Annotated in this window: 202 protein-coding genes and 6 tRNA genes (1 of these 208 only partly in view); 60 read left to right on the top strand and 148 right to left on the bottom strand. The window is 54.1% G+C overall.

Features of this window, described 5'->3' with window-relative positions:
• Positions 1-519: 519 nt before the first annotated feature.
• Entirely contained in the window at positions 520-3,060 is a 2,541-nt protein-coding gene (locus ABO_RS05025; protein WP_041705291.1) for a hybrid sensor histidine kinase/response regulator, read from the bottom strand.
• Between the two features lie 323 nt (positions 3,061-3,383).
• Here ABO_RS05025 and ABO_RS05020 point away from each other — a divergent pair, with 323 nt between their 5' ends.
• The 4 genes from ABO_RS05020 to ABO_RS05005 all read left to right on the top strand — a co-directional run bounded on the left by ABO_RS05020 (position 3,384) and on the right by ABO_RS05005 (position 6,028).
• Positions 3,384-4,049, top strand: coding sequence for a hypothetical protein (locus tag ABO_RS05020; RefSeq protein ID WP_011588255.1), 666 nt, complete (start codon positions 3,384-3,386; stop codon positions 4,047-4,049).
• A 114-nt stretch (positions 4,050-4,163) separates the two neighbouring features.
• Entirely contained in the window at positions 4,164-5,321 is a 1,158-nt protein-coding gene (mnmC, locus tag ABO_RS05015) for an FAD-dependent 5-carboxymethylaminomethyl-2-thiouridine(34) oxidoreductase MnmC (protein ID WP_011588254.1), read from the top strand.
• On the top strand, positions 5,318-5,716 hold the full coding sequence (locus ABO_RS05010; protein WP_035458533.1) for an MAPEG family protein: 399 nt from the start codon (positions 5,318-5,320) through the stop codon (positions 5,714-5,716). Before mnmC ends, ABO_RS05010 begins: the two co-directional genes overlap by 4 nt.
• A gap of 72 nt (positions 5,717-5,788) precedes the next feature.
• On the top strand, positions 5,789-6,028 hold the full coding sequence (locus tag ABO_RS05005) for a YheU family protein (protein ID WP_011588252.1): 240 nt from the start codon (positions 5,789-5,791) through the stop codon (positions 6,026-6,028).
• Between the two features lie 25 nt (positions 6,029-6,053).
• Here the strand turns inward: ABO_RS05005 and ABO_RS05000 are convergent, their stop codons facing one another.
• Positions 6,054-7,010 carry a ketopantoate reductase family protein gene (locus tag ABO_RS05000; RefSeq protein ID WP_011588251.1) on the bottom strand — a complete coding sequence of 319 codons (957 nt, stop codon included), beginning with the start codon at positions 7,008-7,010 and terminating at the stop codon, positions 6,054-6,056.
• 226 nt (positions 7,011-7,236) lie between these two features.
• Positions 7,237-7,884, bottom strand: coding sequence for a TetR family transcriptional regulator (locus ABO_RS04995; protein WP_011588250.1), 648 nt, complete (start codon positions 7,882-7,884; stop codon positions 7,237-7,239).
• Positions 7,885-8,020: 136 nt separating this feature from the next.
• On the opposite strand from ABO_RS04995, the gene ABO_RS04990 reads away from it, so the two are divergent.
• The 5 genes from ABO_RS04990 (at position 8,021) to ABO_RS04970 (ending at position 17,016) form a co-directional block, all read left to right on the top strand.
• Positions 8,021-9,283: an efflux RND transporter periplasmic adaptor subunit gene (locus ABO_RS04990; protein WP_231860980.1), complete on the top strand. Its 1,263-nt coding sequence runs from the start codon at positions 8,021-8,023 to the stop codon at positions 9,281-9,283.
• 27 nt (positions 9,284-9,310) lie between these two features.
• The gene (locus tag ABO_RS04985) at positions 9,311-12,436 is read left to right on the top strand and encodes an efflux RND transporter permease subunit (protein ID WP_011588248.1); all 3,126 of its coding nucleotides are present in this window, start codon (positions 9,311-9,313) and stop codon (positions 12,434-12,436) included.
• Positions 12,437-12,456: 20 nt separating this feature from the next.
• On the top strand, positions 12,457-13,881 hold the full coding sequence (locus ABO_RS04980; protein ID WP_011588247.1) for an efflux transporter outer membrane subunit: 1,425 nt from the start codon (positions 12,457-12,459) through the stop codon (positions 13,879-13,881).
• Positions 13,882-14,433: 552 nt separating this feature from the next.
• A complete protein-coding gene (locus ABO_RS04975) occupies positions 14,434-15,858 on the top strand; it encodes an aldehyde dehydrogenase family protein (protein ID WP_011588246.1) in 1,425 nt (474 codons plus the stop codon).
• A 216-nt stretch (positions 15,859-16,074) separates the two neighbouring features.
• Positions 16,075-17,016 (top strand): metal-dependent hydrolase, encoded by a 942-nt coding sequence (locus ABO_RS04970; RefSeq protein WP_011588245.1) that lies wholly within the window; start codon positions 16,075-16,077, stop codon positions 17,014-17,016.
• Positions 17,017-17,248: 232 nt separating this feature from the next.
• On the opposite strand, the gene ABO_RS04965 is transcribed toward ABO_RS04970, so the two are convergent.
• The 5 genes from ABO_RS04965 to ABO_RS04945 all read right to left on the bottom strand — a co-directional run bounded on the left by ABO_RS04965 (position 17,249) and on the right by ABO_RS04945 (position 22,245).
• Positions 17,249-18,019: an SDR family NAD(P)-dependent oxidoreductase gene (locus ABO_RS04965; RefSeq protein WP_011588244.1), complete on the bottom strand. Its 771-nt coding sequence runs from the start codon at positions 18,017-18,019 to the stop codon at positions 17,249-17,251.
• Positions 18,020-18,262: 243 nt separating this feature from the next.
• Positions 18,263-19,027 (bottom strand): SDR family oxidoreductase, encoded by a 765-nt coding sequence (locus ABO_RS04960; RefSeq protein ID WP_011588243.1) that lies wholly within the window; start codon positions 19,025-19,027, stop codon positions 18,263-18,265.
• 116 nt (positions 19,028-19,143) lie between these two features.
• Positions 19,144-20,181, bottom strand: coding sequence for a phosphotransferase family protein (locus tag ABO_RS04955; RefSeq protein ID WP_011588242.1), 1,038 nt, complete (start codon positions 20,179-20,181; stop codon positions 19,144-19,146).
• Positions 20,182-20,265: 84 nt separating this feature from the next.
• Positions 20,266-21,474 (bottom strand): acyl-CoA dehydrogenase family protein, encoded by a 1,209-nt coding sequence (locus ABO_RS04950; RefSeq protein ID WP_011588241.1) that lies wholly within the window; start codon positions 21,472-21,474, stop codon positions 20,266-20,268.
• 93 nt (positions 21,475-21,567) lie between these two features.
• Positions 21,568-22,245 (bottom strand): histidine phosphatase family protein, encoded by a 678-nt coding sequence (locus ABO_RS04945; RefSeq protein WP_011588240.1) that lies wholly within the window; start codon positions 22,243-22,245, stop codon positions 21,568-21,570.
• A 705-nt stretch (positions 22,246-22,950) separates the two neighbouring features.
• On the opposite strand from ABO_RS04945, the gene ABO_RS04940 reads away from it, so the two are divergent.
• The 3 genes from ABO_RS04940 to ABO_RS04930 all read left to right on the top strand — a co-directional run bounded on the left by ABO_RS04940 (position 22,951) and on the right by ABO_RS04930 (position 26,157).
• Positions 22,951-23,424, top strand: coding sequence for a MaoC family dehydratase (locus tag ABO_RS04940; protein ID WP_011588239.1), 474 nt, complete (start codon positions 22,951-22,953; stop codon positions 23,422-23,424).
• A gap of 164 nt (positions 23,425-23,588) precedes the next feature.
• Positions 23,589-24,509: an SDR family oxidoreductase gene (locus ABO_RS04935; protein WP_011588238.1), complete on the top strand. Its 921-nt coding sequence runs from the start codon at positions 23,589-23,591 to the stop codon at positions 24,507-24,509.
• A 583-nt stretch (positions 24,510-25,092) separates the two neighbouring features.
• A complete protein-coding gene (locus ABO_RS04930; RefSeq protein ID WP_011588237.1) occupies positions 25,093-26,157 on the top strand; it encodes a 3-deoxy-7-phosphoheptulonate synthase in 1,065 nt (354 codons plus the stop codon).
• Between the two features lie 240 nt (positions 26,158-26,397).
• Here the strand turns inward: ABO_RS04930 and ABO_RS04925 are convergent, their stop codons facing one another.
• The 6 genes from ABO_RS04925 to smc all read right to left on the bottom strand — a co-directional run bounded on the left by ABO_RS04925 (position 26,398) and on the right by smc (position 35,657).
• Positions 26,398-27,303: a PhzF family phenazine biosynthesis protein gene (locus ABO_RS04925; protein WP_231483333.1), complete on the bottom strand. Its 906-nt coding sequence runs from the start codon at positions 27,301-27,303 to the stop codon at positions 26,398-26,400.
• Positions 27,304-27,462: 159 nt separating this feature from the next.
• Positions 27,463-27,891: a hypothetical protein gene (locus tag ABO_RS04920; protein ID WP_011588235.1), complete on the bottom strand. Its 429-nt coding sequence runs from the start codon at positions 27,889-27,891 to the stop codon at positions 27,463-27,465.
• Positions 27,892-28,022: 131 nt separating this feature from the next.
• On the bottom strand, positions 28,023-28,604 hold the full coding sequence (locus ABO_RS04915; protein WP_011588234.1) for a transglycosylase SLT domain-containing protein: 582 nt from the start codon (positions 28,602-28,604) through the stop codon (positions 28,023-28,025).
• Positions 28,601-30,934, bottom strand: coding sequence for an NAD-dependent DNA ligase LigA (gene ligA, locus ABO_RS04910; protein ID WP_011588233.1), 2,334 nt, complete (start codon positions 30,932-30,934; stop codon positions 28,601-28,603). Before ligA ends, ABO_RS04915 begins: the two co-directional genes overlap by 4 nt.
• A 246-nt stretch (positions 30,935-31,180) precedes the next feature.
• Positions 31,181-32,101 carry a cell division protein ZipA gene (gene zipA / locus ABO_RS04905; RefSeq protein WP_011588232.1) on the bottom strand — a complete coding sequence of 307 codons (921 nt, stop codon included), beginning with the start codon at positions 32,099-32,101 and terminating at the stop codon, positions 31,181-31,183.
• Positions 32,102-32,156: 55 nt separating this feature from the next.
• Positions 32,157-35,657, bottom strand: a complete 3,501-nt coding sequence (gene smc / locus ABO_RS04900) for a chromosome segregation protein SMC (protein ID WP_011588231.1) — start codon at positions 35,655-35,657, stop codon at positions 32,157-32,159.
• Between the two features lie 435 nt (positions 35,658-36,092).
• On the opposite strand from smc, the gene cysZ reads away from it, so the two are divergent.
• Positions 36,093-36,959, top strand: coding sequence for a sulfate transporter CysZ (gene cysZ, locus ABO_RS04895; protein WP_011588230.1), 867 nt, complete (start codon positions 36,093-36,095; stop codon positions 36,957-36,959).
• A 132-nt stretch (positions 36,960-37,091) separates the two neighbouring features.
• Here cysZ and uvrB read toward each other — a convergent pair whose 3' ends face one another.
• Positions 37,092-39,107 carry an excinuclease ABC subunit UvrB gene (uvrB, locus tag ABO_RS04890; protein ID WP_011588229.1) on the bottom strand — a complete coding sequence of 672 codons (2,016 nt, stop codon included), beginning with the start codon at positions 39,105-39,107 and terminating at the stop codon, positions 37,092-37,094.
• Between the two features lie 383 nt (positions 39,108-39,490).
• Here uvrB and ABO_RS04880 point away from each other — a divergent pair, with 383 nt between their 5' ends.
• From ABO_RS04880 to ABO_RS04860, 5 genes are all read left to right on the top strand, one after another.
• The gene (locus tag ABO_RS04880; RefSeq protein ID WP_011588228.1) at positions 39,491-40,681 is read left to right on the top strand and encodes a pyridoxal phosphate-dependent aminotransferase; all 1,191 of its coding nucleotides are present in this window, start codon (positions 39,491-39,493) and stop codon (positions 40,679-40,681) included.
• A gap of 68 nt (positions 40,682-40,749) precedes the next feature.
• Positions 40,750-40,825 (top strand) — tRNA-Asn (locus tag ABO_RS04875).
• A gap of 229 nt (positions 40,826-41,054) precedes the next feature.
• Positions 41,055-42,341, top strand: a complete 1,287-nt coding sequence (locus ABO_RS04870) for an exopolysaccharide biosynthesis polyprenyl glycosylphosphotransferase (RefSeq protein ID WP_035458549.1) — start codon at positions 41,055-41,057, stop codon at positions 42,339-42,341.
• On the top strand, positions 42,341-43,219 hold the full coding sequence (locus ABO_RS04865; protein ID WP_011588226.1) for a glycosyltransferase family 2 protein: 879 nt from the start codon (positions 42,341-42,343) through the stop codon (positions 43,217-43,219). Before ABO_RS04870 ends, ABO_RS04865 begins: the two co-directional genes overlap by 1 nt.
• A gap of 13 nt (positions 43,220-43,232) precedes the next feature.
• On the top strand, positions 43,233-44,045 hold the full coding sequence (locus ABO_RS04860; protein ID WP_231860978.1) for a glycosyltransferase family 2 protein: 813 nt from the start codon (positions 43,233-43,235) through the stop codon (positions 44,043-44,045).
• A 17-nt stretch (positions 44,046-44,062) separates the two neighbouring features.
• On the opposite strand, the gene ABO_RS04855 is transcribed toward ABO_RS04860, so the two are convergent.
• The 38 genes from ABO_RS04855 to ABO_RS04665 form a co-directional block, all read right to left on the bottom strand.
• Positions 44,063-44,908 (bottom strand): sulfotransferase family protein, encoded by an 846-nt coding sequence (locus tag ABO_RS04855; RefSeq protein ID WP_011588224.1) that lies wholly within the window; start codon positions 44,906-44,908, stop codon positions 44,063-44,065.
• A gap of 37 nt (positions 44,909-44,945) precedes the next feature.
• A complete protein-coding gene (locus ABO_RS04850) occupies positions 44,946-46,226 on the bottom strand; it encodes an oligosaccharide flippase family protein (protein WP_011588223.1) in 1,281 nt (426 codons plus the stop codon).
• 76 nt (positions 46,227-46,302) lie between these two features.
• Positions 46,303-47,322, bottom strand: a complete 1,020-nt coding sequence (gene galE, locus ABO_RS04845; RefSeq protein WP_035458552.1) for a UDP-glucose 4-epimerase GalE — start codon at positions 47,320-47,322, stop codon at positions 46,303-46,305.
• 78 nt (positions 47,323-47,400) lie between these two features.
• Positions 47,401-48,783: a phosphomannomutase/phosphoglucomutase gene (locus tag ABO_RS04840; RefSeq protein ID WP_011588221.1), complete on the bottom strand. Its 1,383-nt coding sequence runs from the start codon at positions 48,781-48,783 to the stop codon at positions 47,401-47,403.
• 80 nt (positions 48,784-48,863) lie between these two features.
• Positions 48,864-50,510: a glucose-6-phosphate isomerase gene (gene pgi, locus ABO_RS04835; RefSeq protein ID WP_011588220.1), complete on the bottom strand. Its 1,647-nt coding sequence runs from the start codon at positions 50,508-50,510 to the stop codon at positions 48,864-48,866.
• A 2-nt stretch (positions 50,511-50,512) separates the two neighbouring features.
• Positions 50,513-51,802 carry a UDP-glucose dehydrogenase family protein gene (locus ABO_RS04830; RefSeq protein ID WP_011588219.1) on the bottom strand — a complete coding sequence of 430 codons (1,290 nt, stop codon included), beginning with the start codon at positions 51,800-51,802 and terminating at the stop codon, positions 50,513-50,515.
• An 80-nt stretch (positions 51,803-51,882) separates the two neighbouring features.
• On the bottom strand, positions 51,883-52,764 hold the full coding sequence (gene galU, locus ABO_RS04825; RefSeq protein ID WP_011588218.1) for a UTP--glucose-1-phosphate uridylyltransferase GalU: 882 nt from the start codon (positions 52,762-52,764) through the stop codon (positions 51,883-51,885).
• Positions 52,757-53,125, bottom strand: a complete 369-nt coding sequence (locus ABO_RS04820) for a VanZ family protein (protein ID WP_011588217.1) — start codon at positions 53,123-53,125, stop codon at positions 52,757-52,759. The genes galU and ABO_RS04820 overlap by 8 nt, the downstream gene beginning before the upstream one ends.
• A 12-nt stretch (positions 53,126-53,137) precedes the next feature.
• Positions 53,138-54,304, bottom strand: coding sequence for a nucleotide sugar dehydrogenase (locus tag ABO_RS04815; RefSeq protein WP_011588216.1), 1,167 nt, complete (start codon positions 54,302-54,304; stop codon positions 53,138-53,140).
• A gap of 310 nt (positions 54,305-54,614) precedes the next feature.
• The gene (locus ABO_RS04810) at positions 54,615-56,051 is read right to left on the bottom strand and encodes an MBL fold metallo-hydrolase (RefSeq protein WP_011588215.1); all 1,437 of its coding nucleotides are present in this window, start codon (positions 56,049-56,051) and stop codon (positions 54,615-54,617) included.
• A 113-nt stretch (positions 56,052-56,164) separates the two neighbouring features.
• Positions 56,165-56,782: an adenylyl-sulfate kinase gene (gene cysC / locus ABO_RS04805; RefSeq protein ID WP_011588214.1), complete on the bottom strand. Its 618-nt coding sequence runs from the start codon at positions 56,780-56,782 to the stop codon at positions 56,165-56,167.
• Positions 56,783-57,175: 393 nt separating this feature from the next.
• On the bottom strand, positions 57,176-58,948 hold the full coding sequence (locus ABO_RS04800; protein ID WP_011588213.1) for an SLC13 family permease: 1,773 nt from the start codon (positions 58,946-58,948) through the stop codon (positions 57,176-57,178).
• 252 nt (positions 58,949-59,200) lie between these two features.
• Complete coding sequence (locus tag ABO_RS04795) at positions 59,201-61,156, bottom strand: nucleoside-diphosphate sugar epimerase/dehydratase (RefSeq protein WP_231868109.1); 1,956 nt, start codon at positions 61,154-61,156, stop codon at positions 59,201-59,203.
• Between the two features lie 639 nt (positions 61,157-61,795).
• A complete protein-coding gene (locus tag ABO_RS04785; RefSeq protein WP_011588211.1) occupies positions 61,796-62,977 on the bottom strand; it encodes a DegT/DnrJ/EryC1/StrS family aminotransferase in 1,182 nt (393 codons plus the stop codon).
• Between the two features lie 8 nt (positions 62,978-62,985).
• Positions 62,986-63,612, bottom strand: coding sequence for an acetyltransferase (locus ABO_RS04780; protein ID WP_011588210.1), 627 nt, complete (start codon positions 63,610-63,612; stop codon positions 62,986-62,988).
• A complete protein-coding gene (locus ABO_RS04775; protein WP_041704916.1) occupies positions 63,609-64,202 on the bottom strand; it encodes a sugar transferase in 594 nt (197 codons plus the stop codon). Before ABO_RS04775 ends, ABO_RS04780 begins: the two co-directional genes overlap by 4 nt.
• Positions 64,202-65,329, bottom strand: coding sequence for a glycosyltransferase family 4 protein (locus tag ABO_RS04770; RefSeq protein ID WP_011588208.1), 1,128 nt, complete (start codon positions 65,327-65,329; stop codon positions 64,202-64,204). The genes ABO_RS04775 and ABO_RS04770 overlap by 1 nt, the downstream gene beginning before the upstream one ends.
• Positions 65,326-66,300 carry a hypothetical protein gene (locus ABO_RS04765; protein WP_148201429.1) on the bottom strand — a complete coding sequence of 325 codons (975 nt, stop codon included), beginning with the start codon at positions 66,298-66,300 and terminating at the stop codon, positions 65,326-65,328. Before ABO_RS04765 ends, ABO_RS04770 begins: the two co-directional genes overlap by 4 nt.
• 203 nt (positions 66,301-66,503) lie before the next feature.
• Positions 66,504-67,583 (bottom strand): glycosyltransferase family 4 protein, encoded by a 1,080-nt coding sequence (locus ABO_RS04760; protein ID WP_011588206.1) that lies wholly within the window; start codon positions 67,581-67,583, stop codon positions 66,504-66,506.
• The gene (locus ABO_RS04755; protein ID WP_011588205.1) at positions 67,580-68,794 is read right to left on the bottom strand and encodes a glycosyltransferase family 4 protein; all 1,215 of its coding nucleotides are present in this window, start codon (positions 68,792-68,794) and stop codon (positions 67,580-67,582) included. Before ABO_RS04755 ends, ABO_RS04760 begins: the two co-directional genes overlap by 4 nt.
• Positions 68,791-69,921: a glycosyltransferase gene (locus ABO_RS04750; protein WP_041704915.1), complete on the bottom strand. Its 1,131-nt coding sequence runs from the start codon at positions 69,919-69,921 to the stop codon at positions 68,791-68,793. Before ABO_RS04750 ends, ABO_RS04755 begins: the two co-directional genes overlap by 4 nt.
• A complete protein-coding gene (locus ABO_RS04745; RefSeq protein ID WP_011588203.1) occupies positions 69,914-71,017 on the bottom strand; it encodes a glycosyltransferase in 1,104 nt (367 codons plus the stop codon). The genes ABO_RS04750 and ABO_RS04745 overlap by 8 nt, the downstream gene beginning before the upstream one ends.
• A 1-nt stretch (position 71,018) precedes the next feature.
• Positions 71,019-71,984 (bottom strand): glycosyltransferase, encoded by a 966-nt coding sequence (locus tag ABO_RS04740; RefSeq protein WP_011588202.1) that lies wholly within the window; start codon positions 71,982-71,984, stop codon positions 71,019-71,021.
• 87 nt (positions 71,985-72,071) lie between these two features.
• Positions 72,072-74,027 (bottom strand): acyltransferase family protein, encoded by a 1,956-nt coding sequence (locus ABO_RS04735; protein WP_011588201.1) that lies wholly within the window; start codon positions 74,025-74,027, stop codon positions 72,072-72,074.
• Positions 74,028-74,098: 71 nt separating this feature from the next.
• Complete coding sequence (locus tag ABO_RS04730) at positions 74,099-74,941, bottom strand: sulfotransferase family 2 domain-containing protein (RefSeq protein WP_011588200.1); 843 nt, start codon at positions 74,939-74,941, stop codon at positions 74,099-74,101.
• 4 nt (positions 74,942-74,945) lie between these two features.
• Positions 74,946-76,274 carry a flippase gene (locus ABO_RS04725; RefSeq protein ID WP_011588199.1) on the bottom strand — a complete coding sequence of 443 codons (1,329 nt, stop codon included), beginning with the start codon at positions 76,272-76,274 and terminating at the stop codon, positions 74,946-74,948.
• Positions 76,271-76,822 carry a dTDP-4-dehydrorhamnose 3,5-epimerase gene (gene rfbC / locus ABO_RS04720; protein WP_011588198.1) on the bottom strand — a complete coding sequence of 184 codons (552 nt, stop codon included), beginning with the start codon at positions 76,820-76,822 and terminating at the stop codon, positions 76,271-76,273. The genes ABO_RS04725 and rfbC overlap by 4 nt, the downstream gene beginning before the upstream one ends.
• A 2-nt stretch (positions 76,823-76,824) precedes the next feature.
• Positions 76,825-77,709, bottom strand: a complete 885-nt coding sequence (rfbA, locus tag ABO_RS04715; RefSeq protein WP_011588197.1) for a glucose-1-phosphate thymidylyltransferase RfbA — start codon at positions 77,707-77,709, stop codon at positions 76,825-76,827.
• A gap of 2 nt (positions 77,710-77,711) precedes the next feature.
• Positions 77,712-78,737 (bottom strand): acyltransferase family protein, encoded by a 1,026-nt coding sequence (locus tag ABO_RS04710; RefSeq protein ID WP_041704913.1) that lies wholly within the window; start codon positions 78,735-78,737, stop codon positions 77,712-77,714.
• Positions 78,730-79,644, bottom strand: coding sequence for a dTDP-4-dehydrorhamnose reductase (gene rfbD, locus ABO_RS04705; protein ID WP_011588195.1), 915 nt, complete (start codon positions 79,642-79,644; stop codon positions 78,730-78,732). Before rfbD ends, ABO_RS04710 begins: the two co-directional genes overlap by 8 nt.
• A 5-nt stretch (positions 79,645-79,649) precedes the next feature.
• Complete coding sequence (rfbB, locus tag ABO_RS04700; protein ID WP_011588194.1) at positions 79,650-80,732, bottom strand: dTDP-glucose 4,6-dehydratase; 1,083 nt, start codon at positions 80,730-80,732, stop codon at positions 79,650-79,652.
• Complete coding sequence (locus tag ABO_RS04695) at positions 80,729-81,769, bottom strand: NAD-dependent epimerase/dehydratase family protein (RefSeq protein ID WP_011588193.1); 1,041 nt, start codon at positions 81,767-81,769, stop codon at positions 80,729-80,731. Before ABO_RS04695 ends, rfbB begins: the two co-directional genes overlap by 4 nt.
• A 253-nt stretch (positions 81,770-82,022) precedes the next feature.
• Positions 82,023-83,297 carry a Vi polysaccharide biosynthesis UDP-N-acetylglucosamine C-6 dehydrogenase TviB gene (tviB, locus tag ABO_RS04690; RefSeq protein ID WP_011588192.1) on the bottom strand — a complete coding sequence of 425 codons (1,275 nt, stop codon included), beginning with the start codon at positions 83,295-83,297 and terminating at the stop codon, positions 82,023-82,025.
• A gap of 103 nt (positions 83,298-83,400) precedes the next feature.
• Positions 83,401-85,611 carry a polysaccharide biosynthesis tyrosine autokinase gene (locus ABO_RS04685; RefSeq protein ID WP_011588191.1) on the bottom strand — a complete coding sequence of 737 codons (2,211 nt, stop codon included), beginning with the start codon at positions 85,609-85,611 and terminating at the stop codon, positions 83,401-83,403.
• A 63-nt stretch (positions 85,612-85,674) separates the two neighbouring features.
• Positions 85,675-86,103, bottom strand: a complete 429-nt coding sequence (locus ABO_RS04680; protein ID WP_041704912.1) for a protein-tyrosine-phosphatase — start codon at positions 86,101-86,103, stop codon at positions 85,675-85,677.
• 2 nt (positions 86,104-86,105) lie between these two features.
• Entirely contained in the window at positions 86,106-87,236 is a 1,131-nt protein-coding gene (locus ABO_RS04675; protein WP_011588189.1) for a polysaccharide export protein, read from the bottom strand.
• A 20-nt stretch (positions 87,237-87,256) separates the two neighbouring features.
• Positions 87,257-88,786 (bottom strand): capsule assembly Wzi family protein, encoded by a 1,530-nt coding sequence (locus ABO_RS04670; RefSeq protein ID WP_011588188.1) that lies wholly within the window; start codon positions 88,784-88,786, stop codon positions 87,257-87,259.
• A 344-nt stretch (positions 88,787-89,130) separates the two neighbouring features.
• Positions 89,131-89,766 (bottom strand): SDR family oxidoreductase, encoded by a 636-nt coding sequence (locus tag ABO_RS04665; protein WP_011588187.1) that lies wholly within the window; start codon positions 89,764-89,766, stop codon positions 89,131-89,133.
• A 258-nt stretch (positions 89,767-90,024) separates the two neighbouring features.
• On the opposite strand from ABO_RS04665, the gene ABO_RS04660 reads away from it, so the two are divergent.
• Positions 90,025-90,543, top strand: a complete 519-nt coding sequence (locus ABO_RS04660; RefSeq protein ID WP_011588186.1) for a lipocalin family protein — start codon at positions 90,025-90,027, stop codon at positions 90,541-90,543.
• Positions 90,544-90,607: 64 nt separating this feature from the next.
• On the opposite strand, the gene ABO_RS04655 is transcribed toward ABO_RS04660, so the two are convergent.
• The 14 genes from ABO_RS04655 to ABO_RS04590 form a co-directional block, all read right to left on the bottom strand.
• Positions 90,608-92,827 carry a molybdopterin-dependent oxidoreductase gene (locus tag ABO_RS04655; protein ID WP_011588185.1) on the bottom strand — a complete coding sequence of 740 codons (2,220 nt, stop codon included), beginning with the start codon at positions 92,825-92,827 and terminating at the stop codon, positions 90,608-90,610.
• Between the two features lie 141 nt (positions 92,828-92,968).
• Entirely contained in the window at positions 92,969-95,305 is a 2,337-nt protein-coding gene (gene pbpC, locus ABO_RS04650; RefSeq protein ID WP_041704910.1) for a penicillin-binding protein 1C, read from the bottom strand.
• 114 nt (positions 95,306-95,419) lie between these two features.
• The gene (locus ABO_RS04645) at positions 95,420-95,848 is read right to left on the bottom strand and encodes an REP-associated tyrosine transposase (RefSeq protein ID WP_041704909.1); all 429 of its coding nucleotides are present in this window, start codon (positions 95,846-95,848) and stop codon (positions 95,420-95,422) included.
• 96 nt (positions 95,849-95,944) lie between these two features.
• Entirely contained in the window at positions 95,945-101,527 is a 5,583-nt protein-coding gene (locus ABO_RS04640; protein WP_011588182.1) for an alpha-2-macroglobulin family protein, read from the bottom strand.
• A gap of 178 nt (positions 101,528-101,705) precedes the next feature.
• A complete protein-coding gene (pelG, locus tag ABO_RS04635; protein ID WP_011588180.1) occupies positions 101,706-103,076 on the bottom strand; it encodes an exopolysaccharide Pel transporter PelG in 1,371 nt (456 codons plus the stop codon).
• Complete coding sequence (gene pelF, locus ABO_RS04630; RefSeq protein WP_011588179.1) at positions 103,076-104,632, bottom strand: GT4 family glycosyltransferase PelF; 1,557 nt, start codon at positions 104,630-104,632, stop codon at positions 103,076-103,078. Before pelF ends, pelG begins: the two co-directional genes overlap by 1 nt.
• Positions 104,610-105,620: a hypothetical protein gene (locus ABO_RS04625; protein WP_011588178.1), complete on the bottom strand. Its 1,011-nt coding sequence runs from the start codon at positions 105,618-105,620 to the stop codon at positions 104,610-104,612. Before ABO_RS04625 ends, pelF begins: the two co-directional genes overlap by 23 nt.
• The gene (locus tag ABO_RS04620; RefSeq protein WP_011588177.1) at positions 105,613-106,947 is read right to left on the bottom strand and encodes a PelD GGDEF domain-containing protein; all 1,335 of its coding nucleotides are present in this window, start codon (positions 106,945-106,947) and stop codon (positions 105,613-105,615) included. The genes ABO_RS04625 and ABO_RS04620 overlap by 8 nt, the downstream gene beginning before the upstream one ends.
• Positions 106,947-107,471: a hypothetical protein gene (locus ABO_RS04615; protein ID WP_011588176.1), complete on the bottom strand. Its 525-nt coding sequence runs from the start codon at positions 107,469-107,471 to the stop codon at positions 106,947-106,949. The genes ABO_RS04620 and ABO_RS04615 overlap by 1 nt, the downstream gene beginning before the upstream one ends.
• Before the next feature lie 11 nt (positions 107,472-107,482).
• Positions 107,483-110,263 (bottom strand): tetratricopeptide repeat protein, encoded by a 2,781-nt coding sequence (locus ABO_RS04610; protein WP_011588175.1) that lies wholly within the window; start codon positions 110,261-110,263, stop codon positions 107,483-107,485.
• A complete protein-coding gene (locus ABO_RS04605) occupies positions 110,260-111,138 on the bottom strand; it encodes a hypothetical protein (protein ID WP_011588174.1) in 879 nt (292 codons plus the stop codon). Before ABO_RS04605 ends, ABO_RS04610 begins: the two co-directional genes overlap by 4 nt.
• Positions 111,101-113,884 carry a bifunctional glycoside hydrolase 114/ polysaccharide deacetylase family protein gene (locus ABO_RS04600; protein ID WP_232501283.1) on the bottom strand — a complete coding sequence of 928 codons (2,784 nt, stop codon included), beginning with the start codon at positions 113,882-113,884 and terminating at the stop codon, positions 111,101-111,103. Before ABO_RS04600 ends, ABO_RS04605 begins: the two co-directional genes overlap by 38 nt.
• A gap of 130 nt (positions 113,885-114,014) precedes the next feature.
• Positions 114,015-114,575 (bottom strand): HNH endonuclease, encoded by a 561-nt coding sequence (locus tag ABO_RS04595; protein WP_041704908.1) that lies wholly within the window; start codon positions 114,573-114,575, stop codon positions 114,015-114,017.
• A 347-nt stretch (positions 114,576-114,922) separates the two neighbouring features.
• Positions 114,923-115,510: a DUF3047 domain-containing protein gene (locus ABO_RS04590; RefSeq protein ID WP_231483339.1), complete on the bottom strand. Its 588-nt coding sequence runs from the start codon at positions 115,508-115,510 to the stop codon at positions 114,923-114,925.
• 106 nt (positions 115,511-115,616) lie between these two features.
• On the opposite strand from ABO_RS04590, the gene ABO_RS04585 reads away from it, so the two are divergent.
• Positions 115,617-117,212: a GMC family oxidoreductase gene (locus ABO_RS04585; protein WP_011588170.1), complete on the top strand. Its 1,596-nt coding sequence runs from the start codon at positions 115,617-115,619 to the stop codon at positions 117,210-117,212.
• Between the two features lie 68 nt (positions 117,213-117,280).
• Here the strand turns inward: ABO_RS04585 and ABO_RS04580 are convergent, their stop codons facing one another.
• Complete coding sequence (locus ABO_RS04580; RefSeq protein ID WP_011588169.1) at positions 117,281-118,825, bottom strand: adenylate/guanylate cyclase domain-containing protein; 1,545 nt, start codon at positions 118,823-118,825, stop codon at positions 117,281-117,283.
• Between the two features lie 170 nt (positions 118,826-118,995).
• Here ABO_RS04580 and ABO_RS04575 point away from each other — a divergent pair, with 170 nt between their 5' ends.
• From ABO_RS04575 to ABO_RS04555, 5 genes are all read left to right on the top strand, one after another.
• Positions 118,996-119,553, top strand: coding sequence for a nitroreductase family protein (locus ABO_RS04575; protein WP_011588168.1), 558 nt, complete (start codon positions 118,996-118,998; stop codon positions 119,551-119,553).
• Positions 119,550-120,008 carry a YiiD C-terminal domain-containing protein gene (locus ABO_RS04570; RefSeq protein WP_011588167.1) on the top strand — a complete coding sequence of 153 codons (459 nt, stop codon included), beginning with the start codon at positions 119,550-119,552 and terminating at the stop codon, positions 120,006-120,008. The genes ABO_RS04575 and ABO_RS04570 overlap by 4 nt, the downstream gene beginning before the upstream one ends.
• Complete coding sequence (locus tag ABO_RS04565; RefSeq protein ID WP_035458621.1) at positions 119,998-120,444, top strand: MAPEG family protein; 447 nt, start codon at positions 119,998-120,000, stop codon at positions 120,442-120,444. The genes ABO_RS04570 and ABO_RS04565 overlap by 11 nt, the downstream gene beginning before the upstream one ends.
• Positions 120,445-120,535: 91 nt before the next feature.
• A tRNA-Ser gene (locus ABO_RS04560) sits at positions 120,536-120,623 on the top strand.
• 216 nt (positions 120,624-120,839) lie between these two features.
• The gene (locus tag ABO_RS04555; RefSeq protein WP_011588165.1) at positions 120,840-122,318 is read left to right on the top strand and encodes an AbgT family transporter; all 1,479 of its coding nucleotides are present in this window, start codon (positions 120,840-120,842) and stop codon (positions 122,316-122,318) included.
• A gap of 152 nt (positions 122,319-122,470) precedes the next feature.
• Here ABO_RS04555 and queF read toward each other — a convergent pair whose 3' ends face one another.
• The 6 genes from queF to ABO_RS04525 all read right to left on the bottom strand — a co-directional run bounded on the left by queF (position 122,471) and on the right by ABO_RS04525 (position 126,162).
• Positions 122,471-123,295 carry an NADPH-dependent 7-cyano-7-deazaguanine reductase QueF gene (gene queF, locus ABO_RS04550; protein ID WP_011588164.1) on the bottom strand — a complete coding sequence of 275 codons (825 nt, stop codon included), beginning with the start codon at positions 123,293-123,295 and terminating at the stop codon, positions 122,471-122,473.
• A gap of 71 nt (positions 123,296-123,366) precedes the next feature.
• Positions 123,367-124,140 carry an ABC transporter permease gene (locus tag ABO_RS04545; RefSeq protein ID WP_011588163.1) on the bottom strand — a complete coding sequence of 258 codons (774 nt, stop codon included), beginning with the start codon at positions 124,138-124,140 and terminating at the stop codon, positions 123,367-123,369.
• On the bottom strand, positions 124,137-125,081 hold the full coding sequence (locus tag ABO_RS04540; RefSeq protein WP_011588162.1) for an ABC transporter ATP-binding protein: 945 nt from the start codon (positions 125,079-125,081) through the stop codon (positions 124,137-124,139). The genes ABO_RS04545 and ABO_RS04540 overlap by 4 nt, the downstream gene beginning before the upstream one ends.
• Before the next feature lie 38 nt (positions 125,082-125,119).
• Positions 125,120-125,791 (bottom strand): histidine phosphatase family protein, encoded by a 672-nt coding sequence (locus ABO_RS04535; RefSeq protein WP_011588161.1) that lies wholly within the window; start codon positions 125,789-125,791, stop codon positions 125,120-125,122.
• A gap of 185 nt (positions 125,792-125,976) precedes the next feature.
• Positions 125,977-126,052, bottom strand: a tRNA-Gly gene (locus ABO_RS04530).
• Between the two features lie 34 nt (positions 126,053-126,086).
• Positions 126,087-126,162: transfer RNA gene (locus ABO_RS04525), tRNA-Glu, on the bottom strand.
• 381 nt (positions 126,163-126,543) lie between these two features.
• Between ABO_RS04525 and ABO_RS04520 the strand changes: the two genes are divergently transcribed.
• Complete coding sequence (locus ABO_RS04520) at positions 126,544-127,197, top strand: glutathione S-transferase family protein (RefSeq protein WP_011588160.1); 654 nt, start codon at positions 126,544-126,546, stop codon at positions 127,195-127,197.
• 225 nt (positions 127,198-127,422) lie between these two features.
• On the opposite strand, the gene ABO_RS04515 is transcribed toward ABO_RS04520, so the two are convergent.
• The 6 genes from ABO_RS04515 to ccmA all read right to left on the bottom strand — a co-directional run bounded on the left by ABO_RS04515 (position 127,423) and on the right by ccmA (position 131,881).
• The gene (locus tag ABO_RS04515) at positions 127,423-128,910 is read right to left on the bottom strand and encodes a RimK family alpha-L-glutamate ligase (RefSeq protein ID WP_011588159.1); all 1,488 of its coding nucleotides are present in this window, start codon (positions 128,908-128,910) and stop codon (positions 127,423-127,425) included.
• A 120-nt stretch (positions 128,911-129,030) separates the two neighbouring features.
• Positions 129,031-129,513 carry a cytochrome c maturation protein CcmE gene (gene ccmE, locus ABO_RS04510; protein WP_011588158.1) on the bottom strand — a complete coding sequence of 161 codons (483 nt, stop codon included), beginning with the start codon at positions 129,511-129,513 and terminating at the stop codon, positions 129,031-129,033.
• Positions 129,497-129,751, bottom strand: coding sequence for a heme exporter protein CcmD (ccmD, locus tag ABO_RS04505; protein WP_011588157.1), 255 nt, complete (start codon positions 129,749-129,751; stop codon positions 129,497-129,499). Before ccmD ends, ccmE begins: the two co-directional genes overlap by 17 nt.
• 1 nt (position 129,752) lies before the next feature.
• Positions 129,753-130,511, bottom strand: a complete 759-nt coding sequence (gene ccmC / locus ABO_RS04500) for a heme ABC transporter permease CcmC (protein WP_011588156.1) — start codon at positions 130,509-130,511, stop codon at positions 129,753-129,755.
• A gap of 51 nt (positions 130,512-130,562) precedes the next feature.
• Positions 130,563-131,231, bottom strand: a complete 669-nt coding sequence (gene ccmB, locus ABO_RS04495) for a heme exporter protein CcmB (RefSeq protein ID WP_011588155.1) — start codon at positions 131,229-131,231, stop codon at positions 130,563-130,565.
• Positions 131,228-131,881, bottom strand: coding sequence for a cytochrome c biogenesis heme-transporting ATPase CcmA (gene ccmA / locus ABO_RS04490; protein ID WP_011588154.1), 654 nt, complete (start codon positions 131,879-131,881; stop codon positions 131,228-131,230). Before ccmA ends, ccmB begins: the two co-directional genes overlap by 4 nt.
• 107 nt (positions 131,882-131,988) lie before the next feature.
• On the opposite strand from ccmA, the gene ABO_RS04485 reads away from it, so the two are divergent.
• The 7 genes from ABO_RS04485 to ABO_RS04455 all read left to right on the top strand — a co-directional run bounded on the left by ABO_RS04485 (position 131,989) and on the right by ABO_RS04455 (position 136,040).
• The gene (locus ABO_RS04485; RefSeq protein ID WP_011588153.1) at positions 131,989-132,561 is read left to right on the top strand and encodes a lipocalin family protein; all 573 of its coding nucleotides are present in this window, start codon (positions 131,989-131,991) and stop codon (positions 132,559-132,561) included.
• Positions 132,558-132,968, top strand: coding sequence for a DUF4279 domain-containing protein (locus ABO_RS04480; protein WP_011588152.1), 411 nt, complete (start codon positions 132,558-132,560; stop codon positions 132,966-132,968). Before ABO_RS04485 ends, ABO_RS04480 begins: the two co-directional genes overlap by 4 nt.
• Complete coding sequence (locus ABO_RS04475) at positions 132,952-133,419, top strand: CYTH domain-containing protein (RefSeq protein WP_011588151.1); 468 nt, start codon at positions 132,952-132,954, stop codon at positions 133,417-133,419. The genes ABO_RS04480 and ABO_RS04475 overlap by 17 nt, the downstream gene beginning before the upstream one ends.
• A 37-nt stretch (positions 133,420-133,456) precedes the next feature.
• A complete protein-coding gene (locus ABO_RS04470) occupies positions 133,457-134,080 on the top strand; it encodes a hypothetical protein (protein ID WP_011588150.1) in 624 nt (207 codons plus the stop codon).
• A gap of 2 nt (positions 134,081-134,082) precedes the next feature.
• Positions 134,083-134,676 carry a carboxypeptidase-like regulatory domain-containing protein gene (locus ABO_RS04465; protein ID WP_011588149.1) on the top strand — a complete coding sequence of 198 codons (594 nt, stop codon included), beginning with the start codon at positions 134,083-134,085 and terminating at the stop codon, positions 134,674-134,676.
• Positions 134,677-135,150: 474 nt separating this feature from the next.
• Entirely contained in the window at positions 135,151-135,615 is a 465-nt protein-coding gene (locus ABO_RS04460; protein ID WP_011588148.1) for a DUF1456 family protein, read from the top strand.
• 71 nt (positions 135,616-135,686) lie between these two features.
• Positions 135,687-136,040, top strand: a complete 354-nt coding sequence (locus ABO_RS04455; protein WP_011588147.1) for a DUF6176 family protein — start codon at positions 135,687-135,689, stop codon at positions 136,038-136,040.
• Positions 136,041-136,104: 64 nt separating this feature from the next.
• Here ABO_RS04455 and ABO_RS04450 read toward each other — a convergent pair whose 3' ends face one another.
• Positions 136,105-137,028: a LysR family transcriptional regulator gene (locus ABO_RS04450; RefSeq protein ID WP_011588146.1), complete on the bottom strand. Its 924-nt coding sequence runs from the start codon at positions 137,026-137,028 to the stop codon at positions 136,105-136,107.
• Between the two features lie 228 nt (positions 137,029-137,256).
• Here ABO_RS04450 and metE point away from each other — a divergent pair, with 228 nt between their 5' ends.
• Positions 137,257-139,548: a 5-methyltetrahydropteroyltriglutamate--homocysteine S-methyltransferase gene (metE, locus tag ABO_RS04445; RefSeq protein ID WP_011588145.1), complete on the top strand. Its 2,292-nt coding sequence runs from the start codon at positions 137,257-137,259 to the stop codon at positions 139,546-139,548.
• A gap of 147 nt (positions 139,549-139,695) precedes the next feature.
• Here the strand turns inward: metE and ABO_RS04440 are convergent, their stop codons facing one another.
• From ABO_RS04440 to ABO_RS04395, 10 genes are all read right to left on the bottom strand, one after another.
• Positions 139,696-140,856, bottom strand: a complete 1,161-nt coding sequence (locus tag ABO_RS04440; RefSeq protein WP_046961743.1) for a CmpA/NrtA family ABC transporter substrate-binding protein — start codon at positions 140,854-140,856, stop codon at positions 139,696-139,698.
• 197 nt (positions 140,857-141,053) lie between these two features.
• Positions 141,054-141,704, bottom strand: a complete 651-nt coding sequence (locus ABO_RS04435) for an ANTAR domain-containing response regulator (protein ID WP_011588143.1) — start codon at positions 141,702-141,704, stop codon at positions 141,054-141,056.
• A gap of 118 nt (positions 141,705-141,822) precedes the next feature.
• Positions 141,823-142,230, bottom strand: coding sequence for a globin family protein (locus ABO_RS04430; protein WP_011588142.1), 408 nt, complete (start codon positions 142,228-142,230; stop codon positions 141,823-141,825).
• Positions 142,231-142,336: 106 nt separating this feature from the next.
• Positions 142,337-142,933 (bottom strand): Tll0287-like domain-containing protein, encoded by a 597-nt coding sequence (locus ABO_RS04425; protein ID WP_011588141.1) that lies wholly within the window; start codon positions 142,931-142,933, stop codon positions 142,337-142,339.
• 42 nt (positions 142,934-142,975) lie between these two features.
• On the bottom strand, positions 142,976-144,313 hold the full coding sequence (locus tag ABO_RS04420) for a cytochrome c3 family protein (protein ID WP_011588140.1): 1,338 nt from the start codon (positions 144,311-144,313) through the stop codon (positions 142,976-142,978).
• 15 nt (positions 144,314-144,328) lie between these two features.
• A complete protein-coding gene (locus ABO_RS14105; protein WP_011588139.1) occupies positions 144,329-146,308 on the bottom strand; it encodes an FAD-dependent oxidoreductase in 1,980 nt (659 codons plus the stop codon).
• Positions 146,309-146,351: 43 nt separating this feature from the next.
• Positions 146,352-147,536: an alginate export family protein gene (locus ABO_RS04410; RefSeq protein WP_011588138.1), complete on the bottom strand. Its 1,185-nt coding sequence runs from the start codon at positions 147,534-147,536 to the stop codon at positions 146,352-146,354.
• Positions 147,537-147,656: 120 nt separating this feature from the next.
• A complete protein-coding gene (locus tag ABO_RS04405) occupies positions 147,657-148,496 on the bottom strand; it encodes an ABC transporter ATP-binding protein (RefSeq protein ID WP_011588137.1) in 840 nt (279 codons plus the stop codon).
• 16 nt (positions 148,497-148,512) lie between these two features.
• Positions 148,513-149,514: an ABC transporter permease gene (locus ABO_RS04400; protein ID WP_011588136.1), complete on the bottom strand. Its 1,002-nt coding sequence runs from the start codon at positions 149,512-149,514 to the stop codon at positions 148,513-148,515.
• Positions 149,515-149,543: 29 nt separating this feature from the next.
• A complete protein-coding gene (locus tag ABO_RS04395) occupies positions 149,544-150,905 on the bottom strand; it encodes a CmpA/NrtA family ABC transporter substrate-binding protein (protein ID WP_011588135.1) in 1,362 nt (453 codons plus the stop codon).
• A 519-nt stretch (positions 150,906-151,424) separates the two neighbouring features.
• Between ABO_RS04395 and ABO_RS04385 the strand changes: the two genes are divergently transcribed.
• Positions 151,425-152,579, top strand: a complete 1,155-nt coding sequence (locus ABO_RS04385; RefSeq protein WP_011588134.1) for a YbfB/YjiJ family MFS transporter — start codon at positions 151,425-151,427, stop codon at positions 152,577-152,579.
• Positions 152,580-152,947: 368 nt separating this feature from the next.
• On the opposite strand, the gene ABO_RS04380 is transcribed toward ABO_RS04385, so the two are convergent.
• The 11 genes from ABO_RS04380 to ABO_RS04335 form a co-directional block, all read right to left on the bottom strand.
• Positions 152,948-153,763: a DUF2971 domain-containing protein gene (locus ABO_RS04380; RefSeq protein ID WP_011588133.1), complete on the bottom strand. Its 816-nt coding sequence runs from the start codon at positions 153,761-153,763 to the stop codon at positions 152,948-152,950.
• Between the two features lie 90 nt (positions 153,764-153,853).
• Complete coding sequence (locus tag ABO_RS04375; protein WP_011588132.1) at positions 153,854-154,387, bottom strand: DUF2939 domain-containing protein; 534 nt, start codon at positions 154,385-154,387, stop codon at positions 153,854-153,856.
• 100 nt (positions 154,388-154,487) lie between these two features.
• Entirely contained in the window at positions 154,488-155,030 is a 543-nt protein-coding gene (locus ABO_RS04370) for a hypothetical protein (protein ID WP_148201427.1), read from the bottom strand.
• Between the two features lie 477 nt (positions 155,031-155,507).
• Positions 155,508-156,506, bottom strand: a complete 999-nt coding sequence (locus ABO_RS04365; protein ID WP_148201425.1) for a DUF5924 family protein — start codon at positions 156,504-156,506, stop codon at positions 155,508-155,510.
• A 114-nt stretch (positions 156,507-156,620) separates the two neighbouring features.
• Positions 156,621-157,919 carry a sodium ion-translocating decarboxylase subunit beta gene (locus tag ABO_RS04360; protein WP_011588129.1) on the bottom strand — a complete coding sequence of 433 codons (1,299 nt, stop codon included), beginning with the start codon at positions 157,917-157,919 and terminating at the stop codon, positions 156,621-156,623.
• On the bottom strand, positions 157,912-159,711 hold the full coding sequence (gene oadA / locus ABO_RS04355; RefSeq protein WP_011588128.1) for a sodium-extruding oxaloacetate decarboxylase subunit alpha: 1,800 nt from the start codon (positions 159,709-159,711) through the stop codon (positions 157,912-157,914). The genes ABO_RS04360 and oadA overlap by 8 nt, the downstream gene beginning before the upstream one ends.
• 15 nt (positions 159,712-159,726) lie before the next feature.
• Positions 159,727-159,972 (bottom strand): OadG family protein, encoded by a 246-nt coding sequence (locus tag ABO_RS04350; protein ID WP_011588127.1) that lies wholly within the window; start codon positions 159,970-159,972, stop codon positions 159,727-159,729.
• A 416-nt stretch (positions 159,973-160,388) separates the two neighbouring features.
• A tRNA-Arg gene (locus tag ABO_RS04345) sits at positions 160,389-160,465 on the bottom strand.
• Positions 160,466-160,555: 90 nt separating this feature from the next.
• Positions 160,556-161,035: a bacterioferritin gene (bfr, locus tag ABO_RS04340; protein WP_011588126.1), complete on the bottom strand. Its 480-nt coding sequence runs from the start codon at positions 161,033-161,035 to the stop codon at positions 160,556-160,558.
• Positions 161,036-161,158: 123 nt separating this feature from the next.
• Positions 161,159-161,395 (bottom strand): bacterioferritin-associated ferredoxin, encoded by a 237-nt coding sequence (locus ABO_RS14215; RefSeq protein WP_081424053.1) that lies wholly within the window; start codon positions 161,393-161,395, stop codon positions 161,159-161,161.
• Between the two features lie 280 nt (positions 161,396-161,675).
• Complete coding sequence (locus ABO_RS04335; RefSeq protein WP_011588125.1) at positions 161,676-162,401, bottom strand: hypothetical protein; 726 nt, start codon at positions 162,399-162,401, stop codon at positions 161,676-161,678.
• Positions 162,402-163,352: 951 nt separating this feature from the next.
• Between ABO_RS04335 and ABO_RS14450 the strand changes: the two genes are divergently transcribed.
• The gene (locus tag ABO_RS14450; protein ID WP_158299161.1) at positions 163,353-163,529 is read left to right on the top strand and encodes a hypothetical protein; all 177 of its coding nucleotides are present in this window, start codon (positions 163,353-163,355) and stop codon (positions 163,527-163,529) included.
• Between the two features lie 398 nt (positions 163,530-163,927).
• Here the strand turns inward: ABO_RS14450 and adk are convergent, their stop codons facing one another.
• From adk to ABO_RS04310, 5 genes are all read right to left on the bottom strand, one after another.
• Positions 163,928-164,584 (bottom strand): adenylate kinase, encoded by a 657-nt coding sequence (gene adk, locus ABO_RS04330; protein WP_011588124.1) that lies wholly within the window; start codon positions 164,582-164,584, stop codon positions 163,928-163,930.
• Between the two features lie 284 nt (positions 164,585-164,868).
• The gene (locus ABO_RS04325; protein WP_011588123.1) at positions 164,869-165,894 is read right to left on the bottom strand and encodes a tetratricopeptide repeat protein; all 1,026 of its coding nucleotides are present in this window, start codon (positions 165,892-165,894) and stop codon (positions 164,869-164,871) included.
• A complete protein-coding gene (locus tag ABO_RS04320; RefSeq protein ID WP_011588122.1) occupies positions 165,891-166,328 on the bottom strand; it encodes a cytochrome c-type biogenesis protein in 438 nt (145 codons plus the stop codon). Before ABO_RS04320 ends, ABO_RS04325 begins: the two co-directional genes overlap by 4 nt.
• Positions 166,328-166,876: a DsbE family thiol:disulfide interchange protein gene (locus tag ABO_RS04315; RefSeq protein ID WP_011588121.1), complete on the bottom strand. Its 549-nt coding sequence runs from the start codon at positions 166,874-166,876 to the stop codon at positions 166,328-166,330. The genes ABO_RS04320 and ABO_RS04315 overlap by 1 nt, the downstream gene beginning before the upstream one ends.
• On the bottom strand, positions 166,866-168,836 hold the full coding sequence (locus ABO_RS04310) for a heme lyase CcmF/NrfE family subunit (protein ID WP_011588120.1): 1,971 nt from the start codon (positions 168,834-168,836) through the stop codon (positions 166,866-166,868). The genes ABO_RS04315 and ABO_RS04310 overlap by 11 nt, the downstream gene beginning before the upstream one ends.
• 387 nt (positions 168,837-169,223) lie before the next feature.
• Between ABO_RS04310 and fabA the strand changes: the two genes are divergently transcribed.
• Both fabA and fabB read left to right on the top strand, forming a co-directional pair.
• Entirely contained in the window at positions 169,224-169,751 is a 528-nt protein-coding gene (gene fabA, locus ABO_RS04305; RefSeq protein WP_011588119.1) for a 3-hydroxyacyl-[acyl-carrier-protein] dehydratase FabA, read from the top strand.
• A gap of 9 nt (positions 169,752-169,760) precedes the next feature.
• On the top strand, positions 169,761-170,975 hold the full coding sequence (gene fabB / locus ABO_RS04300; protein ID WP_011588118.1) for a beta-ketoacyl-ACP synthase I: 1,215 nt from the start codon (positions 169,761-169,763) through the stop codon (positions 170,973-170,975).
• Between the two features lie 505 nt (positions 170,976-171,480).
• Here fabB and ABO_RS04295 read toward each other — a convergent pair.
• On the bottom strand, positions 171,481-173,268 hold the full coding sequence (locus tag ABO_RS04295; RefSeq protein WP_011588117.1) for an acyl-CoA dehydrogenase: 1,788 nt from the start codon (positions 173,266-173,268) through the stop codon (positions 171,481-171,483).
• Positions 173,269-173,360: 92 nt separating this feature from the next.
• Here ABO_RS04295 and ABO_RS04290 point away from each other — a divergent pair, with 92 nt between their 5' ends.
• The 3 genes from ABO_RS04290 (at position 173,361) to ABO_RS04280 (ending at position 176,153) form a co-directional block, all read left to right on the top strand.
• Positions 173,361-174,353, top strand: a complete 993-nt coding sequence (locus ABO_RS04290; RefSeq protein WP_011588116.1) for a GlxA family transcriptional regulator — start codon at positions 173,361-173,363, stop codon at positions 174,351-174,353.
• A 171-nt stretch (positions 174,354-174,524) separates the two neighbouring features.
• Positions 174,525-175,214, top strand: coding sequence for a response regulator transcription factor (locus tag ABO_RS04285; RefSeq protein WP_197017562.1), 690 nt, complete (start codon positions 174,525-174,527; stop codon positions 175,212-175,214).
• 66 nt (positions 175,215-175,280) lie between these two features.
• A complete protein-coding gene (locus tag ABO_RS04280; protein ID WP_232501282.1) occupies positions 175,281-176,153 on the top strand; it encodes a GAF domain-containing protein in 873 nt (290 codons plus the stop codon).
• 30 nt (positions 176,154-176,183) lie between these two features.
• On the opposite strand, the gene ABO_RS04275 is transcribed toward ABO_RS04280, so the two are convergent.
• From ABO_RS04275 to ABO_RS04260, 4 genes are read right to left on the bottom strand one after another with little or no spacing between them, the layout of a single operon-like run.
• Positions 176,184-177,443: a sensor histidine kinase gene (locus ABO_RS04275; RefSeq protein WP_011588113.1), complete on the bottom strand. Its 1,260-nt coding sequence runs from the start codon at positions 177,441-177,443 to the stop codon at positions 176,184-176,186.
• A 49-nt stretch (positions 177,444-177,492) separates the two neighbouring features.
• A complete protein-coding gene (locus tag ABO_RS04270) occupies positions 177,493-178,509 on the bottom strand; it encodes an SAM-dependent methyltransferase (protein ID WP_011588112.1) in 1,017 nt (338 codons plus the stop codon).
• Entirely contained in the window at positions 178,506-179,279 is a 774-nt protein-coding gene (locus ABO_RS04265; protein ID WP_011588111.1) for a DUF1295 domain-containing protein, read from the bottom strand. Before ABO_RS04265 ends, ABO_RS04270 begins: the two co-directional genes overlap by 4 nt.
• Entirely contained in the window at positions 179,272-179,808 is a 537-nt protein-coding gene (locus ABO_RS04260) for a DUF2878 domain-containing protein (protein ID WP_011588110.1), read from the bottom strand. The genes ABO_RS04265 and ABO_RS04260 overlap by 8 nt, the downstream gene beginning before the upstream one ends.
• 138 nt (positions 179,809-179,946) lie before the next feature.
• On the opposite strand from ABO_RS04260, the gene ABO_RS04255 reads away from it, so the two are divergent.
• The 4 genes from ABO_RS04255 to ABO_RS04240 all read left to right on the top strand — a co-directional run bounded on the left by ABO_RS04255 (position 179,947) and on the right by ABO_RS04240 (position 183,299).
• Entirely contained in the window at positions 179,947-180,516 is a 570-nt protein-coding gene (locus ABO_RS04255) for a nuclear transport factor 2 family protein (RefSeq protein WP_035460783.1), read from the top strand.
• Positions 180,498-181,022, top strand: coding sequence for a chalcone isomerase family protein (locus ABO_RS04250; protein WP_011588108.1), 525 nt, complete (start codon positions 180,498-180,500; stop codon positions 181,020-181,022). Before ABO_RS04255 ends, ABO_RS04250 begins: the two co-directional genes overlap by 19 nt.
• Positions 181,023-181,110: 88 nt before the next feature.
• On the top strand, positions 181,111-181,968 hold the full coding sequence (locus tag ABO_RS04245; protein WP_011588107.1) for a GGDEF domain-containing protein: 858 nt from the start codon (positions 181,111-181,113) through the stop codon (positions 181,966-181,968).
• Positions 181,969-182,144: 176 nt separating this feature from the next.
• A complete protein-coding gene (locus ABO_RS04240; RefSeq protein ID WP_011588106.1) occupies positions 182,145-183,299 on the top strand; it encodes an OmpA family protein in 1,155 nt (384 codons plus the stop codon).
• Between the two features lie 140 nt (positions 183,300-183,439).
• Here ABO_RS04240 and tadA read toward each other — a convergent pair whose 3' ends face one another.
• Positions 183,440-183,898, bottom strand: a complete 459-nt coding sequence (tadA, locus tag ABO_RS04235) for a tRNA adenosine(34) deaminase TadA (RefSeq protein WP_011588105.1) — start codon at positions 183,896-183,898, stop codon at positions 183,440-183,442.
• 161 nt (positions 183,899-184,059) lie between these two features.
• Between tadA and purT the strand changes: the two genes are divergently transcribed.
• Positions 184,060-185,253: a formate-dependent phosphoribosylglycinamide formyltransferase gene (gene purT, locus ABO_RS04230; RefSeq protein WP_011588104.1), complete on the top strand. Its 1,194-nt coding sequence runs from the start codon at positions 184,060-184,062 to the stop codon at positions 185,251-185,253.
• A 25-nt stretch (positions 185,254-185,278) separates the two neighbouring features.
• The gene (locus ABO_RS04225; RefSeq protein WP_011588103.1) at positions 185,279-185,674 is read left to right on the top strand and encodes an NINE protein; all 396 of its coding nucleotides are present in this window, start codon (positions 185,279-185,281) and stop codon (positions 185,672-185,674) included.
• A 113-nt stretch (positions 185,675-185,787) separates the two neighbouring features.
• Here ABO_RS04225 and ABO_RS04220 read toward each other — a convergent pair whose 3' ends face one another.
• A complete protein-coding gene (locus tag ABO_RS04220) occupies positions 185,788-186,210 on the bottom strand; it encodes a DoxX family protein (protein WP_011588102.1) in 423 nt (140 codons plus the stop codon).
• Between the two features lie 118 nt (positions 186,211-186,328).
• Between ABO_RS04220 and ABO_RS04215 the strand changes: the two genes are divergently transcribed.
• Positions 186,329-187,360, top strand: coding sequence for a synaptic vesicle VAT-1 family membrane protein (locus tag ABO_RS04215; RefSeq protein ID WP_035460787.1), 1,032 nt, complete (start codon positions 186,329-186,331; stop codon positions 187,358-187,360).
• A gap of 26 nt (positions 187,361-187,386) precedes the next feature.
• Here ABO_RS04215 and ABO_RS04210 read toward each other — a convergent pair whose 3' ends face one another.
• The 3 genes from ABO_RS04210 to ABO_RS04200 form a co-directional block, all read right to left on the bottom strand.
• Entirely contained in the window at positions 187,387-187,701 is a 315-nt protein-coding gene (locus ABO_RS04210; protein WP_011588100.1) for a thioredoxin family protein, read from the bottom strand.
• Positions 187,702-188,088: 387 nt separating this feature from the next.
• Positions 188,089-189,471 carry a DegQ family serine endoprotease gene (locus tag ABO_RS04205; RefSeq protein ID WP_035460788.1) on the bottom strand — a complete coding sequence of 461 codons (1,383 nt, stop codon included), beginning with the start codon at positions 189,469-189,471 and terminating at the stop codon, positions 188,089-188,091.
• A gap of 169 nt (positions 189,472-189,640) precedes the next feature.
• Positions 189,641-190,312, bottom strand: a complete 672-nt coding sequence (locus tag ABO_RS04200; protein WP_035460790.1) for a class I SAM-dependent methyltransferase — start codon at positions 190,310-190,312, stop codon at positions 189,641-189,643.
• A 173-nt stretch (positions 190,313-190,485) separates the two neighbouring features.
• Between ABO_RS04200 and ABO_RS14490 the strand changes: the two genes are divergently transcribed.
• The gene (locus tag ABO_RS14490) at positions 190,486-190,740 is read left to right on the top strand and encodes a hypothetical protein (protein ID WP_162010033.1); all 255 of its coding nucleotides are present in this window, start codon (positions 190,486-190,488) and stop codon (positions 190,738-190,740) included.
• Here ABO_RS14490 and trmH read toward each other — a convergent pair.
• The gene (gene trmH, locus ABO_RS04195) at positions 190,725-191,417 is read right to left on the bottom strand and encodes a tRNA (guanosine(18)-2'-O)-methyltransferase TrmH (RefSeq protein ID WP_011588097.1); all 693 of its coding nucleotides are present in this window, start codon (positions 191,415-191,417) and stop codon (positions 190,725-190,727) included. The two genes, ABO_RS14490 and trmH, sit on opposite strands and share 16 nt — an antisense overlap.
• Before the next feature lie 202 nt (positions 191,418-191,619).
• On the opposite strand from trmH, the gene ABO_RS04190 reads away from it, so the two are divergent.
• Positions 191,620-192,828 (top strand): CaiB/BaiF CoA transferase family protein, encoded by a 1,209-nt coding sequence (locus ABO_RS04190; protein ID WP_011588096.1) that lies wholly within the window; start codon positions 191,620-191,622, stop codon positions 192,826-192,828.
• 281 nt (positions 192,829-193,109) lie between these two features.
• Here ABO_RS04190 and ABO_RS04185 read toward each other — a convergent pair whose 3' ends face one another.
• On the bottom strand, positions 193,110-193,583 hold the full coding sequence (locus ABO_RS04185; protein WP_011588095.1) for a group III truncated hemoglobin: 474 nt from the start codon (positions 193,581-193,583) through the stop codon (positions 193,110-193,112).
• A gap of 49 nt (positions 193,584-193,632) precedes the next feature.
• Positions 193,633-193,950 (bottom strand): DUF962 domain-containing protein, encoded by a 318-nt coding sequence (locus ABO_RS04180; RefSeq protein ID WP_011588094.1) that lies wholly within the window; start codon positions 193,948-193,950, stop codon positions 193,633-193,635.
• A 286-nt stretch (positions 193,951-194,236) separates the two neighbouring features.
• Between ABO_RS04180 and ABO_RS04175 the strand changes: the two genes are divergently transcribed.
• Positions 194,237-195,469, top strand: a complete 1,233-nt coding sequence (locus tag ABO_RS04175; RefSeq protein ID WP_035460791.1) for an EstA family serine hydrolase — start codon at positions 194,237-194,239, stop codon at positions 195,467-195,469.
• A 241-nt stretch (positions 195,470-195,710) separates the two neighbouring features.
• Here the strand turns inward: ABO_RS04175 and ABO_RS04170 are convergent, their stop codons facing one another.
• From ABO_RS04170 to xerD, 6 genes are all read right to left on the bottom strand, one after another.
• On the bottom strand, positions 195,711-197,279 hold the full coding sequence (locus ABO_RS04170; protein WP_011588092.1) for a BCCT family transporter: 1,569 nt from the start codon (positions 197,277-197,279) through the stop codon (positions 195,711-195,713).
• Positions 197,280-197,896: 617 nt separating this feature from the next.
• Positions 197,897-198,979 (bottom strand): threonine synthase, encoded by a 1,083-nt coding sequence (gene thrC / locus ABO_RS04165; protein ID WP_011588091.1) that lies wholly within the window; start codon positions 198,977-198,979, stop codon positions 197,897-197,899.
• 134 nt (positions 198,980-199,113) lie between these two features.
• Positions 199,114-200,415 carry a homoserine dehydrogenase gene (locus tag ABO_RS04160; RefSeq protein WP_011588090.1) on the bottom strand — a complete coding sequence of 434 codons (1,302 nt, stop codon included), beginning with the start codon at positions 200,413-200,415 and terminating at the stop codon, positions 199,114-199,116.
• Between the two features lie 42 nt (positions 200,416-200,457).
• Positions 200,458-201,648 (bottom strand): alanine transaminase, encoded by a 1,191-nt coding sequence (gene alaC, locus ABO_RS04155; RefSeq protein WP_035460794.1) that lies wholly within the window; start codon positions 201,646-201,648, stop codon positions 200,458-200,460.
• 121 nt (positions 201,649-201,769) lie between these two features.
• Complete coding sequence (locus ABO_RS04150) at positions 201,770-202,513, bottom strand: DsbC family protein (RefSeq protein ID WP_011588088.1); 744 nt, start codon at positions 202,511-202,513, stop codon at positions 201,770-201,772.
• A 45-nt stretch (positions 202,514-202,558) separates the two neighbouring features.
• Complete coding sequence (xerD, locus tag ABO_RS04145) at positions 202,559-203,497, bottom strand: site-specific tyrosine recombinase XerD (RefSeq protein ID WP_011588087.1); 939 nt, start codon at positions 203,495-203,497, stop codon at positions 202,559-202,561.
• Between the two features lie 185 nt (positions 203,498-203,682).
• On the opposite strand from xerD, the gene ABO_RS04140 reads away from it, so the two are divergent.
• Positions 203,683-203,937, top strand: coding sequence for a GlsB/YeaQ/YmgE family stress response membrane protein (locus ABO_RS04140; RefSeq protein WP_011588086.1), 255 nt, complete (start codon positions 203,683-203,685; stop codon positions 203,935-203,937).
• A gap of 345 nt (positions 203,938-204,282) precedes the next feature.
• Here ABO_RS04140 and rplS read toward each other — a convergent pair whose 3' ends face one another.
• The 5 genes from rplS to ffh all read right to left on the bottom strand — a co-directional run bounded on the left by rplS (position 204,283) and on the right by ffh (position 208,086).
• On the bottom strand, positions 204,283-204,639 hold the full coding sequence (rplS, locus tag ABO_RS04135) for a 50S ribosomal protein L19 (RefSeq protein WP_011588085.1): 357 nt from the start codon (positions 204,637-204,639) through the stop codon (positions 204,283-204,285).
• A 10-nt stretch (positions 204,640-204,649) separates the two neighbouring features.
• Positions 204,650-205,447 carry a tRNA (guanosine(37)-N1)-methyltransferase TrmD gene (gene trmD, locus ABO_RS04130; RefSeq protein WP_011588084.1) on the bottom strand — a complete coding sequence of 266 codons (798 nt, stop codon included), beginning with the start codon at positions 205,445-205,447 and terminating at the stop codon, positions 204,650-204,652.
• Complete coding sequence (gene rimM, locus ABO_RS04125) at positions 205,448-206,038, bottom strand: ribosome maturation factor RimM (RefSeq protein ID WP_011588083.1); 591 nt, start codon at positions 206,036-206,038, stop codon at positions 205,448-205,450.
• Positions 206,038-206,286 (bottom strand): 30S ribosomal protein S16, encoded by a 249-nt coding sequence (rpsP, locus tag ABO_RS04120; RefSeq protein ID WP_011588082.1) that lies wholly within the window; start codon positions 206,284-206,286, stop codon positions 206,038-206,040. Before rpsP ends, rimM begins: the two co-directional genes overlap by 1 nt.
• A gap of 378 nt (positions 206,287-206,664) precedes the next feature.
• Positions 206,665-208,086, bottom strand: a complete 1,422-nt coding sequence (ffh, locus tag ABO_RS04115) for a signal recognition particle protein (RefSeq protein WP_011588081.1) — start codon at positions 208,084-208,086, stop codon at positions 206,665-206,667.
• 229 nt (positions 208,087-208,315) lie between these two features.
• On the opposite strand from ffh, the gene ABO_RS04110 reads away from it, so the two are divergent.
• Both ABO_RS04110 and ABO_RS04105 read left to right on the top strand, forming a co-directional pair.
• On the top strand, positions 208,316-209,116 hold the full coding sequence (locus ABO_RS04110) for a cytochrome C assembly family protein (protein ID WP_011588080.1): 801 nt from the start codon (positions 208,316-208,318) through the stop codon (positions 209,114-209,116).
• Between the two features lie 175 nt (positions 209,117-209,291).
• Entirely contained in the window at positions 209,292-210,554 is a 1,263-nt protein-coding gene (locus ABO_RS04105; RefSeq protein ID WP_011588079.1) for an HlyC/CorC family transporter, read from the top strand.
• 79 nt (positions 210,555-210,633) lie between these two features.
• Here the strand turns inward: ABO_RS04105 and rssA are convergent, their stop codons facing one another.
• From rssA to ABO_RS04085, 4 genes are read right to left on the bottom strand one after another with little or no spacing between them, the layout of a single operon-like run.
• Positions 210,634-211,563: a patatin-like phospholipase RssA gene (rssA, locus tag ABO_RS04100; protein WP_011588078.1), complete on the bottom strand. Its 930-nt coding sequence runs from the start codon at positions 211,561-211,563 to the stop codon at positions 210,634-210,636.
• Positions 211,560-211,769: a DUF1289 domain-containing protein gene (locus ABO_RS04095; RefSeq protein WP_011588077.1), complete on the bottom strand. Its 210-nt coding sequence runs from the start codon at positions 211,767-211,769 to the stop codon at positions 211,560-211,562. Before ABO_RS04095 ends, rssA begins: the two co-directional genes overlap by 4 nt.
• Positions 211,762-212,298, bottom strand: coding sequence for a gamma carbonic anhydrase family protein (locus tag ABO_RS04090; protein WP_011588076.1), 537 nt, complete (start codon positions 212,296-212,298; stop codon positions 211,762-211,764). Before ABO_RS04090 ends, ABO_RS04095 begins: the two co-directional genes overlap by 8 nt.
• Positions 212,299-212,332: 34 nt before the next feature.
• Entirely contained in the window at positions 212,333-212,905 is a 573-nt protein-coding gene (locus tag ABO_RS04085; RefSeq protein WP_035460800.1) for a CoA pyrophosphatase, read from the bottom strand.
• 354 nt (positions 212,906-213,259) lie between these two features.
• Between ABO_RS04085 and ABO_RS04080 the strand changes: the two genes are divergently transcribed.
• A complete protein-coding gene (locus ABO_RS04080) occupies positions 213,260-213,538 on the top strand; it encodes a hypothetical protein (RefSeq protein ID WP_035460802.1) in 279 nt (92 codons plus the stop codon).
• Between the two features lie 71 nt (positions 213,539-213,609).
• Here ABO_RS04080 and ABO_RS04075 read toward each other — a convergent pair whose 3' ends face one another.
• Complete coding sequence (locus ABO_RS04075; protein WP_231483483.1) at positions 213,610-214,272, bottom strand: helix-turn-helix transcriptional regulator; 663 nt, start codon at positions 214,270-214,272, stop codon at positions 213,610-213,612.
• Positions 214,273-214,610: 338 nt separating this feature from the next.
• Here ABO_RS04075 and ABO_RS04070 point away from each other — a divergent pair, with 338 nt between their 5' ends.
• The gene (locus tag ABO_RS04070; RefSeq protein ID WP_011588072.1) at positions 214,611-215,168 is read left to right on the top strand and encodes an NUDIX hydrolase; all 558 of its coding nucleotides are present in this window, start codon (positions 214,611-214,613) and stop codon (positions 215,166-215,168) included.
• 17 nt (positions 215,169-215,185) lie between these two features.
• Here the strand turns inward: ABO_RS04070 and ABO_RS04065 are convergent, their stop codons facing one another.
• The 3 genes from ABO_RS04065 to purL form a co-directional block, all read right to left on the bottom strand.
• Entirely contained in the window at positions 215,186-215,521 is a 336-nt protein-coding gene (locus ABO_RS04065) for an NIF3 1 (RefSeq protein ID WP_011588071.1), read from the bottom strand.
• Between the two features lie 100 nt (positions 215,522-215,621).
• Positions 215,622-216,314, bottom strand: coding sequence for a PaaI family thioesterase (locus ABO_RS04060; RefSeq protein ID WP_011588070.1), 693 nt, complete (start codon positions 216,312-216,314; stop codon positions 215,622-215,624).
• A gap of 398 nt (positions 216,315-216,712) precedes the next feature.
• Entirely contained in the window at positions 216,713-220,618 is a 3,906-nt protein-coding gene (gene purL / locus ABO_RS04055) for a phosphoribosylformylglycinamidine synthase (protein WP_011588069.1), read from the bottom strand.
• A 421-nt stretch (positions 220,619-221,039) separates the two neighbouring features.
• Between purL and mltF the strand changes: the two genes are divergently transcribed.
• Positions 221,040-222,443 (top strand): membrane-bound lytic murein transglycosylase MltF, encoded by a 1,404-nt coding sequence (gene mltF / locus ABO_RS04050; RefSeq protein ID WP_011588068.1) that lies wholly within the window; start codon positions 221,040-221,042, stop codon positions 222,441-222,443.
• Between the two features lie 138 nt (positions 222,444-222,581).
• Here mltF and ABO_RS04045 read toward each other — a convergent pair whose 3' ends face one another.
• The 3 genes from ABO_RS04045 to ABO_RS04035 all read right to left on the bottom strand — a co-directional run bounded on the left by ABO_RS04045 (position 222,582) and on the right by ABO_RS04035 (position 224,032).
• Positions 222,582-223,046, bottom strand: a complete 465-nt coding sequence (locus ABO_RS04045) for a DUF6942 family protein (protein ID WP_035460807.1) — start codon at positions 223,044-223,046, stop codon at positions 222,582-222,584.
• A 113-nt stretch (positions 223,047-223,159) separates the two neighbouring features.
• A tRNA-Val gene (locus ABO_RS04040) sits at positions 223,160-223,236 on the bottom strand.
• 100 nt (positions 223,237-223,336) lie between these two features.
• Positions 223,337-224,032: a GntR family transcriptional regulator gene (locus tag ABO_RS04035; RefSeq protein ID WP_011588066.1), complete on the bottom strand. Its 696-nt coding sequence runs from the start codon at positions 224,030-224,032 to the stop codon at positions 223,337-223,339.
• Positions 224,033-224,226: 194 nt separating this feature from the next.
• Here ABO_RS04035 and ABO_RS04030 point away from each other — a divergent pair, with 194 nt between their 5' ends.
• The gene (locus ABO_RS04030) at positions 224,227-224,772 is read left to right on the top strand and encodes a hypothetical protein (protein WP_011588065.1); all 546 of its coding nucleotides are present in this window, start codon (positions 224,227-224,229) and stop codon (positions 224,770-224,772) included.
• 723 nt (positions 224,773-225,495) lie between these two features.
• On the opposite strand, the gene ABO_RS04025 is transcribed toward ABO_RS04030, so the two are convergent.
• From ABO_RS04025 to dapA, 5 genes are all read right to left on the bottom strand, one after another.
• Complete coding sequence (locus tag ABO_RS04025; protein ID WP_011588064.1) at positions 225,496-225,729, bottom strand: DUF6726 family protein; 234 nt, start codon at positions 225,727-225,729, stop codon at positions 225,496-225,498.
• Positions 225,730-225,814: 85 nt separating this feature from the next.
• The gene (purC, locus tag ABO_RS04020) at positions 225,815-226,531 is read right to left on the bottom strand and encodes a phosphoribosylaminoimidazolesuccinocarboxamide synthase (protein WP_011588063.1); all 717 of its coding nucleotides are present in this window, start codon (positions 226,529-226,531) and stop codon (positions 225,815-225,817) included.
• A 26-nt stretch (positions 226,532-226,557) separates the two neighbouring features.
• Complete coding sequence (locus ABO_RS04015) at positions 226,558-227,331, bottom strand: MBL fold metallo-hydrolase (protein ID WP_011588062.1); 774 nt, start codon at positions 227,329-227,331, stop codon at positions 226,558-226,560.
• A complete protein-coding gene (gene bamC, locus ABO_RS04010) occupies positions 227,331-227,948 on the bottom strand; it encodes an outer membrane protein assembly factor BamC (RefSeq protein WP_011588061.1) in 618 nt (205 codons plus the stop codon). The genes ABO_RS04015 and bamC overlap by 1 nt, the downstream gene beginning before the upstream one ends.
• Positions 227,945-228,829 (bottom strand): 4-hydroxy-tetrahydrodipicolinate synthase, encoded by an 885-nt coding sequence (gene dapA / locus ABO_RS04005; RefSeq protein ID WP_011588060.1) that lies wholly within the window; start codon positions 228,827-228,829, stop codon positions 227,945-227,947. The genes bamC and dapA overlap by 4 nt, the downstream gene beginning before the upstream one ends.
• Before the next feature lie 313 nt (positions 228,830-229,142).
• Between dapA and ABO_RS04000 the strand changes: the two genes are divergently transcribed.
• Positions 229,143-229,670, top strand: coding sequence for a glycine cleavage system protein R (locus ABO_RS04000; RefSeq protein WP_035460809.1), 528 nt, complete (start codon positions 229,143-229,145; stop codon positions 229,668-229,670).
• 53 nt (positions 229,671-229,723) lie between these two features.
• Complete coding sequence (bcp, locus tag ABO_RS03995; protein WP_011588058.1) at positions 229,724-230,200, top strand: thioredoxin-dependent thiol peroxidase; 477 nt, start codon at positions 229,724-229,726, stop codon at positions 230,198-230,200.
• A gap of 46 nt (positions 230,201-230,246) precedes the next feature.
• On the opposite strand, the gene ABO_RS03990 is transcribed toward bcp, so the two are convergent.
• Positions 230,247-230,686 carry the end of an AI-2E family transporter gene (locus tag ABO_RS03990; RefSeq protein ID WP_035460811.1) on the bottom strand. 652 nt of this gene lie beyond the right edge of the window, so only the last 440 of its 1,092 coding nucleotides appear in the window; the start codon falls outside the window, past its right edge; its stop codon occupies positions 230,247-230,249.

Below are 230,686 nucleotides of genomic sequence, written 5' to 3'. Positions count from 1 at the left end.
CGCAACAATCTAGATACAAGCCTTTAGGCCCGAGCAGAAGAATTAAAGAGCATACTCGCCAGTTTAAAACGCAGTTAACACAATGAATTTAATGATGAAAAAAAACCTATAGGGTGGCAATATTCACACAAAACCAATAAACAAGAACTGGATTAAAAATCATTAAAAGAATGGGCTTAAGCATGATGCTTGCCTGCTAATTGGAAACCACCGGAACCATCTTGCGAGTGTTGAATATGCTCATATTCCGCCATCACGAATCATTTTCTTTTCTTACCACCAGCGCCATCGGTCTCACCCTTTGTGGGCTCGGGCTAACCTTTAATAGCATTGAGTGGCAGCTGATCAGCATGGCCAGCTTTTTTGGTGGAATCATGTTGGCCGCCTATGGCTGCGTGCTCCACGCGATACAGAACCATCAAGCATGGCGCGTCGAAAGCGCACTATTGGTAATATTTATGGTGGTCTTACTTGCAGAGCCCTTGCTACCCACGGCAGTACAGGACACGTTAATATACCTTATGCCGTAACCCCCAAGTACTTGAACAAAGCTTGCTTCATGGCCGCCAGAGAAAGAGGCTTAATCAATTGTCCATCCATACCTGACCGAGACATTCGCCCAGAGTGTTCGCTAATCGCATGGGCGCTCAGTGCTAGTATCTGGCAAGGGTTCCAGCCGCGCTCTGCCTCCAGATCACGAATGTGTCTAGCACAGGCAAAGCCATCCATCACCGGCATATCCAAATCCATCAGCACCAAATCCAGATTACCGCTCTGCGCACCAAAAGCATCAAGCCCTTGTTGACCATCTTCAGCGACAATAATGTGCACAACCCCAAGCCGTTGCAGGTACCCTTTTGCCACCATCTGGTTTACCGGGTTATCTTCAACGATAAGGACACGCAAATTGGAGACAGATTCCACCGCCGCTGGTTCAGTGATAATTGGAATCACACCCGGCACATGGCTTCCCAATAATTGCTGAAGATCAGAGACTGTGATCACCGATCGGCGCAGCACCAGGACATCGCCTGACAGCCACTGCGGAGGGGAGCAGCGCATACCGATCAACAGTAGAATTTTGATGTCGGCCGAGTTCAAGCGTGTCATCTGTAATGCTTCCCCGAACAACGCCTGATCAGGCAAACCATTGATCAGCAAGATACCACTGTCCGCCTCTGCGTTAGGCTCAGCGAGCTGCCCAACAGTCTTTATCACCTTCACGGTCTGAAAACGCGGATCATCAATCAACCAATCAGCCAGGCTCCCCTGCACATCCCAGAGCCAGCTGGCAGGCGGCAGTTCAGCCATCATCGGGACCGTTTCTTGATCGCTGGCCATCTGGATACTGAAGCTGAACCGCGAACCCTGCCCTGGTGCGCTGTGCACATGGATCTCTCCCCCCATCAGCTCGACTAACTCACGGCTGATAGACAACCCCAATCCCGTACCCCCATAACGCTGTGCTGTATTGGCTGATGCCTGTGTGAAACGTTGGAACAATTGGGCCTGTTCCACCTGACTGAGCCCAATGCCCGTGTCAGCCACCGAGAAAGTATATAGCGGCGCCTCGCCGTACTGCCGACGGCATACTAAAGACAATACGACCCGCCCATTACGGGTGAATTTCACCGCATTGCCAACCAAATTGATCAAGATCTGGCGCAAACGAATAGCGTCACCCACTACGTCCGATGGCGTCTGCGGATCCACATCCAGAATCACTAGCGTGCCGTTGTCACTGGCCGGCAGATTGAACATTTGCACACACTCAGCCAGCAACACCGGTAGGTCAAAGTGCTCTTCCACCAACTCCAGCTTGCCTGCTTCAATCTTGGCGAAATCCAGCACATCGTTAATCAACGCGGTTAAGGTACGGCCAGCGCTGTCTATTAAGCTGATGTACTCCTGCTGGCGAGGTGATGGGTCGGTCTCACGTAACAACTCGGCCAACCCAATAACGCCATTCAACGGCGTTCTAATTTCATGGCTCATACGGGCGAGAAACAAACTCTTAGCTTGGCTTTCAGCACGGGCATTGATTGCTCTAGAATTAGACCAATACACCCATAGAGCCAAGCTCAACACCACCATATAAAGCAATACGATGCCCAGCATCATCCAAACTGTGGCCCGCGCTTTCTCATTGCGAGCATTACCCAATAGCTGGTCAGCCAAGGAAATCAACATGGCGGATAAGCCATCCACTGATTTCATGACACTGCGGCTACGATCATAGGCATCCGTCCAAGACACCTCGATCTGTGTGGCCAAAATCAGTTCCTGTTCAGACCACGTCAAAAACGACAATAAACTTCCCCGCACTAACCCCCATTGTTGCTGCAGCTCGATGGCTCCGGTACGTGCCGCCAGTGCCTTGATCTCACTGTCGATGATAGTCACCTGATGTTGCAGCCGCTGCCAGGCATTTTCCAGCCGGCGGACATCATTGTCGCCCAGGTAGCCGCCCCGTAGGCTCACATATAATGACAACGATCTAATCAAGCCGATATCTTCCTGCACCTGCATGAATGAACCCAAGGGAAGCGACAGCACTTCGTTGGGTTCCAAGCCCTCACCTATCGATAAGTCCGACACAAACAACACCGTGGACAAAACCGTGCTTAGCCGCTGGGTAATTTGGTTCACGTTATCAAAAGGGCCAACCACATCTTCCATAGGAATGCCGGTTTTCACCGTCAAGTCGCTCCAAGCCTCACTGAGTAAGCGGGCCTGATCACGTAGCCCAGCAGTATCGCGTTGCCGTACGCCGTGGAGAAAGGCCTGCAACCGACTGCCCGCGCGGGAACGGCTAAGCTCGAAGCGCGAGACGATCCCCGGTTCCTGGGTATAAATAGCTGCCGAGGCCAGATCTCGCATATCATTAAGAGGCGGCACGGCCTCCAGCCCCAGGTCAAACAAGCCCACATCTGCACGCATGGTATCGTAGGTATCCAGCAGCCCTAGGCGATGCTGAAGCAAAAGCGCCGAAGCGATAGCAAATGGCAACGTGATCAACGCAAACAGCAGTAACATGGCCGCACTGGTTCGCAGACCCACAACCGGCAGCCTCGGAACTGATTGCGCCCCATCTTGTGACGCAGTATGTGATGGCTTTTCCATCGGCCTGCCCTGAAAAAGGTTATGCTCGTAGTTTGCCACGTGGGAGGGCCTGAAAAACCCCCTGCATGGCCTATAAGGGTATAAATGCTTAGGACACCTGTGAATAACGCCTTGCACACTAAGGCTTTCAGGCTGGTCCCCCCCCAGTTGGACCAGGTAGAGAGGAGCGCACTTCTGAAGGCCTGCGGGTTGCCTGTCGAGGCCGTACAACAACGGGATATCCCGATAACAAGATAATAACCTTCCCTATGCTGCGATCTATGAATGTAAAATTTTGCTATCTGTTGCCCGCCTTTATCTGGGCCATTTCGCTGGCCGGCTGTGCCAGTAAAACGGCCCTGGAAACCTCAAGCGCACCATTGCACGTACAAAAGTTAGACAAATCCGCCCTGAAAGCCACAGGCTCGGAAAACCAAGCCCGCGCTCTACCCGCGCACAAAGCGCAGCTAGCGTTCTATCAGGCCCCCAAAACCCTGGCAGGCCTCCAACTTGACGGCGAAATCAGCTCCGAATACGCACGCACCCTGCGTTACCGAGGGCCCAATAGCAAAGAACAACTTACCCTTACCCTCTCAGGCTTACCCACAGGGTGGGATAGCATGCCTGCGCATCGTGCCGTAGCAGGCTACTACAGCGAGCTTCGCCAGCGCCGAGTGAACAAAGCGTTAAGCAACAGTGCCTATGCTCTTAGCATAATCAGCGAACAACTGGTCGACCTAGAAGGAAACCCGAGCGCGCAATCACAAATGCGCTGGATAGAACCCAATCGACCGATTCAGAACCAAGCGTTACTGGTCACACTGATCAATAACCACTTCGTTCGCATCAGCAATGCCAGCTACCAGCAAAAAACACGCTGGTTACTGCAACAGGCCAAGCGTGCCCTCGCAGAGTTCAAGGCAGCACAGGCCGTGACGGCACCCTGAACGCAACATGTTATTATTTCGCCTCACTGGGAGGTTCGCTAACCATACCGGCTTCATTAACGCTCCCGTGTTGGCAACCCTGATCCTCGCCCACACAAATGGGCCCTCTTTTTTATGACAGCAATTGATTTCGCCCTGCCTAACTGGGGTGGCCACGCCATTGTCATCGGCGCTGGGCTGGCTGGCGCCACCACCGCCCGAGCCCTAGCCGAACGGGGCTGGCGAGTAACCGTGATCGACCCTCAGGGCATTGCCAATGGCGCGTCCGGAAACTTAGCAGGCGTGGTATACAGCACCCCTAGTCCTCACCTAACCCCACAGAACCGTTTCTACCAAACGAGCTACCGCCATGCATTAACTTGGCTATGCCGCCACGGCTTTCCTGCCAGTCACCGCGACGGCCAACTCAACGGCGTGATTCAGCATTTCGTCAACGACAAACAACGGAAAAAGCTCACCGCTGCCATGGACAGTGGCGCCTGGCCAAAGGATTTGCTGCGACCGGCCAACGCCGCCAATGCCGTAGAACTGGTGGGCGGCGGCTATCTGCGCCCAGATCGCTGGTGCCAACATCTTCTCGACCACCCCGCCATCGTGTTGCGCCATGAAGCAGTAACGTCACTCCATGAAGGGGCACCCGCTAGCGTATGGCTAACTCACAGTGGGCCGCTTGAAGCCAATGCTGTGATCGTTTGTGCTGCCGGTGCCAGCCAGCAGTTAGGCGGTTTGGCCTGGCTTCCCCTCAAGCAGATACGAGGCCAGGTCAGCTATTGTCAGGCCACCGATACATCCCGCCAGTGGCAACAGGCACAATGCCACGGAGGCTATCTAACACCCGCGTTGGACGACCTACACTGTGTCGGTGCGACGTTTAATTTGCACGATAGCCACCCTGCGCCCACGGATGCCGACGATGCCGAAAACCTTGCACAGCTAAAATATTATCTTCCAGATGCTTGGCAGGCTTTGGGGGGCAATGCCATTGCGATCAAACACCGCCGCGTGGCCTTTCGTTGCCAGAGTGTGGACTTTTTGCCCTTGTGTGGCCCCTTGCCTGTAGCCACCGACAACCCCCACCGTACAGCCACAGGCTTGTATCTCAACCTTGCCCACGGCAGCCGAGGGATTACCGGTACACCGCTGTGTGCTGACCTGTTAGCCGATCTCATAAGCGGGCAATCGTTACCCATAGACGCACAATTGGTTGACGCCCTGGACCCTGCACGGTTTATTGTTCGCAAACGCAAAAAACAACCGGAGTGGAAACCATGAATTTAGTGAGCGTGCCTGTCACCGCCCTGTATGCCGCCCTGTGCGGTTTTCTTATTATCGCCCTAGCCGCCAACGTAGTCCGTTACCGTTTGGGTAAAAAGGTATCCTTAGGGGATGGTGGCCACGAAGATGTGAACCGCGCCATTCGCGCCCACGGTAACACCATAGAATATATCCCACTGGCACTGATATTGATGGCCTTGCTGGAAATCAATGGTGCCGGCAATACCTCCTTACACCTCTACGGCATTGTGCTGCTGGCCGGGCGTATATCCTACGCCTACGGCATGCTGGTTCCGCACAGCAGCATCAACCAGGCCCGCCAGATTGGAGTGCTGTCATCCTGGATCGTCATCGTCGCCACTAGCATTCAGTTGCTGGTGAGCAGCCTCTGAAATCGCAAGCTTACAAACGTAGAAAGCGCCTTTCGCGCTTTCTCATTTAAACCGCTTAACCCGACACTATTTATGCCAATCATTGTTCCTTGGAAAGATCTGCCCCCCGACACACTGCACAACCTGATTGAAGAGTTCGTGACACGGGAGGGTACCGACTACGGCGATACCGAGATCGCCACTGCTACCAAGGTGGAGCAGGTCCGTGAGCAGTTGAAGAAAGAACAGGTATTTGTGCTATTTGATGACATTACCGAAAGCGTTTCCATATTAAGCAAGGAACAGCTCACCGACATTGAGAACGGACAGTAATCACAGGTTGCTGCTAATTCTTAAGTTATTCGCTGTGAGCGCTGTCTACCCCCTGCCGTATACGCAATGTCACCAATACCGTGCGCAAATGCGGAACCGGCACATCAAGACGGTCAGCGATAGCGACTATATTGCCAACAATGGCCTCCAGCTCGATAGGCCTATCATTCAAGTAATCCAGCGCCATAGAGTTTTTATATGCGCCCATGGCGCGAGTCCCCGATATATTCTTCTCGATGATGTCGGGGGGCATGGGGTAACCATCAGCCTCAGCCACCGCTATCACCTCTTTCATCATAAGGCGGATCAACGCTTCGCCACCTGGAGCATCAAGCATGGTCAACGTATCAGCACCGTTGGCCAGCACGCTCAACGGATTGAACGATGTGTTCCAGACACATTTGCGCCAACGCTCGCCAACCACCGCATCAGTACCGTTGACATCGATACCGCCCTCGCGGAACAAATTGGCCAACTGTTCGCAGTGCTGATCAAAACCCTTTGGAAAATTCCCCATCACCAGCTGTCCATAGGCCTGGTGATTAACGGTACCCGGCCCGGTGCGGCTCACAGCAATGAATGCCAAACAACTTAGCAATGGATTGTCGGGGAAGGCATCGGCCAGCTCACGTTCAATATCCAGGCCGTTCTCAATCAGCACCAGTGCGGTGTGATTTCCTAACCAAGAGCGAACGAGTTCTGCCCGGTCCACACCCGGCAACACCTTGACGCACAACAACACATAATCTGGCGTTTGCAGCGGGGTTTCACCAGGCTGATAGACATGATCTGGAGTCCACGAAAGGTCACCCAGCGGGCTAGTAAAGCGGAAACCAGAGGCTTTCACTGTCTCATAATCTGAACGCAACACAACACTAACCGCACACCCTGCCCGTTTCAGGATCGCGCCATAAAAACTACCAATGGCACCAGCGCCTATCACCACAATGTGGGGCTTAGCCTCCGCGCTTTTGAGGATCATTGCCTCTATTCTCCTAACAGGCTGCGTTCTTGTTGGGGCCCAAACAACGCCGGCAAACCGAGCATGACAAACAAACCCATCGCCGATGAATACAAAGTGCTGACTCGCTGATGAACCTCACCTGACGCCCGCGGCAACAACAGCACGCCACCGAGTATGTTTCATACGCCCAGGTTATCGAAAGTTCAAACGAGGTTTGTTCATGAAAAATAAGCGCGAGCCGTTCTCACACAGAACCTTCACCAACCACAAGGCTGGGGGAACGCTGCAGGCTGAACAGGAAAGTATCCACATAATCCGGCGCGGCATCCGCCAGATCAAAAACTGACGGATCCAACAACCAATACATGATCACGCCATTGAGCAGGCTATGCAGCAATGTCACCGCACGCCCAATGTTTAACCCTGCAGGAAGCTGCCCTTTGGCAATAGCATTCCTGAAAGTCGTTTCCAGTCCGTCAGACGCATCCCTGCACGCATCGCGCTGGCGCAATAGCAGATCCCGATTCTCATCACTGAACTCGCACTTCTGAAAAATGATCTCGAAAACCCGGCGCTGGGACGGATCCTGAGCCACTTGCTGTAACAAATACACCATAAACTCACGCAGGCGTCCCATTGGATCCGCCTCATCATCCGCCTCTGCCCGCTGGGCTAAGGCCTCAAATGGCAAGCGCCGACGGTCCGCCATGGCCACAAAGACATCATGCTTATTTTTGAAGTGCCAATAAATCGCTCCGCGCGTCACTCCCGCCTCACAGGCAATATCATGTAATGAGGCAGACAACACGCCCTTGCGATGAAAAACTTGTTCCGCCGCATCCAAGATATGGGTACGGGTTTCCATCGCTTCTGCCTTGGTGCGCCGAACCATTGGAGACTCCCAAATGGAATTGACAGTATTTTGTTCAAGTTAGCCAAAAGATCTATACATACATTACTGAATGTATATACTGAACCTGATTCATTTTTCATGCAAGCACCACAAGCCGTCTTTAATGGACAAGCTGATGGCGTGCTATAGCGTGTTTCCAAGCACTGAGGTGATTATGCGCAGCGGTTTCATTCTCCCCCTGATAGCAGGCGTACTCGCACTGCAGCTAAGTGGCTGCGGCGATGCCGGCCAATCCGGCCAACAACAACAGCAACAAGCACCCGAAGTCGGCTTTGTCACCGTCAAGGCGGCCACCGTCACCTTGAACCGGGAACTGCCCGGGCGAACCACTGCACACCAGGTTGCCGAAGTGCGGCCCCAAGTCAGTGGTGTGATAGAAAAGCGCCTCTTTGAAGAAGGCCAAGAAGTAAGCGCGGGGCAACCGCTGTACAAAATAGACTCACGCACCTATCAAGCAGCGGTGGCTAGCGCCCGAGCGGAGCTGGCCCGTGCCACTGCCACCCTGAATTCCAACGACTTGCGAGCCAAACGCTTCAAGAAACTGTTGGATTACAAAGCGGTGAGCCAGCAAGAATACGACGAAGCTCAGGCCCAGCTGGATGAGAACAAGGCCGCCGTAGCCGCTGCACGTGCCAATCTGCAAAGTGCCCAGATCAATCTGGATTACGCCACGATTAAAGCGCCAATCAGCGGGCGCATTGGCCGCTCCAGCGTCACCGCCGGTGCTTTGGTCACCGCCAATCAGGCAAACGCCCTGGCCACCATTCGCCAACTCGACCCGATCTACGTAGACCTGACCCAGTCAAGCAACGAGCTGCGTCAGCTGCGCCAAGCCATGCAGGCCGGTGAGCTGCAACAGGTCAGCGACGACGAAGCACGCATTACCCTAATACTCGAAGATGGCTCCCACTATAAGGAAGCCGGTGCCCTGCAATTTTCCGAATTCGCCGTGGATGAAAGCACCGGCTCAGTCACCTTGCGTGCCCTATTTCCCAACCCGGACGGCGAACTGCTGCCCGGCATGTTCGTTCGCGGCCGCCTACCGGAAGGTCAACGCAAGGATGCCATTCTGGTTCCCCAAAAAGGCATTACCCGCGACCCGACCGGCCAAGCCTACGCCATGCTGATCGACGACAATAATCAGGTAAAAAAAGTGAAAGTCCGCACTGAGCGCGCAGTCGGCAACCAGTGGCTTATTGCCGACGGACTGAAAGACGGTGATCGCCTGATTGTGGACGGCCTGCAACGGATTCAGCCCGGCGCTCCGGTTTCCCCAGTGGACACAGAAAAAGCCAACGTCGAGCCCGCACCCGCACAGCAAGAACAACCCCAGTCCCCCGCCAGCGACGCTGGCGAGGCACAAAGCGCAGCGCAATAATACGCAACGACGAGAAACGGGATTCCCATGGCCAGATTTTTTATTGACCGTCCAATTTTTGCCTGGGTGATTGCCATCATCATGATGATGGCCGGTGCCTTGGCCATTTACACCCTGCCCATTGAGCAGTACCCCACCGTTGCGCCTCCGCAAGTCTCCATTGCCGGTAACTACCCCGGCGCTTCGGCGAAAACCGTGGAAGATTCGGTCACCCAGGTGATCGAGCAACAAATGAACGGGATCGACAACCTGCTGTACATGAGCTCCAGCAGTGACTCTTTCGGTAATGCCGCAGTGAACCTGACGTTCGCCCCCGGCACCGACCCGGACATTGCGCAAGTACAAGTACAGAACAAGCTACAGCTGGCGACCCCCCTGCTGCCCCAGGAAGTGCAGCAACAAGGAATGCAGGTCACCAAATCCTCAGACTCTTTCCTGATGGTGGCGGGCTTTACCTCCGAAGATGGCAGCCTATCCCGTGCTGACCTAGCCGATTACGTGGCCTCCAATGTGCAGGACCCGGTCAGCCGGGTGCCCGGCGTGGGTCAGATCCAGCTGTTCGGCTCTCCCTATGCCATGCGCGTCTGGCTGGACCCGAACAAACTGAATAAATTTGATTTAACCCCCCAAGATGTTACCCAGACAATCGAGGTTCAAAATAATCAGGTAGCCAGCGGTCAATTGGGCGGCGCACCGGCCGTAGAAGGCCAGCAATTGAACGCCACCATCATCGCCCAGACCCGCCTGGAAGACGTGGATCAATTCGAGAATATCCTGCTGAAAGTAAACCCGGACGGCTCTCGAGTGTTCCTTAAAGACGTGGCCCGAGTCGAACTGGCAGCGCAGAACTACGACGTGCAGGGCCGTTATAACGGCCAGCCCGCCGCCGGCCTGGCCATCAGCCTAGCCACCGGCGCCAACGCCCTGGACACCGCAGAAGCACTGCGTGCCCGCCTAGCCGAACTGCAGCCCTACTTCCCTGATAAGATGGAAATGGTGTTTCCCTACGACACCACGCCCTTCGTCAGTATCTCCATCGAAGAAGTGGTACATACCCTGTTCGAAGCCATCATCTTGGTCTTCCTGGTCATGTATCTGTTCTTACAAAACTTCCGCGCCACCCTCATCCCCACACTAGCGGTGCCCGTGGTTCTGCTAGGCACCTTTGCGGTGCTGGCCGCCTTCGGCTTTTCCATCAATACCCTAACCATGTTTGGCATGGTGCTGGCCATCGGCCTACTGGTAGATGACGCCATCGTGGTGGTGGAAAACGTGGAACGGGTGATGCACGAGGAGGGCCTCCCGCCCAAAGAGGCTACCCGTAAATCCATGGGGCAGATTACGGGCGCGCTGGTGGGCATCGCCTTGGTACTGTCAGCCGTATTCGTTCCCATGGCCTTTTTCCCGGGCTCCACCGGAGCCATTTACCGCCAGTTCTCCATCACCATTGTGTCCGCCATGGTGCTGTCCGTGCTGGTGGCCTTGATCCTCACTCCGGCCCTGTGTGCCACCATGCTCAAGGCCAAGGACAGCGAGCACCAAACCGATCATGGCTTCTTCGGCTGGTTTAACCGCACCTTCGACAAGAGCAGCCGTCGTTATCAGGGCAGCGTGGAAAAAATCCTCGGCCGCCGGGGCCGCTACCTGTTTATCTATGTGGTGATCGTCGGTGTGCTCGGCTTCAGCTTCATGCGCCTTCCATCCAGCTTCCTGCCGGAAGAAGATCAGGGGATTTTGTTCACCCTAGTGACCCTGCCAGCGGGCTCAACCCAAGAGCAGACAGTCAAAGTGCTGGAAAAAATGGAGGACTATTATCTAAATGAAGAGGCCTCCGCTGTGGATGGCCTGTTCACGGTGGCCGGCTTCAGTTTCACCGGCCGCGGCCAGAACGCCGGCATGGCGTTCGTGAACCTGAAGGACTGGTCAGAACGGGATCTGTCCGTGGACGGCGCCGACAATGTGGTTGCCCGCGCCATGGGCTATTTCTCCACCATTCGCGAAGCGATGATGTTTGCACTGAATCCGCCATCGATTCCTGAACTGGGCAACGCCAGCGGGTTCGACTTCCAGCTGCTTGACCAGTCTGGTCAAGGGCACGAAGCGCTGATTCAGGCTCGTAACCAGATGCTCGGCATGGCCGCCCAAGATCCTCGACTGGCCGGGGTACGCCCCAATGGTTTGGAAGACAGCCCGCAGTACCAAATCGATATTGACCAGCAGAAAGCCAAAGCGCTAGGGCTGTCCATCAGCGACATTAACAGCACTCTGCAAATCGCCTGGGGCTCCAGCTACGTCAATAACTTTGTCGACCGGGGCCGGGTAAAACGAGTGTATGTGCAGGCCGATGCCCCCTACCGCATGCTACCGGAAAACGTCAACGACTGGTTTGTGCGTAATAACCAAGGGAAAATGGTGCCGTTCTCCACCTTTGCCACGGGCCACTGGACGTATGGTTCTCCCAAGCTAGAACGCTATAACGGTGTGTCGTCGGTGAACATCCAAGGCAACGCGGCACCCGGCTACAGTACAGGCGACGCCATGGATGCCATGGAAGAACTATCCGCTAAGCTGCCCGCCGGGTTCGGCTTCGAATGGACCGGAATGTCCTACCAGGAACGTCAGTCTGGTGACCAGGCCCCTGCGCTGTATGTCATCTCACTATTAGTAGTATTCCTCTGTCTGGCGGCCCTGTATGAAAGCTGGTCGATTCCATTCGCGGTAATGCTGGTGGTCCCTCTGGGCATTCTCGGTGCGGTACTGGCCGCTACCTTCCGTGACCTGAACAACGACGTCTTCTTCCAGGTGGGGCTGTTAACCACCATCGGCCTCTCGGCGAAAAACGCCATTCTGATTGCGGAATTCGCGCTGGAGCTGGAGCAAAAAGGCGAGCACTTGCTCAAGGCCACCCTAGAAGCCGTGCGCATGCGGCTGCGCCCGATCCTGATGACCTCACTGGCCTTCATGCTCGGGGTAACCCCACTGATGATCAGTACTGGTGCTGGTGCCGGTGCTCGTAACGCCATCGGTACCGGGGTATTCGGCGGAATGCTCACCGCCACCGTCCTCGCCATCTTCTTCATTCCGCTGTTCTACGTGGCGGTGCGCAAACTATCCGGCGTGCCCCTCGACGGCAAGAAGAAAGGCAAAGAATAAGTCCACGCGGAGTAATACTGATGACCCGTAACCCACTGACGCTCGCCCTTCTGGGCGGGCTGATGCTGGGTGGCTGCACCCTCGCCCCCAGCTATCAACAACCACTCTCTCCCGTCCCTGCGCAACTGGGCGAAGCCAACGGCAATAGTGCCAGCGAGCTAACCCTGCCCAGCTGGTCCAGCCTTTATCAGAGCGCGGAATTGCAACAGCTGATTCAAAGCGCATTGGATAACAACCGAGATCTGCGCATCGCCGTACTCGATGTGGCCGCCCTGCGCGCCCAGTACCAAATCCAGCGTGCAGACCTGTACCCAAACCTATCCGTGGACGCCAGCGGTTCCCGTCAGCGTCTGCCCTCAGACCTGTCCGGCACCGGCCATTCCACATTATCGGATCAATACGGTGTGCAAGTTGGCGTTACCGCCTGGGAACTGGATCTGTTTGGCCGGGTACGCAGCCTGAAAGATGCGTCGCTGGAAAAATATCTGGCCAGCGAAGAAGCCCAGCGCAGCACCCAACTGGCGCTGGTTGCCCAAGTGGCACAAAGCTACTTAACCCTGGTTAGTGATCGCCAAAACTTGGCAATCAGTCGCGAAACCGTGGTCGCACAGGAGGACTCTCTGGCATTGATTGAACGCCGATACGAGAGCGGTTTGGGATCCGAGCTGGATGTGCGCCAAGCACAAATTGCCTTGCAGGAAGCCCGCGCCAATCTGGCCAGCTTTGAACGCCAGGTGGATCAAGACTATAACGCCTTAGCCGTACTGGTCGGCGGGCCACTGCCCACCCTGAAATCGGTGAACTTGGACAACGATGCCTTGGCCCTCGTCGCACCAGTTCCGCAAGGCCTACCCTCAGCACTACTCACCCAGCGACCGGACGTACAACAAGCCGAGCATCAGCTGCGGGCCGCCAATGCCAATATTGGTGCCGCCCGAGCCGCCTTCTTCCCAAGCATTCAACTCACCGGCGCCTATGGCACCATGAGTAGCGAACTGTCCGGCCTGTTCGACAGCGGCTCCAAAGCTTGGTCATTCATCCCCAGTATTTCCCTACCCATTTTCTCCGGGGGCCGTAACAGGGCCAATCTGGATCTAGCCGAAGTTCGTCAAGATCAAGCCGTGGCCAGCTACGAGAAAGCCATACAAACCGCCTTTCAGGAAGTCGCTAATGCGCTGCAAGCCCGCGACACTCTGGCTCGCCAACAGCAGGCTCAACAGGCACTAGTCACCGCCACTGAGCAGTCCCTGACGTTGTCACAGCAACGCTACGAACAAGGCGCAGATGATTACCTTGCGGTGTTGGACGCCCAACGCACTCTGCTCTCGGCCCGCCAACAGCTAGTGACGCTAAAACTGCAGCAGTTGACCAACGAAACCGAGCTTTACCGCGCCTTGGGTGGTGGCTGGGATGCGCAACAGCCCACCCATGTGGCCAGCCGCTAACGCAGCTCAGAAGCAACCGTTGTGCCAGAAGATGACACCGCCATGTGACTAATCTGGCCAACAACGCAAGCTGATGGCGGCACCGTAGGCCGTCGCTGCTGCGGCAATTGCGCTGAATGATTAGCCGTTTTGACAACGCGCCCCTCGGGGCGCAAACCTAGGAGCAATAACGCGCAAAAAAACTATTCCTACGTCAACGTAAATGTCTTCGCCGAGGGTCAGCCGCGTGCTCAGCACACCGCATGAAGCCACCTCTACAGAGAGCAGCCCACATACAATCAGGCATCGGCATCGCCCCGGGAAAGTCTCTCAGCACGCAGAGCTTCACTCCTAGTCTCATGTTCATTTTCTGTTTCGCTGACGCTAGCACACCAACCGCATGCCCATTTTCCAGCTGCGGCCTCGCATCATCTTATCCACTTGCCGCACCACCTCTTTCAGGCGGGGCCCAAATTCCGCAGGGAAGAACCAACACCGTTTTTTAAAATTACATGCCACTATTGTAGTGTTGACCCTCCATACTCAATGGAAGACCAACAAAAGGACCTCTCCATGGACACGTTGCAGCAGTTCTACATTAACGGCCGTTGGGTCTCTCCCACAGAGGAAGCCACTACCCACGCCGTTATCAACCCTGCGAATGAAGAACAGATTGCCACCCTGCCATTGGCCCAAGCCGCGGATATTGATGCAGCCATCGCCGCCGCTCACCAAGCTTTCCCCTCTTGGTCCGCCCTGCCGCTGGAAAAGCGGCTGGGGTACATGGAAAAAATACTGGAAGCTTACCAGGCTCATCTACCCCAAATGGCGGAAGCGATTAGCCAGGAAATGGGCGCACCGATCACTTTGGCGAGCAAGGTACAGGCCCCTATGGGGCTTGCCCATCTGAAGACCGCCCTAGCCATAGCGCGGGAGTTCCCTTTCGAAGAAGCCGTCGGCCAGTCGCTAATTCGCCGTGAAGCCGCAGGAGTGTGCGCCTTGATTACACCGTGGAACTGGCCCATGAACCAGATCATGTGCAAGGTCGCTCCGGCCATGGCCGCAGGCTGCACCATGGTGCTCAAGCCCAGTGAATTTGCCCCGCTGTCAGCCAACCTGCTCACACAGATTATTGATGAAGCGGATCTCCCCGCCGGGGTTTTCAATATGGTCTATGGCGACGGTGCCGCCGTGGGGCCATTGCTATCCAGTGACCCTCGCATTGATGTGGTATCCCTTACCGGCTCCACCCGAGCGGGGGAATCCGTGAGCCGGGAAGCGGCCAGCACCATTAAACGCGTGTCTCTGGAGCTGGGCGGTAAGTCCGCCAATATCTTGCTGCCAGGCTGTGACCTAGAACAGGCCGTCACCCACGGGGTGCGGGCAATGATGGCCAACACAGGGCAGAGCTGTAATGCGCCATCACGGATGCTGGTACCGGAGGATCAACTAGCGCAAGCCGAACAGATTGCCGCTCAAGTCTGCGACGCCATAGTGGTTGGCGATCCCTCCGATGACGCGACCGTAATGGGTCCAATCGCCAACCGCCGTCAGTACCAACGGGTACAAACCATGATCGAGAAAGGCCAACAAGAAGGCGCCAAATTAGTAGCCGGCGGCACCGGTAAGCCCGAGGGTATCGACAAAGGCTACTTCGCCCGCCCCACCGTGTTCAGTGAAGTAAACAACCAGATGACCATTGCCCGAGAGGAAATCTTTGGTCCCGTGCTGGTGATGATTCCCTACGACACTCTCGAGAACGCCGTCGACATCGCCAACGATTCCGACTACGGCCTTTCCGGTTATGTGTTCGGGGACGATTCCCAAGCCCGACAGATCGCCGCTCGCCTGCGCACTGGCAATGTCCATATCAATGGAGCGGGCCCGGATATACAAGCCGCCTTCGGTGGCTACAAACAATCCGGGATTGGCCGGGAATGGGGCCGCTTCGGCTTTGAAGAGTTTCTGGAAACCAAATCCCTGTTCCTACCCAGCTAACGCCTTCGTCCTCAATGGACAATCAAAAACCTTGTTTTGTGCACTCGCAGAGGGGGTCCAATTGCACGCTCAGCGTGGCTGATTGGCCCTCTAGCCCCGACCCGGGCGCGAAAATGCCATTTACCTCACCTACTCTAACCCTGAACATTCATTACATTGAGTAATGTAACAGTATGAATTCAGCGGCGACTCTGCCGCCAGGGACAGGAGTACACCATGACAACAACAGCATCCACCACCATTGAGTCAGGCCAAGCGAAGGCCCAGAAAGTGCCGTTGGGCGCCACCGTGGATATTCCACCCCGTCGGCTCGACTTTGAATTTGATGACAAAACATCCGTTCGGTACTTCTACGATAACGACCCCTTTCTGAGCGCGTTCTGGTTGAGCATGTCCACCCTGTTCCCAAAAGGCGAAGCTTTCTTCGTAGATTCCGTGCGTCATTACCGTAAAGAAATTACCGACAGCACACTGAAAGCACAGGTGGCCGGATTTATTGGCCAAGAAGCCATGCACAGTAAAGAGCATGAAGCCTGGAACAATATGGGCATGAAATTCGGCTACCCCACGGACAAGCTGGACAAATCCCTGGGCAAACTGATCGGCCTGATGCAAAAACGTACCCCAAAAATTTTCCAGCTAGCCACCACGGTGTGCCTGGAACATTACACTGCCATCATCGCTGAACAGCTGCTACGTGAAGACGAGCATCAGAAAAAACTCATTGATGAAACCACGTTAAAACTGTGGTTATGGCATGCGCTGGAAGAAAACGAACACAAAACCGTGGCCTACGATGTCTATGAGAAAGTCAGCGGCAGCTACGCCATTCGTACTGGTGCTATGATCCCAACCACCGTCCTTTTCTTCACCGTAATGGCCGCCTTCCAGGCACGCATGTTGGCCTCAGACGGTCGCCTGTTTGATCTGAAAAGTAACTGGAAAGGCCTCACCTTTTTGTTCGGTCGCAAAGGGTTGTTCACCAAATTAACGCCCCAGTACCTAGATTTCTTTAAACGAGATTTCCACCCTTCCCAGCACGACACCGATGCGTTGCTGGAGGAATGGCGAGAAAAACTGTTTGGACCGAACGGCCTGCTCACCGAGCAACATGCCCAGGCAACCCAGCGCAAAGGTAAAGGTAAAAAAACGCACTAAAGAGCCGTTGAAAAGCGCCCTGTATGCTTACATAGCCTTCAGGGTACTCCGGCTGGCGCGCCGTCGTTTTTTGCACTTTAATCGACGGCAACCAACATGCCTTCAAAAGTGCCTGCACTATGCCCCAAATGGGGCATAGCTTGCTAACCAGCCTAAAAGAAGGCGCATACACGCCGAAAGCCCCCCCCGTTAACCTTCAAACAAGCCCACAAGCCGAACCCAAAACGGCAAATCAAAACGCGGATACACCACCATCCACAGCAAGGGCCTGGCCACTCATATAGCTGTTGGCCGGCGACAGCAGCATGAGCATGGCTGCAACAATCTCAGAGGGCTGTCCCAGTCGCTTCATTGGGCAACCGGAGGCAAGCATGGCATGCACCTGTTCCCTGTTTTTTGCTAGCTCACCTTCATCCAGCATCGGTGTATGAGTATAAAACGGGCAGATCGCATTCACGCGAATGTTGCGCTTGGCATATTCCACTGCTGCTGTGCGTGTGAGCCCAATCACCGCATGCTTGGCCGCCGAGTAGGCCCCTATTTTAGGCGCACCACCTAACCCCGCCATGGAACTCACGTTGACGATACTGCCGCCGCCCACCTTCATGGCATCGATTTGGTGCTTCATGCCGAACATCACGCCTTTAACGTTCACGTTCATCTGCTGATCCAGCACTTCTTCGCTCAATTGCGTAAACGGAATAAAACCGTGGGCAATACCCGCATTGTTCACAGCCAAGTCCAGGTGACCGAACTGAGACAGCGCCGCATCCACCATGGCTTTACAATCCGCCTCACTGGACACGTCACAGCGCAGTGCGGCAACTTTAACGCCCTGCTCAGCCAGTGTGTCTGCCAACGGGTTAAGGGCATCCATATTGATATCGCCCAATACCAGCGCGGCACCGCGCTTACCCAGTTCTTGTGCCAGTAATTTGCCAAAACCGCTGGCCGCACCGGTGATCAACGCCGTCTTGCCGGTAAAATCGAGAATTGGATCCATTACTTCCTCCTGCACCGAAAGCGGTAAAACAACACTCTTGACCCGCCTTGGGCATCCATCTGCTTACAAAAAGCCGCTGTAGGCCTTCCCTTATCTGGGCACAAACGAAGGCAGCAAAACGGAAAACAGGCAGATACACTAAAAATCTACCTAGCCTCACCGCACCGAGAGCACCGGAGCACCCTACCCGCGTTTTGCCCCCTAAAAGCGAAGACCTATAACGGTTTGATAGCAACGTGAGTGTTAAATCGTAAAGCCGCCATCAACCACAACACACTCACCTGTCACGAAGCTGGCAGCATCAGAGACTAGATAAAGGACCGTGCCGGCCATTTCTTTGGGTTCCGCGTGACGACGCATGGGGATTTGGCTCAGGGCCTGTTTATAGATATCTTCGTTGGCAAACAGGGCACCGGCGAACTTGGTTTTAGTCAGCCCCGGCAGCAACGCATTCACTCGCACGTTGAATTGCGCACACTCTTTGGCAAACGCCTTGGTCATGCTGATCACGGCAGCTTTAGAAATGGAATACACCCCCTGGCCTTCGCCCGGAGTCAGACCATTCACCGAAGCAGTATTGACGATAGCGCCACCGCCGTTTTCGCGCATCAACTTGCCCCCTTCCACGGACATGTAAAAGTAACCACGTAAGTTCACATCCACGGTCTTATCGAAGGCGTCCACCGGGGTATCAAGAATATTCCCGAAAAATGGATTAGCCGCGGCATTGTTTACCAAAATATCGAGTTTTCCGTGCACCTTACGGATATGGGAAAACACCGCTTCAATTTGCGCCAGCTCGCCCACATGACAAGCAAAAGCTTCTGCGCTGCCACCGTCTGCCTTAATGGCATCGGCAACGACCTGACAGCCATCAATCTTACGGCTGGACACAATCACATGGGCGCCCTGCTCTGCCAACAGGCGGGCAATTTCTTCGCCAATACCCCGGCTCGCGCCGGTCACCAGAGCAACCTTGCCCTCAAGATTAAAAAGATCGGTACCCATTATTTCTCTCCCGAAAAAAGGCCATAAGCCGCAAGCCCCATAGCCTGCGGCTATTCGAAAGCACAATAGCCACATTGCCGCCCGGCTTTCCTTTTCGCTTGCAGCTTGCCGTGGCTTTATGCCCCTTCATTAATAATTTGCATGGCCATGGAGGCCAGTGGCTCGACCAGAGCACCTACTTGAGAGGCCTGCTTGCTGGAGGCATTACCGTCTTGAGCCCTTTTCGCGACTCCCTGGCAAATGGCCGCAAGGCGGAAAAAACTGAATGCCAGATAAAATTCCCAATTGTCGATATGGGCAATACCACGGCGCTCGCAATACATGGCCACGTATTCTTTTTCAGTAGGAATACCCAACGCAGTACGGTCTTTGCCTTGCAGACCGGCCATCTTGGCGCCTCGTTGAGGCATTCGCATACCCATACACTGATACGCCAGATCCGCCAGTGGATGGCCCAAGGTGGATAACTCCCAATCCAGCACCGCCATGACTTGCGGCTTTTGCGGGTGCCACATCAAGTTGTCCAAGCGGTAATCACCGTGCACCAGTGACACTTGGCCGTCATCCTCTGGTTGATGGGTCTGTAACCAGGCGATCAGCGAATCCATGGCCGCAATTTCCTGCAATTTGGACGCGTCGTACTGCTGGGTCCAGCGGTCGAGTTGACGTTCAAAATAACTGCCCGGCTTACCGTAATCAGTCAGGCCGACGGCCTCCAGGTCCACACTGTGAATGGCCGCCAGCACCCGGTTCATTTGCGAGTACATCTCGCGGCGTGCCGCATTTGCGGCATCGCCCTCTCCCGCCTCGGGAAGCGCCGCATCCCAGAGAATGCGTCCTTCGCAAAACTCCATCACATAGAACATGGAGCCGATAACATCACGGTCTTCGCACAGGTGCAGCACATTGGGCACCGGTACATCGGTGTCTTTCAACGCGGCCATAACACGGAATTCGCGATCCACCGCATGGGCGGATTTGAGCAGTTTGCCCGGCGGCTGACGGCGCAGCACATAGGAGCCAGAGGCGGCCGTAATCTTGAAGGTAGGGTTGGACTGCCCCCCCTCGAATTTCTCCGCTTCAATGGGACCCTTGAAGCCCTCGATATGCTGCTCAAAATACTCAGCCAGTTTCTGTGTATCTATCTGGGACATGGAGCCCTCCTACTGTTCTTCTTTTTTCTGCTGCGCAAAAAGCAACACCCAGAACGCGATTGACGCTGCGGGCCACACCTGAAATCAGGCGAATTGTTTAGCCATGTTCCGGCCCAACTGCATCATGTGCACCTGATCCGGGCCATCGGCCAGACGCAGCGTGCGCGCGTAGCTAAAGAAGTGAACCAACGGCGTATCCTGGCTCAAGCCCACGGCACCGTGGATCTGAATCGCCCGGTCGATAACATTTAACGCCATATTAGGCGCAACCACCTTGATCATAGCGATCAAATCCTTCGCGTCTTTGTTACCTGAGCGATCCATGGCGTCTGCGGCTTTCAGCGTCAGCAACCGTGCCTGCTCAATCTCGCAGTAAGATTTGGCGATATCTTCGCGCACCGAGCCCTGCTTGCTCATGGGCGCACCGAACACTTCACGCTGGTTTACCCGCTTGCACATCATCTCAAACGCCTCCTGAGCCGCGCCGATCATACGCATGCAGTGGTGAATCCGGCCCGGACCCAGGCGCCCCTGAGCGATTTCGAAACCCCGCCCTTCACCGAGAATTATATTGGCCTTGGGCACACGCACATTGTCGAAAATAACGTCGGCATGGCCTTCGGGTGCATCGTTGTAACCAAATACCTGCATCGGGCGAACAATGTTGACCCCGGGGGTATTGGTAGGCACCAAAATCTGGGATTGCTGCTGGTGGCGGTTGGGGTTATCCGGGCTGCTCTTGCCCATGACAATCATAATTTCGCAGGTTTTTCGCATGGCGCCGCTGATATAAAACTTACGGCCGTTGATGATGTAATCGTCGCCATCTTCCGTTATACGCGTTTCGATATTAGTCGCGTCAGAGGACGCCACTTGCGGCTCGGTCATGGCGAAGGCACTACGAATACGGCCTTCCAACAACGGCAACAACCACTGTTCTTTCTGAGCATCGTTGCCGTATTTTGCCAGCACCTCCATATTGCCAGTATCCGGAGCAGCACAGTTAAACGCTTCGGATGCAATACGACAGCGCCCCATTTCTTCTGCCAGCGGCGCATACTCCAGGTTACTTAAGCCTGCGCTGTACTCTGCGTACTCTGTAGGCAAAAACAGGTTCCATAACCCTTTAGCTCGGGCCTTTTCTTTCAGTTCATCCATGATCGGCGGCGTTTCCCACGGGCTCTTTGCCAGCTGCTCGTAATACACGTTTTCCGCCGGGCGGATTTCGTTGTTAATAAAATCACGCACCTGAGTGATCAATGTCTGCATTTTTTCTGTGTACTGAAAATCCATGACGCTCTCCCTATTACCCGTTTGCTCCTGCAGTCTCGTGGCTGCGTTAAATGCGATGCAGCGCGTACAAGGTTGGAGCACAAAGCACGAAAATTAGTAGTAAGTGATCGCGTCGAAACGGTCAGGGCGATCTAGATGCGGCACGTTATTAAAACTAGCCATACGCACCACCTTTTGATTAAAAAAACCGTGGCTCACACTACTGTTACGAATCTGCAGATTCAGCTCCACTACGGCCTCGTCCGACGCGCCAAGAATATGTTTGATGAACATGGCCATGGCACCACCAGAGCTGACAATCAGCAACCGGTCCTTATCGTTGTACTGCTGCTGGATGTGATCGCGGGCGGCAGCAACCCGGTCAGAGAAGCCCTGCCAGCTTTCCGGCAGATCGCCGGTCAGCGTATCCATTCGCCAGTGTTTCATGGCCGTTTTCAAGGCCTTGTAAAAGGCCGCCACCGGAGCACCTTCGCTAGGCACCTGGTCCGGGTGCTGAGCCAGGTAGGCATTCACCAGTGACTGGAAATCGAATTCGTTAAGGCCGGACTGAATGTCTTCGGGTAAGGCCACACCCAGGCCTTCACAAATACCGGCTCCCGTTTCCCGATGCCGTACCAGATCACCGCACACAAGGGCATCAAAGCCCATATCCCGTTCGGCAAAATACTCACCCAGCCAGCGAGCTTGCTGGTGACCCAGTTCGGAAAGGCGATCGTAATTATCGGTACCGAACGATGCTTGCCCGTGGCGGACAAGGTAAAACTGGGCCATGCGTGTATCCTCGGCTCAAAATAATATTCAACCAGATTAGATTAGCGCCATTAGTTAGTGAAATTGATATTCTTCATCCCTGTGAATAAACACCATTCATTATGGCGCCTCCCTTCAAGACACAGAGGCTGCAATTTTGAAGTTCTATGTCCTGTTATCGAAAGTGCCACAATATTTTGGGGCCAGCCTCGAAGAGCAGAACGGCGGGGTAACCAAGCCCAGAGGAGATGAGCTTGTTTAGGAGAGGCAGCGCGCCAGCTGCCGGTTAAAGCGCCTTCGCACTCAATGGTTGCTTCATCACGCTTTGTCGTGCCACCAGCAACGCTCTTTCCTTAACGCTTACCCTCTCCCAGCACCACTATGAATAGGGTTTCGCACTGATTACCAGGGGCCGACAAGCCGGTTAACGGGTCACGCTGCTCAGCGGTAGTGTGTTATGCAAGCCCATCAGAATCGCTCTCACCGGCCACCCTAGGCTATTGTTTATTAAAAATTTCTTCCTAAAAAACCGCTTGCTTCTAATGTTTAAAATAGCGTCAGAGATACACCATTGGCCACACAGCAAGCCATGACATATTTTTCGCCCTTAATGGCGCCTTTCATCCTTTACGACTGATTAGGTCACCCACATACTCCTTCTTCTAAAAGACATTTTGGAGAGTGGATCTCGGCTGCTACTTACCGGGCCACCAACGGGAAAGCACTATGAGCAAACAGCAAACCACCCTTGAAGAGCTGCAGGCGAACATTGGCAAAAGCGTTGGCACATCCCAGTGGCGTACCGTCGACCAGCAACGCATCGATGGCTTCGCTGAACTCACCGAAGACCCGCAATGGATCCATACCGACCCGGAGCGCGCCGCCAAGGAAAGCCCCTTTGGTGCCACCATTGCCCATGGCTTTCTGTCTCTGTCAATGCTATCGGCCATGGCTATGGACGTACTGCCTACCATCAAGGGGCAAGTCATGGGCATCAACTATGGCTTCGACAAGGTCCGCTTCATGAACCCGGTCCGCGAAGGAAGTAAGATTCGAGGATCCTTCACTCTGCTGGAAGTGAAGCAGCGCTCCGACCAAGAATGGCAGCTGCGCCACGGTGTCAAAGTTGAAATTGAAGGTCAGGAAAAGCCTGCCTTGATGGCGCAGTGGTTAAGCCTGGCGGTAGTAGTACCGAGTTAAACGTTCAACGTTTAAATCGCAAGAGAACGCGCTATTAAGCTGAAACATTCCGCACATTAGTGCCTGTTTCACGGCGTGACAGCCCGTCACTCGACAATGCCGTTACTTGCGTTTCAACTTTGAATTTTGCACTTTTCAACTCAAAAAATTTAGAGAGATAACCCATGACAATCCGTTTTGATAATCAGGTGGCCATCGTCACCGGCGCGGGCAATGGCCTGGGCAAATCCCACGCGTTGGAACTGGCTAAACTCGGCGCCAAAGTGGTAGTGAATGATTTCGGGGGCGCTCGCGATGGTAGCGGTGGTTCCAGTGAAGCCGCCGAGCAAGTGGTTGCAGAAATCAAGGCTGCCGGTGGTGACGCTATTGCCAACGGTGCAGACGTTTCCGACATGGCTCAGGTCGAAGCCATGGTAAAACAGGTGATGGATACCTGGGGTCGCATTGATGTGCTCATCAACAACGCGGGCATCCTTCGCGACAAGAGCTTCGTCAAGATGACCCAGGACGACTGGGATAAAGTCGTGGCGGTTCACCTCACCGGCTCAGAAATCTGCAGCAAGGCCGTTTGGCCGATCATGCGCGAACAGGGCTATGGCCGCATCGTCATGACCTCCTCTGCCTCCGGCCTGTATGGTAACTTCGGGCAGGCCAACTACAGCTCCGCCAAGCTGGCAGTGGTCGGGCTGATGAACACCCTGTCTTTGGAAGGTGAAAAGTACAACATCAAGATAAACTGCATTGCTCCTACCGCCGCCACTCGCATGACTGAAGACCTGATGCCGCCTAAAGTGCTGGCCATGCTGGAGCCAAAGGAAATCACCCCGGCGGTGCTGTTCCTGGCAAGCAACGAAGCCCCTACCCATCGCATCCTGCTGGCTGGCGCTGGTTGCTACGCCATGGTACGTATAATGGAAAGCGAAGGCGTTTACCTGAATGACGAAGAGCGCAATGCGGATGGTATTGCCGCCCACTTTGAACAAATCGGCAATATGGATAACGCGAGCGAAATAATGACCGGTGGCGACCACGTAACCAAAATTCTAACCATGGTCGCCAAAGCCAAGGGCATCAAGCTGGGCTGAATCAAACGCCACTCAGTATTACCGAGTGGGAGGCGAGGACAACCGCCTCCCACTCAACCCTGGCGGGACTACAGCGCAGCAATTACTGTGGGCCCGCAAACCATGCCATATAAAAAATAGTCAGCGGCTATCGTGCAACATGGGCCTAGCCTCTTGCACCTCTCTCAAGCTACCGCTACTCTTTAGCCTTAAATGAAGCACATTCAAGAGACATAACTATGCACGCAGCACAGTTCAACACACGCACCCTGACTGGCCTGATGGCCGGTATGGCGGTGTCTGCTGCGTCATATTACGGGTATTGGTTTAGCCGCTCGCGCGCCTGATTGATACTCAGGCGCGCCCGCTAGCTAAGGGACGCCTGCCGAACACATCCAACCCCGGCCGGTAACCCGCCCGGGGTTTTTTATTGGCTGATATACAGCCGCAAACAACAGACAGCACCAAGAGGCCAGTAGCATGTATCGCTATCAACCGAACGATCTGACAACCCGATTTAGCCGCTGGCCTAACCTGCACAGCACAGAACAGCGATCGACGAATCACGCGCGACGATAACGCGCCGCCGCAATAAGGGAACACCATGCAACAGGTAAGCACACAACATATCGAAAACGCCGCCAGCCTAATCCAAGAGCGCCAGGCGACCCCACGCCGCAGCCAGCCGCTGCCCTCCCCTGCGGTACTGCGTGAGCGCTTGCCGGTGAATACCGCACTCGCCGCACACATTGAGCAGCACCGTCAGACGATTCGCAATATTCTCAATGGCAAAGATTCACGTCTGCTGGTAATCACCGGGCCATGCTCACTTCACGACCCTAAGTCCGCCTTGGAATACGGGCACCGTCTAGCAGAACTCGCGGCTCAGCTGGACGACAAAGTCTTCATTGTGATGCGAGCCTACGTGGAAAAGCCCCGCACCACTGTGGGCTGGAAAGGCATGCTCTACGACCCACATCTAGATGGCAGCAATGATATCGCCACTGGCCTGAATGTGTCCCGCCACCTGTTGCTGGACTTAGCCCGGTTAGGCCTGCCGCTTGCCACCGAGCTGCTGCACCCCATGGCTGCAGATTACCTAGGCGACCTGCTTAGTTGGGCCGCCATCGGGGCACGCACCACAGAATCCCAGATCCACCGGGAAATGGTCAGCGGCCTGGCTCTGCCTGTGGGTTTCAAGAATGGCACTGACGGCAGCATTGACGTGGCCTGTGATGCCATGGGCGCGGCGATCCATCCTCACACCCACTTAGGCATGGATGAACACGGCCACAGCGCGCTGCTACAAACCGCCGGCAATCTGGATACCCATTTGGTGTTGCGTGGCGGCCACGACGGGCCCAACTACGATGCCAACAACGTGCAGCGCGCTACTGCCGCCCTCAAGAACAAAGGTTGTAACCCACGCCTGATCGTGGACTGCAGCCATGCCAACAGCGGTAAAGACCCGTTACGCCAGCCTGCTGTGCTACAAAATTTGCTGCAACAACGAGCTCAAGGACAAACCGCCATCGCCGGAATCATGCTGGAAAGCCATCTCCACGACGGTAAACAAGGCCAAGGGAAACCGCTTCAGCATGGCCTGTCCATCACTGATGGCTGCCTAGGCTGGGACAAGACCCGCGCCGCACTCTGCGCGATTGAATAACACCAAACACCGGGCCTCCTGCCATTGCAGGAGAGGCCTGGCAGTCACTGGCCATGCAACACGCTAGCGACCATGCTAATTTGAAAATACATTTTCACCTATACACCAAGGAAGCCCCATGCTCAGTAATTTGACCCTCGACCAACTGATCACAGCCTTCGTGCTGTTTCTTACTGTCATCGCCACCGTGGCGTTCATCGTCTACCTGAAAAATCGTTCAGGTAACGAATAAGCTCAGGGTCACGAATACAGCAGTGACCCCGTCCCCATCTTGATCACGTTACCGCCAATGCGGCAGCGCACCTCTTTGCCCGGGCGCTTATCGAATTCTGCATGGAGAATGCTTTTACGGGTTTCATGGCTACCTCGATCCACAGACAGGGTATGGGTACCGGGCGCCGTCTCGCCCTGTTCTGCCAGGTAGGCAATAAACTCCGGCATCACCGCACCAATCGGCGGAAACGCATCACGGGGCAGCGAGGGGTTTAGCAACCGACCATGAAATTCCGTAAACCCGGTAATGGTTCCCGGAGCGAATAGAAAAAGCTCCGAGGTATAAACACCACCGAACAGATCCGACCAGCGATCCGGGTTAAGGCTCGCCGCCAGTACGTGTTCCGGTTTAGTAAAGGGCACGATCAGCGTGGGCTTGTCCACACTCACCACCATCGGCTTGTACTTACTGAACGAAATATGTTTTTCGTCAATGTTCAGCGCCGCCGCCAAACGAGGAACTTCTGGAGTGTAGCGGTCGATTGTCGGATTCAGCACTCGCGCAAACTGAATCGCCCCCGGCGAGCTATCGCCCTTATCAATAAAACTCTCAATCAACTGCTCATTTTGTTTCAGCAGAAACGATGCAAATTCCCCTTCATCTTTTGTCAGCCCCATTTCATAAGCGACATAAGACGCTGCCAGAATGGTGTGGGCACCGAATAGTTGTTTACCCTTACTATTAAACACCGTCACCGGCGAAGCATCATTTCCCGGCTCGATAAACACGGTTTCAGTTTGCTGAAACTCACCGGCAATAGCCGTTTTACTGGCATCACTACTGTTGGCCGAATCCAACATCACCACTGGCACCTGAGTGCCCTGAAATGGTGCGCCAGCAAATACATCAAGCAATGAATAATTGAGAGCCATCATCCTCACCTTTTTATGATTTTCTCACTTGACTATGCAGCAAGGAAAAAAGAATGCAATCAGCAAGAGAGGAAATAATGGCAAATGGAAAAAGATTATTTGCACAGGCGGAAGGCTCTAATCAGGCACTCAAGCAGGCCTTAACGTTGAAGCAAAGATTCAGGAAATAGCCCCTTCACGGGCCCACTCGCAACGCACCCGTAAAGGCGCGTCAGAGGGTGCGTGGTACGCGTCGGCACTATCCCACACGAAGGTATGAAACCCGGACAATTCAGTTTCCAAGTGCACCACCGCATTCACCCAGTACATATTCTTGAGCAGAGATTCAAATTTAGCGATCCAGTGCTCCCACTCGTACTCCACCGCACGGTAAGACATACCGAAATGAATCACCTGAGTCTGGAAGGTGCCGCCCATCAAGTCGTCTCCGGGTACGCAAAACATTTCCCGACACAGAAACGGCCATTCGTCTGCCTGCGGTAATTGCCGAATGGCCTTGCGGTTTTGAAAACAACTCGTCTTACGCTCCTGCAAATTACCAAACGGTAAATGCTTAATGCAGCCGTAAACGATGGATTCATTATCCAAAAAACACCCCAGGGAAAATCAGCTACAAACTCTAGCTTACCGCGACAAGTAACAATCAAGCACCATTCAAATCAAACCCCGTCATAAGGCAGGGAGTTTTCCTACCATTCCAAACCCATCACTTGTCGCTATTACCTTCCACAGCCCTGCATTTGTTGCTCATATCGGTTCGCCATGGAGGCGGTGCGCTGGGCGGCGCCTTTCATCCATTTGTTGTTTTTCCAGGTGCCGCGGGCATAGCCGCCGTGGCCGGCGTAGTAGTTCAGATAAAGGTTGTAGGTATCGTTACGGGCCACGCCATTTTTCTTGTAACTCTGGTAGTGATACCAGCCGACAAATCGCACCGCATCCTTGAAATCATTGCGCTTTACGCCACGGCGACCGGTGGCGTCTTTGTACCAATTCCAAGTGCCGTCCAGCGCCTGAGGATAGCCATAGGCCGACGACGGGCGTTTCCAGGGGATAAAACCCAGTAGCTTGGTGCGCGGCGGTTTCGCTCTAGCATTAAACCCCGACTCTTTGTAGATCGTTGCCATCAGCACGGGCACCGGCACCCCGTACTCTTTTTCCGTGTTCTTGGCGTATTTGTACCAGTTATTGAACCAGCCCCCCCGCTGATCAAACACCGCACAGACATTATCTGTATGCGTCGGTGTGGCAGCACAGCCACTCAGAAATAGTACTACCAAAAGCAGGGTTAGCCAGACTTTCATAACGCTCCCGGATCAATACCGTGCTGGTTCAATAGGGACAGTAGCGCAGCTTCATCGCATACCTCAATGCCCAACGATTCCGCTTTCGCCAGTTTGGAGCCCGCAGATGCACCTGCCACCACCATGCGAGTATTTTTAGACACCGACCCAGCCACTTTGGCGCCCAGCTGCTGTAGGGCCTGTTTAGCCTGATTCCGGGTAAACTGCTCAAGCGTCCCGGTCAGTACCCAGGTCTGCCCTTCTAAAGGCTGACTTTCCATTTCCTGGGGGGCACGGGCAGCCATATCAGCAACCTTTTTTTCCGCATCCTGCAGCCGGCCTCGCCAGTCATTTTCCGCCAACGCCTTGGCCAGCTGTGTCATAACCCCGGAGCGTACGCCCTTGGGTTCGGCGCCCGCCCCTTCAGCCGCCGCCGCACTCAATTCAGTGACCGTGCGGAAATGGCTACCCAAGATGTCCAGTGACTTGTCACCAATCCCTTCAAGATTCATGCCCAATCGCTTGGCGGACTTTAACAATTGCGCCAACGTCAGACTTTTCACAAAGGCAGCAGACGGTACTCCGCTGGCCTGTGGGCTCACCCCCTGCGCCAACAAACCGTCGATCACCGCCTCGTTATCACTTTCGGCAAAGAAAGCACCGATGGCCTTGGCCACTTCCAGACCCACATCCGGCACCGCCAGCAACAACAACAACGGAGCATGGCGAATGCTATCCAGATCGCCAAAACAGTCAGCCAGATTCTTGGCGGTTTCTTCACCAATCTGTAGGATCCCCAGCGCGAACAGGAAGCGGCCTAACCCCACGGTTTTAGAGGCTTCCAGCGCCGCAATAAGATTATCCGCCGATTTCTCCCCCATGCGCTCCAGGCCCGCCACCTGCTCGGCTTTCAAGCGGTACAGATCGGCCACAGTGGTAATCAGCTCCTGATCCACCAGCGCATCCACTAGCTTGTCACCCAGCCCATCAATATCCATGGCCCGGCGGGAGGCAAAATGCTTGATGGCTTCACGCCGTTGATCGCCACAGATCAAGCCGCCGGTACAGCGCGCCACCACTTGATCATGGCCACGCAGAATTTCACTACCACACACCGGGCACGACGACGGCAAAGCAATGCCTTGCGCATTTGCCGGACGTCGCTCTGGCAGTGCCCGCACCACCTTGGGAATCACATCGCCGGCCCGGTACACCACCACGGTATCGCCAATGCGAATATCCAAGCGCTGAATTTCATCAATATTGTGTAGCGTGGCATTGCTAACGATCACCCCGCCCACGTGCACCGGTTCCAACCGCGCCACCGGCGTCAGCGCCCCGGTACGGCCTACCTGCCAATCCACACCGTTCAGCACGGTGAGCTCTTCCTGGGCGGGAAATTTGTGGGCGATGGCCCAGCGCGGCGCCCGGCTAACAAAGCCCAGGTCATCCTGCCAGTCGAAGCGGTTTACCTTGTACACCACACCATCAATGTCGTAATCCAGATGCTCGCGTTTTTCCAAGATGCCCTGATAAAAACGCAGCAAGGCCTCTACCCCGTGACAAACGCGAATCTCCGGGTTTACGCGTAAACCCCAGTCGCGTAATGCATCAAGCATGGCCGAATGGGTAGGCGGATGCTCCCAGCCTTCCAGCTGGGCCATGGAGTAGGCATAAAATTCCAGCGGGCGGCTGGCAGTGATGCGAGAATCCAATTGCCGCAAACTGCCTGCCGCGGCATTACGAGGGTTAGCAAAAAGCTTTAGCCCAGCCTCTTGCTGGCGAGCATTAAGCTCCTCAAAGCCAGCGTGGGGCATGACCACTTCACCGCGCACTTCCAACCGCTTAGGCACATCATTGCCACGCAGTTTAAGAGGCACCGAGCGAATAGTTCTGGCATTCACGGTAATATTCTCACCGGTTTGCCCATCGCCGCGGGTGGCCGCCCGCACCAACTCACCGTTCTCATAAAGCAACGACACCGCCAACCCGTCGAGCTTGGGCTCGGCCACGTAATCAATGATTTCGCTCACATCCAAGCGTTCACGAATACGCTTATCAAAGGCCCATAGCTCCTCATCATCGAAGGCATTGTCCAGGCTCAACATCGGCACTTCATGCTGCACCTGCTCAAACGCATCCAACGGCACATCACCCACCCGCTGGGTGGGCGAATCTGCGGTAACTAGATCAGGGTATTGCGCTTCCAGGTCTTTCAGTGCGCGAAATACCCGATCGTACTCCGCATCCGGCACCGCCGGGTCATCTTGAACATAGTAACGGTAGGACCAGTCGTTAAGCTGATCACGGAGGGATTGTGCTTGCAGGGAAGGATCGTTGTTATTCGTCACAGTGGTCGCAGCAGTGAGAGTTTAGTGATTGAAAAGGCGGGGTGCGTTGAACGCGTAAAGCTTAACGTTGAAACACGGGCTGTCGCCTCGTTATTGGAAAGGCCACGCCAGCGATTTTCAGTAAGGGCGCAGCAAGAACCCAAAAATACAAGTACCATTGAGATCCGACAATCTACGCTGCACGCCCCCTAAAGCGCCAAGATAGGGCTTGGCTTTTGCTTTTCAACGTTAAACGTTCAACTGCTTTTACACGCTCGGCACCCGTTGGCGCCGTTCGAATTCTTGCACGCGCTGACGTAGGTGTTCCATGGTCTGCGGGGTCAATACGCTGTGCTGTTCATCTTTGAGTTCACCATCCAGTTCCGAAGCCAGCCGTTGGCAAATAGACAGCATCTTGTCCAATGCGCTCCTGGCATCAGTAGGCCCCGGCAGTTTCAGGAAGAATGTCACCCCGGCAAACGTCTTGCTCTCCATGGTATCCAAATCAAAAGTGCCGGGCTCAACCGCATTGGCCATGGAAAATTGCAAATCATCGGCACCGTTCACACTTACATGGCGATGGAAAATATTCATGCGACCATAACGCAACCCCGCTTCCAACAGCATGCGCAGTAAAGCGCCACCGTCAAAAGGCGCACCACGGTGGGCAATCAGGTGTACCACGATCACTTCCAGCACGGGCTGAGGCTCGCGGGGCGTTTTCGGTGCGGCCTTAGGCTCTATCCGTGGCTCTTGGCGAGGCGCCTCACGAGGTTCGGGAGTCGATTCTGGCTGTCGCTCTACTGCCGACGGGTTAGGGGCCGGGGCAACCTCTGGCTGGGGCTCGGGCGCCCCCCCCGGTTGAGGCGCCGATCCTTGCTCGGCTTCGAACAGGCTTTGCTGTTCAGCCGTACGGGTATCTGCGGCCGCTTCATCCGGCTCCATTACCATGGGTGGGCGTTCCTTTTGATCCTCTTCCATAGCACGACGGATCACGCGAGCAGAGCCGATTAGCTCTGGGTTATGGCCGCGGTCTTCCTCTTCTTCCGGTTGGTCACGGTAACGGGGGTCAATGCGCATACGCAGGCGCCCATGCCGCTCTCTGATCATCCGCCGCATACCGTCGACGAGAATCAGCAGGATCAAAATAACCAGAATGCCAATCAATGTTTCTAAGTTCAGGCCCATCGCCTCTTCTTCCTTGCTTGTGCTGAAGCACCGCTATTACAACGGCACCGACTCCTCACATTGCCGCCATTTCGGCCGCTTCTTCCACATCCACTGATACCAGACGGGAAACCCCTGGCTCATGCATAGTGACACCCATCAGAGTAGCAGCCATCTCCATCGCAATCTTGTTATGTGTGATGTAGATAAATTGCACTTTTGCAGACATTTCCGACACTAGGTTACAGAAACGTCCCACATTCGCGTCATCCAGCGGCGCGTCAACCTCATCAAGCAGACAAAACGGTGCGGGATTAAGCTGGAAGATACTGAATACCAGCGACAGCGCGGTCAGCGCCTTTTCCCCACCGGAGAGCAGGTGAATGGTGCTGTTTCGCTTACCCGGGGGCCGCGCCATAATGGTAACACCGGTATCAAGCAGGTCATCGCCAGTGAGTTCCAAATAGGCATGGCCACCCCCGAAAACTTTCGGAAATAGCTCCTGCAGGCCACGGTTAATGCGATCGAAATATTCTTTGAAACGGGCCCGGGTCTCGCGATCAATCTTGCGAATGGCATTTTCCAGGGTGCCCAAGGCATCTTCCAAGTCGTCATTCTGACTGTCCAGATAGTTCTTGCGCTCGGATTGCTGCTGGTATTCGTCGATGGCCGCCAGGTTAATCTGGCCCAGGCGAGAAATCCGCTGACCAATCATGTCCATTTCCTGTGCCCACTGCTGCTCATCCGCCTCGTCCGGCAGGTTCTCCAGCACCGTATCCAGGTCAAAGTTCTGCTCGGCCAGCTGCTCTGCCACGGTTTGCCGTCGGGTGCTCAGGTCCTGCCACTGCATCCGCTTCTGCTCCATGGTGCTGCGCACTTCCTGGGCCTGGCGTTCGAATTGGCCGCGCTGGCCTTCCAGGTTACGCATTTCATGGTCCACGGTTTCCAGTTCACGGCGAGCTTCGGCCAGCTTGTGCTCGGCTTCCAGGCGCACTTCCAGCTTTTCTTCCAGCTGCATCTGTAATTCGGTGCCCGGCTCGTCGCCTTCGTTGGTCTGCTCTTCGAGCAGCGCCTTGCGCTCGGCCATCATCTGCACCTGAGCTTCCAGGCGACTCAAATTCTGTCGCAGCGAATCCGCTTGGGTGCGAGCACCCTGCACCTCCATAGCCAGCTGATGGGACCGGTCACGATCTTGGCGGGCTTTCTGGCGAGACTCATCCAGGCTCAAACGCAATTCGTCCCGACGGGTGAGCAACGCTTCGCGCTCACCGCTATCGGTTTCCATGGCGTCCAGCGCTTCGGCCAGCACCGCCCGGGCTTCTTTCAGCTGTTCCTGTTCCTGCTCCAGCTGCTCGTTGGTCTCGTCCATTTCTCGGCCGAGACGCTCACGGCGCATGGTAATCTGCTCCAGACGCACCTGACGGGCACTCACCTGAGCATTGATTTCACCCAGCTCTCGGTTAATTCGGCTCGCTTGTCGCTGCACCTCTTCGCGCTCTTCTTCCAGCTCGGAAATTTGCTCGCGGGTGCTTTCTAGCTGCTCTTTCAGATCATCCACGGTGGCCTGAAGAGTCTCAATCTCGCCGACCAACGCCTCCAACTCGCGGCGGCGTTCGAGGATACCGGCTTCTTGGTCTTCCTCTTTCGCCACTTTCAGCCAATCCGGCCCCAGCCAAATACCGTCACGGGTAACCACGGATTCATGGGCCTCTAACTGACTGCGCAGGGTCAGCGCCGCGTCCAGATTATCGGCCACATAGACCCCTGCTAGCAGGCCTTCCGGTGCCTGACCTTCAACATGGTCGCGCAATAGTGTCGCCTTACTACCGGCTGTGGCCTTTACCGCCCCCGGGCTAACCAGCGCCAGGCGGCCGTGGGACAGGTCGTCCAACCAGTCGTTGAGCTGTTCAAAACCACTCACCGCCACCGCCTGAATGCTATCGCCGAGCACCGCTTCCAGCGCCTTTTCCCAGCCCTCGGCCACTTGCAGCTGGTCCGCCAGCCGCGGTTCATCATCCAGCTCATGGCGGGTGAGCCAATCGCTGACCGCGCCATCATCCCCCATGGCCGCTTTCTGAAGAGCCTCCAAGGAGCTGCGTCGGCCCTTCAGGCTTTGCAGCTTTTCGCGGGCTTCATCCAATTGGCGACCCCGGTCACCGTTAGCCCGGCGAAGCTGGTTGATCTCTTCCTGCAGAGATTCGCTGCGCAGTTCGTTTTCTTCCGACTGCCCGCGATATTGCTCAACCTGCTCTTCCAGCTCGCGCATTTCCTGGGCCAGCGGGCCGGCGTCCAGGGATTCCTGTTCTTTTTTCAGCCGGTCAATCCGATCGCGCAAACGCTCCTGGGATTTATCCAGATGCTGAATGCGGGACTGCTCCACCTCCGCCTGACGGCGGGATTCGCCGGATTTGCCGTTAAATTCTTCCCACGCCTGCTGCCAGCTCTGCATAGTCTCTTCAGCCAGTGCCAGCGCTTCGCTGGAGGCTTCCTGTTGCTCGCAGACCATTTCCAGTTCCGGCTCACGCTCCGCCAGAATGGCGTCTAGCTCAGCCACTTTCTCGCTGTCGATGCGCAGGTGTGCATCCGCCTCTTTCCAGCTGGCACGAACTTGGTCCAGCTCTTCGTACAATTGCTGCTTGCGCTCACGCTGATGCTGGATGCTCTGCTCTAGGCGCGCCACTTCTGCGCCCAGGGCGTAAAAATGCTGCTGCACTTCGTTGAAGCGCTCCTGCACCTCGTGGTGCTTCTCGCGCAAACGTTCTACTTCCGCATCCACGTGGCGCTGTTCCGCCACTTTTGCTTCCATGGATACGTCCAACTCGCCAATCACATGGTCCAGCTGCTTAACCTGCACATCCAGCCCTTTCCAGCGCAACGCCTTGAGCTGGGCCCCTTTCAGCCGCTCTTCCTCTTTATACTGCTTGTACTTCTCCGCCGCACTGGCCTGGCGGCTCAGGCGTTCGATTTGCCGTGCCAGCTCATCGCGGATATCAGTCAGTCGCTCTAGGTTCTCGCGGGTGCGGCGAATGCGGTTCTCGGTCTCGCGGCGGCGAGCCTTGTACTTAGAAATACCCGCCGCTTCCTCGATATACACCCGCAGCTCTTCCGGCTTGGCTTCAATCAACCGGGAAATCATGCCCTGCTCGATAATGGCGTAGCTGCGCGGTCCCAGACCGGTGCCTAAAAAAATATCGGCAATATCCTTACGCCGGCACTTGGTGTTGTTGAGGAAATAGTTGGACTGGCCATCCCGGGTGACCTGGCGTTTCACGGAGATTTCGTTGAATTTGCCGTATTCACCGGTGACGGTGGCGTCGGAGTTATCAAAAATTAACTCAATAGACGCCTGGGCTACGGGTTTGCGGGCATTGGAACCGTTAAAAATCACGTCCGCCATGGACTCACCACGTAGGTGCTTGGCGGAAGATTCCCCCATGACCCAGCGCACCGCGTCAATAATATTGGACTTGCCACACCCGTTAGGCCCCACCACCGCGGTGAGGTTTTCCGGAAAATAGGTGGTGGTAGGGTCCACAAAGGATTTAAACCCAGCCAGTTTTATTGATTTCAGTCGCATACGATTGCTGTCTCTACGCCGGCAACGGCAAACGCCCTAGGGGCGCCAATAATGAAAGAGCTAAGTCTAGCGACAACCCGGCCCGAATTCATCCGCCGAGACGCTGAGATTACAATAACCACACCACACCGGGTTATATCGCATCCCAACCCCAGCGCACTGCAAAGAAGTGCAAAACATCGCCTACCGCTCCGTATTCCGATTTTATCCATAGGCACATAAACAGCGCAGAAGGTAAGCAGATAAACAGCATGAGCGATTCACCGCGCCACCGCCCCAAGCAAGTAGGCAAGTAAATAAGCCGCCAAAGACCGTTTGCTCCACCTACTGCTGCCACCACCGACCTGCAAGCATAGCTAGCCACAACGCCCACGTCTTTACCTTGCAGCGCGGGGCTTGTAGCGTGTAGCTGCTTTTAACCGCCAAGGATTAGTCGTGTCCCAGATCGCCGATGCCATTACCTACCTAACCCGCAGCTTAAAACTGGCCCGCAGCCCAGAACTGCGACGCTATGTAATTATCCCGCTGATCTTCAACATTTTAGTTTTCGGAGGCCTGTACTGGCTCAGCGGTAGTTGGATTGCAGGCTGGATCACCGCCGCCACGGCAGACTGGGTGCTAACCGGCTTCTGGAGTTTCCTCAATGGCGCCCTACACTTCCTGATCGATGCCGCAGTGGTGTTGGTGTGGATTTTATTGCTTGGTTTGTTCGCCAGCGTGTTTTCCATCGGTGTGCAGCTGATTGCCGCGCCCTTCATGGGCTTTCTGGCAGAAAAAGTGGATATCCAAATCACCGGCCATCCCATGAACGACGAATCTATCCCCGCCATGATCCTGCGTACTTTCAAACGGGAACTGCGTAAAACCTGGTATTGGCTATGGCGCGCCGTGCTGATTTTGTTTGTAGTCTTAGTGATTTACTTTATTCCGGTGGTCAACGTACTGGCATCAGCCATCTGGTTTTTGTGGTCTGGCTGGTTACTGGGCATGCAGTACATCGATTTTGGCGCCGACAATCGCCAGGTGCCCTTTGAGGTGATGCTAGAACGGCTAAAAGAAAAGCGCTGGCTAGTGCTCACCTTCGGCGCCATCGTCATGGCCCTAACCATGATCCCGCTGGTGAACCTGTTCATCATGCCTGTGGCCGTAATCGCGGGGACCCTAATCTGGGTGGAACAACTGGCGCCCAGCACCCCATCGCCCGGCTCACAGCAAACCATTAACGCCGTAGGCGCTCCCTTGCAAAGCACGCAACTTGCGCAGCAAGAGAATCGCCCGCAGGGCAATCGGGTAGAGCCCTAAACTGTGGGTCCGCTTTTAATAAGCGGACTTTGCTGACCAAGGCTCGGGTTCGCACCGTGGGAAGATGGGCGATTGTGTAACAGTGAAGGTGTCAATACACAAAGGGTTGGCGGCTACCCACAACGGGTATCTCTAGCGCATAAAACCCAGCTCTCTGAGCTGGTGAATCTTGTCACGGGTGGCGGCGGCATCCTCGAACTCCAGGTTCTTGGCATGTTCCATCATCTTCGCTTCCAGCGCTTTGATTTCCTTGGCCACTTGCGCCGGTGAGCGGGCACCCAGATAATCCGACGGAGACTCGGCCACTTTCTTTTCGCCCTTGTACTTGCGATCAAAACGGCTGCCACCGCTGTCATCCATAATGTCACGAATCTTCTTATTCAGCCCTTGCGGGGTGATGCCATTGGCCTCATTGAAGGCCTCCTGCTTCTCGCGACGACGATCCGTCTCGTCGATAGCCCGCTCCATGGAGCCGGTCATCTTGTCCGCATAGAGAATCGCGCGGCCATCCACATTCCGGGCAGCCCGGCCGATGGTCTGGATCAGTGACCGGTCGGAGCGCAGAAAGCCCTCCTTGTCCGCATCCAGAATCGCCACCAGCGCCACTTCTGGCATGTCCAGCCCTTCACGCAGCAAGTTAATCCCCACCAGCACATCGAACTTGCCCAAGCGCAGATCGCGAATAATTTCCACTCGCTCCACTGTATCAATATCGGAATGCAGATAACGCACCCGAATACCATGCTCATTCAGGTATTCAGTGAGATCCTCTGCCATGCGCTTGGTCAGCGTGGTCACCAACACCCGCTGCTCTTTGGCAATGCATTCCTTGGCTTCGCCGAGCAGATCATCCACCTGAGTGGTCGCCGGACGGATCTCGATTTTCGGGTCCACCAGGCCGGTGGGGCGCACCACCTGCTCCACCACCTGCCCAGCGTATTTCTTCTCATAGGGCCCTGGAGTAGCAGACACAAAGACCATTTGTGGCGCCAGCAGCTCCCATTCCTCAAACTTCAGTGGCCGGTTATCCATGGCAGAGGGCAACCGGAACCCGAAACTTACCAGGGTTTCTTTACGCGAGCGGTCGCCCTTATACATGGCGCCCAACTGGGGAATGGTGACGTGGGACTCATCGGCAATCAGCAGCGCATTGTCCGGCAGGTAATCAAACAGGGTGGGCGGAGCATCGCCGGGGGCACGACCAGAAAACAACCGGGAGTAGTTTTCTACTCCATTGCAATAACCCAGCTCCTGCAGCATTTCAATGTCAAAGCGGGTGCGCTGCTCCAACCGCTGGGCTTCCACCAGCTTGTTCTGCTCCTTAAGTTCGGCCAGCCGCTCGGCCAACTCTTCCTTAATCATCTCCACCGCCTTGAGCACGGTTTCCCTTGGCGTCACGTAATGGCTCTTGGGGTAGATGGTGGTGCGGCTAATACGACGAATCACCTCACCGGTAAGAGGATCAAAGATGCTGATGGATTCCACCTCATCATCGAACAGCTCAATACGAACCGCTTCCTTTTCCTCTTCCGCCGGGAAGATATCAATCACATCCCCACGCACTCGGTAAGTGGCGCGGCGAAAATCCATCTCGTTACGGGTGTACTGCAGCTCCGCCAACCGTCGCAACAGCTCACGCTGATCGATATGATCGCCGCGCACTAAATGCAGCACCATGGCGTGGTAACTGGCGGGATCACCCAGCCCGTAAATGGCCGACACGGTGGCCACGATAATGGTGTCCGGTCGTTCCAATATCGCCTTGGTGGCAGACAGTCGCATTTGCTCGATCTGCTCATTCACCGAGGCATCTTTCTCGATAAACGTATCGGAGCTGGGCACATAGGCTTCCGGCTGATAGTAATCGTAGTAAGAAACAAAATACTCCACCGCGTTTTCGGGGAAAAACTCTCGAAACTCCCCGTACAACTGAGCAGCCAGCGTCTTGTTCGGCGCCATGATGATGGTGGGCCGGCCCGTTTGCGCAATCACATTTGCCATGGTGAACGTCTTACCCGAACCGGTCACCCCCAGCAGCGTCTGGTGGCCTAGGCCATCATCAATACCCTCAATCAGCTGCGCAATGGCGGTGGGCTGATCACCGGCGGGCTGGTAGTCGGAATGGAGTTTGAAGAGGCTTTCAGACATTTGGGCTTCCTGATGGCTACTGCCCTCCCGACGACGGGAAAACAGCAAAAGTCATGCGTGCAAAATCACCGGGTAGTGTACCAGAGCCAGCAGATCAAATGCGTGATGATCCATGTTGCCCACTGGAGCGGTGGCTCCAGTGAATGGGATTTGAGAGGGAATAGAGACGCAATCGCAGCCAAACGACCGCTCCGACAAAAACGCTTACCTCCCCCAGCCACCTGTAAGAGTGATCGTTCAACCACGATGGCGATCAAAGAGCGACCCCATCAGGAAATACGGGACATTGGCACCCGAATCCGGTAAAGTTCCAGCCCCTTTCTGTGTCGATCGGTACGTTAAAAAAACGTGGCCAATCAACTATCAAGATGAACGAGGAGTGCATGTCCGATATCAGCCTTTCCGACCGCGTACAACGCATCAAGCCGTCTCCCACCCTTGCCATTACCGCCAAAGCCGGTGAACTCCGCGCACAGGGCAAAGACATTATTGGGCTGGGTGCCGGTGAGCCGGATTTCGATACCCCGGAACATATCAAGCAGGCCGCCATTGAGGCGATCAACGCCGGCAAAACCAAGTACACCCCGGTGGACGGCACTCCCGGCCTGAAAAATGCCATTATCGACAAATTCCAGCGCGATAATGGCCTATCCTACGAGCCCGGCCAGGTGCTGGTGTCCAGTGGTGGCAAGCAGAGCTTCTTCAACATGGCATTGGCCCTGTTGAATGACGGCGACGAAGCCATCATCCCGGCCCCCTACTGGGTGAGCTACCCGGACATGGTGTTGGTTGCCGGTGGTGTCCCAAAAATCATCGAAACGGACGTGAACAGCCGCTTCAAGATCACCCCGGAACAGCTGGAAGCAGCGATCACGCCGAAAACCCGCCTGTTCGTGATCAACAGCCCATCCAACCCCTCCGGCATGGCTTATTCCCTGGAAGAGCTCGCCGCCTTGGGTGAAGTACTCAAGAAACACCCAAACATCATCGTCGCCACCGACGATATGTACGAACATATCCTGTGGACAGGCAAACCCTTCGTAAACATCGTCAACGCCACCCCGGAGCTGTATGACCGCACCGTGGTCATGAACGGTGTCTCTAAAGCCTACTCCATGACGGGCTGGCGCATCGGTTACGCAGCAGGCCCGCAGAAGCTGATTGCTGCCATGAAGAAGGTGCAGTCCCAGTCCACCTCCAACCCAGCCTCCATCAGCCAGGCTGCAGCGGAAGCGGCGTTAGCCGGCGATCAAGGCTGCGTAGACGAGATGGTTAAAGCATTTAAAGAGCGTCACGACTATCTCACCGACGCACTGGATGCCCTGCCCGGCGTGAAATGCGCTAAAGGCGACGGCACTTTCTATGCCTTCCCGGACTTCTCCGACGCCATTGCCAACATGGATGGCGTGGAGTCCGACACCGATCTGGCTACCCTGCTACTGGAAACCGCCGAAGTGGCCTTGGTACCCGGTTCCGCCTTCGGCGCACCTGGCTGCATGCGCCTGTCTTTTGCCGTTGGCATGGACACACTGAAGGACGCTATTCGCCGAATTGAGCAAGCATTGGCTAAATAAGCAACAAACGCGCCTCCGGGGTGTTGACGACCCCGAGAGGCGTCACTAATATACGCGCCTCAAGACATTCCGCCTTAGCTCAGTTGGTAGAGCAAATGACTGTTAATCATTGGGTCGCTGGTTCGAGCCCAGCAGGCGGAGCCAAATAAGAAAAGGGCTTATCCATCGGGTAAGCCCTTTTTCTTTGCCCAATGGTTACCTCCTCTACAGCCAGCTGCTGCCCTCTACTCAGCCCGCCATCCAGTCACAAGCCCCGTTAAGCCTTAACCGAATTGTGGATACCAACAGGCATGGTAGAATTCCCAGCCTCGCCTATGAATTGTCGATAACACGGAGACAGGCTTTGACACTGCCCACCCGAAATGAGTTGAGCATGCATCAGGACCCAATCTCCATAACGCCATCACGCCACAACCGCTGGTATGAGCGAATCCTCCTGAATCCAGCATTCGGCCACCTTATTGCATTGGCCATTATTACCCTGGGCGCACAATTTCTTAGCTATCAATCCTGGGTTCAAAACGCTAATCAGGGGATTACCCTCGCCCTACTGGTGCTTTGCTACGCAGTCACGGCCTATTTGAGCAGCAACATCGCTAAATTTGTTGGAAGGCGAGCCATCCCCTATAACCTGGCCACAGTATTGATTGCTGTCGGCTTAGTGTTCACCTTGGTACTGTTTACCCGAATCGGCTATGCACGCACCTCACTTATCATCGGCCTTTCCCTGCTACTAACAATCCGCATCATCTCGGTTCTTATCAACCGCCGTTTTCGATACTTGAAGTTAGCCTGCGTCCCAACAGAGAGAATTGACAACATTCTTCCTCCGGTTTCTAAGAGTTTTGAATACCGTCTTCTGGACAACCCCAGTATGGGGGAAACCCGGTACGACGGGCTAATTGTCGATATGGAAGAACAACTTGAAGACCAATGGATACGTTTTGTGAGTCATTGCAATATTGCAGGACTACCCGTATTCAACGCCCGCAAGGTTGCAGAGACCATCAATGGCAAAGTAAACCTTTCTACTTTGCAAAGCATAGACTTGGCCAATCTTCAGCCACAACCGGTCTATCTGGCGGGCAAACGCGCACTGGATATACTGCTTACGCTGCTTGTAGCCCCCCTACTAATCCCTTTTTGCCTGATCGTCGCGCTCCTGATCAAGCTCGACTCCCCCGGCCCTGCTATTTTTGTTCAGCAAAGGATCGGAAAGGGGAATCGTATTTTCAGAATGTACAAGTTCCGCTCAATGCGGCCTAGAGAAGAAGGTGAAGGCACGGCGCAGTTTGCCGACCAGGATGCATACCGCATTACCCGCCTGGGGGCATTTATCCGCAAAGTGCGCATCGATGAACTCCCACAGTTTCTGAACATCCTGAAAGGTGAAATGAGCCTGATTGGCCCACGCCCCGAACAGCCAGAGTTTGTAGAGCAATTCGAAGAAGAAGTTCCTTACTACAGCTATCGACACATCGTGCGGCCAGGCATCACCGGCTGGGCCCAAGTCAATCAAGGCTACGCCAGCGACACTGAAAGTACACGAGAGAAGGTAGAACACGACTTCTACTACATCAAAAACCTATCCCCTGCACTCGACTTTCTGATTGTAATGCGGACATTAAAAACCATGGCCACAGGATTTGGGGCACTATAATGCACGATAGCAACCCGAAAATTTCCGTCATTATCCCCATCTACCAGCACTGGGAACTCACTAAGGTTCTGTTTTCTGCCTTGGCCAGACAAACACTGCCGAAAAGTCTCTGGGAATGCTTCATCGTTGATAACGGCTCGGATGTTGTGCCAGCAGCAGACACTCTACCGGATTTCGTAAACCTGCTTGAGTGCCACCAACCCGGCTCCTATGCAGCGCGCAACCTGGCACTTCAGCAAGCCCAAGGGGAACTACTGGTCTTCACTGACGCCGATTGCCGACCAAATCCCGACTGGCTAGAAATCATCTGGCGCCAGCACCTGGGCTGCAAAAAACCCACTCTGATTGCTGGTGGAGTCACTGTTCTGCGCTTTGACAATCTGAAACCTAACTGGATAGAAGTGTACGACATGGCAATGGGATTGCCTCAGGAACGTTACACACGACACGGCTACGCGGTGACAGCCAATTTATCCATTCCCAGGACAGTATTTGACAAAGTGGGCGTCTTTGACGACCAACGCTTTTCAGGTGGTGATGCAGAGTTCTGTCAACGTGCAGGTCGGGCAAACATTCCTCTTGTATACTTACCTGAAGCCAATGTGGATCATCCAACTCGCCATAGCTGGGAGGAACTCACCACCAAGCTCAAGCGGGTAAAGGGGGGCCAGGTTCGTTCAGGCCCAGTGAGACGCCGAGCAAAGTTCATCGTAAAAACCTTTATACCCCCGGTTTGGGCATACTGGTTTGTCATCAGCAGCCCTAAAATCAATCGCTGCCAGAAAGTTTCATCTCTTCTCATTCAAACCCGATTATGGCTAACCGAGATGGCAATCACAGTTCGACTCTTGGCAAACGGCACGATGGAACGGCGCTGATATGGATGTAAATATGATTCCTGAAGTTTCAATCATCACACCATGCTATAACGCCCGGCACACATTGGCCCGGACTATCGAATCGGTACTCTCCCAGAACTTTCTGTCATGGGAGCTACTATTAGTCGACGATAAATCTACTGATGACACAGATCAGCACGCTCAAGCATTTTGTGATCGTGATAACAGAATCAAACTGATACGGCTAAAAGAAAATAGCGGTGCAGCAGTTGCGAGAAACAGAGGCATTGCCTCTGCCAGAGGACGATACATCGCTTTCATCGACGCCGATGATGAGTGGCACAAAGACAAGTTAAGCATTCAGATAAGCCAAATGAAAGAACAAGGCTGGCCCCTGTCGTACACCGCCTATACACGCATAAACCCAGAAGGCGCCTGTATCAACACTGTAGGTGTACCGCCAACCATACACTACCGCCAGTTGTTAAAAACCAATTACATTGGTTGCTCGACCGCTGTATATGACAGCGAGCAGCTAGGTAAAGTCTTTATGCCCGAGCTTCGCAAACGCCAAGACTTCGGCTTGTGGTTAAAAATTCTCAAGAAAACGACATCCGGATACGGAATTAATTTAGCACTAACACGATACTGCGTTCATCAAGACTCTTTGTCTTCCAACAAACGAAATACGGCAGGGTACAACTGGCGATTGTACCGAGATGAAGAGCAGTTGAACGCAATCATGGCAAGCTATTACTTTGCCAATTATGCCTTGCGCGGGGTATTAAGAAGTCGATTTCCCAAACTTGCCCTTTTCTTGGGAATCCACTTTCCTGTTCCCGCTCAATCTTCGAACGCCCGATAATACAAATATCTCGGGTGTCAGGAACACCCGTTACTCTCATCATCTGTCGGAAAGTAGCAATCTTCAAGGCCGTGATACCCTAGGGCTTGCGCAACAACCGACACCCGCCTCCAGACATAAAGAGCCTGCTCTTCATCAAGAACTTTTCGCCAAGCCCCATTATTAACCCGGATTCTGGACTTAACCTGATCCCTGCGAACCACCATATTCCCCTTTAACACGGCAGAGTCATACGCCGTTTTTCCTTCCTCCAGTATTGACGGATCAAAACTGTCGCCAATAAATTCAAACAAGGAAATAAAGGTCGCTTCAGGGGCCGCAGTCAGGTCTTCATAGCGAACAACATAGACATTACCAGAACCTGCGATTCCAGCGACGATGTGATTATCGTTAACCCATCTCTCAATGGCCAGATCAAGGTCACCAAAACGTTTGAATAACGATGCCACATTGTCTAAAGGGTTTCTGATTGTCACCAAAACTTTATGGTTAGGCGCAATAACCCCTGCACGGTCGATAAAATAAATATGCTTCGGTGTCTTTTCGAGAACATATTCCTTGCCAAGATATTCTGCGCAATAAACCCATTCGGACAACAACTTTGAAGCCGTAACAAGCGAATTTTTATCCGGCAGAAGAAACTCTGTTTCTCTTCCCACTGCAAAAATATTAGGATGATTGCCCAGCTTCGCAGCAAGCAGGGTCGTGCCACTATGGCCACAACCTGCCACCAACAGTGCTTTCTTGTCAGTTATCACTGGGCTAGCAAACAGGTCTTCAAGCTTCCTAAAAAAAAATCTCGAATAAATGACCAGCGCCTCTTTTATAGAGACTCGGTGAACAACCCTGTATTTGATAATCAAAAAACCTCCGCGTATTCCTTCAGCCTTCAGGATAAAACTAAATAGGAAAGGGGCTTACCTTTACCTGTTTAATCACGAAGTAAGCCAGCACCAGATTCCAGACGATCAATCCTGCTCCAGTAGCCAATGCAGCTCCCACAGCACCATACGTCGGAATCAAAAAAAAGCACAGAATCACATTGACGCTCAATGCCAGAATATGACCGGTAACGGCCCTATTTTCCTGATGACTCATTGCCAACACATTGCCAACCGAACCACAAAAAACACTGAACAATTGGCTCGCAGAAAGAATCACTAGTGGCCAAAATGCGTACGCAATATATTCAAGACCAAAAACAAGGCCGACTATCTGCTCACCAAAAAAGAGAAACAGACTCGCCGCAGGTAATGCAAACAAAAGTGCCAACCTGGAAGACAGTCTTAAGGTAGCTTGCAGTTTTTCTCGGTCACCTTGCTTGAAATAACGAGCAATATACGGTGCGACAATCATGTTAACTGTGGTCAATGGAAGAAGCACAAGCGCGGCACCACGGTCAGCCACCCTCATTCCAGCTACGGCTTCAGGTTCACCGAGAATCCCTAGAAGTACAATGGAAATTTGCGCTCCGAGCAATGTAACCGCAGATAAAAGGCTAAATGGAATCAGAGAGCGCGCCCAGAAGCCTATTTCATAAGTCCTATTGCCCTCCCGCATATCCGCAGGCGCTACAAGTACAAAGATTATTACTGCAATGATAAATGCCAAAGAGAAACTTATTAGCTGAGCATAAATGGCGAAGTTTGCACCCTTAATCCCCCAGAGATAAAGCAGAACAACTATCCCAAGAAGCAGAGCGGGTTGGATCAGTCTTAGTGGCAGCTCGGACCAAAAAGGCTGCCCCAGAGCCTTGGACATACCACATCGCACTGAGTTACCACCAATAAAGGGGATAATAAAGATGGCAATGAGCATGATAGCCCATTTTTTTTCTTCAAAGATCTCAGGAAAAAGCTGACTAGCGACCAGAAAAAAAACAAACACAAGAACGGAATAAAGCAATATCCACATCCCTGCCAGAGACACCAGTCCCCTTGCCAGAGAAAATTGTTCGGCCAACCGATAGCTAACTACTTGCCGTGTCGCAAACTGCTGCAAACCACTGGACACAGGAATCGCAAGCAAAGGAACCAATGCCATCGCAAAAGAGTAGTAACCGTATCCCTCTGGTCCAAGCAGCCTGGCCAACAACACACTGGTTGCCAATGTCAGGGGAATCCCCGCAAGACGCATCCCACCTACAGATAAGAAGTTTTTATATAAAACTGATTTGAGCATGTTCCCAACCCACTCTCTTTATATAGAACCGTAAAACAGAAGCTTGGAAAGCACTCATTCAGTCAGCGATAGCTCCCTATCTCTCGCCATACCCTTCAGGATTACTTTCCTGCCAACGCCAGTGGTCACAGCACATATCATCAATGCCGCGGGCAGCCTTCCACCCGATGACTTCTTCTGCATGGGCAGGATCCGCGTAACAGGTAGCCACATCTCCCGATCGACGTTCCACAATCTGGTAGGGAACGTCTCGCCCGCTGGCCTTAGAAAAGGCCGCAATCATTTCCAGCACACTGTAGCCTCGCCCGGTTCCCAAATTCACCGTCAGCAGACCACGATCGCCCTCTAAAGCCTGCAGTGCCGCCAAATGTCCCTGGGCTAAATCCATCACATGGATATAATCCCTCACTCCAGTGCCATCCGGCGTCGCATAATCTCCACCAAAAACACTCAGCTGTGCTCGCTTGCCAATGGCAACCTGTGCAATAAACGGCATGAGGTTATTGGGAATACCATTAGGGTCCTCACCTATTTCGCCACTTTCATGGGCGCCCACAGGATTAAAATAGCGCAGTAACGCCACCTGCCACCGGTTATCGCTGGAGTAGAGATCACGGAGCATATCTTCAATGTGCAACTTACTGGCACCATAGGGATTGGTCGCACTAAGAGGAAAGTTTTCCTTAATGGGCACAGAGGCCGGGTCCCCGTACACCGTTGCCGATGAGCTAAATACCAGAGTTCGCACCCCTGCCCGCTCCATGGCTTCCAACAAACGCACCGTGCCTACCACATTGCAATCGTAGTATTGCAATGGCTGCTCAACCGATTCACCCACCGCCTTCAGGCCAGCAAAATGGATCACGGAATCGATATCATGGTCGGCGAAAAGTCGATCTAGGCAATCCGCATCGCGAATGTCGCCTTTAATGAAAGTCAGCTCACGCCCAGTTAACCTTTGGACACGGCGTAGGCTCTCCTCGCTGCTATTGGTGAGGTTATCAAGCACGACAACCTCGCGCCCAGCTTCAAGCAGCAACAGCACCGTGTGAGAGCCGATATAACCGGCTCCGCCGGTGACCAATACTTTGCTCATGATTCATCATCCTGTTCCAAGGTTATCGCCTGAGCTGCCACCACCCGTTGAAATTAAACAGCCAAGCCAATCGTAGAATTAACCCACCGCGGCCATCGCTTTGCTTACGTTAACCTCGAACAAGTCACGAATTCGGCCTAGGGCTTCATCGTTATCTGCCTCAAAACGCAACACTAACTTCGGCGAAGTATTGGAGGCCCGACACAGGCCCCAACCATCGGCATAATCCATACGGATACCATCAATGACGCGGCGCTCGCCTTCGCCGAACTCCGCATTCGTCTGCAGATATTCCACGATACGGAATTTGTTCTCGTCCGTCACATTGATATTGATTTCCGGGGTCGTGCACAGCACCGGGTAGCGCCCGAAAAGGGCCTCCGCGCCTCCCTCTGTTCGGCTGATGATACCCAGTATCCTGGCAGCAGCCACCAAGGCATCATCAAAGCCGTACCAATCTTCAGCAAAAAAGATATGCCCACTCATCTCTCCTGCTAACAAGGCACCGGTTTCTTTCATGCGTGCTTTGATAAGGGAGTGTCCGGTTTGCCACATTTCTGGCTCCCCCCCGGCGTCCCTAATCACGTCGAACAGGGAGCCTGTGCACTTCACATCAAAAATAACTTTTGCGCCGGGATGCCTGCTCACCATATCCTCTGCCAGCGCCATTAGCAGAATATCCGGATACACCACCTCTCCAGCAGGTGTAACAACCCCAACCCGATCGCCGTCACCATCAAAAGCCAATCCAAGGTCGGCCTTTTCTGCTTTTACGCTAGCAATTAAATCCTGCAAATTGTTGAGGTCACCCGGGTCCGGGTGATGATTCGGGAAGGTGCCGTCCACGTCAGTGAACAGCGGCACAACCTCACACCCTAACGCCTCAAGCACTTGCGGTGCCTGTAAACCAGTGATGCCATTGCCACAATCCACAACCACCTTCATAGGTCGCGCTAGGCTATGGGCGCTCAAAAACGCAGCCTGGTAGTCCACCAGCACATCCTGCTCACGATACTCGCCCTGCCCTTCAGCAAAGCGCTGATCTACAATTCTGCGATGCAACGCCTGAATGCGTTCACCCGAGAGTGTCACACCGTCAATTACAATTTTAAAACCATTGTAATTGCCCGGGTTATGGCTACCAGTCAGCATCACACCGGAATTGAGCCCCTCAATATGATGCGTTGCAAAATACAGCACAGGCGTCGGTACCAACCCCACATTCACTACTGCGCACCCCGTGGACTGAACACCCTCACTCAAGGCCTGCAACAAAGCGGGACCAGACAAGCGCCCATCTCGCCCTATAGCGATGGCCGTCTGTCCTTGAGCTTGCACCTCGGACCCAATCGCCCGACCAATTTCATAAGCCCATGCATCCGTGAGCGTTTCGTTATAAATACCGCGAATATCGTAAGCACGAAAAATCGAAGCGGGAATGGGGTGAGTCATTAATGTCATCCTTGTAAGGCACAGAGCACACAACCAGCTGGCACAGCATGATAAGGGAGGGCTCTGTCCATTTGCATTCGTGTTTAATGTTATTGCGTCGCTTGCTTGCACGCGATATGGCGCGCTAACGACAGTGAGGAATCATCCACCTCATGGGCGCCATCAGGGTCCGCCAGAACCGCCAACATATCGGTGGCAATCACCTTACCCATCTCCACGCCCCATTGATCAAAAGGGTTAATTCCCCAAATCACCGCTTGGGCAAACACCTTATGCTCATACATGGCCAGCAAGGAGCCAAGGGTTCTAGGCGACAACTCATCCAGCACCAGAGTGGTGCTGGGCTGATTACCCCGATAACGCTTGTAAGCAGGCAAAGCCAACGTTGAATCCAAAGCCTGCTCGCCAAACGCCAACAAACGCGATTGAGCCAGGCAATTGGCGTTAGACAGAGCATGCTGGCCTTCCAATTCCACCGCCGCACCCGAATGTGCGCTTTCGGTATAGCGCCGTGCGGTCATCAAAAACTCGCACGCCACCGGCTGAGTACCCTGGTGCAACAACTGGAAAAAGGCATGCTGTGCATTCGGGCCAACCTCACCCCAAATCACCGGACAGGTGTGGTAATCCACAGGGTCGCCATTACGCGACACACTCTTCCCGTTAGACTCCATCTCTAACTGTTCTAGATAAGCAGGCAGATATTTTAAGCGGCCATCGTAGGGCAGCACTGCACGGGCGCGGATATCCAGAAAATTGATATTCCACACATCCACCAAAGCCAACATAACCGGAATATTCTCGTGCCATGGGCGCTGGCGAAAGTGGAGATCCATGTCATGGGCACCCGCCAGCAACTCACGAAACCCATGCATCCCCACGGTAAGTGCAATGGGCAAACCAATAGCAGACCACAAAGAATAACGCCCGCCCACCCAATCCCAGAACTGTAACTGGTTAGTCGATGGAATCCCCCACGCGGTCATCTTGTCCGGTTGTGCGGAAATACCAATAAAATGGCAACGCAGCATCGCTTCGTTATCCATTTCAAGCCCCAGTGCACGGGCCATCCAGCTACGTGCCGTATTGGCGTTGTGCAACGTATCCACAGTAGTAAAGGATTTAGACGACACCAGCACCAGTGTCGTGCGCGGGTTCAGTTCCTGAAGCACCTGGGAAATCTGGCTGCCATCCATTGACGATGCGAAATGAAGGCTGGGCCGCACTTCTCCCTCTGCCAAGGGCGTCGAATGCAGCGCGAATGCCGCCATTAACGGCCCCAATTCAGATCCCCCAACGCCCACATTAACCACATCCGTAATCGCATCGCCCAATACACCCCGCCACTGACCTTCCAACACGCGCGAGACGATAGAGTCCATGATCTCCAGCTGGCCATGGATCTCAGCAGCTTGATCAGACGGATCACGGAGCAACCAGTGCTTGGCACTGCGGTTCTCGGTGCAATTCACCTCTGCACCGGCAAATAACGCCTCACTCCAACGATCAAGGCCCCGTTCATCGGCCAAACTCACCAGTAAATCACGAGCATGAGACGACACCCTCTGCTTGCTCAAGTCTACCAAGAGGCCATCGCTCTCAAGGCAAAAATGGGCACACCTTCCCAGCTCTTGAACGAAAAAATCAGACAAATGCAAAGAGCCTTCCTCACGTGCAAGGTTTTCAAGCTGCAGCCAGACCGAACTCTCGGTTAGATCATTTTGTTCAGGCACCATGCCTAGCTCCGTCCAATTCCACGATATTCCAGCCCCTGTGCCTTAACAAATGCAGGGTCATAAATATTACGGCCATCGAGAATAAGCCCGGTCCGCATCTCTTGTTTCAAACGCTGCCAATCTGGGCTCCAATAAGGTTTCCACTCGGTGACCAGCATCAATGCATCGGCGCCCAAGGTGGCCTCGTAGGGGGTATCACACAGCAACAGTTTTCTATTTTGCTTCTCAGCCCAGCGTTTTAAATCGGGCAAGGCCTTGGGATCATGCACAGCCACGTCCACACCCTGCGCCCATAACGCTTCTATAATCTTCAAGGCAGGCGCGTTTTCTACCCGGGCTGTGCCCGGCTTGAAGGACGCCCCCCAGATCGCAACCCGCTTACCTTTTACACAGCCGTTGCAGTACTGCCAAAACTTGCGAAACAGAACTTCTTTTTGCCGTTCATTGGTATGCAACACCTGCTCGAGTAAACCAGGCTCCGCGGCTTTCTGCTGCTGAGCATCCAGCAAAGCCAGTACATTACTGCTCAAGCCAGGCCCGCCAAATCCGCATCCCGGGTAAAGGTAAGCCTCACCTATACGAGAGTCTGCCCCCATTGCGACGCGTACCGCATCAATATCCACGTCCAACGACTCCGATAAGGCGGCCATGTCATTCATAAAACTGATTCGGGTAGCCAAAATGCCGCTGATGGCGAGTTTTGCGAACTCCGCCTCCCGCAGGCTCATCACCTGAAGAACATCTTTACGCCGATTGAAAGGGCGCAGCAGCTCACGCATCAGGGCCTCGCCTTCGCGCTCATAACACCCCAGCAAAATACTCTCAGGACGAGTAAAGGTCAGGAAGGCATTCCCCTCCTGAATCAAATCTGGCAAAGCCACTAGAGCCGCATCATAGCCTGCAGACAATAAGTATTGCCGCAATCGTTCCGCCACCCCTACGGGCCCCACGGTCTGGTTCACCACCAATCGACAAGCGCCAGGCTTTACATCAACAGCGAGAATATCCTCTGCCAAGGTTTCGCTACCCGGTGACAAAGCAAGAAACACCACCTCCGAGGGCGAGATATCAACTGCGCTTTGTCCTCTTAACAAAGGAACCAAACGGCCCGCGCTGATCTGCTCAACATACAAGCGGTCCAGCCCTTGCTCGTTAAATAACGGTTGCTCTTGATTTAGCTGCTCATGCTCCTCTATACCAAATACGTACCAAGCTACCTGATGCCCGGTCTGAGCAAGCGCCGTTGCCGTTACCTGGGCGCATAACGTGTCGCCATAAACCGCCACCTGCATATCACCAAACCCTTCGCGTTATCCTCATACGATAGACACCCGCAAGCAAAGTACCTGCAGAGCCCAATAAACCATCCACATTAGTGCTGGCTAGCTTCGGCCATCATGGCTCTGGCATGCTCGCCCAAATCTGGGTGTCGCGCAGCATAATGGAATATAGCGCGCAAATAGCCCGCCTTGTTACCGCAATCGAAGGTCTGGCCACGCATGGAATAAGCCTCCACAGGGCTTTGCTTAATTAATGTTGCAATCGCATCGGTGAGCTGAATCTCGTTACCTGCCCCGGGTTGTGTCTCAGCAAGAATGGCCATAATTTCACCGGGGAGCACATAACGGCCCACGACGGATAACCGAGACGGAGCCTCATTAATAGGCGGTTTTTCTACAATGGCGCGCATGGCAGCAGAATCACCAGCTTTGGGGGCATCCCCCTCCAAAGCCACAATTCCGTATTGATCAACCCTCTGCGCGGGAACCTCTTCCACCATAATTTGGGCGGCAGACGTATCATGATAACGGCGGACCATAACCGCCAGATCCTCTTCTATATCCTGGCAATCCACCAACACATCGGGCAGCAACACCGCGAAAGGCTCATTGCCTATCACCGGGGCGGCACAGGCAACCGCATGCCCCAGCCCCAGGGCGTGATGTTGACGCACAGAAATAATATTTACATCCGCCGGAAGGATATTCTGCAGCGCATCCAGCAAAGCCGTTTTACCTTTCTTTTCAAGCTGATGCTCTAGCTCAAATTGGGTATCAAAATAGTCTTCAATCGCGCTCTTGGAAGAATGGGATACCAATACAATATCTTTGATCCCTGCTCGAACCGCCTCCTTTACCACGTACTCAATAGCCGGTCGGTCCACAACGGGCAACATTTCCTTCGGTATCGACTTAGACGCCGGCAACATACGCGAACCAAACCCCGCCACCGGTAACACTGCTTTTCTAACCATTATGCCCTCTCTTAACCACGCACCGCCCAAGGCTTAGTACCAACAATCCGATAAGTGCGCCCGCCACATTACCGGCCATATCGCTCCAAGTGGCGGAACGCCCCGGAATCCATATCTGTACCACTTCAATAACGGCCCCAAGAGAAATGATGGCCATAAGAACAATTAAAAAAGGAGCCCCAAGCCATGCCAACAACAAGGCAATCAAGGCGCCAAAAAAAACATGCGCGTACGCATCCACATTGCCCAAATGAAGCAACTGACTAATCGACTCCCTTAATTCTCCTGGCAGTAATGCACCCAAAATAAAAATCGTCACACTGAAAATAAGAAATAAAAGAGACCGCTTTTTACGCTGCATGGCATTCCAAGATTAATCATTTCCAAAAAGATCACGGGTGTAAACCTTGTCAGCCACCCCTTCCAGTTCACTCACCATACGATTAGAAACAATCACATCACAGGTTTGAATAAACGTTTCAAAATCGCGAATCACCACCGAATTGAAAAATGCCTCCTCCGCCAGTGCCGGCTCGTAAACCACGACTTCAATACCTTTCGCCTTCAGCCGCTTCATAACACCTTGGATGGAAGAGGCCCTAAAGTTGTCCGACCCCGCTTTCATCACCAACCGGTAGATACCCACACGGGCGGGGTTACGGCGTAAAATATCTTCGGCTATAAAATCTTTACGTGTCCGGTTGGCATCCACAATGGCCTTAATCAAGTTATTCGGCACATCCTCGTAGTTAGCCACTAACTGCTTGGTATCTTTGGGCAAACAATACCCCCCATAACCAAAAGAAGGATTGTTGTAATGCCCCCCAATCCGCGGATCAAGGCAAACCCCATCAATGATCTGACGGGTATTCAAGTTATGGGTAGCGGCATAGCTATCCAGCTCATTGAAATAGGCCACCCGCATAGCCAAATAAGTATTGGAAAAAAGTTTAATCGCTTCTGCCTCGGTTGAATCTGTCAATATCACAGGAGGAGCAACGGTTTCCGCCCCCTGAACAAGCAAGTCAGCAAAAATACGAGCGGCTTCACACTGGGCCCCTACAATGATTCGAGAGGGGTGCAAATTATCATGCAGGGCTTTGCCTTCCCGCAAAAACTCCGGAGAAAAGATGATATTTTCAACACCAAAACGTTCCCTCAGCGTCTTCGTATAACCCACCGGCACCGTCGATTTAATTATTATGGTAGCGCGGGGATTAATAGCCAGCACATCACTAATTACCAGCTCGACACTACTCGTATTGAAATAATTTGCCTTTACGTCATAGTCAGTGGGAGTCGCCACTACTACAAAATCGGCACCTTCAAATGCCATATTTTTATCGGTTGTCGCGTGCAAATCCAGCGATTGCGCTGTCAGAAAGCACTGAATTTCAGCATCCTCAATCGGGGAAATTCCGTTTTGAACTTTCTCTACCTTTATGGCATCAATATCTAGCGCCACTACGGTGTTATTCTGGGCCAGCAACACCGCATTGGATAACCCGACATACCCCATTCCCGCCACTGCAATTTTCATTAATTTCCTCAATCCCAAACAGCTGAAAAGCTTCCGTATCGTCCATCCATCAAAACAAAATAACGCTTAAGCTAAATATTCTGGCCGCGCAAAAACTCAAACGGAGCGGTATTCTACGATCCACAGTTTACAAAGGCACCGCCAACATAGCCAAAAGAGGCTAAAGGTGGAAGGCTTACCTTACCGCCTTATTGAAAGGCACTATGTTGCATTGTTGATAAGAAGCCAATCCATTGGCCCTATCCTTTTCACACGGAAATGAATGGAAGCTCCGCACCGACAAACCCGTAAACGTGGATGCAATAAGCCGCTATTGGAGTGGAATCCAAACGTTCACTGGCTGGCCGGCGGCTCGAAAATGTGTATCAAGCTTATCGACCAGAGCACGCTTAGCGCCTTCATCACCGTGCACCACGCGAATTTCTTCAGGCCCCCGCGCTATTCCTGCCGCGAACCGAAGCAAATCCTGCTGATCACCATGGGCTGAATAACCGCTAATGGATTCTACTGCAGCTCGAATGGGGTAGGTTTCTGCCTCTAGCCTCACACTGCCGCCCTGCTCGCTTCGCTGAATCTCCCTGCCCGGCGTCCCCGCAGCTTGATACCCCACAAACAGCACATTGTGGCGCGCATCGCCCAGCATCGCTTTTAGGTAATTCACAATGCGGCCACCGGCACACATGCCACTGGCGGCAATCACCACCGCCGGCCTTGCGGTGCCAGCCAAGTGACGAACCATTTTCATGTGTGCCTCATGGCTGTCCACCGTTAGTAGCTGTTCAAACGCCAACGGCCGGCGGTCTGCCCGCAAGCGTTCGCGGGCCTCCTCGTCCCAGTAAGGCTCAAGCTCCCGGTAAACCTGGGTAAACCGGCTCGCCAATGGAGAATCAAGGATTATCGGCAACTCATCCCAGTCCAGAAACGAATGCATGGCGGCGCCCCGTTGGCGGTGGATAATCGCCTCCAACTCATAAAGCAGCTCTTGGGTACGGCCAATACTGAACGCAGGAATCAATAAAGTCCCCTTGTCACGTAAGGCCTTAACCAACGCATCTTCTAAGCGCTGCTGCCGCGTCTTCCGCCCTTCATGAAGACTATCCCCGTAGGTGCTTTCTATCACCAACACATTCGCAGCCGGTGGGGGCTCCGGTTCCGGCAGAATTGGCGCATCAGCAGCCCCTAAATCCCCGGAAAACACCGTGATGTGCTCACCGGCCAATCGGCAAGACACATGGGCCGAGCCCAAAATATGCCCCGCCCTGCCCAAGCGAATCTCCGCCACCGTTCCATCAGCCATCTCCAGGGCATGCCAATAACCAAACGGCACAGGCACTAACGCCGCCTCCAGCCGCGCCATAAAGCGCTCCACATCTGCCGGCTTGCGGCTCACCCCTAAGCGAAAGGCATCTTCCAACACAATGGGCAGCAGCTTGGCCGATGGGCCACTACAGCAAATCGGCCCGACATAACCCGCACCCAACAACCACGGCAGCCGCCCCACATGATCAATATGCACATGGGTGAGCACCACTGCCTGGATCCGGGAAATATCGAAATCGATGGCCAAATCATCTGCGCTAGCCCCAGCTGGACCAACATCACCGCCCTGGAAAAGCCCACAGTCGATGAGCACAGAGCAATCTGGGCTAGCCACCCATTCATGGGCGGAACCCGTTACACCACGCACGGCACCATGATGAAAAAGATGAGGAAACCCGCCTTCAGGCAGGTTATTGGAACGTTCCATGTGAACTCCTCCACAATGTCGAGGCAGGCCCTCCTTGGCCCGGGGCAAATCCGATCACCGCACAATACCGCATTACGGTTATGCTTAATCCGTTCTGCGCAATCAGCTAGCCCTTACACAATGGCCGCAATCAACTGCTTAACACAGGCTTCAATGTCGTTTTCAGCGGTATTCACCACAAGCTCCGGCTTGCTCGGGGCTTCGTAAGGGCTGTCGATACCGGTAAATTCCTTAATGATGCCCTGGCGCGCTTTCTGGTACAGGCCTTTGGGGTCGCGCTTCTCGCACTCTTCCAGCGGCGCATCCACAAACACTTCCACAAACTCACCGTCGTCAAACAATGCACGGGCCGCATCACGGTCTGCACGAAACGGGCTGATAAACGCCGTCACCACAATCAAGCCCGCATCTACCATCAACTTAGCCACTTCAGACACCCGACGGATATTCTCGGTACGGTCTTCATCGCTCATGCCCAGGTTCTTGTTCAAGCCATGGCGAACATTGTCACCGTCTAACAAGTAGGTGTGATTACCCTTCTCGGTCAGCGCCACTTCCAACGCATTGGCCAGCGTGGATTTGCCAGAGCCAGACAACCCGGTCAGCCAGATACACTTAGGCTTTTGCCCCTTAACCTTGGCGCGGTCGGCCTTCGATACATTCGATTCATGCCAAACCACGTGGGCTTTGGAGTCGTTCGCTTTTTCCTGGTACGGAGACTTCTCAGACATGCAATATTCCTTCAATTGAACGTTCACGTTAAAAGTTGAGAAGAACAACCCTCAACTTCCGGGCTCAGCCATGCTGTATGCCCTCGATCATAGCCGCCAGCATCCTTGAGTGTTGCTCTAGCTCAGAAAGCCAACGGCCGGCTTTTTCCTCGTCGATGTAACCGATTCCATGGCCCGAAAGCCAAAATCCTTAAACCCGGTAAAATACCGCCACATCACCACATAAAGCGCAGTATCGCGCTTCCATACATCCAGATTTTCAAACCGGAGCATCCATGCCCCTCCTGCTTGGCTCCCTCCATGGAGCGCAATATTGTTTTGTTTTTCCTTTCAACTTTGAACGTCTCACGTTCAACTCAAAGCTGCTCGGCATAGTTCCTCGGCATAGCCTTGCTAGAACCGCCAAACCATCGGAATAACGCTAAGGCTAATCACCGCTACCACCACACTCATGGGAAAACCTATCTTCAGGTAATCGCGGAAGGTGTAACCGCCCGGCCCCATAACCATCAGGTTGGTTTGGTAGCCCAGCGGGGTCATAAAGCTGGCGGAAGCGGCAAACATAACCGCGACAATAAAGGGCATAGGGCTCACTCCCAACTGCTCGGCCACGCCAATGGCGATGGGAAAAACCAGCACCGCCGCCGCATTGTTGGTGATCATTTCGGTGAAAATCGCAGTGAGCAAATACACGATCACTAGCGCCATAAAGGGCGACAAACCGCTATCCGGGATAGCCAGCTCCACAATCCACGCCGCCGCACCGCTAGACTCCATGGCCTTGCCCAGCGCAAAAGAAGCGCCAATGACCACCAACACCGGCAGGTTCACACTCACGTTCATCCGCGAACGGTTTACCGATACACAGCGTAACGCCAGCATCAGGCCTGCGGCCAGCATGGCGGCTTCCAGGGTAGAAGCCAGCCCCAGTACATTGGCTAACACCATAGCCACCAGCACGGCCACCGCCAGCGGCGCTCGGCGAAAATCCGGTGGGGTAGAATCTTTCAACGGGCTCACCAGCATAAAATCGCGCCGGTATTGATACTGCTCCACAAACTGTTCGCTCGTTTCCAGCAGCAGGGTATCGCCCACCTTCAAACACTGCTCGCCCACCTTGCCTGGCACCCGTTTACCATTTCGGCTAATACTTAAAATGGCCGCCTGGTAACGGGTGCGGAATCCGGTTTCCTTCACCGAACGGCCAATGCCGGGAAATTCCGGGCTCAACACCACTTCCACTAAGTGCCGCTGATGGTTGTTGAGCCCTAACTTGTGGGCCCCACCATGGGCAGCCTGCAAGCCATTAATACGCTGCAATTCCCGAGCGCACTCCGGCACCCCAACAAAAGCCAGTAAATCCCCTTCCTGCAAGGTCATTTCTGGGCCCACTGCCGTAAACAAACGCTCATCACGCTGAATATCGGTCAAAAAGCCGTGGGTAAGATTGCGCAGCCCCGCATCCTGAATCGTGCGGCCCGCCAGTGGGCTACCTTTCGCCACCAGCATTTCCACGTGGTACTCGCGGGCATCTTCCCACTGGGATGCCATGCTCGCCCGGTTGGGCAGCAAAAAACGGCTTATTAACAACATGAAAGCCGCCCCCCCTAACAGCACAGGAATGCCCACCCAGGCCACATCAAAAATACCGAACGCCGGCAGCCCTTTTTCCTGAACCAGACCATCCACCACCAGGTTGGTGCTGGTGCCAATTAAGGTACAAGTACCGCCGAGAATGGCCGCGTAACTCAGCGGCAACAGCAGTTTAGACGCCGATAACCGTAACCGTTGCGCCCACTCTTGCACCGCAGGAATCATCATGGCCACAACGGTGGTGTTATTCAGAAAAGCACTCAGAATAGACGCTGGCGCAATTAGCCTAAACTGGCTGGAAAACACGGATTTTGGCTGCCCTAATAACCGGTGCGCCACCCAATAAATCGCCCCGGTATCCCGTAGCGCAGCCGCCACCACGTACAGTGCCGCAATGGTCATCAACCCCGGGTTAGCAAACCCAGACAGCGCCTCCCCCGGCGAGACAATCCCGCTTACCATCACCAACACCAGCGCCGCCATCATGGTCATATCCGCAGGCACACGGTTACTCACCAGTGCGCCCAGCACAGCCAACACAATCAATAGTGTTATCAGTATTTCCAGGGTCATTAGAGCAACCAGACAAAGCCCACGCCGCGCAGCAGATCGCACAGCCAAACCGGCATTTTACAGGGAGAAGGGAATATAAAAAGGGGGTATTTAGTCAAATATAGAATAAGCAAAACCCAGCATACTCAAAAAATCATGGCGAAGTACCACAGCGTCTAATCTGGCCTAGACAACAGGCCTAAACGATAAGCGCATAGAAGCAAGGAAGACAAGGTAAGCCGGATTCGCCCGACATACCCCCCCAAAAAAAGACTACTCCGTAACGCTAACGGCTTTACCGGTAAAGGCCGGCAATTCACGTACCGCAAGGCTCTCGGGTGACTCAGCACCCACCCCCTCTGGCTGATACCCATTGACATAACTACGCAGTAAAGCCCGCAGAGCATCCTGGTCGGCACGGCTTAACGCCTTACGGAACGCCTCCAGGGCAAAATGCACCTCGTCCCAGCTCAGCTTTTCCTCATGGGCCTGCATAATCATTTCATGCTCAGTGCGGATGCTGCACTCACCAATCAATAACTCTTCATAGAGCTTCTCACCGGGCCGCAGGCCGGAAAAGGCAATCTCAATGTCACCCTCCGGCATTTTCTCATCGCGCACCGTCATCCCCATCAAATGCACCATGGTGCGGGCCAAGTCAACAATTCGCACCGGCTCACCCATATCCAACACGAATACTTCGCCGCCCTGGGCCATGGCACCCGCCTGAATCACTAACTGGGACGCTTCAGGGATGGTCATAAAATAGCGAATCACATCCGGGTGGGTCACCGTTACCGGGCCGCCTTTACGAATCTGGTCACGGAACAAGGGCACCACCGAACCAGACGAGCCAAGCACGTTGCCAAAACGTACCATCGAGAACACGGTGTCCGAACCCCTAGCGGCTATGGCCTGGAGCACCAGTTCTGCAAAACGCTTAGTGGCCCCCATCACGTTAGTTGGGCGAACAGCCTTATCCGTGGACACAAGAATAAAGTGCTTCACATGAGCAGCTTCTGCTCCCAGTGCGGCCTCCAGCGTCCCCAAGATATTATTGCGCACTCCAGCCGTAGGGTTAGCCTCCACAATCGGCACATGCTTGTACGCTGCGGCGTGGTACACCGTATCCACCCGTTGGTCACTGCAAAGCCGCTCCATCAAGCCCCGGTTCACCACTGAACCGAGCACCGCCTCAATTTCGACGCTTTTACCAAGGCTGTCCGCCGTTGCTCGCAATTCTTTCTCAATGGCATATAGGCCAAATTCACTTTGATCGAGCAACACCAAGCGGGAAGGGTTCAACTTAAGAATCTGGCGACAAAGCTCGCTACCAATGGAGCCCGCCGCGCCCGTCACCAGAACATGCTTACCACTAATACAGCGCGACAGTAAATCCGCGCGGGGGGGCACCGGGTCACGGCCCAGCAAGTCTTCGATAGACACGTCTTTGACTTCTTCAAGCCGCGCCTTGCCGCTAGCAATATCCGCAAACGAAGGCACCGTCTGCACATGCACATTCAGGGTTTCCAGCCAGCGCACCACTGCCATCCGTGTCGCCCGGCTCTCAGACGGCAGAGCCAGTAACACCGTACGAATAGCCCCCCGTTCTACCGCTTTTTCCAAAGCGCGCCGCCCCACCACCGGCACACCGCAAAGCAACATCCCCTGTTTACCGGGCGCATCGTCCACTATCATCAGCGGGCGCAACTCGGTGGAAGACAATAACCCAGACACCAGCTGAGCCCCCGCTCCACCAGCACCGAATACCGCCACCGCTTCACGCAAAGTATGCTTACCTAGCACGTTATAAAGGAAACGGCGCATCATAAAGCGGCTGCCCCCTAGGTATAGCACTAGCAACGCCCAGAAAATAATAAACACTGAACGCGGGGTAGAGCCCGATACCATATAAGTCGTCGCCGCCAGCAGCACCACCGAAAGAGTCGCCCCAAACAGGATAGACCACGCCACTTCAGCCCCTAGGTAACGCACAACCGAACGGTAAAAACCGAACGCATATAGCACCGGCAGCACCACCAACGGCGTAGCCATCAGCAACCATAGGTCGGCCACTTCCGGGGCGGCGGTATTGAGGCGCAAGCCATAGGCAAGCCAGAGTAATAGGGGGGCGGCGACTGCATCAGCACCCAGCATTACCATTCTTTTGGCAGTACGAGGCAGTGACACCATCCGGTGCACAGGGGAGTAGAAGTACTTGTTTTTCATAATAGGTCAGTCCATGCGACCAAAGGGCCGGCCAACACAGCTAGATCCCTCTTAGCCATAAAATTGGGACACACATCACACAAATTAACCGGTATGAATATTATAAGCCGTTTCACTGGATATCCAACGGGTAGAAAGCACTATTCCCGAGACAAACTAACCCTAAATCGTGACATTTAAGCGACAAAAAAACCCTCTTCCTAGCGGCCTTTACCCGCAACGGTGAGTCTTTTTCAATCTGTTGCAAACAGGCGCTCGGCAGGCAACCGAACGCTCACCCTGCGATAGATCGCCAAACACAACAACGCTGCGGCAACCGCTAACACCCGCAGCATCGCATAGGCAAGAAGCTTAAACACCAGTAGAAAAGCGAGAAAAGAAAGCAGCACAATGCTCGCTGAGAACCGGCAAAAGGGAATCAAGCACTCACCTCATCGGTAGCTCGAATTAGCCCAAAGAACGTAATCAGACAGCCATATGCACTAGACGTAATCGACATTCTGATGCGTTTACCTGTCACAATAATTGTCGGATTACACCTTACAGGCTAATTCGACCTACAAATCACAAACACACACATCCATTCGTATGTCGTGTTTACCCCAGGGCACAGAGAGGCCCAAGGCCGTAACCCGACACTTATGAAGTCACGTCACTCATCACCTTGCGCAACACTTCACAAGTCTTATCAATCTCGGCCTCGGTTAATGTCGGGTGCACCAGAAACATCAAGGAACTCTCACCCAAAGCCTTAGCTACCGGCAAACGCTCTTCAGGCCCCAAACCAAGGCTGGTAAACGCCTTCTCCAAATACACCTCGGAACAGGAACCCGAAAAGCACGGCACTCCTTTTGCAACAACGGCATTCATAATCTGGTCACGCACGCCTGCAACGGGCTCATTAAACGCGGCTTCATCCACAAACACATAACACTTGTAACCGGCATGACCAATGTCTTCAGGCACCACAGGCACCCGCAGCCCCGGCAACGAAGCCGCCGTTTCCCATATTCTTAGGCAGTTAGCCTGGCGCGCGGCGATCCATTCAGGCATACGCTGCAGCTGAATACGACCGATGGCGGACTGCATTTCTGTCAGCCGCCAATTAGTGCCTACAGATTCATGCAACCAGCGAAACCCAGGCGGATGCTCACGCTCGTACACCGCCTCCCAGCTTTTGCCATGATCCTTGAAGCTCCACATACGGGACCACAGCTCACGGTCGTTGCAAGTGACCATGCCCCCTTCTCCGCCAGTAGACATAATTTTGTCCTGGCAGAACGACCAGCACCCCACATGACCTAAGCCACCCACCGGCCTTCCTTTGTAGGTGGCACCATGGGCCTGGGCACAATCTTCAATAATAAACAGACCCCGCTTCTCAGCCAGCGCCATCATGCCATCCATATCACAGGGCCAGCCGGCAAGATGCACACACACCACCGCCTTAGTCTTTTGCGTGATCACTGCCGCCACAGTATCTGGGGTAATGTTCTGGGTATCCGGGTCCACATCGGCGAATACGGGTATAGCCCCAGCATTAATCACTGCGGTGGCCGAGGCCAAAAAAGTGCGAGGCGTAACGATTACCTCATCACCAGGACCAATCCCGAACCCTCTTAGCGCCAGATCCAGCGCGAGGGTGCCGTTCCCGACAGCGATAGCAAATTCCGTACCGGCAAACGACGCAAATTCACGTTCAAATTCACGTCCCTCCTGACCCGTCCAGTAGTTTACCTTGTTGGAAAGGAGTACGCGGGACACCGCTTCTGCTTCTTCCTCAGTAAAGGAAGGCCAGGGGGAGAAAGGACCGTTAAGCATGGAAATCCTCAGAGAATTTTTTGCGGGCGAGCAGGGGTACCCACCACCGTCAAACCATCTTGAATATCAGATACCACTGTGGCGCCGGCGCCTACCATCACATTTGAGCCAATGCTGACCCCCTGTCTCACCTGGCAGCCGATACCAAGCCAACTGTGCTCGCCGACCGCTACCGTACCTGCCAGAGCCGATCCTGGGCAGACATGACTGTACGCACCAATCGTACAATCATGGTCGATGGCCGCTCGAGTATTCACTATCACTCCTTGGGCAATGTGAGCATCTGCATTGATCACAGCGCCGGCAACCACAAGCACCCCCGACTCAAGCATAGCGTACTGGCTTACGGTCGAAGCCGGATCAATCACGCTTGCAACGGGCAAACGACGATCGAGCAGCCATTCACACCACTGCTGCCTGGCCTGGCTATTTCCGATGGCAACAAAGTAGCCATCGCATTCATGAGTTTGCGCATCTTCCGGAAAACCCAGCAACGGCCAGTGGGCGTGAGTCTGTTCAGAGAGGCCAAAACGTGGATCAAAAAAAACCACCTTGGACCAGCCAGCCCGCTCAGCGGTATCCGCCACCACCTTGCCGTGCCCGCCGGCACCGATAATCCCAAGACGACGGCTCATTTCTGGCTCCCGGTAAAACGCGTCATGGTCGCCTCACCATCCTGATTGATGTCGTCCCGCTTGATCACCTTCCAGACCGTCAGAAACAGGATTTTTATATCCAGCCACAGAGTCCGGTTTTCCACATACCAAACGTCCAGCTCGAATTTTTCATCCCAACTCAGGGCGTTACGGCCATTCACCTGCGCCCAACCGGTAATTCCGGGGCGGACTTCATGGCGGCGCGCCTGGCGATCAGAATAGAGAGGAAGATATTCCATCAACAAAGGGCGCGGCCCCACCAGGCTCATATCGCCCTTCAGCACGTTCCAGAGCTCAGGCAGCTCATCGAGGCTACTGGAGCGAAGAAACTGGCCAAAGCCGGTAAGCCGGTCCGCATCCGGCAGCAATTCACCGTTTGTACCACGGGCATCCGTCATGGTGCGGAACTTGGCCATTTGAAACGCACGGCCATCCATTCCTGGCCGCACCTGCCGAAACAACACCGGGCTACCCAGTTTTACCCTGACCAGCACAGCCAATAGCAAAATCACCGGGCCAAGCACCAGCAGCCCACACAGGGCGCCCGCGATATCCATCAACCGTTTCATCACAGCCCCATTTCCTTGAGCATTACCGCATTCACCTTATGTACATCGTACTTCTCTTCCGCCATCTGCCGCGAACGCGCCCCCATGGCAGCCGCTTGTTCGCGGTTCTCTATCAGCTTGATCATGGATTCCGCCAATGCAGACACATCCTGCACCGGTACCAGAAAACCATTGTCCCCATCCACCACAGTCTCTCGACAGCCGGGGGCATCGGTAGTAATCACCGCCCGCCCCATGGCCATGGCTTCCAGCACAGTGCGAGGGGTCCCCTCACGATAGGAAGGCAGCACATACACACTACTGTCGGCAATGGCCGGGCGAACATCCGCCAGCTTGCCAAGAAACTCCACAGTACCCGAAGCCACCCACTCCTCCAGCTCCTGCTGGCGAATGGCATCCGGATTATCATCAATCCAGCCTACCAGCCGGAACACTGCATCAGGATACTGCGCTTTAACCAAGGCGGCGGCTTGGGCGTACTCGCGAACGCCCTTGTCACCAAGCAGGCGGGCAATCAGAAGAAAGGCCGGCGCCGCCGGCAGCGGCGACACCGCATATTCCGCCACATCGACACCGGAGCCATTGACCACACGGGAAGGGATGGCGGTCTTCAACAATTTCAACTGCCTGAACAACGCCTCATCATCCGGGTTCTGGAAAAACACCAGACGATTTCGAGACAGGGAAAACCGATACAGCTGCTGAATCAACATCCGCAGGACCTTACGCAATCCTGTCGCCTCACCAGTAAAGGCATACCCCAGGCCTGTGATCAGGGCAAAGCGGTTACGGGCCCCACCCAACCAGGCCGCCAAGGTGCCGTAAATGACCGGCTTTATTGTGTAGCCAAGCACGTAATCCGCCCGGATCTGCCCGACCAGCTTGCGCAATGCCAGCAACGCAGAAAGATCCGTCACGGGATTCAAGCCGGTACGCTCAAGAGGAATATCGTGAACCGTCACCCCCAAACCCGTAAGGCGCGAAGCAATATCAGATTCAGCCTCCAGCCCCGGCACCGCCACATGCACGGTGCAGCCCGCCTGAATCAGCCCTTCAATCAACGGACCACGAAACTTGATCAACGAATCCGGAAAACTGGCCACCAACAAAAAAACCGGGTTTGTCATCGAGCGCCACCATCAACAGCCGGGGTGTCTGACTCGGCTGGGTACCGTGAACGGCCAACCACCGAAATCAGCAAAAAGATCAGCATGGGAGCAAACATCCATTTCTGTCGCAGAGCGATACCCAAGTTCGCCGTTGTCATGGCAAGAATCAGCCAGGCACATAATGAGTAGATCCAGAGGAACATCCTGTTGTGAGCCAACAAATGGGGAGGCAATGGTTTTTTAAGGATTGCCCAGCCCCCAGCAATGAACAGGAACAGCAAGATGGTGTTATCCAGCGCTGCCGCCAACGAGAAAAGATTGCGAGCCTCAATCAGGGTGGGGCGGAACAGGTAGGTAAACATCTGCACCGGCGGGCTCATACTGGAAATATCAACCGCACCACCGCCTTTCAGGTTATGTCCCTGGCGGCCTTCAATGTACTGCATGACATCGTCAGCGCCCGCATCTTCCCCGACTCCCGCGTAATTCAGCCCAAGCGGAACCAGGAAGACGGCAGCGGCCAGCGCAATCCCGCCCAGCACCACCCGTTGCGGTAGCGGAATGCCCCGCTGAAACACAAAAGAACCAGCCAGTCCCAGCCCTAACATCCCAGCCATATGAGGACGCACCAGCAACATGAGCAATACAGCCAGAACTAACAGCCACCAACGGCGCTTCAAACTCAATGCAGCCCAGAGCGACAGTCCCATGGCACAGAACGACAGCGCATCCTTACCCAGCCCGGAAGACCAGAAACTGACCGACGGAAGGAAAACAATCAGGGTCGCCAATAGACGAATATTGCGTGACTTATCCCAAGTGACTTCACGAAGGGCACCATCAAATGCCAAAAGGCCAATAAAACCGAACAACTGGAATACTAGCGAGCAACCAAGAAACGAGAGGCCCATACCTTGCGACAGGAAAGAAACCACGAAGCGGACACCGTAGGTACCAAAAGCAAAATCGATATCAGGGTGCAAACTCATCCTGAAATAGCCGGAGGCGTCCCCCCCGTAGTTAAGTACGTAGGCAAGATAAATAACACAGAAAAAACTGTGCCAAAGATAAAGGGAAACAGATCTGGAGAATGGGGCACGGAAGTACCCTCTTACCGAGACGGCAAATACCAAGCCTGCGATAAAGATGAAAAGCGCCAGAACAAGCTGAAGCGGCGTCGAATCAAGATCCGTCAACGCTCACCTCCTGTAAACACGAGGCTCGAACTGATCGCTTCAAGCTGACTTTCAATTGAGAAACCCTTACAGACTGCGGCGCGGCCGGCCTGCCCTAACCGTTCTCTAAGTGCCACATCACTAATCAGCTGACGAAATGCTTCCTCCCACTCATCAAGTCCACTGGCAAGCATTCCACAACCAGCACCTTCAACGATAGAAGGGTTGACCCCAACAGGGCTGGCAACCACTGGCACACCGGAAGCCATATACTGAATCAGCTTGTAGCCGCACTTACCCTTCTCCCAAGGGCCATCTTCCAGCGGCATGATGCCAATAACCATTTCCCGAATCAGAGCCGCCTCGGTATCTTCAGACCATGGCTGAACCTCCACCTCGACACCCGGCAACCGGGCAACGATGTCCGCTGTGACACCCACCAGCAAAAGTCGAAACGCCTGCAGTTGGGCCAGTGCCTGAAAAGCCGGCAACAGCTGCTCAACATACTTCTGCGTCGTCGGCGAGCCAATCCAGCCAACCGTAAAGGGTTGGCCAGCCTTCTGCCGGGCATCATAACGGTGGTGATCCACCACCGTGGGAATCAAAACCACCCGCCTGGCACCAGCAGACCTGGCGCGCTCTGCCAGGTAATCATTGCCTGCAATTACACAGGCAGCATGGCGCATCACAGAATCGATCTTCCTGCCAAGCAGGCGACGTATCCACTTGTTCCGGGCAAGATCATAGTTGTGAAAAATGGCATCATCGTAATCGACGACATACCGTACACCCACCCAGGACAACACCACCTCGGCCCAGGCCGGAATATAAGGGAAAAATTCTTTCTCTACCCAAATCACGCGGTAGCGCCAAAAGCCGAACAACACCAACAAGCGACGGAGATAAGCCAGGACAAGGCCTGAACGCGAGCGCCCCTTGCCCGAATAAAGAGAATCCAGATAAGCCTCATCAAACAACGGCTTAACAGTAAAATCCCACCCTTTATCCTCGAGAAATGGCAAATACTGAAAGGTGCGCAGGCGGGAGCTGGCACCTTTACGCGCATACTTGGGAAGCACCAGCACACGCCTGCTCATGATTCAACCTGAACAGACAACAGCGCCTTACGATAGGCTTCAACGCTGGCTTCGAGGGAAAAGTGTTCAACACCCACGGAACGACAATGGGAGCGATACCCCTCTCGCGATGGCAGCACCTTATGGATAAACCAGTCAGCCACGGATGCCAAAGTGTCAGAATCACAGCCATCGACGAGAAATCCAGAGTTTTCATCAATGAAATGAGAATCCCCTACCCCACGGGTGGCCACTACCGGAAGACCACACAGAAGGTATTCACCCAACTTGATTGGGGCCACCCCTTGCATAGAGAAGGTAGGTTCGCGGAACGCCAGCCCAAGATCAGCAGCAGCAAGCCATTGAGGCACCTCATTAGCGTCAACGCGCATCACAGTCACGCTAGAAGCAAGGCCACTGTCATAAGAAAAAACCAGGTCAGTCATTACTTCAGGGGAACCACTTAGCACAAGAAAGTGAGCATCCGGGCGGGACTCGCGGATAAGGCTAAACAAAGACAACATAGCCTCAGGTAAATACTGAGGTCCAAGCGAGCCAGCATAAACCACTAAGGGAGCATCAGCAGGCATACCCAAGCGCTCTTTTAGCGCAATACAGTCCGACGTCTCTCGAGGTGAGAACAACGCTTTATCACGGCCATTACTGACAACATGAAACTTTTCGGCCGCAGTGCCCGCACCTGCCCGGGCTTGAAGGATAGAAATCACTTTGTGGGAACGAGTCAGGACCACATCTGCACGCCGAACGGCCTGTGACTCAACGTCCCTAAGAAGGCGATAAACCAGGCTGGAGGGACGCTGACCTGCAAAATCAACACGCTCATCAAGAGGAAGACCGTCTGCATCAAACACAAACGATGTTTTTTTGCCCCGCAAATACAAAAGTGAGCTCAACGCGGGAAGTGTGCTACGCGCCATGATGATATCAATATCATGTTCATTAATAGCCTTGCGAACCTGTCTTGCGCCCAGCAAGGAAGTAAGCAACCCGCCAAGGGCAACGTGCCGACGAATGACAGGGACGTATGTATAGCTACAGCACTTCGATTCGCATTCCAGCTTTCTTCGATTCGTCACTTCAGCGGAGGACCATGAAAACTGGAGGACGTGAAAGTGCAAACCGAAATGTTGAAGCTGCTTAAAAATAGGCAAAAACAGGCTTTCAAGATAAGAGACTTGAGGGCCGTCCCAGGTCACGAACAAAACATTCATATCAAACCGCGTTCAGAAAGAAGACGAGTGTAGAGGGTGTCTATATCAGACACATATCGGTCTTCGCTAAACTCCCTTCTGGCCCTCGCCAGGCCAGCAACAGAAAATTTATCTCTTAATTCCGATGACGTGTATAGTTTTAAAATATTGTGAGACAAGACTTTGGGGTCAAACGGAGGGCTCAAAAGTGCCGTTTCGTTCTCAACCACCACCTTTGGAATCCCGCCCGTCCTCGTAGCAACAATAGGAACCCCAGCATACATTGCCTCCACAAGAACCAACCCGAATGCTTCAAAAGCTGATGGCAAACAAAAAACATCCATTAGCTCATAGTAAATTCGAGTATTGACTTGATAACCTGCGAATATCACCCTGTTTAATACACCCAGATTCTTCGCCATCGTTTTAAGCATATCTTCGTCAGGCCCTGTGCCGACGATCAACAACTTCGCGTTGGCCGAATGCTCCAAAAGCATCTCGAATGCTCTAAGTAAATCACTTACCCTTTTATGCTCGTCAAAAAGTCGTCCAACAGTGCCGATCACAAAGTCAGAGTCACTTATTCCCAACTCCTTCCTTAGGCAAACAACCTCCTCGCTTGCAGGGGCGGGCTTTTCTGCAACCCCATTGGCAACCATGGTGACTTTATACTTGGGAACAAAAATCTTATTTCTCAGGTAGCGCTCAACTGCGGGGGAGACTGCAACCATATGATGAATAAAAAAAACCAGGAATCGATAAAGCAAGCTTCCCTTCCAGCTTCTATTTTGTGGATCGCTAGTCTCTTCACCAATAATTACAGGAACACTGCACCGTCTGCCAACGATTGCGGCCATGTTGACCCCCTCGAAAACTGCCCCATGAATAATATGGGGCTTAAAGTCCTTCACCGCTGCAGCAGCACGCCGATACCTCTCAAAGTCAAACACCTTTTCAAACTCGCCAACCTCAACTATTTCACAACCCTCTTGTTGAAAAAGTTCAGGCAGCCCACCTATTGCTTTAGTACAGATAATCCTCTGTTCATACCTAGAAGAATCAAGGCACTTAACAAGTGAAAGCCGTGTTTGCTCAACCCCACCAGACCCAATTGTCTCCAAACAATGAAGTACGCGTATTTTATCCATTCCCAGATCCGCTTTTAGCCAGGCCACTATAAAGATTGTCCAGCTCTACCATATAATTCTCAGGCTCAAATCTGCCTCTAACGGACTCTTTAGCACATTCGCCAATCTCAGTTAAATTTTCTCGTTGATTCCAAATTTGGTAGAGGGAATCACACAAAGAAACAGGGTCTGAATTATCGATAAGCCAACCCGTTTTACCATGATCAATAATCTCAGGCGCCCCCCCCACTTTTGTGGCCAGAACAGGAACCCCACATCCCATTGCCTCTACAAGCGCAATACCAAAGCCTTCAGAGAGAGAGGGCTGAACATATATATCGCATTGAGAAACATAGGATCTTGGGTTATTTGAATACCCAACAAGCTCAACCTCATCTATTAAAGAAAGATCAGAGCATAGCGAAATACAGCTCTTCATCTGACTCCCGTCACCAACAACAAAAAGCTTAACGGGTACATTTTTTTCTTTCAGAAGAGCTACAGCACGAATAAGCGCAAGAGGATTTTTAACTTCCTCCAACCTACCAACATACCCAATTTTAAAAACATCATATTCCCGCCGTTCAGATGACAGACGCTCTGTCAAAATCAGCTCAACAGGATTGTAAATTCTTACAGCTTTACGAGCAGGCACCTCAGAGCTATTAACCAGCCAATCTTTTACTGCATCAGATATACCAATTACCCGGTGCGAAAAAGCGTACACCATTTTAAAGACCAGCTTAGCCAGACGACTATGCCGGGGAATACCAATCTCTTCACCAATCCTAACCGGAACTCTACATAGCCATGCAGAAATTAGCCCATGAAAGTTTGCTTCCGAACCATGACAGTGAATAACCCTAGGCTTTATTCTAACCAGCAACCCCAAAAGATTATAAATAACCTTAATATCAGGAATTTTGCCAGAGCAATTCAAGCAATAAACAGGAAACCCTATCTTTTCCAGCTCATCAGAAACAGCTCCGCCAGACCCAAGAGCGCAAAAGTAAATTTCATTGTTTGAGCAATGCGCATTTCGGGCGACAGTTAGAGCATGCGTTTCAACACCACCAAAATCGAGAGAGGTGAAAATATGTATTACCCTAACTGTCATGTCACGGCCTTATCATATCTTTAGCTGCGCTTTTCCAACCCTGGCTGTATCTATACCCGCCCTGCAGCCAAAAAAGGGACACATGAAGGAAGCGCAAAAACCTATTTCTTCCAACCAGTTTTATTCGCTTCCCTAATAGCTCAGCCCTTTTCTCAATATGCCACACCGATCCATTAACAACTCTCAAATCCGCATTTATATCACCAAGATTAGCGACTTCGAGAAGCCTTTCTCGATAAAGCTTCAAATAACCAATCTCAGCATTCCACTGATCGCGAGAGTCAGAAATTCCATACTTTCTCAAAGCATGAAAGAAACCTCCGCCCCCACTATCACTAACAACGGTGGTGGATGTATTATCATCATGTCGTCGATACTTCTGAAGCGGCTGCTCAACAATTCTCCTCCCCCCCATATAAATAGCAAGTTTGTTTAGCCAAGTATCATGGCCGGGAAAATCATCAGGAAAAGGCGAAACCAACTCAAAAAAACTTTTCCTTACGGATGAGCAGCACCCATAAATCACCCAGTCATCTCCCAAGCCTAAACTCCGAGCTTTTTCGAAGCTGGTAAAACCATAACTTACCAAATCCCCATCACAAACTAGTTGATCGTTAATGAATATTTGGGTTTGGGGGCTTTCTGAAAAACATTGCTCCACAACCGACAACTTACTTTTATCCCACACATCGTCCTGATCACTCAAACAAATAATATCCCCCTGACACAGGGACATTGCTTTTTCAAAATTTTTAACAAACCCAAGATTAGTTGCATTCCGGTGAAAAATAACAGGAAATGGTGCCAGCAGGGAAAAGCGTTTGACAATTTCTTCGGTGCTATCCGTTGAACCATCATCTGCAATCACCAACTCATCCGGAAGGCGAGTTTGCGACACAAAACTCTCCAACTGCTCCTTGATGAATTTCTCACCATTATATGATGTCATTGCGATAGATATTTTCATTTATCCACCAATATTAATCCCATGTATAAAATGTCTTATTCCCTGCTTCCTCGCACCCCAAAAAGCACACCAATAAATTAATGCAACTTAAATAGCGCCATTTTGATTCTGAAGCGACAGAACGGGAGCAATAAAGTTCAATGCACCGGAGTATGAAAGGTGATTTGAGTCATAAAAAACAGGCGTGCCATTTTTTTCAAATTCACACCATGCATCATCGCAAAAAGCCCCCAGAACGGGATAAAAACTTGCGCTCTCCGGCAATAAATTCATGATTATCTCATCGGAAAACCTGGCACGATTACCAGCAACCTCGAAAGGTACTCTAGCCTTATCTTCGCGACCGAAATTGCGAGCCATTGCTGTAGACTCGGGGACATTGAATCCAGCCTCAGGAACCGAACCAATAATAACAACTTTTTTCCCCATTCCGGCCAGACGATCAACGGTTCGTTTCAACGAACGTATAAAAACCAGTTCATTTTCATTTTTAGAATACGTTGCCGTAACATCATCTGCCATCAACGTCATTAGTGAACCGCCGCTTTCTGGTAACGTTCCTGTAACTTGATATGGCCAGCGCCCACCCAAAATAACAGTCTCGATGCTTCTGTCACCCTCAATGATTCTCCAAACATTTTCCTTGAAGGTCTTGCATTCTTTCTGACCTGGATGATTAACTCTTCGAGAACCATCCAGCAGGGGGCAGGCTTTCATCCAATATAGCGTACCCCTCTCTCCCTCAACTAAACTTGAAGCCGAAATGGCTGGTCTCAATGCCGCTGCATGGCTATCACCCACTACTATATAGCTGACTGGAAGAGATTGATCTCCGAAAGTACAGCCACCCCTTTCCTTCGTTCCGAAGCACTCATCACGAAGGGGATCGATATCCTTTGCCGCCATGACAGCTTCTAATGCATGAGGGCTAAGTCTGGATGGAAATCCTGAACCCAAAACAACAAGAAAGGAGACAATACCCGCTACTGCTACTCCCCCACCAAGCAACACTATCTTTTTAAGATCACCAAGATTTTTTCGTCGGAATGGGACTTCAACATATCTCCATGAAATGATTGAAAAAACCAAAGTCAAAATCATTCCAAGCACCACCATACTTCTATCAAGGTGCACGCTCGCGTTAACAACTCGCAGAAATGTTAGAATTGGCCAATGCCACAAATATAGTGAATATGATATCAAGCCAACATAAACAATGGGCTTACAAGAAAGCAGCTTCTTTGAAACGAAAGAATCACCACCAAAGTTAATAATTAGTGCAGCACCAGCACAAGGAATTAAAGCAGCCACCCCTGGAAAAACCATGTCACTTCGAACATAAAAGAACGAAAGCAATATTATAATCGTACCTAAGGCCGTCAGAGTTTCATTCAAAATGATACTCTTCGATTTCGGGACAACCCCTACCGCCAAAGCCACACCAAGCGCCAGCTCCCAAGCCCTGGCGGGAAGCATATAGTATGCAAACATTGGGGACTTTATGGAGAGCCACCAACCGAATACAAACATCACAATTGCGCCAACAGCAATCATCATCTTTATATTTAATTGAAGGCGGAAAAAAATAACCATAAGAACGGGGAAAATGAGATAAAACTGCTCTTCCACTGCCAATGACCAAGTATGGAGCAAGGGCATAAAATCAGAGCTCGGAGAAAAATACCCGCTCCCCCCCCAAAAATAAAAGTTTGACACAGAGAATATTGCTGCAATGGCTGATTTCGCCACACTTACAGATTGATCTGGAAGCCCCAACACAGAGAAAACGAGCAGAACAACGACAATCATGAACAATAATGCGGGAACAATTCGATTCACCCTTCGTTTGTAAAAACCAATAAACGAAAAGCTATTATTCTCAACTTCTCCCAGTATTATTTTCGAAATAAGAAAACCACTAATAACAAAAAAAACATCAACACCAACAAACCCACCGGGCAGCCATGCTGCACCAGCGTGATAAATAATTACAGGAATGACCGCCAAGGCTCTTAGGCCATCGATATCTGCTCTATATTTCAACCCAGCCACCTCAGCGTTCACCAACCACAATTAAATCGATTAAAATACATTTATAGATTTACAAAAAGCAATCACACAGCAGAGCCTAGCTGTCGAGCATCTTGACATCCGCACTTTACTCTCTCATAAAGCAAGATATCTTCGCGATAGTACCTACCAATAAAATCAACGACATTTTTACTGGCAAACACGCCCCCCACTTTTTGATCTCTGTCGACATAAACTCCCCTCTTTACAGCCTCTCTTGCCCCTTGAGGAAGCCAGGAAAAGAAAATACGGAACATTGGTTTCGAAAACCCCATAAAAAAACGCACAACATCACTGCGGTACACGACAGTGCTATTCAGTCTTGTCTCGCTTTCAGTGCTTTCGCCTACGGCATCAAGCGAACATCCAAGCCTTTCCTTTAAAATATCCACCAAATCGCCCACCATTTCTGAAGAATATATGTTGTCAATTAACAACTCATCTCCAAGGTAAATATAGTCAATTTGACGTTGAAAGTGGATATAATCATGCGGCAAGAGAACTTGCGGATCTTCGTATTTTTCAAGAAGTGCTATGCAGTTTTCCACTTCACTTCTGATTTCTCGTTCGCTCAATGCTTCAATTGGCTTTTCCCCATACATTCTCAAACGCTGTGTAACTGATGACGCAAAACGTTTATAAGGGTCCCTCATCACAGCAAACGACCAATAGCGATGAATCAGCTCAAGCTCAGTCGGGAAGTGCTCTTTTAAAATATAAAGCGGAATGTGAACAAAGTCGAGCATGCCAAGCTTTTCGTGCATATCAACACGATCAGAAAAAAAACCTTGTGATCGATCATATTCCTTTAAGTATTCCCGCACAGTTGTCCCGGCACATTTGGGAATGTGGACAAAAGCGATCTCATGCTTGTCATCTATAATCATATCTTCAACCTAAAACTGTTGGCATAAAGCCCAGTCTCTTCTTGAAAAGCCAAGCCAGCACTAAATTCCATATCACCAGGCCAGCTGTTACCGCACTAGCGGCACCCACGGCGCCAAAATCAGGAATTAGAATTACTGCCAATGCGACGCTAGCCATCAACGCAACCACTTGTCCAAGCAGTGTATCCTTCTCATAGCCACTCATGGTCAGGAACTGACCTACAGAACCACATGCCACGTTAAAGAGCTGCCCAGCAGTTAATATCGCCAGCGGCAACACGGCAGAATTGATGTATTCATCACCGTATAAGTAATGAACAATTGCATCTCCGACAAAAATTAGTGGCAGACCTATAGGCAACGCGCCAAATAGCGCCGCGCGGGAGGAATACCGGGACAGCATTTGCAGCTTATTTTTATCGCCTTCTTGCCTGGCTTTGATGATATGAGGACTGATAACAAGATTTATTAGAGCCAGAACAAAAACCACCAATGCCGACCCACTCATACCAATCTGCAAAGCAGCCACATCCTCTGGCCGGCCGAGCCAACCAAGAAAGAGAATGCCTATCTGGCTATTGAGAGTCCCAACTGCTGCAAGCAAGGTAAACGGCATTATTGCCTTTCCCCATTCTGCGGTCCGATATTTGGGAGCACTTAAGCGTACTTGGCCAGGAATTTTTAGCTGGAGGAACAGAGCCCCTACCAAAAAGGCCACTCCCGTACCCGCTATTTGAGCGCCCAAAGCTGTTGCCGGATTGAGCAATCCTGAAAACATCAACATAGCAGCTACTACGAGATGTGTAGCAGGCCTAAGCAACAAATCGGGCAACTGTGCAAGAACTACGTGACGCAATCCCTGCAAGGTATTTGACCTGACAGTATTTAAACCAAGCAGAGGCACAAGAAAGCTAGCGATCAGTAACAGCGCCCAACGATCATTTACTTCCCATTTGGCATTCCAACTTGCGGCCGATACGACAACGACTAGGAATAATGTTGCGGCAAGCACAACCCACTGATTCGAACGACGTAATACCCCCCGGAAGAAAGACCATTGCTCTGAATATTGGTATTTGGCGACCTCTCGTGTAATAAGCTGCCCAATTCCAGGCCCTACTGGAAGTGCCAACATGGTTATGAGGGACAGAACAAACACGTATTGACCATAACCTTCAGGCCCCAACCCTCTTGCCAGAAGCACCGATGCTCCAAGGGTTAGCGGCATCGACAGCAACTTCAGGCCGCCGACCCCAAGCACACCTCGCACTAATTGCGCTTTAAGTCCCTGCCCCTGCTTAATCTCTGCGAGACGAGTGCGCCAATTATTCAATCGTATACCTCTGCATCCAGCAGCCGTGCGCCTGCCGCATCCTTTTGCGATACGAGGGGCGATCGCGCTTCTGGTTCAAATGGCCAGTCAATCCCAATTTTTGAATCAGCCCAGTGGATGCACCGGTCATGCTCAGGAGCATAGAAATCAGTGCATTTATACTGAAAATCAGCCGTTTCGGTCATCACCAAAAAACCATGGGCAAACCCCGGCGGCACCCACAGCTGGTTCTGGTTCTCTTCCGATAGTATTTCCCCCACCCACTGACCAAAGGTGGGCGAGCTTTTTCTCAGATCTACCGCCACATCAAAAACCTCACCACGGGTACAGCGCACCAGTTTCCCCTGGGGCTGCTTGATCTGGTAATGAAGGCCGCGAAGGGTATTTTTGACAGAGCGGCTATGGTTGTCCTGGACGAAGGTGGCGTCGATACCGGCTTCGGCAAAGGCTCGTGCATTCCAGGTTTCCATGAAGAAGCCACGCTCATCGCCAAACACTTTCGGCTTGATGAGCTTTACCTCTGGAATACGGGTTTCAATCACTTCCATGATTATTCCTGCTCCACTAACTTCACCAGATAGGCACCGTAACTGTTCTTCTTGAGCAGTTCGGCCTGCTCCTTTAGCTGCGCCTTGCTGATAAAGCCCATGCGGTAGGCAATTTCTTCCAGGCAGGCCACTTTCAGGCCCTGGCGCTTTTCCAGGGTTTCGATATAGCCCGCGGCTTCATGCAGGGAATCGAAAGTGCCGGTATCCAGCCAGGCGTAGCCACGACCGAGCAGTTCTACGTTGAGGTCGCCACGATCGAGGTACATCTGGTTTACGGTGGTGATTTCCAGCTCACCTCTGTTTGATGGTTTTACCTGCTTGGCGATCTCGACCACATCGTTGTCGTAGAAATAGAGACCAGTAACGGCGTAATTGGATTTGGGCTTTGCAGGCTTCTCTTCGATGGACACCGCGCGCTTGTTTTCATCGAACTCCACTACCCCAAAACGCTCCGGATCGGAGACGTGATAGCCAAAGACGGTGGCGCCGCTTTGCTGGGCATTTGCGTTCTTGAGTAGTTGCGACAAACCTGGGCCGTGATAGATGTTGTCGCCCAACACCAAGCACACCGGCGCATCGCCGATGAACTCTTCGCCAATGATAAAGGCCTGGGCCAGGCCATCCGGGCTTGGCTGGATGGCATAGGTGAGCTCGATACCGAACTGACTGCCATCGCCCAGCAGGCGCTGGAAGCCGGCCTGATCTTCCGGGGTGGTGATGATCAGCACTTCGCGGATACCCGCCAGCATCAATACTGACAGCGGGTAATAGATCATGGGCTTGTCGTAGATGGGCAGTAGCTGCTTGGACACACCAATGGTGAGTGGATACAGGCGTGTGCCGGAGCCTCCGGCCAGAATGATGCCTTTACGGTTGGTTGCAGTCATAACTAACCCTTTTTGATCCATTTTCGGGAGAGGGCCAGAACCGGCTTTTCCCAAAGTTTGTAGTAAATAGCGCCAGCCAAGATAGAAGCGATTACAGCACCAATGAATATTAGCTCTACATTGACCTGATACACATTAGCGAGCGGCGCCCCTACCCTATTCAAAAATGAAAGGAAAGGATTGTGTATCAAGTAAATGGAATACGAAGCGGCGCCCAGAAAAAGAAGTATTTTTGATCTAAATACAGAGCTCAACACCCCACTGATCTCCATACTGATCAGACTCAGGATCACCATGCCAAATAGTAGACCATTCAAGAGCTTTGCATATACACCCACAACGTCTCCGAGTGTGGCAATCAGCATAGCCATTACCAAACTCCCTAGAATGAAGAATCCAGGTTTTATTTCCGAGCGCCCTTTATCCGTTTTTTGATGATAATAAAGAGCGCAAAGAACACCCACGGAAAACTGGAGATTGTGCATATTCAAAATGAACTTTGCATAAAACCCATCCACACCACTCAGGGGCGCCACCAATATAAGGCCGGACCAGACTGCCAGCACAATCCAGAACGCCTTTCTTGAAATAAAGAAAAGAGAAAAAACAACGTAGAAAAGGAATTCATGCATCAGCGTCCAGCTTACGGACAATGCAGGACTCCCATACATTGTGGGGATAAGAAAGAGAGAAGATGCCAGGCTAATCTCTCTTCCTCCCTGGCTCAGATTCGGCAAGATCATATAGAGTGCAAGCATGGCGATAGATATTGGTATGAACGCCGGGTAGAGCCTGAAAAAGCGTTTTTTACTGTATAAAGTCGCCTGTGCTCGTCCGCCCACATCATTTTTATGGGCCCAGTAGATAATAAATCCACTGAGCACGAAGAAAAAATCAACGCCTATATTTCCAAAGCCCCAAAATCCACCAAATGCCTCACCATAAAACTTGCGGCTTCCCAACGTCGCATGGTGCAAGACAACTAATAATGCAGCTACCGCTCTACCAATCTGCAAGCTGTTAAACATCAAACACCTCAGACATCATGTGTTCCACGCCCTGCTTCCACTCTGGTAATTGGAGGTTGAAGGTGGTTTCCAGCTTTTGGCCATCCAGGCGGGAGTTTTTAGGCCGGATGGCGGGTACTGGGTAGTCTTCGCTGAGGATCGGGTTGACTGACTGAATCGCCAGCGGCAGTCCTTCATTTTGCGCCCAGCCGAACACGTAGCAGGCATAGTCGTACCACGACGTCTCGCCGCTGGCGGCCAGGTGGTAAAGGCCTGAGACGTCAGGCTGTTGTTGCCACTGGCGCAGCGCGTGGGCCGTTACATCTGCAATCAGTTCGGCACCGGTGGGCGCGCCGATCTGATCGTCGATCACATTCAGCGTGTCGCGCTCTTTGGCAAGGCGCAGCATGGTTTTGGCGAAGTTGTTGCCCCGGCTGGCATACACCCAGCTGGTGCGGAATATCAGATGCTGGCAGCCGCTGGCCTGAATGGCCTGCTCGCCGGCCAGCTTCGTGGCGCCGTAGACGTTGAGGGGGCCGGCGCTGTCTGTTTCTTTCCAGGGCTGGTTGCCGCTGCCATCGAAGACGTAATCCGTAGAGTAATGTACCAGCCAGCCGCCATGTGCTTTCATCAACTCTGCCATCAAGGCCGGAGCCTGATGATTGAGTCGCTCAGCCAGCTCCGGTTCGCTCTGGGCCTGATCTACTGCAGTGTAGCCCGCGGCGTTGACCAGCACGTCCGGCTTGATGTGCTCGATGGTTTCGCGCAGGCCATCCAGGTTGCCAATATCACCACACCATCCATTTTGGCCGGCGCGATCCAAGGCGATGAGTTGACCGAACGGCGCCAGGGCACGCTGCAACTCCCAGCCGACCTGTCCGTTTTTGCCTAGCAGCAAGATTGTCTTTTTTGCCTGCGTCCTTGCCATGGCCTTTATTCCTTTCCCTCAGTGCCTGAACCGGTGCCAAGCCGTTCGCGCCGGTAGCTGCCATCCTGCACTCGTTGGCACCATTCGCTGTTATCGAGATACCACAGCACGGTCTTGCGGATGCCGGTTTCAAAAGTTTCTTGCGGGGTCCAGCCCAGCTCTCGCTCGATCTTACTGGCGTCGATGGCGTAGCGCAGATCATGGCCTGGGCGGTCCCGGACATGTGTGATCAGATCCCGGTACTGGCTGATACCTTCTGGTTTACTCGGTACCAGCTCTTCGAGCAGATCACAGAGGGTGTGTACCACGTCGATGTTCTGTTTTTCGTTGTGGCCGCCGATATTGTAGGTCTCCCCCACTTTGCCTTCAGTTGCCACTTTGTAGAGGGCGCGGGCATGGTCTTCCACGTAGAGCCAGTCACGTACCTGGGTACCCTGGCCGTACACCGGTAAAGGTTTTCCTTCCAGGGCATTGAGGATCATCAGCGGGATGAGCTTTTCCGGGAAGTGGAAAGGCCCGTAATTGTTGGAGCAGTTGGTGATCAGTGTGGGAAAGCCATAGGTCCGCAACCAGGCGCGCACCAGATGGTCGGAGCTGGCCTTGCTGGCGGAATACGGGGAGCTGGGTGCATAGGGAGTGGTTTCGGTAAACAAGTCTTCCGGGCCATCCAGATCGCCGTACACTTCATCGGTGGAGATGTGATGGAAGCGGAAAGCCTGCTGGGCAGTGTCGTCTAGGCTGTTCCAGTATTGGCGTGCCGCTTCCAGCAAGGTGTAGGTCCCTATGATGTTGGTTTCCATGAAGGCCGCCGGGCCATCAATGGAACGGTCCACGTGGCTTTCTGCGGCGAGGTGCATGATCACATCGGGCTGGTGCCGTTGTAATACCCCATCCAAGGTATGCCGGTCACAAATATCCACTTTTTCAAAGGTATAGCGGGGACTGTCGCTGACACTGAGCAGGCTTTCCAGGTTGCCGGCATAGGTGAGCTTGTCCACATTGACGACACTGTCGTCCGTGTTGCTGATGATGTGACGAATAACGGCGGAACCGATAAAGCCTGCACCGCCGGTGACCAGAATTTTCATGCGTCGCTTCCAGTATTCAGTGTGCTTTCGTACCAGGGCATGGCCTTACCGATGCCATCGTAAATGCGGTAGGCGGGTTCATAGCCCAGCAACTCTTGTGCCTTGCTGATGTCGGCCTGGGAGTGGCGAACGTCTCCTGCGCGGAAATCACGGTAAACAGGATCACTTTCATAGTTCACCCCACACTCTTTCAGGGCTGTTTTAAGCGCATCGAACAGGGTGTTCAGCGTGGTTCTGTCGCCCAAGGCCACGTTGAAGACCTGGTTTTTTGCTTCTGCCTCTGCGGTGGCGGCCAACAGATTTATCTGCACCACATTCTCGATAAAGCAGAAATCCCGGCTGGTTTCGCCGTCGCCATTGATGAACACGTCCTCGCCCTGGATCATGGCGGCGGTCCATTTGGGGATGACCGCGGCGTAGGCACCGTTAGGGTCCTGGCGTTTGCCGAACACGTTAAAATAGCGCAAGCCGATGGTGTTGAAATCGTAGGTGCGGGCAAATACGTCAGCATAGAGTTCGTTGACGTATTTCGTGACGGCATAAGGGGAAAGGGGCTTGCCGATTTTGTCTTCCACTTTGGGTAGGCCCGGGTGGTCGCCGTAGGTAGAACTGGAGGCCGCGTAGGTGAAGCTGGCCACGTTTTCGTCTTTGGCGGCCACTAGCATATTCAGAAAGCCGTCGATATTCGCTTGGTTAGTAGTGATTGGGTCTTCGATAGAACGCGGGACGGAGCCCAGGGCAGCCTGATGGAGTACGTAGTCCACACCCGTGACCGCTTTTTTGCAGTCATCCAGACTGCGGATGTCGCCTTCAATGAAGGTGAAGTTGGCCCATTGGTCAGCAGTGACGGTTTGCTGGACTTCATCCAGGTTGTGCTGGTGGCCAGTGGCAAAGTTGTCCAGGCCGATGACAGTTTGGTTCAAGCCCAACAATGTTTCGAGTAAATTCGAGCCGATAAAACCGGCCACGCCGGTGACGAGCCAGGTTTTGGGATTGGCTTTAAGGTCTTGCTGTACCTGTTCGTAGCGGGTTGTCATGGCGATTCAGTTTCTCGTAGATTCAGTTTGTTTGTGGGCGCGGTTGTTGCGCCGCGACTTTCCTGCTTACGTTCCTTTCTCGGTAGAACGACCGCCCCACAAAAATTGCCTTTCGGGTTTCGACTGTGGAGGCTCGAGCTGCCAGCGACGTTATCCGCTCCGTCTACTCTACCGGGCCGCGCTTCGTACGCGCCTTCTCATCGCTCAGGCCTATGGGTTTCTTCCCTAGTGGCCCACAGCTAGCAACGTTCCTTCACAACCTTAGGTCCACCTCTTCCTTGGGGAGGCTGTATTTCAGGTCATACAGGATATGCTCGGGTTTGCCGAAGCCTCTGATAGCCTGGGAGCCCATGGCTTTGAACTGGTTGTGGCCCACGGCTAGAAGGATGGCGTCGTAGGCCTCCATCTCTGGCGTTGCTACTGGCGTGATGCCGTATTCGTGTTGGGACTCTGCAGCGTTAATCCAGGGATCATGAACGTCTACCTGGATGTTGTAGTCCTGCAGCTCTTTCACCACGTCGACCACACGCGTGTTACGCAGGTCCGGGCAGTTTTCCTTGAAGGTAAGCCCCATAACCAGGACTCGGGAACCGTTAACCTGAATGCTACGGGTGAGCATAGCCTTAACCAGCTCGCTTGCCACATGGCGGCCCATGGCATCGTTAATTCGACGCCCAGCAAGTATGACTTCCGGGTGGTAGCCTATCGATTGGGCTTTATGCGTGAGGTAATAAGGGTCTACACCGATACAATGCCCGCCCACCAAGCCTGGCCGGAAGGGTAAAAAATTCCATTTGGTGCCTGCGGCCTGCAGCACTTCCTCGGTGTCTACTCCCATTCGATTAAAAATCATCGAGAGTTCGTTAACCAAGGCGATATTCAGATCACGCTGAGTATTTTCGATAACCTTTGCGGCTTCGGCCACCTTGATACTGGACGCCTTGTGGGTGCCGGCGGTGATAATGGAGGCGTAAATTTGGTCCACCAGTTCCGCCACTTCCGGGGTAGAGCCGGATGTGACTTTGGTGATCGTAGTAACACGATGCTCTTTATCACCTGGGTTGATACGCTCTGGGCTATAACCGGCGAAGAAGTCCTTGTTGAAGACCAGCCCGGAAACCTTCTCCAACACAGGCACGCAATCTTCTTCTGTGGCACCCGGATAGACGGTGGATTCGTAGATGACAATATCGCCTTTTTTGAGCGTCTTGCCGATGGTTTCTGACGCCTTTACCAATGGCGTTAGGTCAGGCCGTTTATGCTCATCAATCGGCGTAGGCACAGTAACGATGTAAACGTTGCAGTCACGCAGGCTGGCTGGATCAGCACTAAAGGTTAATTGGTTAGCCGATGCAAGCTCTTCATCATCCACTTCCAGCGTAGCATCATGGCCATCGTTCAACGCATCAATGCGTGGCTTGTTGATGTCAAAACCAATGACTGAACGACGTTTACCAAATTCCACAGCCAACGGCAAACCCACGTAGCCCAAACCGATAACGGCTAACTTAATATCACCCAATTCCATTACTCTTACCTTTCCGGTCTGTACCGGCCCCTACACTGATTTCAATCGGTTAGTTATTACCGCCTATCGCGCTGCCAACGAAGGCTTCTACAGTGGAACGATTCTAATCGTTACTTTTACTGTATTCATAAGCGTAGTAGCTGTATTCATTAGTGGCCCGCCGTTCCATGCAATTCAGGATCGCCCCTTTAATTTCAACATTGTTTTGGGCAAAGCGGGTCAAGGCTGCGTCCACTTCTTTAACGGAGTTAACGCCATAACGTGTGACTAGCAGGCTGCTACCCGCCAACTGTCCAATAATGGCAGAATCCGTGACCGCAAGGATTGGGGGCGTGTCTATCAGCACTAGATCATATTCATCGCTAAGCTCTTCCATTAAGTTAGAAAAGCGCGCATGCATGAGCAGTTCAGACGGGTTCGGCGGAGCCTTGCCACGAGGAATTAAATGCAGGTTATCATCCTCCGTTGCAAGGATAATCTCTTCCTTGGTGTGCTGGCCTGAAAGATACCCGGACAATCCAATTTCATGGCCTCGCGCAAAAAAACGATGCAAGTGTCCTTTGCGCATATCCGCATCAATGACGAGAATCTTCTGGCCTGCTTTTGCCAATACTGCGGCCAGGTTCGCGGACACAAATGATTTACCCACACCAGGACTTGGACCAGCTACCATAAGAATATTATTGCTGGCGTCCATCATCGCAAAGTGCAAGCTAGTACGGAGGCTGCGCAAGGCTTCAATGGCAAGATCATTAGGATCAATATCCGCCAGTAGAGGAATGCTATGTAGGCCTTTACTGCTCTTGCGACGCTTAACCAATGAGCTCATGCGTTCTGCTTTTTGCTGGTGTTCTGACAATGGTATAGCGGCGTAAACAGACACCCCCTGCTCTTCCAGTTTTTCTGGGGATTCAATACCTTTACTAAGAAGGGACCGCATTAGAACCAAGCCGGCTGCAGCCCCCGCGCCAAGCATCGTCGCAATAACAACGACAAGAGATTTTTTGGGTTTGATCGGGGCGGGCTGGACTAGCGCTTCATCAATTATGCGGACACTACCCACCGTGCCGGCTTTAAGAATGCGCAGCTCTTGAGTCTTGTTAAGTAGCCCAACATAAATTTGCTGCGTTACTTCCACATCGCGCATCAAACGTAGTATTTCCTGCTGGGTTTTAGGAAGATCTTTTATCTGTTGGTCCAGTTGGTTTTTTTCTTCGACCAGAGACCTCCGCTGCCGGATTAACGTCTGGTAGGTGGGGTGCTCGCGGGTGAAGCGGCTGGCAATTTCGCCTTCTTGGATTTTCAGCTCATTGATTTTTGCTTCCAGCCCCACACTTCGTTCCAGTACTGATTGTGTTTCCATGGTCAAATCCACAGATTCACTTTCCAACCGATAGGCATTCAATTTTTCTTCTGCGGCCGTCAATTTTTCCTTAATTTCAGGCAATTGTTTTCCAAGAAACGCTAGGCTATTTTCCGCTTCTGCCGAACGACGCTCTATATTCTGCAATACGTAGACGTTGCTGATCGTATCGAGAACTGCTTTGATTTGTTGCTTGTCGGGCCCCGTCGCTGTCATGGACAACATACCCGTTTTCCCAATTTCTTGAACTGACAACATCCCTCGTAGTCGGTTAATCGCTGCGATTTCGGGTAAACGAGTAATTAAGACTGGCTCGCCGCCAAACACCCAGTCAGTGATAAACAAACGCACACTTCCATCTTCACTGATAATCGGTTTTCCAAGAGGCGCCGTACCCACAAGGCCGCCCTCAAAGTACAATGCCGGCTGTCCTTTCTCCTCGATAATCTTGAATGATCGACCCAAAAGACGGTCTGGCACATTAAAGGCACTGACCTTTATAAAAGTTTCGCTGTCTCGATAACCCGCAAATGCGGGTCGAGGTAAGAAAGGCGGCGCAGGATCAGGAGCCGTCATTTTTCCCCACAGGGAATTTCGCTCAGGCTGGACTTGAATATCCATTTTGAGCTGTGAAATCACCTCTCTGAGAATCATGCGCGAGCGAAGAATTTCAATTTCAGCCGCAGTGGAGGATTCCTGCTCAAACATCTGATTGAGTTCAGAAAGGCCGGGCACACCACTGCTTTTCTGCTCAACCTGTAAGAGCGCATCGCCTTTATAAATAGGCGTGGCAAACATGACATAGCTAATCGCTGCCAGCATCGCAACCACTGCCGTGGATGCAATTAATAGCCAATGCTCCACGAGCACGGCCAGCAGGAGTGCGAAGTCGATATCAGGCTCTGCATCGTTAGCTGATAGATGCCGTTTCATGCTGTTATTTTCTGCCATTCGTTTATAAACCGGTTGTATACTTCTCGACCCTGGGACTTTCTACCTACTTACCCCTGATCCCTAAATTTTTTTAGCCCACGCGTGCGCGGCACTATCCATTAACAAATAAATAGACTCGAAAGCCTCACGCCCTCGCTTATAGGGATCCGGAATGTTATGTCGCCCATTCCAATGGCTTGCTAGAAACGTCTTTCCGCTAGCTTCTGGAAACTGCCGAGAAAGACGCTCCTTCTGATGCGCTTCCATCACCAGAATCAAATCGTATTCAGCACACATTGCTGAACTCAGTTTACGTGCTACATGCTTAGGGCAAGTGAGCCCATGATTTTCAGCGACTTGCCGCGCTGTGGCATCCATATCTTGGCCCTCCAACCCAACCAGCCCTGCTGATTCAACGATTTTCTCGGGCCTTAGTGCTTTGAGTTGTGCAGCCAAAGTGGGACTTCTACAAATATTTCCATCACAGACAACCAGAATCCGGTTGAACATGCTTAATCCCTCAATTTATCTTCTGTACTGCTCCCCAAGTACAACGCACTAACCGAAGGCAAAATCAGACTAAGCACGCGGTTCCACTTGGCCAGAGGCGCCGCAGTAACATAAACAATATCCCGCTCTTGTAACGTAAAGCTGTCTGCCAGTACCAGAGCTGCGGCATCTTTTGCATTTAGCTGATAAACATCAATACCATGATCTGCTGCCAAAGGAGCCTTGCGGAAGACAAACACCCCTGAAGCATCGGATTGACGCTGGTCAAAGCCACCATTTTCAGCTAACGCTTCCGCCAGCGTTATACCATTGCGCCCCATCTTCAGGCTGGCAGCTTTACCTACCTCACCAAGAACAAACACTTTCGCATCCGTCACCGGGTTTACGTTAATAACATCATTAGGCTGCAGCAGGATATTCTGGCTGGTATTGCCATACTGATAGATATCACGCAACGAAAGGCGATAATCCCTGCCATTACGGGTAAGAACGACGCTACTCCAGTCCGCTGCTTCTGTGAGCCCGCCCGCTTCGCCAATCGCGTCAATTAATCGAGTAGGCACATTCGTCACCGGAAACAAACCGGGCTCATCGACTTCACCGGTAACATAGATTTTTTTGTGACGAAAGGCCGCGATAGACACATCGACTTGTGGGTCTTCGATGTATTTAGAAAGACGTCGGGTAAGCATGTCTCGTATTTCCGTTACCCGCAGCCCTTCAACACTCACGATCCCTACGTACGGGTAAAAAATAGTGCCATCACTGTGAACCCAATTCCCCGACTCAGCCGAACTGCGCAAAGAACCGGCAGGAATAGTCAGCTCGGGATGATCCCAAACCGTAATCTGCAGCACGTCGCCCGGGCCAACCAAATAATGGTAATCCTCATCGGACAAATCGATAGCAGGAGGAACGCCTCTGTCAACCGGATGTATATCTTGTTTTTTGAGTATCCCCGTTCCAATTGAATGAACTTTTACTACATCAGGAAGCGGCGCGCCTTCTGATGAACCATCCTCATCATCCAGAAACCAACCCGGAGTTGGAGAATGATAGGAACCCGGCACAACCGTACAGCCCGCCAATAATACAAACAGGCCAGCAGCCAAAAATTTACCGAGTGGATTCATAAATACCTGCATAAACTCTGTTACCAATTGATGTCGCGGGTCCACTGAAGGCCAGCGGTAAACCGCTCCCGCTTTTCATAGGTGACTACGGCTTCATTCGTAGTAGAAAGCAACCAGTTCAGCCGGCCGCCCAGTAGGGGGTGGCCGATGCGCAATTCGGCCAGCGTGATGTCTTGTTCGTCTGCGGCCTGAAGAATTTCGTCCCCATCGATATGCAGCACTGCGCGTGTGCTCCCCTCGTCATTCAGGGTCGCTCGGGAAAGGCTCAGAGAGACCGTCACATCGTTACGAAAAAACTGCTGCACACCCAGGGTGGTGACTTTGGCGTCACCCTCCCAAGTACTGGCCAGGTTACGGCCATGGTAGCGGAAACCGGTCTTGTAGGTGCTGTGCTCGTACATAACATTGTGGCGTCGATCACCAAACCAACTACCCGCCACGGTCTCGGTGGCTTCAGCAAAGAAACGCTGGGAGCCTTTTCCCCAGCCGGTGACTATATCGATACCGGCGAGAGACGATCGCTTGGAGGGCAGGCCACCGGCTTCATCTTCACCAATGAACTGGCCATAAATCCCCAGTGGCACATCACCGGGATTCAACGACAGACGAAAATCCACCCCCCCGATTTGATTACTGGGGTCATCATCATCATCGAAACCTGACGATTCGCCGTTATCTCGGCCAATGGTCGCGTCCCAGAAAGCCTGAAAGTTCTGCGGACGCCCTTCCCCGCCCCACTGAGCCAGCCGCGTGAGGCCGATTTGTAGCGAGTCCAGCGGTTTGAAGACAAAGCGTGCACCTAGCACATGGGCATCGGGCACAGCCCGGTCTTGTTCCTGGCGCCCGGCAATAAACTGTAAATCCCAAGGGCCGATCCAGCTGAGCCAAGGGCTTTGCGGAGCCAGCGGCATTTGCCGAGACAGCCACACTCCGGGTATCGGGCGGGCATTGTTGGAGAGCGCCAACGAGCTTTGCCAGCCCGGCCCCCACCAGCGGTCGATAGCGCCTACGCCCAGCTGCCAGTTGCCAACAATACCGGCCAGGTAACTGTCATCCATGCGCACATATTCATTGTCGCGATCGCCATCCACATACCCGATGGCCAATCGCCCCGCCCAACGATCACCCATGCCATAAAGTGTCACTTGGCTGGTCTGTTCATCTTCCACTTGGGTGTCGAAGCTGGTGTAAAGGGGCTCTTGATTGGCCACCCCCAAAGTAATAGAAGCACCACGGGTGCTTTGCTTGGCTTGGCGGAGGGCTTTTTCAAGGAAGGCGGCATGCTGGCTTTCACAGCGTTCTGTTTCCCCTTCCGGGAGGCTATGGCGGGCAAGGCGATAACCCTTCATTAGGGCGGCCCAGCTGATTGGCCAGCTGAGCGTCACTCCCTCTAGGCAGCCTTGAGATTGCAGCACCTCAATGTGATGGCGTGCAGCCAGATCACCAGCCGACACCCATGGAGAAGAAGCCTGGGCGCTGCTTGCAGCCAAAAGGGCAAAGCCCGCAAAATACCAACGAGTTGATCGTAAAGAGAACGGCACTACGGACATCCTATCCAGCTGTTTAACATCATGGGGGCGAATTATTAATGCTTTTTTTTGTCATCCATATGACAAGCTGCGGCATTTTACCGTTTGTTTACCGTAATGCGAATGGTCTTCAATACTAAACCAACGTAATTAATACGAATTAATGACACAGGCCCCTTGATGACTAGGGATACGGTTAGAAAAAAATACCGGATTTTGTCTAACAATCCAGCAGGGAATACTAGCCCGTTAGCCTGTTATCGCTAGAGCGAGGGGAAAGGGAGCAAAACGAAGAGAGCAGAAGGGTCGGCTTACGGCCTTTGGGCCATAGCGGCCTAAGCCGACAATGGAATGAAGCGCCCGCCTTAAAGGCTTTGCAGGGCATCGCGTATGGGGGTATCACCAGAGATGACGTCGAACTCTTGGTTACGAGTCTCCATTCGGGTGACTTCCGCCAGCACCTTGGTCACATCTTCTCGGGAGATTTCCCCGAAACCCTTTATTTTCTTCTCCAGCCTGATGTGCCCCAGCGGCGGTTCCTCAGTGAGGCGGCCCGGGCGGACGATGACATAATCTAGCCCGCTGCTGCGCAGGTGATTGTCTGCATTACCTTTGGCTTCGAAGTAATGGCGCATTTTTTCCGGGCCACTGTCCGGATCATCCGCACGCATGGAGCTGACCATGATAAAGCGGCTGGCGCCCTGCTCTTTTGCTTGATCCACCAGCGAGATGGCACCGTTCTGGTCCACATCGATGGTTTTATCCGGGCCGGTGTGAGGGCCGGAACCGGCGGTGAATATGACAGCATGCTGCCCTTTCAGGGCATCCCGGCAGTCGCCCTCCAAATCTGCCACCACCACATCGGCGGCTCCCAGCTCTTTGAGTGACTGTGCTTGGGCGGCATCGCGGACCATGGCGGTCACGTGGATGTTGTCGGCGGCCAAATGAGGAATCAGCCGGCGGCCAATTTTTCCGTTTGCGCCTGCAATAAGAACGTTCACGCGGGTCTCCTTTTCCGGTTGGTTAATAACAGGGGTTGTGATGGCGCGGAGGACTTTCAAGGGTAACCGGTGTGTGTAGGTCAGATTGACCCAAGGGCACAGAGAGCCTGAGAGGCGTAATCCGACATTTCATCATTATGGATGGGCAGCAAGGCTTGGTTGTCGGCTTACGGCTACACCTAAGTCGACCTACACAATCACTAGGATTCACCCGATGTTGCACCTCAAGGCGTGATCATCACTGTCATGGAGACATTTATGCGCCCGATACTACTGATAGTGAGCCTGATTATGCTCAACGCCTGCCAAAGCACACCTCGCGCCCCCATTGAGGTGGCCGCCCCCTTCGACCTAGACCGTTTTATGGGCAAATGGTATGTGATTGCCAATATTCCTACTTTTCCCGAAAAAGGCGCTTATAACGCCACGGAAACGTACCGCCGGGCCGGGCCGAATGAAATTGCCACCACCTTTACCTTCCGTAAGGGTGGCCCAGAGGGTGAGCTGAAGACCATGACTCCCACCGGGTTTGTGAGCGAAGAAAACCCGGCGATATGGGGGATGCGGTTCCTCTGGCCATTCAAGGCCGACTTCCGGGTGCTGTACGTAAGCCCGGATTACCAGGCCACCATTGTGGGCCGGGAAAAACGCGATTACCTGTGGATTATGGCCCGCAGCCCTGAGATAGAAGCCAGCACCTACCAACACTTGCTGGAGACCGCCAAGGCCCGCGGTTACAGCCTGAACAAGCTGCAAAAAGTACCCCAGCTGTGGTGATGTTTGTTGCTGGCGCGCGCCGGCTAACGGGGTAGCCACCTCTGCCGGCCTATGGTCAGTGTTCTCATGCTGGGGCCAGCGTAACGGGAATGCCATTGAGCTGCGCCATGGCCGTTACCGCTTCCACCCGCTCGGTGCCCAGCACATCGTTGATGCTGCTGCCCGCTGTACTCCGGGCAATGCCCAACTGAACGCCCGCGCGATCATGGCCCCAACCATGGGGCACGCTGACCACACCGGGCATGATGTCGTCACTGAGGGTGGCCGGTAGCGTTATGCTGCCGGCACTGCCGCTAATGAGCACATCTGCGCCCTCTTGCACCCCCAACCGTTCTGCATCCACAGGGTGGAGCATGGCGTTGAAACGGCCTTTGCCTTTGATTAGCCGTTGGCTGTTGTGCATCCAGGAGTTATTGCTGCGCAGATGACGGCGGCCAATCATCAACAGCTGATTGCCTTGCGGGGCATCCGGCACCGGCAACCCTTGCAGTGCCCGGTTATAGAGGGCGGGAACCAGATTGATCCGTTGATTGGGGGTGTAAAGGCGTTGCGGCAGCATGGGCACCAGCGGCCCTAAATCAATGCCATGGGGAGCGGCTTCCAAGCGCTTTAACGTTAACCCACCGCTGTTGCCACGCAGCAAACGCCAAGCCACTTTAGGCAGGGTATGCAAGCCCTTTTCCCTCAGCTCGGCTAGGGCCTTGCCGCCACTACCATAGGGCCCCAGGCGCAGGCCCAAATCGATAATGCCCCGGTCGCCCAGCGTGCGGATAAAACGATCGGTGGCGGCAAACTTCAAGCGGTTGCGGCGACTGCGGGCGTTAAGCCGGTTCAACCGTGAGGTGAGCCCAAGCAGGATTTCCCAATCGTGCAACATGCCTTCCGGGCGAGGCACCAACGGTGGCGTGTATTTCACCACATTGCGCACCGCCACCGCCTGAAAAATAGGGTCGAACTGGCCGTGTTCGAGCTGGCCGGTGGGCGGCAGAATAATGTCCGCATGGCGGGTGGTTTCATTGATGTAAAAATCGATGCTGACCATGAAATCCAGGCCACTGAGCGCACGATCCAGCTTGTTGCCATCTGGGCACGACAACACCGGGTTGCCGGCATGAGAAATAAAGGCTTTTATCTGGCCGCGCCCCGGCGTCAGCATTTCATCGGCCATGGCCGTGACCGGAAATTCACCGCCGAACTCCGGGTAGCCGTTCACCCGGCTGCGATAAGCGTCGAAGCTGCCGGTATCGCCACTCAGGCCACTCATGCTGACAACATCAAAAGCCGGGTTGGTGAACATGACGCCCCCTTGGCGGTCCAGATTGCCGGTGAGGATGTTAATCACATAGACCAGCCAGGCGCTGAGGCTGCCGTGGGCGCTGGTGGTTACCCCCACGCGGGAGTACACCGCCGCGCTGGGCGCGTTAGCAATATCGCGAGCCAGCGTGCGGATAGTCTCGGCGGGTATGCCCACCGCCTCAGCCACTTTTTCCGGGGTCCAGGGCGCCACCAGCTTCTCTAGGGTTTGCTTGCCATCAAGCAAGCCATCGATACGGCCCGGCGCCACCAATAATTCCGCATACAGCACCTGCACTAGCGCCAGCAGCAGGTACACATCGGTGCCCGGGCGCACGAAATGATGCTCGTTTGCCAGCTGGGCGGTTTCGGTACGACGCGGGTCCACCACCACCAGTTTGCCCCCGCGGCTTTGCAGCGCCTTGAGGCGATTTTTCACGTCGGGGACGGTCATGATGGAACCGTTGGAAACCAATGGGTTACCGCCAATGATCATGAAGTAATCGGTACGGTCGATATCCGGAATCGGGAACAGGGCCTGGTGGCCAAACAGCTGGTAAGTAGCAAGCTGATGGGGCAACTGGTCCGTTGAGGTGGCGCTGAAGCGCTGGCGGGTATTCAGCGCCCAGGTAAACGGCAACAACATAAACAGGGCTCCGTGGTTGTGTGCCGTGGGGTTGCCCAAGTACAGCGATACCGCATTGTTGCCGTGCGCGCGCTGAATGTCGTGGAGCCGCTGGGCGGTTTCATCCAGGGCTTCATCCCAGCTAATCGGCACCCAGCCATCGGCGGTGCGCTTCACCGGGTGGCGCAGGCGGTCTGGGTCGTTATGCAGATCTTGCAACGCCACGGCCTTAGGGCAGATATGCCCACGGCTGAACGGGTCGGCCTTGTCACCACGGATAGCGTGTATGTCATCTCCGTTGTGCTCTACCTCGATACCGCACATGGCTTCGCATAAATTACAGGTGTGGTAGTGAAGGTGTGTCATCGGTAGCCCCGTTGGTTGCGCGAAGAGTTCTTGTTTATCAGATTCGCGAAGAAAAGGCGCGGTGAATATAGGGTTTTATCGGCGGAATGTACCCAAGGGCTCCGAGGACCTGAAAAGGCGTAATCTGGCAGTAAAGGTGATTTATTTGCCCAACACCTTGAAGCGCTGCTTTAACCGAAACCCCTGATCATCCACCAACGTGAGGGTATGCCAGCCGGGCTCGGCGATGAGCGCCCATTCGTGAAAATGGCGGGTTTCCCCTAAGTAAGTGGCATCCAGGTGCCAATACAGGGTGGCATCGGCGCGCTGGTGCACCGCGCGCAACACCGCCCGGCCCAGCCGACCATTCAGCTCCACCGGAATATAAATGGCGGTGCCCGCATGGGGGTAGATCAGTGCCATGGGCGGCTCGCTATCCATGGCCCGAGCCCCCGCTAAGCAATCCTCCCGCCAGCTGGGCAACGGCCGGTAGTGCGGGTGGCGGCGCTGGTAGAACCAGGCCTGACCGGGAGGCAGCACAAACCAATCGCGATGACGCATGGCGCTTACCGGCTCGCACTGGCTATGCACCCGCTGGCCATTGTTATCCAAATGCACCCGCACATGGTACGGCGTGACGGTTTCGAAATGGCTGTGCAGCGGCGCCTGCCGCTCCACCGTGGGGCAACGCCCCCCGGCCAGATAACCGTCGTCACTGCACACATGCACGGTTTTCAAATCAGCCAAGGGCGCCTCTGGCCAGCGAGCCGGCCCCAGCAGGCTGAACGCGTCCAACATCAACGGCGCTGCAGTGGCCGCGCCGCCCAGGCTAGGAGCCGGCTCACCGTTGCCGTTGCCCGCCCACACGCCCACGGTGTAGCGGCCATTACTGCCGATAGCCCAGGCATCGCGCAGGCCATAGCTGGTACCGGTTTTCCAGGCGATGGCTTGGCTGGAGCTGAACAACCGCCATTGCCGGGCGGTGCCGGGCCGTGCCACCTGGCGCAGGGCATCCAGGGTTAACCAAGCAGCGCCGGGGCTAAGAACAGGGCTGGGCTGCGCCCTGCCGGGCTCTCTATTGGCAAGGGAGGATTGCAACACCGCCACGGGGTAAGCCGGTGCCTGCCGGGCGCTAGCAAACAGCCGTGCGTAAATACCCGTGAGTTCGTTAAGCGCCCCCTCTGCTCCACCCAGCACCAGGGTGAGGCCGTAATCTTCAGCGTTACGAAACAGGGTGGTCATACCCATGCGCTGCAGCTGGTTATGGAAACGCCCCACCCCGTATTCGCGCAGCATGCGCACGGCGGGAATGTTCAGGGACTGACTGAGCGCCTGATGGGCAGGGACAGCGCCCCGGTAGCCATGGTCGAAATTTTCCGGGCTGAAGCCGCCATAATTGGTAGGCAAATCCGGCACCAGCGTATCGGGCAGCAACAACCCATCGTCCAGCATCAGGCCATATAACAAGGGCTTGAGTACGCTGCCCGTGGAGCGCGGCGCACTGGCGATATCCACGGCGGCACCGTATTCGCGGGCATCGCCGTGGGTCATGTTGCCCACGTAGGCGCGGGTGGCCAACTCGATGTGATCAATCACCACCACCGCCACATTATGCACGCCCTCCCCGGCTAAGCGCCGACCATGCCGGCGCGCCAGCTCGCGCACCCGGTGCTGCAGGTCTGCATCCAAAGTAGTGCGGAACAGGTGTTGTTCGCTACTGACGGTGAGAGAGTTCAGCAGGTGGTTGGCGTTAGCGGGCAACGCCTTGGGGGCAGCGGGCAAAGGTTCCAGCAGTGCCAGTTGCAGGTCCCTGGCCGGCAGTGCTCCGCTCTCGTGCAGGTCATTGAGCAACCCATTGCGCTTGGCCCGTAATCGTTCCCGGTTTCGCCCCGGGTGGATCAATGAGGGGGCATTGGGCAGCACCGCCAACAACGCCGCTTCCGCCCAGCTCAACGCCGCCGGTTCCCGGCCAAAGTAACGCCAAGCGGCGGCGCGTAACCCCACAATATTGCCCCCAAAGGGAGCCCGGCTAGCGTACTGGATTAGCAGCTCATCCTTGCTGAAGTGCCATTCCAGCTGCAGCGCCAACAGCGCCTCGCGGGCCTTCTCTGGCAGTGTTCTGGGCGGGTCATCACGCAGCAGCCGGGCCAGCTGCATGGTCAGCGTGGAGCCACCGCTAACCACGCGGCCGGCACGGGCATTGAGCCAGGCAGCCCGAGCAATCGCCAGCGGATCGACCCCGGGGTGAGCGAAGAAGCGCTTGTCTTCGTAACTCAGCAAGGCGCGGCGGTATTTGTCCGGCAACACCTCCACCGGAACGAAGCGCCACTGCTCATCTGCGGCAATACGCGCCCCGAGCAAGCGATCATTGCGGTCCAGCATCAGGGTGGCGTACGGAGTGTGGGTTAGCCGCTCGGGCAATGGCCAGAACTGCAACGCGACCACCATAGGCACAGCGATAATCAGCAGGGTAAGAATTGAACGGCGCAGAAATTTCATCGCGGGTGGGGGCCGGTTGCAAAAGCCTGTATCGGGTTACGGCTACGCCTAACACGACCTGCGAGCGGGAAAGTAGGTCGAATTAGCCTGACAGGCGTAATCCGACATTGCGCATTATTCGTTGCCAACGTCTTCCGGCAGTGACCATTCCCCCCCCCAGTTCGCAGGGTATCGGCCACGGGCCACGTCCCGGTGAAAGCTGCTGTAAGGCCAATCGGCAGGCTGGAGGACATAACCATGCGTTACCGGGTTGTAGTAGAGGTAATCGGTGTGAGTTTGCAAATCATACTCGTCACGAAGGGTATGTTCCCAGAAACGCTTTTGCCAGATCGGTGTGCTCATTTGGCCATGTTTTGTAACCACCCCCTTGATGAAGCGCCAGCGGGTTGAGAAGTCATGGTCCGTTTCCGGCAGGGTCCAGATGCAGTGGAGATCGCCCGGCAGAATAACAATGGCATTCATGCGGAAAGGGTGGCGCGTTTTTACCCTTTTGAAGGCATGACGTAATGAAAGAACGACACGAGAGGGGGTGGCGCAACCCAGCGTAAGTCACATCCCCACCGTGTAGGTCGGATTAGCCTGAAAGGCGTAATCCGACCTACACGGTGGGGATGGAATCGCAGGGCAGCGTAATCCGGTCTACTCCCGCGTTACCTCAACCCATTGCCCTTTACTGCGCGCTTGGCGGCTGCCGTCGTACATGGCTTGCACGTTCCAAGCAGGCAGGTAGAAGCGTCCGGCGAAGGAGGCATTGAGCGCCACCCGCACGGTGAGGCGGTGCTTGCTGCCCGGTTTCAGATCGAAATAATGCATCACCCGGTCGTCGCGCAGGTCCTGGTAGGTAATACGCTCCTGCTGCTCATCGCTGCCATCCAGCCGGCTGCTGGTAATCTGCCAGCCGGAAGGAAGGATTTGGGTGAGAGCCAAATTTTCCAGGGTGCGGTTACCGGTGTTGGTAATGGTAACTTCGGCCACAAAATCCTGCCCTTGAGGCAACTTTTGCGGGCTCACCGCTTGGCCATCCGCAAAGAAGCGGGTGCTAAGGGTGAGCCCTTCACTGCTGGCCTGTTCGTTACCCGGCAGCGGCGTTCCCACATTGCTCAGGGTGGCAAACAGCTTACGCTGGCTATCATTGCGCACGGTAAAGGCCTGGGCGTGCTGGCTATCGGCCAGCGTTTGGCGATACACCGGTGAGGTGGCTGCGATCTCCTGCCATGCCTGCTTGCCTTCGCGAATCGCAAACCGGTAGCCCTGCTCATCACTCTGACTGCCGGCATAACGGGCCATGGCCATGAGCGACCACGCGGTGGTTTGCGTGCTGTACCAATTGTCACTGGCCAGCTGGCTGGCAATGTCCTCTGCCAGGGTCCAGGCCTTGGCGCTATCGCCACGGGCATCGGCCACGGTGAGGCGGATAGCCTGGTCACGCAACTGAGAGCCATAGGTGTAGCTAGCGCCGTCGTATTCCAGGCCCGACGCCGCCGTGGCGGTGAGTTCCGCCGCCACGTCGCTAAGCCCCATTTGCAGGTATGCCGCCGCCAGCAGCCAACGACCACTATGGTAGCTGGCACTGCGCGCATAATCCGCCCGGGCCATTTGCAAGCGTTCGCGCAGGCGATTCATGACGCCCACTTGGGGCTTGCCGGCCAGTGCTAGGGTGTATTGGCGGTAAGCTTCCGCGCTCCACTGCCAGGGGCGATCGCCCAGGCTCTGGCTTCGGCGAATCTGGTAAGCGGTCCAGTTATCTAACATGGCCGCCGGCACGGCATAACCGAGCCGCTTGGCTTCAAGCAAGAAATGGCCCGCATAACTGGTGCCCCAATCACTGGCATTGGCCAAACCCGGCCAGTAGCTAAAACCGCCATCGGCCAGTTGGAACCGCTGCAGCCGCTCGATGCTAGCGGCAACGTTATCTTGAACGTCCTGGGCTTGTTGCTCATCCAGTTGCAGCAACTGATTCAGGTACAGCTGCGGCAACACCGCCGAGGTGGTTTGTTCGATACAGCCATGGGGGTAGCGCAGCAGGTAATCCAAACGACGCTCTAGCCCCATGGCAGGCAAGGCACTAACCACCACGGTACTGCTGTTAGTACCGGCCATGCCGTGAGGTTGGGATCCCAGCGCCCACAGTTCACCGGGCGCCAGCACCTTGCGGATATCACGGGTGGTGGGCGGGTTGGCCGCCCGCACTGGCAAGTGCACGGTTTCCGACGTGCTGTGCTCGCCCCCTTTCGCGGTGACGGTGATATCGCCGATACCCACCTGCTGTTTGGCGGTGATTTTCAGCATGGCAATCTGATCGGACGGGCCGGTGAAGGTGAGCGATGCCTCGCCCTGCTCCACCTCAAACAGATCGTCGTCCGCCTCCACAGTCAGGGTCACGTTCTTCAGGCTGTCGTCGGTGACAAACACGGTTACCGGCAACGCAACACTTTCTCCCGGGCCTAATACCCGCGGCAAGGTGCTCAGCACGGTGAGCGGCTGGGTCACGGTAATATCCTGCTCTGCCTTGCCGTAGGCGCCGTTATCGCCGGCCACCACCATGGCCCGAACCTGCCCCATATAGGGCGGCAAAGTAATATCGTGGTGCGCGGTTTCATGGCTATCTAACGGGAAAGGGCCAAGGAATTTCACCACTGGCGGGAACCGACGGCGTTGCTTTTCTCGGCCATCATCGGCGCCATCGGAGCCCCCCAGCGCCAGCAGCTGATCCAGCTCTGCACCGTAGGCGCCAACCACCATGTCGAATAGATCCCAGGTGAGCACCCCCAAGGCTTCACGGCGGTAGAAGCTGTCGTGGGGATTCGGGGTTTGGTAATGGGTGAGGCCGAGCAAACCTTCGTCCACCAATGCCAGAGTGTAGGTCATCGGCTTACCCTGCTGCTCACTCACCTCCACCGTGAAGGTCTCTTCGGGTTTCACCTTTTGCGGGGCACTCAGTTGCGGGTTGAGGCGCGTATTGGGGTCATCCACCAGCAACGGCACCAGCCCATAAAGGCGAATGGGCCGATCGTTATTGCGGCCACTGTGCGGTTGCAGCAGGGCCACATGCACATACACATTGGGGGCCATGTTGGCGGTGACGGGGATATCCAATGTTTGTGCTTTGCCGTTAGCCTCTAACCAATAGTGGTCCAGCACTCGGGAGCCGGTTTCCAGGCTCACCAGCAGACGGCCCTTGGCCACGGCGGGCAGTTCAATATGGGCGATATCCCCTACCGCATAGCGGTCCTGATCGGCGGAGAGTGACAGCCGTGTAGCTGCATCCTGACTCCCGCTGGCCTGCTCCCAGCTCCAGCCCAGATAGACTGTTTGCGCGGTGCAATGGTCACTTTGCCGATCACAGATGCGGATCAGGTGGCGGCCCCAGTCGTAGTCTTCCCCGTTCAGGTTCCATTGTGCGCGGCCTTGGCCATCGGTGGTGATTTGAGCCTGGGCTACACGCTGGGTGCTGGGGTCGCTAATGTAGTTGCTCAGGTCATCGCCTGAACGATCCCACCACCAGCGCCAGTCGATCTGGTAGACGCTGATGTCCAGGGGCCGACTAGGCTCTGCTTTGCCATCGCTGTTCAGGCTGATCAGATCAATGGCGTGCTGGCCTTCGCGGGACAACGCACCGCCCCAACCACTGCCTTGCGGAATACGCATGCCCACCCAGTGCTTGAACGGGTACACCGGCACGCTGCGAATTTGGGTGCTGTAATCGCCGCTGTTTTCAAACACACGGGTGGTCAGCGTGGCACGCAGCATGCCCGGGGTCTGGTCCACATTCACAGTGAGCGGCACGGTAGCGTTGCCCTGCCCGTCCACATTGCCCTCGAAAGCTGTGAATGGTTCGCTGCTCAGTTTCCGGGTGGGGTCGTCGAAGTGATAAGCATCGTAGCCATCGAAGCGGGTGGTCCGCGCACTAACGCGCACCTGCATGTCCGCTTCCAGATTGGCCGCAGTGGCGCCATTGAGCCATTGGGTAAACAAGCCAATGTCCGTGGCCTCGTTGGCATACAGGGTTTCGGGCAAATCCAGCTCGATCTTCAGCCGGTTAGGCTTAATCGCTTCCACCCGAATAGGGGTATCAAAATAGCGCTCCCCCAGCCGCGCCACCGCACGCCAGTTACCGGTGGGCGCATCTTCGTCCGTGTGTAAGGTAAAGGCATAGAAGTCACCCACGGGTGTATCCAGGGTGTAGCTTTTCACCTTATTCCCTCTGGGGTCGAACCAGTCCAGCGTCAGCGGGTGCCCCTCGGGAATCATGTTGTCCTGATCTTCCAGAATGAAGGTGAGGTGGATGGCATCACCGGGACGCCACACATCTCTTTCACCGTAGAAAAAGCCTTTTAGGCCATCACGAACCTGCTGGCCACCGGTGTTGAACTGGTTGGTGGGCAAGGCCCGGTTACGGGCCAGCTTCAGGTAGCCGTTGTCCCGATCCTTGACCGCCTCCAGATAATAAGCGTTGCCTTCAAGGGTGAGGCTGGCCATGCCTTGGGCATCGGTGAGCCCCATGCCCACTTGCTGCAGTTGGTAGTTGTAAGCTTTGAGCACCACGCCTTCAGCAGGCGTATTGCTATCCAGCTCGGTGGCCACCACCAGCAAGGTGTCGTTCTGGCCTTGCTTGGCAATCAACCCCAGGTTGGAAGCCAAGAAAGCCCGGGTGCTGCTGGCCAGGTCGTTATATTCATAGTAGCTGTCGGAGCAGGGGTTATCTTTTTCGTACCAGCTCAGGTAACCGCCATCGATGTAATAGTTTTCGTAGAGATCATTGCCACCATCATCTTGCCCGGGGCCTTCGTAATTGTCGGGCAGGGTAGTCTTTTTATTCAGGGCACCGTCCGGGCAGTGGTAGCTGATGTCGTCGCCATCGATGGCCAGGGTTAGATGCACCAGGCCATTGGGGTGTTTGGCCATCAGCTCGGTGAGGTCCAGCTGATAACGCTGCCAGCCATCGCCAGTGCCCGGCAGGCTCAGGGTTTTCTGCCACAGGTAGCGGCCAGTGCGGGAATCCATGTCCGCCTCATTCAGTTCACTGCCCTGCAAATAGCGGCCGATATTGTCATCGAATACCCGGAATGCCTGCACTTTTACCGAACGCACCCCCACCGCTTCAAAGGGCACACTGAGTTGCTTGCCATCGGGCAAAATAGTGCCTTCACCAACGAAGCGAACCCCAGGCTTGTTGGTCACCAGGGTCAGGTTCTTTTCCAGCGTCTTCGCCAGGCGCCCCTGGCTGGCCGAGCGCAAGCTGGCGTCGATAACCAACGCCACATCGTCGTCCAGCTCTTCCTGCGGGTAAATGCGCAGGGTGCTGCCGTCTACCTCCACGCGGGCATTGTTGTCATTGAGGGTAACCAGGCCTTTCAGGTTCTGGGTGGCGCTCAGTGCTTCAGAGAAATTCACCTGGATGTGGGGTTGGGGGTAACTGACCGCGCGCACATTGGTGACCGCAAAGTTTTTCAGCGCCGGTACGGTGTAGTGGCGTTCACCGTTGTTGCTCAGCCCCAAGGGCGCCGCATCCCAGCGCAGTAACACATCGCTGGCTTGCGGCTTACGAACAATGCCGCTCACTGAAAATGCATGGCGAAGCCCGGCGCTGTCATGTTGCCAGGCAATGGTTAAGCCATCACCGTTCTGGCTGGCGGCCAGCACCGACTCCACCTTGTCGTGGTCCGCCAGGTCACGGGTCTCAAGGCTGCCGCGTAACACCATCTCACGGCCATCTTCGGTGGGTAACAGGGACTCCACGCTCAAGCTCAGTTGCTGGCGCAATACCTGCAGGGAAAATTCTGCCGGGCTCAAGGTGTCGTCCACATTTGCCAACCCCTGTGCGTACAGCACTAGGGTCAGCGATTCACCACTGGGCAAAGGTTCTAAGGGGCGAATTTCCAATCGATCTTCAGCGGTAAACACCGCCGTCACCGGACGTTCCGGCAACAGCCGGACCACGCCGGACTGGGGCTTGTCTAACTGATCGGGGCTGGCTACGGGATGGTTAAAGCGCACGATCAGCGGTGCACGGGCACTGATGGTGCCGGTGGGCAGGCTCGCTAGATGGGTCTGCCAGCGCTGATCCAGTGGCGAGACGGCAGGCGCTGCGTTATTTCCCTCTGCGGCCGCGACGTTATTATCCTCGTTGCGTGTGGTGTCTCCGGCTTCATCACAGCCGACCACCAACAGCACCGCCCACAACATCAATAGACGAAAAACCGACAAACCCAGACGTGGCATGAGCCCCTTCCCCTAGCAACATGATTAACGTGGAAAAGATACCACAGACATGGACCATTCGTTGGGTCACTCTCGTAACGGCGACTTCCCGGCCTTGCCGACGGCAACAACCACGTTAAGCCTGAAAGGCAGTGTGTTCTTTCTCCGTGAGAGAAGAGGCAATCCGACACACCACCTGTCAATTAAGCATGAAGGTGGAATATTCCAGCTCTGCCATTTTGCGGCTGACCAACCACAAGCCAAGCAACACACAGACAGCCAAGGCCAGCAAGAAACCAAAACCGAAAAACTGAGGGCCTAGGTACAGGCTAATTCCAGTAAAAATCACATTAAGCACGAAGAACAACCCGGTCAGCAGCACCAGCATGCGGCGCTGATCCAGGTAGCAGAACACGTTGATGATGGCGAGGAATACCACCTGTAGTGCGGTAGCAATCAACTGCACTTTGAGCAACGGTAGGTACAATTCCGAAATGCCCAGCGCATGAAAGATCTGCGCACCGGCAACCATAATTACCAGCGCCGAGATAGCCTGAATCTTGAGAATCTGGAAGATCCCCTGGCGAATCACAAAGACCATTCGATTGCGCATATCTTCAATATAAGACAGCGAGCCGCCTTCACGAACTGCATCGTAGAAGTTGGAGTAATACTCCACAAAGTCCGTTTCCATGCGCACCAGAAACACTGCCATGCCAGGAATAAGCGACAGATACGACAGGAATACCGGGATATCGTAGATTAACGAAGCCCGAAGCGGCCCGATCACATCGCTTCCGGTGCCATCGTAGAACCAGAACATGGCCTTGTCGGCCCACACACCGGCGTTGTAGAAAAAGCCGACCAGCATCAAGGAGGGGTACAGGTATTTTTTACTGAACATGGCGAACGACACCACGCTCTCGGCAGGGTAGCCCCGCACGATCAGCACCAGCATGCCTGCCAATAAGGTGACTTGCCCAAGCAGAAAGCCCAACAACAACCCTTCCAGCCCCAGAAACAGCAGCAATAGCGCCGCTACAACCGTAATCCCGTACCCGAGTGCGTACAGCAGAAGAATAGCCTTGTACTGCTTCATGCCAGACAGGAATACCGTGGCGATCCAGATATTGCACAACACTACAAAACAGGCGATCAACAACACTCGGAAAAGAATGCTTTGCTCCGGAAACAGGAACATGGCCACCGGTAACGACAGTAGCCCAGCAAAGATCGTGACCAGCAAGGTAACGCCGCCAAAATTAGGCAGAATCAGGTCTTCGCGCTTTTCAAACGAGCGGTCGGCACAGAAACGAGTAAACGCCAGCTGGACAATACCGGTGAGGGTCAAACTGACCGCAATCAAATAGGTGACCGTGACCTGAAATTGCGTCACCGCCGCATTGGGTATCACGATCCCCAGGCTGAAAATACCGATAATCAGGATACCGATGATCGATAACACCCAGGGACCTGAGCTGATCACTCCGGCATAGGCGTAGGCACGAATGAGCCCGAGCAAGGTGTCCTTACGCAACAGACGGCGCAGCTCAAAACCGATGCCTGCCATTAGTGGCGGCCCTCCTTATTACTGGCCGAGGCCGCAATGCCTGAATCATCAAGCAAAGAACGGTATAAATCCCGATAAGCGCCAAACATCATTTCCTGGGTATACAGGTTTTCAACCCGACGAATACCCGCCTGCTGTGCTTGAAACCACGCGTCTTTGTCTTTCAATAACTGAGCCACGGCGTTACCCAGCGCTTCTGGGTCGGCAATGCCCACCACCTCGCCAGCTTTACCGTAGGCACGATCATCTTCATCAAGGCCTTCGATCAACTGGCGGCAAGACCCCACATCCGTGGATACCGCCGGCACGCCGGCAGCAAACCCTTCCAGCAGCACCAAAGGTAATGCCTCACTGATGGAACTGAGCACGATCACCCCCACCTTAGGGAGCAATTCATCAATTTTCTGAAAGCCCAAAAACTTCACATTTTTTTCCAGCCCCAGGCTGGCCACCAAGCCACGGCATTCCTTGGCGTAATCTTTATCTTCATCTTCCGGCCCGGCAATCCAGCCTTCCGCTTCGGGAATCACATTGACCAAGGTGCGCATGGCGCGCAGGAAGGTTTTCACATCTTTAATGGGAACCACACGGCCAATCAGGCAAGCCACCGGGGGAATGGCTTCACCACGGGCGGCGCGCACTTTCTGCATACGTGGCAAGTCGATGCCATTAGGGATATTCAGTGTGCGGTCCGGGGGGGCGCCATCTTCCATCTGCCGTTCCCGGTTTCGTTCATAAAGAGCCACGATCCGGTCTGATGCCTGATAACACTCACGCCCTAACTCGGTGAAGAAATTCACCCATTTCTCCCGAAAATAGGCCATCTCCGAGTTATTCTTTTCCACCAAGCCACGGTTATCGCTGATCCATTCACTCTGGAATAGATCGATTTTGCGCTCTTTGGTGTAAATACCGTGCTCGGACAACAATAAAGGCTTGTTGGTGCGGCGCTTTAGCATGGCCCCTAGAAAGCCGGCATAACCGGTCGAAATGGTGTGGTACATTTTCGCCGGAATTAAATTATCGGCAATGTCGTTCAGCACCCAGATGGGCGAGTGCATAATACGGATGGTCCAGAAGTAATCCACAAATGACGGGTCACGGCTAAAGTTCCGGTACGCTTCGGCGATATAATCCCAGCTGGCCCGGCTGTGCAGGAACGACTCTTCGGAATAATCCTCGCCTTCGCCCAGATGAGTCACAATGCGGCTGAACAATTGGCTGCGTTCGCGGGTCTGGACGCCCTCTTTCACCATGTCGTGAAAACGCCGCAAATCGGCATAAGCTTTGCGATTACCCTTGAGGGAGCGTTTTTGCGCCCCCCGCTGAAAATTGTGCAGGTAGTGCACTTCAAGGTGCACCACGTTGTCGGGCAGTTCGTATTTCATCTCGCCGTAGTCTTCCGGGCGGCTGCCTACAAAACAACAGGCAAAGGTGTACTCGGGAAAACCACGAATAATCTGGTTTACCCAGCTGGACACACCACCACTCACGTAGGGGAAGGTGCCTTCCAGTAATAGACAAATATCGGCGCTATCCGCCCGTGGCAGGCTCATAGGCCCTCCAGAATTCAACGGATTTATTCAGCTGGGTAAACTGGCTGTCATCGGTGATTTCCAGCATCAACATACGTACCAGCGACATTTGCCGGCGCTGCAACGCAATTTCGGCAAGCCAGGGATTCACTTTCGCCGCAGAAAGGCCAAGTCGGCGGGCAAATGTCATGGACTGGTGCGCTTCGCCTATCTGTTCCTGGCTGAGCTGGATACGCCCGCGTAACAGCCACAGCCCAGCATCTTCTGGGCTTTCCATCAGCCCCATATCCGCGTAATAACCGGCTCGCTCTAACGTTAACGTACGAATATCACCGCGTACCAAATTCTGATAATTGAGCTCCCAGTAGAGCTCGGCCAGGCGACGCGCCAAACGGTAACGGCGGGACTCTTTGGAGCGCTCCAGTAAATGCAGGGCTCGCTCAATATCACGGGTAATTTCTTTTTCTTTTTGATCAAGAATCCCGTAGGCCAACAATCGCAGATCTTCAAAGGAGTCGCCGAGGGAATGGCGTAACAGATTACCGGTTACCCTGGCAGGCATATCTTTAAGCACCAACATGCCTTGCACGCGTAAGGCATTTGGCGCCTTTGATGAGATCAGCAAATTTTTTAGATCGATCTGTCGAAAACCCGCGGTGCTATTCACTTGCACCGGGGTAAAGTACGGCTGATCCACCAACCCAAACGGTAGATCCCGAAACAATGCCGGCAGCCAGATACCCAGCGCAACACCACCCAAAATCGTCACTAACCCCATGGCGGGGATAAAGAACGCAAAGGAAAAAACCAGCACCCAGGAAAGGATTTTTGGCGTTCTGAAACGTTCAGGCAATAAACTCCAGGCCACCACGGATAACAAGGCTGAAGCCAAACCGTGTGATAACAGATACAACAAGAAAATCGATAAATCCGCCTGCTTGCTCAACAACAGCATTAGCGATGCGATTTCTGCAGCGACGGCATAAATAATTAGCTTGAGGCTAGACACCGGCTGCCTCCAGCAACCTGGCGATCTGCACCTCGGGGTCTCGCTGGTCCAGGTGCCGGTAAAAGAACTGTATGCCCGCCTGGCGTAGGCTCATGAAGACGTACTCCTCTTGCAGCCATTTTTCCGTACGCAGAACATAGCCCTCCAGACTGGATTCCCCGGTCATAGGCATCATGATCATCAGTACCCTATCGCTGATCCACCATGCCAAGTCGAGGCTACGCAGGCCACGCGCCAGAGCATCCAGAATTAGCCCGGCCTGCTCGCTTTCATCGGCCACAAATAGGGTCAGGGAAGTATCTACTCGGCCACCTTCACGCAAACGCACCAAGGCAGCCAGCTCGCTGGCAATACGGAAGGGCATGGTCGGCCAGCGATCCAACATCTCATCCACTTCATCGCCGGCGTGCACGATATCCGCATAAAAGTTCAGCAGCACAGACAGCAACTGCAGATTTTCATAGTTGATCGAGAGGAATGGCAGGCGCTCAATCACCATCATCCCGATGAGGTCTCCACCGCTGTTGATGATAGGCGCAGCCACCAAATATTGGCCATGGTAATTGCTGTCGTGGCCTTGCTGCTGAACGTGGGCCAATAGCCGATGATCTAGCGCGTGCTGAAGGAGTTCGTTATCTCGGTCCAGGGGGCCATTTTCTCCCAACAGGGCCGCCGGCTCGTCATCAATCCGGCCATTAACAACGCGGTACAAGGCACAACGCTGTAGCTGGCAATACTCTGCCAGAAGATGCACCAGATCATCCGCTGCAGGCAGCCGAATGCTGTCACTTTCATCTAAGGTCAGCTCGCGCAACCGCGCCAGCGCATCGCGCACGGTGTAGGGTTTAACGAGTAGATTCTCTTCCAGGCGGTCATGGGACAAACGCAACAACACATAGCGCTGCGTAAGATTCTGCAGGCGCTCCAACGCATAACTGGAAGCACTGTCGGCGCGCATCAGTTTGACCCGCCACATATCGGCAAACTCGCCGCAGATCAGAATAATAACGAAGCCACCGAGCATGGTGGATTCAGGAAAGGGCAAACTGGGGTAAAAGCCGAAAAACCTGAGAATAAACCAGCTACTGACCAAGCACAGCATGCCAAACACACCGAGCAGGCTGCCGTAACGAAGCGCCAACAGGATAGGCACTAGCAGCACCCAACGGAAAGTTCCGATAAGCGTCAACGGATCGTCATAACGTAACCAGAGGCCCAAACCAACCGCCAGGGCGGTCAGAATGATCGCTTCGCACATCGACCAGAGCACTCTCGGCTGCGGCATAAACAGCCCCGCCAGCCTACCGTTGCTGAGGTGCTCCAACATTACTGCACCACCGGCGAGATCAGTTTATCGATCACTTTCTGGCCGACTTCACTGAGCGACTGGCGGGCCCAGCCCGCGCGCGAGCCGGTGCCGCTATAAACAATGCGCCCCTCAGGCAGTTCTCGGATTTCAATCATCACCCCTACCGCCGGCTCACCGTCCACACCAGTTTTATAACGCCATTCGTGTACAACCCCACTAACCACATAATCCGCCGATTGGGAGCGAATCCACTTATCCATTTTCTTGCGGCTGGCGGCGGATGTGCCTTCGAATAACACTCCTTGGTTATCGCTTTGCGGGTAGCGGGTCACCGTGTTAACGCCATGGCGAAACAGCACCGATTCTACGATCGCTGCCGCCCGCAAGCCGGCCTGGGGCGTCGCGGTACGGTTAACCAAAGGCAACACCAGCCATGTGCCCTCCCCAGACAATTCCACATTCTGACTGCTGCGAACATGAGTACAACCGGCCAGCACGACAGCCAGCAGCAAGGTACCCAGTAGCGGAATGCTCACTCTCATTGGATTCACTCCTAATAATAAATTCTATATTGCAGCCCAAAGCGGTAGCTGTCTTCATCACTGCCACCGCTATTGAGCTGTTGCTCCGCGTAAATCTTCCATTCATCACGCCCGATCAAAGGGCCTTCGACCCCGAAGCGGCCGGTAAAACCCGCCCCAGACAAACTGTTCTCGCTGTAGCCAATTTCTCCCCAACCCTGTAATCGGTGCGCACGAATATGGACATCAGGCTGGCCCAACAACAGTACTATTTCCGACTCGTGATAGTCTTGCGGTAGCGGCAACGTCTGGGCCCCCGGGGGTAGCAGCGCACGCACTTGCGCCATGCTGTCGCCGCCAGCGGTGAAGTCCGCACGGGTGTGCCTCACCCGTACGCCGGGGGAAAAGCGTGATAACCAGGGGCGCCAGGTGCTTTGAGCATTGATGATACTGCCACTGCCCAGATCGCTCTCATTGAGATCATGGTAGTCATAGTTGGCCCAATCCACACTGCTTTGCCAGGTGGATGATGGCCTCCAATTCAACAACCACTGGCTACCCGTGCGTGACGCACCGAGAATCAACAGGGACGATTCATCCGCCGGCGTTCGCCATTGGTAATTCAGGCTACCGGACCAATACTGCGTCCAGTTCGCCCCCAGCTCCAAGTCCGCCATGGTTTCACTATTGTTCAACAGATTGCGCTGGCCCAATTTCAGGCGACTGCGGAACCGTTCGCGCTGGTAGGCTAACGCCACCGAGAGGCGCTGCTCATCATCACTGATCTGCAATAATTCATCGTCATTACTACTGAAATTGCGCTGACGAGCCTCCACCGACAACTGCGTGAAGTCACTGATCGGGTGGTACTGAACAAACTGCAGGTCCTGAATATCCAGCGCACCCAAACGGCGCTGCTCAAGATGAAACTGGGAGGAAAGCGCCGTAGGCAACAGCAGGCTTTCCTGCAGATTATTACTGCCTGCCAACTCTGGCGCTCCGGCCTGAATGGCCATGAAAGTATTAGCGGCCTGGCGCGGTTCATCCAACCGCACGTGGGCTTCCAGCTGTTCGGACAGGCTAAGCTGGCCCAAGTACTGCTCACGCGTTCTGGCTACCGAATCCAGATCACCCTGCACCAAGGCATAGGCCAGCGCTGATCCAGCCTTAAGCGGGCCCTGCTGTGCTATTTTTTTACGTAAATACCAGCTCTGAGCCAAGCCAGGTTCCGACTGACCAATGGCCCACTGCGCTAGCCATTCAGCATGAGCGGCGGGCACGTCTTCCATGCCGTCTATTTGCGCTTGGGCCAGTTTGAGGGTGGTGTCGCCATCATCAAATAACAGGCTTAGGGTCAACTTCATGTCCCTATAGGTGGCCTGTTGCTGCGGTTCGACCGTAAACGGAAGCTGCTCTTTTAGGCGACGCATTACCGGCCAAGCTTGCCCGTTTCGCCCAGAAGCAATCAACGCCTGGGAGTAATACCACTGCCTCTCCCAGTTATCGCGGGCAGTTTTCAGTAGTTCAATTTCATAGCGCAGGGACTGCTCCGCATTACCCAAGGCCATTTGTGAAGCTGCCAGCACGTTCCAATAGCGGCGGTCACTGCGAGCCGAGTCTTCCCAATTCACCAGAGCCTGTTGCAGCGCGGTATCTTGGCCTGTGGCGATGAGCAGCCACATCCAGCTAATGCGGGTTTCTCTGTCCTCGGAATTTAAAACCAAGGCTTTATTAAGCCACCGCTGCGCCGCGTCTGCATCCCCGCGATGCAATTGCAGGTTGGCATAGAAGCGCAAAAATTCCGGGGTTTGTTCAAGCCGTTGTCGTTGTTCCGCGCTCAGCCCCTTAAGAAAGGCATCAATGGCGGCATCATCGCCGCGAGACTGCAGCTGGTACAATGCGCCAAGTGCCAATTGCGGGTCACCGTTCTTGCGCCAGGCCCGGCCCATCAGCAATGCTAGCCGCTCCGGCTGGTAATAACGGGACAGCGTTATATAGTTATACAGGTCGTCTATCTGATCGTCTTCATTGTCCACCAGCTCCTGGTAACGGGACAGTGCCAGATCCCACTCCCCCAACTCCCCGGCCATCACCGCAATACGACGGGACAATGCGGGTATATAAGGCAACTGGTTAGCATCACGATTTAGGTCTAACAGCGCTTTTTCGCGTTGACCATTTAGCCAGTACAGATCTGCGGCCTGTTCTGCCATCAACGGCTCAGGACCAAAACGATCCATGTATTCCCGGGAATAACCTGCCGCCAGCAAATCTTCTCCCTGGTTCAGAGCCAAGCGTTGCATTTCTCTTAGCACCGCTTTGCTGGGATAACTACGACGCCACTGTTCGAAGAAGCGCAGCCCTGCCTCAGGCTGACCCAACAACTCGTATTGCCGACCGATGGTGGCAATGATGCCCGCATCGTAAGGGGACACGCTCAATAGCGCCTTGTGAGCCCGCAGGGCAAGGCGGTTGTTATAGGTCAGTGGCGCTAACTCCAGTACGTGCTTCCACGCCTGCGGGTCATTACTCAACTCCGCCACCTGACGCCAGGCCTTCAATGCGGTTTCCGGGTCGCCCAACCAACGGGATACTTCAGCCAAACGACGCCACCAGCGCTCATCGTCGGAACGCCAGTAGAGCGCATTTTCAATCACTTGCCGGGCACGGGGTAAATTTCCCGACGCCATAAACACCCGATAGCTGCGATCGTAATAGCGTTCCACATAGGGTTCTGGATCCGCCGCATGGGCTGTCCATGCGCCGGCCAATACCGAAGCAAGAACAACCATAAGCAACAGACGGAACTTCATCCGGGCTCCTCGATATCCGCCAGCCTTAACAGCAACACCGCATAATGTTCTGCCGCTGCCATATTGCCGCCAGCCTGAGCCAAGGTCATTAACCGGTACAAAACGTCTTTGTCATTATAAAACGACCGTTCACGGGCGCCGGCCAAGCGCATGGCCTTGCGATGCAGGCTCCCTGCCTGCAAAGCATCCAGCGCAGCCAGAAAATAGCGCTTGCGCACCTGATAATTGCCTCGTGAATCCATAGCGGCAATATAGGCGTCCGCCGATTCCGAGTAACGGCCATGGGCCAGCAGCACTTTGGCTGATTTCACATACCAGCGGCTGGGGTTAGCCGCATTGTCAGCCAATCGAGTGAAAGCCTGTACCGCCTGGTCTACGTCCCCCAGGGCCAGGGCCATATCTGCAAACGCCATGCGCTTTTCATTATTCAGCGCACCCCAGTCAATGCTGCGCAACTGCGCTAGGGTGTCATGCTGCAACATGGTTCCAAAACGGTTGTCCGGTGTGATGGCCATCAGGCGGGTAAATTCGCGACGTAATTCCAGCCAAGCGATCTGGCTGTCATAACGGCCATTGCTGACACGTGCCACATAGCTCAGTTGATTATCTGCCTCCACAAAATCGCCTTGCAGAATCAATTCGCGAGCCATCAGCAGCCGTAACTCGTGGTCGTCGGGTTTAGCCTTCAGCCATGCCTGCATATAACTAAACGTAACCGCATCCAGACGAGCGCTGCGCAACGACGAGGATAGGTCCCGTGGGAAGACCATCCAGCACACCACCGCGATGAGAATCAGGAAGGCAAATAATTCGAGTAAACCAACGACCCGCAGCCGCTCAGTGCGGACATTGTAACCGTAGCTCGTTGAGCTCACGTGCCGCACTCCTGTAGCGATTAAATCGACCGTGACGGCCAATCGGTTTAATAATGTTACCTTGGTGACGCAGGGTGCAGCCTTCGACGTTGGCCAAGGTGAACGCCAGTGGAGCCATGGCGCTCAGGGAGAATTGCAGTCTTTTCCCATTCCGAGAGAACGCCGTCAGCCGCCCGTTCGCCTGCTGTAGATAGGGCATGGCATCATCCGATGCTACCCGCCCCTGCCAACGGGCGCGGCCACCACTGAGGTGAACATAACGGCCCGGTTTATCCTCCCGGAATCCAGCTACCCCATCGCTCCCGGATATTGCCGGAAAGCTCAGCTCATCCGGTAAGCGCAAAGTACGCAACTCACCGCTGCCCTGAATTAGCCATTCATCACCACGACGGGCAATGACCATATCGTTGAAATCGAGCACTTTACGCACGTATTGCGATGCAAAGAGCGGAAAATACGGTTGCTCACTGGCCCACTGATATACCCGGCGCAATGATTCCAGCGACGCATTCTTACTAGCAATATAGGTGTGGTAGTAGATATCCACCGGCTTAAAACGATGCGGAGTCTCGGTCAGCTTGAAGGTTTCGATGACCCTTTCAAACCCGTAAAAAGGACCGGTCCATTCATTGGTGTAAATATTTTCATTCTGGTTAGGTGCATACACCTGAAACTCATCGCCTTTGGGCACACCAATACCTTTGACTAGGGTCCAGGTCGGTGCACTTTCAGTAATGGTGGTATTGCTGCCATTCATGTTCAGCAAGCCACCTTCACGGGCCGCTTTTAGCGCTTCCGGAGTGGGGATGGTATCTCCGCTCCACAACACCATGCGTGTTTTCTTACCCGGAGGTAACAGCTCGCGCTCAATATAGTTTGCCGAACCTACCACCTCACGCACCGGGTCCATACGGTAATCAGGAATCGGCAATCTCAGCTGCCCTTCCGGCCCGTAGAGTTCACCGGGATTTTCCTGAGCATCGTACCAGAAGAAGGGATGTGAATAGGTATGGGTTGCCGCTTCCACATGGGGAAGCGCAAACATGGCGCGGGCAATGCGTTGCAATTCCGGCGCCATTTTCGGGTACAGGCCCTCGCTGGACACCTCCCCTTCAATCACCGAAATGGTGGTTGGAATATCGAATTTCTTAAGAATCTCATCTAATAAAACCAAGGCGTCGGCTTCATTGCGATAGCCCTCCACTTCCGCCAAGCTGGGGAAGCCATCGCCATCCATATGCGCAAATAGTAAGCGACGTCCATTTTCTGTTGTTACATCCGGAATCGGCATGGCCGGCAACTTCAGCGCTTCACGGGTAAAGGTGAGCGGGTTGATCATCCAGCGGTTCATGCCTTCTTTAATACCGGGCATCATGGAGCGAATGGGGAAGGGCTGAAAGGCATAGCCGCCCCACGGGGTGGTGGCCACCGGAATCAGTGTCTGGTTGTCGCTACGCAATTCAAGCCAAGGATTGGCCTCTTTACTGTCCAGCGGGGAAGATACATCCAGTAATCCCGGTAGCGGAATTTCGAACCCCATGTCCGGGTGCTGATAGTGAATACTGGGCGGGCTGGTCGGCGTGCCCCGTGAGATAAATCCAAAGTCCTCTGCATGGGAACCTTTCGGGTCAATTGCAGGGAAACCCAACATGAGAATGGGAACGCCGTTGTCTTTCTGTAGAGCCAACCAGTCTTCAAATTCATCGCTGCGGGCTTGCGGGTCTTCTAGCCAAACCACAATACCGGCATAACGGCCCGCCAACGTTCCCGCGGGCATCGGTGTATCTATTACCCGCACATCGGGTACCAGCCCTTGAAACTGTAGTGGCATTAACCCATAGAGCACCGCCATGGATAATTCCCAAGTGCTTTCTTTACTACCACCGGTGACCATCAATACCTGGCGAGGGATGACCTCCAGCTCTCCCACGCCCAACATATCCAGCGCCGGGTTAGTCACCCAAGGAATCACATTATGGCGGGCAATGTCGCTAGCGATTTTACGTGCCTGGTCACGGTCCCTGGGGGGGGCATAATCAATGGCAATAGTGCTAACACCATAGCGCTCACGGACTTGCTCAAACTGATCCAGCAGCCATTGCCGGTCCGACTCCGGAACCACCGCAAATTGATCTTTGCTTGGCAACCAACGCTGGTAGAGGGACTCTGCCGCCACCGCATCCACGCGGGCCTCAATCAATGGCATCAGCTCAAAACCGCGATTGAAAATAAACCCGGCTTCGGGATGGCGCTCGGCAATAGCGTTTATCAGCGCGGCCAACCCTTTTTGTTGACGTTCACGGGCGGCGTCGTCTTCCGCGACCAGTTGATAGCTATCCAGGGTATCAAGGAAAAAACCGCGATAGCCCTTTTGCCATAGAGGCTCAATCACGGCATCAATAAAGTAGCTGCGTAGCGCCGGGGAAGACTGGTCAAGAATAAACGACCCCCAGTCCGGGTTTTTCCCCAACAACCAGGCCTTGTCCAAACCAGAGAAATAATGACGTTGGGCCAGCACTTCACCCAAGCTCACATAGGCATAGAAATGTTCACCCTGGTAGGCCTGGGGCACAGTGTCAGCCTGATTTGGCTCCACCACGGGAAAATCAAACACGGCCAGCGAAGCCCATGGAATATCGGGGCCATAATAAAAGGCCGCTGTTTTGGCGTCAGCCTTACTCTCTACTGCCGAGGCAGTAGCCGCAACACACCAACACAAGAAAAAAATGACGTAACGAATGGGCACGTCCCTGACCAGAAATCTGAAAAAGAATTTTAGTCTATCTGAATTCACGTCAAGACGAAGTGAAATATGGTAATTGAGCCTCCCCAATGTAAATAAGGACCCATCAGCATTTTTTATTTTTACATTTTTCTTACAAAAGCCGGCTTTCCTTACCAAACTGGCTACGTAGAAAGGCCATCTGGTCCCCCCGTATACGGTGGCTATTAATCAGCGCCAGATACTCTGCCATATTCGGCACATAAGGCAGGGCCAGTAATTCCATGCCAATTTCGTCCAGTCGATGGCTACCCTTACGCTGATTACAGCGCCGACAAGCCGACACTACATTCAACCAGCGATCCTTACCACCACGTGAGGTAGGCACAATGTGATCACGGGTAAGCGCATTTTCAGCAAAGGATTTACCGCAATATAAGCACAGATGCTTGTCGCGACGGAAAAGAGCCCGATTGGTTAACGGTGGAGGCGGGCGCTTATAACTGTGGGTAATGCCATCGCAGGCGATAATCGAGTGGAGGGATAAGAGTGATCGAGCACCGGTAGTGCGACTGGTCCCACCATGCAACCGGTAGATTTCTTCCCCCAGCGTCCAAGTGACCAGACCACGAGCATAAAGGGTGGCGGCGACCTGCCAGTCCAACCATTCGACCGGGGCCCCCGCCTTGTCCAAGCGCAAAATACGTTCAGTCATGGGCAACCTCAGCAATGTAATTGAGTGTGGCTGTATCAGATATAAACGTAAGGTGATGACGATTCTGCAACAGAAGGCAAAAGAGATAGGAACGCTATTGCGGGAAACCCCGTGGAAGGTCGTGCATTGCCGGTGTGGGTATGTCAGCACGGTGGCGGCGCCTTTACTTTATTATCTCTGATTAATTTGCCTCAACACCCTAATCACAGACAACCAGCTGAACAAATAATAAACAGGGCAGCGCGCTAGCCGCAACTCTCTTTTCACATTGAGCGTTTCCTGATTAGCGTTTGTGTTCGCAAGCCTGGCCAATGATCAACTGACGTTCCGCTTTAATGCATTTGTATTCAAGGCATCTCGGAGCGAAAGGACGGCAACTGGTAACAGCTGGTCACCGTGGCCCCAGTATTGTCGCCATCGGTCATGATCGCCACTGCATCCACCGATGTCACCGCCATTCCATGGAAACGCTGGAAGTCCGCTTGGACATTACGTGAAAACATATGTGCCACTCCGGCACCGCCTGGCCCCTGCACCACCACCATTTCTGCCTGGTGCGCAAATGGGTTTGGCCAATGAGCGCCAGGCGCAGATTGCCGCGACCAAACATAATTGATCGCCCGGGTTTGCCAGGGCAACCACCCCTTTTTCACTACATACACCCGTGCCTGAAAATCATCACCGGCTTTATGCTGCTCGTTGGTATCCGGCCAGGCGGCCACAGCCTCAGCCCGCCATTGCCAGACCAGCCAAGGCGTTTTTTCAAGGTCGACGCTTTTCTCCCGCACCAGCCCTGAGGCCGTTCCCTGTGCACGGGCCTGCCAGCACTCAGTGGTTTGTCGATACGCCGTATGCCCGGCAAAAACCACTTCTCGCCACTCCGGAGGCGCTGCCGAAACCGCCAAAGCAGGCATTAATGCCAAAAACAGCGCCATCCAACGTGGTATACATTGGACTCGCCGGTCACAAACAAACCTCGTTTTCATACGCCGAATTCCTAGAATGCTCTGTTTACTGTGTCACTAGCACAAGGCAGATACCATGCAGTTTGATTACATCATTGTTGGCGCCGGTTCCGCCGGCTGCGTACTCGCCAACCGCCTCTCCGAAAACCCGAATAATCGCGTGTGCCTCCTTGAAGCCGGCCCCGCCGATAACAGCCTATTTATTCGGATTCCTGCGGGCATCATCATGATGATGCGCTCCAACGCACGGAACTGGCGCTATTACACCGTGCCCCAGAAAGCCTTGAATAACCGCCAGATTTATATTCCGCGAGGGAAAACCTTGGGCGGCTCTTCCGCCGTCAATGCCATGTGTTATACCCGTGGCCATAAGTGGGACTATGACCACTGGGCGGAACTGGGCAATAAAGGCTGGGGATACGATGATGTCCTGCCTGTTTTCAAACGCTCTGAGCATTATGAAGCGGGTGAAAGCACCTACCATGGCACTGGTGGCAAGTTAAACATTGCCGACCTGCGATTCACCCACCCGGTGAGCCGCGCCTTTGTTAAAGCCGGCGTGCAAGCCGGGCACCCTGCCACCGACGACTTCAACAATGAAGTACAAGAAGGCATGGGCATGTACAAGGTGAACCAGAAGGATGGCGAGCGCTGCGGTGTTGCCAAAGCCTACCTGCACCCGGTAATGGATCGTCCTAACCTCACCATCATGACCAATGCACTGGTCAATCGCATCTTGTTCGACGGCAAACGGGCCATCGGCGTAGAAGTGGAGCACGACGGTCAGATCCGCACCCTAAAAGCAGACAACGAAGTGGTTCTCTCCGGGGGCGCCATCAACTCGCCACAGGTGCTAAAGCTATCCGGGGTAGGCCCGGCGGCGGAACTGGCCGAACACAACATTCCGCTGGTTCATGATCTGCCTGGGGTTGGCGAAAACTTGCAGGACCACCCCGATGCGCTAGTGGTCCATAAAAGCCTGCGTAAGGACACACTGAGCCTAGCCCCCGGCGCACTCATGACCACCGGGCTAAAAGGGATCTTCAATTTCTTTTATCGCCGCACTGGTCAGCTGACCTCTAACGTGGCAGAAGCCGGTGGCTTCATCAAATCGCGTCCTGAAGAAAACATTCCTGACCTGCAGCTGCACCTGACTGCTGCCAAGCTGGATAACCACGGCCTCAACATGCTCTTCAGCATGGGCTATGGCTACTCCGGCCATGTCTGCATTTTGCGACCTAAAAGCCGCGGCAACATCACCCTGCGTGACGGCAACCCCCGCTCCCCAGCCCTGATCGACCCGCGTTTTCTGGAGCATCCGGACGACATGGAAGGCATGGTCCGCGGCGTGAAGGCCATTCGCAAGATCATGGCACAACAGGCGCTCACCGACTGGCGCGGCGAAGAGATCTTCCCGGGCAAAGAGGTACAGAGCGATGAAGAAATTCGCGGTTTCCTCCGCCAAAAGTGTGACAACATTTACCACCCGGTGGGTACCTGCAAGATGGGTAGCGACGAAATGGCGGTAGTCGATAGCGAGCTGCGTGTCCACGGCCTAGAAGGCTTGCGCGTAGTGGATGCCTCTATCATGCCGACCCTGATTGGCGGCAACACCAATGCCCCCACTGTAATGATTGCCGAAAAAGCCGCTGACGCCATTCTTGGTCAGTAACATTCGGTCAGCTGCTTTAGGTGGACGCCTGCCCACCTAAAGCAGCGTCTCAGGGAGCGGGTAGCGAATTACACTCGTACTTCTGTCTGCACTTTCTTGGCGGCACGCCCCATCATTTCGATCACTTTCTCACGATCCCGTTTTTTCAAGGTGTGGCTTTCCACATGCAAGCTGAAGCCTTCCGACTCATAGTCCACTTCCACTAGCTTGTCCTGTTTCAGATCTGTGGCGCAATGGGCCAGGGTGCGCAGGATAGTGTTCTTGTCGAAGTTACGAATGCGCTCCAGGTCGATATGCATACCAAAACCCGCCGTTTGCGCCGACACATAACGGTTCTTTGCTCCGCTATCCCTTTTGGCTCCTAGAGCTTCAAACACCGAAATCGGCCGGTTAAATCCTTTTACTTGGATGTCACCCATGTTGCGGCACTGAATTCGGTCCTTCACCAGTTCTTGGGTCGCCTCTGAAATCAGCACGCCACCTGGACGGCAAGCCGATTCTAGGCGACTGGCCAGGTTCACATCAGTGCCCAAAATGGTGTAGTCCATACGAGAATCGGTGCCAAAGTTGCCCACCGTCGCATACCCGGTGTTAATACCAATACGGATTTCCAGCTTGTGTTCAATACCTTCGTGAGCCCAGCGCTGGCGTAATAATTTCATTTGCTCCTGCATCTCGATGGCCATTAATACACATCGGTAGGCATCTTCCTGGGCACCGGCGCTTTTCGGGTCACCGAAAAACACCATCACTGCATCACCGATGAACTTGTCGATAGTGCCACCGTGGCGCAGTGCAATGCGGGTCATTTCGCTCAGGTAAGTGTTGAGCATCTTAGTCAGAGTCGCTAATGGCAGCTCTTCGGAAATGGCACTAAAGCCTTTAATATCAGAAAAAAATACCGTGAGCCGCTTACGCTCGGTTCCCAGCTTGGCATCGCGCTTGCCGGAAAAAATGGAACCCCACACCTGGGGCGGTAAATACTTGGCCAGCTTGCGAGACATATCCACCGCTTGTTTCTGCTGATGGCGCACCAGCTCCTGTGCCTGTTGCAAATAGCGAGCCTGCAGGCGAGCAAATGCAGATGACGCCCCGACATAAATGCCCAAACCGAGCATGGAGATAACCGACAGCAAAACCGGTGTCTGTTGCGGTGGTAGCACCTTGAAATCCAAAACCCAGCCCATCAGCAGAGCGCCAACGCCGGTCATCAGGATATTCATCAGCCAGGGTTTGAGGCCTCCGCTACTTACCGCGTTGGCATGAACAATGATCAACAGCACCATGGCGGGCACCAGAGAGAAATGTAGCAAAGCACACACAAGGCCAATCACCATAGCATCTGCTTGCATCAGCAGCTGATGAACCATTTTGGTGGGTCGATCCTGCTTGTCGAACAAAAAAAGTAGGCCCTGGGCGGACATGGGGTAAATCAGCAGCCCCGCCACCCCCAGCATATATAGCGCAGGAAACAGGTTCAGGTTTAGCCCCGCAATAAGGATCATGGCGGCCACCAGAAAAGCCAAAAGGCGAATATAATTTGCCTGGCGGCGCGCGCGCTCCATAGGCCCCAGCTGAGGACGGCGAGATTTCTTTTTTGTGATGAAGGTCATGTGATCGGTTTCACGCGATTTCTGCGGAGCTTAGCGGTTTACCGTATAAGAAAAAAGACTGGGATGACTAAAGGTCGAGGATTCCTTGCTGCCTGGAAGCATCCGAACTCTACAACTGGGACTCATCTGCAATTCGGGCTACCATGGCGCGGTTATAACAGGAGCCCTGAATGGACACCCTCACCGCCCTGACCACCCGTGTCTCAAGCCCCCGCCTTCAAGAACCAGGCCCCAACGATGAGCAAATCGACATGCTGCTGCGTGCCGCCATTCGCGCTCCGGACCATGGCCTGCTACGCCCCTGGCGCTTTATTGTGCTGCAGGGCCGCCAACGTGAACGGCTGGGCGATATCATGGTGGCGCACTTGCTAGAACAACAACCGAACGCCGACCGCCGCACCCAGAATAACGCCTACAGCAAGGCCCTACGCGCGCCCACTATTATCGTGGCCGTGGCCGAAGTCACGGAAGGACACAAGATTCCCGTCTGGGAGCAGGTGTTAGCGGTGGGAGCATCCGTTCAAAATATGATGCTGGCAGCCTATGAACAAGGTATCGGCGCTATGTGGCGCACTGGCGCACTGGCCAACTCAGACCTTGCCAAGGAAAAGCTCGGCTTTGCCCCCAAGGACCAAGTGGTGGCCTACCTGTACCTGGGTACCGCGGCGAGCAGCCTCAAATCCTTGCCCGATGAGCGCCCTGCCGATTTTATTCGTGAGTTGCCATGATGGACTTGGCAGCACTAGCAGAACAGGTTCGTGATGCCATTCCCCTCACCCGGCATCTGGACTTCCAACTGACATCATTCGACGGGCAGACACTCACCGTTACCGCCCCCCTGGCGCTTAATCATAATGACAAAGGCACTTTTTTTGCCGGTAGCCAGTCAGCTCTGCTTACACTCTCCGGCTGGGCACTTACTACATTGCTTGCCCGCCAGGCGGGCGCTAACGCAGACGTGGTGGCGGTGAAAACCGACCTTGAGTATCTGCTTCCCTTGCACAGCGACATCCATATCACCGCCACGGTCAGTAACGAAGCGCGGAGCCAATTCGAACAGCGCCTTGAACGCCGGGGAAAGGCAACTTTGCGCATTTTGGCCCACGGCACCAGTGCTAATAGTGCCCGAGTCTGCGAATATCAGGGTCTTTATCTTGCGAGGATTGGACTCAATGATGACTGAAAGTACAATAACAACCACTCACCTGTTTCTGCTGGCCTATGCGGGCTGGGCACTGTTCTTGCTCATCTTGCTCATTTCCGCCCGCTCCCTTGCCGTGCTAAGCGGCAAAAGCAAAGCCGACGGTTTCCCCCCTTATCATTACAACCCAGCCTGCCCGCTGAATCGATTACACCGGGCCTACCTCAATACACTAGAGCTGCTTGGCATCATCATCGTAGTGGTAGCCACCGCCCTATGGATCGGCAACACGGACTTGAGCGCCACATTACTGCCTTGGCTGGTCGCTGCCCGGGTAGCCCAAAGCATTATCCATCTAGTAGGCGTGAACCACTGGCTGGTGCAAATTCGTTTCGGTTTCTTCCTGGTACAGGTGGCCTTAGTGAGCTGGCTGGCCGTAGACCAAGCCTGTTTATTACTCTCGCTAGCCAAACAGTGAACAACCGGCGGCGGGATGCTTGCCTCCCGCCGCGCCCTCCGGTACTCTACGCGCCCTCAACTGCTGCCCAGTGCACTTTTGACGACAATCTGGTGAGGTGTCCGAGTGGCCGAAGGAGCACGCCTGGAAAGTGTGTATACCGCAAGGTATCGAGGGTTCGAATCCCTCCCTCACCGCCAAATATAAAAAAAGCCCCGCAAACGTGGGGCTTTTTTTATTCCTCTCTGCTCCCCGTAACCCGCTACAAAATCAGCTTAAATGCTGCCAATCAACGCCAAAGCCATGGTTCGAATATAACGTGAGGCACGTGGGTATCGAACTTGCGGCCTGCTATTACTTGCCCGCCATTCGACCCACTCGCTACAGTAGAGGATACACTTCAAGGAAATACATCCATGACCCGCACCCATGGCTGGCTGGCTCGACTGGAGCAACTGGGCAATCGATTGCCCCACCCCACGCTGTTGTTTGTCTGGTTTTGCTTGCTACTGCTGCCTCTTACTGCCGTGCTGGGCGCACTGGATGTGACCGCCACCCACCCGCTCACCGATGAAACCATTACCGCCCATTCCTTGCTGGATGCAGACGGCCTGCGTTATCTGTTCACAACCCTCGTGGGTAATTTTACCGGCTTTGCCCCTCTTGGCGTGGTGCTGGTCGCCATGCTAGGCCTAGGCGTGGCAGAGCAGTCCGGCCTACTGTCCGTTAGTCTGGCCAGCTTAGTACGACGCTCTTCCGGCGGCGCTCTGGTATTCACCGTTGCCTTTGCCGGGGTACTCTCCAGTTTGACCGTGGACGCCGGTTACGTAGTGCTGATACCGCTGGCAGGACTGGTGTTTCAGCTGGCCGGCCGCCCCCCCATCGCCGGTATCGCCACCGCCTTTGCCGCAGTTTCTGGCGGCTTCAGCGCGAACTTACTGGTCGGCCCGGTGGACGCCACGCTCGCAGGGCTCTCGACAGAAGCGGCACACATCATCGACCCGGACCGCACGGTGGCGGCCACCGGCAACTACTGGTTTATCATCGCCTCCACCTTTCTGGTGACCGGGCTGGTCACTCTAATCACTCGCACGCTCACCGAACCCCGGCTGGCCCACGCCAATACCGTGGCTGACGCATCAGTGGACGCGCCGCAAATCCATTCCCGCGCCATGAAGTGGACCGGCCTGACACTGGCAATCCTACTGGCAGGGCTAGCGCTACTGGTATTGCCAAACGATGCACCACTGCGCCACCCGGATACCGGCAGCGTGCTGGGCTCGCCGTTTATTCATGGTCTGGTGGTCATCGTGGCGTTGATTGCCGGCATCTGCGGTGCGGTTTATGGCAGGGTCAGCGGACAGTTTCGCAACAGTGGAGCGGTTATCACTGCCATGGAAGTGACCATGGCGTCCATGGCCGGCTACCTGGTATTGATGTTCTTCGCCGCGCAATTTGTTGCCTGGTTTAACTACAGCCAGCTGGGCCTGCTATTAGCGGTGAAAGGCGCCGCCTGGCTCGGTGCACTGACCGTGCCCAAGGTGGTTCTGTTATTACTGTTTGTGGTGCTCACCGCACTGATCAATCTGATGATCGGCAGCGCCTCGGCCAAGTGGTCGATCCTTGCGCCGGTCTTTATTCCCATGCTGATGTTACTGGGCATTTCTCCCGAGGCCAGCCAGGCGGCCTATCGAGTGGGCGACTCCAGTACCAATATCATCACTCCACTGATGCCCTATTTTGTGCTGGTGCTGGGTTTCGCTCGCCGCTATCAGCCAGAGACGGGCATCGGCACCCTCATTGCACTGATGCTGCCCTACAGCCTGACATTACTACTGGGATGGTCGGTATTATTGGGGGTGTGGATTGGGTTTGGCTGGCCTTTGGGGCCTTGAGTTAAAAGTGAAGGTTGAAACGCGTGGCAACTTACTCGAATTAGAACGTTAAGAAGCCGTACCTCCAGCCATACTAGACAGAAGGCGGCAACAAGATAACGCCAATGACACGAAGGTAAACAGCAAAACCACAAACCCGCCGCTACTTTCCCTTACTGGCGAATAGTGCGACGGTTCGGTAATGGCTGCTCACTGTTTGAGCGGAACGGATTGATATCAATTCCACCACGCCGGGTAAAACGACCGTAAACGGTCAGGTGGCGAGGCGAACATTGCGTCATCAGATCGACAAACATTTGTTCAATAATCTGCTCGTGAAAGCCCTGATGATTTCGCAGCGATACCACATAGCGCAAAAAGCTGGCCGGGCTGATAGCACGACCGGTGTAACGAACGACCACTGTCGCCCAGTCTGGCTGATCGGTAACCGGACAATGGCTGCGCAACAAATGAGAATACAACTGGCCAGTTTGTTCGGGGCCCTGATCGCATAACAGCAAATCAGGCCGGTACTCGTAATGCTCGAAATTCAGATCTATATTGTCCACGCAATCGCCGCGATCTTCCCACACAGGGAAACCCGCCGACTCCTGCAGCGAAAACAGTAATACCTCAATGTTGCCCCCTGCTGTTTGTGCCACATCTTTCTCAATAGCAGCACGCACCGCATCGCGGCTTTGAAAGCGAGTATTGGCAAACGAATTCAGATACAGCTTTAAGGACTTGGACTCAACAATGTTCGGGGTTGTGCACGGAACACGCAGTTCGCACATGGCCACAATGGGCTTGCCCTTTTCATTGAGCCAGGACAATTCGTAGGCATTCCAAATATCCGAGCCGTGAAAAGGCAGTGTGGCACTTTCCAGCTCCAGGCCCTCGCGCGCGTCCCAGCGCGGCACCGGACACAACAGCGAAGGCATGTATTGATCAACATACTCACTGGAGCGACCCAGCGGCGTTTCTTTAAGATAACTCATGATAACCTCTTGGTAGCCCCCACCATGGGTCGTCGGCAATGGTTAAAGATAACCGGATTCAAGCCCATTGGTTAGTGCCGGATACCGGTACCACGATGCAATAACCATAGTGCGAATAGATAGAAAGCGATCACGAACACCAGAATTGCTGCCAATGAAGCGTACACATTCACATCACTCACGCCCAACACGCCATAACGAAAAGCATTAACCATATACACGATCGGGTTCGCCAGGCTCACGGTACGCCAAAACTCGGGCAATAGATCGATGGAATAAAACACCCCGCCCAGGTAAGTCAGAGGCGTTAGGATAAAGGTGGGGACAATGGATATATCATCAAACTTAGTGGCAAAAACCGCATTGATGAACCCCCCCAGCGCAAACAACGCTGCAGTGAGCACCACCACCGTCACCGTAATAGCCATGTGCTGCATGGAAAGATGGGTAAAAAAGAGGCTCAACACGCTGACAATTAGCCCTACCAGCATGCCACGCACCATGCCGCCGACAATATAGCCATTGAGGATCACATGGGACGGCATCGGCGACACCAACATTTCCTCAATGGAATGCTGGAACTTGGTGGAAAAGAACGAGCTCACTACATTGCCATAACTATTCTGGATCACACTCATCATGATCAAGCCCGGCACGATATATTGCATGTAATCGAAGCCTCCCATGTCACCAATACGGCTACCGATGAGATTGCCAAAAATCACAAAATATAGGGTCATGGTGATCGCAGGGGGCAACAAAGTCTGCGGCCAGATACGGGTAAAACGACGAATTTCTTTCGTTACCAGTGTGAGGAATGCAATCCACTGCTCGCGTGCATTCATGACGCCCTCCCCCCTGGCAGGTTCTGCTCAACCAATCGAACAAACAATTCTTCCAACCGGTTCGCCTTATTACGCATGCTCATTACTTCAAAGTTTTGCCTAGCCAATTCCGCAAACAGCGTATTCAGGCTTTCGCTTTTCGGCACCGCCACCTCCAGGGTTTTGGCATCACGCAGCGACACTTCAAAACCGTCCAGCTGTGGGGCCTGCGTAACGGGCCGAGCCAGATCAAGAATAAAAGTTTCTACCTGCAATTGTTCCAATAGAGATTTCATGTCGGTGTTTTCGGCGATGACACCATGATCAATAATGGCGATATGCCGACACAAGGATTCCGCTTCTTCCAGGTAATGCGTGGTCAGAATGATCGTTTTACCTTGCTCATTCAGCTTAGTGAGAAAATCCCACATAGATCGGCGCAGTTCGATGTCTACACCTGCGGTGGGTTCGTCCAGAATCAACAACTCCGGCTCGTGAACTAGGGCACGGGCAATCATTAAACGGCGCTTCATGCCCCCCGAAAGAGTACGAGATTGCTTATCGCGCTTGTCCCACAAGCCCAGTTGGCGCAAATACTTTTCTGCCCGCTCCCGGGCCAACGGGCCAGGAATACCGTAGAACCCGGCCTGGGTCACCACAATATCGAACACTTTCTCGAACTGGTTGAAATTGAATTCCTGAGGCACTACGCCGATCTGCTTCTTGGCCAGAGAGCGCTGAGTATCCAGGGAGTAGCCAAAAATACTCACATCGCCGTCGGACTTATTCACCAGAGAGCTGATCACGCCAATAGTGGTGGATTTACCAGCGCCATTGGGGCCTAGCAAGGCAAAGAAATCGCCCTTCTTCACCTCAAGATCAATCCCTTTAAGCGCTTGCACGCCATTGGCATAGGTTTTGGTCAAATTGCGAATTGTCAGTGCGGACAAGGCACACCTCATGAGAAATCGGTAAACGGAGAAAAAGGCTGTCAGCGTGGTCAGTTACCCAACGCACGGTGTCCGTGATCACCACGCCACACCCAGTGAAGTTGGCCTCCACTGAACCACAGCCACAGACCTTCCATCATCCAGGGCCAGTCGTCTTCGGTAATACGCCGATGCCCGTGCAGCTCCGCCACCAGCACAGCAAGAATGGTGTCATGGGTCACGTGCACATTAAGGTGGCCGGGCGCCGGTTCACGCTCGCCTAGATAACGCGCCAGCTTTGCGCGTCCCTCTGCCGGCGACAGCATGCCATCGAAGGGTTGCTGCAGGTGCCGATTAATGAATTTAAACGCGCCCATTTTCAAGAACGTAGGGCCAACCTGATTTAGGTCTTCTACATAGCAGCCCGGCTCCACCAAAGTGGTATCTGTGGTGATCTCGGGAATCGCCTCAAGCAGCCCAGCTTTGCGAGCACCTTCAGCCATGGCTTTAGCGGTGTTCACACAACGCCCCACCGGACTCGAAAAGAACGCATCCACCGGGCGCGCCAACCGGCCACCCCATTCGCGCGCCATATCAATGCCTTCCGGCGTCAGAGGCAACCGATAGTCCGCAAAACCGTTTTTGGCCAATTCACGCACGGAGTGGCGCGTCAGCAAATGAACGGGTTTGTCCTGCGGCAACAGGTTGAGGGCTTCCAGCAATCGCGGGTGTAGGCGCGCCATAGTCTCTTCACTTTCGGTGAAGCCTTAGTGTACGGAGCGCCGTAGCGAAAGCAAATCATGAGAATGAATTTCGCAATACACGGGCAAGTCAGCGAAGAAGCTCGCAGGTTACATAGAAGGAATCGATAAAGACACAACCACAAGCACCAATAAAAAAAGGGACCCGTTTGGGTCCCTTTTTTATTTGGAGCGGGAAACGAGATTCGAACTCGCGACCCCGACCTTGGCAAGGTCGTGCTCTACCAACTGAGCTATTCCCGCTTAACTGCTTGCCAGCTAACTACTAGCGAATTAGTGGCGTCCCCTAGGGGAGTCGAACCCCTGTTACCGCCGTGAAAGGGCGGTGTCCTGGGCCACTAGACGAAGGGGACCCGGGCTTGACGTGGTACGTCAAAGCGGCGCGTAGAATAGGTATCTGCCGGGCAATCGTCAAGAAAAAAATTTTCACTAACCGCCATTGACCCAAAAAAATCATGCTGCTCTAGTAGGAAGCCTAGCGCTGGACCTATATAAACCACACCGGAGTTTGCTACTTTAACGTGAAAAGAGTGCTTTCAGGTCGTGTTTGCGGATTATGACGTGTGATCATCTACATCAACAAAAGTACCCGCAGGCTGGCGTCATAAGAGCAAACGCTTCAGATTATCGGCTGAAGCGTGCAAAGAACTCTGAGCAGCCTGTTTAAGCGCGCTATAACAACCATGCCAATTCCACCAAATTGGCAAAATATATTCATTTATCGGGAGAAACGCATGTCCATCAAGCTGTACGGGGCCGCCCTGTCACCGTTCGTCCGCAAAACCCGGGTCGCCCTCGCGCTGAAAGGGATCGAATTCGAATCCGTTCATATCGACCCCAACGCCCCCCCGGAGGGCTACGAAAAAATTAGCCCCATGAAGCGTATCCCTGCACTGGAAGTAGATGGTCAATTCCTGGCTGACTCTGCCGCCATTTGCGCTTGGATGGAAAAAATCCACCCGGAACCGGCGCTTTACCCAAGCGATGCCATGGAAATGGGGCAAGTCATCTGGCTAGAACGCTTTATTGATTACGATCTTGCCATGCGCTGTACCTTTGCAGTATTCCGTAATCGCGTACTTATGCCCCTACTGGGCAAAGAATGTGACGAAGAAAAAGTCCAGCATGCGCTAAGCACGACTATCCCTCCCCTGTTTGTCTATCTGGAAAAGACACTGGAAGGTCGGGAGTTTCTAGTGGGCGACAACATGACCGTGGCTGACATTGCGCTAGCAAGCCAAATGGTGAACTTTCATCATGCTGGCGAACAGCTGGATGCCACCACTTATCCCAATCTGGCCGCACATATCAAACGCATGCACGCGCTGCCGCCCTTCGTCCAAACCATTGAGAAAGAGTCTGGCTTCATCCAAAAAGTTCTTGGGTAAAGCGACTGGATAGCCTTGCGCGAAAGCGTGCGGCTCCTTGCTCAGAGGCCGCGACCATAGAGTGGACGCGGCCTCTGACGTTTTGAATACTGCAGCGCACCAGTGAGCTCTTGGACAGAGCGCCTTAGAGTCTTTCTGCTGCTGCGCACTTGAGGCCACGTCATTCGGGCCTTCCTGCCTAGCCCGCTCTCATTATTACGCTTTATCAACAGGCAACCAGCCCCTTCACATTGGCAAACCGATTCGCTTGGCCTCCAAACGCCGCAAAAATTCCAGCATCACTTGCCGATACAAGTCTTCGCCTAGCCAGGCATCTTCCACCCCGGCATCAATATTGGGGTTATCGTTGACTTCAATCACGACCACCTCCTCACCGGACTGTTTCAAATCCACCCCATAGAGGCCATTACCCATGAGCTTAGCGGCCTTCAAAGCGGCTTTTAGCACCTTGGGGGGCACCTCCTGCACGGGCAGGGTACGACTGTTACCCGACGCGGTTTTGCCGCTGCTCTGGTGATGATAAATCTGCCAGTGGCCCTTGCTCATAAAATACTGGCAGGCAAACAACGGCCGATGATTGAGCACCCCAATGCGCCAATCGTAATCGGTGTACATGAAGGCCTGGGCCAACACCACAGAGGATTGCTTAAGGTAACCTCGCAAGGCCTCCGTCAACGCTTCGCGGGTCGCGACTTTGCTAATGCCCCGAGAAAAACTGCCGTCCGGAATTTTCAGCACCATGGGTAGATTCAATTCTGCAATCAGCGAGTCAATCTGGGCATCATCGTCACTGAACACAAACGCCGTCGGAGGCACCGGCACATTGTTGGCCTGCATCAACTCCGCCAGATAAATCTTGTTGGTACAACGCAGGATGGAACCGGGATCATCCATTACCACCATCCCTTCCTGCTCCGCCTTGCGGGCGAACTGGTATGTGTGATGATCCAGTGCGGTGGTCTCACGAATAAACAGGCCATCGTATTCACCCAAACGCGTATAGGCGTCACGGCCGATCAGATCCACCTTGATACCCAGTTGCCTACCAGCACGAACAAACCGCTTTAGGGCCATCTTGTTGCTGGGCGGCAGAACCTCTTCCTCGTTAACCAACATCGCCAGCTCGTAGCGATCACTGCGACGACGACGGGGATTACGCCACACCCGGGCATTAAACTGCTCAAGAGCACGGGCAAACGCATCCTCCTGCGCCCCTTGCAGCTGCTTCAAGGTCAGCGGCTTCAGCGCCTCAATACCCCAGTGTTCCCGGCGGCGGAAATCCACCTTTAGCAACGGGCACGGTAACTGGTCGAAAATCTGCCGGCCCAGGTCGATTAGGCCTTCCTGTTCGGTATGACCGAAAAACAACAGCAGGCTAAAATGATCATTGCTACCGCCCTTGTGTTTCATCGCCTTATCCAGCGCGGCCTCGAACTGACCAAAGTGCAGCCCATAGAGCGCTTTGCGACTCAAGTCATTCACCGTGCGCACAGACGGCAATACTCGCTGACCACGGGCTTCCGCCAGCAACGAACAGTAGTACCCCGGGCTCAAATACTTATAGCTGCGGCACAGGTTGATCACCTGCACCTTTTTGTCGGTACACACCGGCTGCTGCGCTTGCAGGTAGTCCTTGGCAGAAAGTAGATGACGGGCAGGATAGTAGGCGGCCCAGTCAGCGGGGTCGTCTACCAGGATGATGGCCTGACTCATGAAAAGCCCTAGAACGGTGGCCCCCCGAACGGGGTCCGATAAAGGCGAATGTAGGGCCGAAACCAGGCGTTGAGCAAGAGAAATTTACCGGCTGCCGCCAGCCGGCTTCTCGACTACCCGCTAGTAAGCTGGCCCGCTTTGCGGCTGAGCCTTGCCTTCTGGTTTTTGGGCACCCGGATGACCCGCTTTTTCCAGCGCATCCTGTACCTCCGGTGGCATATAAGTTTCATCATGCTTGGCCAGAACTTCCTCGGCTTCAAAGCGGGTCTGGCTGATCAGCGTGCCGTTGGCAACAATACCCTGCCCTTCGCGGAACAGGTCCGGCAGTATCCCTTGATAGTGCACGGTGAAGCGTCCCTTGCCATCAGTGAGCACAAAGGTCACGTCCAATGTTTCCGGGTTACGGATAACGGTACCCGGTTCCACTAAACCGCCCACGCGCATCTGGGCATCCAGCGGAGCCTCCCCTGCAGCAATTTGCTGAGGGGTATAGAACAGGTTGATGTTTTGGCGCAGCGCATAAAACATCAGGGCACAGGCAACCCCCAAGCCAACCAAAACGGCGAGTACCACCAAAAGACGCTGCTTACGTACCGGATTCATCGTTTACCTCAGGCGTTTGCTTACTGGATTGCTGTCGACTCGCCGTGTCTTGAGCTTGTTGCTTAGCAATGTCCTCAAGACGCCATTGCCGCGCCAGCGTTTGACGCACTTGTCGCTTACCGCGCAGCGCCAGCAGCATGCTGGCAATCATCAGAAACGCACTGATTCCATAGGCGCTCCAAACATAAAAACCGTGTTTTCCCATGGCGATGAAATCGGCAATGCTATCGAAATACATGCTATTGCCCTCCATCCTTCATCAGCTTGCGCACCCACTTGCTGCGCCGCTCTCGCCATACTACTTCGGTACGCGCACGCACCATTACATTGACCGCATATAGCAGCCAAGTTCCCAGCATGCTGATTAACAGCGGATATTTCATGGCCGGGTTAATCGTGGATTCCCCTAACAGCTTCAGGGTCGAGCCCTGATGCAGGGTCTGCACCCATTCCACCGAATATTTCACGATCACCACATTGATCACCCCCACCATGGCCAGTAAGCCAGCGGCGCGGGCTGCCTGGCGAGGATCGCGGATCACGTTTTGCAGGGCAATCACGCCCACATACATGAACAGTAAAATCAGCATGGAGGTCATCCGAGCATCCCACTGCCAGTAGGTGCCCCAGGTAGGCTTCCCCCACAGTGCACCGGTGGCCAAGGAGATTGCCGCCAACACAGCCCCGAAAGGGGCAATGGCTTTCATCATTACTTCGGCCATTTTCATCCGCCACACCACAGCAACCAACCCCGCAACGCCCATGGCCACATACCCCATCAGAGCACCACTGGAAGCCGGCACATGAATAAAAATAATTCGGTAGCTGTTGCCCTGCTGATAATCACTGGGGGCAAACGCTAACCCCCAGACAATGCCCACAGTAAACACCAGCAACGCAATGGGCGTGAGCCATGGCAGCAGCGCAGAACTGAACCTGTAGAAATAGCGCGGCGAACCGAGCATGTGATACCAGCGTTTTATTGTTTGCCAAACCATGCAGACACCTACTTTCAATACCGCCCGCTTTCCCGTCGGATAGCGGCGCGCTTAATTCCCTGAGCTGATTTTTAGGCCGGCAGCCACCGCCAACGGGCCTAAGCTAATGGTCAGCGCCAGCAAGGCCCCGAGAATAGCCAGAATGCCATTCACTGCACCGCCATCCACAGCGGCACTCACCGCCCCGGCGCCAAAAATCAGTACCGGGATATACAAGGGCAGCACCAGCACCGCCAACAGAATACCGCCCCGATTCAACCCCACCGTAAGCGCTGCACCAATAGCACCAATAATGGTCAGTGCTGGCGTGCCCAACAATAAACTCAGCACCACCGTAGCCAGCACCCCATTGGGCAGCTGCAGCATATGCGCCAGCACCGGTGAAATCAGTACCAACGGCAAGCCAGTGAGTAACCAATGAGCCAGCAGCTTGGCGCTCACCGGCACCACGGCCATCACCGGGGCTGTGAGCAACAACTCCAACACACCACTTTCCTGGTCGCGGCGGAACAACCCATCCAGCGATAACATCACCGCCAACAACGCGGCCACCCAAAGCACCCCGGGGGCCACCAGCGCCAATAATTCCGGTTTCGGGGAAATCGCCAACGGAAACAGGCTGATCACCATGACAAAGAAAAACAACGGATTGATGATTTCTGCCGGGCTACGCCACAGCACCAGCAACTCACGGGACAGCGCCGCGCGAAACACGCTCATACCCGCCCCCCTTCCGTCACTTCTGCCTGCCCGTGGGCCAGATGTAATCGCCGCACGCCATCGCCAACCTGGTGGTGAGAGGTATAAATCACCAAGGTGCCCGCTTCAGCCGCCTGCTGGATTTGCTGGTCCAGCGCCGCCACCCCATCTTGATCGATGGCAGTATAGGGCTCATCGAGCACCCACACGGCTTTACGGTCTAGCCACAGACGCGCCAAGGCAATGCGACGCTTTTGCCCAGCAGACAGGTGTGCCGCCGGCACCTCCTCAAAACCTTGCAGCCCCACGGCAGCCAGCGCCGCCATGGGGTCTCCCCCCTGCTGGCTTAACGCACAAGCGTAACGCAGATTTTCCAGTGGATTTAGCTCTTCACGTACCCCAGGCTCATGCCCCAAGTACAGTAATTGCTGCTGCCACTGAGGCTGCCACCACTGGCGCTCACCCTCATAGAAGCCATGGAGCCCCACCAGAATCCGCAACAGCGTGGTCTTACCTGCCCCGTTGGCCCCGGTAATCTGCCAGATTTCACCAGCCGATGCGGTGAAACTCAAACCACTGAACAACAACCGATCATCGCGCTCGCAGCTGAGCTGCTCAAGCACCAAGCGGGTGGCGGGTTCGGCGTCAGAATGGGTGGCTGGCTGGCTCAAATCGGGCTCCCTAAAACAGCGCAGCAGTATAGCACGACAGTTCAAAACGGGCTTGCTCGACGCTAATAAGCCGATCTAGGCTGTAAGCCTTAACATGGGAGAAAAAGATGTTCATGCCTCACCCTGTCCGCACCACTCGCCTGCTGGCCATCTTGCTCGTCAGCGGGCTGCTTTGCGCCTGTGGGGGCGACAAACCCCTGGCCACGGTGGGTCAAGTCGACTTACAACGTTATACCGGCACCTGGTATGAAATTGCCCGTTTGCCACAATGGTTTCAGCGCGGCTGTTACGATTCCACCGCCACCTACAGCGCCAATGACGACGGCACCCTTAAAATAGTGAACCGCTGCCAACGCGAAGGCGACGAGAGCCGTGAAGCCGTGGGCACGGCACGGGTTGTCCCCAATACCGGCAATGCCAAATTGAAAGTGCGCTTTGATAACTGGGTATCGAAATTGATCCCCACCATTACCGAAGGCAACTACTGGATTATTGCTCTGGATAAGGACTACCAGACTGTGGTGATAGGAGAACCCAGCCGCAAATATCTGTGGATACTCGCGCGCCAGCCGGAGCTGGGCGATGACCAGTATCAGGCACTGTTACAGCTGGCCAAGACTAAAGGCTTCCCCGTAGATCAACTGGAACGTAACCGTGACCTGCGGCCCAGTAAGCAATGAGCGAGCACCACGTCTACTTCGCCATTTTCAATTTTGATCACGATCCGGCCCAGTTGGATGTACTAATGGGGCAAAGTGCTGACGATTACTGGCGTAAAGGAGAAAGTTTCAGCGACGCTAACCCCGAAGCCAAGCACCGTCAGAACCGCTGGATTGTGTCCAGCCAACTAGACCAGAACGCTAGTCACCGGGATCATTTCGAAAAGCTGCTGCTCAAGCTGCAACGCCTCAGCGTACCTGTGAATAACCTGCCTGCGGACTACCGCTTTGGCATCGGAGTATCGCAATACTTCTTCATGGACGATCCTTCTTTTTACCTCCCCACCGAGATCCTCAACGGTTTTCAGGCCCTCGGATTCAACATCAGTTTTGACCAACTGGGACTAGACCATGGCACTGGAAATTGAACGCAAGTTTCTTGTTCGCGACCTCAGCATCACCGACTCCCTCGCAGGAGAGCGATTAACACAGGGTTATTTAAGCCACGACAAGAACGCCACCGTGCGAGTGCGCACCACTGGCGACACGGCCTGGTTGACCATCAAGGGAAAAACCGTGGGCGCGACCCGCAGTGAGTTTGAATACGCTATTCCACTGGCTGACGCCCAGCAGATGCTGGCCGAATTGTGTGGCGCCGGCGTCATCGACAAGACCCGCTATCGATTGCCTCAAGGGGAGCTGTGCTGGGAAATCGATGTGTTTCACGGTGATAATGAGGGTTTAATCGTTGCAGAAATCGAGCTCCCCAGTGAAAAAACGTCCTTTGAAAAACCGGCTTGGCTGGGGGAAGAAGTTACGGGAGAAACGCGCTATTACAACAGCGCATTAAGCACCAAACCTTATAAAAGCTGGCCGTAACCACAGCCAACGTTAGCCAAAAAACCGGAAACAGCGAATGGAATCCAACGTATACCAAGCCCCGGCCAGCGAGATCCTAACTGCAAAACCTGAAGCCGCCGGGGTCGCGCTCTATGTGGTCGCCCCCTGGAAGTTCAATCTACTTTTCTGGGCCACTATGGGTATTTACGGCCTTTACTGGAATTTCAAAAACTGGCAATACCAAAAAAACCATCGAGGAAAGAATGTACAGCCGGTATGGCGAGCCCTGTTCAGCGTTTTTTTCTTTGGCCCGCTGTTGAAAACCATCAATCAGGAAAACGAAGGCAAAGCAAAACCGTTACCGGTCTTCGCCTTAGCCACCCTGTATATTCTTGCCAACCTGATCAGCACCGTATGCGACCGGGCCGCCGCCAGAATGGATAGCTTTGGGATACTGGACTTGGTTTCACTGGCGCTTATACCCGTGACTTGGGCGGTGATGTTCAAAGCACAAAAAACTATCAACTTTTCACAAGACGATACGCAAGGTCGGCGCAATAACCGCCTAACATTAGCCAACGGCATCTGGATAATGCTAGGCATGGTTCTGTGGGGGCTCATTCTATTGGGCCTCGCCAGTGGCTATTTCCCTGAACAAACAGAAGCCTTTCTCTCTTCCTTAATCATGACGGCCTCGTAACTATGTCATCACTAAAAAAATCCTTCGCGTGCCCGCTTATTATCGTCAGCTTGATGCTGTTGCTGGCCGGCTGTATTCCCACCATTCAACGTATGTGGGACGCACAACCGGTAACTGGCACGGTGGTTGATGGCAACACTGGCGAACCGATCAGCGGCGCCACCATCCGCTCGATTACCTTAGCCGAGGACCCAGAGCAGACGCCACGCACCGCCATCAGTAATGCTAAAGGCGAGTTCACTTTACCCGGCGAATCCCATATTGGTTTTCATATGGCTATGCCCGCCAGCTACATGGCCTCGACTCATTGGAAAATCAGCCACCCGGACTACCCCGATGCAGTAGCAGAAACGCGCACCATCGCCCCCCCCACCGGTGAACAACCACGGAACATTACCGTACCGCTGTTTGCAGAGATAAACGCCAGCAAGGTGCAAGACTGCCCCTACTTTCACTACCAGCAACAATTGGCCCAATGGCTACATCATTTGGACGAAGAGGCACGGTACCCCTTCCAAGATTCCATGCTCACGTTCTGCCATGATAGCGAGCGTATTGAGCAGATTTTTGCTGCACAAGAACGCGGAAATCATTAAACAGCCTTAACCCATACATTTGGCACAAGCCCCACCCATGAGTCGCCCATGAGTATCGGGGCGACCCCATGCTAGAAGGCCCCCCATAGCATGGGCAGGATCATGCGCACAGGCATCGTTGAAACGGGTGGGGCACTGGGGTCTCCCATCGCCCCTGACGATCACCGTCCTGAAAACCCGTATCTGGCCATGGGTAAACGCCCCCCTGGGCACCGCCGACGCAGGTGACGGCGGCATAGGCACTGTGTTCTTAAGCATCCTGCATCCTGCAGCCCCCCCCCCCCAAGATTCCATCAACACGCGCTGCTTTGCCTGCCTAACAAAACCCTCAAGGCGGGCATTATCGGGCAAAAAAATCGCCCCCCCTAGCGATTAAGCGATAATGCCCCCGTGTCCCCCTCCTGCGGTTCCCTGTACCATTACGGCTTGAACTAGGGCAGTCGCGCCCTCCGTTTCCCTCACCACAGGTCCAGCATGCTCAACAACGATGTCCTCCGCCGCACCCGGTACATTTTCGATTTTGACGACAGCCGCATGATTGGCGTCTTCGCTGAAGCCGGAGAAACCGTCACCCGGGAACAAATCAGTAACTGGCTGAAAAAAGATGAGGACCCGGCCTTCCAAAAGTGCACCGATCGCACTCTGGCAATTTTTCTCAACGGCCTGATCAACGCATTGCGCGGCAAAAAGCCAGGGCAGCAGCCAGAACCAGAAAGCCGCCTGACCAACAACATGATTTTCATGAAACTGAAAATCGCCCTAAGCTTGCAAGCCGAAGACGTGCTGGCCGTACTAGAACTGGCCGACTTCCGCATGAGCAAACATGAGCTCAGTGCCTTCTTTCGCAAACCCGGCCACAAGCACTACCGGGAGTGCAAAGACCAGATCCTGCGCAATTTCCTCAAAGGCTTACAAATTCAGTATCGCGACAGGGACTAAGCGTTAGTATTACTCAGCAAGCCTCATGCTCAATGGCTCTCGCATTTTAGAATACACAAATAAGGACTGACATGGATGTCATCGCCGCCCTGATTGAACTGAAACCAAACAGCGACAACGAAGTCCACGACTGGAAAGCCTTTATCGAAAATCACAAGGAACAGGCACTAGAAAGCTTGCGTGCGGAAGGTGTCTGTGTGGAATCCTGGTTCTCACTAGCACTTGAGGGCAAAGATTATCTACTTTGCTACATGCGAGCGGACTCTATCAAACAGTCACAGCACGTTATGGCAGATTCCAGCAACCCCGTAGACACACGGCATCGCCAGTTTAAAGAAAATGCTTGGGTGTGGGGAGGTCAGGTAAAAACAGAACTCCTCGTTGATCTGGCAACCGAAACAGACGAACAAAAATCGCGCCGCTAGCGAGGCTAGCCACCCGCAAGCGTGCCCCCCATAGAACCAGCCCTACCGTTATTTTTTATAAACATTAACTGCCCTTTACTGCCCGCACACCACTTAGCGTCTTGAAACACAGGTCCCGGGCGGTGCCGAGAAACTCCTGCACATAGGGGGTCTGTTCGTCCTCCACACGCACTGCCGCATAAAGCGTTCGCCACACCCCCTTTTCACCAAGCCGTACGGTTTTCAATAAATCGTGTTCGGTATATTCCGTTAGTGCCCAGTTTGGTAACGCGGCTACACCGCGACCTGCGGCCACTAATTGCGCTGTCATGGGGGTCAGCTCAGCCGTGCGTATGGCTGCGGGTTCTTTACCCGCCGGGCCCAAAAAGGCGCTGAACACATCCAGTCGCTCACGATCCACCGGGTAGGTAATCAGCGTTTGGTCGGTGATGTCGTCGGGGAGGATCCACTTTTTCCCCGCCAGCGGCGATTGTCGTGACACCGCCAGCACCAGCTCGTAGCGGAACAATGGCACATACAGCACGGCATCGTTTTCCACCGGATCGGAACTCACCACCATATCCAGGTCTCCCCGCGCCAGCGCAGGCAACGGTGCAAAACTGAACGCCGCCGATAAATCCAACTCCACTTCAGGCCAGTGTTCCCGAAACGCATCCAGGGCCGGCATTAGCCACTGAAAACAGGAATGGCACTCGATGGCGATATGTAGCCGCCCAGTCTGGCCGGCGGCCAAGCGTTTCAGTTCCCTTTCTGTTTGCTGCACCCGGGGGAGCACATCGCGTGCTAGCGCCAGCACTCGCAACCCGGCCGTGGTAAAACGCACCGGCCGGGTTCGCCTCACCAACAGCGCCACACCCAATCGATGTTCAAGATCTTTCAACTGATGAGACAAGGCCGACTGGGTAACGTGCAGCCGCTCTGCCGCCTCCACCAGTGATCCAGCCTCCTCAATGGCACGCAACGTAGCGAGATGTCTGAGTTCAAGCATGAATGCCTTTCCTTGAGCTAATTGTAGAGGTGAAAACTGGCTTGCAGGCGATGAGACGCCTGGAGCAAGCAAATTCTATTGTTGAGAAAAATTCATACTTATAGTGAGATATTTGATTTTGCCTCATGAAGCATAGCCACCACAATACCCTCGACCTTAAACAAGCAAGGCACCACAGCAACGTATTGCGTGAAGTGTGCTTGCAAGCAATGGCGAAGGAATAATGTCATGACCACCCTGCACAACTTGGGCTTTCCGCGCATCGGCGCCCGCCGCGAACTGAAACAGGCACAGGAAGCTTACTGGGCCGGCGACCTGCAACAGAGCGAATTGGAACACGTGGGCAAAAGCCTCCGTGAACGCCACTGGGCCTTACAGGCCGACGCCGGAGTAGACTTGATGCCGGTGGGCGATTTCGCTTGGTATGATCATATTTTGGAGTTCTCCTCTCTGCTGGGTGTCGTGCCATCACGCTTCGAGCAAGATGCAAATGCCCCAGTGAACCTGGACACCTTATTCCGTATGGCCCGTGGACGTGCGCCCACCGGCACCCCGGCAGCGGCCTGCGAAATGACCAAGTGGTTTGATACCAACTACCACTACCTGGTGCCGGAGCTAGCCGCCGACCAAACCTTCCGTATTGCCCGGGAAAGCCTGTTCGAGCAGGTCGAAGAGGCCAAAGCGCAGGGCCACAACCCCAAGCCGGTGATCCCCGGCCCGCTTACTTATCTGTACCTGAGTAAGGGGGACCGCTTTGAAGGCGCCGAAGACAGTGCCAAGCTCGCGTTGCTGGATAACCTGATTCCGGTTTACCGCGAAATATTGCAACGCTTCGCAAACCAAGGCGTTCAATGGGTGCAAATCGACGAGCCTATTCTGGTTCTGGATTTACCCGATAGCTGGCAACGAGCCTACCTGCGCGTATACGACCAATTGGCCTCGGCCAGCCAGACTAAACTGTTACTGGCCACCTACTTTGGCGGGCTCGGTAACAACCTGTTCACCGCACTGGAACTGCCCGTGCACGGCCTGCATCTGGACCGGGTTCGTGGTAATGACGACCTGGGCCAAGTGATCCCCCGTCTGGGTGATAAGGTGCTGTCGTTGGGTGTAATCAACGGCCGCAACATCTGGCGCACCGATCTAGACGCGGCTCTGGATAACATCACCGCCCTGCACAATGAACTGGGGGATCGGCTCTGGCTGGCGCCGTCCTGCTCTTTGTTGCACTGCCCGGTGGATCTGGAGCAGGAAGACACCCTCGATAACGAACTGAAAAGCTGGCTGAGCTTTGCCAAACAGAAACTGGAAGAACTGGCACTGCTTGGCGGTGCCCTGCGTGGCAACAGCAACGTTAATAGCGGGCTGCAAACACAGCGCGCTGCCCTCCAGGCTCGCGGTCTATCTTCGCGGATTCATAATCCTGCCGTGGCCCAGCGCCTAGCGGATGCCAGCCAGCTCTCCCGCGACCGGGTGAGCCCGTTTGCCGAACGCATTGCGCAGCAGCAACACGCCCTGCAGTTGCCCGCTTTCCCCACCACCACTATCGGCTCTTTCCCGCAGACTCGAGAAATCCGTACCGCTCGCCGGGACTGGAAAGCCGGCAAGCTAAACGATGCGCAATACCAGCAACAAATGCAGGAAGAGATTGCTCGCTGCATTCGCTACCAGGAAGAGGTGGAGCTGGATGTGCTGGTGCATGGTGAAGCCGAACGTAATGACATGGTGGAATACTTCGGTGAACTGCTGGACGGTTTCGCCTTTACTCGCTTCGGTTGGGTGCAGAGCTATGGCTCACGCTGCGTAAAACCCCCCATCATTTTCGGCGATGTGCAGCGCCCCCAGGCCATGACCGTGGAGTGGGCCCGTTACGCCCAGTCTCTTACCCACAAGCCGGTAAAAGGCATGCTCACCGGGCCGGTCACCATTTTGCAGTGGTCGTTCGTGCGCGATGACCAGCCCCGTGCGGACACCTGCCGCCAGATTGCCTTAGCATTACGTGATGAAGTACAGGATCTGGAAAAGGCCGGCATCAAGGTTATCCAGATTGACGAACCCGCTCTGCGCGAAGGCTTACCGCTACGCCAAGAAGAGTGGACGCAATATCTGGACTGGGCGGTGGATTGTTTCCGCCTGGCCACTGTCAGCGTGGATGACGACACCCAGATTCACACCCACATGTGTTACTCGGAATTCAACGACATCATCGAAGCTATCGCGGCGCTGGATGCGGATGTGATTACCATCGAAACCTCCCGCTCCAACATGGAGCTGCTGGATGCCTTCCGAGATTTCCACTACCCCAATGACATTGGCCCCGGCGTTTACGATATTCACTCGCCCAACGAGCCAGACGTGGCCTGGATGGTACAGCTAATGGAAAAAGCGGCCGAACGCTTGCCTAAAGAACGGTTATGGGTAAACCCGGACTGCGGCTTGAAAACCCGCAAGTGGGACGAAACCCGAGCAGCCTTGGCAAACATGGTCAATGCGGCGAAACAGTTGCGGCAGGCGAGCTAGCCTTTCCTGTCGTTCAGCGCTGGCCTGTCCGGTTACGCCTTTCAGGCTAACGCTGACCTGCTCCTGAAATGTCGAAACTTGCCTGCAACGGGTTCTTTTGAACCACGTGCAGGCAAGCCCCTCCCCGCACCGTCATCACCAATCCTGCTAAGCCTTTAGATCAAGGGCGCCCAGCAGCCGATCGGGCCCTAGCTCTACCGGCTTAGGCTCACCGGGCAACTGCCAATGGCCACCATGGCGTTCATCCGGTTTGCTGTCCATGATCGGCAGGCTGGTAAGGTCGCTCATGGCATCGCGGAACAAGTCAGTGCGATAGCACTGGGCCGCAAAAGTTTTCGCCTCCTCCAGAGAGCATTGCCGCCAACGCTGCATTTCCTGGAGCAGAAAAGCCGCATCCGAGCGCCAAGGAAAGTTAGCGTGAAAACCGGCAAATACATGGAAATGATGTGGCAGGAACGGTTGCCCTGTCAGCCCACCGGGCAACCGTTGGCTGAACGGCGCAGCGATGATTTCTGCTGGCACATCCAGCCACGCCGGATGCGCCAGCAAGGACAGACTTTCAACCAAGTTTTCATCCGCATGGCAGGCCGCTTTATACAGCGCCCGCAGCACCGCCCGGTGAGTGTCCGGATGTCGTGACACCCAGTCCCTGGAGACCGCCAATACCTTCTCCGGCGCGTTCTCCCAAATTTGATAACCCGACAAAATACAATGCCCGGCACCCGTCAGGGCGGCCAAGCTATTCCACGGTTCGCCAACACAAAAGCCATCAATGTGGCCCATTCGCAGGTGGTCCACCATCTGCGAAGGGGGCAGCACCACCAGCTTAACGTCGTGATCCGGATCCAACCCCGCAACACTTAACCAATGACGCAACTGATAGGCATGGCAGGAAAAAGGAAACACCACGGCCAACACCAGAGGGGATTCACCGCTGGAAGCCCGAGCCGCCACCAGCTTGTTCATGGCGGCAGCAATATCGTTAGGTGTCGGACCTTCCGACAAGGCGCACAAGCCCTGAAACAACATCGGCGATACAGTCACTCCATTGCCGTTAAGGCCCATGGAAAAGGCGGTGGCCAGGGGCTTCTTGATGCACCCCAGCCCCAGTGACGTGGACAACAGCATGGGCGCCAACAGGGGTGCCGCATCCAGTTGCCCCACCAACAGACGGTCCCGCAGACTGGCCCAGCTCCACTCCGGCTGCAATTCCACATCCAGCCCTTCGGCGGCAAAGAATCCCCCCTCCTGAGCCACCGCAAGGGGCAAGCTATCGGTGAGCGGCATGTAGCCAATACGCACTTTCATCGGGGCGGCTCCGTACACGAAGGGCGCCGGACCTCAGACGCCTGGCGGCGCACACTCCGAAGGCCGTCGACAATAGGGGCGCGGCTCACGGTCTTATCCGACATATCCATAAGGCTTCGCGCCTTCATCAAGGGCATCACTCGTCGCATGCTATCTCCTGTTCAACATTATCCTTTGGGCATTAAGCGCTAGTCTTTCTACCCTTGCGCCTTGAGCATTTCGGCATAATCGAGCACCGATCGGGCCACCTGAATCAACGGTTGCCCGCTGTTCATGGCCTGGCGACGCAGGGTGCTGTAGGCATCCTGTTCGTTAAGCCGACGACGCTGCATCAGCAGCCCTTTAGCCCGCTCGATAATTTTGCGTTCGGCCAACGCTTCACGGGTTTCTTCCAGCTCTTCACGTAACGCCTGATATTCCCGAAAACGCGCGGTCGCCACACGCATTACCCCACGCACCCGGGTCAGGTCTGTTTCGCCGGCCACGTAGGCGCTAACACCCGCGCGCAATGCGGCAACCACCAGATCCTCATCGTCCTGATGGCAAAACATGACCATGGGGCGTGGCATGTCACGCTGCACCAACGCCATGCTTTCCAGGGTATCGCGGTCCGGCGCATCCATGTCCACAATCACCACATCCGGGTTACTGGAGCGCACTTTCTCGGCAAGGCCGGCAGCGCTGGTGAGCCGGCACAGAATCTTGTGGCCCTCATCAATGAGGGCCCGCTCGAGGATCGCCGCGCGGGGGGGCTGGTCATCTACCAGCATAATTGTCAGAGCCATAATGTCTGGCGCATCCGAACAAATGGAATTATTGAAGTGTTCTGCAACGGTTGTGCCAGTCATACTCTTTCTAACCCATTGTTTTATGGTCTATTTTATTTTCCATGAATAAGGCACCCCAAAAGCGAGCCATTGTGGTGCAAATCCAGGTGCCAAAATGGCCCTTATCCCTCTAGGCGCCTTAATAGTCCGCGGCGGCAATCATGGTCGTGGCCAAAATGGTGTAGGCGGCAACCCAGGCGGCTTCTGTGTCGCTGTCGAACGCATCGCCCAGCCCCTGGCCCAAAGTCCAAAGCAAGGCCTGTGCCACCGTGTCGTAGTCTGCTGGTTTCACACCATAATCCTTGTGACGAGCGCCCAGCTTCTGAACAGCGGGGACGATGGTATCGAGCTTGTCCAAGCCTCTCACTGCCACACCAATCATGGTCATCAGCTTCTTGCCCTGTTCTTCCATGTTGCCCTTGAAGAGCGGTTTCAGGGCGGGGTCATTGGTAAACAGGCGATCGTAAAACAAGCTCGCAGCCTGATCGGAAATAGCATCCACCTTGTCCCAGCTGTTCTGTACCAAAGCAATCTGTACCGGAGTCATGATGTTTCTCCCGTTGAATATAGATAATGGCCTTTAGCGCCGCCCATCCGACGCTATAATCGGTTAAGCCCGTACTTGGGTCGTTGTTGATCGAACTTTAGAGCGCCTACATCGGCACCCTAATCACCACGCCGCCCATCACATCGCCCAGTTCGAAATCGGTTTTCGGAGAATCCTTATGGTTGTTGTGGCAAGCCACACACGGCGCGGCCACAGCCACATCTGGATAAACGGCGGTGTAGTAGGTCACATCACCCAGTTTTTCTTCACCGTAAAAATTTTCACCAGGGTTATCCACGATGTACTGCAAGCCCTCTTTCTCCAGGCCGGTCTTCGGTTCGTTTTGCCCATTGATCGGCCACAGTGACTGCAACGAGTAGCTGAATTCACTGGTCATCTCACTCACCGACTCCGCCCCGTAGCGAAACATCTGTGCTGGCAGTGGTGCGCCATTTTCAAGGTCTTCCCAGTACTCATGGGGTTTGATGCTATCCGCCCCTGCCGGACCAAGACGCCCGATGATCAGCTTGGTGTAGTTGGTTCGGTCTGCGTTCATCACTGCGAACAGGGAATCGGTGTAGACCTTGGGTTCAATCCCGCTGACAGGCGTTGCGGCTTGTTCACCTCCACAGCCACTGAGTATCAGGGCGGAAATGGCCGTGGCCATCAGGGTGGTGGCTTTGCGTTTCATGACGTGTCGCATGGGTAATACCTCCTCAGGTTTTTAAACTTCGTTATGCGTAAATCAGTAAGGCCCTATTTTTTTGTCGCGGGCCTCGTCACGGTCCACCGCCATATCGATGGACGGTACATGGTGTTCGGGCTTGCCGTTGAAGTTGTTTTCCAGCAGATGCGGATCGGCTAAGGCATCCAGTGAAAACGCCAAGCTATGGCATTGCAGGCATACCGGACGCACCATCTTTTCCACCGGGCGCATGGTCAGGCTCTGGTTGTGCTGGACAAAAATGTCGTCGCGATGCTCTTCACGGGGCATGTGGCAGGAGGCACAGGTGACACCGCTACCGGGCGGCAACTCGCCGCGCTTTTCCTTTTTCCACAGGTCATGATGAGGGGAACGCAGGTATTCGTTGCTGTGCTCGTCATTGTGGCAGCCAATACAGCTATCCACGGCAGCACTCTGGGTATCAAAGTCATGGGCGCCGTGACAGCTGATACACGTCAGCTCGCGATGACTGGCCTCCACATGCATGTTGAGCACAGACTGCGACGGCGTCATCGGCGCCAGCCCTTGGGCCAAGCGCATGCCATGCCGGCCCTGCAGAAACCCTTCTGACTCCGGCTTATGGCAGGTGGCGCACTGCAGCATCTCCGGTGAATCGACCCACTCACCGGCAGCACCATGGCAAGCGGTGCAGGTGACGCCCGCTTGTGCATGGGCCGTCCCCTCCCAGTGCTCAGGGGTTGGCGTGCCTTCAGGCGCTTTGCCCTGGCCGCGCATCAACGCCAGCAGAGCGTCATCTTTCATCTGTCTGGCAAGCAGGTTACGGGGCGGTTGCCGGGCAGGCGGCTTCAGCCAAGGCTCATCGGAATGGGCAAGCAGAAAGTCTTCATACAACGCGCGGTTATCGTGGAAATTATGACAACCCGCATTCGCACAAGTATCGAAACCCATTCCCTCATGACTCGGCCGATCTTCGGCAATGCCTTCATGACAGTGGCCGCACATGTCCATGGGCAGAGTCACCCCCAAGCCGACGTCAAGTTCGGGACGATGCTCCACATGGCAGGACACGCAAAGCCGGGCATCCACATTGGCCAGCCGGTCGGCATTACGAGGGTCAGTAAATTTGGATTTGGGATGAGAATCTTGGGCGTCTTCCAATTGCTCCCCATGACAATCAATACAGGCATTTTGCAATACGGTTTCGCTGTCGAAGCCAGGGCCATGACAAACACTGCATTGCATCTCGATCTGGTGATGGCCGTGGGTCATTGGGCCAGGGATAAAAGCGGTCTTTGCTGCGTCTTCATCCACTAATTGAAGACTCAACCAAATGGCCAAGCCGACCGAACCAAACAGCCAGATAGCCCACAACGCCGAAGGATGTTTCTTACTGCCCATCACCGCACCCGCCCTTTAGAAGTAGTACGCCGAAACGATGTGAAAGATCAGTAGCGTCGGCAGCGGCCAGCACACCAGAATGTGCAGCCAAGTGCTGCCTTGTCGCAGCCACCCCACTCCGTTCATGGCAACCTGCAGACGGGTTAGCAGCGCCGCAGTAATGCCAACCATGGCGGCACCGATAAAACTCAACATCAGCCAGCGGTTTAGGTTTTCCCCCAATGAAAAACCGGTGTGCCAATACAGTGCTAACAAAGCAAGCAAAGCCAGTACTGCATGGGCAATGCGCCACCCCGTAAAACTCCCCATGGGCACTTTCGGAAAACGTTTTTTCAAGGACATCAGCAACAGCAGCACAGAAACGGCCAACACGGCATAGCCGCTCCACTGTCGCCACAAGCCGTTGCGGGAAAATTGTTCAAACAGAGAAATATTCTGTACCGAGCTGGCCGGAGCCGGTGACGGCAACCAGAAGGCCAATGCCATAACAAACGCGGCAACGGCTGAGATAATGGCTAGCGCGGTGGCCCCAGGCACCTTACGGGCGGCAGCTGCACCACCACTGCACAAACTATCCAGCAGCGGCTCACAGCCACCACATACCGTGCCGGCGCCGCTCACAGATTTCAGGGTGGCCACGTCACAGCCGTCGGCCATGAAATCCTGTAGTTGGCGACGGGACAGCCCCCGGCACTGACAGATCACGGTGGCGGCCGGCCATTCGCTCACTTGCCCGGCGCCCCCTTCATTCAGCTCACCAGTGAAGCGGAAACGCAATACTTCCCAAGGCTGTATGCGACGACCATCGGCGATGCGATTGAGCACTTTCTGACGTTCCGCCCAAGAGCCCACGGAAACCACGCCCACCAACCGCCCGGCGCGCAACATCAAGGCACGATAAATGCCAGCATTGCTATCGTGGTAAACAAGACTGCGATGCACCATGCCCCGCTCTTCGTCAGTAAAGCGCCCGGCACTGAATACCTCCAACGACAAAACTTTTAGCCAAGTGCTATCAGCCACCGGTGTATAACTGTCATCACTGCCGGCAAGGCATCCCGCAGCGACCCGGGCCTGTTGCAGTGCCGGCATCACTAGGCCGCATACCCGATCTTCAAACTGGGCGCACTCGCCCACCGCATAAATATGCGGATCTGAGGTCTGCATGCTCGCAGTGACACGAATACCATTAGCAACCTTGAGCCCCGCCTTGCGGGCCAGTGCTGTCCGCGGGGCAATTCCCGTTGCGAAGACCACCGTGTCGCAAGGCAGCTCACTGCCATCCGCAAGCACCACTGACTCCACACGTTCCGTTCCCTTAATACGCCGGACACTGGTATTGAGCCGTATATCCACACCGGCTTCGCGCAGGTTATTGGCCACCATGCTGGCCGCTTCACTATCAAGCTGGCGATTCATCAACCGATCGGCATGCTGAATCAAGGTGACGTTGGTGCCGAAACGACACAATCCGTGGGCAGCTTCAATACCGAGAAGACCGCCGCCAATGACAACGGTATGGGTACTTCGCAAGCGACGGGCGATTAACGCTTGGGCGTCGGCCATATCGCGAAAACGCAACACACCAGACAAGGTTGTGCCCGGTATGGAAGGAATATGGGCGTCACTGCCCAGCGCCAGAACCAGGCTACTGTAGTGGTGACGCTGACCGAGTCTGTCCTCTACCCAGCGACGGCCGGGATTAATCCCGGTAACAGGCCGCCCAACCAGATGCTCTACCGAGTCATCCAGTTCAGGGGGCAAGTTGGTGAGATCATCAAAGTCGGTGGATCCGAAAAGAAAGGTGGAAAGCTTGACGCGATCATACGGGGCCCAATGCTCTGCACCGAACAGCTTCACTGGTGTGGTCACACCACGGCGGCGCAACTCCACCAGGCACTGTATTCCCGCCGGGCCATTGCCAACAATGATGACGGGCTGTTCGGCCTGGGCATCAGGTACCCGGGGTTGGGGCTGATAACGTTTTGCTTCCACCTGACACCTCCTTTTCTGAGGATCTAACGGGGAAGGTCGGGGATCAGAATTTCAGTTCTGCCCAGGCCCAGTACTTGCGGGTATCAGACTTGAAGTCATCGGCGCTGTAGTCTGCATACTTCAGTCCTACTACGTAGTTTTTACCGATTGGGCGCGCTACCAGCACATTGGTTTCTGTACCGTAGTCAGTGCTGCCTTCGTTGGACTTGAAGTCATGGAATACCGCCAGCAACTTGAAACCCGCCAGCTTGCCACCCACTGACACAAAGGTATCTTCCAGACCATCATCCGGTGTCGCCAAGAACTGATCCGACCAGCCATTAAAGGCATGCTTGGTGGCCAGAGGCGTCTGGAACGCTACGGTGCCATCATCAGAACCAAGCACTTCCTGTGCCACTTTTACTGTCACGCCAGCAATTTGTGCGCCCAATTCGGCAAAGTAGTACTCGGTATCACCGGCGTCCACTTCCTGCTGGGCCCCTTCCAGAGTCAGCAACAATTTGAGTGAGTCCAGATCAAAAGCACCGGCATAACGCAGGCCGAAAGTATCGTTATCGGAATCCGTCACATTGTCTGTTTCAAGCAGATAGCCATAGGCGCTTAGAGACCCACCTGGCGCGCCGGCCCAGCTAGCGTTGAACAGATAATGGGAGGTATTGGCATCAAACGATGGGGTAATGCCATTTACTTGAGTCAGGTACGCCGTGGAGAACGTCAGATCACCGACACCATAGTCTAGCTTGGCACCGTCGAAGGTTTGCTCATCCTGGCGCCAGCCCACATTGCCCACAAAGCGCGCATTGTCATAAATGATGCGTTGACGGCCATAGGTAGCAACCAGGCCTTCCAACGCATCGCTACCAGTGTAGCGAATGGCAGCGCGGTTCAGTTCAGTCACTTCCGGATCCGCAATGATCGGATAGCCACCTTGCTCCGGGGCATAATTATCCACCTGGCCAACGATGCGGGTATCTTCAAATTCGCCCATTACGTCGAAGCCGTAAAATTTGCCACTCTGGTAGCCCAAACGGGTACGCAGGGTGAGTGCCTGACCTTCGTCAGCCATACCGTCAATGTCGACTTCTTCGTAGCGCAGGCGCATGTTCAGCAGCGGAGTACCGCCTTTGAGAGCCGTAATAAAGGCATCATCTTCGGCGTTAGCGGTACCTGTAACACCCAGCGCGGAGAGCAGGACACCGGCAGCAATGGCAGCATTTTTCATCATCATTTCCTCAACACCTTCCCAAAGTTAAAATCGTTTTTTGGTTAATTCAGAGCGCACCTTCCCTGTTCCCGCTTTCCGTGCACAAAAAAGCAGGTGGGTTCATTCCATCGTTATGCGTTTACTTCAAGCCTGTTTGCGAGCCGCCTCAGCGTTATTGCTATTGCGTTTTCGCATTGGCTCCACCTTGCGCTGCTTTTCGTACAGGAACTGAAGCACCTGTTGACGACAGCGCACAAAGGTCGGGTCATCTGCCAGTGCCAGGCGATCTCGTGGCCGCGGTACGTTCACGTCCAAAATTTCGCCAATGGTGGCAGACGGGCCATTGGTCATCATGACGATACGATCGGACAGCAGTACCGCCTCATCCACATCGTGGGTAATCATGATCACCGTGGTGCCCAGCTGAGCATGGATTTCCATCAGGGAATCCTGCAGGTGAGCACGGGTCAGTGCATCAAGCGCACCAAAGGGTTCATCCATGAGCAGCACCTGGGGCTGCATGGCCAACGCACGGGCAATACCCACCCGCTGTTTCATACCCCCGGAAATTTCGTCTGGCTTTTTGTGCAGGGCGTGCCCCATGTGCACCAGTTCCAAGTTGTGCTCTACCCAGTCGCGTATTTCCGCTTTGGTCTTGGTCTTTTTGAAGACCTGCTTGACCGCCAGCTCGACATTTTCGAACGAGGTGAGCCAGGGCAGCAGCGAATGGTTCTGGAATACTACGGCCCGTTCCGGGCCTGGCTCGGTCACCTCATGGTTGTCGAGAATGACACCGCCATCGGTGGCCTGTAGCAGGCCCGCGACGATGTTGAGCACGGTGGATTTACCACATCCGGAGTGACCAATCAGAGAAACAAATTCGCCGGAATCAATTTTAAGGTTCACCTCTTTCAGGGCTTCGAACTGGCCCTTGGGCGTATCGAATTTCATACCAACGTTGGAGAGTTCCAGTAATGCTTTCATGTCGTTTTCCCTGTGCTTAGCGCTGTACGGAAGATTTGTCCCACACCAGAGCGCGTTGCAGCATGAGCATTAAGCGATCCAGCAGAAAACCGATCAGACCAATTACGATAACGGCAACCATAATTCGGCCGAGAGATTGAGAACTACCGTTCTGAAATTCATCCCAAACAAATTTCCCCAGCCCCGGATTCTGCGCCAGCATCTCGGCAGCGATCAGCACCATCCAGGCGATCCCCAAGCTCAGGCGCAAACCGGTGAACATCATTGGCAGTGCAGAAGGCAGTACAATCTTGCGTATATGGCTCAGCGCATTCAGCCGCAGCACCAAAGAGACGTTGGTCAGATCCTGGCTCACAGACGTCACCCCCACGGAGGTGTTCATCAGCGTTGGCCACAGACAACATAGAGACACTGTGAACATGGACGTCAGGAACGACTTAGCCACCATCGGGTCGTCGGTCACATACAACGCGCTCACCACCATGGTGACCAGGGGCAACCATGCCAACGGTGACACCGGTTTGAACAACTGAATCAGCGGATTCATAGCCGCATACGCAGTGCTGCTCAAACCAATGACGATACCGAGAGGAATCGCAATCAATGATGCCAGCAAGAAGCCACTCATCACCGTGATCAAGCTGGTGCCAATCTGATCAAAGAAGGTCGGCGCCCCCGTGTAATTCCGTTGGACCGGCTCCCAGTCCGGCTGCTGCTGCAGACGCGAAGCAATGTATTTTTCCTGGCGTTCGTGAAACGCCTCTTCCTTCGCTCGGGACGCCTGATGTTCATCCACCAGAGACCCTGCCTGCTGCCAAACATCCGCTGGCCCCGGGAATTGCCCCAACGACGTGTCGATACGTTGGGCCGCCAGCTGCCAGAGCAACAGAAAGGCGGCAATGCCCATCACCGGCCAGATCAACTGGCGCAGCAACGCCTGCCACTGCTCACCGGACATCTTGCCGGTAGCCAGCGCACGGTAGGGTTCCATCCAAGTTGGGAAAGTCAGGGTCACCATGATTGCTTCTCCTTGAAGGAGACACGCTGTTAAAGCGCGTCGCCCTCTTTCAGACCAATCGGAAACTTCTTCAGGTACGCATTAGGTTTGCGGCCGTCGTAAGTGATGTTGTCGATAAAGCCTTTTTGCGGTGCTTTAAAGCCGTCTTCGGTGGCGAAGTCAGGAAACTCATCCGCAGAGATCTTGCCTTCAGCAATCAGCGCCTTAGCCGCCTGGGCATAGATGTCCGGGCGATACACTTGCTTGGCGATATCCATGTACCAGCTATCCGGTTTGGATTCGCTGATTTGGCCCCAGCGACGCATCTGCGTCAGGTACCAGATGGCATCGGAGTAGAATGGATAGGTAGCGTTGTAGCGGAAGAACACATTGAAGTCCGGCACTTCACGCTTATCACCTTTCTCATATTCAAAGGTCCCGGTCATTGAGTTGGCGATCACGTCATAATCCGCCCCCACATAGTTAGGCTGAGACAGGATCTTCACTGCTTCCGGGCGGTTGGCATTGTCGTTCTCATCCAGCCACTTGGCCGCACGAATCATCGCTTTCACTACACGGATATGGGTGTTGGGATACTTGTCTGCCCAACCCTTACTCACACCGAACACTTTTTCCGGGTTGTTCTTCCAGATTTCGTAATCAGTAATTACCGGCACACCGATACCTTTGAATACAGCTTGCTGATTCCAAGGCTCACCCACGCAGTAACCGTAAATGGTGCCCGCTTCCAAGGTGGCCGGCATTTGTGGTGGCGGGGTAACCGACAGCAATACGTCAGCCTGCAGCTGGCCACTGGTGTCGCCCTTGTGTGGGGCGTAGAAACCCGGGTTGAGGCCACCGGCGGCCAGCCAGTAACGCAGCTCGTAGTTGTGAGTGGATACCGGGAACACCATGCCCATGTTGAAAGACTTGCCCTCAGCTTTGTACTTTTCCACCACCGGCTTGAGTGCATCCGCCTTGATCGGATGCACCGGTTTGCCATTCTCCACCGGGATGCTCTTCTTCATTTCCTCCCACACCGCATTGGAAACGGTGATGCCATTACCGTTTAAGTCCATGCTAAACGCCGTAACAATGTGCGCTTCGGTGCCGTAGCCAATAGTCGCCCCCAGCGGCTGGCCTGCCAGCATGTGCGCCCCATCCAGCTGACCGTCAATCACCCGGTCTAGCAGGACTTTCCAGTTGGCCTGGGCCTCTAAGGTCACAAACAAACCTTCTTCTTCAAAAAACCCTTTCTCGTAGGCCACAGCGAGCGGCGCCATGTCGGTCAGCTTGATGAAGCCAAACTTCAGATCAGCCTTTTCCGGCCAGCCCACAGAATCTTCCGCCATGGCGTTGGCCGAGAGCCCCACCGTCAGTGCAGTAATTGCTATGCGAATAAACTTTTTCATCCGTCTTCCCTCATTTGCCTGCTATCGCGCTGGCATAAAAAAAGCGCTCAGAGAATCCTGTCATCGTTGACCGGATGCCATGAGCGCCTTTGCTCGAATCTGATCGTGATCGCCATTGATCACGAAGAAGTATTTGGGTCACAACACTGTTGCTGTGATGTACCCACTAAGGCAATTGCTGTGCCAACTTTGAAAACACAATACTTTCAATAACTTAACGATTAATGCTGTCTACAGAAACGATGGCCACGCCCATAAATTGCACAAACAGCACTATTGTGAATCATTTCGTTCTCACCAAAATGCATCACTGTTGTGCTGCATAGCCGATCACCCCCCACAAAACCCGCTTTTGCGCCAGTATGGTGAAAAAAATGCGCACCGCTTGCGACCAAAGGCCCATTATCACTGAGAGAAATAATGAACATCATCTGAAAGGTGCAGAGCAACAAGCGCCGACCTGCTAGGCTGCCCGGCACATGACCGCAGCCATCCATCATTAATTTAGACCGAGCCCTTATGGCCCAACACGACAACGACGCCCTGCGCATTGCCCTGGCCGGCGCCCTCAGTTTGGTCATTGCCCTGGGCATTGGCCGCTTTCTCTTTACCCCTGCCCTGCCCGGCATGATTGCTGACACAGCGCTAACGGCGGTGAGTGGCGGCTATCTAGCGGCGGTGAACTACGGCGGTTACCTGCTGGGTGCCATGCTTGCCATGGCCGTCCCCTCTCACCGGGCACGTAGCGCCTTCTGGGTCGCACTGTGGGTGAGTGTGGTTAGCAGCCTATTGATGGGTCTCAGCGAGACGTTTCTTCCTTGGGCAATCAACCGCTTCTTGGCCGGCATCGCCAGCGCCATCATCATGGTCAACGGCTCTGCCCTGGTGCTTGGCGCCTTGCCCAATCACCTGCGCGCCCGGTTAGGCAATATCCATTACGCCGGCATTGGCTTGGGCATCAGCATCGCCGCCCTCACCGTAGCATTGGTTGAGTTCCTGCAAGGCCGCTATCCCTTTATGTGGTTTTCCTGCGGCGCGCTGGCACTTGTCTTCATGGCGTTTCTGCGTGTGATTCCCGCCCTGCCCCACGCCAGTGAACATGCCCATACCCGGGTACCGGTAAACCGCAAAGCTCTGGGCTTCCTTATTGCCAGTTATTCTCTCGCCGGGTTCGGCTACATCACCAGCACCACCTACCTGCCGGTGATCGCCAAACAACAACTGCCTGGGCTGGACAGCGCCGCCTTCTATACTTGGCTTGCCGTGGGCCTGGCTGCCGTTCCCGCCAACCTGCTGTGGGGCAAACTGGCCAGCCACACAAGCGAGCGCAATGCCTTGATGATGGCGCTGGTAGTGCAGGCCGTAGGCGTGAGTGCTCCCGCCTGGCTCCCCGGTCTGGCCGGGCTGGTCACCAGTGGCCTGCTGGTAGGCGGCACCTTTACCGCCGTGGTCGCCCTAAGCATGTACTGCGCCCGCCAACTGGCCCCCCACGCCGCCAGCGCCGCCCTAGGCGCATTAACCGCCTGCTATGGGGTCGGGCAGATACTGGGGCCAGTAGTCACGGCATGGTTACTGGAAAGCAGAGGGAGTTTTTCGCCCGGGTTGATCGGCGCAGCAGTGGCGTTGATAGGCGCAGCGGTGCTGTTGATGCCACTGGGAAAGGAACGGTTTTAGGGTTTGGCGCAGGAACGCACTGACAGAAAAGGTGGCTTTCAGCTGTTAGCGGTGCTCCCCACGCGGTATCAGGACTTAAAACAACCAACACTGGGTTATCCTGGGACCGAATTCGAAATGCTCGTGTCCAAATTGGTTCCCTTCGATTTCAATCTCGTCGGCAAAAGCCAATAGAAAATGCGCTATAGCCCTCAGCTCAGATAGCGAAGCTAGATATCGTGACTTCGGGGGCTTTGCGGGTTATCGACCTGCAGTAACTCATCCGTATAGCCCAATAACTCGATTTCAATTTCTTCCTGCGCTTATTTAACGCCTGGCTTTGCGGCGTGCCGGAGCGCAGCGTAGGAACGTCCGGCAACATCCACTAGTTAGCTTTTATTGATAGATGGTTTTGCAACGAGGCTCCAGGAGTTAACATCTGGTTCACATTGCATCATCTTGATATCTTTTCTCCCCCAGGACTGAAGCACACCTCTCAATTCTTCATCGGTAACAGAGGCTCTCTTGGTAACATTTCTATATATATGCCTACCCAAATAAATTTCTTTAAGCGAGATCCCTGGCACTGAGAAGCAGTATAAAGGTCGGCCAAATACCGTCACCTTATTCCATTCCCTGTAACGCCCACCACCGGTATGGTAACTGAAGGGAAGATTTTCTATATTTTTAACGACACGGACTTCTTCTTCGTATGCCCACTCAAGAGATTTATATAGAAAAGCTCTCTTCATTAGATTGAACGCACTTGAATCAAAGCGAAGGCTGCCACCTATATCCATTAGCTCATGCTCGCTAATTACAGCCAGATCCTTATGCGGCTTCGTAGCTGAGTAGATCATCTCTCCATACTGGCTTGGAATTACGTTGCTTTGCAGATCTGAAAACCCGGCCGCATCACAATCAAAACCAAGAACTACCCCTTGGTGAGAATCACCATAATGTGACCACATAAGCGCATTTAAAGGTTGACGAGTCAAAGATAAGACACCGTATTTTTTTGAGAAACGGTTTCTACAAGCACCCGTGGCAATTTTCGCGCTTACAGCAGCCTCATCATTGTCTTTAAAACCAAAGGCTGTGCATTCAAAAGGGTCATTCAAGTCTTCAAGGCATGAAAATCCTAGTGACAAGGTTTCTATAACCTTGCGCGCGGCACCGAATGACATGTACTTGTATAGGATCATGAAATCCCTCGAAAGAAGCTAACGCCCGCATTTGTGGCTGATTTGGAGCGCAGCGGAAAGCCAGTCCAACTGGCATGCACTTGTTAGCACTCATTCCAATGGAATGATGATCTCTGTGAGTTTCCAGCCAATGCCTTGTCGGCGAAGGACAAACTTTCCATCTCCACCGTCCGCGCCTTTGGCCTTTACAACAAATTTATCGAAAGATTCGTACGACATAGAAGCATCCTCCCATGGGTTGCGTTCCGCGCTGCCAGTACTGTCGTCACCTTGTCCCGCTCCCGGCTGGGGCTTCTCGCCTGCCATTAGCTGAGTGATGCCTGCCGGAGTGACATAGGCATCCACCATTTTGTCGACCATCACTCCCGCAAACGCCGCTCCCAACACCGCAAACGGGTTGTCTTTCATTTCCTCGTCTTCCGTCATCTGCTTCGCGAACATAACATTCATCTGGTCCTTTAGGCTCTGACGAACACTAGGGAACTCAATGTGTTCGGAAAGGGCCTCCCCATCATAGTTTTCTGCGGCAGATTTCATTTGATACACGGTAATGAAAGGCGCAGCCACCACGTAGATAGCAAACAGCCCCAATGCAATACCTAAAGCTACTTTCCCCTTGCTCATAACTTCCCCTTTTGAGTGCTAACGCCCGCAGCAACCGCGGCTTTGTAATGGAGCCGGAGGCGGAATGAAAAAGGCGTCGGATTGCCTGCGATTGTTATGGCTATGTGGAAAATATTGCACGACCATATCTTGCTTCCATTTTATCTCTGATTAGCTGTCGCTGCCCCCAAAGAGCATTAACGCTAAACCTTTCCTCGTGAATAGCTACTTCGTAGTCTTTTTGGAAACGCTCAGCAGTATTTTCTGGGGCCAATATCACCGCAATTGAAAGCCCCGTAATAAAGGATGGCGGTAGGTTCCAGGTATCACCTATCTCCATGCCGGAGTTATTGTTAAAGTTTAGACGAGGGTCTAGCTCGCCCTCGTGAGCTATCGAAGTCCGACCAAATTTGTATATAGCTTCTGGAAACGACACCCCGTTACAGTTGACTATAAATATATTTTTTGTAGCTATATCGCTAATGATTTCAAGCTCGTCATCAAGAAAAGCCCTAATTCGCTCACCGACTTTCGCAGCAGGTCGTCGTTTTTTTGCAGTCTTGTCTAGAGCCGGAAAATAGTGAACTAGCGCTGCTTCAAAGTCCTTTTCCATCAAAGCCTCAATACAAGATTCCATTCTTCTACTTATTGAGCTGCTACTCACGTATCACTCCTAACGCCATAACAGCGTATTCAGTCGAACGATTCGACCTATCTTTTTTCGACATAATTCTTTATGGCTTTCGGGGGAAACACAGAAATTCGCAAGGCCGTCAGATTCTTACCGTGAAAAAAAGAATCCATCTCGTCTGGCAAAACGCGAAGAAGCGGCCTATTTTCTGACTTTCCCCGATACTCCCCAGTTCCAAAAACCACTCTATATCAACCGCTTAGCTTTTTCTGTAAGCCATATCCTACAAAGATATGGCGGGTTCTGTTGAGCACGGCATAGTCGGGATAGCGGTTTGGAGGGCTTCGGCCCAAAAGGGTCTGAAAAACCCTGGGCCTAGCGTCCGAAAAGGCAGAGGCTCGCGAAGGCACGGCAGTGACGTCAGCCTCTTCGCCTTGCGAGCAAGGCGCCAACGCGGGTTGGGGTGTTGAGGGGCTTGGGGGCGAAGGGGCGACTGGGGAGCCGCAGGAATCAGGGTGTGATAGTAAACCGCATCACGCCGATGATCTGGTTATCCCCGGTACGCACTTCTACCCGCCAGTGCCCCTGTGACGGCACAGGAATGTGGCGTTTGTGGGACCAGGTGCGAAAGCCCGATTCCCGCCCGCCAGAGACTTTCAATGGAATGCGGTCCACCTGTTCGCCGTTGCGGAACCAGTAGTGGTACACCTCCTGCCCGAGCCCCAATGGCGCCTTGATGGCGGTGTAGGCATACAGCCCTTCGGCCACTTCGTTTGCGCTAAAAACTTCGCCACTCACCAGCGGCTTGCGCTCGGCGCGATTGAATGACAAAGCGACGGCGCGCTCCTGCAAAGACAACGTTAGCGGTGGCACCAGCGGGGCTAGCCAGCGCGGGGCCAGCGCAATTAGGCACGAGATCAGTATCAGCCCCAGCCAGCGAAACCACTTTCGTGGCCCGCCAAACCGCCAGAAGCTGGGCAAGGCAAACAGGGCGGTGAGCCAGCCTGCCCACGCCAGGGCCGAGTCGGTACTCCAGTGAAAGATTAGCGGCAACAGCACTAGCAGGGCCACAAACAACGCCCAGGCGTGGAAGCCGAAATACAGCGCCCGATGCCGGGCCAGCCAAAAATAGACCGGATCAATAATACTGGCCAAGGCCGCACTGACCACCAGGGTGGTGAAGAAAATATATTCCGCGCCACCGGACCATTGCAGCAACACGAATGGCAAGCTGAAAAAGAATGCCTCTTGATGCACTGCCTGCAATAACAATTTGAGCATGCCCTGGGGCAAGCCATCAAAACGGGTTCCGATGAATTTGTTCTGCCAGATTCCTTCGGTAAGCAGTAATAGCCAGCTCAACACCAACAGCCCGGTGAGTACCGCCGCCAGCCAGGGTTGGCGATCCACTAGGAAATAACTACTCAGGCCCAACGAAAAACTGATAAACGCCCAGATATGTCGGATCCGATACAGTTTTTCAGTCAGCGTTTGTAGCGTCAGCGGCAACGGGAGAACTCCATCGAAGGGCGGGGGATTGCGTCTTCGACGTACTATAACTCTGCGGGTTCCCCGTGGCAGCAAAGGATCGCGTGACCCTGGGGCCACCGCGGGGAAAATCGATCAGCCGGCAAAGTTGAGCAGCACGCCGGCGGCCACAGCAGAGCCGATAACTCCAGCCACGTTAGGGCCCATGGCGTGCATCAGAAGGAAGTTATGGGGGTTGGCGTCCAGCCCTACCTTGTTAGCCACCCGTGCCGCCATAGGCACGGCGGAGACACCGGCAGCGCCAATGATGGGGTTAACCGGGTGGCGACTAACGCGGTTGAGCAGCTTGGCCATTAACACGCCGGTTGCGGTGCCAATCATGAACGCCGCCAGGCCCAAGGCTAGAATGCCCAGGGTTTCCATCACCAGGAATTTGTCGGCGCTGAGTTTCGAGCCCACGGCTAACCCCAGCATGATGGTGACCACATTAATCAGCGCGTTACTGGTGGTATCCACTAACCGGTTCACAACACCGGATTCCTTCATCAGGTTACCCAAGCAGAACATGCCCAATAGCGGCGCGGCATCGGGAAGCACGAGGGCCACCAACACTAACAGCAAAATAGGGAACAGAATTTTTTCCACTCGACTGACAGGACGCAATTGTTCCATTTTTATCTGGCGTTCTTTTTCCGACGTCAGCGCACGAATAATGGGAGGCTGAATAATCGGCACCAGCGCCATGTAGGAATATGCCGCTACAGCAATGGCACCGAGTAAGTGTGGCGCCAGTTTGGTGGTGACATAGATCGAGGTGGGGCCATCCGCGCCACCGATAATGCCAATGGCCGCCGCATCCGATAGGGAAAACTCCAACCCTAGAAAATTCAGAGCCAACGCCCCCATCAAGGCGGCGAAAATACCGAACTGCGCGGCAGCACCCAGCAACAGGGTGCGTGGGTTCGCCAGCAGCGGGCCGAAATCCGTCATCGCTCCCACGCCCATGAAGATCAACAACGGAAAGATCCCGGTGGTCAGGCCCACGGTATAAATTAAATACAGAATTCCGTCACCGTAATTGGCGTTGCCGGCCAGATGGTGCAACTGGTCCTGTACTGAGGGACCTGCCGATTGAGCCGCCGTATAAAGCGCCTCACGGCCAGCATCGGGTTCCATGCCCAGCACCTGCGCCATGGAGGCCAGTAGCTCGGCTGGACCAAAATGCAGCGCCTGGCTAATAGCAGACTCCGCCAAGCCCGCCAGAGGAATATTCGCCAGCAGGCCACCAAAACCAATGGGCAACAACAGTAGCGGCTCGAATTTCTTGTGAATCGCCAACCACAACAACACCAGACAAACCAGCAACATGACTAACTGGCCGCCGCTCATGTGAAACAGCCCGGTGCTGTGCCAAAGGGTTTGCAGCTTATCCATGGGCAGGCTCCACGCTGAGCAAGGCTTGCCCCACAGTCACGGCATCGCCCTCTTTCACAATAACCTCGCTGACCACACCGGCACAGGTACTGGACACATCGGTTTCCATTTTCATGGCTTCCAACACCATGATTTTTTGCCCTTCGCTGATCTGATCGCCAGGCTTTACCAGTACCTGAAAAATATTTCCGGCTAACGGCGCAGCCACCGACACACTGTTGGCCGGGTTTGCGGCGGGCGCGGCGGTAGCCGTTTGATCGGCCCGGTCTCCCATTTCACGCAGGCCGGTGACATCTCCGCCCTCGTTCACTTTTACCGTGTACTGCTGGCCATCCACTTCCACGGTGTAAACGCCTTCAGCCTGAGCGCTATCACACGTGTTTGCACCGCGTTCATTGGGCGCCGCCTCAAACGCCGAGGCATCGCCACGGTTTTCCAGAAAACGTTGGCCAATTTGCGGGAACAGCGCGTAGGTGAGCACGTCATCGGTTAACCGCGGCCCTTCCTCCAGCGTCAGGCCTTTGTCTTTTGCCAAGCACAGCACTTCGTCACGCAGGCTGTCCATTTCGTTGTCGAGCAAGTCACCGGGGCGGCAGGTGACCGGCTCATCGCCATCCAACGCTCGCTGCTGCAATTCGGCATTGTACGGCGCGGGAGCAGCGCCATATTCACCACGCAGAATGCCGCGGGTTTCCTTGCTGAGGACTTTGTAGCGCTCGCCGGAAAGCACATTAAGCACTGCTTGGGTGCCGACGATTTGCGAAGTAGGCGTCACCAGGGGAATAAAGCCCAGGTCCTCGCGAACGACGGGAATTTCCTTCAGCACTTCATCGAATCGGTCCGCCGCGCCCTGCTCTTTCAGCTGGCTTTCCATGTTGGTCAGCATGCCGCCCGGCACCTGTGCCACCAGGATGCGTGCATCCACTCCACGCAAGCTACCCTCGAAGGCGGCGTACTTTTTACGCACCTCACGAAAATACCCGGCAATACGGGTCAGCTTTTTGATATCCAATCCGGTATCCCGGTCCGTACCTTCCAGCATGGCCACCACTGATTCTGTAGGGCTGTGGCCGTAGGTCATCGACATGGACGAAATGGCCGTATCCACGTTATCGATACCCGCCTCCGCCGCTTTCAACGCCGTGGCCGTGGACAGCCCAGTGGTGGCGTGAGACTGCATGTGCACGGGAATATTCAGGGCCGCTTTCAAGCGAGTCACCAGTTCATACGCCACCGCAGGCCGCAACAGCCCGGCCATGTCTTTAATGGCAACCGAGTGGGCCCCCATCTGTTCGATAACTTTGCCCTGCTCCACCCACATATCCAAAGTATGAACCGGGCTGACCGTGTAGGCGATGGTGCCCTGGGCGTGCTTGCCCTGTTTCACCACGGCGGCGATGGCCCGTTCAATGTTGCGCATGTCGTTCATGGCATCAAACACACGAAACACGTCCACGCCGTTTTCTGCTGCCCGCTCCACAAAGGTATCCACCACATCATCCGCGTAGTGGCGATAGCCCAGCAGGTTTTGGCCGCGCAGCAACATTTGCTGCGGCGTTTTCGGCATGGCCTGTTTCAATTCTCGGATACGTTGCCAAGGATCTTCACCCAGATAACGGATACAGGCGTCAAAGGTCGCCCCACCCCAGGATTCCAACGACCAGAAGCCAATGTCATCCAGTTCCGCGGCAATCGGCAACATGTCATCCAAACGCATACGGGTGGCAAACAGGGATTGGTGCGCATCGCGTAACACCACATCAGTAATGCCCAACGGTTTCAGGTCACTCATGGAATAATCCGGTATCTATGACAGAGAAGTCTGACGGTGCTGCTGCACCGCTTTTTCGATCGCTTTGATGATTGCCGGCGGCGGCAAATCTTGAGAAGGGGGTGAAGCAAGCTGCGGTGCCGGAGATGATTGCTCTGGGGCAAATTTCTGGACCAGTGCCGACATAATGGTTGTCACAGCGACCAGCACAATCAGAAAAACAAATACAACCCCCATGCCAATCAGCATGAGTTCGACACCCTGGGCCATCATGGTGTTCATGGAACACTCCTTTTGGTTCCAAAAGCGGATTCAGTCACCGCGTGCGAAAGCATGAGGCACCGCCGTTTGGGCGGGCATCGTAGTGGCCTTGTGAGCCGATACTGCTTTCGCAGTTTAAAGGGCAATGTAGACAGATTGTCGACAATCTGCAATGAACCGTGCGAGGCTCTGGATGGTGATTTTGGTCAACTAACCGTGTGAAGGGAAGAACTCTCTAGGCCATTGAATAAAAAAATACCGCTGTACCTAGTATGAAAAGCAATATGGTGTGTCGGGGATATTGAAAAAGAGCCTCACACTATAGAGCATGAGTGTGCCCACCAAGTCCGTAACGTGTTGCCTACGAGATGAAGCATCTGGCGCCCGCAGAGCGGCATAAAAAAAGGCTCCCATTTGGGAGCCTTTTTTTAATCGTATGGTGCACCGGGAGGGAGTCGAACCCCCGACCTACTGGTTCGTAGCCAGTTGCTCTATCCAGCTGAGCTACCGGTGCAAGTCTCGTTGCTGTAACGCCCCGAGAGGCTGCGCATTATTCCGAAAGCCCCGCGGTGAGTCAAGCGTATATCGGTTAAAAGTTCAGCAGTCAGCCTTCTGCAGACGCCATTTGTTTTTGCATGTAATTTTCCAAGCCCACTTTATCGATCAAACCGAGCTGAGTTTCCAGCCAATCGATATGCTCTTCTTCGGATTCAAGAATCTCTTTGAGCAGGTTACGACTGATGTAATCCTGAATGGATTCGCAGTAAGCAATACCTTCGCGTAGGTCAGGCACAGCCATTTGCTCCAGCTTGAGATCGCACTCCAGCATTTCCTTGGTGTTCTCACCAATCATCAACTTGCCCAGGTCCTGAAGATTAGGAATACCTTCCAGAAACAAAATACGCTCGACTAACATGTCAGCATGTTTCATCTCATCAATAGATTCGTGATATTCCTTGGCGTAGAGAGCCTGCAGTCCCCAGTCCTGATACATTTTGGCGTGGAGGAAGTATTGGTTGATCGCAACCAGTTCATTGCCGAGTGCACGGTTGAGGAATTCAATCGCTTTGGCGTCGCCTTTCATTGGGGTATCTCCGTCACATGAACTTGGGGGTAGGCGCCCATTGTTCAGCAAGAATGTGGCAGAGACAAGTCAAACAAAGAAAAGCGCTTCAAATACAAGCGCTTATGAAAATGAGAACGATTTTTATGCGGTTTGTGGCCAGAAAACAACGGCTTCACCAGCGGTAGAAGAATTCGAGAAAGAGGTCGCCTCATTCACGCTACGGGTTTCACGCAAAATTTGGCGGGCGTGACGGGCACATTTACCACACTGACTTCCAACCCCAAGTTCCCGACGAAGATCACGCAGGCTGTCGCAGCCAGAATCGACCGCTTCCCGTATATGGTTGTCAGTAATGCCCTTACAAATGCATATGTACATAAGTCGCCTTTCCTCAATCTCTGGAAAGGATGCTAACCCTAACGCGAATCATTATCAACTCCTTTTGGCGATCTATTCTTTACCTCTTTCACCCAGACCATAGAGGTCAAGCAGACCCATATCCCCATTCACTCACGCGGGTTACAGCCTCAAAGAAGCCCCTCGTCACTTCCCCGCCTTATTGAGCCCACCCTGCTCCCTTCCCGGCTAGGCAATATTCGCAGGCATAAAAAAGCCCCGCAGTGCGGGGCTTTTGGACTCTATAAAGCTCGCTAACGTATCAGGAAGACGCAGCCTTCTTGGCCGGAGCACGCTTAGCTGCCGCCTTCTTAGCAGGGGCTTTACGAGGGGTTGTTTTCTTTGCCGCAGGTTTACTGGCCACCGCTTTTTTGGCAGGCGCCTTCTTAGGCTTGCTTGGCGCTGCCTTCTTGGCAACACGCTTGGCTTTGGCTGCCGCTTTACGAGCTGCCACTTTCGCCTTTTGTTCAATCTTCTTCTGTTCTGCTTTAGCTTTCTTCGCCAGTTTACGTTCGTGATCACGTAACTTCGCTTTCAGATTACGCTCAGCTGTGCGCATTTTTTTCACTTCGCGGGCGACAACTTTCTTCGCGGCCTGGATCTCGGCGCGAATCAGTTTTGCTTCAGCACGAATATCCTGAAGTTTCAAGCGTCCGGTATTCATACGGCCACGAGCGGTATCAACAGCACGCTTAGCGGCTGCAGTAGGAGTTTTTTGTGCTTTTTCACGCTTGGCAGCAACATCAGCACGCAGCTTCGACAGCTTGGCATTTTCAGCGTCGATCTTGGCGCGATGTTTATCTAGTTTAGTTTGTGACTGGGTAACTTTCTTTTCTGCCTGAGCAACGGCTTTACCTTGTAGCTTAACCTTGGCCTCAGCGTTGGTAACAGATTTAGGAAGAGCCGGTGCTTTTACTGCAGCAGCTTTTTTTGCTGCGGGCCTACGTGCCGCAGTTTTTTTTGCGGCGGCTTTCTTTGCTTTAGCCATGATTGATCTCCTAAGCTATGGCATTGTCATCAATTACTGCGACAAATGGAAAATAGCATAAAAGAAAATCGGTTGGTACATTATTTAACCAACTCAATTTTTATTTCCTGATTTTTCACCGTTTCTGATAACTCTTTTTCCTTTCGTTTATCTTAATCGCTTCTTTGTTTTATTTTTCACAGCTTTTATTTCTTAACAAGTTAAGATCGGGGCTTACTAACACCACATCTTCGTTCCTTTGCCCTTCCCTACTGCACGCCCTAAGAAGCCTTTATTTCACCACTCCGCCCACCACCTTCATGCCATAGATAACCCGGCCCTTTAATACTCACATAGCTGCCAGATACAGATTCAAACCAACCTATCTATACAACCTATTTCATTTCTCACCGCATTTAAGACTGCAGTGGCCGAATGAACCCGTGCACCAACTACGGTAATAAAGTTGCCACCCTAAATGAGGAATCAAATGACCAAAAGAAGACGTTCCTTTACATCTGAACTCCAGCAGCAAGCCTGCCCACCGAGCTTTGGATCAGCGCTACACATTTTCTCAGGTCAGAATATCGCTGGGTGTTATCGAGGGTGCGCTGCAGCGCTGGGTTAAACCGTTTGAGGGTAAGCATCATGGCTAGAGGCCAAACTCTCGGCTCTGAACAGCGCGTGCAGAAGCCGCTCCAGCTACTACGAGCACCCTCATCAGCGGCGCCACCATATTAATGCGGAGCCTGTGGCCCTGAAGCTATCGTTAATCACGTGTTCAGGCAAAGTAGAAGCTCAGGGACAAGCCACACGATACAAAAGGCTCTTAATGGGCAAGGAGAGGAAATCGATCACATCACGGTGTGAAGCCTGTGACGTGAAATCGGCTTGATCTTTAAGCCGCCAGGCCCATATGCCTGCAAGCAAGCAGGCCAGATATACCGAACCATGGAGGGACGAAGGTTTACTGTGGCACCCCCGAATAAAATGTGGTGCGCAGAGATCCTCTATATCTGGATGGAGCAGAGCATCCGCCTGCGAGGTAGAGAAAAAGATATCGGTGACTACCTGATGGGTCACTACAACCAGTACCGTCCTCATTCCTTTAACGGCGGCATCGCCCCGTTGTGGCAGAGGAAATCTTAAATCACTGTCCGGTATTCGTTGACCACTACAAGGTCAGCCGGGAAGAGAACCGCAAGGTAAACCCCCCAAAAATAATCGATATGCATATCATCCGCGCAATTGCGCTAACCGCGATGGCGCTAAAAGTAAGCCAGCAGCCGGCGAATTAAGTCCAGCCGCGCCTCTAAGGATGGCGCGTTTAGAATCACACACACGTTAGAAAGGCTTTGCGCTGGCAGGAATAGTAAACGGCCAAGAACACGGACCGGATGTGGTGCTAGGCAAGGCTAGGGCCCTGTGCACTGTTAATCCGCAAAAAAGAATACGCCATTATGTAACTGTGGTGGTAATAGGCAAAAAAACGGGAAGCCTCAGCTTCCCATTCTTTTTTTGCTATTCAGGTACCGGCAAAGCAGTAATCAGCCTTTAAGAGCAGACAGTACTCGATCGCGGATATCGTCCACGGAGCCAACGCCGGCAACACGCACATAACGTGGGGCGTTAGATTCTCCCTGTGTAGCCAGATCCTGGTAGAAGTCCACCAGAGGACGTGTCTGCGCTTGGTAAACCTCTAGCCGCTTACGCACCGTCTCTTCTTGATCGTCATCGCGCTGAACCAGCTCATCACCGGTTTCATCGTCTTTGCCTTCAACTTTTGGCGGATTGTACTTGGTGTGATACACACGACCGGAGGCCGGGTGAACACGACGCCCGCTCAAACGTTCAATAATTTCTTCATCATCGACATCGATCTCCACTACAAAATCGATATCAACGCCCTGCTCAACTAGCGATTGCGCCTGTGGGATAGTGCGTGGGAAGCCATCGAACAGGAACCCGTTGGCACAATCATTTTCCGTAATACGTTCTTTCACTAGACCAAGGATAATATCGTCGGAAACGAGACCACCCGCATCCATCACTTTTTTAGCTTCCAGGCCCAAGGGAGTGCCTGCTTTTACCGCAGCGCGCAGCATGTCACCGGTGGAAATCTGAGGAATATTGAACTGTTCCTTGATGAACTGCGCCTGGGTGCCCTTGCCCGCACCGGGGGCACCAAGCAGGATGACACGCATAGGATTCTCCATCTTTCTATCGTCAGAAGAGGTAAAAAGTGCCTCTGATTTGTTCACCTTCACCGCTGCGGCCCTATGTGTTCCAGCCCAGAAGCGACTCACACCTCTCTCCTTTGGGAGAGCGAAGGCCCGCCGTAGACGGCGCTAATCGGCGCAGTTTCAAGCGTATGGATGTACAAATCAGAGGAACCCAGCCTCCGAAGGGCTGCAACTTTACCTTGAGGCCCCGTTCATCACAAGGGATAGGGGCTGCTACTTAGGTAGCAGCCCAAGGCAACAAGCCCCTATTGGCGGGACAAATTAAGCACTGCGGGCTGGCGCTGGGGGAGTTTGAGCGGGGTGGGGACGGCGGTAATGGCAGCTTGGTCCACCGAGGCTCCAGGTGCCGGTGTATAACGTGCGCCAATGACAAGATCTGCCTGCTCGTCCGGATAGGACTGTAGCCAGTTAGCCGCCGTAAGCTCAATATTAATAGGGAAATGAGGGACAACTTTTCGTTGCGCAGCCAAGGGCTGCCCCGCACTACCCGCTTCACGCAGAAACACAAACAAAGTGCCCCCAGCGGGTAGATTTTCGCCATGAACTGTAGCGCTGAGATTGGCGAAAAGCCCTTCCCGTTGCTTCTGTTCTCTTGCTCGATTCAGTCCTCGCTGTAACAGATCTGCGGTTTCACCCTGACTGTGTCGCGACAGCAACGACGCCCAAGCCTGTTCCGCCAACGCGTAACGACCAGCTCGATCGGCCGACATGGCCAACAGCATCCAGGCACCATCATGATTCGGTTCACGATCCAGTACCCAGCGAATCTCATCTAAAGCGGGATCAGTTAGTCGTGCCTCGTTCTTTTCGATCAGTGCCCGAGCCAGTAATAAATGCATGGCGGCATTCTCTGGGTTGAGCTGCAGAGCCTTACGGGCAGCTTCCTCCGTTTGTACCGGCGCGCCTAGCTGATCATACAGGGCCCCCAATGCATACCAGCCCACGGCAGAGGGCGTTTGCGAAAGTTCAGACTGAAGAACCCGCACCAGAGCGCCAGCGGGCACTTCGGAGGCCGCCTTCTCCGGTGGTTGGCCGGCAATGATTTGCTGCGCAACATCACCGTATTCCTGCTTATGCGTTAACCAGGTGCCAGTGTGCTCATTTAGCCCAATTAATCCGTAGCCAGCACCCGCCAGAATCACCATCACCAATGGAATCCCCAAAGCCCCGGACATGTTTTTGCCGGCCTTGCGGGCTTCACTCCGCCACATCAACCACAGCATGGCAGCCAATATCAGTAACAGAACCAGCGACATCACCCACAACATCATTTTGTTCCCTCTCCCGGCTCTTTATTCTGCAATTTCTGTTCTTCCAGTGCGGCCTTACGGCTGGCTTTTCGCAGCAACAACACGATCAAAACGGCACCGCCCAGCAATAACAGTATTGGCCCTAGCCACAGGATCGAGGTGCCGGCATTCACTGGTGGCCGATAGCTGACAAAGTCTCCATAGCGGGAAACAAAATAATCAACGATCTGTTCATCGCTCTTGCCTTCCAGAATCATGGTATGCACCCGCGTACGCATGTCCTGGGCGATACCCGCATCCGAATCGGCGATGCTTTGGTTCTGACATTTCGGGCAACGCAGCTCTTCTGAAAGGATACGAAAACGCTGCTCCTGCTGCTGATTATCGAACTGGTAAACATCGATAGCGGCAAAAGCTGACATGGACAAGGTGAGCAACAAGACAATACGTAGCATTATTGGCCCCCCTTACCCTGCCCCGCCTGAGCGGGCAGTAACGGCAGGAATTTTTCTTCCCAAACACGGGCATTCAGATCACCCGCATGGCGCAATACGATCTCGCCAGCCGGGTTAATCAAAAAGGTTTCCGGGGCACCGTACACCCCTAAATCCAGACCCAGCTGACCATCCGCATCGACAATGACATGGGTGAATGGATTGCCCAAGTTGGCCAAATACTGGCGGGCAGCGGGCAGCTCGTCTTTATAATTCAAACCGGCAATGGCCACGCCCCGAGCGGCCAGCTCCAGTAAATAGGGATGTTCAACATGGCAAGTCGGGCACCAAGTAGCCCATACATTGAGTAACTGCCAGCGCCCTTTCAAAGAATCCTCCGTATAGGTTTCTTCGGTCAGCAGCGACGACAGAGAAAATGATGGCACCGGTTTACCCACTAGAGCAGATGGCAGTTCCTGCGGATCGCGCCCCAAGCCACTGGCCAACAGCACCGCTAGCAACACAAACCCGACCAAGGGCAAAAACACCCAGGGAGAATTAGCTTTCATTGGCCACTCCTGCGTCATTGGTGGCAAAACGGTTGCGCCGATAACGTTTGTCCGTCAATGCCAGCGCGCCGCCAAGGGCCATAATCAATGCCCCCAGCCAGATCCACCGAATGCCTGGTTTGAAATAAATACGCACAGCCCAAGCATCGCTGTTATCCAAGGGCTCACCTAGCGCCACATAGAGGTCGCGCCAGAAACCAGCATCAATCGCCGCTTCTGTCATTACCTGGCCACTGGCGTGATAAGTCCGTTTTTCCGGGTGCATCACCGCCACCGGGTCCCCGTCATGGCTGACATGAAAATGGCCGCGGGTAGCGTCAAAGTTGGGCCCGCTGTATTTATCCAAGCTGTCGAACACAAAGGTGTAATGGCCCAGTTCAGCCGTATCGCCCGGCCCCATACGAATGTCCCGCTCCACCTCATGGAAGCTCACCAATGTAATACCGGCGATCAACACCGCCAAACCACAATGAGCGAACACCATGCCCCAGTAACCGCGCCCCAGCTTACCCAAACCCGTAACGAAACCTTGCTTGTAAGCGCTAGCCCGGCGGATTACATCATCTATATGAGCAAAAACCAGGAACAAAGCCAGCATGATGGCCAAAACGCCCTGCCAGGGGCTTGGATCGGGCAATCGAGAGCCGAACCATCCCGCAATGATCGCAGCAGGAGCCAACAGGGCCATGCGTTTAAGCAAGGTATTGCCGTCCTGACGTTTCCAGTTACTGAACACCCCCGGCACCATCAATAGAATCAACACCAGCGCCAACGGCACAAAGAAACCATTGAAGTATGGGCTGCGGATGGAGATTTTCATGTCCAGCGCTTCGCCAATCAGGGGAAATAGCGTCCCCATCAACACCACAGAAGTGGCGGTTAGCAAAATCAGGTTATTACCCAACAGGAAAGCTTCCCGGGATACCGGTTTGAATCCGGTGTTGCTGCGTAACGATGACGCACGCAGACTAAACAACGTTAACGCCCCCCCGGCGACGACGATAAGGAAACCCAGGATAAAGGCCCCCCGTGCCGGATCATTGGCAAAGGCATGAACCGACGTTAGCACCCCCGAGCGGACCAAGAAGGTACCCAACAGGCTCAAGGAAAACGTAATGATCGCCAGCAACACTGTCCAGGCACGGAACATATTGCGTTTCTCACTCACCGCTAAAGAGTGAATGAGCGCGGTCCCGGCTAACCACGGCAGCAAGGAAGCGTTTTCCACCGGGTCCCAGAACCACCAGCCGCCCCAGCCCAACTCGTAATAGGCCCACCAGGAGCCCAGCGCGATGCCCACCGTTAGGAAGCTCCACGCTACCGTGGTCCACGGCCGCGCCCAGCGGGCCCAGGCAGGATCCAGGTTGCCCATCAGCAACCCCGCCACGGCAAATGCAAACGCCACCGCAAAGCCCACGTAGCCCATATAAAGCATCGGCGGGTGAATGATCAGCCCCGGATCCTGTAACAGCGGGTTCAGGTCAGCACCGTCCAGCGGAAACCAGGGCAGGTTTCGATCGAAAGGATTGGACGTAAGTAGCATGAACAACATAAAGCCCACGGCAATCATGCCCATGACAGACAATACCCGGCTCACCATGGGCAACGGCACACTGCGACTCAGCAGCCCGACCATGGCGGCCCACCCGGACAGCATCCAGCCCCACAACAACAGGGACCCTTCATGGCCGCCCCAAATGGCGGACAACCGGTACGCCAGCGGCAATGCCGAGTTACTGTGGCCAGCCACATAGGTCACCGAGAAATCATTGATGTAGAAGCAATAGCCTAACGCCACCATGGCGATGGTCATTGCCAACCATTGGATCCAGGCCAACGGTCGAGCGTACCACTGCCAAGCGGGCATGTTGCGATAAACGCCAATCAGCGGAAACACTGATAGACACAATGCTGCGGCCAGTGCCAACCACAGAGAGAGATGCCCGATTTCTGCCGCCACGAGAGCTCCTTACTTATACGACTAAATACACGACTGGGATAAACAACTTGCGATTCTGACTGGTCAAAGGGCCGCCGGACGCTGCTTTGGCGCGATCCAGCGCGCATAGCATCGGTAGATGGTCCGGCAATTGCAAGTCCATGGCTCTGCCACAATGAAACGATCCCCCTCAACGATACTAGACCGCCGTGGTCACGCTCCGTTCATCGGTCATTTTCGGTAAAACGACGCCAAGACATATTTTGAGACGGTTGCTATTCGTATGCTTTCACTTTGCTTTGCTACTATCAGCTAGAACATAACAGTGTGTCACCGCGCTGAAGATAAAACGTCACGAATAATCCATATACTCAAAATGCGTCGCCCTGGCCTGCATGGAGTAAGACTTTGAGCACTACGACAACACAAAAATCTTCTTATACACGCGAGGATCTCCTCGCCTGCGCGCACGGGGAACTCTTTGGCCCCAATAATGCGCGATTGCCTTTACCCAACATGCTGATGATGGACCGTATCACCCATATCAGCGACCAGGGGGGCAAATACGGCAAAGGTGAAATCATCGCCGAACTCGATATCCACCCAGATCTCTGGTTCTTTGATTGCCATTTTGAAAGCGACCCGGTGATGCCCGGTTGCTTGGGCTTGGATGCTACCTGGCAGCTGCTCGGGTTTTTCCTGGGCTGGGTAGGCAACCCAGGCCGGGGCCGTGCACTGGGCGTAGGTAACGTGAAGTTTTCCGGCCAGGTTTTGCCTACAGCCAAAAAGCTGACTTATCGAATCGACCTGAAACGGGTCATTTCCCGCAAGCTGGTTCTGGGCTTGGCGGATGCCACCGTATCTGTGGACGGAAAAGACATCTATCAGGCCGACGATCTGAAAGTTGGCTTGTTCACTTCTACCGATGGTTTTTAGGAGCGATTCATGCGCCGCGTAGTAATCACAGGGATGGGCATAGTTTCCTGTCTAGGCAACGACGCTGACAGCGTCACTCGTTCATTGCGAGAAGGCCGTTCCGGTATCCGCTTTAAAGAGCAATATCAGGAAATCGGCATGCGCAGCCAAATAGCGGGCACTCCCGACATCCAGCTTGATGATTTTATCGACCGTAAACCACGCCGCTTCATGGGTGATGCGGCCGCCTATGCCTACGTGGCCATGCAGAATGCGATTACTGACTCCGGGCTCAGCGACGAGCAGGTCAGCAATGAACGCACCGGCCTGATCGCCGGCTCAGGTGGCCATTCCTCCTTTAACCAGGTGGAAGCCGCCGACATCGCCCGCAACCGCGGCGTAAAGCGGGTTGGTCCTTACATGGTACCGCGGGTGATGGCATCAACCGTCTCAGCATGCCTGGCCACACCGTTTAAGATCAAAGGGGTGAACTACTCCATCGCTTCTGCCTGTGCGACCAGTGCCCACTGTATTGGCAATGCCGTAGAACAGATTCAACTGGGCAAACAAGACGTGGTATTTGCCGGCGGTGGTGAAGAAGAACACTGGACCTTGAGCTGCTTATTCGATGCTATGGGGGCCCTATCCAGCAAGTACAACGACACCCCCGAACAGGCGTCACGGGCGTACGATGCCACCCGTGATGGCTTCGTGATCGCCGGCGGCGGCGGCATGGTGGTAGTGGAAGAGCTGGAACACGCCAAGGCCCGTGGCGCGACCATTTATGCGGAAGTGTTAGGCTACGGCGCCACCAGCGATGGCCACGACATGGTGGCCCCCAACGGCGAAGGCGCGGCACGTTGTATGCGTCAGGCGCTAGCCACGGTGGATGGCTCCATTGATTACATCAACGCCCACGGCACCAGCACACCCGTGGGAGACGTGGCCGAGCTGAAAGCTATCCGCGAAGTGTTTGCAGATCAGTGCCCCTCAATTGGTTCCACCAAGAGCCTGTCCGGCCACAGCCTGGGCGCAGCCGGGGTTCAGGAAGCAATCTACTGCATGCTGATGATGCAGAACGACTTCACCGCCGTCAGTGCCAATATTCAAACATTGGATGAACAAGCCGAAGGCATGCCAGTACTCGTGAAAGGCAAAGATAGCGGCCCCACCACCGTACTGAGCAACAGCTTTGGTTTCGGTGGCACCAATGCCAGCCTGGTGTTGCGCAAATGGCAGGACTAAGCTCAACCCTGTGCAGTAATGGCTGACAGCGCCAAAAGCGTTTTCTAGCCCTCACCAAAAAAGCCCGGCACTTACCGTAGCCGGGCTTTTTTGTGGAGCCAGAAAAACCGATTTCATCTCTCTACCAGGCTAAACGCTTGTGCGCCCACGGAAAGTGCACAGTTGGATTCATCCATGTCATGCCCCCTAGTCACCGAATAGAAATCAGTACGACCATCACGGCCACAAGCAGCATCGTAGCGACACGATAAGGAGAGGACGTTTTGCTTTAGCAGCAAACATCTCGCATCGGCCATTGAGCAGAACACACAAAATCAGCCACCCTAGCACTGAGCCGAAATAACGGGTGTTTGTACGCTAACTCGCGCCCCCCCCTAAAAAGCCCCTTAACGTGGGTTCAAAAGGCTAGCAGAGCGTCTTTTGCCAATGACAGATTTAAAGCGTGATAACGATAAGCGCACTCGGTTAATCCAACCTGCATAGCCCGATCGAAATCGAGGCAAGATTAGAACCAGCTGGGATCCATATCTGCAAAAGTGTCGTCGCCATTAATCAACTGTTGTGCATCCCACTTTACCCGCGGCAATTCCCATCTGAAGAAGTAACGGGCGGCCTGCAGTTTCCCTTTGGCAAAGGCTGCATCATCAGGATTCGTCAACAAGGCTGCCGCATTGGCCTGTCGCAACCACATCCACGCTGCCACCACCTGGCCAAGCAACTGCAGGTACGCGTTAGCGTTAGACAAGGCAATACGAGCACCTGCACTGGCCATTTGGTTGCCCACCGCCTGAGTCGCTTTTTCAATCAAGGGGAGCATGGCCTGCAACGCACCTGCCATGGGCTTACAGTTCTCATTAGCGGTGGCCAGCACATCGGCCATGATACGGCTGGCCAGCAGCACCAGGCCTTTGCCATTGTTTACCCACACTTTGCGGCCCAACAAATCTAGCCCCTGCACGCCAGTGGTGCCTTCGTGGATCGGGTTAAGGCGATTATCACGCCACACTTGCTCCACCGGATACTCACGGGTGTAACCCGCACCACCAAAAACCTGAATGGCCATGTCATTGGCTCTTACACCAAACTCAGAAGGCCAGGTTTTCAAAACCGGGGTCAGCAGATCAAGGAGCAGCTCAGCCTCTTTTGACGTCGTCTCGTTCCCGGTTTCAATATCGTCAACCAGGCGGTAGCCATACAAGCTCATTGCAATGGCGGCTTCTGCATAGGCTTTCTGGGTGAGCAGCAGCCGCTTCACATCGGCATGCTCAATGAGCGGCACCTGCGGCTTGGAAAAATCGGCGTCGTCAGGGTGGCGGCCCTGTCGCCGGTCACGGGCATAATCCAGCGCAAACCGATAACCACGATAACCAAGCAAACCAGCGCCGAACCCGACACCGAGCCGCGCTTCATTCATCATCTGGAACATATAACGCAGGCCTTGATGGGCTTCACCCACCAAATAACCATGGCAATCATCAGCGTCGCCGAAGCTCAAGGCCGTGCTCGTGGTGCCACGGTAACCCAACTTGTGGATCAGACCCGCCAAAATCACATCATTGCGGACGTCCGGGTGGCCGTTATTATCAAGTCGATATTTCGGCACCACAAACAGAGAAATACCTTTAACGCCGACCGGGCCACCGGGAATTTTCGCCAACACCAAGTGGACAATATTATCCGCCAGCTCATTCTCGCCACCAGAAATAAAAATCTTGCTGCCCTTGATCCGATAACTGCCGTTATCCTGTGGAACCGCACGGGTGCGTATATCTGTGAGAGAAGAACCAGCATGGGGCTCCGTCAGCGCCATGGTGCCGGTGAAACGGCCCGCCATCATCGGTTCTAGGAAGCGGGCTTTTAGCGTGTCATTGCCAAAGTTGCGAATCACATTGGCTGCTGCCGCCGTCAGGAAGACATAACCGGTAGAACTGGGATTCACGCACGTGAACATGCCTTTACAAGCCGCGGCGGCAATTTCAGGCAGCTGCATACCGCCCTCTTCATAGCGGGCTCGCGATGAAAGAAAACCGGCGCGGATATAAGCATCAAACGCTTCTTTGACCTCGGGCCGCATCACCACTTTGCCATCCACAAAGGCCGGCTCCTCTTTATCAGACAGAGCGTTGTGGTTTGCGAACTTTTCCCGCGCCAGTTTCTCCGCAGTATCCAGTGCCGCTTCTATGGTCTCACGGCTGTGATCTTCAAAGCGCGGGCGGGCAAACAGGCTATCGGTATCCTGCACCTCAAAAAGCTGAAAGCTCAAATCACGGCGGTCAAGAATCACATCACTCACAATAGCCTCCCGTTATTTTGGATAACAGATTGCCATCGTTATGTTGCCTCTGGCATTGTCGCCTATGACTAATTCATGGCGGAAAACGACAGATGTTTACGGTAGCGGTATTAGCTTTTGACGGCGTCTTTGCCTCAGCCCTGACCGGAGTGGTGGATTTACTCAATTTGACCGGAGTGACCTGGAATCGAATCCACGGTCAACCCCTGAGCCGGCAATTTAAAGTACACGTGGTGTCTCGTGGCGGCACCCCGGTGCGTTGTACCAACGGCATACGCATGGCGGTGGATTGCTCTCTGGAGCAAATAGATCAAGCTGATCTGGTGGTGGTACCCACCATTGGCGGCCAGATCGAAACCGTGTTGTCACAAGAAAAGGACACGCTGTCCTGGTTACGCTTTCTGCATCAGGGCGGCGCAGATCTGGCCAGCAACTGTACCGGGGCCTTCCTGTTAGCAGAAGCCGGATTATTAGACGGCAAAACGGCTACCACCCACTGGGGATTTAGCCAAGAATTTCGCCACCGTTATCCACAAGTCAACCTAACCGAACGGGAGCTTATTACCCGCCACGACAATATTTTTTGTGCCGGTGGCGGCACCGCCTGGCGAGACCTAACCATTTTGTTGGTTGAACGCTTTTGCGGTGCAGAAATGGCCCGCGAACTGGCGCGAGCCTTTGTCATCGATGTACGCAACGACCTGCAAAGCATCTACGCAGGCTTGCCTGCCCATACCTACCATCAAGACGACCAAGTACAAGCCATTCAGGCCTGGATCCATGAGCACTTCAAGGAAAACACCAGTCTTGGAGAGCTGGCAGAGAGGGCGTGCCTGAGTCCGCGCCAGTTGCAACGGCGATTCACCACCACGCTAGGCGAGCCACCTTTGCAGTATCTGCAGCGAGTTCGCATTGAAGCCGCTCGAAAAATGCTGGAGCGGGGCAGCAATAATCTGGCCAAACTAGCCGAGCGCGTGGGCTACCAGGATGTAAGCAGTTTTTCACGCCTCTTCAAACGTCACACCGGCTTATCACCCAGTCATTACCGGCAGCGCTTCGCTCGCACGGGTGCGCTGAATGACTAACACTCAATGAATAATATTGAGCCTGTTGAGCCGTTGATCGTTTGTGGATTGCGCTAAGGAAGGAAAGCGCTGAAAGTGGAATGATTCAGGCACGTGAAGGCAATTGACGGAACCTTGACGGGCGAGCAGTGAGGATACTCACAGACACACAAGGAGAGTCCTGTGAATAATCTGTCCATTTTGCTGGTAGAAGATCATCGCCAGCTGGCCCAAACCGTATTGGAATACCTAGAGCAACAAGGCGCCACTGTGGACTACGCCGGTAACACTCGCCTGGCCCGGGAACTGGTCCAGGAGCATCATTACGACTTGATGCTTCTAGATGTGATGCTTCCCGGCGAAGACGGCTACAGTTTCTGCCAGTACTTGCGCGAAGAACTGGCACTGGATATGCCCGTTATATTTATGACTGCCCGAGACCAACTGGAAGACAAACTAGAAGGGTTTGATCGTGGCGGAGACGACTACATCGTCAAGCCTTTTGCTTTACCGGAACTGGTTGCCCGGGTCTCTGCATTGATACGTCGACAGCGCAAAGAAGTGACCGCCAACACTCTGCAGATTGCCGATCTGGAGCTGGACCCGGCTCGCCAGGAAGTTCGCCGTGGCGGGCAACGGCTAAAACTCTCCCCCACCGCCTTCCGCATCTTGCGTATATTAATGCGTGAATCGCCCAAGGTAGTAAGCCGAGAACAACTGGAGCATGAGCTTTGGGGCGACTTGGTGCCCGATTCAGATGCCCTGCGCAGCCATCTGTATAATCTGCGCAAAGCCGTGGACAAACCCTTCGACGAGGCCCTGCTGAATACCCTGCCTGGAGTCGGTTTCAGCATCCAGGAAATGACCGAAATCGCACCGTGATCCAAGGGCACTTGCACTTTGATGGGTTAGGGGCTGAAAATGGGCAAAAAGTAATTTTGCCCATTTATGCCCATCGACAGCAACAGCAACAGCACCAATAAAGCGTTAACCAGTTACTCTTCCTGCCCAGAGTTACTGGATGCTCACCTTGACGAACTACAAAAACGTTTTGGTATGGCCCTGTGGATGATCACCCGCCACCACAATGAAGAACTAACGGTACTGCGAACCCGGGATACTTATTACGGCTTGACCCAAGGCAGCCGCCTGCAATGGGCAAAAAACTATGGGGCCCGAATGCTGCAACAGGGCGCCCCCTGCATTACCGCCAACGCCCCGGCCACTCCGCTGTATAATCAGGCACCGATCAAAGATGAGCTGACAATCGGCGCCTATATTGGCTTGCCTCTGGTCGACCTAAAACACCAGCTTTTTGGCACCCTTTACGCACTGGATCCCACCCCCCAGAACCCAGCCTTGGAACAAGCCCTGCCCACTCTTCAGCATGAAGCACGGCTTATCAGCTTCTTACTAGCCCATGCCCTGCGTGACATCGAGCAACAGCGCATCAATATTTTCCTGGAACACCCAGATCGTTGCGTTGATACAGGCTTACCCAGCCAGCAGGGCTGGGCAGACATCATCACTCAGGAACAACAGCACTGTCGGGATTTTGGCATGGAATCGTCGGTGCTTGCTTTACAAGCACCCCAGGGTAGCAACAGCATAACGATCGCCGACTCTCTCGCGGCCCTGTTACGCGAGCAGGACAGCATTGCGCATCTGGGCAACAACCATTTCGGGATTCTTCTCGCTGACGCAGATTCCAACAAAGCGGAAAACACTATTCATCGCATTCGTGATGCGTTAAACGCCAAACAACTACTGGTCCGGATTGAACAGCGCCCCCTAAACAGAGCCCAGGAAATGGCGATATAAGAATGCGCTCCGCAGAGAAGAAATATACATTTAGAATTGCACTCTGACTTCCGTGCCTTTACCGGGTTCACTAGCTACCATCAACGACCAGCGATAGCGTTCGCACAGGCGCTGCACAATCGCCAACCCCAACCCATGGCCGCTTTCGATGCTCGTACCACGCTCAAAAGGTTGCATGATGCGCGATAATTCTTCCGCATCCATGCCCGCACCATAATCCACAACCTGCACCGCTTGCTCCATTACCACGATGGTGACATCACCCGATCCACTGTAGTTGATGGCATTGCGAACCAGGTTTGTCAGCACAATGGTCAACGCAGCTTCCGGGCAATTCACACTCAACAGTGCAGTCTGCCGGACCTGTAATCGAATGTGCTTGCGTTCGGCCAACGGGCTAAGGCGTTCGATCAAATTCACCGACAGATCATTAACAATCACGTCTTCACTTTGCTGGCTATGCTGCTCGGTACGAGCCAGCATCAGCAATGTCTCCAACGTCGCCTCCATATCATCAACCGTGTCATCCATACGCCGTATCAGTGGCCGATCCCCAATCTGAATCACCAGCAATTCCAGGTTGGCTCGAAACACGGCCAGTGGCGTACGTAACTCATGGCTGGCATCACGGGTAAACTGGCGCTCACGCTCTACAAACGACACTAACCGATTGGCATAACCATCCAAAGCGGTAACCAGCACAGCCACTTCACTGCCGGCGTCCGCCGCTATTTCGCTTAGATCAGGGCGAGCCACGCTTGGGTCGTTTACCGGAGTCTGTCGCAACGCATCAGAAAGCTGCACCAGTGGAGAGAGTAAATCGCGGGATTTTTTCCAACCGAGAAACGAGGTGATATAGATCACCAACAGCACCCCCGTCAGTGGTAAAATCCCGAACATGAATGCCAGCACTGACAAGCGCTTTTCATCAAAGATTAAATAAAGCCGGGCGTCATCGCGATGCTCGATATAAACAATAGGCCGTTCTCCGGCTAGATCCACACGTTGATAGCCATCAGGTAGATCCATGAGTACCTTCGGCACGGCATCATGCACCGCGTCACTGGTCAGCAAACCGAATAAGTGGCGGGTATTGGGCCGTGGTTGCGTTGAATTTGCCTCAAACAAAGACCAATAATGATCGGCCTCCTTGATTAGGGCCTGTTTGACCAACACATGCTCAATGATATTGGCCGTCGCCCATACACCCAGCACGGTGGCCAGACTGATCAGCAATAACTGAACCAGATAGACACGGGTTATACGATGCTGGACGCCGGTTTTTTTCATGCATAACTCATCATCAAAACGTTACATCAATGGCCGCAATATCGCCGGCTCAACTGACAACAGCTTTACTGAAACGGTAGTGTGCAACAAACCACTCTTGTCCCTCACCATAGTTAAACAACTCAGCACACGCCATGAAAAATATACGCCAACGCTGCAACCAGACTTTACCTTTCCCCTCGCCATAAACTTCATCCAGCAGGAGAATCAACTGTTCACGCTTTTCATCCGCCAACACCAACCAGGCCTCCAGCGTTCGTGCATAGTGCGTCCCATTCACCGCCCAACGCTGTTCCTCCTCAAGGTTCCCCGCGCACTGCGGCAGCCAATCATAGGCAGGCATCATTCCACCGGTGAAAAAATACTTAGCCATCCAGTCCTTGCTGCCTTCCGTCTCAAACAGGTACGTCAGATCATGATGGCAGAACACATGGATGAATAATTTCCCCCCCGGCTTCAACCAATCGTGAATACGTAACATCAAGGTTTTGTGATTTCGCATATGTTCGAACATTTCTACCGAAACCACCCTGTCATAGGGCTTGGAAGGCTGATACTGGGAAGCATCGACGGTAATCACGTCCACATTATCCAATCCGCGCTCAGCAGCGCGCCCTAAAATAAAGGCTCGCTGGGATGACGAATTGGAAATCGCTGTAATCCGACTATTGGGATACTGTTTAGCCATCCACAGTGTCAATGACCCCCACCCACAACCCATTTCCAGCACATCTTGACCATCTAACAAATCAGCTCGCTCACAGGTCATGGCCAACATCGCCCGTTCAGCATCGTCCAAGCAACTCGATGAACTAGGCCAATAGCCGCTGGAGTACTTCAAATGTGAGCCCAATACCTGCTCATAAAACCGAGCATCTACTTCATAATGCTGCTCATTGGCTTCATCTTGGCCCACCGCCACTGGCCCCTGCTGGAGAGCCGCTTCAAAGGTCTGACGGTTATCGCGCTGTTTTTCCTGCTGCAGCCGCTGTCTCAACAGACGACGAATACCCAAACGCACCAGCCCATCGGGTAACAGGCCAGATTCAGCCATTTGAATCATCATGATTTAGGTCTCCAAGGAAAGAACGCACTCGTGGTGCGCTGGTAGTCACGGTAATTATCACCGCGGGATTTCAGCGCCTGTTTTTCGGTATACGGAATGCCGGTGACAAACCACAGAAACACAAACATGGCCAACGGCAACAACCATAGCCATTCGCCGTGCAGCGCGCCGATGGCAATCACCGGGTAACTAACCCAGTGCAACCACTCGCCAAAATAGTTGGGGTGGCGGCTATACCGCCATAGTCCTTCACGACAGGTTTTGCCTTTGCTGTCCGGGCGCTTCTTAAACCTTGCTAACTGTTTATCTGCCAGAGACTCCAGAGCAATCGCAAACAAACCCATCCCCCCCCCGAGAAGAACCAGAGGCGTGGTGAAAAAGTCTTGCTCGGCCACCACCCAAAACGTCAGTGCAAAACACCAGGCCAGCAGCGCTTGGCCCCAATAAAAAAACAGAAAAACCGGCTGGGCCTTGCCTCCTAACGCCTCTCGCATAGCGGCATAACGTCCATCTTCTGATGTTTCCTGACTGACTCTTTGGAAAATATGACCGCCAAGGCGCAGCGACCACACCAATAAAAGACTGCCTGCAATCACACGGGGAAGCAGCGCGCCGCTACCTGTCAGCAAAAAGCTCATTCCGACAATACCCACGGACCAAGCCCAAAACACATCGACCCAACCGGCATTTTGAGTGCGCAGCTGTTGCAGCCACAACACCGTAGCCACCATCAGCAGAACAATAAGTAACAGGTAATGAATATTAAGCATTCTCTTTTCCCCGCATTGTCATCGTGGCAACTTGTGCCAATATTGGTACCGCTATGGCCCAACCAATAGCGTAAATAACCGCCAGCAATACCCAACCCTGTGGGGCACTCGCAGCCCCCAAACGCATACCCATAGTGACGGAAAAAACGCCTCCCACCGCACCAAATAAAGCAGCGAGAGCGGGGCGGCCACACAACCAGCCAAGGCTGTAACGAAAACTCACAGCAAACCCCATCCACAAAGCCCAAACCCAATGCGGAGCCCACCAACGATGCGGCCAATTCCTATATTCCAACACATCAGTCAATAGCCACAACGGCTCCATCACGACACATAGAGCCGCCCCTGCCACTACCAACACCCCATCGTTACGCCATCGACCGGTCAGTGCGACTTGCGTAATCAGCATGGCCAGCAACACACACCAAGCGAGCATGGCCCAACCCAGAGACGCGCCCAAAACGGCTGCTGGCCAGAGCAACTGGAAGGCAAGAAAATTCACAATGACAACATTAGCGGGCAGATTCATGGGTTGAGCTTGCGGCAGGCCTCGTCAAAGCCCCGTGAATCGTTATCCACATTCTTTACCCGGCTGGCCATACCTGCGTTGAAGTCTATTTTTCGAGGCTTCACACCCGATTCACTGCTTATTCGCCAGAGTGATCCGATGAATTCTTCCTTGAGATTACCCATTTCGTTATTGATGGCTGTGCTACTGAATGCGTGTAGCAGTACTGTCAAAGGCCCCTACGGGTACACAAACCAGTATCAGCAAGCACTCGCATCATCAGAAGCACAAGCCAGCCCCCCACCTGATAGCAGCGTAATAAATCGTTTTGCCGCTTTTTATAACCCACTGAACGCGACGCTGATTCCAGAACAAATCGACTCAATCTATGCCGACCCGGTGTATTTCAATGACACTCTAGTGACCCTGACAGCCCGAGACGAACTAGCCGCCCACTTACAGGCCACAGCAGAGGGCCTTAACAGCATGTCGTTGACGATTACCAAGGTTATCAATGACGGCAGCGATCTTTACTTACGCTGGGTAATGGACGCACGTTTTACGATGCTTGGAAGCGAACGGCTATCGCGCACGATAGGGATCAGTCAATTACGCTTTAATGCACAGGGACAAGTCATTTTTCAACAGGACTTCTGGGATAGCAGCCAAGGAGTTGATCAGCACTTACCCTTGATAGGACCAATAACACGATGGTTAAGAAAACACTGATAAGTCGAGCGGTACTGCTATTCGTTACTGCGATATTCACTGCCCCTGGCTACACCAGCGAGAACAACCAGCCTTGGCAGGTTTGTGCCCGTAGCGATGTAAAAGCACTGCGTTTCATTACGGTAGGAGAGGCCACTCTGTCACGGCACAAGTGCCAAGCCAGCAACCTACAAAACCCTCCCATGCGGCTAAGCTTCCGCTACTTTCGTGAAGTGCCCGGTGATGCCTTCGCTAAGGCTGCACTCAATTTCCTGGAAAAAAATCTCAGCAAAGCTGACTTCGAACGCTATAAAGCGCGATTCAAACAATTCAACAACCATTACCAGGACATTGGTGACGGTGATGTCTATACCCTAACCTATCGCCCCAACAGCCTGACACTGGCACTTAACAACACCCTGCTGGCCACAGAAACCGGGGATGACTTTGCCCGCAACTATTTACGCATTTGGTTTGGTGAAACGCCTTATTCACGACCACTAAAAGAAAACCTACTACAGCGTTGATGCTCACTCGCTAACGGTTGCACGCCATGCGGGCAACCGTGATACTGACAAAGCATAATAATCAACACGTTGGGGGGGACCATCGAGCATGGGTAAGCTTTTTCATGTGGTAGCGACGACCGCCAAGCTAATCCGTAATAGCGACCGCCGCTCAGCGCTAAAAGGCACCGTCTTCATCACTCTCATTTCCATCTTGGTGTCCCTGGTGCTGACCAGCATTGGCATCATGCTGGTCGGTGAACGCGATTGGTTGTCGCCACTGGTTCTTGCCGTCTTACTACCCCTATTACTGGTTGCCCCACCGCTCTATCTATTCAGCTGCCGACTGGTCGCGCTAGACCGATACAACCACCAACTTCAACAACTGGCGCGAGAGGATCACCTCACCGGCTTGTTCAATCGCCCCCACCTGCTTGGCATGCTTGAACGGGAACTGGCGCTTAGCCAACGGCACAGTTACACCGTCTCCATCCTGCTTATCGAAATTGCGGATTTCACCCAGCTACTGGATCGTTACGGGCGCCATACTGGAGAAAAAGCCCTTCGCTTATTTGCAGACTGCATTCGGGAGAAAATCCGCGAGAGTGATCTATTTGGACGTTTTGATGGCGCTCAATTTCTTTTGGTGCTTCCCCACACCAATTTCGACGATGCCGCGCGCATGGGGGAAGGGTTAAAAACCTTGGCCAGCAATCTCGAGCTTTCCAGCCTAGGAGCGGCACCGCAGCCAGAAGAATCGGTTATCGTCTCAGCCCGTATCGGAGTCGCAAGCACTGAAAATAGCGGCCGCAGCCTTAACCCCCTGCTTAACGAAGCAGATTATGCGCTCTACCAGAACCGCAACGAAGGGCGTGAAAAAGTACTCCAACCCCCCTCATACAAAGACATCGCTGATGTAACACCTCAACAGGCCAAACAGGCTAATATTAAGGACCCACAAAAATAAAACTTTTAATGCTTTAACATTACAACGTTACAAAAAAACGCCTTCCTGCTACCGAATAAAATCCATATTTGTAAATTTTTTTATTAATCTCTATGTGAGGATTTACATGGGAGACAGGCTAGCCAACACTGGTAATGTGTTTGATCTGCCTACTGAATAAAATAAGGAAGGAGCTTATGAACGCTAAACGTTTTTTAGCGGCGAGCATTGCTTGCGCATCGGTCACCGCGACCACCACTGTCATTGCTGACGACATCCCCGAACAGTTTTTCTACTTCGGCGGGCACATCAGTGAAAATTGGCTGGACGTGGGTGACCACATTGACCAAAACACCAGCGATAGCGAAGTGACCCTTCCCGGCGCTCAAATGGGTTACCGCTTTAATCGTGACTGGTCCTTCCAAGGTTGGTGGGAGCGTAACAACTCCAACACCAATCTCGGCGGTGATGCCGATATCAATATTGCCCACGGCGCAATCCGCAAACATTTCGCAGGCAACTCCGCCTTCGAACCCTATGTGGGTATAGGTGCGGGTGAACTGCGTTTCGAGCCTACCAGCAACAGCTCAGACGACAATGCTGAAACAATCGGCACACTGGAAACGGGTTTCCAAACCCTCCTCCACCCACACTTTCTGCTGGACGTAGGCGCACGTCCTTACTACAGCTTTGACGCAGAGCGCTGGGATGCCGAAGTTTACGCTGGCCTTAACTTCCTAATCGGCGGTTCCAGCAACGAACAAGAACCGGCTCCGATCGAAAATGTCGTTACTGATAGCGATGGCGATGGTGTGCCAGACGACCGGGATCAGTGCGCCAACACCCCAGCAGGCGCGCAGGTAGATGCCACTGGTTGTGAACTGGACGACGACAACGATAGCATCGTCAACAGCATGGACGACTGCCCGAACACTCCTGCTGGGGCCCTAGTTGATGACAAAGGCTGTCAGAAATACCTAGAAAAGGACGTGAAGGAGACTCTGTACGTTGAATTCGGCCACGATAAAACCGAAGTCCGTCAGACCTCTTACCCGTCTTTGGAAAACCTAGCCGAAGACATGCGCCAGTACCCGTCAGCCAACCTAGTACTGGAAGGCCATACTGACAGCACTGGTTCAGCCGCTTACAACAAGAAACTGTCCCAGCAGCGTGCAGATGCTGTGAAGGCCGTACTGGTTGACAAGTTCGGCGTTAGCGCAGATCGCATCACCACTGTGGGTTACGGTGAAGAGAAGCCTATCTCTGACAACAAGACCAGCGAAGGCCGCGCCGAAAACCGTCGCGTAGAAACTATCCTGAAAGCGACCACCAAAGAAGCGCAGTTCCAGTAAGGAGCCACGCTAACTGAAAAGGGCCGGTTTTTACCGGCCCTTTTTTCGTTCTGTGATCTCAGCACTCTCACAGCAAGCAACACAACCTGAGCAGATCGTTTCTGCTGACGCCACGAAAGGTCTGTTTTCCCAGCAACGTTCTAACGCGGCCTCTTTCGACGATCCGCAAAGAAACGTTTGAGCAGCATAGCGCTTTCCTCTGCCAAAACGCCTTTTTCCACTTCCACCCGATGATTGTAGAAATCCACCGATGGCAGCTGCAACTGGCTTTCGCATACCCCCGCACGTGGCTCACTAGCGCCATATACAAGCCTGCCGATGCGGGCATGAACCATGGCACCAAAACACATGGTGCAGGGCTCTAGGGTGACATAGAGCGTACAACCGCTAAGACGGTAATTCTTTTCTGCAAGGGACGCACTACGCATGGCAATGATCTCCGCATGAGCACTGGGATCATTGGCGGTAATCGGCTGGTTATAGCCCTGCCCCAACAACTGCCCTCCACGAACCACCAGCGCCCCCACAGGCACCTCTCCCTGATCTGCCGCCTGACGAGCCAGCATTAGAGCCTGTTGCATCCAGTCTTGATCGTCCACCTACTCTCCTTAATTCACGCCCCAGACTAACTCGCCCAGCAAGCACAACACACCAAGTGTACCGCAAGCCTCCTGCGCACAGAATGAGGCAAGGGCAGCCACTGCTGGCGTAGCGTCTGCTTTTCATTACAATCAGGGCACCACACATATTGAGAGCTGTTATGACTGTCATTGGCACCCCTTTCACCGACAACGCCACCCGTGTGATGCTGCTGGGTTCCGGCGAGCTAGGCCGCGAAGTTGCTTTGGAACTAATTCGCTATGGCTGCGAAGTGATTGCGGTGGATCGTTATGCTCACGCTCCTGCCATGCAGGTCGCCCAACATAGTCATGTCATCAACATGCTGGATGGCACCGCCCTGCGAGCAGTAGTCGAACAGGTAAAACCTGCGCTGATCGTTCCGGAAATTGAAGCTATCGCCACAGACGAACTGGTTAAGCTGGAAGCAGAAGGCTACACAGTGGTACCCACCGCTCGCGCTGCACAGCTAACCATGAACCGCGAGGGCATCCGCTGCCTTGCAGCAGAAGAACTATCATTGCCCACCTCACCCTATCGCTTTGCAGATAGCCTGGCAGGCTATCAACAAGCCGTGCGCGAAATTGGCTTCCCCTGCGTGGTCAAACCGGTGATGAGCTCTTCAGGGAAAGGCCAAAGCACCCTGAAAAACGAAGCCGACATTCTGCCCGCGTGGGAGTACGCACAATCCGGCGGGCGCGCAGGTAAAGGACGGGTCATCGTGGAAGGGTTTGTGGACTTTGACTACGAAATCACCTTGCTAACGGTACGCCACAAGGCCGGCAGCGAGATTAAGACCAGTTATTGTGCCCCCATTGGTCACCGCCAAGAAAACGGCGATTATCAAGAATCTTGGCAGCCACAACCGATGAGCGCCGCAGCATTACAAGCATCTCGTGAAGTCGCACTGGCCATTACCGATGCCCTTGGCGGCTTGGGTATTTTCGGAGTCGAATTATTTATCAAAGGCGATCAGGTGTACTTCAGTGAAGTCTCCCCCCGCCCCCACGACACCGGGCTGGTCACACTGATTTCCCAAACCCTATCCGAATTCGCCTTGCATGCCCGCGCCATTCTCGGCCTGCCAATACCAACCATTGAACAACGAGGGGCGTCGGCTTCCTCCGTGCTACTGATACAAGGCCAGTCTGAAGCCATGCGCTACCATGGCCTGAACACGGCCTTAGCCAACGCGGATACGGAAGTGCGACTGTTTGGCAAGCCGGACATCAACGGCAGCCGCCGGCTGGGGGTGGCATTAGCAAAAGCAGATACTATTGACGCAGCACGAGACAAAGCCAACACCGCTATTGCAGCATTCAAGGTCGACCTGTAAACCCTCGTTATAAAAGGAATCAAATATGCAGAACCAAGACACACACAGTAAAGTGATTGGTTATCTACTATGGATCTTTGGCTTCATGGGTGCCCACCGTTTTTACTATGGCCGCCCGCTCACAGGCACGCTTTGGTTCTTTACCCTGGGGCTGTTCTTCATCGGTTGGATTATTGACCTGTTCCTGATTCCCGGCATGGATGACGCGGCGGACACGCGCTACGAGGCAGGCAGTATTGATTACAACCTCAGCTGGATTTTTCTCACCTTCTTGGGCATTTTCGGTGTTCACCGCTTTTACATGGGCAAAGTCGTCACTGGCATTATCTACCTGCTTACCGCAGGCCTGTTCGGACTAGGTATTCTCTATGATTTCTGGACACTGAACGGTCAGATCACAGAGAAAAATCGTCTGGCTTAATGCCCTGCGTAACCTAATATGGAAAAGCCCGATGCTTGACGTTGAAAAGACCTGACGCGATCGTCTTTATCTTTTAGCGCCCAACATCGGGCGCTAGGGATCCGATCAGCTAATCAGTTTTTCATCGCGTACTTTCCTGCCCCCAAGAATACTAACGCCGCCGCGGTGAACAAATAGAACGCCTGCAGTTCAATCGCCCAGCCACCAGTATTATTCAGGCTGAAAAGCTCTCCCATATGCGCTAATACCAGAGCGACCAGCATGTTGGTGACAATCAAGCCGGCGCCAATGCGTGTCTGATAACCCATAATGATCATCACTGGCGCGATCACCTCGCCAATGAATACCCCATAGGCCAAAACCCCAGGGAGATCATGCTGCGCTAACATAGCGAAAATCCAGCCCACGCCAGCATGAAGCTTATGGACACCATGCAACAGCAGCATTAGCCCTAAAGACAGGCGTAAAATTAGCTTTCCTATATCTGGATTATTCACTATTTTCAGGCTCCATCGACTACCGCTTTTAAAATCCATTCTTCACTTTCCTGAAAAAAAAGCAAAGACCACATCAAAGTCTAACCCTGCTTGGTGATGCACATTGAGGCCAACCCTTCGACAACGCATACTGCCCGTTTCACTGTCGGAATTCACCATGCCCACGCTAACGGCCTGGGAAACCCCCAAAGCGGGTAGCCTTGCCAGACTGACCCAAAAAACAATGCCTCTACCGACATTACCGCTCGGGCAGCTACGCATAGGCGTCCATGCAGTAGGCCTGAATTTTGCCGACATTTTCGCTCTCACCGGACTGTATTCCGCAACGCCACAAGGCGCGTTCACCCCAGGGCTGGAATTTTCCGGCACGGTCATCGATGCTGGGGCTCACAACAAAGCGACTGACAGTCTGTTTAAGGTGGGCGACCGGGTAATGGGCGTGACCCGCTTCGGCGGTTATTGCTCCGTGATTGATAGCGAACCTGATTATTTGATGCCACTGCCCCACCACTGGGATTTTCCTCAGGGCGCGGCTTTCCCCGCCCAGACACTCACCGCCTGGTATGCACTGACGACCTTGGGCAACCTCCAACCCGACCACAACGTCCTGATTCACAGCGCCGCTGGCGGTGTCGGTTTGCAAGCCATGAAGCTGACGCAAGCGCTGGGCGCCACCCCCGTGGGTACTGTGGGTAATCCAAACAAAGCACGAATACTGCAAGACATGGGTTTTAGCGATGTGTTGGTACGGCAACGGGATTTTTCACGGCAACTGACAGAAAGCGGCCACCGTTTTGATCTAGTACTCGATGCCATAGGCGGCACCGTCCAGCAAGCCAGCTTTGCAGCACTCAATCCCATGGGCCGTCTGGTGGTTTTCGGCGCCGCCGAATTCACACCGACCGGCAACCGCCCTAATTATCTTAAAGCCGCCTGGCGTTACCTACGCCGCCCTCGCTATGACGTCATGGACATGATCAGCAACAACCGATCGGTAATGGCTTTTAACCTGATCTGGCTATGGGAACAAAAAACCATCATGCAGACCTTGCTACGCGAACTACAAGCCATTGATTTACCCCCACCTCACGTTGGCCACCGCTTCGCCTTCGACGATGCCCATGCCGCCTTAGCACTACTGCAATCGGGTCAATCCGTGGGCAAGGTGGTTCTTGAAGTGCCTCAATAGCTCATACGCAATCCCCGGGGAAAGCGCTACAAGAAAAGTTGGCGAACCTGATCAGCACTCTCTGGCCGCACCACCCGGTTTATTTCCTCACCATCACGAATCGCTATCAATGTTGGCCATAACTTCACACGGAAACTGCGGCCCAGGGGCCTACCCGGCCCGTCTGCTATCTTTTCATGCTTGAGCTCAGGGTGTTCCGCTAGCGCCGCTTCGATATCCGGTTGTGCGGCAATGCAGTAGCCACACCAATTGGCGCCAAACTCAATAACCCTCAGCCCGGCACTCTCATCCAGCTGCTCGCGGGTAATGCTCTCATCCTCATACTCACGCACATACGTCATCACTTTCTCCAACTCTCTAGACGGCTATGCCGCAGGAGAGATACCGGCCAATCTTATGCTTAGATAATTTCTCTGTCATGATTTCGCGGCCAGAGAACCCAGGTGGTGCTGTGAGCGATCCCGTTGCGAACAACGCGAAGGCATTTATATCATCACCCTGAATCGCCAGGATAAACGCTACGCTGTAGACCGCCCACCGCTGATGCGCTGCGCGCTACTTTATACAACGCCGGGCAGAACCCGGCTCAGCATCTGGCTATTTTGCATGGCTCCGACAGTAACTCTGGCTGTCAGCATACAGCTACAGCTAAGCCGACCTACGGAAAATAAGAGACAAAAAAGCCGGCACTGATTGCCGGCTTTTTTGTCGGCGCTACCGACCGTCGATTAGCGCACTACCACAAAGAAAACGCCACCATTGCGGTTAACCCGCAACAACAGGGCAGCTTCTTTATCGTCCACCGCTTTACGTAATCCGTCCATGGTTTCAACATCCTGTCGATTCACGTTGATGATCACATCACCTTTACGCAACCCGGCACGCCAGGCGGGAGAGCCTCGTTCTACTTCGTCCACCAGCACGCCCGTGTCGGCATGTTGCAATTCGCCTTTTCTCAAGTCGCGCAGATTGGCACCTTCCAGGAATTTGGAAACCACCTCACCACCTGCGGTTTCCCGCGATAACTCGCTAATCACAGCAGTAATATTTCTCTTGTTACCCTCACGGAGGATACTGAGAGTGACCTTCTCGCCCACCGGAGCCATACCCACTTTATTGCGCAGGTCCGCGGCTCGGTTTACCGGGCGGCCGTCCACGGCAGTAACGACGTCACCACTTTTCAAACCCGCTTTCTCTGCCGCACTATCTTCAACCACTTGAGTAATGACTACACCACGCTGGCGCTCTACACCAAAGGCTTCAGCCAATTCAGCCGTTAAGTCCTGAATGGTGACACCAAGCATGCCACGGCGTACTTCACCGTGTTCAATCAACTGCTGCATCACGTTTTCGGCCATCTCCGTGGGGATGGCAAAACCGATGCCCACATTACCGCCGGCTGGGGCCAAAATGGCGGTATTTATACCGACCAACTCGCCGTTCAGATTAACCAGCGCCCCACCAGAGTTCCCAGGATTAATGGAGGCATCGGTCTGAATAAAGCTCTCGTACCCTTCAATGCCAAGACCAGTACGCCCCAGTGCAGACACGATACCGCTGGTCACCGTTTGCCCAAGCCCAAAGGGGTTGCCGATGGCCACCACAAAATCACCCACCCGCAAGCCTGTGGAATCAGCAATCGCAATCTGAGTCAGGCGCTCCGCATCTTCGAGTTTAAGTACGGCAAGATCCACTTCATCATCCACTCCCACCAGCTCCGCCGACAGTTCACGTCCATCAGTGAGAGTGACTTCAATGTTGTCAGCATTCTTAACCACATGGGCATTGGTCAGCACATAACCTTCTCTAGCATCCACAATGACCCCGGAGCCGGCACTAACCGCACGGCGCTCTGCAGGCCGCTGTTGTTCCGGTATATTGAAGAACCGGCGAAAGAAAGGGTCATCCATTAATGGGTTTCGCGCTGCCCTCACCCGGGTTTCGATAGCGATATTGACCACCGCCGGGGAGGTTTTCTCCAGCATGGGGGCCAGAGAGGGAAGCGCATCGCCTTCAGCGGTGACGGCAGGCAAGGCCGCATGAACCGGGGAAAAGGCCAGGTATAACAACATCAGCACACAGACAAGAGAAAGACTCGGCTTATTTTTCATAGACAACGTTTTTTCAAACAACGGTTGTTCCTCCTGTTGCAAGGAAACATCATCGTTAAAAACGATGATGAGCTAAAGGCAGTAGCGGATGACACCCAGAAATGCTTGTAGCACAAAGCGGGCACTAAGGATTGGGGGTCACCCACTTTTTTCTGACCAGAACAATCCGCTACGGTTCCGAAGCAAACAGACGAACGTGGTTATACTCTTGCGATTCCCCTAAGTCCGGCCAAGTACAAGATTCCCATTCTCCTAGTAAACGGTAACCTGGCGGGTTCAGGTCTGGCACCCGAGAGTCCGCCAACAGCACCGCACTGGCCAACTGCAACTGGGCCAGTAACGGCAGATTATCTCGGTCATAAAGGATATCAGCGGCGGTGGTTAAATCTGCTTCTTGTAGGGCCGCACTGAGATCATTACTCAAGCTCACATCAACACCGTTTTCCCGGGCGTTCATGGCCGTGGCAGTGAGCGCATCCTCATCCAAATCACAGGCAATCACCTTACGCGCCCCAGCCATGGCGGCGGCAATCGCAACCACCCCTGAACCCGGGCCGACGTCCACCACACAGCGTCCAGCTACACAACTGGGGTTATCCAGTAGATATCGCGCCAGTACCTGGCCCGAAGCCCAGCAGAACGACCAATACGGGGGCTCTTCCATAATTGCATTAACAATCTCTGGAGCCAGAGCTTGCTCAGGGAACAACTCATCGAGCAACCACAGGCGCAGGGCCGGTGTTTGCGGCAAAGGCTGGCACGACAAAGACACCGTCGGCAGCACACGATGCAGCCGTTCATGCAGGGCCTTAAGCCCTACTCTTTCCTGTTCTATTGGCATAATCTCAAATCTTCTTTTTCGCCTCTCTAACATCCTTAAAAAGAATCACAAAATGACTGTCAGACAGGGATGAATTGGTTTGATTACGCTGCTCGTCAGCGTTACTAGCGCCCCCTCTGCTACGCACGCGAAATCTGACCAGATCGTGTACCTGATGCCTATCGTAAGCGTTTTTGAGCGCTGCCCTAGAGGGCGTGACCACGGGCATATTCTATAAAGCCGATACTACTGCGGCGGTGGATCAGATTCGCCACGGCAAGGTCGTTGGTCGCGATGATCGCTCTGGCCTGCGAACGAGGCACCGATATTCGCCGCCTGCGCTACGCCACCATGGACAATACCCTGCGGTTCCCGGCGTGGGGGGCAATAATGCTCGGGCCGGTGGCGTCTATCGCAACCAACAAAGCCGCCACTACGCCTCCGTCTGAGTCTTCTGCAACAGCGCCGTAAGCGCGGCACTGTCTTTCACCTGCCCTTCTTCATCCAGCTCCGGATACGGCACGCCGTGGGCATCGCACAAGCGGGCAATACGGGCATAGCCCCAGCGGAACAACAGCTCATGATAGCGGGCCGCGGCCACCCGAGGCTGGTCATAAAAGCCCTTGGCACGGCGCTGCTCGCAGGCCTCGGAAAGAATGATCGCCGCCGCCACACTCACGTTAAATGACTCCACCATACCCATCATGGGAATGGTTACATTCTGATCCACCGCGCTGGCCACCTCATCGCTGACGCCAAACTTTTCAGTCCCCAACAGCAGTGCAGTGGGACGGGTGTAATCTACCTGCCGATACTCAATAGCGTCATCCGACAGGTGTGCCGCCAGCACCTGTACCCCCTGCCCCTGCAATTCACGGATCACGTCGGTGCTTTCATCGCGTTTGTGCACCTGCACCCAACGCTGGGAACCCATGGCCGTCCCTGCAGCCATGCGGGCACGATTTTTAGGCAGCACCGCATGTACATCAAGAATGCCCACCGCGTCGCAGGTGCGCACAATGGCGGCGATATTATGGGGTTTGTGAACACCGTCCATAATGACAGTCAGATCAGGCTGGCGGCGGTCCAGGGTATCGCAAATGCGACGGTAACGTTCCGGGGTCATGGGTTTTCCTTAGAGCCTATTCAGATCACTACACCGCTTCGCCGGCCGTCTTCATTCAGTAAAGAGACCGCTCGCTTATGAGTGCGATTATGTGGTGTCGCTATTCTACATGAACAAGCGCAATCGCGGGCGGCCCGACTGCCACTGACGCGCCGAATCCTATAGTCTTGTGCGCTAAAAAATTCACTTATCGGAGGCCCTAATGTCTGACACTCCATCCCGCCGCCTGCCTTTAGACGGCGTGCGCGTTATCGAACTGGGACAACTGCTGGCCGGGCCGTTTACCGGCACTCTGCTGGCTTACTTCGGCGCCGATGTGGTGAAAGTGGAGCCGCCCGGTGGTGACCCGATTCGCGGCTGGCGCAAACTGGACGAGAATGGCACCTCGTTCTGGTGGCGCAGCCTGGGGCGCAACAAGAAGTCGGTGACCCTGGATTTGAAAACCGACCAAGGCAAAGCACTGGCCCGTCGATTGATGGTGGGCGCCGATGTGGTGATCGAAAACTTCCGCCCCGGCACCATGGAAAACTGGGGATTGGGCCCGGACAGTTTTGCCACCGATAACCCCGGGTTAATCTATACCCGTATTTCCGGCTACGGACAGACCGGCCCCTACGCCAACAAACCCGGCTACGCCTCGGTGTGCGAAGGCATCGGAGGGCTGCGCTATGTGAATGGTTTCCCCGGCGAGCGCCCGGTGCGCCCCAACCTGTCGCTGGGTGACACCATTGCCGGTCTGCACGCAGCCCTTGGCATCCTGCTCGCCCTGTTCGAGCGCCAAAACAGTGCGCGTGGCCAAGTCGTGGACATCGCCCTGTACGAATCCGTGTTCAACCTACTGGAAGGCGTGATTCCCGAATTCGATGGAGCCGGCGTGATTCGTGAACCCGCAGGCTCCACGGTCACCGGCATTGTGCCCACTAACACCTACCGCTGTGCCGATCGCAAATTCGTGGTGATTGGTGGCAATGGCGATTCTATTTTCAAGCGTTTGATGGCCGCTGCGGGCCGGCCAGATATGGCCGAAGACCCGGCCATGGCCAACAATGCCGGCCGCGTTGAGCATGAAGAGGCCATTGATGCAGCATTGGACAGCTGGTGTCGCAGCCTGCCCAGCGACGACATTCTCGCCATCCTCGCCGAGGCCCGAGTGCCTTCCGGCCCCATCTATTCTGTAGCCGACATGATGGAGGACCCTCACTTTCAAGCCCGCGGCCTGTTCCAGCAGGTAGAGATCAACGGTAAACCCTTAAAAGTTCCGGCGATCACCCCGCGATTAGCTGACACCCCCGGCAAAACCCGTTGGCCAGGCGGAGAGGTGGGCAGCCATAACCACAGCGTACTCCGTGATGAACTAGGCCTAAGCGACGCGGAATTTGCTGAGCTACAGGCCCAGGGAATCATTGGCTAAATTGTGATGCTGTACGGCAGGCGAAATTGACAAAAAAATGGTTCCAAGAGTAAAACAAAGGTGCGTCGCGGGTTGCAGCAAACCATGCTCACTCTTTGCGTAACACACAGAAACTGCTTCACGACAATAAACGGGGCACCGTCATGAGCCAAATTCTCTGGATTGGGATGTTCATTGTGGCAGCAGGATTGCTGGGGGCTGGCGTGTATTTTCATTTGCGTCGAGAGGCACTGGGTTCAGATCCAATTTTGATTACCAGCTGCTACCTGAGTGGTGCGAGCTTACTCGTGGGTAACTTCATCATTCCCCTGTTCTAGGAAGCCGCTGGCCCGGCGGGCACTGAGCTGGCTATAGAGATTATTCATGACGCGCTGGGCAATCAAGCGAGCACGGTCAGTCATCGGCCCGTGAAAGTTGCCGTCCAGGTTCGCCATAAAATGCCCCAGCCACCGTTCGTGATGCTCCCCGGTCAGCGGCTCACGATCATCCAGCGCCCGATGCTTGGCCATCATGTGCCGCTGATAACCCTGTTCACCGAGTAGCATTTTGTACCAGTACTGGCAGATGGTCGGCAGGTGCTGCTGCAGGTCGATACCCGCCACCGCCAAAAATACCGGCGCCATGACTGGATCATTCAGCAAGCGCTGATAAAACCCGTGGACCATGGCATCAATATTTTCCCGACAATCCAGATCCGGCAGCTCACTATCCTTGGCCGACGATTCACCGGGCCGAAAATATCCAACCGCCGTCATTCTGCTTTCCTCGGGCGAGCGTCCAGCCTGTTGCCTGTGGTTACGCCCTCTACCACTCAATCCGCCCGGTGAGAATATCTTTGAACATGACGAAATCACCCGCAAGGCTGTACCAAGGGTGCTTGAACGTGGCTGGGCGGTTTTTTTCAAAAACATAATGTCCCACCCAAGCAAAGCCATAGCCCACTATCGGTAACAGCAATAGCCCCCACAGGTTGCCGGTCATCAACACACCGGCCAGCACACCGAACAGCCCCAGGGTGCCGAAAAAGTGCAGCCGGCGGCAGGTAGGGTTGCCATGCTCCTGCAGGTAATAGGGATAAAACTCCGCAAAGCTCTGAAAATTGGATTGCTTGATGGTCTCCATGGGGCCTCCTGTTAAGAGCTTTTGTTCTAATAAGTTATCGCGCCACAGCGAGGGCGCTCATCGTTGTAGCCAACAGCAGCGTAATAAACACTACGTTTCATTGTAACGCAGTAGACAGGTTTCAACGGGTCAATTTGTTGTGATTTAACGCCAATCAGATGGCGCAGGCAGCCATTGCAGTGCCCCAACGATCATGGACAATGTCGTACTTTCACAATAAATATAGCGTCGGCCTCTACTATCGCCGCCTGCATACTCCTTGTACGACCCTTTTAGCGAGACAATTATGGCCCTTCGCCCGCGTGTACGCCGCCTGATCAGTAAGCATGGCAACCCTATTCCCCGCAGCCTTGATGAACTAACCCTGCACGGTGATGAAGCGCCACTGAGCAAAACGGGCATGGGCTCCGAACAGGTTGAGGCTATCTGGCGTGCCACCCGCAAACTGTATCGCAGCGGCATGAGCCCAGCGATCAGCCTGTGCCTGCGTCGCCACGGCGAGCTCATGCTTAATCGCAGCATCGGCTATGCAGACCCACAGGCGCAACGCATCATGACACCAGATACTCCCGTGTGCCTGTTCTCTGCCTCCAAGGTGGTTAGCGCTATGCTGCTGCACCATCTAGTAGAACAGGGCCAGATCAGTCTAGATGATAAGGTAACCCGCTATCTGCCCGCCTACGGCCAGAACGGCAAGGGCCGGACAACCCTGCGCCATCTGCTTACCCATCAAGCCGGCATTCCACGCCCCCAAGAGCCGCTGGAAACAGACATCCTCTACCGGCCGCAGGAAATAATCGACATTCTCTGTGCCGCCAAGCCCAGCGGCCTCAATACGCAGGCTTACCATGCCATTACCGCAGGCTTCATTCTTGGCGCCGTGGTTGAAGCGGTAACCGGCGAATCCCTGAATGCCACCCTGGACCGGGTCATCCGCCAACCCATGGGAATGAAATACTTTACCTTCGGCAAGACCGGCGAAGAACGTGCGGTAGATGTATCCACTGGGGTGCCGTTGAAACTGGTCGATCTGTTTCTCAATTATGCTGTGGGCGGCAGCATTGATGAAGTGGTGGAGGTCACCAACGATGATCGTTTTCAAGAGGTGATCGTGCCCGCAGGCAACCTCTACGCCACCGCAGAAGAGGCCAGCCGTTTTTTCCAGATGTTGCTCAACAATGGCCGCTATGGTGACCAACAGATCTTCCAGCCAGAAACCGTTGCCCGTGCACTGGAGCCTGCCTACCACCGGCCTCGCTTCGACCGCACCCTGATGCTGCCACTGAATTTCTCCAGCGGCTTCATGCTCGGCAACCGGGGCATGAGCATGTTCGGGCCCGGTGCCCCGGAAGCCTTCGGGCATTTGGGCTTTATCAGCATCTACTGTTGGGCCGATCCACAACGCGATCTAAGCGGCGCCCTGCTGACCACCGGCAAAGGGATAATCGGCCCCCACTTGCCCGCCCTGCTCGGCTTACAGCACACCATCAACCGGCATACTCGGCTGCGCCGAGCCTGACATATCACGCCCCTGCTGTTTTTACCGTCGCACGTGCTGCGTGGAGCAGAGCGCGCTTTTATTCCACTACGGGCATATCCTGCTGATTCTGGAAATACAGGCCTCCACACTGTGCACCTAGTTTCCATACGATCACCCAACGCCGTTTGAAAAAACGGCCGGTTGATACCAGGTTGCAGCCGCTAAGCGACATAAAAATGCCCGCATAACGCGGGCATTTTTATCAATCACAGAATGTAGATCAAGCCAGTTTCAGGCGCTTACGTTCTGCCGATAAGGCCATAAACAGGCTCACACACATAAACAACAATACAATGGTAAACGGCAGGCCCGTAGTGACCGCACCGGATTGCAGAGCCTTGAGCGCTTCTTTACCGCCACCGTACAGCAACACGCCAGCGATCACCCCTTCCATTACAGCCCAGAAAATACGCTGAGGAACCGGGGCATCGAGCTTGCCGCCAGCGGTAATTGAATCAATCACCAGAGACCCCGAATCAGACGAAGTCACGAAGAACACTAGCACCAGCGCAATACCCAAGAAGGAAATAATCCCCGTCCACGGCAAGTGAGCCAGCATCTGGAACATGGCCAGGGAGGCATCACCCACCCCATTTGCCAATTCACCCACGCCATTGATGGATTGCTCCAGCCCAGTGGCACCGAACGCGGTCATCCAGATAATGGTGATCACTGTGGGAACCAGCAACACTGCCACAATGAATTCTCGCACGGTACGGCCTTTGGAAATACGCGCAATAAACATCCCCACAAACGGCGACCAGGAAATCCACCACGCCCAGTAGAAGACGGTCCAGCCGTGCATCCATTCCCCGTCTTCACGGCCAAACCAAGTACTCAGAGGAATAATATTACTGATGTAATCCACCGCCGTGGTGCCAAAACCCGTGAGAATCAACGCGGTGGGACCCGCGATAATCACAAATAGCAGAAGGAAAACGGCCAGGCTCATGTTGATATTACTGAGCACTTTCACACCACCATCCAAGCCACGGATCACCGATAGCACCGCAACAGCGGTAACACCGACAATGATGCCGATCTGTACGTTAATGGCGTTGGGCGTGTCAAACAGGAAGTGCAAGCCACCGGAAGCCTGTTGAGCACCCAGCCCCAGTGACGTGGCCAGACCAAAGATCGTCGCCAGCACAGCAAGAATATCGATGATATGCCCCGGCCAGCCCCAGCAGCGCTCACCCAGCAAGGGGTAAAAAGCCGATCGGATAGTCAGCGGCATTCCTTTATTGTAGGAGAAAAAGGCCAGCGACAATGCCACTACAGCGTAAATTGCCCAAGGGTGCAGACCCCAATGGTACATGGTAGCGCCCATCGCCATATGCCGGGCCTCTTCTGAGCCGGCTTCCACCGCCAACGGCGTGCCGTACCATTGCCCATTAAGATAGGCTACCGGTTCCGCCACGCTCCAGAACATCAGGCCAATGCCCATCCCTGCTGCGAACAACATGGCAAACCAGGACAGAGTAGAGAATTCCGGCTTGGCATTTTGCCCACCGAGGCGAATTTTCCCCAACGGCAGTACCGCCAACATCACGCAAAATAAAACGAAGACATTCCCGCTCACCATGAATAACCAGTCAAAGTGCTCAATAACCCAGCCTTTGGAGCCATTTAGCAAAGCGTTAGCTTGTTCAGGGAAAATTAATGTGCCAATCACAAAAGTAAGAATCAGTAATGCACTGATAAAGAAGACAGGATTGTGCATGTCCATTCCCATGACCTGCACGTTATCTTGGCCGACGTCATAGTCGGTCTCGTAATTAATTTTCATCTAAGCTCCGTATTCCGTCTTGCTTCGAGGGGCAGATTACCTGCCTTGCAGCCAGTCGGCTCGGACGATGCGAGGAAACCGAGTTGATCTCCTCTATAGCCTCACAGCCAAACATCATCTGAACGCGAAGCGACCCTGCGAGTCGCAGCTTTATCAGATCGTCAAAAATATAAACCTGCGCTAACCCTCTGCCCAGAGGCGCTAACGATGAAGCCATACGCCGGCCCAATGACACTTGGCGTTGCCAATAACGATGTTTTCATCAGTCTCTCCCTTCTTGGTCGTTTTAAACAGACTAGATGGTGGTCAACCAATGTCAAAGCCTCTCTGTAACGATGCAGTGGCACGCACAAAATGGGCTATTAGATTTGGTCAGGGGGGCAGGAACAAAGTCCAGCCAAAGATGGGCACAGTCAGCCCAGAGAGGAGGTATTACACGTAGGTGGTTTCAATAATCTCGACACCGGGTCGCCGTTCCTTTCGCCACAAAAGAACGCGCATGGTACCACACTGCGTAAGCACCCGCTTTTAGCACCCGCATCCGGTGGCGCCAGTCCGGCCCGCCCGTATCCATAAAAAAACGGAGCCAATGGCTCCGTCTTTTTATGTCCACAAGCTTAAGACATGTTTGACAGAATTGCGCCTTTCACCGCATCCAGATCCGCATCAATGGTCACCATGCGACTGTCCTGACACTGAGCAATGGCCGTGTCAGGGTCTTTCAAACCATTGCCTGTCAACGTGCAAACGATGGTAGAGCCTTCCGGAATCTTGCCAGATTGAATATCTCGCATGGCACCACCGATTGACGCGGCGGAAGCAGGCTCACAGAAAATGCCTTCTTTTTCTGCCAGCAATTTCTGTGCCGTCAAAATCTCGTGATCACTCAGCTCGTCGAACCAACCTTTAGACTCTTCCTGTAGCTTCCAGGCCTTGTCCCAGGACTGCGGGTTACCGATACGAATAGCGGTTGCTACCGTTTCCGGATCCTCAACCCGCTCGCCACGCATAAAGGGCGCAGAACCTTCAGCCTGATAACCAACCATCTTCGGCGCCGCATTTACGATGCCTGATTTGTGGTATTCGCTGTAGCCCATCCAATGTGCAGTAATATTACCTGCATTGCCCACAGGCAGGCAGTGGTAGTCTGGCGCGCGCCCCAGTTCTTCCACAATTTCGAAGGCAGCAGACTTCTGGCCTTGCAGACGATACGGGTTTACCGAGTTCACGATGGTCACCGGCGCCTTGTCAGCCACCTGTTTAACCAACTCCATACCCTGATCGAAATTGCCACGGATCTGCATGATCACGGCACCATACATCATCGCCTGAGCCAGCTTGCCCATGGCAATCTTGCCTTCCGGAATCAGTACGAAAGCAGTAATGCCCGCACGAGCTGCATAGGCTGCAGCGGCTGCAGAAGTGTTCCCGGTGGAAGCACAGATGATGGCATTACTGCCCTCTTCCACGGCCTTGGTCACCGCCATGGTCATACCACGGTCCTTAAAAGATCCCGTGGGATTAAGACCTTCGTATTTGACGTAGATATCCACGTCCTTGCCCAACAACTTGGGAATATTCTTCAGGCGAATTAGCGGGGTATTCCCCTCACCCAAGCTGATGATCGGCGTGTCATCATTCACCGGCAGGTGGTCACGGTAGCGGTTGATCAAGCCGGTGTAACGGTCACGAAAAGGCATGGTTAGGTCTCTGTTTCTAGTGTAAAGCCTCTAATCTAGGCTCTACGGTTCTTGAATGTGGTCATATTGAGCGACACGACATACGCTAGATGCGTGAGGCCGAACGCTTAAACCGCAGCGTCCAACATCGGAAATCAAGCGTCCAGCATTTCTACTCGAATCCGCATTATATCGCTATTCACCGACTCAAGGGCACCGATCTTGGCGAGGGCGGCACTCATGTCTCCTTCGCGGACCACGTGGGTCATCATGACAATGGGCACCAAACCCTGATCCACGTCACGCTGCACCAGGGCATCAATGCTGACATTATTGTCGCTGAGAATGCGCGTTACGTCAGCCAATACACCGGTCTTATCTTGCACGTGCAAACGTAGATAGAAGCTACAGGACACATCGTCGATGGTGAGAATCGGCTCATCAGACATCTGGTCTGTATGGAAGCCTAGGTAAGGTACCCGCTCGTCATAGTCTACGGTCAGCGCACGGCCCAGTTCGATGATGTCCGCCACCACCGCAGACGCGGTGGGCTCGGCACCCGCACCAGCACCGTAGAACAGTGTCGGCCCGACGGCGTCACCGTCGATCATGATCGCGTTCATTACGCCATTCACTGCAGACAGCATGGTTTCCTTGGGAATTAGGGTTGGGTGCACACGCAGCTCAATCCCGTTACCGGTGTCCTTGGCAATCCCCAAGTGCTTAATGCGGTAGCCAAAGTGCGCGGCGCTGGCCACATCTTCAATGGTGATCCGGCTGATGCCTTCGGTGTAGACCTTGGAGTATTGCAGCGGGATACCAAAGGCAATAGAAGCCAGAATGGTTAGCTTGTGGGCCGCGTCAATGCCTTCCACATCGAAGGTAGGGTCCGCTTCCGCATAGCCCAATTGCTGCGCTTCGGCTAGCACGTCATCAAAAGCGCGGCCGCCCTCTTCCATCTCGGTAAGGATAAAGTTGCCGGTGCCATTAATGATCCCCGCCAGCCAGTTCACGTGGTTCGCGGCCAGACCTTCGCCCAGGGATTTGAGAATGGGAATCCCGCCAGCCACAGAGGCTTCGAACGCCACATCCACGCCATTATCCTGAGCCGCCTGGAAAATTTCGTTACCGTGTTCGGCAATCAGCGCCTTGTTGGCAGTGACAACGTGCTTGCCATTTCTAATGGCGGTAAGTACCAACTCACGGGCAGTATCAATGCCGCCAATAAGTTCTACCAAAATGTCGATATCTGGATCTGTCGCCACAGCAAAAATATCGCGAGAAAGGCGAATATCACTGGTATCACAGGCCGCATTGTCGCGGCGCGCACCGATATGGGTAATTTCAATCGGACATCCGACGCGTCGAGCAATATCCCGCGCGTTACGCTTCAACACATTCACGGTGCCTGAACCAACCGTACCCAGACCAGCAATACCCACTTTCACCGATTTCACGACATTTCCTCTCTTTATTCAGGGGCGCCGAGGCGCATCCTGTTAGTCCAGCAACCCATCCTGACGGAACATCTTTTTGATGCCGCGCATGGCCTGCCGGGTACGTTGTTCGTTTTCAATCAGTGCAAAGCGCACATGATCATCGCCATAATCACCAAAACCCACGCCTGGCGACACTGCTACACCGGCTTCGATAAGCAGTTTCTTGGAAAACTCCAGCGAGCCCATGGCCCGATAGGGTTCCGGAATTTCCGCCCAAACAAACATGGTGGCGCGGGGTTTTTCAACCGGCCAACCAATGTCGCCCAAGCCTTCTACCAATACATCCCGCCGTTGACGGTACATCTCGCAGATTTCCGCAACACAACTCTGGTCCCCTTCGAGGGCCGCGATAGCCGCCACCTGGATCGGCGTAAAAGTACCGTAGTCCATGTACGATTTGATCCGGGCTAGGGCATGGATCAAGTCTTTGTTGCCGCAACAGAAACCCACCCGCCAACCAGGCATGTTGTAACTTTTGGATAGGGAAAAGAACTCCACCGCCACATCCTTGGCTCCCTCTACCTGAAGAATGGACGGTGCTTTGTAGCCATCGAACACGATATCTGCATAGGCGATATCGTGCACCACCCAAATCTGATGCTCACGGGCGATAGCGACCACTTTCTCGAAGAATTCCAGCTCCACGCACTGCGCGGTGGGATTGCCAGGAAAATTGAGCACCAACATTTTCGGCTTGGGCCAAGATTCCTTGATCGCCCGCTCCAACTCGACAAAGAAATCCACGCCCTTAACCATAGGGACATGGCGGATATCCGCGTTGGAAATCACAAAGCCGTAGGGATGGATCGGGTAGCTAGGGTTCGGCACCAATACCGTATCGCCTGGGCCCATCGTAGCCAGCGCCAAGTGCGCCAACCCCTCTTTGGAGCCGATGGTAACAATAGCTTCGGATTCCGGATCCAGATCCACCTCATATCGGCGCTGATACCAATCTGTCATCGCCTTGCGTAAGCGAGGAATACCACGTGACTGCGAATAACGGTGGGTATCTCCTCGTTGGGCGGTCTCTGTGAGCTTATCGACAATGTGCTTCGGTGTGGGCTGATCCGGGTTACCCATGCTGAAATCGATAATATCCTCACCCCGTGCTCGCGCGGCTGCCTTCATCTCTCCAACAATGTTGAAGACATAGGGAGGCAAACGACGGATTCGCTGGAAATCAGTTTCCACGACAACACCTTGGGTGGGAATAAAAGAAGGCGGACACATTAACGGCGCAGCTCGGCGCCGTCAATGTATCCGCCCTGTGTTTACAGCAGCAAACCGCCGTAATACGGGGGGTTCAGACTGATCAGTTCAGTCGCTTGAGCAAATCTTTCGGTGGTAAATACCCCCCCAGTTGCTTGCCCTCAGAGGTATAGATTGCCGGTGTACCACGCACCCCAAATTTCAAGCCCAATGGGTATTGCTCATCCACTGGCTTGGCACACTCACCCAGCTCGGCATCGCTAACCTTTTCGTTGAGCTTGGCATCGGTCAGTGCTTGAAGGCGATCTTCTGCGCACCAGATATGGCGCATGGCCGCTGCTGCCTTGGTGGTAGGGCCACCACGAGGGAAGGCCAGGTAATGGACAGTCACGCCCGAGTCCATGTATTCCTCAATATGGCGGTGCAATTTACGGCAATATCCGCAGGTAATATCAGTGAACACATACACTTCTGCTGTCTCTTCAGGCGCCACGTAAGAGATCATGTCGTCCTTGTTTAACGTCTTGATGCCGTCGGCGCGAACTTTTTCTAGTCGCTGCTCGGCCGGGTTGATCACCTCCCCGTCTTTTAGCTCCAGCAACTTACCGACCATCACAAAGCGGCCATTCTCACTCATATAAACGGTTTCACCACCGTTCACTTCAAGCTCAAGCATGCCCGCCATGGGGGCAGCGCGCACATCACTGACTTCAACCCCGTCAAAAGCGTTCTCGAACGCCGCTTTGGCTTGATCACCATCGATTTCGGCGTTCCCTTTATTACCTTCAGAACTGGCCCCACAGGCGGTCATCAGCCCCAATAATACAAACAGCAAACCTTTTTTCATTGTGTCGTTACTCCTTCTCTTAACCGTAAGAACCCGCCAACAGGCTCAAGTTCCCGATCGAGGGTGATGTTTCTGGTATACGTCTTGTAACCGCTGCTGCGCCACATGGGTATAAATTTGCGTGGTCGAGAGATCCGAATGGCCCAACAACAATTGCACCACCCGCAAATCTGCACCGTGATTCAACAAGTGAGTGGCAAAAGCATGCCGCAGTGTATGGGGAGAGAGCTTTTTTTGCACCCCTGCGACCACTGCTAGCTGCTTGATTCGATGCCAGAATGTCTGTCGGGTCATGCAGGTGCCACGGCGGCTGGGAAACAGTAGCTCCTGGTTGCCAGGCGTTGCAGCCCCCCCCATCAGCAACGCCCGTCCTTCACGCAGATAACGCTCCAGCCAGTGCAGTGCCTCTTCGCCCAACGGCACCAAGCGTTCCTTGTCGCCCTTGCCTATCACACGAATCACGCCTTGGCGGGGGTTTACCTGACTTTGCGTCAACGTCACCAATTCAGTGACCCGTAAGCCGGTGGCGTACAACACCTCCAGCATGGCCCGGTCGCGCAACCCTAAGGGGGTGGACAGGTCCGGCGCCGCCAACAGCGCCTCCACATCCGCTTCGCTCAGCGTTTTCGGTAACGGCCGCCCCAGTTTGGGACGCTCAATCAGCAGGGCAGGATCTTCACTAATACGCCCTTCGCGCTTAAGCCAACGGTAAAAGCTTTTCACCGCAGACAACTGACGAGCCACTGAGCGGGCACTGAGGCCCTGCTGGTGCCGGTAGGCCAAAAACTCCAGCAGTTGATAACGCTCGCAACCGAGCAGGGCTACCCGCTGCCCTTGCAACCAGCAAGCCAACTGGCTGAGGTCGCGACGATAATTAGACAAACTATGCTCACTCAGTCCTTTTTCCAGCCACTGCTGATCCAGCCAGCTATCAATCAGCCGGCGGTGGTCCTCGGTGAGCTGTCCATCGATTGCCGTTACCATGACGCCATCAAGCCTTATGCAAAAAGAGAAAACAACGTGTTACGCGGGCATTACCATGGATATCCGTGGGCGGTTTTACTAAATATTACCCCCACACCCGGCCATGTTAACGACAAACCCTGCCATTAAAGGCAACAATGGAGACGAGCAACATTGATTAGAAACCGTTACCAAGGAGAGCAATCGTGGGAATTTTATCTTGGATCGTATTCGGTCTTATCGCCGGTATCATTGCTAAATGGATTATGCCTGGAAAGGATCCGGGCGGCTTCATTGTCACCACCCTAATCGGTATCGCGGGTGCTGTGGTCGGTGGCTGGCTAGGCTCCATCACTGGCCTAGGCGGTTCGGTCAGCGGGTTCAGCCTAGGCAGCTTTGTCACCGCCATTATCGGTGCATTGGTACTGCTGGCTCTGTACCGGCAGATGAAAAAGTTTTAGCAAACAGCTGCAAGCCGCACGAGGATCCAAGCTCCTGCTTAGCACAAAAAGCAGGGGGTTCGCGCTGTAATCAAAATGAGGCAGAGTCCCTTGTAGAATCAACGCTCACCGAAACCCAGGCACCGCGTTTAATGCAACTGCAAAGCGGCTCCTGCGTTGCAGCTTTGTGGCTTGGAGTTGTCGCTCTTTGCGGATATTTAAGCCGCAGAGCGGACCCAAAAAAGCCGCTTCCTTTACGGGAAGCGGCTTTTTTGTTGGAGCAATCTACCGGGCCAGAGGTTGATTTCGCATGCCCTACAGCAAAGGCTAAACCAACATTCACTCGCGGTAGAAGGAATCCGCAATCTACCGGATTTTTTCTTTGATCCGTGCAGACTTGCCTGAGCGATCACGCAGGTAGTAAAGCTTAGCGCGGCTAACATCACCACGACGATTCACTTCGATGGAATCGATCAGCGGGCTATGCAGCTGGAATACACGCTCAACACCGACACCGTGGGAGATTTTACGCACAGTGAAAGCAGAGTTCAGCCCACGGTTACGACGAGCGATAACCACACCCTGGAACGCCTGCAGACGCTCGCGGGTACCTTCCTTTACTTTCACTTGCACGGTAACAGTGTCACCGGCACTGAATTCCGGAAGTTCGGACTTCAGCTGGGCTTCTTCGATGCCCTGGATAATAAGGTTCTTGCCACTCATGGCAGTGCTCCTAATCAGTAGTTTTTGCTGTATGCGACGGCTGCTCGGCGATGTATTCGTCCAGCAGCTGTTGCTCTTCTTTGCTCAAGCCCCGCGCCCGGCGGGCCTCCAGCAGGTCTGGACGCTGTTGCCAGGTCCGTCCCAACGCCTGCTTAAGGCGCCAGCGGCGAATCAGTTCATGATTGCCGCTGAGCAGTACCGGTGGCACTGCCTGCTCGCCATACACCTCCGGGCGGGTGTAGTGCGGGCAATCGAGCAAGTTTTCGAATTCACCCGAAAAAGAGTCCTGCTCGGCGGAGTCTTGGTGACCCAACACTCCGGGTATCAATCGGCTAACCGCATCGATCAGCACCAGCGCTGGCAATTCACCACCGCTGAGTACGTAGTCGCCGATGGAAATTTGCTCATCCACCTCGGCATCGAGCAAACGCTCGTCTACGCCTTCATAGCGCCCGGCCAGCAATATTAGGCCAGGCTGTTCCGCTAACGCCGTGGCCTTGGCCTGGGTTAACGGCTGCCCCTGAGGGGACAGGTAAATCACTTTGGCTGCCGGGTTGGCGACGCGTGCAGCCTGTAAGGCTTTCGCCAGCGGCTCCACTTTCATCACCATGCCAGGGCCGCCCCCAAAAGGGCGATCATCCACGGTACGGTGGCGGTCTTCGGTGAAGTCCCGAGGGTTCACCGTTTCCACCTGCAGCTGACCATTATCGACAGCCCGCCGAGTAACGCCAAAGCCAGTAATCGCTTGTGCCATCTCCGGAAACAACGTTACCAGAGTGACGGCAAACGTAGGCTTCGTCGTCATCATTTAAAAGTCCGGATCCCAATCCACCGTCATTTCGCCGTCTTCTAGGCTAATCGCAGTGATCACGTCCTCCGGAAGCCAAGGAATCAGACGCTCACGCCGATCCAGGCTATTGCGGTCCCCACGCACCACGACCACGTCATTGGCACCGGTTTCCACCATGCGCGTCACGCTGCCCAGGTCCATGCCATTCACATGTTTTACCCGTAGGCCAATCAAGTCGCGCCAATAATACTCACCCTGGCCTGATTGCGGCAGCAAATCGGCAGGTACGCCGATATCCTGCCCCACCAAGGCCGCCGCAGCTTCCCGGTCGGATACGCCTTCCAGTTGCGCGATCAACCCTTTCCCTTGAGGCCGAAAGCCGGTCACTTTCACCGGTTTCCATGTTCCAGCAGCGCTAGAACCGCCTGAGTTCAGGGCGCCCTGTTTCAGGTGCCAGGGCTGGTACTGCTGGAGGTTGACCATGGGGTCGGTATAGGAATACACCTTTACCCACCCCTTGACGCCGTGCACCCCAAGGATGCGGCCGACTACCACCAGCTGGGAGGACGCGCCCCCTTCAGCCGAAGAGGATTGTCCTCGCTCTGCCATCAGGCTGCCTTACGGGCCTGTTTGGCAAGGGTCTTAACACGGTCAGACAGCTGTGCACCCTTAGCAACCCAGGCATCCAGGCTTTCTAAGTTCAGCTTGAGAGGGATTTCACCGCCACGGGCGATGGGGTTGTAGAAACCCAGTTGCTCGATAAAACGACCATCACGTGCGTAACGGCTATCTGCAACAACGATGCTATAGAACGGGCGCTTCTTGGAACCGCCGCGAGCGAGACGAATAACTACCATGGTTTACTTACCTTATTTATCAATCCGGTTTCCCGGCCGAACCATCAACAAGACGCTCCGACCATCGTATCCGCTTGAAAGCCACCCGTGAGAAACACGCAGAGGCCGCGAAGGGCGCGAATTATACAGGGAGTCGAAGCAGGCAACAAGCACCACACTCCGTGCATTTTCATGCGCTTGCGAAAACACCTTTTTGAGTGCAGGCCTCTCGTAGCGAGAACCTGTACCGCAGGGCAATCAAGCATTGCCGGGCTTAACAGGAGAGACCGTGCTGCATAGCGTTTAGACTACCTCGCACCCCAAACGCAACGCGGGCAGAGGGGTAGACCTTGCCGCCCGCTCTGCCCGCGCTCTACAGCTTGCGCCTTGACGCTGTTCCTACATCGGCGGCATGCCACCTGGGCCACCCATGCCCCCTGGCGGCATGCCGCCACCGGGGCCGCCTTGGCCTCCCCCTCCCATCATACCTTCCATACCCCGCATCATGTTCTTCATGCCACCCTTGGTACGCATCTTCTTCATCATCTTGGCCATCATTTTTTGCTGCTTGATGAGACGATTCAGGTCCTGAATTTCCAGGCCGGCACCGGCGACAATGCGTTTCTTACGTGACCCTTTGAGCAATTCCGGGTTGCGACGCTCTTTCGGCGTCATGGAATCGATCAACGCTTCCATGTGCTTCATTTGCTTCATGGCTGCCGGATCTTGGGCTGCTTCCATCATCCCGCCCATGCCCGGCAGCTTGTCGAGCAGGCCGGCCATACCGCCCATATTACGCATCTGTTGGAACTGGTCCTTCAGATCCTCGAAGTCCATCGCCTTGCCTTTCTTGAACTTCTTGGCGATTTTTTCGGCTTTCTTTTTGTCCAGCTTGCGCTCGGCTTCTTCCACCAAGGACAACACATCGCCCATGCCGAGGATCCGGCTGGCAATACGATCCGGGTGAAACGGCTCCAAGGCATCGGTTTTCTCACCCATGCCGATAAACTTGATGGGCTTACCAGTAAGCTGGCGTACGGACAGCGCAGCACCACCGCGGGAGTCACCATCGGCCTTGGTAAGGATCACACCGGTGAGAGGCAAAGCCTCATTGAAAGCCTGGGCGGTATTCGCCGCATCTTGACCCGTCATGGCATCGACCACGAACAGGGTTTCCACCGGGCTAATAGCGCCGTGTAGACGCTTAATTTCGCTCATCATGTCTTCATCGACATGGAGACGACCAGCGGTATCAACGATCAGCACGTCCATATAGCGACGACGGGCTTCATCCAGCGCCGCATTGGCAATATCCACCGGATCCTGATCGCTGGAAGACGGGAAGAAGTGAGTCTCCACCTCACCAGCCAAGGTTTTCAGCTGCTCAATAGCCGCCGGGCGGTAAATATCCGCAGACACCACCATGACCTTCTTCTTCTCCCGCTCTTGCAGGAAGCGCGCAAGCTTGGCTACGGACGTGGTTTTACCTGCCCCCTGCAAACCCGCCATCAAAATAATGGCTGGAGGCTTAGTAGCCAAATCCAGACCATCATTGGCGTCGCCCATGGTATGGACAAGCTCGTCGTTGACGATCTTTACGAACGCTTGGCCAGGGTTCAGGCTCTGCAACACCTCCTGCCCCAAGGCTTTTTCTTTTACCTGCTCGACAAACTCTTTCACCACCGGCAAGGCCACGTCGGCCTCCAGCAGTGCCTTGCGCACTTCGCGCAGGGTGTCGCGGATATTGTCTTCGGTCAGGGAACCCTGACCTGCCAGGCTTTTAAGCGACGATCCCAACCGATCGGTGAGATTCTCGAACATGGGTCTACCTCCAAATGCACCATGTCTGCGGCCAGGCATGCCTGCCGCAGTGACAGGGGCGCAATTATAGCCCTCCTTGGGCATCAACGTCATGGGGCACGACCGTAACACACTCATCCGAACACAAAATGAGAATGATTGTTGATAGACAACTGGCGCCTATGCCAGACTTCAGCGGGCTTGGCCCGGAATTTTATACCCGGGCGCCTACTTCGGATAACAACGGCTTATGAACTTTTCCGTGATCACCGGCTTCGCGGCGTTTATTTTGTATCTCACCGCCTGCCTGATCCTGTATCGACAATTTCGCGGCAAGACCGTGCCATCCCGGGCCAGCATCCTGATCCCCGGCACATTGGCCGTGATTGCCCATGGAGCCAGTCTTTGGCAGGTGATGATCACCGACGAAGGGCTGCAGCTAGGGTTGTTCCCCATTGCCTCCGCCACAGCCGTGACGGGTGCCGCCGTGGTGCTTACGTCTAGCCTGTATCGTCCTTTCGAGTGGATATCCGCTCTCGTCTACCCGTTTGCGGCGGCTACCATTCCCGCCATGCTATGGGTAAACACGGGCTATACCGCTCACCCACTAACCCACGGGCTTGGCGCCCACGTGCTGCTTTCCATTATTGCTTACGCAATACTGGCCTTAGCCGCGTGCCAGTCGATTCTGCTTTGGGTGCAGGATCGGCAGCTTAAAAATGGCCACATCCGGGGGGTAATGCGCGTATTCCCGCCCATCCAGGTCATGGAATCCATGTTATTTGAAGCCATTTGGCTGGGCGAAATCCTACTCACCATCGCCATACTCAGCGGCTTCCTTTACGTAGATAATTTATTTGCTCAGCATCTGATGCATAAAACAGTGCTGACGCTCATATCCTGGGTAGTGTTCGCTATTCTACTTGGCGGTCGTCATCTACGCGGCTGGCGAGGGCACACAGCCATTCGCTTCACTCTTAGCGGTTTTGCCATGTTGCTAGTCGCCTTCTTCGGCAGCCAACTAGTTCTAGAATTCATATTGAAACGCTGAAAACGATAAAAAGTTGTGCCGCCAAAGGGGAAGAGTGCGGCGGCGGCCGCAGCAACGGGCTAAGGCCGTGCCCACGGTTCCACTTTTAACTTCCAACTCGCTCCCGCTTTCCTTGACACCTCAACCCCTCGGCCCGAACAATAGCGGGCCGACTGGCGGATAAACGATATTTCCTTTGGATACCTACTCTGACGGGTTGCTGATTGGCGCCCTGGTTATTCTCATTCTTGTTTCTGCTTTTTTTTCTAGTAGTGAAACCGGCATGGTGGCGATCAATCGTTACCGGCTTCGGCATTTGGCCCGCCAAGGTCAAAAAGCGGCCAAACGGGTCGAAACCCTGCTCAAACGAACAGACCGTCTGTTGTCTGTCATTCTGATCGGCAACAATTTCGTCAATAACTTTGCCGCTACCGTAGCCGCTATTTTGGCCATCCGCTGGTTAGGCGACAGCGGCGCAGCAGTGGCCCCGGTGGTAATCACCATCATCATGTTGGTGTTCGCGGAAATCACCCCAAAGACCTATGCTGCCATGCGCCCAGAGCGGGTAGCCTTTCCCGCCAGCCTGATCCTTAAGCCTTTGCAGGTTGTGCTCGCGCCCCTGGTATGGATGGTGAACGGGGTTAGCAGCATGCTACTACGGTTAGGCGGCATTCGCCCCAACGAGCATGATGACGACCACCTCAGCCCAGAAGAGCTGCGCACCGTGGTGAATGAAGCCGGCGGCCTAATCCCAGAAAATCATCAGAAAATGTTGCTTAACATTCTTGATCTGGAAACTGTCACCGTGGAGGACATTATGGTCCCCCGTAACGAGATGGTGGGAATCGATCTGGATGATGACATGCACGACATCCTCACCACTCTGCGCTCCAGTCAGCACACTCGTTTACCCGTTTTCAACGGCGACCCGAACAATATGATCGGCCTATTACACCTGCGTAAATTGAGCCGTTTACTGCTCAAGGAGGAAATCAACAAGGCCGAGCTAATGCAGTACACCGTCGAGCCTTACTTCGTCCCGGAAGCGACCTCCCTGCACCAGCAATTAATCAATTTCCAGAATGCCAAGCGCCGCATCGGCATAGTCGTAGATGAATACGGAGACGTACACGGCCTGGTCACCCTGGAAGATATTCTCGAAGAAATTGTCGGCGAATTTACCACCGACCTGGCCGCCACCAGCCAGGACATTCACCCACAGGAAGACGGCAGCTACGTGATTGATGGCTCCTCTACCTTGCGAGACATTAACCGCGCCTTGCAATGGGAACTCCCCACTGATGGCCCAAAGACGTTGAACGGCCTGATTCTGGAGTACCTTCAGGACATTCCCGACGCCAACATCTCGGTAAGAATCGACCGGTACCTGATTGAAATCTTGCAAGTGAAAGACAATATGGTGAAGGCTGTGAGAGCGAGGAGGGCAGAAGTTAATTAATCACTACGGATGGATAATTGATTACTGTGCGAGAAGCGCAGGCGGAACGCCAACGCCAGCCCTCAATTATCCAGCAGCTTCAAACTCTGTCCGCGATCGGCGAACCCACCCAAGCGAGAATATCGGCTTCATAGCGTTTAACCAGCGCACGCCCTTCTGCTATCGCTTCCTTCGCGCGGTGGAAGTCCATCAGCGCAAAATCTTCCAGCATTGGCACCAGTGTCACCTCTGGTGGGTCGCCAGCCATACGCGAGCGGGTAATACGGTCCTGCATGATATTGATACTAGACGCCACTACATCAAAAAACCCCGGGTCCTGACCATCGCCTGAGGCAAAATAATCCATCATTTTTTGCCAGATGCTGCGCTCTTCAGCGGTGCTCTCTTCACCCTCTGCCTGGCTACGAGTGTCCCGTGACAGGTGAGCGCCCACCAGCTGAGCATTCAAGTTTACCGCGATCACAACATCTGCACCCATGGCTCGAGCCGCAGAAACAGGTACGGGGTTAACCAAACCGCCATCGAGCATCCAGCGCCCCTGCATCTTCACCGGAGAAAACAGGCCAGGCAAAGCACAAGAAGCCCGTGCAGCATCCAACATGCGCCCTTTGGTTATCCAAACTTCGCGGCCGCTGGCCATGTCCGTGGCAACGGTGACCAACTTCTTATCCAGGGTTTCTATTTCGGGATTATCGTGGTTGTTCTGGAAAAAGCTAAACAGCTTCTCCCCCTTCACCATACCTCCGGAAAAGCTGATATCCAGCAAACCAAATACATCTTTCACCGTCAGGGACTCGACCCAATCGGCAAAGGCGTTGAGCGAACCGGTGACATAAGCGCCGCCCACCAAGGCGCCAATAGAGGTACCTGCCACCACCTGAGGATGAACGCCGATCTCATCCAGCGCCTGAATAACGCCAATATGTGCCCACCCCCTGGCCGAGCCACTGCCTAACGCCAAGCCGACAACAGGCTGGACAGGCTCTTGGCTACCCATCTCGGTCGTCATTTATCGTTCTCCTTACGCACTACGCAGGGGGCTGGCTCGCCATTCATGCGCTGATCAATACGGCGAAACACTTCTCGCTTTTCATCATCCGAGAGCAACCCCCAGATGGAAATCTCTCCACCGGTACGGAAACAGCCCACACAGATATCATCTTCATCCAATGCGCAAATCGACACACACGGCGACACTAGCTGTCTTTCAGTCATGGAACCGCTCGTCCACCTCCAGGTGCTGAGCAAACTCTTTCGCGTGGGCCACATAGTGCATGCTGCCCATGGTCAACATAGCCTTATGCCCCTCACCAATTTCTTTCACTACCTTGGCAGGTGACCCCATAACCAAGGAGTTGTCGGGAATTTTCATGCCTTCCGGCACGAGGGAGTTCGCGCCAATGATACAGTTATTGCCAATGACCGCTTTGTTGAGCACCACCGCATTGATACCGATCAGGCTGTTATTACCCACCGTACAGCCATGCAACATGACTTTGTGCCCCACCGTCACATCCTTGCCCAGTTTCATGGGCACACCCGGGTCCACGTGCAATACAGCACCGTCCTGAATATTGGTATTCTCACCAATTTCTATGACATCGTTATCCGCTCGCAGCACCGCGTTGAACCAAATACTGCTGTTGGCTTCCATGATCACCGAGCCGATGACGGTGGCGTTATCCGCTATCCAGTGGCCATCACCACGTTGCTCTAAGCGACGCTCACCAATCTTATAAATCATGCCTTTCCCCTTTTTACTGATACCCAGCGGCGGGTTATTTCACTTCGAACTCAATGCCTGCGTCATAAACATGGTTAATCAAGTCCAGAATCATGAAGGCGGTTAGCCCCCAAATACGCTTGTCTTCATAGTAATAGCTGGGAATACGAAACTGGCGACCAAACACATCGATAGGACTGGAAAGCTCTGGTATCTCATCCAGGAAAAACTGCAAGGGAACCTGAAAAATCGTGTCAATCTCGCCGGGCTCCGCTTGCAGCTCCACGTCAGGACGAACAATGCCCACAAAGGGCGTCACTTTCATACCATAACGGGACGCCAAGGGAGATAATTGCCCGAGCACATCCACATAATCCGGTGACAACCCAACTTCTTCTTCGCTTTCTCGCAAAGCGGTCATCAACAAATCTTTGTCGCCTGGATCCCGCTTGCCTCCAGGAAAGGCCACTTCGCCCGCATGAGTGGGCATGGAATTGGAGCGAACCGTCAGGATGATCTGGGGGTCAGGCACATCCACTAACGGCATTAAAACAGCGGCCTCAGGTAAGGCCAGGGACAATTCTGTGCGTCTGTAATCCGGCAAACGCTGCCTGAGCTGCTCAAGCACACCCTTCTCCAATTCACAAATTCAAACGCTAGTTTGAACAGCCCGGGCGCCCTGAGCAAGCCTTGTCAAAGCCCATTGCCGACCATCGGTCACAAACCCATCCCCCTTTTTGGGGCACGGTAAACTTTTGACTTACGCCAAACGAACTAACTGCTAACTGGCTCTCCCCCCCCCTACACCATACGCATCCCGCCATTTTCCCTGAAAACCGACTAACCAAAGTGCGCAATCGCTCCGCTTTCTATTACCCTATCGACTAGTAGAACGCTGATAAATTCGGCCCCAATGGCGAATTTCACTGCAGGAAAAGTCGCGTAAAACTGGGCGCATGGGGTTTAATTATCAGGGATGAACATGATGACAGAGGACGCCACCGCTCGCCTTTTTCTTGCCGGACTCTTGTTGATTCTGATGGCACAGGCGAACGCTACCGACCTTTCATTTTTCAATGAAACACCCACGGGAAATAAAGCGGATATTACCCAGCAGGGAAGGAGCGCCGCCACTCTTCAACGGGAGGAGCTAAGCCTTAGCGCCTCATGTCAGCAAAAGGATTTCGCCAACCAGGCCGACATCATCCAGCTCAGCTGGGAAAACCTCGCGGTGGTGAGCCGATACGGTACTGGGATCTAAACTATGCCGGGATCTGCCAGAAAGGGGCCAATAACACAATCACGCCGGGGGGAGATGACTCTCACGCAGAATTACTCTCCGCTCTCTTCCAAGTGGTTTTCATGCACCCAACGCATCACGCCCACCCGGCTTTTCACCCCCACCTTGCGATACAGGCTTTGCAAATGCGCCTTCACCGTATGTGTGCTCAGGCAAATAGCATCAGCGATTTCGTGGTTGCTCATGCCTCGCACCACATGGTCCAGCATTTGCCTTTCACGGCTCGTGAGGCTTTCAAAGATATGCCCACACCGAGTCGGGGTTTTGCGGTGACGGACCAGATAATCCATGTAACTGCGCGGGAACCAGCTACGTCCCTTGCAGACCTCATCCAACGCCTTGGAAATAAGCGCGTCGCTATCCTGCTGGTAGATAACCCCCTTGACTACCGGCCAGTTAAGCAAGAAAAAAATATTATCGTCTCGATCTGCATTAACCAGAATTACCCGACACAGCGGCATGTGCTCCTGGATACGACCAAGCAACCCTTCGATTTCCGGGGTGGAAAAGTCCAGCACATTGATGAGAACCAAGTCATCCTGAATCTGATCACAGAAAAGATCTTCACTGCTGATTGCTGTGCAGGATACGCCACGCTGGTTTTCAATTGATTTCGCTAAAAGCCGGATTGCAAGATTGTTGCAATGCGAAACCACCAGATAGGCTTTACTCTCGTCACGGGTCCTGTGCGCCATCGACACATCCATATCAATGTACCCTCCCCAATCAATGTCCCTAGCCCCAAGTGCATAGACAAGGGGCTAAGAAGCGCCGCCATGCTACATTACCAAACAGGCCAATGTCGTATGACTGGCTTCTATTAACCAAGATCGCTAGTCTATGGCCACCGTTTTCAAGAGCACCGGCTCTATCTGCGATATATTAAATATCTGCAAATTTGTGGTATACGTCACAAATAATGCCACTTTCATTTTCTACAGGCAATTGTCAAATCATTCATACCCCAAATGAATGGTCTGCGTTGAGGCGATATCTTCCGGGGCGTTAACCCCCCCCTCATTGTGAGTTTTTCATGAAATTCTGTAGCCATTGCGGCAATCCCAACCTGCAGTTCAGTATCCCTGAAGGGGATAACCGCCCCCGCTACTGGTGCCCGGATTGCGAGACGATCCATTATCAGAACCCCAAGATCGTGGTGGGTGCAGTGCCCATATGGGAAGGTAAAGTGCTGCTCTGCAAGCGCGCCATTGAGCCACGCAAAGGCTATTGGACGCTACCGGCTGGCTACATGGAAAATGGAGAAACGCTGCAGGAGGGTGCGGCCAGGGAAACGTGGGAGGAAGCCTGCGCCACGGTAGCCATTGGCGACTTGTATACAGTTTTCAATTTGCCGCATATCAATCAGGTGTATGTTTTCTTTCTTGGTGACGTGGAAGACGGTAAATACGGCGTCGGGGAAGAAAGCAGTGACGCCGGCCTCTTTTCCCTGGATGACATCCCTTGGGATGAACTGGCGTTTCCCACCATCGGCCGCACCTTGCGGTTTTATATCGACGACCTAGAGCGCAACGATTTTCCGGTTCGCACCCAAGACATCCAGCCGCTCAAACGCCGCCCCCAAGAGGAGTGACACAACACCGGCCACACTCAGTGTATGCCGGGCAACCTCTCCAGTTTCCACAAGTCAATGGCAGGCTCTTCGTAGGGGTGAGACAGACGCAGGGCGCTAATCACCGCTTGCAGACACGACTCAAGGCAAAGCGTTTCCACCCGGTATTCTTCCACTACTTCCACCTGATCCTGCTCACCTAAAAAAGGCTTACTCCCTGGCAAGGGGCGAAATTGCCCCTGCCCCAAAGTCTGGAAGCTGCAACAGTCATAATCGCCCAAGTGCCCTGCTCCCGCCTCGAATATGGCAGTTTTCACCTGCTCAACATGGCTAGCGGGCACATAGAAACACAGCTTGTAATGCAGCTCCTCCATTGTGGCCTCCTCGCGATTATCATTGGTTACGCCAAACGGCGCCCCAAGCACAAACGGCAATCAATGCCGCGCAACTTACGCGCCAACACGGGTTCCAGTTTTACACTTTCAACTCACCACACTCCGGTTTCAACTCATATTCACCTTGGGCCGAAATCCAGACACCTTCTGCCGACACTGACTGCACACCATTCACCCATACACTGCCTTCGCAGCGTAATTTACGGCGCTCTAAAGAAACCAACCGGGCCTCAAAATCCACTGGCGTGTTCAACGGAGTAGCCGCCAGATAGCGAATATTGAGAGTACCGGTCATGCCGAGCTGGCGAACATAATCCTGCGTCTTGGCCATCAACATATCCAATGCCAGTGCCAGCACGCCACCGTGCACCCGTCCTGGAGGTCCCTGAAACACCGAACCGAAGGTGGCCCGCCCGCGCACGCAGTCGCCATCCAGCCACAATTCCAACGGCGGCGAAAGCGGTGACGCCTTACCAGTAAGGATTTCAAAATCCACCAGATCGGTCACATCATCGCCACTTGCTTCCCCGGTCAGCATGCGCTGCAGAATCTGGTTGTAATCGCGCTGCCCTTCCTGCTGCAATGCCTGTCGCAATAGTTGCACCTGAGCAATGTAATCCTGCAACTTGGCCTGCGATGCATCCAGGCGTAGCACCTGTTCATTAAGGCCCGCGAGCTCCTGCCCCAGCTGACGATGCAGCTGAGCACGAGAGGAAGGCTCAGGCGTTTCCGCCACACGAATATCTCGAAAATGATAGGTGGTTTTCGTCATACGTTACCCCAAACTCTTAGGCATCAGCCAAATGCCTTGCGCGTGGACGGCCTGGATATCGCCATGCCAGCCAAGATAGTTATACCCGCCTGTGCACGGATCAAACGCTCGGCCAGCTGCGCCTAGCCGCACTGATACGGCGGCACTGACAAAATCGCTGGGCACAGGCCCGGTTTTGTAGGCCTCTTGCCGCTCCCTGGCCCCAAAGATTTTTTTCAGGCATGGAAATACAACGGGCTGAGGCTACGGGAAACTGACGGCAACACGCCATCAAACCATCGCTTGATTCTGAGCGGAGACAGGGACTGGCTCAAGGCCCGAACAGAACATAAAAAAGGCGGAAAGGGTCACCCCGTTTCCGCCTTCTACTCTTTTCACTTTAGCTTTTTAACCGATTTTCATCCTACCCATTTCCGGGCGTTGGCAAACATCCGCAACCAGGGGCCATTTTCGTGGCCGCGCCAGTCATCCGGAATCCAGCTATTTTGCAGCACACGGAACACCCGCTCGGGATGCGGCATCATAATAGTGACGCGGCCGTCAGTGGTGGTAAAACCGGTCACACCCTGTGGCGAACCATTGGGGTTGGCCGGGTATTGTTGCGCCGGATTCCCCAAGCCATCCACGTAACGCAGGCTCACCAGCCGCTGCTCGAGATTGCGATTCAATGCATCGTCCGCCAGCTCCACACGACCTTCCCCATGGGCTACCGCAATGGGAATTCGCGTACCGGCCATGCCTTGCAGCAGAATGGAGGGAGAGTCCTGCACTTCCACGAGGGATGTGCGCGCCTCGAACTGCTCTGACAGGTTGCGCACAAAACGCGGCCAGTGCTCAGCACCGGGAATCAAATCTTTCAAATGCGACAGCATCTGGCAGCCATTACAAACCCCAAGCGCAAAGGTGTCTTCACGGAAGAAGAAACGATTAAAAGCTTCACGCATCTCTTCGTTATAAAGCACCGTCTTGGCCCAGCCTCCGCCAGCACCTAGCACATCGCCGTAGGAGAAACCGCCACAGGCCACCAAGCCCTTGAAATCATCCAGCTTCACACGGCCTTCGAGCAAATCACTCATGTGCACATCAACGGCGGAGAAGCCCACACGATCAAACGCTGCAGCCATTTCCGTCTGACCATTAACGCCCTGCTCGCGCAGGATGGCCATTTGCGGTTTGCTGCCAGTATTGATGGAGGCAGAGCCAATAAACGGGGCTGCAGGGTTTTCCGTCATATCGAAGGTCAGCCGCACGTTCAGGCCCGGGCCATTGCTATACGCAATGGCATCGAATTCCTGGCGAGCACAATCCGGGTTATCCCTCAAAGACTGAATCTGGTAGCTGGTTTCTGCCCAGATACGCTGCAACTCCCGGCGCGGGGTTTCCAGTAAAGTACCGCCGCCCAAGCGCAGACGGATAACATCGTCGCCATCCGGTTGGCCTAGACAATGAACACACTGGCCCAGCCCGGCTTCCGCATAGCGCGCTATCACCGCGTCAGCCTGGGCTTTTTCAACCTGCAGCACGGCGCCCAACTCTTCGCTAAACAGGGCCGCAATGGCTTCCGGCGTATCACCAGCCAGATGATCCAAGGTGATATCCAAACCTGTACGAGCAGCGAACGCCATTTCCACCAGTGTGGTGAACAGGCCGCCGTCGGAACGATCATGGTAAGCCAGCAGTTTGCGCTCAGCCAGCAACTGTTGAGTCACTTCGAAAAAGGCAATCAGGTCTTTGGCATCATCCAAGTCCGGGGCAATGTCACCGACCTTGCCGTACACTTGTGCGAGAGCAGAGCCAGCCATACGATTCTGGCCACGGCCCAGATCCAACAGCAGCAACTCACTCTCCACGCCAGTTTTCAGTTCCGGGGTCACCGTCAGGTCGATATCGGTGACCGTGGAAAATGCAGAAATCACTAGCGACATGGGCGCAGTCACACTTTTATCGATGCCCTTGTCGTTCCACACCGTACGCATGGATAGCGAGTCCTTACCCACCGGAATGGCAATGCCCAGCTGCGGGCATAGATCCATACCCACCGCTTTCACCGCATCAAACAAGGCCTGGTCTTCACCAGGGTGGCCCGCCGCTGCCATCCAGTTGGCCGACATACTAATCTGGCCCAGGTCGCCCAGGTGTGCACCGGCAATATTGGTGATTGATTCGGCCACCGCCATACGACCAGACGCCGCCGCATCCACCAATGCCACTGGGGTACGCTCCCCCATGGCCATGGCCTCGCCAGTGCTTTTGCCCTCTGCGTTGGGATTAAAACCGGTCGCGGTTACCGCACAATCAGCCACCGGCACCTGCCAAGGGCCAACCATTTGATCACGGTGCACCAGCCCGGTAATGGAGCGATCCCCGATGGTGATCAAGAAGCTCTTGGAGGCCACAGACGGCAAGCGTAAGACCCGCTCACTGGCATCCTTGAGGTCAATAGCTTCGGTGCTGAACGACTGGCGCACAAAGTCTTCGCGCTCGAAGCTGCGCAGCATTTTCGGCGGCTTGCCGAACAGCAGATCCATGGGCAGATCCACCGGCGCCTTGCCAAAATGTTCATCGCTGACGGTCAAGTGCTCTTCATCCGTCGCCTCACCCAGTACCGCATAGGGTGCGCGTTCACGCTGGCAGATGGCGTCGAAGCCGGGCACGTCTTCTGGCATCACCGCCAACACATACCGCTCCTGAGCCTCATTACACCAAATCTCTACCGGGCTCATACCGGGCTCAGAACTGGGCACCTTGCGCAACTCCAGCTTGGCACCCATATCATGGTCGTGTACCAGTTCAGGCAAGGCGTTGGACAAACCGCCAGCGCCCACATCGTGAATGGACACAATCGGGTTATCGTCCCCTTGAGCCCAGCAACGATCGATCACTTCCTGCACCCGCCGTTCGATTTCCGGGTTCTCACGTTGCACCGAGGCAAAATCTAGCGCTTCCGCAGACTGCCCCGAGGCCATGGAGCTCGCCGCCCCTCCCCCCAGCCCGATCAACATGGCCGGGCCACCCAACACAATAATCTTGGCACCGGCGGGAATGGGATTCTTTTCCACATGGCCGTCGCGAATGTTACCTAGGCCACCGGCGATCATAATTGGCTTGTGGTAGCCGCGCACCTCATCACCGTTAACGCCCGGAGCACTGATTTCCAGGGTGCGGAAATAACCACACAGGTTCGGACGGCCAAATTCATTATTAAAGGCCGCCGCACCAACCGGCCCTTCGATCATGATATCCAGCGCTGAGGCAATACGCCCAGGTTTGCCGTACGGTTGCTCCCAGGGCTGACCAAAACCGGGAATATTCAAGTTGGACACGGAAAAACCGTTTAGGCCAGCTTTGGGCTTAGAGCCACGACCTGTCGCTCCCTCATCACGGATTTCACCGCCAGAGCCGGTGGCCGCCCCCGGATGCGGTGCAATCGCCGTGGGATGATTGTGAGTCTCTACCTTCATCAACATATGTACCGGTTCGTTGACGAACTGATACTGCTGGCTGCCCGGCACCGGGAAAAAGCGGTCTGCCACCGGGCCGGCCACCACCGAGGAATTATCGCTGTAAGCGCTCAGCACCCCATCTGGTGAATGCTTGTAGGTATTACGGATCATCCCGAATAGGCTCAGATCTTGCTCTTCACCGTCAATAGTCCAATCCGCATTGAAAATCTTGTGGCGGCAGTGCTCGGAATTGGCTTGGGCAAACATCATCAGTTCCGCATCGGACGGGTTACGCCCCAACGCAATAAACTGCTCCACCAAGTATTCAACCTCATCCGCAGCCAGCGCCAGCCCCAACTCACCATTGGCGGTTTCCAGCGCCGCCCGGCCCCCGCCAAGAATATCCACGGTCGTCAATTCCCGTGGCTGGTGATGGGTAAACAAGGTGACGGCGGCATCCAGCTCGGGCAGCACCACTTCTACCATTCTGTCATGTAGGGCGGCAGCCAGAGTATCTCGATCACCTTCACCGTCCAGTCGATACTCAATCCCGCGCTCAATGCGCTCCACCTGAGTAAGGCCAGCGTTATGACAAATATCCGTTGCCTTGGAAGACCAAGGCGAAATGGTGCCTGGGCGCGGCACCACCACAAAACGCTGCCCCTCAACCTGGGCTTCTTCAACACTGGGGCCATACTCAAGCAAACCTTCCAGCACCTGGTGTTGTGCAGCATTGAGCGGCATCGACAACTCCACAAAATGCACATAGCGCGCCGACAAGGCCGATACGCCATTCAAGGACTCGAGCAGTTTTTCCTTACGAAATGCGGACAGGGCCGGGCTTCCGGAGAGGATCAGCATAGTGCGCCTTATATGATTACCAATGGGGATTGAGGGGTGCCAGATGTTCAAGGCATTTATTTAGGCTGGCAATGATACGGGATTTGCTCGCCGCTCGCAGCCTCTCAAGCCGCCCAATTGCAGCGCAAGGCAGTATACTTCTTGCTCGCTCTTACTCTGCTATCAAGCATGGACGAATCGCCCACACACAGCCCACGATATACAATTTAATGCTCACCTGTTAACCTCTAAAATTGTGCAAAAAAAGAGCAATTGTTCGACAAAGGCATACAGAACAGTCAGTTGCCGATGATAGAGTCGCGCCTCAATTTTGTGATATGGATCACAAATATGAGATCATAACGACAGCATCTAGTCTTCCGCTGATTGACAATAAGCAGCAGCCATCTGTCTGGACAACCTGGTAGAGGTAGATCACCAAGTGACAGAACTCTTTCGACATAGCAAGCATTTGCTCGCCTCGCTGGCGCTGCTCAGCGTATTGGGGCTAATGTTAGCGATGCATCCCAGCCCCTCTGCCATAGAGCGCATCATGGCCCGTGGCGAGCTGGTGGTCCTGACGCGTCCATCCAACACCACCTATTACGAAGACCAGCACGGCTTCACCGGTATGGAGTATGAACTCGCCAAAGGGTTCGCTGACAGCCAGGGCGTGGAGTTGCGTATCCTCGAATCCGACGACCTGTCCTACATTCGATATGCCATCCGCAAAGGTACCGCTGATATTGTCGCAGCCGGCCTGATCGCCACTCCAGAACGTAGCAAGAGTCTGCGTTTCAGCACCGCCTATCAGAATGTCGATGTTCTGCTAGTCCGCCGCCTTACCAGCCACCGAATTACTGACCTAAGCCAACTTAACCAGCAAACCATTGCCGTAAGCGCAGGTTCCAGCCACGCAGAGCTGCTTCTCAAGGCACAGCTTGAGAGCCCAGAGTTAGAATTCCAAGAAGTGGAAAATGCCACTCCGGAACAATTACTGGCCTTGGTGGAAGACGGTCAAGTGGATTACACCCTGATCAATTCCAACAGCTATACCCTGCAGAGAGCCCTCTGGCCCGACCTGGTCGCCGATTACACCGTCGCCAGAGACATGCCTCTGTCGTGGGCATTTAACCCCAAAGACGATAAAAGCCTATACCAGGAAGCACAGCGTTACCTGACCCAGGCCAAGGCAGACGGCACCACCGCCAAACTGGAAGACCGTTTTTACGGCCATGTAGAACAGTTCAACCTTTACGCAGCGCGCAGCTTTATGCGTCACTTGGATGATCGACTGCCTCTATACGAAGATCTATTCAAGCAAGCTGAAGAAGACAGCGGCTTTGACTGGCGCTTACTGGCCGCCCTCGCCTACCAAGAATCCCTGTGGGACCCGCAAGCCATCTCGCCCACCGGCGTGAAAGGCTTGATGATGCTCACGAACAATACTGCTCGCCAGATGGGCATCAGCGATCGAACTGACCCATCACAAAGTATCCGTGCCGGCGCCGGCTACCTGCGCCGCACCCATGCGCGGATTCCCGATCGTATTCCTGAGCCCAGCCGTACCTGGATGGCACTGGCTGCCTACAATGTGGGGTACGGGCATTTGGAAGATGCCCGCGTACTCACCCAGCGCCAGGGCGGCAACCCGGACAACTGGCAGGACGTTAAACAACGCCTGCCTCTACTGGCCAAGCCCGCCTACGCGGATCAACTCCGCTACGGAACAGCGCCAGGCGGCCAAGCAGTGGCCTATGTCCGTCACATTCGGCGCTATTACGATCTCTTAGTATGGGCAGAAAACTCCCGTCGTCGTGATGACACACTCATCGCTCTGAATTAATCCAAGCACCATCTGCCTAGCAATCACACGTTGAACACGCGAACCCACCCGGTGCTTACTGCCGGCGTACGACCAAGGCCATCCCCAAACCCAAATCCAAATTGCACGCACCGCTCAGGCAAAAAGAGCAAAGCCGCCTCATACATCATTTCGGTGGTAGAAACGCAGCTCTTCAAGAGAGCCACGCACACGTTCCACGAGTGCGTTACTGAGTTGGCGATAATCAGGATAAGGCGTTAACAGCAACCGCTTTTGCGGGTCTATGGCGACCCCCGGTACTGCCTGCAAATGCTGGGCATTGTGTTGCAAGCTGGTGAACCGTGACAGATTCTCCTTGCCCCCGATCCAATGCCAACACGGTGCCTGCACCAGTTCCGGCATGAAACATAACGCGGTTTCCCGAAACAAGACCTCATCTCGAAAATGCCGCCAATCACTCTCTACCGGGCAGGCTACCTTGGCCAGAAGGGTCACGATCTTACGCCAATGATTGGAATTAGCCGCCAGCAATGCTGCAACATCAAGGGTCATTTCATTGGGTCGATGCGGCAAATACAAAATCAGGGTCGGGCTGGTAGCACCCAAATAATCGGCGTTATGCATGCAACCATACTCGTGCTTGAGGAACGCATATTCTACCGATTGCGACACTGGAGAAGCGAAAACGAAAAAGGGCTTGTCGCAGTAATTACTGCGACAAGCCCTTCGTCTGAATCTGGTAGGCACGAGTGGATTCGAACCACCGACCCCCACCATGTCAAGGTGGTGCTCTAACCAACTGAGCTACGTGCCTAAAGAGGGTGGCAATTCTATGCAGCTTGATCCGTCAGGGCAAGACCCCCGTTGCAGATTACCGGCCATCAGCCAAATATCCACAACACAATGAGGAGTAATTACTTACGACGTCGCGAACCCCAGGCGGTTTCAATCTGCCGAGCACGGGTGATGGACTCTTCCACCAGCTCCGACTGATGCTCTGCAAATTCCCGAATAATTTCCAGCGCCGAGCGTACATCACGGCGAAAAATAGTTTCCACCAACGCCTTAAAGAACGACAAACACTCCTTTATTTCATCAGGCTCCAAATGCAACGCCATGAAGTAAGCCCGCTGCATAGCTGGCTGCATGTTAATCAACACATCTTCCACAAAAACATTACGCGCGAATGGATAAAGATGCTCCAGGAAACGAAAACTAAGAGTAAAAAAAGCATCATAATCCCGCTCTTCAGCCTCCACCTGTAACCCGTGGACCAGTTCGATGAAAGAATCCATATCTTCTTCTCGAACCACTTTAATAGCCTTTCGAATCACTAAACCCAGCAGCACCTGCATGACTTCATACAGATTACGCACATGGGTCTCTGACATCTCTTTCACCACGGCACCACGGCGAGGAAGAATGTCGATAAGCTGGCGACGCTGCAGGATCAATAAAGCCTCACGGACCGAACCTCGGCTGACATCAAGCTCACCGGCCACACGGAGTTCCTGAATGCGATCTCCCGCCAGCATATCGCCATGAATAATCTGCTGCGCAAGATGCTGGGCAATTTGCTCAGAGAGGCTTTCTTTTGCTTTGAAACCCATCGAACCCCCGGTACCTGTTGAACAATTCAGTCCATTTTGTCTGACTATAGTACACAAAAAAACCGCCACCAAGTGCAGGCTTTACTGACCCTCACCCACCAACAATCACTACATTGGTGCCATACTGACTCCCAGTAACACAGAGTCTTCTACAGCAAGAATGATGACCACATCAAAAAAACAGGCGGAGCGTCATGAACCAGAGCCTCATCACCCAGTTACCCAGAGTGGAACAACTGTTCGACCGTTACGCTGAACGTTTCGGCAAACAGCAAACAACGTACCGTAACCATGTATACCGACTGGTGAATCTAGTCATAGCGCAACGGCCCTTGAACGTAGAAGAGCTGGATAAATTACAGATTGCTGCTTTTTTCCATGATGCGGGGATCTGGTTAGCTGGCACCTTCGATTACTTGCCGTCTTCGTCCCGCCAAGCAGATCACTATCTGCAGGAGGAGCAGCTGGAAGATTGGAGTCATGATGTACACAACATGATCATGAATCATCACAAAGTTAGCCGTTTCAGCCACAACCATTTGGATCTTACTGAGGCCTTCCGTCGGGCCGACTGGATCGATGTTAGCCTTGGACTACTGCGTTTCGGTGTTCCCATGGCCAGAATTCGGCTGATCAAACGCAGCTTCCCCAACGCAGGCTTCCACCCGCTATTGTTGAAACTCAGCGGTCGGCAAATACTCAAGCAACCCTGGAGACCATTTCCTATGTTCAGGCGGTGAGCTTCGACCGACACTGTTTTATGGCTGAAAAAGTTACCCACAACTTCTGTGGATAACTCTGTGAATAGACTGTCAGGAACCTTCCCCACCACCTGCCACGCCTACCATTACATTAAAGTGATGAAAAAATGGCCATAAAATTAAACCATTTAAAATCATATACTTACAAATAAACATAACAAATCAACAGCTTAGCGATCAGCCTTCGCACAGCAGATGAAAAAATGCAGACATGCTGTGCAAAACTGTTGCCCATGAACAGGGCATTAAGGAAATAGCAAGAGGAGACGACACAAATTTCAACTTAATATTGATCGAGAGACTTATCGTTCAGGGTAATTTGAACAGACAGACAAAAGAATCTAAGTAACCTCTGAAAAACGCCTTACATGCTCAGCGTCAGCCAGAAAGGTACAAATGTTGTGTTTTATCGCAACGGGCAGCAGGTGAAGCCTTCACAGGCCACACTCTTCAGATCTTCCGGATGGACCGCACTCGTTATTATGCTTTTCATTGGATGAGCATCTCTCGACCTCCTTAAAGGAGGCAACCCCAAAACCGCGCCAAGATCGCGATCCTGCCTGAAAATCTAGGCCCGCAAAAGGTTTCAACCGTCCGTTAGAACGAGGGGATATTTCTCTTAGACAGCCAACCTATTACAAGCGTCAACGTATCAGCCAGTCCTGACTGCACTGGCCGCAGGAAAGACTAAGCCAATCGAGTTTATAACGGTATCTTATCGATGCTATCCGCCGTGTTATCAATGGCACCATCGACTTTTTCAAGGGCTTCATCGGCAGCATTGCCCGCCACTGGAATAATTGACAATACGGCCCCAACCACAGAGCCTGCCGCTCCCACTAAACGCATGGGCGTGGTGGCCAACTTGGTCAGAAAGCAACCACTAAGAACCGCAGCCAACAGAGCAATAGCGGCTAAACGCATCACAGATTTCATACTCCCACCTTTTCTACTTATTTTTAATTGGCAGTATTACCCATCAAATCACTGGCTGCAGCTTGATGGGTAATGGTTAACGATTTTAATATTCGAAGGTCATTCCCAGACGCTTACCCACTTCTTCATAGGCTTCAACCACTCCGCCCAACCCCTGACGGAAACGGTCTTTATCCAATTTTTCGCGGCTATCCTTGTCCCACAAGCGGCAGCCATCCGGGCTAAATTCATCCCCCAGTAATACCTCACCTTTAAACATGCCAAACTCCAGCTTGTAATCCACCAGCAGCATGCCCCCGTCCAGAAACAGCTGTTTGAGCACGTCGTTCACCGCAAAGGTGAGGGTTTTCATCTGTGCCACCTGATCGTCGCTGGCCCAACCAAAGCTACGAATATGGAAATCATTGACCATGGGGTCCCCCAAGTCATCGTCCTTTAAGAAGAACTCAAACGTTGGCGGCGTCAACTCCAGGCCCTCTTCCACACCCAAGCGGCGGCATATGGAGCCCGCAGCAATATTACGCACCACGCATTCCACCGGAATCATATCTAGCTTCTTCACCAGGGATTCAGTGGCCGATAGGGTTTTCTCAAAATGGCAGGGGATGCCCGCCGCTTTCAGCTTTTCCATAATGGCTGCGTTGAACTGATTATTCACTGCCCCCTTGCGAGCCAATGCCTCTTTTTTCTTACCATCAAAGGCGGAGGTATCGTCACGAAACAGCATAATCAGCATGTCTTCGTCATCGGTGGTGTACACGGACTTGGCTTTGCCGGCATACAACTCGTCGCGTTTTTCCATGGAAAGGCCTATTACTCAGGTCAGCATTAATGTACTTGTAGCCAGTCAAACCCTTCCGTCTGACTAGCAACGCTAATTCGTTCACGCCCGCGGGTTACCACCCGTTGCACGGCATCCAGTGCATGCAGGGACGTGTTGTTCTGTTCGCTCAGGTGCGACAGCACCAAATGCTGCAGGCGATCCACATTGGCCTGACGCAACAGCGCCGCAGCCTGATCATTACTCAGGTGGCCTAACATACCACCCACACGTCGTTTCAACGATGCTGGGTACGGTCCTGAGGCTAGTAATTGCGAGTCGTGATTGCATTCTAATACTAAGGCATCGCAGTCCCTGTAGGCATCAACCACATGGGGGGTAATCGCACCCAAGTCGGTAAGCACTCCCACCGTGCGCTGCTGCCAAGAAAAGCGATACTGGCAAGGTTCACGAGCATCATGGGGCACCAGCACCGGCAGAACTTCCATCGCTCCCAGTGTAAACGTCCGACCGGGGCGAATTTCTTGCCAGTTAGCCTCTTTCAGGCTGGCGCGTTTGTCGTGCACAGCGCTGGCGGTGCCAAATGAGCTATATACCGGGCACCCCACTTTACGGGCCAACGCCCCGGCGCTACGAATATGATCTCCGTGCTCATGGGTGACCAAAATCGCACTGAGCTGATCGGCGACCAGCCCCAGCTGCCCCAATCGCACCTCAGTTTCCTTAATGGTAAAACCACAATCAACCAACACCAAAGTGTCGTCAGCGTGCACCAGCGTGGCGTTGCCTTTGCTGCCACTGCCCAATGAGGCCAGCTGCATTAATCGAGCTCGTCGTAGATTCGCTCAAGAATGGCCTGCCCCGGGATTTTATCCACCAGTGCGGAGCCCTTCTCATTCAACACAGCCACCTGAATACCGTTGGTCGTATGGCTTAATTTCAACTGTGCTTCGCGGGCACCCAACTCATACCGATCGGGAACCTTAAGGTAAAAGATACCCACTTCTCGATCACGATCACTGACCTTTAAATCCGTCTGTTTTAGGGCATCACTCACATATTCCCATGCCCAGGCGTAGCGAGTGGACATCATGATAATCGGGTAACCATTGCCATCCCGACCTAGCAATGCTTTAGCGGATTCACCACGCGGAGCAGACTCAACGTTTTCGTTGCCAGAGGCACTCCCCAACACCACCAGTTGCGGCGGGCGCGGTGCCTCAAAACGCTTTTCATCTTCACCAGGAGCGGTTAGCCGCTCATCCTCGCGAGGCACCGCATACAGGGGCTGCTCACCAATAAACACGCCACCGTCGGGCACTTTAATCGGGTCGGTCACGGCCGCTTTACGGTATTCCAAACTGCTGTCTGGCAACCAGCTACAACCAGCCACCATCAAAGCGAGCATGAGTGGTGCCAGCAACGCCGCTTTCTTCATTTAACCTCCAACAGGCCGCATTGGCGCATGGTTTCACGTAACCGCGGCTGAGCCGCTTCTGACATCGGCACCAACGGTAGCCTGATACCCGCGTCAATTAGGCCCATTTCAAACAGTGCCCATTTCACCGGGATCGGATTCGCTTCAATAAACAGATCACGATGCAGGGGTTCGAGTTCCGCATTCAGTGCCCGAGCGGTATCCGCATCACCAGCCAGAGCCGCCTCACACATGGCGGCCATCTTCGCCGGGGCCACGTTAGCGGTCACCGAAATATCGCCATGTCCGCCAGCCAAAATAAAGTCCATGGCGGTGGCGTCATCGCCAGAATAAAGCATGAAATCATCAGAACAGCGCTCACGGATTTCGCGAGCCCGCTCCAAATTACCGGTGGCTTCCTTTATGCCCACGATGTTCGGCACTTTACTCAAGCGCTCCACGGTTTCCGGCAGTAAATCGCAAGATGTTCGACCGGGCACGTTATACAGTATTTGCGGAATATCTACCGCACGAGCTATCGCCAAGAAGTGTTGATACAGACCTTCCTGGGGCGGCTTGTTGTAATAAGGCGTCACCAACAGGCAAGCGTCTGCGCCATCTCGTTTGGCATCTCGAGTCAGGCGAATGGCTTCTTCTGTGTTGTTGGCACCAGTACCGGCAATAACCGGAAGGCGGCCCTTAGCCAGCGCCACCACTTCACGGATCACGCTATCGTGCTCTTCAAACCCAAGGGTAGCGGATTCACCGGTCGTCCCCACAGCTACGATGGCATGGGTGCCTTGTTCTACATGCCAATTAACCAGCGAGCGCAATCGCTCCCAGTCTACGGACCCATCTGCACGCATGGGGGTCACCAGCGCCACTATGCTGCCGCGAATCATGCCTGTCTCCTATTGTGCGCAAACCCGTTGCGCCACTCAATGCGCTCAACGATGCCTCCCAACTAGCGAGCCCTATCGTCGGGTGAAGGGCGCTATGGTAAACCCCGCCCCCAAAGCGGACAAGGAGCGCGTCTGCGGTTTACTACCTGGAATGCAACGTACAGCTTCAGACCCGTCTTCTCGGCAAGTGTTCAGTCTGAGATGAACTGGGTAAACTGATTGGCCAAATACACCTCATAAGAAGGCAAATTTCGTGCCCGCCACCGGTACGTGGACCTGAATATTGACGGCACTAGCAAAACGGAGAACAACAATGGATCAGTTGATTGTGATTTCTGCCTTAGGCACGGACCGGCCAGGCATTGTGCAGGCCCTGTCCAAGGCCGTGTTGGAATACGATGGCAATATCATGGATTCACGGATGACCGTACTCGGGGGGGAATTTGCTGTACTGATGCTGGTTGCCGGCAACGCCGCCACTTTGGACAGCTTAGAAGCCGGGCAGCAACAGTTGGCCGATCAACTAAACTTGCGGATAACCCTTAAACGCACCCGCGCCCCGGAGGCTAGCTCCGCCGCCCTGCCCTACGAAGTGGAAGTAGTGGCCATGGACAATCCGGGCATTGTCCATGAAATCGCCCACTTCTTCTCCGGGCGCAACATTAACATCGATGACCTACACACGGGCACCTACGCCGCCCCACACACTGGCACCCGCATGTTCAGCCTGCATCTAACTTTGAGCATGAACGCGGAACACTCCGTGGCCCAGCTACGCGACGCTTTTCTGGATTTTTGTGAAGCCCGCAACCTGGATGCCACCATGACGCCAAAACGCTAGCTGGGCGCAACGCAGCAAACTCATCAAGACTACCAAAGAGAACGGAATTCAATATGGCACACCCCAAAATTGGCAATCTGGCACCCAACTTCAAACTACCGGATCAAGATGGAAATCAGGTTGAATTGAAAGCGTTCAGGAATCAAAACCCGGTGGTGATTTTCTTTTACCCCAAAGCCTTGACCCCGGGCTGCACCACCCAGGCCTGCGGCATTCGTGACACCCAGGCAGAGCTTGAAAAACGGGGAGTCGTGGTATTTGGCATCAGCCCGGATGCAGTAGCACGCTTGCCCAAGTTTATCGACAAGCATTCCCTGAACTTCACCCTATTATCCGACGAAGATCACGCCATCGCCGAGAAATACGGCTGTTGGGGCATGAAGAAATTCATGGGCAAGGAATTCATGGGGCTTATCCGCACCACCTTTATCATCGGCAAGAATGGCAAACTGCTAAAGGTAATGGACAAATTCAAAACCAAAACCCATCACGAAGACCTGCTAGCTGAACTGGACGCGCTAGGGCTTTAACGCCACCTCACCAGTAAAAAGGGGCTTTCGCCCCTTTTTCTTTGCCTCATGCCTCTGGCTGGGATGCTAGCTTCCCGGGAGAATAGTCTGCCTGCCGAGGCCAGGCATTGATCACAGCTTTAATCAACGTCGCCAACGGGATGGCAAAGAACACCCCCCACAACCCCCATAGCCCGCCGAATAACAGAATGGCGGTAATAATCGCCACAGGATGCAAATTCACCGCCTCGGAAAACAACAGCGGTACCAGAATATTGCCATCAATAAACTGGATGATGCCATATACGATCATCACCAGCGCAAAGTCACCACCCCAACCGAACTGCACGTAAGCCACTGCCGCCACCGGCAAGGTGACCACTGTGGCGCCGATGTATGGCACCACCACCGACAGCCCGACCAGCACCGCCAGCAACACCGCATAATTCATATCCAGTAGTATGAAAGCGATAAACGTTGAACCGCCGACCAGCAGAATTTCAATCG

It is taken from the genome of Alcanivorax borkumensis SK2 (assembly GCF_000009365.1).
GTDB classification, from domain to species: domain Bacteria; phylum Pseudomonadota; class Gammaproteobacteria; order Pseudomonadales; family Alcanivoracaceae; genus Alcanivorax; species Alcanivorax borkumensis.
The sequence above is the reverse complement of the archived record's forward strand: the minus strand, read 5'-3'. Positions and strand labels throughout refer to the sequence as shown.

Coding starts and splice junctions, on each gene's coding strand:
- ABO_RS04990 (WP_231860980.1), top strand. CDS start 8,021: ATGGCGTGCTATAGCGTGTTTCCAAGCACTGAGGTGATTATGCGCAGC.
- ABO_RS04400 (WP_011588136.1), bottom strand. CDS start 149,514: ATGGTGACCCTGACTTTCCCAACTTGGATGGAACCCTACCGTGCGCTG.
- ABO_RS04065 (WP_011588071.1), bottom strand. CDS start 215,521: ATGGAGGAGCTGCATTACAAGCTGTGTTTCTATGTGCCCGCTAGCCAT.
- ABO_RS04250 (WP_011588108.1), top strand. CDS start 180,498: ATGGTTAAGAAAACACTGATAAGTCGAGCGGTACTGCTATTCGTTACT.
- ABO_RS04655 (WP_011588185.1), bottom strand. CDS start 92,827: ATGACACACCTTCACTACCACACCTGTAATTTATGCGAAGCCATGTGC.
- dapA (WP_011588060.1), bottom strand. CDS start 228,829: ATGATTCGCGGCAGCATAGTGGCGCTGGTGACCCCCATGCGTGCAGAT.
- purT (WP_011588104.1), top strand. CDS start 184,060: ATGACTGTCATTGGCACCCCTTTCACCGACAACGCCACCCGTGTGATG.
- ABO_RS04215 (WP_035460787.1), top strand. CDS start 186,329: ATGCCCACGCTAACGGCCTGGGAAACCCCCAAAGCGGGTAGCCTTGCC.
- bcp (WP_011588058.1), top strand. CDS start 229,724: ATGGCACACCCCAAAATTGGCAATCTGGCACCCAACTTCAAACTACCG.
- ABO_RS04245 (WP_011588107.1), top strand. CDS start 181,111: ATGGGTAAGCTTTTTCATGTGGTAGCGACGACCGCCAAGCTAATCCGT.
- ABO_RS04220 (WP_011588102.1), bottom strand. CDS start 186,210: ATGGATTTTAAAAGCGGTAGTCGATGGAGCCTGAAAATAGTGAATAAT.
- ABO_RS04000 (WP_035460809.1), top strand. CDS start 229,143: ATGGATCAGTTGATTGTGATTTCTGCCTTAGGCACGGACCGGCCAGGC.
- ABO_RS04935 (WP_011588238.1), top strand. CDS start 23,589: ATGACAATCCGTTTTGATAATCAGGTGGCCATCGTCACCGGCGCGGGC.
- mnmC (WP_011588254.1), top strand. CDS start 4,164: ATGACAGCAATTGATTTCGCCCTGCCTAACTGGGGTGGCCACGCCATT.
- pbpC (WP_041704910.1), bottom strand. CDS start 95,305: ATGAAATTTCTGCGCCGTTCAATTCTTACCCTGCTGATTATCGCTGTG.
- ccmD (WP_011588157.1), bottom strand. CDS start 129,751: ATGTATTTCGATAGCATTGCCGATTTCATCGCCATGGGAAAACACGGT.
- ABO_RS04385 (WP_011588134.1), top strand. CDS start 151,425: ATGGCCCAACACGACAACGACGCCCTGCGCATTGCCCTGGCCGGCGCC.
- ABO_RS04965 (WP_011588244.1), bottom strand. CDS start 18,019: ATGGATCCAATTCTCGATTTTACCGGCAAGACGGCGTTGATCACCGGT.
- ABO_RS04210 (WP_011588100.1), bottom strand. CDS start 187,701: ATGACGTATGTGCGTGAGTATGAGGATGAGAGCATTACCCGCGAGCAG.
- ABO_RS04380 (WP_011588133.1), bottom strand. CDS start 153,763: ATGATCCTATACAAGTACATGTCATTCGGTGCCGCGCGCAAGGTTATA.
- ABO_RS04350 (WP_011588127.1), bottom strand. CDS start 159,972: ATGAACACCATGATGGCCCAGGGTGTCGAACTCATGCTGATTGGCATG.
- adk (WP_011588124.1), bottom strand. CDS start 164,584: ATGCGTGTCATCCTGCTTGGTGCCCCCGGTGCGGGCAAGGGCACCCAG.
- ABO_RS04820 (WP_011588217.1), bottom strand. CDS start 53,125: ATGCAGCGTAAAAAGCGGTCTCTTTTATTTCTTATTTTCAGTGTGACG.
- ABO_RS04545 (WP_011588163.1), bottom strand. CDS start 124,140: ATGAATGCACGCGAGCAGTGGATTGCATTCCTCACACTGGTAACGAAA.
- rfbA (WP_011588197.1), bottom strand. CDS start 77,709: ATGACTGCAACCAACCGTAAAGGCATCATTCTGGCCGGAGGCTCCGGC.
- ABO_RS04970 (WP_011588245.1), top strand. CDS start 16,075: ATGACAACAACAGCATCCACCACCATTGAGTCAGGCCAAGCGAAGGCC.
- thrC (WP_011588091.1), bottom strand. CDS start 198,979: ATGCCTTTTCGTGACCGTTACACCGGCTTGATCAACCGCTACCGTGAC.
- ABO_RS04150 (WP_011588088.1), bottom strand. CDS start 202,513: ATGAAAAAAGGTTTGCTGTTTGTATTATTGGGGCTGATGACCGCCTGT.
- ABO_RS04420 (WP_011588140.1), bottom strand. CDS start 144,313: ATGGGCAGTAAGAAACATCCTTCGGCGTTGTGGGCTATCTGGCTGTTT.
- ABO_RS04840 (WP_011588221.1), bottom strand. CDS start 48,783: ATGACATTAATGACTCACCCCATTCCCGCTTCGATTTTTCGTGCTTAC.
- ABO_RS04375 (WP_011588132.1), bottom strand. CDS start 154,387: ATGAGCAAGGGGAAAGTAGCTTTAGGTATTGCATTGGGGCTGTTTGCT.
- rplS (WP_011588085.1), bottom strand. CDS start 204,639: ATGAGTGGCAAGAACCTTATTATCCAGGGCATCGAAGAAGCCCAGCTG.
- purL (WP_011588069.1), bottom strand. CDS start 220,618: ATGCTGATCCTCTCCGGAAGCCCGGCCCTGTCCGCATTTCGTAAGGAA.
- ABO_RS04785 (WP_011588211.1), bottom strand. CDS start 62,977: ATGCTTAACGGTCCTTTCTCCCCCTGGCCTTCCTTTACTGAGGAAGAA.
- ABO_RS04795 (WP_231868109.1), bottom strand. CDS start 61,156: ATGAAAAACAAGTACTTCTACTCCCCTGTGCACCGGATGGTGTCACTG.
- ABO_RS04395 (WP_011588135.1), bottom strand. CDS start 150,905: ATGAAAAAGTTTATTCGCATAGCAATTACTGCACTGACGGTGGGGCTC.
- ABO_RS04555 (WP_011588165.1), top strand. CDS start 120,840: ATGACCCGCACCCATGGCTGGCTGGCTCGACTGGAGCAACTGGGCAAT.
- ccmC (WP_011588156.1), bottom strand. CDS start 130,511: ATGGTTTGGCAAACAATAAAACGCTGGTATCACATGCTCGGTTCGCCG.
- ABO_RS04275 (WP_011588113.1), bottom strand. CDS start 177,443: ATGAAAAAAACCGGCGTCCAGCATCGTATAACCCGTGTCTATCTGGTT.
- ABO_RS04590 (WP_231483339.1), bottom strand. CDS start 115,510: ATGGCGCTGTTTTTGGCATTAATGCCTGCTTTGGCGGTTTCGGCAGCG.
- ABO_RS04075 (WP_231483483.1), bottom strand. CDS start 214,272: ATGGCGCACAGGACCCGTGACGAGAGTAAAGCCTATCTGGTGGTTTCG.
- tviB (WP_011588192.1), bottom strand. CDS start 83,297: ATGGAATTGGGTGATATTAAGTTAGCCGTTATCGGTTTGGGCTACGTG.
- ABO_RS04450 (WP_011588146.1), bottom strand. CDS start 137,028: ATGCTTGAACTCAGACATCTCGCTACGTTGCGTGCCATTGAGGAGGCT.
- pelG (WP_011588180.1), bottom strand. CDS start 103,076: ATGGCAGGCATCGGTTTTGAGCTGCGCCGTCTGTTGCGTAAGGACACC.
- ABO_RS04015 (WP_011588062.1), bottom strand. CDS start 227,331: ATGCAGCTGGCCTCATTGGGCAGTGGCAGCAAAGGCAACGCCACGCTG.
- ABO_RS04030 (WP_011588065.1), top strand. CDS start 224,227: ATGAACCAGAGCCTCATCACCCAGTTACCCAGAGTGGAACAACTGTTC.
- galU (WP_011588218.1), bottom strand. CDS start 52,764: ATGGTTAGAAAAGCAGTGTTACCGGTGGCGGGGTTTGGTTCGCGTATG.
- ABO_RS04535 (WP_011588161.1), bottom strand. CDS start 125,791: ATGGCGCGCCTACACCCGCGATTGCTGGAAGCCCTCAACCTGTTGCCG.
- pgi (WP_011588220.1), bottom strand. CDS start 50,510: ATGGTGCCTGAACAAAATGATCTAACCGAGAGTTCGGTCTGGCTGCAG.
- ABO_RS05000 (WP_011588251.1), bottom strand. CDS start 7,010: ATGATCCTCAAAAGCGCGGAGGCTAAGCCCCACATTGTGGTGATAGGC.
- ABO_RS14215 (WP_081424053.1), bottom strand. CDS start 161,395: ATGTACATATGCATTTGTAAGGGCATTACTGACAACCATATACGGGAA.
- ABO_RS04110 (WP_011588080.1), top strand. CDS start 208,316: ATGAACTTTTCCGTGATCACCGGCTTCGCGGCGTTTATTTTGTATCTC.
- ABO_RS04260 (WP_011588110.1), bottom strand. CDS start 179,808: ATGAATCTGCCCGCTAATGTTGTCATTGTGAATTTTCTTGCCTTCCAG.
- ABO_RS04685 (WP_011588191.1), bottom strand. CDS start 85,611: ATGGCAGAAAATAACAGCATGAAACGGCATCTATCAGCTAACGATGCA.
- ABO_RS04770 (WP_011588208.1), bottom strand. CDS start 65,329: ATGACAAACCCGGTTTTTTTGTTGGTGGCCAGTTTTCCGGATTCGTTG.
- fabB (WP_011588118.1), top strand. CDS start 169,761: ATGCGCCGCGTAGTAATCACAGGGATGGGCATAGTTTCCTGTCTAGGC.
- ABO_RS04950 (WP_011588241.1), bottom strand. CDS start 21,474: ATGGATTTTCAGTACACAGAAAAAATGCAGACATTGATCACTCAGGTG.
- ABO_RS04435 (WP_011588143.1), bottom strand. CDS start 141,704: ATGACTGGCACAACCGTTGCAGAACACTTCAATAATTCCATTTGTTCG.
- ABO_RS04960 (WP_011588243.1), bottom strand. CDS start 19,027: ATGGGTACCGATCTTTTTAATCTTGAGGGCAAGGTTGCTCTGGTGACC.
- ABO_RS04980 (WP_011588247.1), top strand. CDS start 12,457: ATGACCCGTAACCCACTGACGCTCGCCCTTCTGGGCGGGCTGATGCTG.
- ABO_RS05010 (WP_035458533.1), top strand. CDS start 5,318: ATGAATTTAGTGAGCGTGCCTGTCACCGCCCTGTATGCCGCCCTGTGC.
- ABO_RS04620 (WP_011588177.1), bottom strand. CDS start 106,947: ATGTTGGAGCACCTCAGCAACGGTAGGCTGGCGGGGCTGTTTATGCCG.
- ABO_RS04025 (WP_011588064.1), bottom strand. CDS start 225,729: ATGAAATCTGTGATGCGTTTAGCCGCTATTGCTCTGTTGGCTGCGGTT.
- ABO_RS04430 (WP_011588142.1), bottom strand. CDS start 142,230: ATGACTCCGGTACAGATTGCTTTGGTACAGAACAGCTGGGACAAGGTG.
- ABO_RS04575 (WP_011588168.1), top strand. CDS start 118,996: ATGGACACCCTCACCGCCCTGACCACCCGTGTCTCAAGCCCCCGCCTT.
- ABO_RS04915 (WP_011588234.1), bottom strand. CDS start 28,604: ATGAAAGTCTGGCTAACCCTGCTTTTGGTAGTACTATTTCTGAGTGGC.
- ABO_RS04425 (WP_011588141.1), bottom strand. CDS start 142,933: ATGCGACACGTCATGAAACGCAAAGCCACCACCCTGATGGCCACGGCC.
- ABO_RS04185 (WP_011588095.1), bottom strand. CDS start 193,583: ATGACGGCGGTTGGATATTTTCGGCCCGGTGAATCGTCGGCCAAGGAT.
- ABO_RS04800 (WP_011588213.1), bottom strand. CDS start 58,948: ATGACCCTGGAAATACTGATAACACTATTGATTGTGTTGGCTGTGCTG.
- ABO_RS04995 (WP_011588250.1), bottom strand. CDS start 7,884: ATGGTTCGGCGCACCAAGGCAGAAGCGATGGAAACCCGTACCCATATC.
- xerD (WP_011588087.1), bottom strand. CDS start 203,497: ATGGTAACGGCAATCGATGGACAGCTCACCGAGGACCACCGCCGGCTG.
- ABO_RS04455 (WP_011588147.1), top strand. CDS start 135,687: ATGGATGTCATCGCCGCCCTGATTGAACTGAAACCAAACAGCGACAAC.
- ABO_RS04240 (WP_011588106.1), top strand. CDS start 182,145: ATGAACGCTAAACGTTTTTTAGCGGCGAGCATTGCTTGCGCATCGGTC.
- trmD (WP_011588084.1), bottom strand. CDS start 205,447: ATGATGACGACGAAGCCTACGTTTGCCGTCACTCTGGTAACGTTGTTT.
- ABO_RS04320 (WP_011588122.1), bottom strand. CDS start 166,328: ATGCTACGTATTGTCTTGTTGCTCACCTTGTCCATGTCAGCTTTTGCC.
- ABO_RS04405 (WP_011588137.1), bottom strand. CDS start 148,496: ATGAAAGCATTACTGGAACTCTCCAACGTTGGTATGAAATTCGATACG.
- ccmE (WP_011588158.1), bottom strand. CDS start 129,513: ATGAATCCGGTACGTAAGCAGCGTCTTTTGGTGGTACTCGCCGTTTTG.
- rimM (WP_011588083.1), bottom strand. CDS start 206,038: ATGGCAGAGCGAGGACAATCCTCTTCGGCTGAAGGGGGCGCGTCCTCC.
- ABO_RS04175 (WP_035460791.1), top strand. CDS start 194,237: ATGGCCCTTCGCCCGCGTGTACGCCGCCTGATCAGTAAGCATGGCAAC.
- ABO_RS04585 (WP_011588170.1), top strand. CDS start 115,617: ATGCAGTTTGATTACATCATTGTTGGCGCCGGTTCCGCCGGCTGCGTA.
- ABO_RS04520 (WP_011588160.1), top strand. CDS start 126,544: ATGTCCATCAAGCTGTACGGGGCCGCCCTGTCACCGTTCGTCCGCAAA.
- ABO_RS04280 (WP_232501282.1), top strand. CDS start 175,281: ATGCCCATCGACAGCAACAGCAACAGCACCAATAAAGCGTTAACCAGT.
- ABO_RS04440 (WP_046961743.1), bottom strand. CDS start 140,856: ATGAAAGTGCGTATTGGCTACATGCCGCTCACCGATAGCTTGCCCCTT.
- queF (WP_011588164.1), bottom strand. CDS start 123,295: ATGAGTTATCTTAAAGAAACGCCGCTGGGTCGCTCCAGTGAGTATGTT.
- ABO_RS04465 (WP_011588149.1), top strand. CDS start 134,083: ATGTCATCACTAAAAAAATCCTTCGCGTGCCCGCTTATTATCGTCAGC.
- ffh (WP_011588081.1), bottom strand. CDS start 208,086: ATGTTCGAGAATCTCACCGATCGGTTGGGATCGTCGCTTAAAAGCCTG.
- ABO_RS04985 (WP_011588248.1), top strand. CDS start 9,311: ATGGCCAGATTTTTTATTGACCGTCCAATTTTTGCCTGGGTGATTGCC.
- ABO_RS04610 (WP_011588175.1), bottom strand. CDS start 110,263: ATGAAGTTCCGTCTGTTGCTTATGGTTGTTCTTGCTTCGGTATTGGCC.
- ABO_RS04170 (WP_011588092.1), bottom strand. CDS start 197,279: ATGAAAATTAATTACGAGACCGACTATGACGTCGGCCAAGATAACGTG.
- ABO_RS04045 (WP_035460807.1), bottom strand. CDS start 223,046: ATGCATAACGCCGATTATTTGGGTGCTACCAGCCCGACCCTGATTTTG.
- bamC (WP_011588061.1), bottom strand. CDS start 227,948: ATGAAGAAAGCGGCGTTGCTGGCACCACTCATGCTCGCTTTGATGGTG.
- ABO_RS04740 (WP_011588202.1), bottom strand. CDS start 71,984: ATGAAAATATCTATCGCAATGACATCATATAATGGTGAGAAATTCATC.
- ABO_RS04070 (WP_011588072.1), top strand. CDS start 214,611: ATGAAATTCTGTAGCCATTGCGGCAATCCCAACCTGCAGTTCAGTATC.
- ABO_RS04975 (WP_011588246.1), top strand. CDS start 14,434: ATGGACACGTTGCAGCAGTTCTACATTAACGGCCGTTGGGTCTCTCCC.
- ccmB (WP_011588155.1), bottom strand. CDS start 131,231: ATGAGCGTGTTTCGCGCGGCGCTGTCCCGTGAGTTGCTGGTGCTGTGG.
- ABO_RS04775 (WP_041704916.1), bottom strand. CDS start 64,202: ATGAAACGGTTGATGGATATCGCGGGCGCCCTGTGTGGGCTGCTGGTG.
- ABO_RS04470 (WP_011588150.1), top strand. CDS start 133,457: ATGGAATCCAACGTATACCAAGCCCCGGCCAGCGAGATCCTAACTGCA.
- ABO_RS04570 (WP_011588167.1), top strand. CDS start 119,550: ATGATGGACTTGGCAGCACTAGCAGAACAGGTTCGTGATGCCATTCCC.
- rpsP (WP_011588082.1), bottom strand. CDS start 206,286: ATGGTAGTTATTCGTCTCGCTCGCGGCGGTTCCAAGAAGCGCCCGTTC.
- purC (WP_011588063.1), bottom strand. CDS start 226,531: ATGGAAAAACGCGACGAGTTGTATGCCGGCAAAGCCAAGTCCGTGTAC.
- ABO_RS04940 (WP_011588239.1), top strand. CDS start 22,951: ATGAGCAAACAGCAAACCACCCTTGAAGAGCTGCAGGCGAACATTGGC.
- ABO_RS04090 (WP_011588076.1), bottom strand. CDS start 212,298: ATGATTTATAAGATTGGTGAGCGTCGCTTAGAGCAACGTGGTGATGGC.
- ABO_RS04095 (WP_011588077.1), bottom strand. CDS start 211,769: ATGACTGAAAGACAGCTAGTGTCGCCGTGTGTGTCGATTTGCGCATTG.
- ABO_RS04595 (WP_041704908.1), bottom strand. CDS start 114,575: ATGACTGAACGTATTTTGCGCTTGGACAAGGCGGGGGCCCCGGTCGAA.
- ABO_RS04315 (WP_011588121.1), bottom strand. CDS start 166,876: ATGAAAGCTAATTCTCCCTGGGTGTTTTTGCCCTTGGTCGGGTTTGTG.
- ABO_RS04190 (WP_011588096.1), top strand. CDS start 191,620: ATGTCTGACACTCCATCCCGCCGCCTGCCTTTAGACGGCGTGCGCGTT.
- cysC (WP_011588214.1), bottom strand. CDS start 56,782: ATGTCTGAGAAGTCTCCGTACCAGGAAAAAGCGAACGACTCCAAAGCC.
- ABO_RS04955 (WP_011588242.1), bottom strand. CDS start 20,181: ATGTCCCAGATAGATACACAGAAACTGGCTGAGTATTTTGAGCAGCAT.
- ABO_RS04270 (WP_011588112.1), bottom strand. CDS start 178,509: ATGATGATTCAAATGGCTGAATCTGGCCTGTTACCCGATGGGCTGGTG.
- ABO_RS04290 (WP_011588116.1), top strand. CDS start 173,361: ATGTTTACGGTAGCGGTATTAGCTTTTGACGGCGTCTTTGCCTCAGCC.
- ABO_RS04580 (WP_011588169.1), bottom strand. CDS start 118,825: ATGACCTTCATCACAAAAAAGAAATCTCGCCGTCCTCAGCTGGGGCCT.
- ABO_RS05005 (WP_011588252.1), top strand. CDS start 5,789: ATGCCAATCATTGTTCCTTGGAAAGATCTGCCCCCCGACACACTGCAC.
- smc (WP_011588231.1), bottom strand. CDS start 35,657: ATGCGACTGAAATCAATAAAACTGGCTGGGTTTAAATCCTTTGTGGAC.
- ABO_RS04815 (WP_011588216.1), bottom strand. CDS start 54,304: ATGAAAATTGCAGTGGCGGGAATGGGGTATGTCGGGTTATCCAATGCG.
- ABO_RS04660 (WP_011588186.1), top strand. CDS start 90,025: ATGCGCCCGATACTACTGATAGTGAGCCTGATTATGCTCAACGCCTGC.
- ABO_RS04730 (WP_011588200.1), bottom strand. CDS start 74,941: ATGATTATAGATGACAAGCATGAGATCGCTTTTGTCCACATTCCCAAA.
- ABO_RS04945 (WP_011588240.1), bottom strand. CDS start 22,245: ATGGCCCAGTTTTACCTTGTCCGCCACGGGCAAGCATCGTTCGGTACC.
- ABO_RS04480 (WP_011588152.1), top strand. CDS start 132,558: ATGAGCGAGCACCACGTCTACTTCGCCATTTTCAATTTTGATCACGAT.
- ABO_RS04760 (WP_011588206.1), bottom strand. CDS start 67,583: ATGAGCAGGCGTGTGCTGGTGCTTCCCAAGTATGCGCGTAAAGGTGCC.
- ABO_RS04335 (WP_011588125.1), bottom strand. CDS start 162,401: ATGGCTAAAGCAAAGAAAGCCGCCGCAAAAAAAACTGCGGCACGTAGG.
- rfbD (WP_011588195.1), bottom strand. CDS start 79,644: ATGGCAAGGACGCAGGCAAAAAAGACAATCTTGCTGCTAGGCAAAAAC.
- ABO_RS04930 (WP_011588237.1), top strand. CDS start 25,093: ATGCAACAGGTAAGCACACAACATATCGAAAACGCCGCCAGCCTAATC.
- ABO_RS05020 (WP_011588255.1), top strand. CDS start 3,384: ATGAATGTAAAATTTTGCTATCTGTTGCCCGCCTTTATCTGGGCCATT.
- ABO_RS04475 (WP_011588151.1), top strand. CDS start 132,952: ATGGCACTGGAAATTGAACGCAAGTTTCTTGTTCGCGACCTCAGCATC.
- ABO_RS04810 (WP_011588215.1), bottom strand. CDS start 56,051: ATGGAACGTTCCAATAACCTGCCTGAAGGCGGGTTTCCTCATCTTTTT.
- ABO_RS04765 (WP_148201429.1), bottom strand. CDS start 66,300: ATGAGTTTGCACCCTGATATCGATTTTGCTTTTGGTACCTACGGTGTC.
- ABO_RS04745 (WP_011588203.1), bottom strand. CDS start 71,017: ATGACAGTTAGGGTAATACATATTTTCACCTCTCTCGATTTTGGTGGT.
- ABO_RS04880 (WP_011588228.1), top strand. CDS start 39,491: ATGTCCGATATCAGCCTTTCCGACCGCGTACAACGCATCAAGCCGTCT.
- ABO_RS04710 (WP_041704913.1), bottom strand. CDS start 78,737: ATGTTTAACAGCTTGCAGATTGGTAGAGCGGTAGCTGCATTATTAGTT.
- ABO_RS04850 (WP_011588223.1), bottom strand. CDS start 46,226: ATGCTCAAATCAGTTTTATATAAAAACTTCTTATCTGTAGGTGGGATG.
- ABO_RS04410 (WP_011588138.1), bottom strand. CDS start 147,536: ATGATGATGAAAAATGCTGCCATTGCTGCCGGTGTCCTGCTCTCCGCG.
- ABO_RS04750 (WP_041704915.1), bottom strand. CDS start 69,921: ATGGATAAAATACGCGTACTTCATTGTTTGGAGACAATTGGGTCTGGT.
- rfbB (WP_011588194.1), bottom strand. CDS start 80,732: ATGAAAATTCTGGTCACCGGCGGTGCAGGCTTTATCGGTTCCGCCGTT.
- rfbC (WP_011588198.1), bottom strand. CDS start 76,822: ATGGAAGTGATTGAAACCCGTATTCCAGAGGTAAAGCTCATCAAGCCG.
- uvrB (WP_011588229.1), bottom strand. CDS start 39,107: ATGTCTGAAAGCCTCTTCAAACTCCATTCCGACTACCAGCCCGCCGGT.
- rssA (WP_011588078.1), bottom strand. CDS start 211,563: ATGACGACCGAGATGGGTAGCCAAGAGCCTGTCCAGCCTGTTGTCGGC.
- ABO_RS04755 (WP_011588205.1), bottom strand. CDS start 68,794: ATGAATGTTTTGTTCGTGACCTGGGACGGCCCTCAAGTCTCTTATCTT.
- ABO_RS04565 (WP_035458621.1), top strand. CDS start 119,998: ATGATGACTGAAAGTACAATAACAACCACTCACCTGTTTCTGCTGGCC.
- ABO_RS04180 (WP_011588094.1), bottom strand. CDS start 193,950: ATGGAGACCATCAAGCAATCCAATTTTCAGAGCTTTGCGGAGTTTTAT.
- ABO_RS04265 (WP_011588111.1), bottom strand. CDS start 179,279: ATGCTTAATATTCATTACCTGTTACTTATTGTTCTGCTGATGGTGGCT.
- oadA (WP_011588128.1), bottom strand. CDS start 159,711: ATGAGTGACCTGAAACCGTTGGGCATTACTGATGTGGTGTTACGCGAT.
- ABO_RS04860 (WP_231860978.1), top strand. CDS start 43,233: ATGATTCCTGAAGTTTCAATCATCACACCATGCTATAACGCCCGGCAC.
- ABO_RS04035 (WP_011588066.1), bottom strand. CDS start 224,032: ATGGGTTTCAAAGCAAAAGAAAGCCTCTCTGAGCAAATTGCCCAGCAT.
- ABO_RS04540 (WP_011588162.1), bottom strand. CDS start 125,081: ATGAGGTGTGCCTTGTCCGCACTGACAATTCGCAATTTGACCAAAACC.
- galE (WP_035458552.1), bottom strand. CDS start 47,322: ATGAGCAAAGTATTGGTCACCGGCGGAGCCGGTTATATCGGCTCTCAC.
- ABO_RS04200 (WP_035460790.1), bottom strand. CDS start 190,312: ATGCCAATAGAACAGGAAAGAGTAGGGCTTAAGGCCCTGCATGAACGG.
- ABO_RS04695 (WP_011588193.1), bottom strand. CDS start 81,769: ATGACAACCCGCTACGAACAGGTACAGCAAGACCTTAAAGCCAATCCC.
- ABO_RS04615 (WP_011588176.1), bottom strand. CDS start 107,471: ATGAGAGTGAGCATTCCGCTACTGGGTACCTTGCTGCTGGCTGTCGTG.
- ABO_RS04865 (WP_011588226.1), top strand. CDS start 42,341: ATGCACGATAGCAACCCGAAAATTTCCGTCATTATCCCCATCTACCAG.
- ABO_RS04225 (WP_011588103.1), top strand. CDS start 185,279: ATGCAGAACCAAGACACACACAGTAAAGTGATTGGTTATCTACTATGG.
- bfr (WP_011588126.1), bottom strand. CDS start 161,035: ATGAAAGGCGACGCCAAAGCGATTGAATTCCTCAACCGTGCACTCGGC.
- pelF (WP_011588179.1), bottom strand. CDS start 104,632: ATGAGCCTGCCACGGGCGGATAGCGCCGATATTTGTCTATTACTGGAA.
- metE (WP_011588145.1), top strand. CDS start 137,257: ATGACCACCCTGCACAACTTGGGCTTTCCGCGCATCGGCGCCCGCCGC.
- ABO_RS04515 (WP_011588159.1), bottom strand. CDS start 128,910: ATGAGTCAGGCCATCATCCTGGTAGACGACCCCGCTGACTGGGCCGCC.
- ABO_RS04080 (WP_035460802.1), top strand. CDS start 213,260: ATGATGACAGAGGACGCCACCGCTCGCCTTTTTCTTGCCGGACTCTTG.
- ABO_RS04670 (WP_011588188.1), bottom strand. CDS start 88,786: ATGTCCGTAGTGCCGTTCTCTTTACGATCAACTCGTTGGTATTTTGCG.
- ABO_RS04325 (WP_011588123.1), bottom strand. CDS start 165,894: ATGATGTTGTGGGTGATGTCGCTGGTTCTGTTACTGATATTGGCTGCC.
- ABO_RS04925 (WP_231483333.1), bottom strand. CDS start 27,303: ATGGCTCTCAATTATTCATTGCTTGATGTATTTGCTGGCGCACCATTT.
- ABO_RS04870 (WP_035458549.1), top strand. CDS start 41,055: ATGCATCAGGACCCAATCTCCATAACGCCATCACGCCACAACCGCTGG.
- ABO_RS04640 (WP_011588182.1), bottom strand. CDS start 101,527: ATGCCACGTCTGGGTTTGTCGGTTTTTCGTCTATTGATGTTGTGGGCG.
- ABO_RS04675 (WP_011588189.1), bottom strand. CDS start 87,236: ATGAATCCACTCGGTAAATTTTTGGCTGCTGGCCTGTTTGTATTATTG.
- trmH (WP_011588097.1), bottom strand. CDS start 191,417: ATGACCCCGGAACGTTACCGTCGCATTTGCGATACCCTGGACCGCCGC.
- ABO_RS04830 (WP_011588219.1), bottom strand. CDS start 51,802: ATGCAGGTGGCGGTTTATGGCGACACGTTATGCGCCCAGGTAACGGCA.
- ABO_RS04460 (WP_011588148.1), top strand. CDS start 135,151: ATGCTCAACAACGATGTCCTCCGCCGCACCCGGTACATTTTCGATTTT.
- ABO_RS04060 (WP_011588070.1), bottom strand. CDS start 216,314: ATGACGAAAACCACCTATCATTTTCGAGATATTCGTGTGGCGGAAACG.
- zipA (WP_011588232.1), bottom strand. CDS start 32,101: ATGGGCCTGAACTTAGAAACATTGATTGGCATTCTGGTTATTTTGATC.
- ABO_RS04205 (WP_035460788.1), bottom strand. CDS start 189,471: ATGAAAAATAAGCCGAGTCTTTCTCTTGTCTGTGTGCTGATGTTGTTA.
- ABO_RS04360 (WP_011588129.1), bottom strand. CDS start 157,919: ATGGATAAGCTGCAAACCCTTTGGCACAGCACCGGGCTGTTTCACATG.
- ABO_RS04680 (WP_041704912.1), bottom strand. CDS start 86,103: ATGTTCAACCGGATTCTGGTTGTCTGTGATGGAAATATTTGTAGAAGT.
- ABO_RS04485 (WP_011588153.1), top strand. CDS start 131,989: ATGTTCATGCCTCACCCTGTCCGCACCACTCGCCTGCTGGCCATCTTG.
- ABO_RS04780 (WP_011588210.1), bottom strand. CDS start 63,612: ATGAGCCGTCGTCTTGGGATTATCGGTGCCGGCGGGCACGGCAAGGTG.
- ABO_RS04255 (WP_035460783.1), top strand. CDS start 179,947: ATGAATTCTTCCTTGAGATTACCCATTTCGTTATTGATGGCTGTGCTA.